Source organism: Clostridium sp. X (assembly GCF_055755365.1).
Genome location: NZ_CM146912.1, coordinates 1,321,544 through 1,552,229 on the forward strand (window position 1 = coordinate 1,321,544; position 230,686 = coordinate 1,552,229).

Genomic DNA, 230,686 nt, shown 5'->3' on the forward strand with positions numbered 1-230,686 from the left:
TAAATGATGGGATAGTAGCAGCATTATATGCTCCGACAGGTGGAATTGTCTGTCCTTATGAAATGACAATAGGATATGCTGAGAATGCTCATGCAAATGGAGTAGAGTTTAAGCTGAATTGTGAAGTTAAGGGCATCAAAAAGATTCAGTCAGGTTTTTTATTAGATACAACTAAAGGAAAAGTTGAAAGTAGTATAGTTATTAACGCAGCAGGATTGTTCGCTGATAATTTAAATAATATGATTAGCAAAAACAAGATAGATATAAAAGCAAGAAAAGGGGAGTACTGTTTATTTGATAAATCAGTAGGAAACATGGCTACAAGAACACTATTTCAGCTTCCAACTAAGTTTGGTAAGGGAGTCCTTGTTACTCCAACGGTAGATGGGAATCTTCTCATAGGCCCTAATGCAATAGATATTGATAATAAGTTAGATGTAAATACTACACAAGAAGGCCTTGAAGAAATACTTACAAAAGCTAAGAGTACTTTAAGAGAAGTTCCTATGAGACAAATTATAACATCCTTTTCAGGACTTAGAGCTCACAGTGCGGCAGATGATTTTATAATTGGTGAGTCAGAAGATGTTAAGGGCTTTATAAATGTGGCTGGAATTGAATCGCCTGGACTTTCAAGTACACCAGCTATTGCACAGATGGTTGAAGGAATAGTAGTAGATAAACTTAATCCTACTAAAAACGAAAGCTTTAATCCTATAAGACATGGGGTTCCAAAGTTTAGAGAAATGAACAATGAAGAAAGAAGAGAACTTATAAAAGAAGATTCATCTTATGGAAAAATGATCTGTAGATGTGAAACTGTCACTGAAGGAGAAATACTAAGTGCTATAAGAAGACCACTTGGAGCTACAGACTTAGATGGAGTTAAAAGAAGAACTAGAGCTGGTATGGGAAGATGCCAGTCAGGTTTTTGCTCTACAAAGATAGTTTCTATTCTAGCAAGAGCGCTAAATATAGAGGAAACAGAAGTAACTAAATTCGGTGGAAACTCAAGAATATTAGTAGGAAAAAATAAAGAGATTTAAGGGCTATTATTACTTAAGGATGTGGGGGGATAGAGTATGAGAGAATATGATATAGTAATAATCGGTGGTGGTCCAGCTGGGCTCGCAGCAGCAATAGGGGCAAGAGAAGAAGGTATAGAGGATATCCTTATACTAGAGAGAGATAATTGTCTTGGGGGAATACTTAACCAGTGTATTCATAATGGTTTTGGACTTCATACTTTTAAGGAAGAGCTTACAGGTCCAGAGTATGCAGAAAGATTTATAAATCAAGTGGAAGATATGAAAATATCATATAAGCTAAATACTATGGTAATAGATATAAATGAAAATAAAGAGATAACAGCAGTAAATGAAGAGGATGGAATAATAGAGATTAAGGCGAGGGCTTTAATACTTGCTATGGGATGTCGCGAAAGACCAAGAGGAGCTATAAATATACCGGGAAGCAGATGCGCCGGAATATACTCTGCAGGAGCTGCTCAAAAGTTTGTTAATATAGATGGATATATGCCAGGTAAGGAAGTTGTTATTCTTGGATCTGGAGATATAGGTCTTATAATGGCAAGAAGAATGACTCTTGAAGGAGCTAAGGTAAAAGCAGTAGTAGAGCTTATGCCTTATTCAGGAGGACTTAAAAGAAATATAGTTCAGTGCTTAGACGACTTTGCAATCCCACTAAAGCTTTCACATACTATAATAGATATAAAGGGTGGAGATAGAGTAGAGGGAATTACTATTGCAAAGGTTGATGATAACAGAAAGCCTATAAGAGGAAGCGAAGAATATATACCTTGTGATACGCTACTTTTATCAGTAGGATTACTTCCAGAAAATGAGCTTTCAGCAAAGGCAAAGGTTGCTTTATCAGGAATAACTGGGGGACCAGAAGTTAATGAAAGTCTTCAAACTAATGTGGAAGGTATATTTGCTTGTGGCAATGTACTTCATGTTCATGATTTAGTAGATTATGTTACTGTTGAAAGTGTAAGTGCTGGAAAAAATGCTGCAAGATATATAAAAGGCCAAAACTTTAATGAAGAAGGAATAGAACTTGTAGGAAGTAATGGTGTAAGATATACAGTGCCTAAGTATGTAAATCCTAAGGTTATAGAAAATCAAGTAGACGTAAGATTTAGAGTTGGAGATGTATACGAGAACAGCTATATTTCTGTGTACTTTGATGAAGCAAGAGAAATGCATATAAAGAAAAGAATACTTACTCCAGGTGAGATGGAAACAGTAAAACTTACAAAAGCTATGTTTAATAAATATCCAAGCTGTAAGAAGATTATTGTTAAAGTAGAAGGAGAGTAGAGATATGAGTAATTCAAGAGAGTTAGTGTGTATAGGATGTCCTATTGGATGTCAGCTAGAAGTTAAAATAGATGAAGATAAAGTAGTAGAGGTAAAAGGCAACATATGTTTAAGAGGGAAGACCTATGCAGAAAAAGAATGTACTAATCCAACTAGAATAGTTACTTCCTCTGTTAAGGTTGAAGGAGGAGAAATTTCTGCAGTTTCTGTTAAAACTAAGAGTGATATTCCTAAGGATAAGATCATACAATGTATAGAAGAACTTAAAGGACTTGTAGTAAGTGCACCTATAAAGGCTGGGGATATAGTACTTGAAAATGTAGCTAACACTGGAGTCCATATTATTGCTACCAAAAGTATTGCAAAGAGTAATGAAAAGTTGTACAATTAAATTATAGCAAAAGATAATAAATATATCATGATTCAAGAAGTGAATATTTATGGCGGAGAATTGAGAGCCATTATTGAGAAGGGAGTATATTCCCTTTCTTAATAATGGCTTTTTTATTGCGATTTGTAAAATGTTTACAATATAAACGTTTACAAATAAAAAATCAGGGGGGGAAAAGAAATGTCTAATTTAATAGCAGAGTTTTTAGGTACAATGATTTTAATCCTACTAGGCGACGGAGTTGTTGCTGGTGTATGCCTCAAAAAGAGTAAGGCCGAGGGTAGTGGATGGATAGTAATCACTACAGGCTGGGCACTAGCAGTTATGCTTCCGGTATTTATGTTTGGAGCTATAAGTGGAGCACATTTTAATCCTGCAGTTACAATAGCATTTGCAGTTTTGGGAAATTTCTCATGGAGTTTAGTACCAAAATATATAGTAGCTCAAATGCTAGGAGCTATGGCAGGAGCAACTTTAGTCTGGCTTACATATCTTGCACATTGGAAAGAAACAGATGATAAGGCTACAAAGCTTGGAATATTTGCAACAATACCAGCAATAAGAAATACTACAGCTAATATCATTACAGAAGTTATAGGAACATTTATGCTAGTGTTTGTAATCTTAGGATTAGGACAAGCAGGGATACAACCAGAAATTACAACTATGGCAGTTGGAGGACTTATCTTTGCACTTGGTCTTTCATTAGGGGGACCTACTGGATATGCAATAAACCCAGCTAGAGATTTAGGACCACGTATAGCTCATGCAATATTACCAATTGCAGGTAAAGGAGATTCTGATTGGGGATATGCATGGATTCCAGTTGTTGCACCAATAATCGGTGGAATACTCGGAGCATTAGTAGCTAATTCAGTATTTTAGACAATAAAGTATGCTAAATGAAAACCTTTAATTATAATATCTAAAAATAAAGGGAGGAATTAACATGGAAAAAGAAAAGTATATAATGGCCTTAGACCAAGGAACAACAAGTTCAAGGTGTATAATATTCAATAAAGCAGGAGAAATCATAAGTGTTTCTCAAAAAGAGTTTAAACAAATATATCCAAAAGGTGGATGGGTTGAACACGATCCAATGGAAATATGGGCAACTCAAGCAGGGGTTGCAGGAGAGGCTTTAGCAAGAGCAGGACTCGATGCAAATGATGTTGCAGGTATAGGTATAACAAATCAAAGAGAAACAACTGTTGTTTGGAATAAGAGAACAGGAATTCCTGTATATAATGCTATAGTATGGCAATGTAGAAGAACTGCTGAATACTGTGATGAATTAAAGCAAAAAGGTCTTGATAAAACAGTAAGAGAAAAAACAGGACTTGTTTTAGATGCATACTTTTCAGGAACGAAGGTTAAATGGATACTTGATAATGTAGATGGAGCTAGAGAACAAGCAGAAAGAGGAGAACTACTTTTTGGTAATATAGATACGTGGTTAATTTGGAATTTAACTAAGGGAAGAGTACATGTTACGGATTATACAAATGCTTCAAGAACCATGTTATATAACATACATGAACTAAAATGGGATGATGAGCTTTTAGAAGAATTAAATATACCAAAATCAATGCTTCCAGAAGTAAAACCATCTAGTAGTGTATATGGAGAAACTGATGAGCTTATATTTGGCTCACCAATTCCAATATGCGGAGATGCTGGTGATCAACAAGCAGCACTATTTGGTCAAGTTTGTTGTGAAGAAGGTATGGCTAAAAACACTTATGGAACAGGTTGTTTCCTTTTAATGAATACTGGAGAAAAAGCAGTTGAATCTAAAAATGGACTTCTTACAACTATGGCAGCTAGTTATAATGGTAGAATCGAATATGCTCTTGAGGGAAGCGTATTCATTGGTGGAGCTGTTATTCAATGGCTACGTGATGAACTTAGAATGATAAAAAGTGCAGCAGAATCAGAAAGATATGCAACAGCAGTTGAAGACTCTAATGGAGTATACGTAGTTCCAGCTTTTGTTGGACTTGGAGCACCATATTGGGATGCATATGCAAGAGGTACTGTGGTTGGACTTACAAGAGGAGCTAAGAAGGAACACTTTATAAGAGCGGCGCTTGAGTCAATGGCATATCAAACTCATGACGTATTAAAAGCTATGGAAGAGGATTCAGGAATTAAGCTTCAAGCATTAAATGTAGATGGTGGAGCTTGTGCAAATAACTTCTTAATGCAATTCCAAGCAGATATATTAAATACTTCTGTTAGAAGACCAGAGGTTATAGAAACTACTGCTCTTGGAGCAGCATATCTTGCCGGACTTGCTGTAGGTTACTGGAAGGATATAGATGACATTTGTTCAAATTGCAAGTCATCTAGAACTTTCACACCTGAAATGGATGAAGAAAAGAGAGCTAAATTCGTTAAGGGATGGCACAAAGCTATTGGAAGATCTCAAGACTGGGAAAAATAAAGTATATCCAATAGTATTTATACCATAAACCTTCACATAATAAAGAACACTAAAGGTAAAAGCTTTTAAAATTTACTAACGATTTCAATCTACCATCCAGGGTAGTGAAATCTGAAACTGACGTCCTGTCAGTTTCTACGTAAATTTTAACTCTTTTATCTAAGTGTTCTATATTTATTATCTTCAATGTTCATTAACATAAATACTATTGAACATAAACTATTAAAACTTCCAAATCTTATAAATGTTAAGAGGCTGCCTCTTAACATTTATAGTGTTCAATTTATATTGACAAAAAGGAAGTCATGGAATAATATATGAGTATAAGTGAATATAATCATATTCGTGCACAAGGGGTGATAAAGTGGAATTCGTAGAGGTGTTTAAAGCACTATCAGATGAAAATAGAGTAAGAATACTTAACATATTGAAAGAAGGAGAACTCTGTGTATGTGAAATAGAAAGTATCCTTGGAATTACTCAGTCTAATGCATCTAGACATCTAAATAAACTAAAGAGTTTAAAAATAATTGGCGCTGATAAGAAAGCACAGTGGGTGTACTATTTTATAGATAAAAATTTTATATCAGAAAATGAAATGCTTTATAACTATTTAAGTGAGAAGTTAACAAAAGATGATACGTATACAAAAGATATAGAAAAATTAGATAAGTATAAATGCAGTGCCTTTACCTGTGAAGATTTAAGAGATGATAAAGAGAAAATAATGAGTTATTTGGAGGGAAATTATGAGTGCAAAAAGTAAAGAAAAAAAGGGGATAGGGTTTTTTGAAAGATACTTAACATTATGGGTTGCTATTTGTATTGTACTTGGAGTTGTTATAGGTCAAGTGTTACCAGTCATTCCAGATACCTTAAGTAAATTTGAATATGCTAAGGTTTCAATACCAGTTGCTATTCTTATATGGCTTATGATATATCCTATGATGCTAAAAATAGACTTTTCTAGTATTGTAGAGGCTGCAAAAAAGCCAAAGGGACTTACAGTAACCTGTGTTATAAACTGGCTTATTAAGCCTTTTACTATGTATTTAATAGCAGCTTTTTTCTTAAATGTAGTATTTAAGCAATGGATATCACCAGATATTGCTAAGGAGTATCTTGCAGGGGCTGTACTTCTAGGTGCAGCACCATGTACAGCTATGGTGTTTGTATGGAGTCACTTAACTAAAGGAGATCCTGCGTATACAGTAGTTCAAGTTGCAGTTAATGATTTAATATTGTTAGTAGCATTTACTCCAATAGTAGCATTTTTACTTGGGGTCAGCGATGTAGCTGTTCCATATGATACTTTATTTTTATCAGTAGTATTATTTGTGGTTATCCCTCTTGCAGGAGGATATTTATCAAGAAAGTATATAGTGAAATCTAAGGGAATGGAATACTTTCAAAATGTATTTTTAAAGAAATTTGACAATGTAACAATTGGAGGACTTCTTTTAACTTTAGTGATCATATTCTCCTTCCAAGGAGAGACTATATTAAATAATCCACTACACATTGGACTGATTGCAATACCACTTACAATTCAAACTTTCTTTATTTTCTTCCTGGCTTATGGATGGGCAAAACTTTGGAAATTACCACATAATATAGCAGCACCAGCTGGTATGATAGGGGCTAGTAATTTCTTTGAACTTGCCGTAGCGGTTGCAATTGCACTATTCGGATTACAGTCTGGAGCAGCTCTTGCAACTGTAGTTGGAGTATTAACGGAAGTCCCTGTTATGTTGACGTTAGTTAAAATAGCTAATAATACAAAGGGCTGGTTCAAAGAAGTAGAAAATCAATAATTATAAACTAAGGAGGATTTAAATTATGAAACCAAAGGTAGCATTTGTATGCGTTCACAATTCTTGTAGATCACAGATGGCAGAAGCATTAGGAAAATTATTTGCAGCAGAGGTTTTTGATTCATACTCTGCAGGAACAGAAACAAAACCACAAATAAATCAAGATGCTGTAAGAACAATTAAGGATTTATATAATATTGATATGAATGAGACTCAAACTTCTAAGTTAATTCAAGACATACCAGCAGTTGATATTGTAGTGAAAATGGGATGTAATGTTGTATGTCCATATTTACCTGGAAAGCATGTAGAAGATTGGGGATTAGATGACCCGACAGGTAAGAGTGATGAAGAGTTTATAGATACAGCAAAAACAATTGAAGAAAAGATTAAAGATTTATCTAAAAGAATTCAAAATAAAGAAATTAACTTATAATTTTAAAATTACAGAACTCAATCTTAAGCTAGTAAATATCTGCTTTAGGTTGAGTTTTTTTATGTTTGAAAAAGGGATAACAGTATTATTGACAAAGCTAGAGGGGGGGAGTATAATACTCATATACCCATATGAGTATATGAGTATTTAAACATAATATTAATTATAAATTAAAGATAAATTAAAGATAAATTAAAGGATGTGAACATATGGATAAACTTACAGATTTATTTAAAATACTGTCAGATGAAACACGATTAAGAATTTTGGTTTTACTTTATCATAAAGAATTATGTGTGTGTCAAATACAAGGAGTACTAGAGGAATCTCAGCCTAAAATTTCTAAGCATTTGGCAAAAATAAGAGATATGGGTTTTGTAAAGGACGAAAGAAGAGAACAGTTCATATACTATTATTTAGATCATAAAAATGAACTTCTAAGAGAAGTGTTAGAAAAAGTAGTTTTAAGCCATAAGGAATATGCAACTATACAAAATGATTTAAAAAATTTAAATAAAGCAGAAGAATATATTACAGCATGTAAAAGATAATATGAAAATATATTTTGGTAGGTGGGGAGAATGTCTATATTAACACAAATCTTTAGTTTTCTTAACAATCAATTATTAAAAATGACTTGGCTTTATGAGCTTGTGAGTCTACTTGTAGAAAAGATATTTAGATTATCCATAAAAGACAAACTAGGGGGAAGTATACACTTTTTTATTTATGATACTATAAAAATCTTTATATTATTATCAGTACTTATTTTTATGATATCTTATATTCAAAGTTATTTTCCACCTGAGAGGACTAAAAAAATCTTAGGAAATTTTAATGGGATTTGGGCTAATATATTAGGTGCTTTACTTGGAACGGTTACACCCTTTTGTTCATGCTCTTCCATTCCTTTATTCATAGGCTTTACAAGTGCAGGACTACCAATTGGTGTTACTTTTTCTTTTTTAATATCTTCACCTCTTGTAGATTTAGCATCTGTCATTCTACTGGCAAGCATATTTAATTGGAAGATTGCAATGGCTTACGTGGTTGTAGGGCTTATCCTGGCAGTTATTGGAGGAAGCATTATTAGTAAATTAAAGCTTGAGAAATATGTAGAGCCCTTTGTTTATAGCAATAAGATGCTTGAAGTTGAACAAGAACAGCTCACCAAAAGTGAGAGAATTGATTTTGCTAGAAATCAAGTCTTAGATATTATAAAAAAGGTATGGATTTATATTTTAGCTGGTGTGGGAATTGGAGCTGTTATTCATAACTGGATTCCTGAAGATGTTATTTCTGCTGTACTTGGTCAGGACAAATGGTATTCTGTTTTAATAGCAACTTTTGTAGGTGTTCCTATGTATGCTGATATTTTTGGCACACTTCCAATTGCAGAAGCATTAGTTCTAAAGGGAGTAGGAATTGGTACAGCACTATCTTTTATGATGGGTGTAACCGCACTTTCACTTCCATCTATGATTATGTTACAGAAGGTTGTTAAACCGAAACTTTTGGGTATTTTTGTTGGGATTGTATCTGCAGGTATTCTCATAATTGGTTATGTATTTAATGCCTTTGGATATTTACTCATGTAAAAAACATTATACTGAAATAATGGGAGATAAAACTATGCAAAACAAGAACAAAATGATTATAGTGTTGGAATTAATATAGAGGGTGGTGGGGATTGTGAATACAGGTTTATATCTTGTTACTGTAACATTTCTGATTTTTTCATTTTATAAAGATAAGAAAAAAACAAAAATGGCTTTAAAAAAAGCATGGAAGGCTTTTGAGAATATTCTGCCAGAACTTTTAGTAGTTATTTTGCTAGTGGGTGTTTTGCTTGCAATAATAAATCCTAAGGTGATATCTAAAGTTATTGGATCAGATTCAGGCTGGATCGGAGTAGTACTTGCTTCTATTGTTGGAGCTGTGACCTTAATACCGGGTTTTGTTGCCTTTCCAACTGCTGGTATGCTTCTACAAGGTGGTGCAGGTTACATGCAAATTGGTGCTTTTGTTTCAAGTCTTATGATGGTAGGTATTGTTACCATACCTGTTGAAGTCAAGTATTTTGGAAAAAAACTAACAATATATAGAAATGTTTCAGCATTCATTTTTTCTTTTATTGTTGCATATATAATTGGTTTGGTGGTGACTAGCATATGAAAACAATATTAAAAAGGTATAGGGCTTTTATTATTGTATCAGTTGGCATTGGTATATTTACGATATTTAATCATAATCTTGGGATGAAGGCATTAAGTATTACAGCATATTCTTTCAAAGAAATGATTATGGTAATCCCTCCAGTATTTGTTTTGCTTGGACTTCTTGATATGTGGGTACCAAGGGAAACTATGATAAAATACATGGGTGAAGGTTCAGGGGTGACAGGGATAGTGTTATCTATACTTATAGGTTCAGCAGCAGCAGGTCCTCTTTATGGTGCATTTCCAGTAGCAGCGGTGTTTATGAAAAAGGGAGTCAAGTTTAGTAATGTACTCATATTCATTGGTGCATGGTCAACTACTAAAATACCTATGCTAATTTTTGAAATGACATCGCTAGGAACAAAATTTGCTATTACAAGGTTGCTTGTTGATATACCTGGAATTATTATAATAGCCTATGTTTTATCAAAGCTTATATCTAAGGATGAAATTAAAAAAATCTATGAGGAAGCTGAATTGATTAATAAATAGAATATTATAAAGTGAGGTAATGCTTATGTCAAAGAATAACAGGTTCATAAAAATTATTGTACCAGTGCTACTTTTGTGTGCAGTAATTGGTATATGGGCAATAAAGAATTCAAAAAAAGACATTGATTCAGCAGGTAATAAAAACTCTGACTTTGCATTGCATGTAACTGAAGAAATAGACATTCAAAAATTAAAGTCTTATGGACTTCCTATTATTATTGACTTTGGAGCAGACTCTTGCATTCCCTGAAAACCTGGGAGATATTTAACTTTATACCATCTTCATATGCAATTAGCAAGAATACTAAACGTGGTTTTGGGGGAGCATTTTTTGCAGGAGTTTTAGGAGGCTTTTTTTCATCTCCTTGTGCAACACCTGTTTTAGTTGTGCTACTTGCTATAGTAGCAAAGGAAGGAAGCCTTTTATGGGGAATATTACTTTTGCTTTTGTATTCCTTAGGACATAGTTTTTTAGTTTTAATTGCAGGTACATCTGTAGGTTTTGTACATAAGCTATCATCCAGTGAGAAATATGGTATGGCAAGCAAAGTATTAAAAATTCTTATGGGATTGATGATTATGTTAATAGCATTTTATATGTTTTATTTAGGTTTTTAAAAATAATATTATTAGGGAGTGATATGTTATGATAATCAAGATTTTAGGTTCAGGATGTAAAAATTGTAGCAATTTACAAGAAAACACTGAGACAGCGTTAAAGGAAGCAGGTTTAGAAGCAGAAGTTATTAAAGTGACAGATTTTAAGGAGATAATGACTTATGGGGTAATGTCAACTCCAGCATTAGTTATTGACGAAAAAGTTGTTTCATTTGGGAAAGTTTTAAAGCCAAAGGAAATTGCTAAAATTCTTGAGAATATGAGGTAAGAATTTTATGAGTAATAATTCAGGATGTTGCTCTAGTGGTAGTGGTTGTTGTGGGTCAGAACTAGAGAAAAATCAAATTTTTATTGATTTTCTTTATTTAGATTTAAGTGTCTGTGAAAGATGTCAAGGTGCAGAAAACAATCTTGATAAAGCAATTAGTGAGGTAGCTGGAGTATTAAAGGCTGCAGGTTTTGATATAGTAGTGAATAAGGTTAATATTACTTCAAAGGAGCTGGCTATAAAATATGAATTTTTAAGCTCTCCGACTATTAGAATAAATGGTAATGATATTGAATTAGAAGTAAAAGAATCTTCCTGTCAAGAATGTGGAGATCTATGTGGTAGTGATGTGGATTGTAGAGTTTGGGTACATGAGGGTATAGAATATAATGAGCCACCTAAAGCAATGATTGTTAATGCTATTCTTAAAGAAGTTTACGGAGGAGGTAAAGCACCTACTGTTAAACCAGAAGATTATGTATTACCTGATAATTTACAAATTTTCTTTGATGGATTGAATAATAAATAAAAAATTTGGCTTGTCTATTCATACAAGCCAATAAACTTTTTATTTATGTTTAGATTTATTTTCTAAATGGTATCTTGCAAAGAATGGTGTTAAAGCTATTAGTAAAGCAAGTAAAACGAGATATATTGCAATAAAAAATTCCTCAAGAACACCGAATGTAGTTGTTATATTTGTAAAGCGCTTAAGTAATATTGGTAGTGATATAACTATGGTAATAATTAATGTTGTTGTAAAATTAGCATAATGTTTAGTACGGCACTTATTACATTCCATGTGTTGAGAACCAAAGCTAAAGAAAGTTGATTTTATAATCTGTTGCCATGTAAATTGAGTGGAACATTTATTACATTTTTGTATCAACAATAAACCCTCCTTATTGTTTTATCTTATAAGTGTTTATTAAATTTAGTTTATATATACTAATTATAACATAAGTTTTAAGTATAATGGGTTGAATTAAGTTAATTTAAGTAGGGAGATAACTTCCTACTTAAATTTTAAAACATACTATACCTTACCTAAGTATAGTATAAGAGATGGGGGTATTAATATGGATTCTAAGAAATTGAAAAATATGGTATTGATTTTAGGGGTAATGGCTTTCTTTGCTAATGGAGATAACTATGCAGTATCACCACTTCTAATAGACATTGCTAGAGATTTAAATATAAGCATTGGGGATGCAGCTCTTTCGGTAACGGCATATATGCTAACTTTTGGTCTGTTTACTATAGTTTTTGGACCTCTAGGAGATAGGTATGGAAAAACTAAAATTATAAATATTGCAGCTTTTGGAACAGCAATATTTAGTATTCTAGGCGCATTTTCGTATAATCTTCCTTATCTTATAATAGTAAGAGCGCTTAATGGAGCATTTGGTGCAGGGATATTTCCAGTTACTTTAGCTCTAATTGGAGAAAGTTTTCAGCCTGAAAAACGTCAAGGTGCCATAGGTAAAGTTATGGGAATGATGTTCTTAGGAGGAGCTTCAGCCACTGCTGTTGGAGGAGCTATAGCATATTTTGGATCTTGGAGATGGGTTTATTTTGTATATGGGCTTGCAGAACTTATTGTAGCTTTATTCATGGTAAAATATCTTGAAAAGACTCCAGGAGTTATTGATAAATTAAACTTTAAAAAGGTGTATGGAGAAGCTTTGACTAATACTAAATTACTTTATATAGTAGGCACAATTTTCCTAGTAGGGTTTAGTGTATTTGGAAGCTTTACTTATTCTGGAAAATACCTTCAAGATAGAACAGGATATAATATACTTATAGTAGGCCTTATACTAACTATATACGGTGTAGCTACAGTAATTGGAGGAAGAAAGGCTCCTAAGCTTAGAATGAAGATGAAAAATAATTTTCTTGCATTTGCCGGAGTTTTAGGAGGGGCATCATTAGTGATATTTTCTATATCAAGTTCAGTAATAGCTTTAGGAGTTGCTTTATTTGGATTTGGACTTTCATTTGTATTTCTCCAATCTACTTTAGTAAGCACAGCACAAGAAACTATGCCAAAACTTAGAGGAACGGTAATGTCCTTAGCTTCATTCAATATGTTTGTAGGAGGAGCTATTGGAACTACAGCAAATAGACAAATCTTAAATAATTATAATATGAGCAATATTTATTTAATTGCAGGAGTTATTTTAATCATTGTTGGATTTTTAGGAAGATTTGCAGTAATAAAAGCAAATAGTTAAAAGGATAAAAGGTTATGGAAAAATATTTTTCCATAACCTTTTATTTAAATTCTATTGCTACTTTTAGAATAGACACTACATAATTATATTTTCATATAGTAATATAGAAAAACTATTTTATTTAATAAGATGTTAGAGATTTATGTAGTTATTCTATTTGAATAATTAAAGAATATGAATATATTAGTTATATATAGAAGATAATATATACAAACGTTAATAATCTGTAAAATTAAACATATGTATTGCAAATATATAGATACTTATCTATACTATATATAGATAAGTATCTATATAGGGAGTGAATTAATGGAGAAAAATTATGAGATAAATGCTAAGATATTTAAGGCTCTATCAGATCCAAGTAGATTAGAAATTATTGATATTCTTTCTTGTGGAGAAAAATGTGCATGTGATATATTAGAAGATTTCGAATTTACTCAACCAACCTTATCACATCATATGAAGGTTCTTATAGAATGTGGCCTTATTAAGGCTAGAAAAGAAGGAATATGGAATTACTACTCATTAGACACTACAAGTTCTAATAAATTAGTCTTGTTTTTAATGGATGTAATAACAAATACAGAAGAGGAATGTATTTGTAAATGTAATAATGAAAAAAAGACTTGTTATAAATAAACTTTTAAATTAAGGAGATGTATATTATGAAAAAAATGATTATTTTCGATCCTGCAATGTGTTGCTCAACTGGAGTGTGTGGACCATCAGTAGATCCAGAATTATTAAGAATATCTACAGTTTTAAACAGTTTAAGTAAAAAAGGAATTGTAGTTGAAAGACATAACCTAACAAGTAATCCACAGGCCTTTGTGGATAATAAGGGGATAAATCAATTATTGAACAGTGAGGGTGTGGATATATTACCAGTAACAATGGTTGATGATGTAGTAGTTAAAACAAAGTCTTACCCTACAAATAAAGAGCTTTGTGAAATGTTAGAAGTTCCAGAAGATTTTCTTAAAACTACTATGAAGGTTAAAACTAAAAGTAGTGGCTGCTGTGGCGGTAGCGGATGCTGTTAATAACTATAGAAAAGAGGTATACTAATGCTTAAAAATTTTAATTTAGATGAAATAAAATTAACTAAGTATTTATTCTTTACAGGTAAAGGGGGAGTTGGTAAAACTTCTACAGCTTGTGCAACTGCTGTTACTCTAGCTGATGTAGGAAAGAAAATAATGCTTATAAGCACAGACCCAGCCTCAAATCTTCAAGATGTATTTAATACAGATTTAAATAATAAAGGAATTGAAATAAAGGAAGTATCAAATTTAGTAGTAGCTAATTTCGACCCAGAGGAAGCTGCAAGAGAATATAAAGAAAGTGTTGTAGGACCATATAGGGGTAAGCTTCCTGATGTAGTAATTAATAATATGGAAGAACAACTTTCAGGTTCTTGTACTGTTGAAATAGCAGCTTTTAATGAATTTTCTAATGTTATAACAGACAAAAATGTTCAAGAGAAGTTTGATCACATAATATTTGATACAGCGCCAACTGGTCATACTCTTAGAATGCTACAACTTCCATCAGCTTGGAGCAACTTTATTAGTGAGAGTAATCATGGGGCATCCTGTCTTGGACAGTTATCAGGACTTGAAGAAAAAAAGGAAGTTTATAAAGATGCAGTAAAAACCTTAGCAGATAAAGATTTAACAACTCTTGTTCTTGTATCTAGGCCAGAAGTATCTTCGCTAAAGGAAGGCGAAAGAGCATCTAAAGAATTACAGGATATAGGAGTTAATAATCAGGTTCTTGTTATAAATGGTGTTCTTAAAAATGCTGATGATGCTTTATCAAATAATATATATACGAAACAACAAAATGCCCTTAAAGATATGCCAGAACATTTAAGAGACTTAGAAAGCTTTGAAATTCCACTAAGGCCATATAATGTTACAGGAGTAGAAAATCTAAGAGCATTCTTAAAGGAAGATAATATAAAGTATAGTGGTGAAAGGCTAAATGTAGAGGAAATCCAAAAACTTAAAGAGGTTGTAGAAGACCTTTATAACTCAAACAAAAGGGTTATTTTTACTATGGGAAAAGGTGGAGTTGGAAAAACTACTATAGCAGCAACTATTGCACTAGGTCTTGCGAAGAAAGGTAAAAAAGTTCACCTTACAACTACAGACCCAGCAGCACATCTAAAGTTTGTCTTAGATGAGAGTTACGGTATAACTTTAAGCAATATTGATGAGAAAAAAGAACTTGAAAAGTATAGAGAAGAGGTTTTAAGTAAAGCAAGAGAAACTATGAGTGATGAAGATATAGAATATGTAGAAGAAGATTTAAGATCACCATGTACTCAAGAAATTGCTGTATTTAGAGCTTTTGCAGAGATAGTTGAAAGATCAGAAAATGAAGTTGTGGTTATTGACACAGCTCCAACAGGGCATACCCTACTTCTTTTAGATTCAACTGAAAGCTATAATAGAGAAATTCAGAGATCTCAAGGAGATACTCCAGAATCAGTGAAAAAACTTTTACCAAGGCTTAGAAATGCTGAGGATACAGAAGTTATAATTGTAACCTTAGCTGAAGCTACTCCAGTATACGAAGCTACTAGACTAGAATCTGATTTAAAACGTGCAGGTATAAATAGTAAGTGGTGGGTTATTAATTCAAGTCTTTATGCAACTGATACAACAAATGAGATTTTAAAAGCAAAAGCAAGTAATGAAATAGAATGGATTAATAAGGTTAATGAAATTTCAAAAGGACATTTTGCTGTAATAGAGTGGAGAGCAGAAGAAGTTAAAGGAGAAAGCCTTTTAGATTTGTTAAAATAATTATAGATAGTTTATAAAATGAGCAGAGACACTTCAAATACTGAAATGTCTCTGTTTTATTTAGATTGATATTTTTCTTAATTTTAATCCAAATTTCAAGGATATTGATAATGGAAGACCTATAATTATTCCCACAACACATTGCATAAAGTTACCCCATACTGACTGAAGTGGTGTATAGATATTACCAGATAAAATAAACTCTGCTATATAATATCCTCCAATCATGATTACACTTGCAATAAGTACTCCAAAGAAAGTAAAAATAGTAGATTGTACTTTGTTAGTGTTGCTAGTATTTGCCATATGACCAAGAATGTAGCCCATTGCAAATCTTATGATGAAAGTAAATGGAGCCCATGCAAAGTAACTACTTGTAAGATCAAATAAAGTCATACCTAAAGCTCCAGATACAGCCCCAGCTTTTTTACCAAATACTATAGCTATAGTAAAGGCCATTACATTTCCTAAGTGGAATAGTCCCCCAGCAGTTGGTCCAGGAATATTTATAAACCTAGTTGCAACATAAACTAAAGCTATAAATAGACCATAAGATGCAATTTCTTTTGTGTTAAATTTACTACTTGAATTATAATTCATCCCCATTTCGCCCCTTTAGAATATTATTAATTTAATATTAAATCCATAGTAGATAAAAGTAAAGTGTATGGGTACAATTAAAAACAATGTTTAATACATATTTATACTCTAAAGTGGAAAACTTATTATAGAAAAAATTAAAATGAGGTGAGTATTTCCATGAGTGAAACTATATTAGAAAAAACTGAGGGACGTGTAAGTTATCACGATTCTGTTGAGGAAATGTTAGTACGTATAAGAGAAGACGGAATGTCCAATGTATTTGATAGGTGGACTCAGCAAGAAAAAATCCGTTGTAAGTTTTGTCTTCAAGGATTAAGCTGTCAGCTATGTTCTCAAGGACCATGTAGATTAAATGACAAAGGTGAGCCAGATAAAGGGGTTTGTGGAATTGGACCAGACGCTATGGCTATGAGAAACTTCTTATTAAAAAATATAATGGGAGCAGGTACATACAGCCATCATGCATATGAAGCATTCCGTACATTAAAAGCAACGGGAGAAGGAAAAACTCCATTTAAAATTAAAGATGTAGAAAAATTAAAATGGATGTGTGAAAAGTTAGGAATTGACACAAATCAAGATACAAATCAAATGGCTATACAACTAGCAAATTTATTACAAAGACAACAAGAAATTGGTGAAGATGATGAAAACCTTATGGTAGAAGCCTTTGCACCAAAGAAGAGAAAAGAAGTTTGGAAGAACTTAAACATTTATCCTAAAGGAACCATTCATGAAGAACAAAACTGCGTAGCAAGTTGTTTAACAAATGTAGATGGAAGCTATGTATCTTTAGCTTTAAAGGCTCTGCGTTTAGGAATAGCTACTATATATAATTCTCAAATAGGACTTGAAATGACACAAGATATCCTATTTGGAACACCTATGCCTCATGAAGTAAATGTAGACTTAGGTATTATGGATGGAGAATATGTTAATATAGTATTTAATGGACATCAACCTTGGGGTGGAGTTGCAACAATACAAAAAGCTAAGCTTGCTGAAGTTCAAGAAAAAGCAAAAGCAGCAGGAGCAAAAGGTCTTCGTATAGTGGGATCAATTGAAACAGGGCAAGAATTGCTTCAAAGATTTGACGTAGATGATGTTTTTGTAGGTTTAATGGGTAACTGGCTATCTATAGAACCTCTCTTAGCTACAGGTACAGTAGACGTTATGGCAATGGAAGAAAACTGTTCACCACCAGCTATAGATCATTATGCTGAAAAGTACCAAGCAACTTTAGTAAGTATAAGCACTCTTATTGACATGCCAGGATTACAACATAAGATTCCATACTATCCTGAAAAAGTAAATGAAATGGCAGATACTCTAATTGACCTTGCTATAGAAAACTTTAAAAAACGTAAAGGTAAAGTTACAGCTAAGGTTCCAAAGAGTATACAAAAAGCTATAGCTGGTTTCTCTACAGAAGCTGTATTAAAAGCTCTTGGAGGTAAGCTTGAACCATTAGTAGATGTAATAGTAGCAGGAAAAATCAAAGGTGTAGTTGCACTTGCAAACTGTTCAACATTAAGAAATGGTCCACAGGACTGGAATACAATAAATCTTACAAAAGAATTAATTAAAAAAGATATATTAGTAGTAGCTGGAGGCTGCGGAAATCATGCTCTAGAAGTAGCTGGACTTTGTACTTTAGAAGCAGCAAATAATATAGCAGGAAAAGGTCTTGGAGAAGTATGTAACCTATTAAAAATTCCACCAGTATTAAGCTTTGGAACTTGTACAGATACTGGAAGAATATCAATGCTTGTAACTGCACTTGCAGACCATTTAAATGTGGATGTACCAGATCTTCCAATAGCAGTTACTGCTCCAGAATGGATGGAACAAAAAGCAACAATAGATGGAATATTTGCAGTAGCTTATGGAACATACACTCATTTATCACCAGTGCCATTTATGACAGGTGCTCCTCAACTTGTAAAATTATTAACTGAGGATGTAGAAGGTTTAACTGGAGGTAAGGTTGCTCTTGGAGATGATCCTGTTGAAGTAGCAAATAATATAGAAGCTCATATTGTATCTAAGAGAAAGAAATTAGGATTAAGCTAATTATATAAATTAATACTGTGTAAAAAGTGGCTGCAAAATAAAAAATGCAGCTACTTTTATTTTGATTAGTTAGACTATACGAAATATTATGAAAATATAGAGGGGAAATAGAATTTAAAAAGAATATATAATAATATGAAAGTTGTAAGCTTTATATATAGGCTAATTATGAAGGGGAATAGGCATGGCTGAGAATTCAGTAAAAGTTCTAATATGTGATGACTCAATATTAATGAGAAAGAAATTAAAGGATAGTTTATCTTTATGAGGATGTTTAGATGTTATAGAAGCAAATAACGGTGAAAAGGCAGTAGAAATGTATAAAGAGAATAATCCAAATCTAGTATTTATTGATATAGTTATGCCTATAAAAGACGGAAGATATGAGATATTTAAAGGAAGATTAAGTAGATTTGTAGAGTTTAGAGATAGTAAAGATGAAAAAGTACTTAAAGATTACTTTATCATTTGGAGAAATGGATTTAATAGTTGTAGAATGATGTGATTATCTTAATTACTAGTAATTTCAAGGAAGTTGCCCTACGACTTTCTTTTTTCTTTCACCAAAATAAACATTATTACATAGTATAGAGTATAAACAATGGAAGATGGAGTGTGTTCTAGTGATATATGCACTGATTCTAGCTGGTGGAAAAGGGACAAGACTTTATCCGTTATCCCGTGAAAAGAGCCCAAAACAATTTTTGAAGATTATTAATGATAAGAGTTTCATTAGAAATACTGTTGATAGGATAGCTCCGGTAGTAAATAAAGAAAATATATATGTTGTTACAAATAAGGACTACGTAGATAAAATAAAAGATGAATTACCAGATATCAATCCAGATAACGTTTTTGTAGAACCTGAGAATAAAGAGACCGCGCTATAAACATAATTGGTTGATTTGAGTGAATGGTGGTTTGGTGTAAAAAATGTTTTATAGAATGAAACATTTTTTTATTTTTAGTGTCTTATGTTTGGGGGAGTGAATAATGAAAACTGAAAAGTTCATAAAAAAATGGGAAGAAGATAGAAAGAAGGGCAAGAAAAGATATGTACTGATTAGTGCTATTATGATGGGTATAGCAACGGGTATAGGCTATACAATTGGCAGATTAGCTAAAGGTAATTTCTTTGATATGTTTACGGAATATTACATATATATGCATTTAGCATATTTTATTGGCGGCTTTATGGGTGGGACAATTGGAGGAATTATAAGGTGGCAGATGAATGAAGAAAAATATGAAAATCTTAAGTAATTAAACTAAAGATGGGGGTTTATTTATGAAGAAGAGAGGTTTAATTTATATTGCACTACTAGGAGTATTTATTTTTTTAATAGGCTGCACTAGTAAAATTAATACAGAGAATAACGATTCAAAAATTCAGGAATTACAGAATCAGATAAAAAGTTATGAAAAAAGCGTCAGCCAGTTACAGGAAAAAATAAGTACATATGAATTAGATATAAGAATTCTTAAAGAAGAAAAAGATGATTATAAAAAGTTTATTGATTCTTCAAGAAAGTATCTGAGTAAAAATGAGCTTTTAGAATTAGCTAAAGGTGAATGGATTTATAGAATTAGTGTTAATGACAAGGCAATTGAATCGAGTGGAGTATTAGAGATAGATAAGAAGGACTTTAAAATCACTTATTCAGAAAAACGGAGTACATTCTCAGGTTTGCCAGAAGAGATTGATGAAAAAGGAAGTATTAGTGGCAACTTTTATGACCATTTAGAAATCTTAAACATAAAACCTGATAATGTTGTAATATCTGATGGGACTGTAGTTCAGGGAATGCATTATGAATTTAAAGATGTTCCCAAAGGTACAATTATAAAGCTAGAAATAAGTGATGAACTAAAAGAAAGGCTTGGACTGCAGACTAATATAATTAGCATTCATGTAAAGTAGCTTTTAGAATGGTACAAAATTATAGAGAAATAGATGCTAATTCAATGTTAACAAGGGAAGTATGCTATGTATAAGGTTATAAGGAATCTCTATAAGTCTTGAAAATATTAGGATTTATAGAGATTTTTAGTTAAGATATAACTTCGTTAAATCAAAATTTTGTGAAGCTATTTTAGAGTAGATTTAAAATAGCTAGGTTATATAAATAACTGAAAATGCAATACATAAACACAAATAAATACAAATTTACTAGTTTTAAATAAATATTTTAAAAAAATTTTGTAAAAATGAAACTTTTTTGAACAAATTTTATCTTATATAAGAACTAGATATTTTTGAAAGGAGGGTAACTGAAGACTAATAAGTTAGTATATATCATAATTAATAATATTAGCGAGAGTAATAAAATAATAAATTTTCACAGTGATCTTATTATTATGATAATACTACAAATGTTATAAACTAAGGGGGAAAATGGGTATGAAGAAAAAACTTTTAAATTTACTAATGGGAACATTGCTAAGTGCGGTAATGATTATTCCAACTACAGCAGTTGCTGCAACTCAAACACATAATTGGGCATTTGAAATGTATCAATTAGTTGTTAACGGAGAAGTGAATGGTCAACTTTATTCAATGAATCAAGGAACTTTTAAATGGGAAGGAATTATATCTGTAATATCTAAAGATGGAGGAGCAGCAGCAACTGCCAATCAAACTAAAATGACACTTTATAGACAAGTAGATTGGGGGATTGATATACGTGCTGATCAATTTAGCTTAACTTCACCAAGTACTTTTAATAGAACTATAGGGGCTTGTCCAACAGGTGTATATTATATTACAGCTGAAAAAGCTCTTGACGATGGTTGGAATATTAAGGGTTCAGGTACTTTAACGTCTACTTATTAATAATTAGAAATAATAGTAGCAACTATGAATTCAGCATTAAAACTTGATATGATTGTTTTAATGCTGAATTTATAAAATTTACTTGCATAGTATATAATATTATCGATTGACAAGGAGAAAATATGTTACGATTTAATTTACTTGTATTAACAATATTTGGTATAATTTTAATTATTCTGTGTTTATGGCTAAAATTAAAGAAAAATAAGAGCAGTATGTATATAATGTTCTTTATTATATTTTACATATATTTATTAAACGTGATTAAGTATACGATATTTCCTATACCAATATTTTCGGGGCTTGAGGCAGAACTAACATCTAGAATAAATATTAAACCATTTGTTAATATGAATAGTATGGAAAAGATATTAAATATAGTGTTAACTATACCTTTTGGATTTGGTATTTCTTATGTTATTAAGATAAAAAACAAAAAAAAGCTAGGTACTATATTTTTTTTAATAGGAACAGTTATAGAAATGACCCAATTACTGATATCATTGGCTATAGAATATCCTTATAGATCTATTGATATAAATGATATAATATGTAATTTTATAGGGGCGGTTATAGGATATGTAATTTTTAAAACAGCTTCTTATAAGATAGTTAGTTTAATAGATAAATTCGAACTTAAAACCAATAAGTTTATGGAGTATGTATATACTATTAATAAAGAAAATGCATAATTATAGAGTATATCTTTACAAGTTATACGTTTCTTAAAATATATTAAAAGAGTGTATATCAAATACATATACTAAAAATAGCTTGATTATATTTTATGAATATTAATGATAAATGGTAGTAATTTTAACTATGCAGAAATTGTAGAGATGATTTTGAGGAGTAAAAGCACCATTGTAAGAAATTTTTGTAAAAAAGAGAAGGTAATTTAATTACCTTCTCTCTTTTAGTACCTTTAGCTATTTATGCAATATTAAATAGGACTTTTTTGTTTAATTAAAATCCACTTAAACGTATTTTAACTAATATAAGAGTACTATTTTAAGAATTTTTGGTATCATAACTTTTGAGTATCGATAACAAACAAATATATGCATACTAGTACTACATAGGGAGGTGTAAAAACTTATAGTCATAGATAGATGTGTAAGAAGATATTGTACAGGCTAACAATGTTATTTCAAATAGGGTTATGTATCATAAAACCATAAATTGTTTAAAGATTTAATAGGAGGGTGAAGTTATGGATAGAGATGAACTAGATAAAGAACATAAACGCCGAATAGAAGAATATAAAGAACATCCAATGATTAATTTGACTGATTCAATAAATCGTTACAGGTTTGGTGACTTAGTTTGGCTAACAGAATTAGGCTGTCTCACTAAGATTATTATAGTTATATTTATGGGAATATTGTTTTTATATTTCAATATTATAATTAAATAAACTAGAAGTATCGTTAAGAAAGGGGAGTAAGTATGAGGGAAAACAGACCATTTATAATAACATTTATTGGAGATGCATGTGTTCTTAGTGCATCTTTATTAATATTATCATTGTTTCCTAATATTACAGGAAGAATTGGAATTTATTATTCACCATTACCTACTTTTTTGAAGGTTCCTTTTTTATCAGAAGTTATAATGAAAGTGATAATCTCTTTAATTCTCTTAATAATATCTTATGGGTATCTTAGTCTTAAACGATGGGGTTATTGGTTAATGGTAAGTTTCAATGTATATTTTTTAGTAGGATCTATTATTTCATTTCAACAAAGTGGACAACAATCTTTTTATCAAAATCCTATAGGAATAATAATAGGATTAATATTTATTTTACCAACAATAAAATACTTTGATAAAGTAACTTTTACACGGTAAATATCTAATATTGCTTTGTAGTATAATAGCATGGCTTATAATTTAAAATTAAGGATGTGGGAATATGAAAATAGAGCATGTAGCTATATGGACTAAAGATATTGAAAAATTATTAAACTTTTATGTAGAGTACTTTGAGGGCATTCCTGGAGATAAGTATACTAATACAAAAAAACAATTTGAATCATATTTTATTAAGTTTGAATCAGGTGCTAGGCTTGAAATTATGCAGATGCCAACAATTCCTGCAAATTTAAATGATACTGTTAAGCAATATATTGGTTTAATACATATTGCTATTTCTGTAGGCAGTATTGAAAAGGTTAATGTACTTACTGAAAAATTAAGAAATGCAGGTTATAAAATAGTAAGTGAACCACGCTATACTGGAGATGGTTATTATGAGAGTTGTATTTTAGATCCTGATGGAAATCGAATAGAAATAACAGAATAAGATGAAAAAGGATGAAGATTGACGATGGTAGAAAAAATATTAACAATGAAATTATTAAAGGAAAGATATGGAGTATGTAGACTAGATAAAAATGAATTGATTCCCGAATGGACAAAAAACAGTGATTTTTTATCAATTACAAAGACATCAGATGAGTTATCAATTGTATGCACAGAAGCTAGTATTCCTAAAGATACAAAGTGTGAAAAAGATTGGAGGATTTTAAAGATTGAAGGGCCACTAGATTTTTCACTAATAGGAATTCTCGCCTCAATCAGTACAATATTAGCACAAAAAGGAATAAGTATATTTGCTATTTCTACTTATGATACAGATTACATTCTTGTTAAAAATAATGATATAGATAATGCTGTAAAATCACTTATTAAAGAAAGATATGAGGTTATAAATTAGGATATAAGTTATACTATTCTATTAAAGTTAACTTTATATCTATTAGTTTATACTTTAATCATCCTTAATTTATTTTAAACTAAGGATGATTTTTAGTCAGTTTACTATATAAAGTTCCTGACATATTAGTGCCAAATCCTGGCCAATTTACTTTAACATCTAAACCATAGTCACTATCTTTATATTTAGCTTTTCCTTTATAGAAACGTTCATTTTCATTCATAAGGATAACTTTTTCATTATGTAAGCTAAATTTTATTGCATGAAATGAAACGGTACTATCTTCAAGAAGAAAGTTTCCATAAATTCCACTTAATACTCCAGAATGGAATTCGTTAAGTTCTAAATTTGAAATTATATATTTCTCTGACTTTCCATCTTCTTCGGTTTGTTTATATATGAAACCTGATTCCCCTGCTGTTATACATCCTCTTGATTCTCTAGTGCCAGTAAGTATTAATAATATTAGTATCATCAATATGTCTAAAATCTTGGATTTAGTTATCTTAAAACTCTTCATATGTAACATCTCCTTTTATTACAATTTAATTCATACCATTTTAATACAAAATAGGTGGTACAAAGCAACTAACTTAATTTCATATATTAGATTATTTAATTAAAGGAATGTTTCAAGAAAAAATTTATTTTAAAGTGAAACATTTCTTTAAAATTTTTATCTTAATAGTATAGAAGTTAATTTAAGTTAAAAGGAGGTTTTTATATGTAGAGAAGGGATGTAATAAGTTATTAAATTAATCAGATTCAAGGAGAGAATTTTATGAGGGGATTTAAAAACATAATTGGTGCTTTTGTTTTTTTAGGAATATTGGCAGCTTCTACAGTAATTTATTGTAATTCTAATGGTAATCAGCTATATACTTTTAGTCAATCTTGGGAATTAGTGAATTATGATTCAAAAGGACAGTGGGAAATGGTATATGGATATAATACAGAGTGGATCAATGAAGACTATACCCATACAAGACATTACTATAAGTCGCATACAGCAATAGTTCAAAATGATAATGGTGTACATTGGAATACAGCAGTAGCTGATAAATGGGCAAAAGTAGAAACTGCACATAAAGGAAGAGATATAAAGCATGTTATAGCACTTTAATAGTGTTTTAGGAAGGATTTTTGTTTATGGATAAGATTAACATAAAAAGGATGTTAATAGTTATTACAGCAATATTTTTAGCTTTAAATATTAGCTGGTTTTTAATAACAACTATAAAATATAGTAAGTTTGTAGAACGTATATCCAAAGATGGTAGCGGCGTATATGCTATGAAAAATGAAGATGGTTATATCTATAATGTAAAGAAACCAGCGTACTTATATTATACAGGTAATTTAGGAGTTTCTAATTATAATAAAGGTGAATTTTTAATTATATGGCCATTAATGTTTGATGGATATAAATATGGATTTAGGATAAAAGAAGTTGATGCAGTATACGAAGTCTATGTTGATGAAAATATGAAACCTATAGATAAAGAGGATAAGTATATTGCTAAAAAAGTTGAAGAACATAAAGCAGGCTTGGAGACGTTATTTCTAAAAGCTAATGAAATGTGGCAGTTAGAAGAATAAAAGCAATTGTTGCGTATTTAGTTAAGAGGTAAAATAGTATAAATGGTTTTATATAATATTTTATATATAGCTAAATTGATATCACATTGACTTACATTAATCTCTATTTTATGGATAAATAAAAAATACTTTACCAAATAGTAAGAAATTGACTGAGCTTAAATATGGTGATAAAATGTAAAAATATATATAAAATTATAAAATCATGGAGAAAATTATGAAATTAATTAATATATTTAAACAGAATAAAAGTAAGAAATACTTTGAAGAGCAGATTTCTTTAATATATAAAGATTTATATAAATTTATATATTCTATTATAAAGAATCAGCATTTAACTGATGATATACTTCAAGAAACTTTAATGAAAGCATATGAAAAATTTCATACAATTAAAGATATAAATAAGTTTAAATCATGGATTTTCACAATAGCTAAAAATGAAAGCATATCTTGGATTAAAAAGTATAATAGAGAAATTCCAAGTGAGTATATACATTTAGAATTATCAGCAGATTTTTTAGGAGATATTACAGGAGATTTATTAATAAAGAGTGAAACAAAAGAGCAAATAAGAGAATCTATTAAGATGTTAAAACCCATTGATCAAGAAATAATGTACCTAAGGTATTATTATGATTTGAATTTAAATGAGATAGCATTAATATTGAATTTAAATCATAATACTGTTAGAACAAAGCACGTTAGAGCAAAGGAAAAGATATATAAACATGTTTTATATAGTGAATCATCTTTAGAAATTGCAGCAGCAACTTTAAAGAAAAAAGAGGGATAGAAATATGAAGGATAATAATTTAGAGAGACTTATAAAAGATACTTATATTGAATTTAACAATGAAATGGACATACATTCAAATATAGAGATTCCTGAATTTAATAATGTAATAAATAAATTTAATAATAATTTAAAAGAAAAAAGTACTAGCTCATCACTAGGAAAAAAGATAGCTTTGGTGGCTAGCTTTACAGTTGTTATACTTATATCAACATTCCTATCATCAATTCCAAAGGTAATTGCTTTTAAGTTTAAAGTAGTAAAAACCTTTGAGGAATTAAGGGGAGAGGCTAAAGATATTAAAATTACTACAGGAGATATCCCAGAGGATAGTTTAGTTGAAGGAGGACATAGTGGTAATCCAGGTGATCAGATAGAAAAGTTGCTATCAATAGACGAGGCAAGGGAAGAAGTACCTTTTAAGCTATTAGTCCCAGAATATCTACCTGATGGATACAAGATAGATAGTGTAAAACATGTAAAGAGTATGGGAGGCTATCATAGGGTAGAGCAAAATTATGTTAATGATGGAAAACAAATAATTCAACTTTGGCAAAATACTGTATATGAAGAATCAAGAGAAACACTTTCTGTTAGTTCACAACTTAGAACTGAAGATATAAATATTAATAATTTGAAAATAAAATTAATTACTGATGATAAAAACTTTAAAAATTTAATATGGTTTCATAATAATATAAAGTTTGATATGACAGCATATTATAATATTGAAGATAGTGAAGTTAAAAAAATAATTAAGTCATTAAAATAAAGCCCTAAGGGGCTTTATTTTAATTTACATATATTGAATTAGAGACTGATGATTTAGAGGTTGTTACTCCATTATTCGTTATGTAATTCGTGCTTCTTACTCTATAGTAGTTATTAGAAGCTACTGATAAAGTATAATTTCCACTAACGGTTGTAGTATTATTTAAACTATAGGAGAAAGTCTTAATTGTAGTCCAACTACCATTTCGATATTGCTCAACATATAATGTATAACCTATTATATCAGATGATACATAGCTCTTGGTTAACCCTTGTACTTCTACAACGCCTGTATCTATTTTTTGAATAGAGCTTCCCCAACTAATAAAAGTATCGCTAGTTGTACTTTGTGTATCAATGATTAAATTGTAGTTATCCTTGGAATAGAATACTTCACTTTGACTTCTTTTCTCATCAGGCGCTTTATCGATAGAAACTGCAAAAGCCTTTGAAGATATAAGTCCAGTAAGTAAAAGAGTAAAAGCTAAAATAGTTAATATTTTTTTCATAGGTTAATCCCCCTTATATAATTTTATATAGATTAGATAAAAAAAAACAAAAAAAGTTTCAAAAAAGTGAAACATTTTTTTGTTTTTTTTATCTTATATGTAGAAGCAAATTGATCAATTGCTTTATAGTTAGAGTTTTAGCGCTAAAAATGTTTTAAAGGATGTGTTTTCATAATTTAACTAGTAAAGCGAGGTACAAAGGATATTTCAATACTACTATGTTATTAAAAAACAAAAGATTCTAATGGTATAGAAATTTTATACTAGCAGAATTTACAGGGGGTAATATTAATGAAAAAAAGATTGTTTTATGTATTAATGGCACTCATGTTTTTATTTTCAATTACAGCAAGTGCTCTTCCTAAAAAAGAAACAAACAGTTTGTTGAATGATTTAAGATTTATTAATGATGAAGGAGTGCAAAGTCAACTAGAACTTACAACCAAGTACGGAGTATTAAAAGAGACTAAAGAAGTTTATGCAAAAATAATAGAAGATCCAAATAAGATAGGAAAAACTGTACTAAGGACTTATTCTAAACAAGAATATTTAAAGGAGATTGAAAAAGATAACATATTAAGTTCAGAATTAGTAACTACTTTAGGTAAAGGCTATACAGGAGGAAATGAGTCTCTTGAAGGCTGGATAAGGTTGATTTATGAGATATATGATTTAAGTCAAACTACACAAAATAAAATATCGATTTATGTAGCATTTGAATGGCTAAAAGTACCTAGTTTTCAATTAGATGATTATTTTGTTTTAGGACATGATTCTCATTCAGTATTTCCAGGGTCAACAGAGCTTGGAAGTGTAAGATTTACTTACTGGCCTAGTAAAGCTCATACAAGTTTATCTAAGACATATAATGGTTCTATAGACAGATCAGATCTTATATCAGGTACTGATCGTATGGGATTTAATTTTCCTATAGTCCCTTCATCATTAGTTTCACAAGGACTAAATATAGGTGCAATTATGCCAGATGCCTCTTATTCTTCATACAGAACAAAAGGAATGCCTAAAGGAATACTTTCATTTACTGCGTATAAAGGCAACAGTTACGATCTTAATACAAATATGGGATTAGCCTATGGACATAAACAAGCTGGTCTAAACGTAGATCCAACCATAAGTGTAAATTCTTTAGGTATGCCAGACTTTACTGGATTTACTGCAACACTTATTATAGATGAAGTTTCAACTCCTATAAGATTAGAATATTATTAATAGATATACTTGCCTCAATTAAAACAAGACTGACAGAAAATTGTCAGTCTTTTTTATTTAATATTAGATATGTAGATGAAACTACTAATCCAATTAAAATACAAATTAAAATAAAAATAGCAACTATTGAACCATTATAAGGATCACTTGTCCTAAATTTATCTTCTAAAATCATTCCTAATATGATTACTAAAAATGTAGTTGCAAAAAAAATAAATATCGATGTTAAATTAATTTTCAAATAAAACCCTCCTTTTTTTAAAAATATGGAAATTGAGTTGTGATAACTATTATATACTATTAGGAATTAAGTTCAAATAGCATATATCTAAGCATTCCTTATAGATTAGATAAATAAGTTAGCAAAAAGTTTCATAAAAGTGAAACTTTTTTTATTAATTTTTATCTTATTAAAGTAAAAGGAGGATTATTAAAATTATAAAATAAAAGTAAAACAAATGATTGGAAGATCTTAAAGTGTATAAATATAAGACATATCATAAATATGGAAGGATTGAATTTTATTATGAGCAAAAAAATTTTAAGCATTTTAATATTAATTGTAATTGCATTTACTGGTTATAAAATAAGTAAAAATATTAGTGGCACCATATATAAATACACAGGAAGTAATGAAAATTGGACATGTGAATATATAATTAAAAGAAAAGGTGACTTTAAGGCAAATACTTTTGTTGCAAAATATAATAAAGATAAATCCAATTTATCATCAAATAAAAGTTTAACAGTTAGCTATGAAACTAGTGCTGGTAAAGCAAGGCAAACGTATATATTAGAACAGTTAGAGGATAAAGAAAACTTTACAATATCAACTAAAGATAATGGGGCATTAGAAAATGAAAATGAAACAATATTTGCTGAAATAGATTTAGATGGAGAGATAGAAAAAATTGAATTGAATAAAACAAAATAAAAATTTAATCAGATGATCTTACATGTGAGTATTATTATTGATTTATTTTTAATGAAATTTATAAAAAGAAAATCGTCCATTGCAAATATTTTATTTGGGTTACAAACTGGTCTAATAGGAATATTCATTTTTCATGTAGTATATAAGGCATCGTATTATACTAGATATGGATATGCTATTCCATGCTTTATAGCAATTTTTTTTATAGCCACTGGATTTATGTTTAGTTTTATTGAGTAAATAAAAGATTAATATTAATTTTATCTTAGCTAAAATAAGAGAGTCTTTAAATAATGATAAGATCTTAGAGATTTTAATAAGTGATAGAGTTATGATGAAGAAGGTAAATGTAATTGGTATCAAAGCTTTACAAAAGCAAAAACTATATGATAAGAAATTATAAAGTCAAATATTAACCCTAAAAAGCGTGTAAGGAGAAGATTTTATGAAGAAAAAAACTAGAGATTTAAAAAAACAGTATAGATATGTTGAAAGACAATTAAAGGAGTTTGAATTAGACCTATATGATAACTCATGGTATAACCTATGGCATACACATTTAGACTGGAATGGAATTACAAATGTTAGTTTGAAACATAGAAAAAATCACATATTATACTATATTAGAATACTTGATAAAATAGAAAAATTAACAAGTGATAATAAAAGAGATTTTCAGACCTGGATATTGATAGACGGGTGTAGCGGGAATAATGATGCCATATATTTTCATAGTAGCAATCCACATACTGAGTTTCCTATGAAATTTGATAAGATTGTTTGGAATGTTGAGGTTCCGACATTAATTAAGGATTTAGTAGATTTATCAGAGTTTAATATAGGAGAATTTAAAGGTGAAGAACCAAACTCATATATAATTCAGAAGAAGGGTTTAGGACTTCAGCTATAGTACGCAATATTCTTCTTTAGAGTAATAATAGTATCATATGGTGAACTAATATTAAAAGATAGGGGCAGTAATATATGAGTAATGAAAGTAAGATTAATAAATCTATAGGAATAGGAATACTTATATGCTTAATTGCTATATTTATTTGCATGGTTAGTATTTTAAACAAACTTAATCAAAGTAAAGATGTAGCAACAGTTAATACAAATCCTATAAGTACAAATGAAACTGTACCAAAGCAAGTTGTAACTATATCTGAAAATCGTATAGCAATTATTAATACTGATAAAAATAGCCATTATTACGGTTGGGTAAGAGTTTATGAGTATGATAATGAGAAAAAAACATTTGTTAAGATTTCTGAATTAGGCGAATAATATATTATGATAAGTGAAATATTTTCTTATAAGGTATTATAACAGTAGATTATAACAAACAAATGAAAGGATACAATTACATGGTTAACGATATTAGTAATATGTTAAATAAAGACTGCGGAAATGAGGAACTTTTTTATGAGATTTCAGATTATGCATTAGAAAAAGAAATAGAAGAAGGTTACGATAAATTAGATGAAAATGAAAAGAATTTTTACATGGTCGGTAAAATACTAATGGAATTGAACAATGGCGGATTTGACCAATATTTCTTGAACACAGAAGGAATATATGCAAGAAGCACTTTGCATTTTCTCAATTTAATACGAGAAATAGACCTCTCAAATTTACTTAATAAAGCAGTAAATATTTTTGAATCTGATAAAACAGATGATGAGAAATATGATGATTTTAATAAACTTGATGATGAGTTTTATGAATTTGGAAGCAACTTATATGATGAGTTATATGATAAATGTATTAATCATATAAGAGGAAGAGTAAAGTAATTCTACTTAATTCATATTCTTCTTATAATATAAATCATTATCTAAGAAGATGAAGTACATAGATAAAGAAGATAAGTCTCCACTTGAAATAATTTCATATAACTGCATAATCTAATAAAAAATTTACATTTGAATTATACACACTTTCCCTAGCATATACTTTATTAAATCAATATGCTGGGGTTTTGTTATGTCAAAAAATGATTTGGAAGTAGAACTTCACTATGAAAATAAGGATTTTAATGAACTTATGAAAAAGCTAGTCTTTAGAAAAATAAGTGAAAGTACTAGAAATAATGAAACTAAAAATACTGAATATAACCAAATTGCCATTCACCATAAAGATAGCAGGAGGTGAATGAAGTGCATAAAGAATGGAATGTAGCTATATATGCTAGAGTGTCAACAGATAAAAAGAATCAGCAGGAGTCAACACCAGCCCAGATTGAAAGCCTAAATAAATGGATAAGAGATAAAAATAATGAAAGTATAGATACTATTTATAACTTGGTAGAAGTATACGAAGATTTAGGTTTTAGTGGTTCTAATTTTGATAGAGAAAGCTTTAGACGAATGGAAGAGGATATTGATAATGGTAAAATAAATATGGTTCTAACAAGAGATTTATCAAGATTCGGAAGAAACTATATTACAGCTGGATACTATATAGAGGATTACTTCAAGGTAAAGGGAGTGCGATTTGTATCCGTTCTTGATAATGTAGATACAATTCATGAAGTTGATGATATAGTGCCTTTTAAGAATATATTAAACGAAATGTATATTAAGGATTGCTCTAGAAGAACTAAAGATGGATTACTTCAAAGAATGCTTAGAGGTTCTTATATTGCAAGTAAGCCTCTTTATGGATATAAAGTTCAGGAAGAATATAAAGGCAACTTGAAATTTAGATATTTAGTTACAGCTAAGGATGAGACTACTGAAGCTGTTAAAGAGATTTTTAAACTATATATTGAGGGGTGGGGTATGGCGAAGATAGCCAGCTACCTAAACAATAAAGGAATTGCTCCACCAAGTAGTCATGTGAAAAACTTTGGGAAAAGCAAATATGGTATATGGGCATCAAATACAATAAGATATATTCTAACTAATCCTAAATATGCTGGTTCTATGATACAAGGAATGACTAAAAGAGTAAGTTATAAACTTAAAAAGTCAAAGTCAGTGTCAGAAGATCAGCAGATAAATGGAGGAGAGTTTGAAGGAATAATATCTAGAGAAGAATTTGACTTAGTTCAAATTCTTATCTATAAGAGAAGGAGAACTCTCCGATATAGGGGAGATACTATTCATTTATTCACAGGAGTTCTTGTTTGTAATGAATGTGGAAGTCCACTTTGCTATAGGAAAGAATATAAAGGTTATAAGTGTAGTGTAAGTCAAAGATCAAAAGGTAAATGCACAGCACACTCAGTTAAAGAGGAGGGTTTAAAAGAAATAATTATAGATAAACTACTAGAACTCAGTAAAGAATTAAATATACAAGAATACTATGGTGAAGCTGAAAGATTAGTGAATATTAAAAGAGAAAAAAATAAGAAAGCTTTAGCTAAAGTGTTAGAGGGAATTGATGATATTAATGAGAAAATTAATATTTCCTATATAGATAAATTAGATGGAAATATAAGCGGAGAAAACTTTCAATATATTGTTAAATCTCTTGAAGCTAAAAAAGATAAGCTAAAAGAAAAAGAGATAGAGCTTAAAAAGGAGCTTAGTAAAGAAGAAGATCAAAGTGAGAAATTTAACTACTATAAAAAGATAATTAATGACTTCATAGAGTTTAAAGAGTTTGATAGAGGGATAGTTGAAACCTTAATTGATAGAATAGTAGTAAGTGAAAATAAGGAAACAAAGCAAAAGAAACTAGATATATATTTTACGTTCTCTAATAATAGTCAATGTTAATCTTAATAAATTCTTTTATATCAAGTTTAAAAAGAAGTAGGATTTGATATAATTAACATAAGAGTAGTTATGAAAGTCGGAGCAAGTTATTGTTTAAGTATTAACTAGGGAAGTAAAAAAGGGGTGATGATATGGAATTTGATATCTATAACTTGGTAGAAAATGATGAAATAGAGTGTAAAGAGGCTTTAGGAGGATTACCTAAAGACTTATGGGAGACTTATTCAGCATTTGCAAATACTAGTGGAGGAACGCTTTTTTTAGGTGTAAAGGAGAAGGCAGGTAAGTTTTTTGTTACTGGAGTTAATAATGATGAAAATATAATTAAGGATTTATGGGACAACTTAAACAATCCTAAAAAGGTAAGTACTAGCATATTGAATAATAATTCAGTAGAGATACTTGAAATTGAGGGGCTTAAAGTTATAAAAATAAATATACCAAAGGCTGATAGAAAAGCAAGACCCGTTTATATAGGTGAAAATCCATTTAATGAAAGTAAACATTCAGGCACATTTAGAAGAAATTATTCAGGAGATTACAAATGTTCTAAAGAAGAAATAAAAAGAATGTTAGCGGATCAATTAGATGAGTCTCAAGATAGTTTAATATTAGATGGATTCGATATAAGTGACTTAAATCAAGATACTATAAATAGTTTTAGAAATAGATTAAGGTCCATAAAACCAAATCATCCATGGGTATCTTTTGATGATAAAGTATTTTTATACAAATTAGGTGCATATGATAAAGATCGAAAAACCGGTAAGGAAGGAATAACAGCAGCAGGACTTTTGATGTTCGGAGAAGATAGAGTAATAACAGATGAATTTCCTAAATATTTTTTAGATTATAGAGAAAAGATGTCAGAAGAAGTGAGATGGGATTACAGAGTTATATCATCTGATGGAACTTGGAGTGGGAATATATTTGATTTTTATTTTAGGATTATAAATAGAATAACTGACAATTTGAATTTGCCATTTAGAACTAGTAATGGAATAAGACAAGATGATACTAGAGTACATGAGGCGGTAAGAGAAGCAGTTGCTAATGCATTAATACATGCAGATTATAGACTGCAAAGAGGTATAGTTATCGAAAAAGGAAAGACATATTTTAGATTTAGTAATCCAGGAAGCTTAAGAATAACAAGAGAAGAGGCATTGAGTGGTGGAATAAGCGATCCGAGAAACGAAAATATCTTTAAGATGTTTAATTTACTAGGTATTGGAGAACGAGCAGGTTCAGGACTAGAAAATATACAACTAGCATGGAAAGAGCAAGAGTGGTTAGCACCAGATTTGGAAGAACTATATGATCCAGATAGAATAGTATTGACGTTAAGGACAATTTCAATGCTACCACAACAAAGTATAATGTTACTTAAATCAGTATTAAATGATAAGTATGATGAATTAGGTAGGGAAGAAGTTATGGCATTAGTAGTGGCAGATCAAGAAGAATATGTTACTAATAACAGACTTCAACAACTACTTAATACTCATGCAATAAATAGTAATAAAATACTATCTTCATTAGTTGAAAAAGGTTGTTTAGAGGCGGGTGGAATAGGAAGAGGAACTAAGTATTATTTAACAAGCATATTTGAAAATGCTACAAAACCTGAGTCTATAAATGGAGAGAATAATACAAATAGTTTAAATGATGAAACAAACAGCTCAGAAATTTTTCAAGGGCTGAATGACGATGAAATTAAAATATTAAAATATATTATTGAAAATGGTTTTATTACAAATAAGATATGTAGAGATGAATTTGGATTTGGAAAAACTAAGAGTATAGATTTATTCAATATTTTAAAAGAAAAACAAATAATAAAAAGAACTGGTTCAGGTGCAAGAATAAAATATGTATTATTTAATTTTTAAAATTGATAATCAAATTGCAGTCGGGAAGTGGTCGATAAACGGTCGATAAACGGTCGATAGCGGTCTATCAAAAGACCAATATCCATAATAAGAAGACCGCTACATGTATAGGTCTTTCTGCAATAAAATTTTTAAAGAAGGATAAAGATGCTGTGATGTTAGTATTACCATCAGATCACTTTATCCAACAAGAAAGTTTATTTGTAGAAACTCTTCAACAAGCAGTTCAAATTGCGGAAAAAAGAAGAGGGCTTATAACAATTGGTGTAAATCCAATAAGGCCAGAAACTGGCTACGGCTATATTCAAATGGGCAATAGAGTTGCTGCTGACATACCAACCTTCAAGGTGGCTAGGTTTACTGAGAAACCTAACCTTGAGGTTGCTAAAGACTTTCTAATTGATGGCAACTACTTATGGAACAGCGGGATGTTCGCATGGAGAGCAGATGGACGCTTCATGAAATTGCGACGCTGTATCCAACGTTTTAACATTAGTATTTTCAAGCATTTCAAGGATTTCTATATTTTATTCACCTCATTTCAGAATATACGGATTTAAGATTTTAAAACAGATAGTATAGAATATAAAAGAGCGGGGATTTTTTTAGAAAAGCTAAAGATAAAGAGAAGGAAAAATTTTTGGAGAGTAGATTAATCAATGCCGTCTACTCCCCAAAATTTTATAGAGACCTTTCCAGTATCGCCATTGACATAAACTTTCTCGATGACTGAGGAAATTAGCTTACGTTTTTCTTCTAAACTTGCAATATCCGAAACCATTGAAAAGTTTCTTATAATTTTCATAAATGAATCACAACTGTTAATTATAGTTGCTTGAGCCTCTGTTGCATCTTTCAGTTCATTAAGACGTTTCTCTAAAAATTTATTTTGTTCTTTGAGTTCATTAATTTTGTTAAAAAGAATTTTTACAGTTTCGTTATCTGTTGTAAGAGATACATTATTTACAAGATTATCTAACATAATTTTGTTTTGCTTAATGCTTTGATGTATATTTTTATACTCAAGATTCTCTTTAGAATTTTGTATATCAGACTTGTACTTTTGAAGTTCAGATACTAATATGCTCTTGTCAACAGACATTTCTTTTAGTTTTTCTATTATAATATTGTCTAGGTCAACGCCACTAACATTTTTCATATTGCAGCGAGTATTCCCCGAGTTTCTCTTGAGGCTGCATACATAATAAAACTTTTTCACATTACTATTAGCATATTGCTTTCCATAGGATACACGCATGTAGTTATTACACTTATCACATCTAACAAGACCGCTCAAAAGGGCGAGATTACTGCTTCCTAAGGCTGGTGCTTTAGATTTATTTATGTTTATTTGTTTTTGCACTCTTAACCAATCCTCCGAGTTTATTAATCCTTCGTGTTCTGCTACAGCATAAATCCAATCTTTTGGGTCTTTATATTTGCCTTGCTTTCCTTTACGTTTACTATAAGTAGTGATTCCGTGAATACCATCAACATTACCGTGAATAGAGATACTTGAGGCTTTAAAATAATTAACTACATCTAAATCGGCACGTACATATGCTGGATTTGTAAGTATTGACCTAAGACCGGATTTTGACCAGTCTTTATTATTTTTAGTTTTAATATTATTTGATAACATGTACTTTTCAACTTTACTTAAACTTTTTAATTCAAGGTACTTATCATACACAAGCCTGACTAATTCAACTTCCTCTTTAATGGGCTTTAAAATACAGTGGGTTCTTTCCTTAGAGCTATCATCAATATAGCTTATCCGTTCGCTTTGAAAGCCAGTTGGGACCTCCCCTCCAAGCCAGTTGCCGAATTCAGCCAAAGAGTACATATTATCTCGGACTCTAAGAGATATAGTTTCACGCTCTAGTTGAGCGAAAACACTACAAATATACATCATAGCTCTTCCCATGGCAGAAGAGGTGTCAAATTGCTCATTAAGAGAAATAAAAGATATTCCAAGTTTCTCAATTTCACTAACAAAGTTGGAAAAATCGGCTACGCTACGACTAACTCTGTCTAACTTATAACATATTAAAACAGTAAACTTATTTTTTCTAGCATCATCCAGCATTTTAGTAAACTCTGGTCTATCTGTATTCTTACCAGAGAAACCTTCATCTCTATAAATCAGATAATCATCTATGCCTAAATTATCAAGATGGTTTTTGCATAATTTAATTTGGTTTTCAATAGAATCACCCTTTTCAGTCAGCTTACTTTTTCTTGCATATATTGCTGCTGTAGTCAAAAGACCACCTCTTCCTAAAACTCTTTTTTTATTGTGTTAATTAGTTCATTTATAAAATTAGAATCTTGAGTAAATTTATTTTTGAGAATTTCAAATACTGCTTTAGTATATTGTTTTTTTAGATGTGTAGTATCGTGGATTTCATTAATCTCTAGTTTGAGCTCTACTTTGGTGTACTGATTTGGCATATGCCCCCCACAGATAAATTGCTTCATTAAAAGTATATTCATCCTAAAGGGAAAAGATTAGTGCAAGCTACTTTAATATTATATCAACACACGTTTTATCTTGAGATAGGATAATTTTATCGATAAAGTTATAGAAAAGTATTCTTAAACTCCTGCTATAGGCAGTTTTATCTGGTATTTTCCTTTGGATAAGGCAGAGCATGCTTTGTTTTGAAAGTAGAAGATTTCGAAAAGATTCTTTATCAACAACGGTTATTTGGAGCTGTGATTGTATATCAGACAACCTTTTATCTAATATATCTTTGTTTATTCTAAGATATGAGTTTAGTTCTTCTAATTCTTCTAGAAATTTTAACTCTTTATTATATCTATCAGGTTTAGTTGGGTCTAAATCTGAACCTATGCTTTCTAACTCGGATTTACATTTATCTAGATAGTCATCGTTTTCGTTGATAAGTTTTAGAAGTTCTGATTTTTGCTTTAGGTATAGGTCTTTTTTAGATTCAAAATCATCAAGGTATCTTTCATAGAATTTATTAAAAGTTTCTTTTTCATTTAGTAGAGATGATATTAAAATACCGAGTTCTCGAGTGATTTTATCCTCTATTAAATCTGCATTAACTGACAATTCCCACTTTCCAGATTCTTTTGAACAATAGTAAACACGACTTTTGCCCTTACCGTTATTCTTAGTACTCATAAGGTTTCCACACATCGAACAGATAAGGTAGTCTTTTAATAGAAAAGGTGTGGATAAATATTTTGGATTTTTTATTTGAAGTGCTCTAATCTTTTGAGCCTCTTCCCATACATTATCAGTTATTATGATATTGTCTTTAACCTTCTTAGACTCTATAGTATTGTGATGCTTAATGGGGTTTCTGATGCCACCTTTTTTATTCCAAACCATTATTCCCGTATAGTTTTTATTACTTAAAATACTCTTAATTGTATTCTTGGTCCACTTTCTATCATCATTCCCTGCGTATCTCACCTGTATAATAGTAGCTATTTTATCAGGGGTATAACCTTGCAGATAAAGACTAAAAATTTCTTTAACTATCCTAGCTTCCGTATATGCTATCTCTAGAACACTTTTTTTACTATTAACATGGTCTTTTACTAACATATATCCATATGGGGCTGGACCTCCAGCCCAGTAATTATGTCTTATGTTATACTCATTTCCTAACCTAACTCTAGAGGAAATCAAGTTGGACTCGAGCTGAGATAAATTATTTAGTAGGCTCTCAAAAAAGTCATTTATCTTTTGGTTTTTAGAATCAAGTTTTTCACCAGCACGGCAATAGATAACTTTTATGTTTAACTTAGCGAAAAGATACTTTAGCAGTAATGACTCTTGCACATTTCGAGTTAAGCGGTCATGGCTAAAAACTATGATTGTATCAAACTTTTTAAGTCGTGCATCAGCGATAAGCTCATTTAATCCAATTCTTGAAGATATTTTATCGTCATCAATAGTCGTGCCTTTAGGATTTCTAGAGGCGGAATCCTTATCTTCGTAAATATACTTATTGCCGATATAGATGTTATTATTTTTTATATAATTTTCAATTGCAGTTAACTGGGTTGTTTTTGAAGTGTTTCTATCTTGTTTTTCAGTGGATACTCTCAGATATATCGCTATGTTTCTTATAGATGTATTCGTAGTTAATTGAGATTTGGGATTTATGGATGTCTTTGTATGCAATAGGTTTCACCTCTATAGTTTTAATTATCTTTTCAAAAAGAGGGTTAAATATGTTTTCATTTTGAGTTATATAGTCAATGAGATGTATCTTTATAATAGCAATAAGTGATTTATCATCCTCATTAGAAGTCTTTTTATAAGAGTAATTTAGACTTATATTTTTCTGAAGAGTTCTAATTGAATGTAGCCTTTCTTGGAGTTCAGCCACCTTTTGAAGTAACTCATTAATTTCTCTTTGCTTATGATTTATAACTTCCATATATTTTTCATTTTTATATTTAAGATAATCTTTCAGTATAGAAATTTTTAGATTCCTTAACTTTTGGAGCTCATTATTGTACCTATTTAGCTTCTCTTCTATAGCGTTTAAGAACTTGTTAAAACCAAGTTCACTCTGAATGAGAGCATCGTCAATTATCATATCTAAAATAGACTCTATAAGATTTGTTTTCACATAAGACTTACAGTTTGGCTGAGATTTTTTATCATCGCATTTAAACAGGTGTCCATAAAGATACATTTTTCTATTACATATACCACATTTAAGCATTCCTTTAAACATATGGGCGGGCTCTATGTGCTTCAAAAGAGTAGATAAGTGCACATGGCAATATACTTTTTCAAATACATTTTTATCTACTATGGGTCCTTCTACATTTATTAATTTCTCGAAAAAGCTAAAATTTAATCTTACCGAGTTTTCTTCTATTATAATTCCTAAACTCTCATTATTAGAATCAATTAGCTGATATCCACCATAGATAGGATTTTTTAATAGATTATGAATATGTGCTATGTTTTCTGCTCGCTTATTTATATCAATTAAGATTTCTTTTATATCCTGGATTGGTTTTCCCAACTCAATTTCTTGTTTTATTGCAGATATAAATTTTGATTTTATAGAGCAGGAATAACCCTTCTCTAGATTATTGAGATTAGTAACAGATAAATTTTTAGATACATTATCTAAAATCTCCAATGTATCTTTTTTTAAATGCCTAAGTGAGGTCTTATTATCTTCAATATCAAGAGAGCTACTAAAGGAATTAAAAATGTATTCTATAAAAGCTGCTTTTAATGGGTCTACTTTATAGAAGGATTTTATATTAGACGGATTATAAACTGATGAAAAGGTTTCTCTCTTATAAGCAAAAGGTTCGCTTCTAGCAGAATTATATACACCCTGGTTTCGTCTAAAGTCTCTACCATTACTAGACCTTTCATTTATATTACCGGGTTCTAATTCTGCAACCATGACCAGTAAATTTTCAAGAAAATCTCCTTGCAAAGAGTCGTCAGAGGCGTATTCGGTTTCGTCAGAAAAAATAATTTTAATTCCTAATTTTTTAAATTGGTTTTTAATTTCAATCCAATCTTTTAAATTTCTAACAATTCTATCATGCTTATATGCAATGAATGTTTTAAAACGTCCAGATTTTGCATCAGCAAGGAGTTTGCTGAATCCAGCCCTTTCGGCAGGTGGAGTTGTGAGCCCAGAAACATGGTCAGTATAGGCACCGTACACTAGTAAATTTCTTTTATTAAGAATGGATTTGGCTTTTTCAATTTGTGCTTTTATAGAATTATTATCTTTTGCAGAAGATACTCTAGCATAAATTGCAGCATAATTGCGTGGATTTTCTAAAATTTCATTATTAACTTTTAATATTTCTGTCATCTTTATTTATTCCATCAAAAATATTGCTATCTATCATAAAAGATATAAGATAATCAATAAAATTATTCCAACTAGGGGTATTTTCAGAGTATTTTATTGATATTTTTAGAAAATTATCATTAGAATTTTGCATTTTTTATTTTCACCTCATTTTTTTATATGGATGGTTATATTTTATTTTCTAAAAAGTTATTAATTTATATATAATAATTAATAAAATTTATATAAAAGTTATATAACAATTATTAAAATTTATATAATCTAAAGATTTAGTTTTTTAAGAGGGAGGAGGTAATCTTAGAAAATAAAAAATCTAGGATTACCTAAGTAAGATAGGATAAGATTAATTTTTACGAAAGTACTCACAATGAGTAAAGTATTCGCAGAAAGAACTGCAACGACTAGAGGGGTTGCAAGGAAATTCTGATTCATAATATATTTCTGAAATGACTTTTTTGAGTTGTAGTAAGCAATAATCAATGACTTTTTTATCTAAATCTATAGAAACTTTATTATTAAAATTGAGATAATAGTAGCTAATAACTTTAGGAAAGGTATCTAGCTTATATTTTATTAGAAGTGAGTAGAGTGGGAGTTGCATATCATTATAAAGGTCCATAATAGGACTAAAAGAATTGCTTGTTTTATAGTCTAAAACCTCAATTTTATTATCTTCGTTAATATATACTCTATCAATTTTTCCACATAGAGTTAGATTCTTATTTATATTTCTATATATCATTTCTTCATTTAAAATAACAGCTCCTGAGTCTTTTCTATCATTGAAGTACTCTAAAAGCATATCTTGAGCTTTAACAAAATGAACTTTTTCATTTTCGAGTGAGTCATATCCTTCAGAAATCCAGTGCTTTTTTAAGAGAGAAGTCAAGCTTTTATAGCTTTGCAGCGGGGAAGGTAGATTGTTATACTCTGATAGTGTGTTATGAATTGTGGTTCCAAAACTTAAGTAATGGGATTTAATAAGGTTACATTTAATTTTATCAATATACTTATACTTAAATCTTTTTTTACAGTATTTAAACATATTTATACTTGTATTGCTTATAAATAGTTTTTGATTAAATATGTTTTTCACCTCCTATTGTAATTATAGACATATAAATCTGTATTTATTCATATAAATAAAAATTTTTACTAAAATGAATACAACTTATATTTTAACATTTATGAATATTGTGCATTTTAAAATTATGATATTTTTAGATAATTATTTATAGTAATAAGAAAAACAAAAGGTGCTCAATCTTAAGCACCTTTGTGTGAATGAAAGCTATTTTAATAATTCATTTAAAATAGTTACATATTCTGTTTTTTCCATTTCTTTTTTTATGTTTTGTATTTTCGGATTTACTATATTATCTTCTATATAAATATTATCTATATAAAAATTATGATTTGAATAAGAAGCTTTTTTACCCATTTTATTCAAGTCAATAACCAGTTGCTTTATCCTTGCTGGCCTTTCAATTTCTACATATTTTTTATAGTTATTATAGATATATTTGAAAACCGTTTTATATTTTGTATCGTTCATAATTGTATTATAAGTATCAACATGATTTTGTTTAGAATAGGTTAAGTATTTTAACGTAAAGAATGAAAATTCATAAAAAGCAGTTCCATCTAGAGAACCTATATAGTCAAACCATACTTCTTTTGAATGAGAACCTTCTAAAAAATATCCATAACAATCATAAACAGCTTTATCACCGTAGTAATAGGCCTCGAATTCATCAAGTAATCCGTAAATTCCTTTAGTATTCGAATCAAGTATAGAACCTGGAGATGCGTAAGACTGCCATCTATAGGGTTTTAAATTTTCAGGTAGATTTCCAGTTGCTTCTTCTGTTTTAAATATGCCATCACATGACTTGGGAGCAATATATAATTTGTTATCTATCAAATGTGATGAATTCTTAAAATCAGGATTCCAGAAATCATATAAACCCATACTTTGAAATCCGTGCATAGTTTCATGCACAGATGTATTAATAGAATAACTTATACTGTCATCCAACCAAAAATTTATTTCTTCTTCGATAGTTTGTTTTTGCTTTTTTGACGCTAAACCTAATATATAACTACTTGATGGACTATATTTGCCTATTGCATACACTACTTGCTGATACATAGTTGGTTTAGTGGGTAATGGAACATTAAATTTCATATCATAAGAGTCTTTCATTTTTGAGCCTTTAGAAGATTTTATGCTATCTAGAATTTTAATAGTATATGTACCAGTATCATATCCACTTGCTGGAGGCTTAATTTTTACCGTATTTCCACTTGTATCTAATGTAGTGTTAATGATATTTTTAAAAGCGTCTTCTATTATAATACTATTAGATAATGTATTTTTATCTACATCATTATTAAATTTTATAGTCCAAATTTTATTTGCAGTTCCCATTTTTTCTCCAAAGGTTTTAGTATTACCACTTGGATTTACAGTAGTATTAAAAGTATTTTCAACCACATCTTCTGATGAAGTGTTACTTGGAAATGTAGTCCCATTTATAGTCGTGTTAATCTTAATTACTAATCCATTATTTGTAGTTATTGTTTCTTCACCCAAACTCTTAGCAAAAGTTTGGTTAGAAACGTTTGATACAATAGCCAGTAAGCATATAAATAAATTAATCGTTTTTATTCTTTTATTCATAATGTTCCCTCCTCATTCATTCTTCTATATTATATTTGATTTAGCATTTATCTTCAAACAATTTATGGATTATAATCTATTATTTGTATTAAAAATGAAATTATTATGTTAACTCCTGATAAAATTAATCATAGCTGAAATATAATCATGGATTAATGGTAATGGAATAAGTCATACGGCAGGAAAGGTAGAACTATATTTAAGTTTGAAAAATAAGTTATTACTCCAAATATAATAAGGACATTTATGTATTATTTGTTGGGAATAATACATAAGTAACAGTAGAATAGAATGGAGGTGTTATTCCAATATGGGAGCCTGGGGATACGGAATATTTGATGATGATACTTCTTCTGATATTAGGGATGATTTTGAAGAATATATAGAAGATGGTTTATCTATTAATGAAGCAACTGAAAGAATTATAGAGGAGTACGAAGAAGTTATAGAAGATGAAGATGATAGTTCTACAGTATATTTAGCTCTAGCTTCGCTTCAAATGGAACACGGAGAATTAGAAGAAGAGGTTAAGAGCAAGGCATTAGACATTATTGACAGTGGAAAAGGACTTGAGATTTGGAAAGAAAGCGGAGAAAGTGAGTTAGAGGAAAGAAAAAAAGTTTTAAATGAATTAAAAACAAAAATACTTAAGTTTATATAAATGTATCTATTACCACCATTTATGTATCATTCATAGAGATTAAGTTCTATGAATGAAATAATATGATATTTTAGAGTATAATAAATTATTTAGGCTAGCTAGTACTAGAGATAAGGACTATGCTAGCCTGATTTTATTCAGAAATTTTATTAATAAATCTAAGTTCATATAAAATCTTATTACATATAGTATCCAGTTTGTCGGCATTGAAGCTTAGTTTTATTGCAGTGTTTATGTACTCATCAATAATAGTATTAATTTGATGAGATAAGGATTCAGGTATATTTTTAGATGTATTTAGCATGTCCTTTATTTGAGATGTATCTTTTGCTAATAAAGATATCAAGGATATATCAAGAGCAGAACATAATCTACTCATAAAGGAAAGATTAAATGAATCCGTCTTTGAATTCTCAATATTATTAATTAGACCAGCCGAAACTTCAAGTTTATCAGCCAACTCTTGAGTAGTGTATCCTAACCCCAATCTTTTTTCTCTTACTAATTTCCCAATTCTAATAATTAACTCTTCCATCATAAAACCCCTTACATAAATTAGTTATTTTAACTATTCAACATAACAGAGTAAAATCCTTTTTATGGAAAACTTTAAAGTTATATAAATCTTTTGGTACCATAAAAAGTTATAGTAAAGAGTTCTGATGAATAAAAGCAAGCAAAATACTTTGTATTATAGTAGAGTTGAGGTCATAGCCTTCTCGAACTATACTTTCGAGTTTTATAAGTGAATTAGCATCAACATATTTAGTGACTTTACTTAAAAGCTCTTTATTAATTTGAACCATAACCTGTTCATTATTGCCATTAATAAGTTCATTGAGGCTTTGGATTGTAGTTGATAATTTGTTTTTCTTTTTGGATTCATCTTCGTCTTGGGAATTGACATGTCTAGAAAATAATGTCCTAAAGCTTTCTAATTCTGATTGAAGATTCTTAATTGTATCCCTATAAGCATTAACCTCAGTTGCCATTTCCTCATAAAGCTGGGCTTTAGCATTGTCTATAATTATAGCTTCTCTTTCTACTATTGTAGTTTCAGAAATAACTTCTTTTTTTTCACTACTTGTATTTAAAATTTCTTTATTAGGATTTATATTATTTTTGTTATATGATTCTTCATTCTTGTTAGTTTTTTTCGGATTACTATTAGTGATAGTATCCTTTTCATTATTACTTATGATTGAGGAGTTAGTAGAGAGTTCTGTATTATCAGAAGCAGGACTAGAAACTTCTTCCAAAAAGATATTTTTATCTTTAAAGTGACTATCATCTAATCCATTAAGTATTCTAATATATTCCTCTACAGATTTTCTGCTAACCTTTGTATTGCTGTCTAAGTATTTCAATACAATCTTTCTAGACTCTGAAACTGATTTAGCATTTTTGACATCATCGACTATCCCATTTTCTTCACATAATTTTCTTAAGCCATCTAACTTTAAACAATTTGCCATAAAAACACCTTTCTTAAATATTACATTAAAGTATATAAGAAGATAGTATATTTATAGTACAAAAACTTTAATACTACATATATAAAAATACAAGAGGATTATCATAGGATAAAAGCACTAAGGAATAGACTTTGCTTTCATACATTCTATAAGTTAAAGTTTTATTATAGTCTTGCTCAAATTTTAGTTTTAATATAGTTATTTTATCTCCTCTTTAATATTAGCTATGTTTATAGCTAAGCATGTATAATACAAGGTTGTATAATTTTAAGTTATAATGTAAAATAAAAACACTTATGGTAAAATTATAGGGGGTAAGGGGGATTGTTATGATTAATAAGGATTATTGTGGATTAAAGTGGTATAAATGTGATTTTCATTTACATACTCCAGAGAGTGAGTGCTTTACTGATAAAACCATAACACCAGAACAGTGGATAGAGAAAGTAAAAGAATCAGGTTTAGATTGCATTGCAATAACAGACCATAATACGGGTAAATACATAGACAAGATTAAAGGCTTAGCTGAAGCTGAAGGTATAGTTATTTTTCCAGGTGTGGAGGTAACTTGCGGAGATGCTAAAGTACATATTTTAGTTTTATTTGACATTAATTGCAATTCGAATAAGATAAATCACTTTTTAATTAAATTAGATATCGATTATGAAAATTTTGCAAAACCTAGTGCACATACAATTAAAAGTATTAAAGAGGTTGCTGAAATAGCAAATAAGTTAGGTGGTATAGTAATTCCAGCACATATAGATGAGTTTAATGGCATATCACAGGCATCATTTGATATAAGAAAAGATTTTTTACAATTAGATTATATCTCAGCTGTACAAGTAGTAAACAGGGAATTGGCAGTTTCATCAGAGACAATCAATAAAGAAGCATTTAAAACAAGTTTATATAATACATATGGAAAAGAATTTAGTGATGAAGCCGTTAAGGATTTTATTACATGTACGAAACAGGCACTTGATGTGAATAAAGCACTATTGACATTTTCAGATAATCCAGAGAATGAATCAAGTAGTAAACATGGCGTTTGGGGCATAGGTCAAAAATACACATGGATTAAAATGAACTCATCTCCAAACTTAAATAGTTTAAGACAAGCATTACTATTAAACCAGTTAAGGGTAAAGAATTGTTTTGAATCACCTTATAAGCCCTATAAACTCCCTAGTCTTTGGATAAAAGGCATCAAATTTAATAATTCAGAAGTAACAGAAGGAGACAAGCTTGCAAGTATAAACTTTAGCCCTCAAATGACAACAATAATAGGGGGAAGAGGAAGTGGAAAATCCAGTATAATTAAATTTATTAAGGGAGTTATGAAGAATACAAGCGATGTTAAGGAATTAAATGAAAGTTTAAGAGAATTTAATGATTTTTTTAAATTATATGATAATAAACAACAAATTGGGGTCTTAAGAAAGGACACTTATATTGAACTAGAGGTTGTTAGAAATGATTTATTATATAAAATAGTAGCAACAGATTTTACTAAAGATAATCATAAACTTTCAATTGAGAAACTTAACGAAGAGACTGGAGTATATGAACCGGTGGATGATGAGGGTTTTTCAGAATTTTTTAAGTTTGATGTATATACTCAAAAACAGATTTATGAATTAGCTAAGAAACCAAATATTTTAAGAGAAAAAATAGACTACTCTTTAGATGAAGTAAATATATTAAAAAATCAATATGAAACAAAGAAAAAAGAGTATCTAGGACAATATATGAAAATAAAAAGAATTAATGATAGACTTAAGTTTAAGAATAAGTTAGAAACAGAATTAAAAGATATATCCCATCAGTTAACCTTATTTAATGAAAGTGGGATACAAGATAAAATAAAATGTTATCAAGCCTTTCAGAAAGAACAGAGTTATTTAAGTGGATATGGTGATAAAGTATTAAACAATATTGAAAGTTTAAACAATATTTTAACTAGTATAATTATGCCTGAATTGGATATAGACAGTAATATAAGAGAAGAATATAAAATTGAAATTGAAGAGATAACAGATAAAATTACAAGAACTTATAATGAAACAATAGAAAATATAAAGTTAAGCATAAATAATTACTATGAATCTATGAAATTAATTAAGCGAGTTGTTGAAAATAGTGTATGGTTAAGTCAAAAATCAGAAACTAATATAGACTTTCAAAGCACAATTAGTAAACTTAGAAATGATGGCATTGAAGTGGAAGGCATAAATTTAATGTTGCAAAAGCATGATGTAAAGCAGCAAGAGCTGAGTGAAATTAATAAATTAGACAGTGAGCTGATAAAAGAAAAAGAAACACTAGATATAATAAAGAAAGATTATATTGATTACAAAGAACAAACACATAAGGTAAGAAAGGACTTCCTAAAAGATTTATTGAAACAAACAACAATAAAGATGGAAGTATCAAAATTTAGAGATATAAACGATTTCGAACATAAGTTAAGGGCAGTATTACAAAAAGATATCGGTTTTGATGAAGACATAAAAACTATATGTGATATGTGTTTTAGCGGAGATATAGTAAAAAACATAAATAACCTATATGACGAATTTAATAGTATAAAAGCTGAAGAACCTATAGAGAGGTATACAGGAAAATTCAAGAATGTTATTAAAGCCTTAAATGATGAACAGATGGCAGAGATATCTTTATTAATACCTGAGGATAATATTATAGTAAAATATCAGCCTTCAGGTAATACAGAATACAAGTCTCTATCCAATGCATCAGCTGGACAAAAGACGTCAGCAATACTAACATTTATTCTATCTCATGGGGATATCCCACTAGTATTAGACCAACCAGAAGACGATTTAGATAACCATTTGATTTATGATTTGATTGTGGAAAGACTTAAAATATCAAAAGAGCAAAGGCAAATTATAGTCGTAACTCATAATGCTAATATACCTGTAAATGGAGATGCAGAACATGTGGTAGCTATGAATTCAGAAAGCAAGTATATTGAAGTGTATACAGAGGGATGTATAGAAGATTATGAAATAAAAGATGAAATATGTACCGTAATGGAAGGTGGAGAAGATGCGTTTATTATGCGTTCAAAAAGATATGGAATAGCCTAGATAAGTTACTGTTTTATTGGTTAAAGCAAAGACATTAAATAATTTTAAATTTTATTTGTATACAATAATTACATTGAGATAAGTCGGCAATTGGGCGGTTGTGGTATACCACAACCGCTCGATTGCCGACTTGTTTTTAAAATTTTAAATAGATTTACTTTGTTATAGGGTAAATGTATAAGTGTGTAAATTAAGCAATATATATAAATATGTTAAATTTATACTTAGTGAATTTATACAAATAAGGAGGGAAAGCGATGTTTGATAAAATAGATAAGTTTAGTTTTCATAATGCTATCTATAACTTAGTATGTCCATTCACCCAATGCAGATTTATTAGCTTAAACAAAGAAGAAAGAACGATTTATTATTATAATGCAACAGTTTTAATAGGAGATATTAATGAAAAGATTACTGATAGTTTAGTAGAAATTAGATTATCTCCTATTGAAGGTAATACTCCTATATATGTAAATTATATAGAGGAAGTAGCAACATCAATTAAAAATGGTTTATTGCCTATGTGCTTTTTAGATGAATCTATTAAATATATTAAAGAAGAACATATAAGATGGTTTGTATTGGCTCCATGTGAAAATGATTTGGATTTAGCGAGATATGATGAAGTTAAAATGAAATGGGATAAGAGAAACATGAGATATCAAGAGGCTTACTTTATAAATAATTGATTTAAAAAAACTAAATTTGGAGTAATTTTATTACTATGAAAGCTATTACAAAATAAAAATAATAATTGGTCTATATAATAAATATGATATTTAGAAGAGATAATTTAGTAGTAGCTGTGCAATAAGTTTATAGATATACATTAATTAATGTTATCTTAATAAATATTATAAATATATAGCTAATAACAAGAAAATATAAACTTAATATTTATATAGAAGGGTGATTTAGAATGGGAGGAAGAATACTAATTAGAAATGATTTAAATCGTAGTCCATTCAATAAAGCTTTGAATAGCTTAGTTCAATTAGAAGGAGAAGAATTAATACTATGTAGTGGTTACTTCAGTAAGCATATATTAGAATACAACAAGTGCGAATTACTCAATAACATTGAAAAAGGTTTCCAATGGAATGAAGGTTTACTTATACTGATAGGAGGAAAGATTAGTTCAACAGCTTGCACGCATGGTAATTATAAATACGATAAGTGTGAAGCGTGCAAATTACAAGAATTTTATGATGTATTAGCACGTTTACATAATTTTAATATTAAAGTTAAGGGTTATAGAAATGACTCCTATCATTCAAAAATTGCAATTAAAGTAAGGGATAAAAATCCAATTGCAATGATAATAGGGAGTAGTAACTTAAGTGGTAATGCATATTTACTGGACAAGCACAAAAATAAGAGTAGTTATAAACCTAATTTTGAGTGTGATGTTTTGATATGGAATGATAAAGGACAGAAGATTTATGATATAAATAGTTATAATGTAACCGAATCCTATGGATTAAATATTTTAGAAAATGATTTGTTAAAAAATAAGTTTGATACAATGGATGAAATTAGTTGTGATAAAGTTGATTCGGATTTCTTAGAGCATGAAGATAGAATAATGAGGTACTGGTATCATAAGATAAAAGGGATAATTAATAATGATTCAACAAGAGAACTAGGTTAATTGATAAGATAAAGATTAAAACATATAACAACTTCACGATTGTTGACTAAAAATCTATGCAAACAGAGGTCTGTAATTTTTCTTATTATTTATATACGCTTTAATAAAATCAGCAATTTTGAATATGTATGTATTAGTTATAGTATTTTTCTAGGATATGATTAAAAGGTAGGGAGTAAAGGTAAACTATTATACTCAATAGAGAGATTATTAGAGAGGTTATAGAATCGAGTATAAATGAGAACCATCTTCCGGTGCCTATAGTTAATATGGCGAAGAGAAGAAGCTATCCCGATTAAGAAAGGAATTGTTAATTTTAAAGAGAATGTAATTGGAGATAGATATCATTTAAATTTTGACGTAGTGTAAGGCATATTTCTTACTTTTATATATAAAAATTCACTACTGTAACTTAAGTTATCCATATATATTTATATAATAATAGAGGCTTTTTTAAGCCTCTATATAGCTTTATTCTTTGGAGACTTTTGTTCCAAAATACTCATCATATTTAAAATATCATTTGTGTCTACTAATTCTATATTTTTACCACAAACATAATCATAAACACCAGGAGTAAAACCCGAAACAGATGCTAGTATAGATTTATTAACCCTAAAATAATTCATTGAATCAGATAGTTTTTTCGCAACAGACGGGGAGATTCTAACTCTATGAGCTTTGCATTGAACAATAATTATATCATGTTCTTTTTCTAAAATTATATCTACACCTTTATCTCCACTTCTCTTAGTTAAGACTGTTCTATATCCAAGTAAATTGTATAATTCTGCTAAAGCATATTCAAATCCAAATCCATCAAGTGAGTGCCAATAACCCCTAGTGTCTTTGCCTTTCCAATATTTGTAGTTAATAATATCTTTCTTATATTTATTATAAGCAATATGTGATTGGGTCTGTGGCATCTTTTTATTTACTATCAGTAGAAATACTATCATAGATGGCAGAATAGAGATGGATGCAAAAACTAAAGATTTATGAATGTTGTTTGTCTGGTGTAATCCAATTAAAAAGGTTGACGCAATCATGAGTATAAAAGTCAGTATAGCTTTAACATTTTTCATTGTCTCCAATCTATTGTCAACCGAACTTAGCTTCTCCTCAATATTTTCGTCTATACCATAGTCTTTTCTATTTGGAGGTATTTTAATATATGGCTTTGCTACTACCACCTCTCGTTCTATTTGTCTTAATTTATTTTTAGCTCGTTTAAATTCTATAAAATTCATATTACCCCTTACTTAACATTGTTTACATATACATGTTATGAATTGAATTAATCAACTATTCCAAATTCACACTTTGATAATTAGTTCTTCAAGTATACACAATCACTCAATTGGTAACTTAATTTTATATAAATTATATCAATTCTTAGCAATATACTTTTTCTATGTAACTTAAATAGCTAATAAAAAATTCTTAAGTATAACTATTCTTTTACTAAAACTATGAAAATTTATTTAATAGTGTAAAGGAAATAAATTTCAAATGTAGAATGGTAACTCTATAAACATATAAGACATAATTAAAAGGTGCTTATTCGAGTTTGTTTTAATTATATTATCTCGGAGGTAAAAATGGATAAAAGTAAAATGATTTTTATGCCCATTAATTTCAATAATAATAAGCTTGAGAATCACATAAGGCAATTAATAAACAAGCATAACGAAAGAATATACATGAATGATATTATAAATATAGAATCTATATATTTAGAAGATTCTTCAATTAATTCATTGGAAGGGTTAAATTACTTAGTAAACTTGAGAGAGTTATCAATTATAAATAGTTGCATAAAAGATATTAAAGAAATCAGTAATTTAATTAATTTAACATCATTAATACTTTCCCAAAGCAAAATAGCAGATATCTCCCCAGTAATACATCTTAAATCATTGAAATTTTTAGACTTATCACGAAATGAGATAAAAGATATAAGCCCTCTTAAACATCTTAAAGAATTAGAATGTTTGTATTTATATGACAATAAGATTAGTGATATTTCTGACTTGCAGCACTTAAAAAATTTAAAAGAACTTTGCATAGGTACAAATAACATTAAGAGCATAGACGCTTTATCAACCTTAACAAATCTAGAAGTTTTAGAACTTAATAATAATTGCATATCAAATATAAGTGCATTAACAAAACTAACAAAGCTAACTTCTTTACACATTAATGATAATAATATAGTAGATAGTCTACCTTTAGGTTTTATATCAAGTAACTTACAAATACTTGTTAAAGATGATATTAGAGAACAACTTGTTGAAAAAAATATAATGTTTAGACAGTTTATAAGTGAGGCGCCTTTGCCAATGACACATTTTATTGGACTTGAAATAACTCATAGTAATTTTGGTGAAGGTATAATTGAAAATATATCTCTTGAAGAAGATAGGATAGAAATTAGATTTAATAACGGTAAATTTAAAACTTTTAAAACTAAATCTATTGGTGAACATCTAATAATTCAGCATCTAGAGAAGATTAATGGTTTTATTGAATATTATAAGGTAAACAAAGAGATGAATGAAAAAAACATGCATATTGAAAGTCTAAAAAATAAGTATTATCTTGAAAACTTACAGAGGAATGACAGTGAATATGATACTATTATATCAGTTTTAGAAAGGTTTGACGAAGGACTTCCAGTAATAGAAACGGAAATTAATCTTTTTATCAGCAATACAAATAAAGCAATTGAGGCATTGGGTTATTATATGCAATATTATTATCTTAAGAAGGAGTGGAGCATTTCTAGAGCAAGTAGAATATATAGAAATCTTGGTATTCCTAAATTAGCTATTTCAGTTACAAATTGCTACTCCAGATTAAAAGATATGGGGGCAAAATCAGCATCATTAGTTACTAGAGGTGCTGCTTTAAAAGATATTGGTGAGTTGGGGGATGCGGAAGCTTGTGCTAAAACAGCACTAAGCTTAAATGAAAAGTCTCATTATCCATATAACTTACTTGGCTCTATATATTATTTAAATGGGTATCCAAATAAAGCTGAAGAGTACTTTAATAAAGCCCTAGAGCTTGGGCAGAATTATGAAATATATGTATCAGAGGTTATAAACTCATATAATCATGCAACAAGAGATACTAAGGAGTTAATTTTAAAATATTTAAAATTCAATAAACAAGATATTTATAAAAGAATCATTAATAACGAGAATTAACAAGTAATATAAATAAACTTAAGAGAGTACAAGTATGTTAATGTTAAGAAAGTCTGCTTATACTCTCTATACTTTTAGCTTTTAAGCTCAATAAAATGGATTTGGTGATTCGGATTCTAATTCTTTCACTTTTTTGTCTAATGTCTTAAGGTCCCCAGCTATATATATTAGGCATTCTTCTATTCTTTCAATTTTCTCTAATATTTCTTCTAAATTAGTATTCAAGTTAATTCCTCCTAAGTTTATTATTTATAAGTACTTTTATATTTTTATTAATTATATTAATTTGAAGCTGATTGGGACTTATAGTGTAATACTTAAGTTTCATAAGATACATATCGAGCTTGCTAACTTTGCTCCAAAATATAGATATAGGTAGGCCTAGTATATAGAGCTTCTCTTTTATAGAGAAAGAGTTTTTGTTTCTTGATTCAAAATAGCTATCATCTACAATGAATATATATTCCATGTTATTAAATTCGATAACTACAGGTTCCAGTATATCTAAATCTATAAGTAGATAGTGTTTTTGTGGACTCGTTTTATTTAGCATTTAATACCTCCATAATTTTTTTATATTGCATCCTAGTAGGATATTTTAGTTTTTTTTCGAACTTACCAATATCTGCGGGGCTCATATTTAATTTTTTAGCAAAAGACTTTTGGTCTAAACAATGTATTACTCTATAGTTCAAGATAAGGGAATTGTAGTTAGAAAAGACAAACCTATAATAGTCATCAAATAGTAAGAATATATCTATTTTGAACTCTTTAGATATAATGGGTAATTTATTTGGTTTAAGATATTCTTCATCAAAGTCATCAATAGAAATATATTTTAAGAGAAGTATACCTCTATCTTTTATTTCCTCTTTGGCAAAGCCTAAGGATACTAGTTTTCCTTCAAATTGCTTTGCCAAGTAGCGTAGAATCAGTTCTTTATAGTAATTAATTTTTAAAGTAAAGTGGGTAGCAGTTTTGTGAAGAGAGCAGATGTATTCTTGAGGGAGATGGAAAAGTACCTTCCAAAGATGTATAGAAGCTTAATGGAAGTTTACAAGGATGTTGGTACAGAAAAAGAAGAAGAGACAACTAAAGAACAGTATAATCTTATAGAAGGCATATCTGTTGACTTTGGGATAATGCAAAAGACAAGAAAAGCATATGTAGTTAAAAGTGAATTTGAATGGGATGATATTGGAAGCTTCTCCGCTATGTGTAGATTCTTAGGTAGTCATAGAGGAAATAGCATTGTTGGAAATGCCTTTATGGAGCAAAGTGAAAACTGTTATGTTTTTGGAAAGGAAAAATTAATAATAGGATTTGGAGTAAAGGATCTTATTATAGTAGATGCAGGAGATGTACTCCTTGTTATGGATAAGAATAAAGATCAAGAGATAAAACATTTAGTAAATGTTATACAGGAACAAGAAGATTATGATAAGTATTTGTAACCTTGATTTTGGGGTCAGGATACAACTTCCTTTAGAGAGAGTTGCTATCCTGGCCTTATTTTATTTAACTTTAACAATAATTAAATGGAAGAAATATCTTCTAGTTAGACAATGGGGGTGATGATATTATTAGGACATAATAAGTGTATATTCTGCACTACCAGTTGTTGTTGAAGCACTTATGTTTGCATAATTGGTTAGGTCGTTGTTTGACGCTTTTTTAACCTATTCTGAATTGATTCATAGTACATCTTCCATTACATAAAAATAGACAAAATGAAAGAGACTAGTGCTAGTCCCTATTTTGCCTTTAAATATTGTTCAGTTATATTAATTTTGATATTTGTACATAGATAGTTTAACTGCTTAATTACACCTTCTAATATTATATCATTCTGTATAAATTCTTTCTCTATTCTTTCAATAATCTGTTCAAACGTCTTCGCATATTGATTTGCATCTAATTCCATAACTTCTTCAACATGACTTTTATACATTATTACTTCTTCTCCTCTTCACCTCTTGTCTCCATCATATATACGTAATATTATAAAAATATGGAGGGGTGTTTATGAACAGTATTAATCTATTGTAAAATCACCCTAATACCTCAATAGTTTCAATAGTTCTTTCCGCTTTTTCAATATTATTTAATGATAATGATTGTTGCATTTTCAAGTCTTTTTCTTGTTTTTCCACATCTAATTCAACTTCTATAATTGTATTATCTTTAATAATGTATTTACAATATGGGGAAATTTCAAATATTTTTTTGCTAGTTTATTAGTGTCATTAATAATACTACGAGACTCTTTCCAGGGGTATATAGTTCTAATATAGTATTTTAAAATTCTTCAGTACTAATTGTGAATAATACCAAGATGTAACCTATAAGTACCAATAGGCTGAGGCATAGATTAATTAAAGCAACTGAATTGATAGATGATTTAAGCATATCTGAACTGTATGTTAATGGTAATACATATGACAGTAGTTGCACGAAAACTGGTAAATTCTCAATGGGGACAATAATCCATAAAGAAACACAATAGGAAAAATAATAAAGATACGTTTGCCCTGGCAGCAATTCATGTTACAATTGAAATAATTCTTAAAAAGAAGTATAATCAAAATAAATAATTATAAAAAGACACCGGGAGCTTGAAAAAGGCTGAGAGTACGATTATTCGTAGACCGTTGAACCTGTTGGGTAATGCCAGCGTAGGAATGTGTTCTGTTTTTTAACACTTTGTTCGTGCAAAGTGTTTTATTTTTTATGAAAGGAAATTTATTATTATGAGTGAACGTGAAGTATCTAAGTATGTTTATGATTTTATAAATCAGGGTCAAGCTTCAGAGGAGCAGTTTAACGAACAAGCTTTATATTTATTCGATTATCAATATAAGCATAATCTTTCTTACCAAAAGTACTGTTTACAGAAGGGTAAAACTCCACGGGTGGTGAAAAATTGGAGAGAGATCCCCCCAGTACCTATTAATGCTTTTAAAGAACTTTCTTTAAGTTGTATAGATCCTAAGGAAGCTGAAAGGATTTTCATGACAAGTGGTACAACACAGGGGATTCAGGGAAAACACTATCACCCAAATTTACAGGTGTATGACCTGTCAATGAAGCTGAATTTTAAAGAACGCTTTATGAAGAATAATGAGAAGATAGAGATGGGGATTCTCTTTCCTACAGAAGAAAAGATGCCAAATTCATCTCTGGCTCACTACCTAGCCCTTGCCCTTCAAGAATTTGGTGCGGGAGATAGTTGCTATTATATTGTAGACGAAGGCTTAATGGTAAGAGAACTCATAGAGAAATTGGAACATATTGAAAAGGTAGGAGAACCTTATGCACTATTAGGTGCCAGCTTTAGTTTTGTACATTTGTTAGATGAGCTGGAAAAGACAAGAAAAGTCTTTAATCTACCTAATAGAAGCAGGATTCTTGATACAGGTGGTTTCAAAAATAAATCTAGAGATATAGAATTGAATGAATTTTATAATCGTCTTTCTCGTTATTTAGGGATTGATAGGAAAGATTGTATCAACATGTATGGTATGACGGAGCTAAGCACTCAATTTTATGATGATGGTAATGATGTAGTTCCTTCCGTTAAGTCCGGACCTCATTGGATAAAGACACGGGTTATTAATCCTATAACAGGACAAGATGCACCTAAAGGGGAACAAGGTCTTCTTGTACACTGTGATTTGGCTAATTTTAATTCCGTGACCACTATCCTTACTGAAGATATTGGAATTGAAGTAGAAAATGGCTTTCTTCTCTTAGGTAGGGCCAAAGGGTCAGAAGCGAAAGGTTGTTCACTGGCAGTTGAGGAATTTATTCAAGCAAGAAAGGGAAACAACATATGAAACAAGTTGCAGGATACATACCACCTGGATTTGAAGAAGAAATAGAATGGCAAACTCTAAATTTCAAAAATAACAAGGATACACTGGAAGTTAGTGTACCTATACTTTCAAGGGAACAGGTTTCCACTTTGGTAGCAAGGATTAAAAAGAATAGCAGAGATGTACTTAAATCTTTTACGGTTAACCAGATTATTCATATCATTGATGAAGCCATAGCTAAGTTTTTGTCTCGAAGTTCACCATATAGGAAGAAAGCAGAAAGACTGCTGCCCATTATCACTGGGTATGATGAAGAGATCATCCGTTTAGGTCTTACTTCTTATTTTAAAACCTTTCGTAAGCCACAGTTGCAGCGATTCTTAGTAGAAGATTTTACAAATCCCATGCTTTTAGATGAGTTTCAACCTAGGCCCAAAGGCGGATTTTCAAAGGCATTAGGACATGATTTAATAGTTCATGTCTGGGCGGGAAATGTACCGGCTCTACCTTTATGGAGTCTAATATCTGGCCTTTTAGTTAAATCCGGTAGCATCGGCAAAGTTTCAAGTGATGAACCCCTATTTGCTGGTTTATTTGTTGAAGCATTGATAGAGGTAGAGCCTAGACTTGCAGATTGTATGGCTATAATCTGGTGGAAAGGTGGAGACCAAGAACGAGAATCCTGTTTATTCAGACAGGCGGATGTGATAGTTGGTTATGGAAGTAACCAAACCTTAGCTTCGCTTCGCAACAAGATTCCTATTACAACCCGTTTTCTTTCTTTTGGTCATAAGATAAGCTTCGGATTGATATCAAAAGCGAGTTTAGATCCGCGCAAAGCTGTTCAAACTGCTTATGATGCTGCAAGGGATATAGCTAGATATGATCAACAAGGCTGTTATTCACCTCATTTTTTCTTTGTGCAAAAGGGGGGAAGTGTTTCGACCTCAGAATTTGCCAGATATGTTGCTCACGAATTGGCCTGTTTTGAAAAAAGGTATCCTCGCAGGACATTAACCCTGGAAGAGATGACAGCTAATGTTGCTTGGCGCAATAGAGAAGAGCTTAGTGCCTTTCATGAATCAACAAAGGAAGTAATGAGTGATTCACTAAATAACTGGACAGTTGTATATGAGGAAAATTGTAAGGAAATAACACCGAGTTCTTTGAATAGAGTTGTGAAAATTATAGCTGTTGATGAGTTAGAAGAGATAATAGGATATATAGAACCCTTCCGCCAGCTGCTCCAAACAGTAGGTATTGCAGCAACGCCTAAGGAACTTTTCAATATTTCAGACTTATTAGCTAACGTAGGAGTTAATCGTATAACGGCACTAGGAAATATGACTTCTCCTGAATCCGGATGGCATCATGACGGACGGTTTAATTTGCTAGACTTAGTCAATATGGTAGATATAGAACATAGTGCTGAGGAGTATTCAGAAAAATTTGCTCCTTACGTTGATTAGGAGGTAATGACTTGAGCTTCTTGAAACTAGACCATATTTATTATCGATATAAGGGGTTGGATTTTGCAATTAAAGACACTTCCTGGCAAATTAAAGAAGGGGATTTTCACACTCTATTAGGTAGAAGTGGATGTGGTAAGACTACCCTATTGAAGCTTGCAGCAGGTCTTTTGAAACCAGATCAGGGCAAGATATATCTGCAGGATGAAGAAGTGTTAAAGCCTTCAGCTCAGATTGGCTATGTTTTTCAGTCACCTACTCTCTTAGAATGGAAAACGGTCCTTGAAAATATTCTTCTGCCCATTTCAATTCAAAGAAAGCCTAGAAAGGAAGATGTGGAGTATGCTAAAGAGCTGCTTCAATTAGTGGGGATTAGCTTCCAGAAGGAGAAATATCCCACGGAGTTATCTGGCGGTCAGCAAAGTAGGGTGGCTGTTGCACGAGCTCTTATGCAAAAACCTAGTATGTTATTTTTAGATGAGCCTTTTGCAGCATTAGATGCCATTACTCGAGAAGAACTACAGGATGACTTGTTAAAGCTTTGCAAAATGCACAGAACAACGGTGCTTTTTATAACTCATGATATTACTGAAGCTGTTTACTTATCCGACCGGATAGCCATAATGGTAGATGGTCAGATTAGCTATGATATTAAAGTAGATATGCCAGAGAAACGTAGTTATGAGATGAGATATGAACCGTATTTTAATGATTTATGCTTACGCATTCGACAGTCAATCAATGGAGGGCAAAATGAAAAGGGTTGAATATTATTCTGCTTTACTTTTAGTCTTTTTACTAATTATCTGGGAAATAGTAGCACGGCCAATGTCGGAACTCGTCCTTCCAACTCCTACAGTGATTCTTTTAGAATTATGGGATGGCCTTAAAAGTGGATATTTTTTACCGCATATCCTTCGAACCAGCATTGAGGTAATATTAGGGCTGCTTATTGGCTGTTCAATGGGATTGATTCTTGGAATACTGATGGGAGAGATCAATTTTTTAAGAAAACTATTATACCCTTATGTGATTGCAAGCCAAGCAGTTCCTAAATTAGCTTTAGCTCCGCTATTTATTTTGTGGTTTGGATTTGGTATGACTTCTAAAGTTGTGATTACCGCATTAATTTGCTTTTTCCCTCTTCTAGAAAACACAGTAACAGCTGTTCAGTTTACAGATTCAGGCAAGAAGGATTTATTTTACATATTAGGAGCCACACGGTTACAAACTCTTATTCGTTTAAAAATACCTGCTGGATTGCCTGCAATTATGGCAGGCTTTCGGGTAGCAGTTGTATTGGCTGTGGTTGGAGCCGTAGTCGGTGAGTTTATAGGAGGAAACGTTGGGTTGGGTGCAATGGTTATTGCCTCTCAAAGCATGATGGATACACCACTGATGTTTTCAGTACTTATACTGCTCACCATTATGGGTTCCACTTTATACCAAGGAGTAAATCTTATTGAAAAAATATTATTAAAACCATATATGAAAGGAAGAAAAAAATGAAGATTAAGTATTTATTAGGAAGCATATTACTCATAGGAAGCATGTTTATAAGCGGTTGTTCTGCCGCTGATAAGGGGGAAAGCTCTAAGCAAGAGCTGAAGAAGATTGAAGAGATAAGGGTTGCTAGCTGGAGTAAACCTATAACGGAACAAATCAATCTTCTAGTGGATGAAGAAAAAGGTTTCTATAAAGATAAGGGAATAAAGATTTCCTTCATCCCTGGTGCAGGCGGTGGAGATGCTATCAAAAATATTCTTTCTGGCCAAGCAGATATTGCTTTTACGGATCCAGGTTCTTTATATGCAGCTTTAGATAAAGGAGAAAAATTAGTAGCTATATATAGTATTTATCCTCAGAATGTATTTAATGTAGTTTCTTTAAAAGAAAAGAATATTACTAAGCCGGAAGATCTAAAGGGTAAAAAGATCGGAGTATATAGTCTATCCAGCGGAACACGTCAGAATTTACTCTTGCTTTTACACCAGGTGGGACTTACAGAAAAAGACGTAACTATAGTTGAAACCGGTCTTTTAAATTTTGCCCCTCTAATGCAAGGACAAGTAGATGCAACAGCGGCTACAGACACGGGCTTAGAGATAGGTAAACAAAAAGGATTAGGTGAGGTGAATGTTATGGAGGTTAAGGACTACATAAATCTGCCTAGTGACGTATATGTTGTAACGGAAAAAACTTACCAGGAGAAAAAGGAAGTTATTAAAAGGTTTTTAGAAGGATATCAAAACAGTACTCAGTGGATGATTGATAACCCTAAGGAAGCAGCTTCTTTAGCGGTGAAATATGCAATAGACGGTAAGGACGAAGCTAATAACTTAAAAGTTGTTAACTTAAGGAATATTTCAAGCCTTTCTTCCGATCAATCAAAGAAGATCCTTGGTGCACTTGAGCTGGAAATACTACAAAAGGGTGCAGATGCTTATCAAAGTGTTGGGCTTATTAGTAAGAAATTAGATATGTCCCAAGTAGTGATTGATGAGCTCATACCTAAGAAATAAAAGGAGGTTGGAGTCCTAAATGATTTTTAAGGATAAGATTATTCTTGTTACAGGATCAAGCAGAGGCATAGGGGCAGAAATTGCAAAATCTTTTGCAAAAGAAGGGGCTTTTGTAATAGTTAATTATCTGCAAAACAAAGAGGCAGCAGAGCAAGTAGTTAATTCTTGTAAAGATCTTGGCGGTGACGCCTGGTCCATTCAAGCAGATGTAACCTGCAATAATGCCGTTAGGGATATGGTTGAAGAGATTCTGTTAGAAGTAGGGAAAATTGATGTTTTAGTTAATAATGCATTTAAACAATATGTGTTTAATCCTGATAAGCGAAAACTTGCCTGGGAACTAGACTGGGAGGATTATCAGGGTCAAATAGATGGTGCTTTACGTTCAACGCATAATGTTTGTCAGGCTGTTCTTCCCAACATGAAAAAGAGGAGTCAGGGAAGTATTATTAATATCGTTACCAATCTAGTAGCAAGGCCCATCGTTCCTTACCATGAATACACTACAGCTAAATCAGCTCTTGTAGGGTATAGTCGTAATCTGGCAGCAGATTTAGGTCAGTTTGGTATACGGGTTAATTGTGTTGCACCAGGTTTAGTATACCCCACAGATGCAAGTAGGGAAACGAAAGAAGAAGTAAAAGAAATGATTATTGCCCAAACTCCCCTTAGAAGAATCGCTTGTCCTGAGGACATAGCTGGTCCTGTTCTGTTTTTAGCTTCAGATTGGAGCCGCTTTATGACTGGGCAGACCTTGTATGTAGATGGTGGTTTGATTATGGGGTAAGAGACCAAATCCTCCAGGAGCTGTATTTTATACATAGAAAAATATTTCAGTAATTTTCTATTGATATAATTAATAACTAGTATGATGAGAACGACTCTCATACTAGTTATTTTTATGTGCTCCCACTAGATTTAATTCTTCAAGCATAATAATCTACTCATAAGGGAAGGATTTACTAGTGAATAAATTATATATAAATTACGGCATCGTGATAGAAAAATTGAAATATAGAAGGAGAATTGGTACTAGATGTAGTATATTAATAGTATCAGTTTTTATTATTATAGTAGTTATTTCTATTCTATTTATAGTAACTGTTGATGTACATATTGAACACATTGATTTATATGAGGATAAGGAGTATTCTAAAGGGATATTAATTTTTAAAATAAAATTTTTTAATAAAAAATAAAATTAGAAAGAGGGAAATTAAAATGAATTATATTATAATCACTGGTGCATCAAAAGGATTAGGAGAAGCTTTAACTCAAAAATTAATGAACAAAGATAACCATCTAATCTGTATCTCAAGAACTAAAAACAATACTTTAATTGAAGAAGCAGCAAAAAATGATGTAAAACTAGACTATATTGAGTATGATTTAAATGATACAAATGGAGCAGAGGCTTTAGCTGAAAAAATATTCTCTAATATAGATACAACTAATGCTAAAGCTATCTATATGATTAATAACGCAGGTGTTGTTGATCCGATTAAATTAGTAGAAAAAGTTGAAACTAATGAAATACAAAAAAGTGTTAATGTTAATCTAATTTCACCTATGGTATTAACTATAGCATTCTTAAGAAAGACAAATGACCTTAAAATAGAAAAAAGAATAATAAATATTTCTTCAGCGGCTGCTAAAAGTCCATATCCAGGATGGGGATGTTACTGCACATCTAAAGCTGCATTAGATATGTTTACGCAATGTGTAGGAGCTGAGCAAAATGAATTAGAGTTCCCAACTAAGATATTATCTTTTGCTCCAGGAGTTGTAGATACAGAAATGCAAGTGCAAATTAGATCTTCTAAGAAAGAGGATTTCCCATTAATAAATACATTTGTAGGATTGAAAGAAAAAGGACGTCTTTTACAACCAGCATATGTTGCTGAAAAGGTTACAGATATTTTATTTGCTGAAGATTTTAAAAACGGTGGTATACTTGATATTTATAAATTATAAGAGGAAACAAATATTTAGAGGGCAGGATACAACTTTCTTTAGAGATAGTTTGTATCCTGGCCTTATTTCATTTAACTTTAACAATGGTTAAATGGAATGATGATATTATTAGGGCATAAATTAACAATACATACTTTAATTTATCTAGACAACTAAAATAAAAGATAGCATTTCTGTTTCATATCATTGCAAGCACTTATCATTTTCTTTGGCTAGTAGTCTGTAAAGTCATATTCTCTTTTGTCATCATCTCTTTTCCCCAATTAAAAATAGCTTCCAATGCAGGTGCAAGTTGTAAGCAGTTATCTGTTAATGAATATTCTACTCGGGGTGGAATCTGGTTTAATTCAACTCTATTCGCAAGCCCATTTTCTTCCAAAGCTTGTAGTGATCTTGTAAGCATAATATTCGTAATCCCTACTAGATTTCTTTTAAGTTCATTATAACGCATAGTTTTATTTTGATATAATTTCCATAATATTGGTAGTCTCCATTTTCCACCGATAATTTCCATAGAATATATCATCACGCAATTTCTCGCATTAATAGCGTCTTGTTCTTTATTATCTGACATAAAATCCTCCTGTTTAAGGCACAAAAATGTGCTTACTTGTATATTTGTTCCCTAGTATTTATACTAATTATAACACTAAATATATTAAAAGAAAAAGGAGAAATGAGCTTTAAATTAGGAGGACTGACTAATGAAAACAAAAGCATTAAAATCGGCATTTCCAAATACCATTCCCATTTTGATGGGATATTTATTTATAGGAATGGTATTTGGAATACTACTAAGAAGTAAGGGATATAATTTTTGGTGGGCAATACTGATGAGTAGCTGTATTTATGCAGGTTCTATGCAGTTTGTAGCAATTAACCTTTTAACAAGTGGCTTTAATATTGTAGCTGTAGTGGTTATGACTTTTATGATTAATGCTCGTCATTTGTTTTATGGATTATCTATGCTCGATAAGTTTAAGTATATGGGGAAGAAAAAGTTTTACATGATTTTCTCTCTTACAGATGAAACTTTCTCATTGCTTACCTCAGCAGAGCCACCGCAAGATGTAAATAAAAATTGGTTCTATTTCTTCATCGCTTTGCTAGACCATTTTTATTGGATAATAGGTTCATTAATTGGTGCAATTATAGGTTCAGTATGGTCTTTTAATACCAAGGGGATTGATTTTGTTATGACGGCTTTATTTGTAGTAATATTCGTGGAACAGTGGAAGTCAAATAAAAATAATATTCCAGCATTTATAGGGATTTGTGCGTCATTATTATGTCTTATTATTTTTGGAAGTAGTAATTTTATTATACCATCAATGATCTTAATTTTAATTACTTTAACAGCATTTAGAAAACCAATAGAAATGAGGAACGATGTATGGTATTAACAGTGCAGCAATCTTTGATTATAATTATACTAATAGCTTTTATAACATTTTTAACTAGAGTAATTCCATTTATATTATTTCCAGCTAATAAGGAAACTCCTAAATACATAGTATACTTAGGTAGTGTACTACCATATGCAATTATTGGAATGTTGGTTATTTATTGTGTAAAAGAAGTTTCTGTTTCTACTTTTCCTTTTGGATTGCCTGAATTTATAGTAATTATTGCTATTGTAATTATTCATATATGGAAGAGAAATACACTACTTAGTATTGGTGGTGGTACGGTATTTTATATGTTACTTGCTCAGTTTATATTTATTTGAATTAGTGTATATTGTGAGAATATTATTTCCGCTACTTCACAATCTTATAATAAAGCATCGTACCAGTATTAAATTGGAAACTAGCTTATTTCAATAGTAATCATATTTTATGAATGAAGGATTATTATGTACATGTCGTTATATGATTGTGAGCTAGGAACAAATAAATATTCGTATAAATAAAAATAGCCCTAGGAAATCTCCTTGGGCTTTATCGTTAGGTAATGGAAAATAACATGGTATCTAAATTATTAACAAGTTAAGGGTCAATTATACATATATGGAGTATAAAAGTAGAAATAAAATAATAAAAGATATTACTCTTTATATAAAAAATCATTCATATTTTCAAGAAAAAAGGAAAGTTTTATAGAATTATATGATAATATTTTATCAATATAAAGCTAAGATATAAGATTTAGATAAGTAAAAAAAATTTTAAATTGTTAGGTAGGAGAAATATTGATGAGACAGTATATTCATGTTTTAGTGAAATTTTTATCAGTCAATGAATATAGAACAAATAATATTCTAATGTTATGGCACCATAGTAAAATATGATAATCTAAACACAATCTTAGGAGGATAAAAAGTTATGCCTATTAAATCAGTTATAAAAAAGATATTTCATGCTAGACAAGTGAAAACAAATAAAGATAACCTTGCAAATATTAAAGGTTATATAAAGCAAGAATTAAATAAAAAGGGTTTTAAAAATAATCAGATAGAGATAGATTTTTCGAGTATTTGTACGGAGGAAGAAGTAATAAAAGTTGCAGATGAATTAGGATTCAATTTGGAAAGAGGAGATAAGGAAGGAGTATGGTGGCTATTCCGGTAGTCAGTATATATGTTTTTTATAGAATTATTAGAAGTACTAATTTTTCATCATGGAGTAGAATGAGGAAACCCCAAATTGAAATATTGTAGAAAATATAACTAAATAATTGCGAATACTAACTAAATATAATAGAATAACATTCATTAAACTATAGTTATTATAATAATAACTTTGACATATAAATAACGATGTTTTTTATTAAAACATTCAAAGAAAAATTAAATATAGCATTTAAATAAAGTCTAATATATAATGAATAGAGCATAGAAATAAGGTAATTTGAAATATATATATTTTTAGAATTACACCTATAGCGAATAAGACTGAAGAAACACTAGTTATAATTTTCATTGTTCGTGTTTGAATAATGTTTTGTTCGTTATATCTTTAAAAAAAAATGAACTTTCAAAAAGTATTACTAATGTATTAATTGTGGATCTTTCGTAAATACTAATTATAGTGCTAAATGTCTACTATAAATGAAAGGGTAATCGATAACAATATCAGCGATTAAGAAATATTTGGTATTTTTGGGAGCTTTAATTTTTTTTAAAAGTAGTGTAGAATAGTAAAGGTAAATTAGAGTTTAAATTCTAATATATTTAAACCTAATTATTGAACTATAATGCTTATGTAAAATTTTAAAGTTTATAAATTTTTACATAAGATGAATTAAAATCTATACTAGGGATATATTTATTACCTAAGTTATAAAAAAAAATAATATATGGCACTAAAAAAATTATATAAATCATTGAAACATTTATTATACTATGCTAAAATTTTAATTATAAATTGGTAGGGCCAGTAAATAATACTTTTTATTAAAACAATTTTTATAAAATAACATTTTATAAAATTCAAATATATGATGGCTCTATCACAAAAAACAGTTCAATAAATGTAAAAGTATATAATAAAGCAAAAGTTTAAAGGAGAGGTAAAAAGTATGCAGATTCTGATATGTGTAAAACAGGTTCCAGATGATTCAGTTGAAATCCGTTTGGATAACAAGGTAAACAAACCTAATTTAAATGGAGTTAGCTTAGTAGCGAATGCATTTGATACGTATGCATTAGAGTTAGCAGTTCGTTTTATGGAAGCTAATGGAGGAAATGTTAGTGTATTAAACATTGGAGCAGAAGACTCTATAAATACATTGAAAAATTGTCTTTCTGTAGGCGCTAAAGAAGCATTCTTTGTAAAAGATGATTCATATGCAGATTTAGATGCTCTTTCAGCAGCTGATGTTTTAGCAAATGCTATTCATAAAATTGAAACAGATAAAGGTCAAAAATTTGATTTAATCCTTTGTGGAAAAGAATCTACAGATGAAATCAATGGTCATGTAGGAGCAATGCTTGCTGAGAAATTAGGGACAGGCTTTGTTGGTGGCGCGATTGAAGTTAATTTAAAAGATGGCGGCATACAAATTAATCAAGAAACTGAAGAAGGATATAATGTGGTTTCTCTAGGAACTCCAGCTGTAGTTACAGTAAGTAAACCAGAGTATGATCCACGTTACCCTACTATTAAAAATAAGATGGCAAGCCGTAAAGCGGTTGTTCCAACTTATTCAGCAGCAGAAATTGGAGAGTTAAAACAAGCAAAAGTTCGCTTAGTTGAATACGTTGAACCTCCTAAGAGAGAGGCTGGCATCAAAATTCAAGAAAAAGATGTTACATTAGCAATAAGTGCTGCTATGGAGCAAATGAAAAAGGATAAGGCAATCTAATTAAGGGGGAAAACGAAAGTATGAAAGCATTATTGTTTATTGAAACAGATGGAGAAAAAGCATTAGGCGCAAGCCTTGAATTAGTTAGTGCAGCAAAATCATTAGATGCAGAAGGAACAGCTCTTATCGTAGGTAACAGAGCTGCTGCAGATACAGTAGCTGCTTTAGGAGTTCCAGTTACTTTTATAGATGCTGCTACAGACGGAGACACTTTAACAGAAGTATTAGCGCAAACTATAAAAGAAGAAAATTCAGATATAGTTCTATTCGCAAATACAGCATTAGCTAAAGATATTGCACCACGTGTTGCAGGACGTATGTCTTTAGGATGTGTAAGTGACGTAGTAGGAATGAACAAAGTTGATGGTAAAGTTATATACACTAGACCAGCTTACGGCGGAACAATTTTAGAACGTATAGAAGTAGAAGGTACACCTGTAGTTACAGTTAGAGGTGGAAGTTTTGCAAAGCCAGAAGCTACTTCAGTTGCAGCTGTTACAGAGAAAAAAGTAGAAGTTTCAGCTGATGCTGTTAAGGCAAAAATTATTGATGCAGTAAAAGAAATTTCTGAATCAGTTAATTTAGAAGAAGCAGAAGTTATTGTTGCTGGTGGACGTGGAATGGGAAGTGCAGAAAATTTCGAACTTGTTAAAGAATTAGCACGTGTACTTGGCGGTGTAGTAGGTGGAACAAGACCACCAATCGAAGACGGATGGATTTCTCGTGCACACCAAGTTGGTCAATCAGGAAAGATTGTATCACCAAAACTTTATATTGCATGTGGTATTTCTGGAGCAACACAACATACATCTGGAATGTCAGGTTCTAATTATATTGTGGCAATCAATAAAGATGAAGAAGCTCCGATTTTTGAAATCGCTAACGTAGGTATCGTTGGAAATGTAACTGAGATTCTTCCACTTATGATTGAGGAAATGAAGAAAGCTAAAGCAGAGTAAGATAACAATTTTTCTCTTCATTAAGTTAGGAATAAAAACAAAAATTACTTACAATTAAATTTTATGTATAGATACAATCAATTCCAAAAAAAAATTAGAAAGGGAGGATTATTATGGCTGAGTATAATAAATTGACGGAAGAATTAATCGCAAAATTAAGGGAGGCAGCTCCTGGACACATTTTAACAGGTGAGGATGTCAATAATGATTATTGTCATGATGAGATGTGTATCTATGGAACACAAATGCCAGAAGCCTTATTTATAGCACATTCTACAGAAGAAGTTGCTGCAGTAGTAAAAATATGTAATGAAAATAAAATACCAGTAACACCAAGAGGTTCAGGAACGGGACTTGTAGGTGGAGCAGTTCCACTTTATGGTGGAGTTTTAATTGATCTTACAAAAATGAATAAAATACTTTCTTATGACTTGGAAAATTTTGTTGTTCATGTTCAAGCTGGTGTTTTATTAAGTGCTCTTGCAGAGGATTGTTTAAAACATGGATTATTATACGCTCCAGATCCAGGGGAAAAGTCTGCTTGTTTAGGTGGAAATGTTTCCACAAATGCAGGTGGAATGAGAGCTGTTAAATATGGTGCAACACGTGATTATGTACGTGGAATGACAGTAGTTCTTCCAACAGGAGAAATTACTAAATTTGGAGCTACAGTATCAAAAACAAGTTCAGGTTATAGCCTTATAGATTTGATGGTTGGTTCTGAAGGTACACTTGGAGTTATTACAGAACTTACTTTAAAAACTATGCCAGCACCAAAGGCAGTTGCTAGTTTAATCATTCCTTTTGAAAATTTACATGATTGTATTTCTACTGTTCCTAAAATTAAAATGGCAAATATAGATCCACAAGCATTAGAATTTATGGAAAGAGAAATTGTTCTTTCAAGTGAAAGATTTATTGGAAAAAGCACATTCCCACAAGTAATTGATGGAGTAACTGCAAATGCTTATTTACTTGTTACTTTAGATGCAAGCAATGAAGATGAGTTAAATAATCTTATTGAGCAAGCTAGTGAATTGGTATTAGAAGAAGGAGCAATCGATGTTCTTGTAGCTGATACACCTGCTAAGATGAAAGATGCATGGGCAGCTCGTTCAAGCTTCTTAGAAGCAATTATGGCAGAAACAAAGTTATTAGATGAATGTGATGTTGTAGTTCCTATAGATAAAATTGCTTCTTATCTTGAGTTTGTAAATAAAACTGGTGAAGAATGTGGTCTTACTATTAAGAGCTTTGGTCATGCAGGTGATGGAAATCTTCATATATACCAATGCAGTAATGATTTAAATGAAGAAGAATTCAAAGAAAGAGTTGAAAAATTCTTCGACATTATCTATCCAGAAGCAACAAAAGTTGGTGGTCTTGTTTCAGGAGAACACGGAATAGGTAGTGGAAAAGTTGATTACTTATTAGAAAGCATTGGAGAAGTAAATATGAATTTAATGAAGGGTATTAAAAAAGCCTTCGACCCTAATCATATTATGAACCCAGGTAAAGTATGTGATACAGGTGCCAACAACTAGTAAAAAAGGTTGACATAAATAGATATATATAATAGAAAGGTAGGAAATTAACATGGACTTTAGATTAAGTGAAAATCATCAACAATTACAAGAAATGTATCGTGATTTTGCACAAAATGAGGTAAAACCGATAGCAAAAGAAATCGATGAAACTATGCGTTTTCCAAAAGAAAATGTAGAAAAAATGGCTGAAATGGGGTTATTTGGAATACCATTCTCAGAAGAATACGGCGGAGCTGGAATGGATACATTAAGCTACGTACAATGTGTTGAAGAATTATCTAAATGTTGTGCATCAACAGGTATTATAGTATCTGTTCACACAAGTCTTTGTGCAACACCTATTTTTAAGTATGGTACAGAAGAACAAAAAGAAAAATATTTAAAACCACTTGCTTCAGGTGAAATGTTAGGTGCATTTGCATTAACAGAACCTTCTGCTGGAACTGATGCTGCTATGGGAAAAACAACAGCTACATTAGAAGGAGATCATTATGTATTAAATGGTAGCAAAATATTTATAACTAATGCAGGTCATGCAGGCGTATATATTATTCTTGCTATGACAGATAAGAGTGCTGGAACAAAAGGTATGTCAGCATTCATAGTTGAAAAAGATTACCCAGGGTTCACTATTGGAACTCATGAATTAAAATTAGGAATCCGTGCATCTGCTACATGTGAGTTAGTATTTGATAACTGTAAAGTTCCAAAAGAAAATCTTTTAGGAGCAGAAGGTAAAGGATTTGGTATAGCAATGTCAACTCTTGATGGAGGACGTATTGGTGTTGCTGCACAAGCTCTTGGTATTGCAGAAGGTGCAATCGAAGAAACAATTAAATATGTTAACGAACGTGTTCAATTTGGACGTTCAATTTCAAAATTCCAAAATACACAATTCGAACTTGCTAAAATGCGTGCAAACACAGAAGCTGCAAAACTTTTAGTATACCAAGCTGCAAATGCAGTAGATAATGGTGAAAAGTTCTCTCACTTAGCAGCTATGGCAAAATTAGTTGCTTCTGGAAATGCTAGTGATGTAACAAGACGTTGCTTACAATTATTCGGAGGATACGGATATACAAGTGATTATCCAATCGAAAGAATGATGCGTGATGCTAAAATCACAGAAATCTATGAAGGAACATCAGAAGTTCAAATGATGGTAATCTCTGGATGGATGGGCGTTAAATAGTAATCATTAAAATAAAAAAGATGCTTAGGAAATTATTTTCCTAAGCATCTTTTTTATTTTCAAGAAAGAAATCAACGAAACTTTCTATAGTAAATTCATTAAGTTTAGATATATTATCATTAATCAATTTAAAAAAACAGCTTGGAATTTCTCTAGCACTGAGATTCTTTTTTATACAAAAATCGCATCCTTTAGAGTTGTTGTGAGGGTTAAGCTTACAATTTAAATCTTTACATGTACAAAAGTGTTTTTGATTTTCCATAATTACTCCTTCTAGTAGCATTAGAATATTTAAAAGTTATTATAACAGATAAATTTAATTAGCAACAAGGTTAGTAATTTATATTTGGGTAAAATATATAAGAGAATAATGAGAATATATTACACGATTCAAATCAGATAAACTATCATCTCAAAGAAGGGGATGGGCTAATATTTTAAGTAATAAGGATAGCGGAATCTTCTTAATTCTTAAGTTGTTGAGACATCTTATGAAAATTTATAGCTTGAGTTACATCGCCTTTAGATGCAAAAACTTTACCGATAAGTTCATAGCACTCACTTACACTGGGATCAATAGAAAGCGCTATTTTTAAATTTTCATAGGCTTCTTCGATTTTACCAGACTCTAATAGATTTTTACTTGAGGCAATGTAATCCGTAATAGTTTTTTCTTCTTCGTTAATATTCTCTAGTTCCTCAAGAACTGCTTTTACCTTGCCGGAAGTAAAGGGCTTCTGAAGATAGGCAACAGCACCAAGTTTGGTACATTCTATTGCGTTTCGTACAGTAGCAAAGGCAGTCATGATAACTACGGGTATATTTATTCCTATAGATCGCATTCTTTTTAGCACTTCAGTACCACTAACTTGTGGCATCTTAATATCTAAAAAAACTATATCAAAAGATTTCGCTTCAAGCAGAGTAAGAGCTTCATAGCCATTACTAGCTGTAGTTACTGTATAACCATTAAGCTCAAGACAGGTAGTAAGCAAGTTTCTAATATTTTTTGTATCATCAACTACCATAGCTTTCCTCATAAAAATTACTTCCTTTCTAGTGTTATAGTTAGTCATAGGCTGTAGGCAGGGTAAATGTAAAGTTGCTTCCAATGCCGATTTTACTATTACACCAAATTTCACCACCGTGAGCCTCAACAATTTCCTTAGCAATTGCAAGACCAAGACCTGTTCCTTTTACTTCTGAATCTGGTTTTTTAATTTGAATAAAGCGATTAAAAATTGTATCTATGTGTTCTTCAGAAATACCTATCCCAGTATCCATTACAGAGATACACAGGTTATCACCTTTAACAAAAGAGGCTACAACTATTTCATCTCCAGCCTTAGTATATTTAAGAGCATTTGATATGAGATTATTCAGTACCCAAATTATTTTCTCGCAATCAGCGTTAACTTCAGGAATATCTTTTTCAATTTCATAATGTAAATTAATATTTTTGCTATGCGCCTGCTCGAGGAAAGAATTTACAGAAGTGTGAATTAGTTCGTTGATTGAGCATAGAATTATATTAAAAACTGATTGTTTAGATTCTAAATGAGCTAGACGAAGAAGATTATTAACTAGGGAATCAAGCTTCTCACCATCCTCCTTCATTGTCTCGATTATTTGCTGTTGATTTTTGTTTAATACACCAACATCTTCATCAAGAATAAGACTAGTTCCAATCATAATAGAAGTTAGTGGAGTTTTAAACTCGTGAGAAATAGTTGCGATGAAATCACTCTTTATTTTTTCTAACTGTTTTAGATTAGTAACATTTTGTAGTAATACTATTACACCATTTATAGTTGCCTCAGTATCTTTTACAACAGTAACAACTGTATTAAAGTAATACCCGCTATCCTCGCAATCAAGGTATATAATTTTCTCGCCAATACTAGTATCAGTTAATTTAGATGAATTGTAAATAAAGTCATATAACTCTCCATTTCTAATAACTTCAAGAAAATATTTATTTATAGCCTCTTCCTCAAGTATATTAAAAAGTTTTTCAGCAGCTTTATTAAGGAGGATAATTTTATAATTGTTATCTAAAACTATTATTGGTTCAGAAATACTCTTTACAATTGCCATTGATTTATTCTTTTCTAACATGAGCTTTCCAAGATTACTTTCTTCAAGTTTATGAAGACGCATTGTCATACTATTAAATTCTTTAGTTAATTCGCCTATCTCGTCTTCAGATATAATTGGAGCTTGCAAGTGGATATTTCCTTCCTTAACAGCCTTGACTGTTTCTGTTAAAGAGTAAATAGGTCTAAGGGTTTTATTTGTTGAATACCTAGATATAATAAATCCACCTATAACTGATACTGAAGATAGTATGATAATTATGTACATAGACTCTTTGGCTGCTACAGTTACAGTTTCTTTACTTCTAAACATAGCTTTTTCGTTTAGCTGAGATAATAGGTCTAAATCTTCTTTCAATAATAAAAGAATGGGAGATATAGAATCTTCATAATATTTAGTAGCAAACTGAGTCCCGTTTTTATTATTTATTTCCTGAAGCTCTGAAAAATACTTTAGAAACTTTGAGTAATTCTTATTAATTCTTAATACAATATCCTTCTCACCAACTTCGGTAACATTGTTATATTGTAAGTTGTACCATTTGTAAAATATATCTGTATTTAAATGAAAGGCATCAATACCTTTAATAGAATCTACAAATATATAATTATTAATGGCATTATTTTGTTCTTTAATTGCTTTGAACATAGTTGTTGCAGCGTTTATGCTTCTATAGTTATTTACCATAAGTCCATCGATAGATTTAGTAAGACTATATACGTTGAGTATAGAGGTAATACCTAGGACAGCAATAGTAAATACGAGGAAAATATAAACAGCAACTATCTTAAATTTAAGAGTTTTTAACATTAATAACCACCTAGCTTAGTCAAATTTATTTTTAGTATAGAGCTTAATGCTTTTAAAGTCAATTAACATGAATATACCTATAGCTTTTTGAAGGTAAGACAAGCATGGCAGTGATAATTTAAAGAGATGATTTATAGGGGGATATAATGAATAAGATAAAAATAAATGGGTGGTTTGAGCCTGGAGAAAATCTATGTTAGAATTGAGGAAATAATACGAAAGCACCTAGATTGTGGGTCTTCCATGATCTTTTTTGTATTTAAAAACTAATTAATTATCGTGATTTTTAAATGAAAAATTAAGTCTAGAGAGGGTTTTTTATGTACAAGGTTTATAAGTTAAAAAAAGGTAATATTTCATTCAAGGAAAAAATGAAGTTTAATTCACTTTTTAAAGAAATCATATGGAAGTTTAGTATGATTAGAAGAGGGTACAAGATAGAGAGAATAAAATAGATATTTAATTTAATATAATGCTGAATTCTATAATAGAAGCGGGGGAACCAATTTAATGGGGCGAATTTTTGAAAAAATAGGACACTCTTCAGTCCAAGTCCGACAGCTAACCTCGTAAGCGTTGAAGAGGAGAAAGTCATAGCCGTGGTTTCTCTGCGGCATTTTTTTGCCTTTTTATAGGTAGGAGGTTAGAGAATTCTTTTATGAAAAAATTTTATAGTTTAAAAAATAAAATGCTAACAATATATCTTATATTAATATTTGCATTAACAATCAATAGCATATGGTCTGTTATTAATTTTAGAAGACTCAATAATTCTATAGATAATATAATGCAGTCTAACTATAGAAGTATAGTAGCAGCACAAAATATGATTGAATCAATAGAGAGGCAAGATAGTGCAGAGCTAGGATATTTATTTGCTAATGATAAAGAGATGGTAGATATTTTTTATAATAATCAAGTACAATTTTTAAAGTCTCTATCTATAGCACAGAATAACATAACAGAAAAAAATGAACTTAAAACAGTAGAGAGTCTAAGTAAATTATATTTTAAGTATATGGAGTCTTTTTATATATTAAAGGAAATGTCTAAAGATAAAGAGTTTGATATAGATAAAGATTACTACTACAATGAGATTTTTCCCTTATTTAATGAGACAAAGATTGAGTGTAGAAATTTATTAAACATAAATCAAGAAGCTATGGTAGCTAAAAAAAATAATGCTAAAAGTGTAGCAGCTAAAGCAGCGTATTCAACAATATTATTATCAGCAGGAATAATATTTATAGGATTTATATTAGTACTTTACTTAACTGGAAAGATAGTTAAGCCACTATATATCTTAATAGATAAGATAAAGAAGATTGCAGAAGGTAATTATAATCAAAAGCTAGATGTAGAAGGAAATGATGAAATATCCAATCTAGCATATGAATTTAATGTAATGGCAGATAAGCTAAAAAATTATGAAATGCTGAATATAAGTAAGTTGATGAAAGAAAAGCAGAAGATAGAAGGTATTGTAGAGAGTATTAGTGATGGAGTTATAGTTACTGATAATTCTAATAATATAATATTAGTTAATAGAGCGGCTGAAAAAATTCTAGATATTAGAGAGCGAGATGTACTGAATAGACACTTTTTAGAATCTATAAGAAAACAAGATATATTTGAGATTATAAATAATGTTGCATCTAATAAAGAATACAATAAATATAAAAATTATAAAGATATAACAATAGAACATAATGAAATTCACAAATACTATAGGGTTAATGTTACTCCTATTATAAACAATTCTGGTGAATATTTTGGAGTTGTAACACTTATGCAAGACATAACTAAACTTAAAGAAATTGATCAAATTAAGTCAGAGTTTGTTTCCACGGTATCCCACGAGTTTAGAACACCATTAACATCTATAAGTATGGGAACAGATCTTTTATTAGAAAATGTACTGGGAGATATAAATGCAGATCAAAGGGAGATTCTTCAAGTTATAAAGGAAGATCAAGTAAGACTTAAAGAGCTTGTAGATGAACTTTTGGATTTATCAAAAATACAATCTGGAAGAATAAAAATGGATATGGAAGTATTTAATATCAAGGATATGATAGAAAATACAGTCAAGTCATTTAACCTACAACTAAAGGAGAAAAATATAAAGTTAGGCTTAGAGATTACAAATAAAAATAATAATGTAATCGGGGATATGAGCAAAATAGCTCTAGTTTTTAGGAATCTTATAAGTAATGCTATAAGGTACACTCCAACTGATGGAAGTGGGATACTAACATTGGGATGTAAGTTTAGAAATAACAAGATGCTGGCTTATGTAAAAGATAATGGTATAGGGATACCGGAGGAATATCAGAAAAAGATTTTTGAGAAATTTATTCAAGTAAAGGATGAGAATAATGAAGCTACAGGAGGAGTAGGACTAGGTCTTGCTATAAGTAAAGAAATAATAAACGCTCATGGTGGTGATATATGGGTTACCAGTAAACAAGGAGAAGGAACTACATTTTATTTCACATTAAGTATAGATAAATAAGGTAACCAATAAAGGAGAACTCGATGCAGAAGATATTGATTATAGAGGATGAAAAGCATATTTTGCTTACATTAAAAATGTTTTTCAGATCCTACGATGTAGAGGTAATAGCAGCTAAAGATGGTATAGAAGGGGCAAATCTTGCTTTTGAAAATATGCCGGACATTATACTTTTAGATATATTACTTCCTAAAATGGATGGATATATGGTGTGTGAAATATTAAAAAAAGATATTAAAACAAAACATATTCCAATAATTTTTATGAGTGCTAAAAATCAGCAAGAGGATCTGAAAAAAGCCTTCGATGCTGGGGCTAATGAATATTTAATAAAGCCTTTTACAATAGATGATATAAAAGAAATAATAAAAAAATATTTAAATCTTTAGGAGGGTTTAAGATTATGAAGAAGATATTAATAGTTGATGATGAAAAAAATATAAGACTTACATTGAAAAAATGTCTTGAGGAACAAGAATATGAAGTGTTTATAGCAACAAATGGTGAAGAAGGTATTGAAAAAATAAAAAGTAAGCATTTTGATTTAATAATGCTGGATATAAAAATGCCTGGTCTTAATGGAATGCAGGTATTAAAGGAGATAAGAGATAAAGGTATAAAAGTTAACGTAATTATGATGACAGCTTATGGAAGTATTGAAAAGGCAGTTGAGGCTATGAAGCTTGGAGCAATTGATTTTATAAGCAAACCTTTTACGCCTGAAGAGGTAAGAACAATTGTTAAAGAAGTCTTAGAAAGACAGAAAATAGAACATGAAGATGTAATTACTTATGAGGATACCCTTCAATATGGTAAGAAATGTATTCAGAATCATGAATTTTCTGAAGCTGAGGAGTATTTAAAGAAAGCTATAGGGCTGAATATAGATTCACCAGAACCACATAATTTACTAGGAGTTTTATTAGAATATCAGAATGATATTCCTGCAGCATTAAATCGATATAGAGTAGCACTCTCTTTAGACGCTTCATATAAGCCAGCTCAAAACAATTTATATAGAGCAACAGAGTATGCTTATACAAGACGAGGAATAGATTTTGGAGAGGATAAAAATGATGTTAAAAATGATGTTAAATAAGAAGAAGGATGAATATATAATAATAGTTGGCTGTGGCCGATTAGGTGGAAGCATAGCAAACCTTCTTTCTAAGGAAGGAAAAAGTATAGTTGTTATAGATAAAAAAGAATCATCTTTTACCAAGTTATCTGATGATTTTAGTGGATTCATTCTAGAAGCTAATGCTATCGAATTAGATACTCTCCTAAGAGCTAAAATAGATAAGGCAGATGTAGTAGTAGCAGCTACTAATGATGATAATACCAACATCATGATTGCTCAGATTGCAAGACTTATTTATAAAGTTCCTAAGGTTATCACAAGACTCTATGAGCCAGCAAGAGAAGAAGTATATAAGAACTTAGATATAGATACTATATGCCCTACTAACCTTTCGGCATTGGAATTTAAAAATATTATAATTAATAATGAGGGAAAGGCGGAGGAGTAATGAAAATAATTATAGTAGGAGGAGGAAATAATGTATATTTCCTAACGAAAGTCTTTATATCAAAGGGATATGATGTGACTATCATAAATAGTGATAAAGAAGAATGTATAAAACTTGCAAGAATATATAATATAGTAACTGTTCATGGAGATGCTACAAAGCCTTATATACTTGAGGATGCGGGTGCTGCATATACTGATTTAGTTATATCACTAACAGGTAAGGACCAAAATAATCTAGTAATATGTCAAATCTCAGAGAAGATATTTAGAGTTAAAAAAACATTTGCTGTTGTCAATGATCCTAATAATGTAGAAATTTTTAAAAAATTAGGTGTTGATACTGTTATAAGTACAACTGATATAATATCTTCTCTTATTGAACAAAAAATATCTATAGAAGATATTATAAATTTAATACCTATAGAAGAGGGAAAGGTAATAAATTTAGAAATAGAAATTTTAGAAAGTTCTCCTGTAATAGATAAAAAATTAAAAGATATATCTATGCCAGAAGATTCTGTAGTGGGATGTATAATAAGAGATGAGAATCCGGTAATACCCAATGGGAATACTAAAATATTTTTACATGATAAACTTATAGTATTATGTTTACCAAGAGTACAGTCTAAAGTAATGGAAAGAATAACTGGAAGGATTGAATAGAATATGCTTTACCTAGAGCAATTAAAACAAAAATATTTACTCATATTAAGGTATATAGGAATGATAACAGTAGGAGTAGGAATTGTACTAATAATACCTCTGATTTCTTTGCTTTTTTATACCAATGAAATAAATCAAGCTGTGTATTTTATTGTACCTGCAGCAGGATCTGTACTTTTAGGCGGTTTAATGATAAGAAAGTTTAAGTATAGAGAAGATATATCGCTTACAGTACAAGATGGAGGCATAGTTGTATTCTTGTCTTGGATAGTAGCTATTGTTATATCCTCTGTTCCATTCATGTTATCAGGTATGCTTAATTTTACTCAAGCTGTTTTCGAATGTACTAGTGGATGGACAACGACAGGTTTGTCGGTAGTTGATGTCATTAAAGCACCAAAAGTATTTTTACTTTGGAGAAGTATAATGCAGTTTTTTGGAGGAGCAGGACTTGCTGTAGTTATGCTTTCAACAATTATAGGACCTCTTGGTATGGGACTTTATACTGCAGAGGCTAGATCAGATAAATTACTTCCTAATATAAAGAAAACTACAAGTCTTATAATGAAGATATATAGTGGATACATCTTAGCTGGAATAATTCTTTATGTAATGGCCGGAATGTCTGTATTTGAAGCAATAAATCATTCAATAGCTTCAGTGTCTACAGGTGGTTTTTCAACTAGAGTGGGTAGCATAGGAGAATACAAAAGTGCAGCAATAGAATTAATTACTATTATTTTAATGGTACTTGGAACTACTAACTTTGCAGCTCACTATATAATTCTAAAAGGAGAAGTTAAAAAGTTCTTTAGGATTGGTGAAGTAAGATTTATGTTATTCTTAATGGCTGTATCAACCCCTTTATTAGCATTCTTTACTCTCAAAGATTTATATGGATCTCTTGGAAAATCTCTTAGAATAGCACTTTTTGAAGCTACTTCAGCTATATCTACTACAGGTTTTTCTACAGTTGGCTATACTAATTGGAATGACTTTGGAATACTTATTATGGTTATACTAATGATTATTGGTGGTGGTACTGGATCAACTGCAGGTGGACTAAAGCTTTATAGGGCATATGTACTTGTAAAATCATTAGTATGGAATATAAAAGGATTCTTACTTCCTAAATATGGAGTTAAGGAGAATTATGTATTTAGACCTGAAGAAAAATATTATGTCAAAGATAACCACATAGTAGAACTAGGGAATTTTTTAACTATGTACGTTATAACTTATTTTATAGGAGTCTGCATAATAACTTTAAGTGGATATCCTCTTAGAGATGCTATGTTTGAAATCGCATCTAGTCTAAGTACGGTGGGGTTATCTGTTGGAATTACTTCAATTAATGCCTCAGGAGTTGTTCTATGGACTGAATCTATTGCAATGCTTCTTGGTAGATTGGAATTCTTTATAATATTTTACACCATAGTTAAGATAATTAAAGATACAAAGTTAGCATTTTCAAGATAAATAGTTATACTATTAATAATAGGTGCCTAGTTTTAAGGGTATCTATTTTTTTATACCCATAATCAGCACTTGAGTCTAAGGGGATGGATACAATACATTTGAATTAATAAAGAACTTATATGTTTATAGAAGCAGTAGATTTAATAACAGGAATAATAGTGTATAGCAACGGTTGAACTTAAAAATAGCCCAAGGAGAATTTCCAAGGGCTTTATTTTGAGGGGGTATTGGTATATTTAAATCATTGCCAGTTAGATAAAAAATATACAATATGGAGAAAAAAATGTAATGTACTCATAGACTTTTTAGAAGAATATATTTCAGACATGGTTTTCTTTAATAAACAATACAAAGGAAGATTTATACTTGAAATTATGCAAGTACTTATTATGGTTATGGTAAATTCTGTTTTAGTAAAAAAGATTTTAAAAAGGCAACAGAATTATTTCATAAGGCCATTGAGCTTTCTTCTGAAAACTTATTGATACAAAGGATATATTTATAGAGGAGTTTACTGTAAGTAATAATCTGGAAAGAATTTGTTTGCGACATAAATAAATATATCTTTCAGATTCAAGAAAAGTTGAATTAAAATTTCAATGTTGAACATATTTATTCAACTTGAATTCATAGCTTGAAATTGGACTAATAGATACAAAACAATAGTCAAGTTTCTTTTATTCCATTTCAACTTATCTAGTATTAAAATGAAATTACAGACAAGCTTTAAAATTTTGTTATTTATTTATGTAAACTATATCTTATTCTTTTAAAAATAAAAATCTGCGCGGATTTTATTTTTAAAGTAATAAAGGTAAATTATGTGCTGGGGGGATAATATTGGATAAAGTAAAAATACTAACAGCAGAAGAAGCAGTTAAACTAGTTAAAGATGGGGATACGGTTACTACAACAGGATTTGTTGGAAGCTGTAATCCGGAAGCTTTAAATAAGGCAATAGAAAAAAGATTTTTAGAGACTGGTTCTCCTAAAAATTTAACTCTGTTCTATCCATCATCTCAAGGTAACAGGGATGGCAAAACTGGTGGAGATCATTATGCACATGAAGGAATGATTAAAAGAGTAGTGGCAGGACATTATGCTACAGCTCCAAAATTAGGACAAATGGCTGTTGATAATAAGTGTGAAGCTTATAATATACCACAAGGTGCTCTACTATATATGCTTAGAGATTCTGCCGCTCATAGAGTTGGTACAATTACAGAGGTTGGCTTAGAGACCTTTGTTGATCCAAGAAATGGTGGAGGAAAAGTAAACGAGAAAACAACAGAAGATTTAGTACAACTTCTAGAGATAGATGGTAAAGAAAAACTTTTATATAAAGCATTTCCTGTAAACGTTGCATTTATCAGAGGAACTTATGCAGATGAGTATGGTAATGTAACCTTTGAAAAAGAAATAACTCCTCTTGAGTGTACATCTATAGCACAAGCTGCTAGAAACAATGGTGGTGTAGTAATCATTCAAGTTGAAAAGGTTGTTAAAGCAGGAACTTTAGATCCTAAATTAGTAAAGGTACCAGGAATTTATGTTGACGCTGTTGTAGTAGCTGATCCAGAAGATCATGAACAAAGTTTTGGACAAGTATATGAACCAGGAATCTCTGGAGAAGTAAAAGTTCCTGTAGATAACCCAAAACCTCTACCATTAGGTGCAAAAAAGATTATAGGTAGAAGAGCTGCTATGGAATTAAGAAAAAATACAGTTGTTAATTTAGGTATTGGAGCACCTGAATATGTTGCTCAAGTTGCAAACGAAGAGGGAATTGGAGATTACATGACCCTAACTGTTGAGTCAGGTCCAATTGGAGGTATCCCTCAAGGAGGTCCAAGATTTGGATCAAGCTTAAATCCAGATGCACTTCTTGATCAACCATACCAGTTTGATTTCTATGATGGTGGCGGTCTTGACATGGCATACCTAGGATTAGCTCAATGTGATGAGCAAGGTAACATTAATGTTAGTAGATTTGGCACTAGACTAGCAGGTTGTGGTGGATTTATAAACATTACACAAAATTCTAAAAAAGTATTCTTCTGTGGAACTTTCACAGCAGGGGGATTAAAAACTAGAATTGAAGATGGAAAATTAATAATAGAACAAGAAGGTAAAGAGTCTAAATTTATAAAGCAAGTTCAGCAAGTTACATTTAGCGGAAAATTTGCGAATAAAAAAGGACAACCGATACTATATATAACAGAGAGAGCTGTATTTGAATTAAGAGAAGATGGAGTTTACCTTATAGAAGTTGCTCCAGGTATTGATATTCAAACACAAATCATTGACTTAATGGGATTTGTTCCTAAGATGGCTGAAGAAGTTAAGATTATGGATACCAGAATATTTAGAGAAGAAAAAATGGGATTAAAATAATTAAAATAAAATTATTTAAATATATTTATTTAAAAATTAGGAGGGTAAAATTATGAAACCTATGAGAATGCACCACGTTGGTATTATTGTTCCTACAATGGAAGCTGCACACAAATTTTTAGAAACATTTGATTTAGAAATAGATTATCAAGGATATGTTGAAGCATATAAAGCAGATTTAATATTCACAAAATACACTGAAAATGAAAGCCCAGTGGAATTAATTATTCCAAGTGAGGGTAGTGTGCTTAAAGACTTTAACAATGGAAAAGGCGGTATTGCACATATTGCTTATGAAGTTGAGGATGTTGAAGCTATACGTAAAGACTTCGAAAGCAGAGGAATGTCAATGCTTGAAGGAAGTGCTGTACCAGGAACAAGCGATATTATAGTTAACTTCTTAAGACCAAAACATTCACAAGGAATACTTGTTGAATATGTTCAAACTGTTGCACCAATTCAAAGATAGGTCAGCCAAAAATATATTAAATTATTATATACAATTAAATTATTGTTGAAAAAAGCTCTATGCAAATGCATAGAGCTTTTTTCGTATTGTTCAAAAAGTTTATTTACAGGTATTATTTGAATTAACAAAATATAATTGCTATAATATATATAGCTTAAGATAACTCACGTGAATTCTATATAGTCAAATTCATACATAAATTAGTTTATTTATAAAATGTGACTTGTTTTTGGCTAATGTTTGGAGGTATTTTATGAAAAAATCAGAAAATTACGGTTCTATATTAAAAAAATTATTATGTTTTACGGATACTAAGTTTGTGGTGTTGTCTAAAGTTGTAGGATACGATATATCTTACATAAGTAAATGGTGTAACAGTATTAAGATACCTACTGCTAAAAATATTGAAAATATTAATGAAAAAGCATCAATATTTTTTGCAGATCAAATAGTAAAACGAAATATAGTTAAAGACTTTTTAAAAGTATTTAAAATTCAAGAATCTTTAGACATGAGTGATTCAATACCTAAAGATATATTAAAAGACCTTATATATACTCTCTTAGAAGATGCGTATAAGAAATCAGAGAGTGATTTATATCAGAAAACTGAAAAGAAACAGGATGAAAGCAATATTATTATTGGTAAAAATAAAGTTTCTAATTTCATTAGAAATATTATTTCTACAACCATTGAGAACTCGACAACAGATATTGAACTATTATCTACAGTTGATATTTGTAAAGTCACTTCTACTATTAATCTTGATACAATTAAAGAGTATAAGCTTAACGATATTAAGGTTAGTGCAAAAGTTGGATTTGATATGAATGAATTTGAGACAAATCCTAACTTTTATTTATGGAGAATATATTTTATATTAAATAAGAAGTGGAATGTAGAATTTGAGTTTTTTGATAATAAAAATATGGATAAGCTAAATATAGTAACAATTAGAGATAAATTTGCAATTATTTTGTCCTTAGATGCTGATGGAAGTATGGATATAGCAACAGTTATAACAGATCTAGAAACAGTGAATACAATTTATGATAAAACTATTGCTAAGTTTAGGACGGGAGACCTACTAATAAGATGTGTAGAACCTTCAGTCTTAGAGCAAACTGGTTATAGAACAGATTTTTATTCAAATGATGAGTTTAAATTTGTTTCTACTAGAGGATTTGAATTTTTATTACCTTCTGATATTACTTCTGATATTATAGATGCAGCTTATGATCAAGGTTTTAGTGATGACACAGCATTCCTACTCAGAAAATTGCAAATTACATGGGAAGAAAGATTTGAAAAGAGTAAAATTGACTTTATTATCTTAAAGTCTGCACTAATGAAATATATTGAAGAAGGAGATATATTTTATACTGATGTTAGATATAAGTTAACTGTAGAACAAAGGAAAAATCATGCTCTTAAAATAGTAGAATCATTAAGAAAAAATAGTAATATTAAAATTACAATCTTAAATGATGAGTTACTTAACTACGATGTTAATTTCTTTAAAATATCAGTTAACGTAAGCAATAAAAAGGTTTTCTTAAAGAAAAATGTAAAGGGAATTTCAGGATTTGCACCTTATGTTTATACAATAATAAATGAGACACTTGTTAAATACATAAATGAAAGTTTAATTTTAGTAAAGAATCAAGATTTTTGTGTAGAGTATAATGTGGATCAAGTAGAACAGATTGTAGAAGAGTATGGAAACATGTTTTTTAGAATAATGAAGACAAAAAAATATATGTAATTTTTAATTGAATTAGATTTGTATATTTATAAAGAAGTTTATATACAAATCTAATTATTTTTTATGTTATGTAAGGTCAACTTGACATGAGGGTTATAGGATGTTACATTAATAATGTAAGGTTAACATTACAGGAGTGATAATTATGAAAAATAAATTAAAACAGTTTCGTGAAAAAGTAGGGCTAACCCAAGAGCAATTAGGCGAGCTTGTAGGAGTATCAAGACAAGCAATTAATGCTATTGAAACAGAAAAGTTTGAACCATCTATATGGTTAGCTTATGACATTGCAAAAATATTTCATAGCACAATAGAAGAGGTTTTTATTTTTGAAGAAAGTGAAAGAAAATCAAGAGCAGATCAAAGTAGAGGTGTAGTTTAAATGGCATTAAGAAATATTAGAATGTTTGAAGATTCAATATTAAGGAAAAAGAGTAAGGTAGTTGAAGTTGTAGATGATAGAATAAGAGAAATATTAAATGATATGGTAGATACTATGTATAATACAGAAAATGGTGGTGGATTAGCAGCACCACAAGTAGGTATACTAAAGCGATTAGTTGTAATAGATATGGGAGAAGGACTTATAAAATTAGTGAATCCAAAGATAATTAACCAAGAAGGAACCCAGGAAGTTGTAGAAGGATGTTTGAGTATTCCCAATAGATGGGGAAAGTTAATAAGACCTTCAAAAGTGACGGTGCAAGCACTTAATGAAAATGGAGAAGAAATTATACTAACAGGCACAGGAAATTTAGCAAAATGTTTTTGTCATGAGATAGATCATTTAGAAGGAATACTTTTTACTGATTTAGTTACTGAATATATAAAGTAATGTTACTATTACTTTATTATATGCAATACTAGATAATGATATATAAGAGTAAGCAACATATTAAGATGGGGGATTATAGTATGGAATTTCAATTTTCAGATAGAGTCAATTCTTTTCAACCAAGTATATTTACAGTACTTAATGAAAAGAAGGAAGAGTTAATTAAACAGGGAAGAAAAGTTTATAACCTGTCCGTAGGGACACCAGATTTTAAGCCGGCACCGCATGTCATGGAGGCTATGAAGAATGCCTGTGATAATCCGGATAATTATAAATACGCTATTGTAGACAAGCCTGAACTTTTAGAAGCGGTTTGTTATAGGTATAAGCAACGATATGGAGTAAATCTACATAAAGACGAAGTAATGTCTGTCTATGGATCTCAGGAAGGAATGGCTCATATTGGGTGGGCTCTTTGTAATCAGGGAGATGTAGTATTGGTTCCAGATCCAGGATATCCAATATTTGAAGCAGGTTCCTTTTTAGCAGGGGCTGTAGTTGAAAAATATTCACTGGATAAAAATAATGGATTTTTACCTAATTTAAATGCTATTTCTGATGAAGTATTGGCAAAGGCAAAGTTTATGATAGTATCATATCCTTTAAATCCAGTATGTGTGACTGCTCCGGATGAGTTTTACGTAGAATTAATAGCCTTTGCAAAAAAATATAATATTATTATTTTGCATGATAATGCTTATTCAGATATTGTATACACTAAGGAACTTGGTAAGTCATTTCTATCTTTTGAAGGTGCAAAAGATGTAGGGGTAGAGTTCTATTCTTTATCTAAATCTTACAATCTTACAGGTGCTAGAATATCTTTTGTAGTAGGTAATAAGGAGATTATAGATAAATTTAAAATCATTCGTTCACAGATTGATTATGGTATATTTATTCCTATTCAGTATGCAGCTATAGCAGCCCTCACAGGCCCAGATAATTTTATTTTAGAGCAAAGAGATGAGTATTATAAAAGAAATAAAGCTTTGTGTGGAGGGCTTAGAAGTATTGGCTGGGACATTCCAGATAGTCAGGGGACTATGTTTGCATGGGGACCTATTCCAAATGGTTACACGGATTCAGTGAAGTTTTGCATGGAACTCATTGAAAAAGCAGGTGTTATAGTTACGCCGGGTAGTTGTTTTGGGTCACTAGGAGAAGGATATGTAAGATTTGCTTTGGTTGAAAATGTTGATAATATTAACAAATTAATTAGAGCAATAGATGAATGTGGTATTCTTAAATAATACAAGAAATAAGAAGTGAAGTTTCTATTTAAAAAACTTCACTTCTTATTTTTTATAAAGTTCTTGAGGGAGTAAAACATTACCAACTATTTACATTATGGCGCAATAACAAAAAAATATACAAAGTTTATAGTGAAAATTACAAAAGATTTATAACAAAGTAATATAATATGTAAATCCTTACATTGAGGTATAATAGTACGATAATATTATAGGATATAAAATATTAAAAAGTCTTTAAAGTTATTTTTGATGAAAGGGATAGATAAATATATGCATGATATAACTATAGTTGGAGCAGGGATGAGTGGCATTTTTCTTGCATATACTCTCGTACAAAAAGAAACAAAATTAAAAATATTAATTATAGAAAAAGGTAGAGAATTCATAGACCGGATTTGTCCAATTGAAGAGGGGTTAAGCAAGAAGTGTAATAGTTGTACAGTATGTAGTAAACTTCAAGGATTTGGGGGTATGGGAAGGTCTGAGGGGAAGTTTAACTATACTAATGATTTTCGAGGAGATTTAGCTGGAAAAGTAGGTAGTGAAGAGGTAATAAGCTTAATGGAATATGTTGATAAAATCTTATGCTTATTTGGTGGAGATAAAGCTAAATCATACAGTACAGAAAATGAAGAGCTTAGTAGAAGAGCGAAAGAAAATAATTGTAGCATGCTAACTACAAAGGTAAGGCATTTAGGAACTAACTTATCAAAGGAACTTTTAAATAGAATGTACTTATATCTTAAGGATAAGGTTGATATAGAATTTGAAACAGATATAGAATCCATAGATAAAATAAGTAATATATTCAATTTAAATAGTAGGGAGAATATTTTTAGAACTAAGATGGTTGTACTAGCTACAGGTATTAGTGGAGGAGAGGATTTTCTAAGATATTGTAAATCTTTCAATATTGAGCCTTATAGGTGCAGAGTAGATTTAGGGATAAGGGTTGAAATGAAGGAGGATCAGCTAAAGGCTATTCTTAAAGACTCTTTTGAAACTAAAATTCGCTACGAAGATAAGGAACTTACTGCTACAACTTACTGTATGAATCCTAATGGAAAAGTAATCAGAAAGTATCAAGAAGGGCTTGTAATGGCAGATGGACAAAATTATCTTGAAACCTATAACCATAGCTGTAATTTAAACTTCACCATTTTTGTACCTAAATACTTTTTATCTTCTAATGAAGCAAAGGAGTATGCTAGAAGCATATTAAAATCTATAAATAAAGAAAACGGAAGAATAGTAGTTCAAAGACTTGAAGACTTAATAAAAAATAGAGTAACCACAGAGGAGCAGTTTAGTAGAAATAGTATTAGAGGTACCCTTGAAGGTGAGGGTGGAAACTTATATGATGAAATTCCAGTGATTTATATAGAGGCTCTATTAAGAATTTTCGAATCAATAGAAAAGTTAATAGACAAAGAAATTGATAAAGATACTTTATTGTATGGAATTGATGCAAAATTTTATGAACCTGAAATAAGTACCAGTGTACATTTTGAGACTAAGGAAAAAGGACTTTATGTTTTAGGGGATTGTTCTGGAATAACATATTCTTTATCACAAGCTGCAGCTAGTGGAGTATATCTTGGTAGACACTTTTTAGAAAAGATGAAGTAGAGACAATAATAATCTCTACTTTTTTCATTAGAAATTAGGTATTAACGTATAAAGTTAGTAACAGCTCTTAGTTCTTGTTCTGGCAATGCAATTCCGGCTTCCTTTCCTGCATGGATGCATTTTAAAAGCCAAGCCATGTTTTTTCCAAGTACTCTCATTGTTTGCATTCCTTCAAGATCTTGTTTAACTTCTTCAGGAGTATTTCCGTGAACCATATTCCAGTACTGAGAAGATACTACAGGCATATTTGAAATAGTAAAGTATTTATTTAATTGTTCAAAAGCTGCAGTTGAACCACCACGTCGACAACTCACGATTGCAGCACCAGGTTTATATTGAAATCCATCTCCAGCATAAAAAAATCTATCTAGGAAAGATGTTATCTGGCCAGATGCCCCAGCATAGTGTACAGGAGATCCGAAAATAAAACCATCAACTTCTTGGGCCTTTTTTAAGGCGATATTTACAGTGTCATCATTAAATACACACAGGCCATTGCCATCAAAACAACCAGCACAAGCCATGCAACCGCTAATAGGTTTATTTCCAACATGAAAAATTTCAGTTTCAATACCTTCTTTTTCTAATGCTTTTGCTACTTCATCTAATGCAGTATAAGTACAGCCATTGGCTTTTGGACTTCCATTAATAAGTAATACTTTCATTATTTTTACCTCACTTTGAATTTTTATTGTTTTTAAGTATAATACTATTTTAAAATATAAATATTGGTATTTCAAGCAAGGATTCTCTGTAGTGTACTGGCTAAAGGATAATGCTAAAAATTATAAGCCTATTAAACCTACATAATGGTGCACAAAAAGTCGGATAGACATATATAAGTTCTGATATTCTATTGTAGAGAGGAGGTCATAAAATGAATTCGCTTAGAAAAATGAATGATGCATTAAATTATATTGAAGAAAGTCTTGATAATGATATTGATCTTAAAGAAGTAGCTAGATTAGCTCTTTGCTCAGAATATCATTTTCAAAGAATGTTTTCTTTTTTATCAGGTGTTACTCTATCGGAGTATATTCGCCGTAGACGTCTTACTGTTGCAGCCTTTGAACTTAATAAAAGTGACATTAGAATAATTGATATAGCAATTAAATATGGATATAATTCACCAGACTCTTTTACAAGAGCCTTTCAAGGGTTGCATGGAATAACACCTTCAGAAGCTAGATATAATGGTCAATCACTAAAAGCTTATCCACGAATGACTTTTCAATTATCAATTAAGGGAGGAAATGAAATGAACTATAGAATTGAGGAAAAAGAGGCATTTAGTATAATTGGTATTAAAAAAAGAGTACCTATAATTTTTAATGGAGTTAATCCAGAGATTGCAGCTATGTGGCAAAGTCTAAATATTGAGATGATTACTAAACTTAAAGAACTATCTAATGTAGAGCCACTAGGCATAATTAGTGCATCTGTAAACTTCTCAGAAGGGAGAATGGAGGAGAAGGGAGAACTTGACCATTATATAGGTGTAGCAACAACAAAAGAGTGTCCAGATAATTTAGTACAATTAGAGGTTCCGGCATCAACATGGGCTGTATTTGAGTCAGTAGGACCATTCCCTGAGACCTTACAAAACATTTGGGGAAGAATATATTCTGAGTGGTTTCCATCTTCAAATTATGAACAGGCAAAAGGTCCAGAAATCTTATGGAATGAGAATAAAGATGTAACTTCACCAACCTTTAAAAGTGAAATATGGATACCGGTTACAAAGAGGTAATTAAAAATAATATAAATCATATTTATAATTTAGGCACTTTAAGGAATCTTACTTCTAAAGATAGTATTAGTTTAGCATTATAATTAATATGGAGGTCTAAAATGAGAAGTGAAAAGGAAAAGATGTTATCAGGTGATTTTTATAATGCAGGTGATGAAGAGTTAATTAAAGAAAGAGATTATGCAAGAAATTTAACTTTTGAGTTTAACAATACTAGACCAAGTGAAAAAGAGAGACGACAGAAGATTCTAAAGCAACTCATTATTGCTAAAGGCTCACTTTATATTGAAGCACCTTTCAATTGTGATTATGGTTATAATATTGAAGTTGGAGAAAACTTTTATGCCAATTTTGGTTGTACTATATTAGATGTGAATAAAGTGAAAATCGGAGAAAATGTATTATTAGCGCCAAATGTTCAAATATATACAGCGACTCATCCTACTGACCCAAAGGAAAGACTCACAGGTAAAGAATATGCAGTATCAATTGTTATAGGAGATAATGTTTGGATTGGTGGAGGAACAATAATATGCCCAGGAGTGACAATCGGAAATAATGTAACTATAGGGGCAGGGAGTGTAGTCACTAAAGATATCCCTGATAACGTCATTGCTGGAGGAAATCCCTGCAGAATTATTAAGAACATTTAGTAATACTCCATAGTATTCTACTGTTTTCAAGTAGTATAATGATACTTAGGAAAATAGTGTTATCATAAACTAACTACTACGAAGAAAGAGGAGAATAATATGCTAATACGAGATATGGAAGAAAGAGACTTAAATGAGGTAGCTTCATTATACGAGGTACTAATGGAGGAAGAAAGTAATATAGAAAATATGATAAAGCAATTTTCAGCTATGAAGAATAATAAAAGCTATATTTTAATGGTAGCTGAGGAAGAAGGCAAAATTGCTGGTACTGTAATGGGAGTAACCTGTATTACTATGGTTTCAAATTTTAATTCCTTTTTAGTAATAGAAGATTTAATTGTAGATGAAAATTATAGAGGAAGAGGTATAGCTAAAGGAATGATGTTAGAATTAGAAAAAAGAGCTAAAGAAGCAAACTGTAGCTATGCTATTCTCCTTTCAGGTAAGCAAAGAAAAGAAGCTCATAAATTATATGAATCTCTAGGATATGGGGAAGATAGAGCTAGAGGGTTCAGGAAATTTTTCGGCTGATAAAGTTAAATAGTTATTTTAAAAGATAGGAAGTGAAGTTTCTTTTTTAGAGAAGCTTCACTTCTTTTATTTTAATCATATATTAGTTTTAAGTTTTTATTACTGCTACATCAGAAAAATCAAAATTATATCTTATTATATTTAATGAGATGAAAATGTAATTAAATAAAGATGTGAGACTATAGCCAACTAGATTGTTTAATGCTTATAAAAAAAGTATATACTAAAATTGTTGAGTAAATTTTAAGAAAGGATTTGCTAGAGTGAAAAGGACATATGGAGGGCTAGAAAAAGCTCTATGGAGCATTGCTATTCCGGGATTTGGACAATTAATGAATGGTAAGTATATCAAAGGAGGTATATTAATTGGTTTAGAGTTTCTAATTAATGCTCAGGCTAATATAAATACAATAATTGTTTCGAGTTTTCTTGGATTAACAGAACTTGCAGTACATCAAGCAAACTATCAATGGCTAATGTTCTATCCTTGTGTGTACATTTTTGGTATATGGGATGCATATAAGGATGGGGAAGAGGAGCTGGCTCCATTGCTATATATACCCTTTGCTTCAGCGGCTTATATAGAAACAATAGGAGTAATTTATTCTAAGACATTTAGAATAAATGGAGTACTTATAGGACCTATATTTTTACCAATGATTTGTATATTTTTGGGATTAGGTCTAGGATTGATGATTAGGGCTTATCTATTGAAAGATAAAGAAATGGACGCTATATGACAAAGATTATATGTATAAGATTTAAAAAAGTTTTATATTATATTAAAAAATAATTTAGCTAAGCAACCTCATATATCAATTAATTTTAATTGATATATGAGGTTTTATATTTATTTCTTTTGTTTTTTAATCTGAGTATAACCATTTATATTTATTTATAACTTGCTGGTTTGGATTATATTGTATATAATCAAATCATAATTAAATTAATTTACTGTAAGTTAAAGTTTGTTTATAGTTGTATTTATTTTTTTATAGATTAAATATAGAGATATTAGATGCTTAAATTTGATTATTTACAAATTATAGAATATAATAACATAAGTTATAACTTGGAAAATGAAGTCTTAGAATAATACTTTTTATATAAATAGATTGAGATTATGATAGATATGTTTACATAGAAAGCGAGATATATATGAACATTAATGAAAATGAAATTATGACTGTTAGTGAAGTTGCGGAGTATTTTAAAATTAGCGAAGTAACTACTTATAAATTAGTACAAGAAGGGAAGATACCAGCTTTTAAAATTGGAAGACATTGGAGAGTAAAAAGAGCTGATCTTGGAGAGTTTATAGAAAAGTTGAAGCGTGGAGAGAAAATATAAAAATTTATAGAGGTAATAAGAAAGTAATGTTAAAGAATTTTTTAATAAGGCTATCTTCTTTACCAGATAGGAGATTAAATGATAAAGGATAATAAGAACAAATTAAAGGTAATTCCTCTGGGGGGACTGGGGGAGATAGGAAAGAATATTACAGCTATAGAATACGATAATGAGATAATTGTTATTGATTGTGGTATAGCTTTTCCAGATGCTGAAATGTACGGAATTGATTTGCTTATACCGGATATAACCTATTTACTAAATAATAGGGAAAAGGTAAAAGGCATTATGTTGACTCATGGACATGAAGATCATATAGGTGCTCTTCCATATGTTTTGAGAGAATTAAATGTACCAGTTTATGGTACAAAGTTAACATTAGGACTTTTGAAAAGTAAGTTAGAAGAACATGCTATGCTTTCAGACTGTACTCTTTTTGAAGTTGAACCAGGAGATGAGTTTAAAACTGAAATTTTTAGGGTTGAATTTATACGTAGCTGTCATAGTATTGCTGATGCTTGTGCACTAGCTATATATACTCCAGAAGGTATTATAGTTCATACAGGAGATTTTAAAATAGATTATACTCCTATAGATGGAGAAGTAATAGATCTTCAACGATTTGCAGAGCTAGGAAATGAGGAAGTATTGCTATTAATGGCAGATAGTACAAATGTTGAGCGTCCAGGCTATACGGTATCAGAGAAGATTATAGGGCAAAACTTAACAGAGATTTTTGGTAAGGCAAAAGGGCGAGTAATTGTTGCAAGCTTTGCGTCAAATATTAATAGAATTCAAATGATTATTAATTCATCTTTGATTTATGGAAGAAAAGTTGCATTTAGTGGAAGAAGTATGGAGAAAAACTCTAGTATAGCTATGGAACTAGGTTATATGCAATTACCAGAAGAGCATCTTATAAGTGTAGATGATATTCATAAATACTCTCCAGATAGAGTAACTATTATAACTACAGGAAGTCAAGGGGAGCCAATGTCGGCACTTTCAAGAATTGCACATTCAAGCCATAAAAAAATAACTATTGAAAAAGATGATTTAGTAATTATTTCTGCATCACCAATTCCAGGGAATGAAAAGCTTATATCTAAACTTATAGATGAACTTTTTAAGAAGGGAGCAGACGTAATTTATAATGCTTTAGAAGAAGTTCATGTTTCAGGTCATGCTTGTGAGGAAGAGTTAAAATTAATGCACACATTAGTTAAACCTAAATTTTTTATGCCTGTTCATGGTGAATATAGGCACTTGCAACAACATGGAGAGCTAGCTGAAAGATTAGGTATGAATAAGAAAGATATCTTCATCTTAGAAACAGGTCAAACACTAGAATTAACTAAAAATAGTGCTAGAAAATCATCAAAAGTCACTTCAGGTGCTATTATGATAGATGGTCTTGGTATTGGGGATGTAGGAAGTATAGTACTTCGAGATAGAAAACATTTATCACAAGATGGTATATTAACGGTAGTAGTAACTATAGAAAAGGCATCCTTTAGTGTGGTTTCAGGACCTAATATCATAACACGAGGATTTGTTTATATGAAAGAATCTGGAGAATTAATAAGAGAAGCAACGGAAGTAGTAGCGTTGGAGTTAGATAAATGTATGGAAAAAAGGATTATAGATTGGTTTACGATAAAATCTAATATAAGGCGTGGACTTGGAGAATTCTTATACAATAAAACAGGAAGAAAACCTATTATTCTTCCTGTAATTATGGAGATATAGAGATTAGTAAATTTATTTAAATAGTAAGATTTAAAATGAGGCTACCTTAGAGTTATTAAAACTAATTCTGAGGTGTAAGCCTTTTTTTATTCTATAGGAAATTATAAAAAAGTTAATTTGTTGATAACTTTTTTAATATATAATGTTGAAGATGTTAAAAACGCAGATGGCCTAATAATCAATGAAACGCCTGATGAAGAGGGACTTAGAGCATGCAAAAGCTTAGGAGAGTTATTAGCAAAAACTAACTAAAAAATTTATTTTATCCTAGATGAAAGAGTCTGTGTCAAAATAATTAGAAGTTATTTTGACACAGACTCTTTCTTTATATTTAATCATTTATTAAATATAAACATGTATAAGGATGCTATAAATATAATGATATATCCTATAATGCTTAAGTAATCTGGAAGCATTCCAAATAAAAATAAACTTATTAATGCTGAAAAAATAATATTTGAATAGTCAAATATTGATATTTCTTTAGATGGTGCGAATTTATAAGCATAAGTTACTCCAAATTGACCAAGACTTGCAAAGACTCCTGCGAAGATTAAATAAGTCAGTTGTAGAGTACTCATAGGCTTGTAGGATAATAGCATTATTGGAAGAGTTATAACACTTGAGAAAAAGGAGAAATAAAATACGATGGTATCTGGTGACTCTTTTTCTCTTAAAGCTCTAAGACAAGTATAAGCTGATGCTGCAAACATGGCTCCTAGAACTCCAATAATTGCTGGAATTATTTCAGAATTAAAAGAGGGTTTAATTATAAATAATGCACCGATAAAAGCAAGAATTATTGACAGTATTTGCTTTAAGTTTATTTTCTCTTTTAAAAATAGCCAAGAAAAAATAATTAGAAAAAATGGACTAAGCTTATTTAAAGTATTAGCATCAGAGAGTATCAATCTATCTATGGCATAAAAGTTGAAAAATACTCCTAATGTTCCTAGAGAGGATCTAAGTATTAACAATTTTTGATTTTCTTTTTTACCAAAAAAACTTCCTTTGGCATTTAGTATAGTCAGAAAAGCTACCAAAGCAGCTATTATAGTTCTAAAAAATGTTTTTTGAAAGGAAGGTAAATCTCCAGATAATTTAACAAATGCTGACATCATAGCAAATCCAAAGGCAGATATTATTATAAATACTATTCCTTTACTTCTATTACTCAACTTACTAAAATTCATATTAAGCTCCTTTATTAACTTATAAAATTATTTCCTACTCTTTTTTCTTTTCAGGCAATGAAAAGACCCCTTACTTATATATTATTTAATTTAATATTTCAAATTACTTATTTTTCAAGTAGCAGCTTTCAGTAAGTACTCTTGGATATCCTGCTGGTATATAATTTTCATAAGGAATAGGATGATTATAATAATTCTTAGAGATCTCTTGTTTCAATTCTACTAATTGAGATATTTTCACACGCGTATACTTATATTCAAGCATATGAAAGAAGATTTTATCCCAAATATGGTATAAACGATCTTGTGTATCCTTTTCAGCATTATTAAATGTCCTTAATAATACATTTTTTGATAAATTCAAAATAGTATTAAATGCAGTATCGCGATTATTTTTAACTTGGTCAATAGTTAAAATATATTCTATTTGCTTTTTTGTAGAAATTGGATCACCTTTTGATTTCTTATCAGAGTGAATATAAAACCCTAGACTAATAAAAATAGCTATCATTAAAATCAATAATTTTTTAATCATAAAATACCCCCTATATAATGATATATATTAGCATATATTACATAATATAGCACGAGTAAAAGACATCAATTATGCACAAATAAAAAATTTAATTTGAGTATTAATAAAAAGGATATAGACTTAATGTCCATACCCTTATAAAATTTAATAAAAGGCTCTGTAGTTTCTGATGTTGCAAAACAGCAGATCTCTTTGAGTATAATTATTTTAATCCCATTTTTTCTTCTCTAAATAATTTTGCATCCATAATCTTAACATTTTCATCAATTGTAGGAGCAAATTCCATTAAATCTAGTATTTGTGTTTGAATATCGATTCCTGGTGCAACTTCTATTAAGTGAAGTCCACTTTCTCTTAATTCAAATACACATCTTTCTGTTATATATAGTACAGGTTGTTTATTTTTATTAGCGTATCTTCCACTAAATGTAACCTGTTCAACTGCATTTATAAATTTAATTTGTCTACCTTCTTGCTCAACTACTACTTTGCCATCTTCTATTTTCACTTTTAAACCACCTGCCGTGAAAGTACCACAGAAGAAAACTTTTTTAGAATTTTGAGTTATATTAATAAATCCACCACAACCTGCTAATCTCGGACCAAATCTACTAACATTGATATTTCCATTCTTATCGCATTCTGCTAATCCTAAGAATGCCATATCAAGACCGCCACCATCATAGAAATCAAATTGATAACCTTGGTCAATAATAGCATCTGGATTTAGAGCTGATCCGAATCTTGGTCCTCCTTGAGGGATACCTCCGATTGTACCTGATTCAACAGTTAAAGTCATGTAGTCCCCAATTCCTTCTTCATTTGCAATTTGTGCAATGTACTCAGGTGCTCCTACTCCTAAATTAACAGCTGTATCTTCTCTTAATTCCATAGCTGCTCTTCTTGCTATAACTTTCTTAGCAGTTAATGGACTAATTTCTACATCATCACTTACTGCTTCTTTTATCATTCCGCAAATTGCTGGGTTAAATTCTCTTCCTAACGCTTGCTCATGGTCTGCTGGGTCAGCAACTACAACAGCATGTACATAAATTCCAGGCACTTTAACTAATCTTGGATCTAATGTGCCAGCTTTTACAACCTTTTCAACTTGCACAATAACTTTACCACCGTTGTTTTTAACAGCTTGTGCTATAGATGTAACTTCAGTAGTAGCAACTTCTTTTTCAAGAGTTACATTACCGTATTCATCTGCGTAAGTTCCTCTAATAAATGCAACATTTACTGGGAAAGCTTTGTAGAAAAGTTTTTCTTCTCCATTAATATTTATAACTTCTACTAAATCTTCTGTTGTTTTTTCATTTATTTTACCACCGGTATTTCTAGGGTCAACGAAAGTATCTAAACCAACATGAGTGATTGCTCCTGGTCTGTGACCAGCCATGTCTCTTAGTAAGTATACTAGAGCTCCTTGAGGTAAGTTGTACGCTTCACATTTATTATCAAGAGCGAATTTCCCTAATGTTGGAGCAGTAGCATAATGAGCTGCTACAACTCTTTTAAGCAAACCTTCGTGAGCATAATGATCTCCACCCGTTTTACCGCTTCTGTCACCTTGAGATGCTGCATAGAATAAGGTTATAGCTTTAGGACAACCAGTTTCTAAGAATCTTTTTTCTAGAGCCTTGCTTAATGCTTCTGGGTTACAGTTTCCAACGAATCCACTTGTAACAAGCGTGTCCCCATCTTTAACTAAATCAACTGCTTCTTCTGCTTTAAGTATTTTAACCTTCTTCATTATTATTCCTCCTTTAATATTACTAATCGTTTTCAACTTGTATAACTATCCGTAAAATATAACACTATTTACATATAATATATCATTTTATATTAATCTATCAATAAAAGTTTATTTTTTAACATGAAAAAAGCAATGATGTATACTGATGAAAATATATTTTTCTGGGTATATTAAAGAAACGAGAAGGTTTTTAAAAAGAAAAAAAATCTTATAGTTTATAACATAAATTGCTATTTTTTTAATCACTTTGATTTTTATTTATCAATTTATCAAAAAAAATTAAGTGTTGTTCAAATATATTTCAATATCATTCTAAATTCTAATAGTTCCTGAACTATATTTTCTTCTAAATTTTCTAATCAAACACTCGAACTTTTGGGTGAGTAAGATATTATCAACTATATAAATACTGCCGTAAAAATGATAAACTTTAGAAAAGAGATAAGATTAGTGAGGTGCTTTATTTATGAAGATATTACACACCGGTGATTGGCATCTTGGTAAAAACTTAGAAGGTGCTAGTAGATTAGAAGAACAAGAAAAGTTCATTGAAGACTTTATCCACATTGTGGAGGAAAATAATATAGATATGGTGATTATTTCTGGAGATATATACGATAACAGCAATCCTCCAGCTAGAGCAGAGGGACTATTTTATAGAGCTCTAAGAAAAGTTTGTAATGACGGAAAAAGAGTAGTTCTAGTAATTGCAGGAAATCATGATAATCCAGATAGACTAGTAGCAGCAAGTCCCATAGCCTATGAGCAAGGGGTTATTCTTTTAGGAAAACCTAAGAGTTGTGCTCAGGTAGGAGTATGTGGAAAGCATAAAATCCTAGATGCAGGAGAGGGATATGTGGAGCTAGAGATTAATGGAGAGAAGGCAGTGATTATAACTATTCCTTATCCAAGTGAAAAGAGATTAAATGAGATTTTATCTACAGGAATAGAAGAGGAAGAAAGACAAAAGGGTTATTCAGAGAGGGTTGCAGAGCTTTTTAGTATGCTTTCAGATAAACATAGAGAAGATACAATAAATTTAGCTGTATCCCATTTATTTATATTAGGGGGAGAAGAGTCAGATTCAGAAAGACAGATTCAGCTAGGGGGAAGTCTTGCAGTAAGTGCAAGTGCACTTCCAGATAAAGCACAGTATGTAGCACTAGGGCATTTGCATAGACCACAAGTGGTTAAAGCAAAAACTAAGTGCATGTATGCAGGTTCCCCATTACAATACAGTAAGAGTGAAATAGGTTATACAAAAAGCTGCTATATTGTAGAGGTTAAAGTAGGAGAGGAAGCTACAATACAGACTGTTCCTTTAAAGAATTATAAGCCTATAGAAGTATGGAATTGTAGTAGTGTTGAGGAAGCAATAGAAAAATGCACGGATAATGCTAATAGAGAATGTTGGGTTTATTTAGAGATAAAAACTGATAAATATATTACTCAAGAAGACATAAAAGCAATGAAGAGTTTAAAAGATGATATTTTAGAAATTAAACCTATAATTATAGGACAAGAAGATATAGATGAAGAATTTTTTAGTGTTAAGGAAAAAAGTATGCACCAGTTGTTTAAAGACTTTTACACAAAACAGAGGATGACCGAGCCAAACCAGGAAGTTATGGACTTATTTTTAAATATATTAGAACAGGGGGAGGACGAGTATGAAGCCTAAAATTCTAATATTATCAGGTTTAAATAGTTTTGAAGAAGAGCAAAAGATATATTTTGATAAACTTACGGAGAAGGGGTTATTTGGGATTTTTGGACCGACAGGAAGTGGGAAATCTACTATTTTAGATGCTATAACTATTGCACTTTATGGTAAAGTAACTAGAACTAACAAAGGTTATATAAATACTGAGACTAAAAACTTAACTGTAAGTTATGAGTTCGAAATTGGAGTGGGAAGAGAAAGAAAAACTTATGTAGCAGAGAGAAATATAAAAGTAAATAAAAGTGGAGGGTACAATACTAAGTACGCAAGACTATTAGAAAAGAGAGAAACAGAAGTAGTTGTAATAGCGGAAGGGCCAAGTGAACTACAATTAAATATTGAAAAGATAATAGGACTTACTGCTGAGGACTTTACCCGTTCTGTTGTACTCCCACAAGGAAAGTTTAGTGAGTTTTTAAAGCTTACAGGTAAAGATAAAAGGGACATGCTTGAGAGAATGTTTGCACTTGAAAGATATGGAAGAGAATTAGGAGAAAAGATTAAAAGGGTAAGAAATCAGCATTTAAAACAAGAAAATATGCTTACTGGAGAGTTAAAAAAGTATGAAGGGTTAACGGAAGAAAGTTTTAAAGAGAAGGAAGTAAGGTTAGATGAGTTAATAAAAGAAGAAGCATTAGTAAAAGAAGAAAAAAGAATTTTAGATGAGGCTTATGAAAAGTATAAAGAAGTTTGGGAACTTCAAGGGGAGCTTAATGAATTTAAGATATCTGAAAAGAACTTAAATGCTAAAGTAGAAGAAATTTATTCAAAGAAGGAAAGACTTCAGAAAGCACAAAAGGCCCTTAAGGTAAAGCCATTTATTGATGATTTATTGGAAACTAAGAGCTTAGTAAAAAACAATGAGATAGAGCTTAAAGCTCTATTAGAAGAAGTAGAAAGCATAGATAAAAAGCTATGTGATACTGAAAAAAATTACAATGAAGCAATGAAGCAAAAAGAAGAGGTTATTCCAGAACTAATAAAAAAGGAAGCTAATCTCAATCAAGCTATAGTAATTAATGAAAAAGTTAAGGCATTAAAAATAGATATTAAAAGATTACGAGATGAGTACCAAAAGAAAAATTCTAGTAAAAATACTTTTGATAAAATGATAAACGACCTAGATATTAGAAAAGAAGATCTAGGAAAAAGCATTTTAGAGACAGAGAAAAGCCTAAACAAATTAAGCTTTCAGCCTGAGTATAGAGAAAAGGTTCAAGTAGCTCTAGAAAAGGAAAATCAGTTTAATGAAACATTGGAAAAAAAGAAGGAACTAGAGTCAAAGATAAATATAAGAGAAGCTAGTTTAAATAATATATTGGTAGATTATAAAGAGATAATTGAAACTCAAGAAAAACAAAAGGCCGTGGTTATAGCTCTTGAAAATGAAATGAAAGCGTTAGAAAGTAGTAACCCAGGAGATAATTCCATTCTACTTGAAAAGTCAGAAAGAGTGAATGAGCTTCGAGAAAAGCTAAATAAAGCTATTTTAGATGATGAGAAAAAAATAGGTTTAGAAAATAAATTAATAGAGCTTGAGAAAAATAAATTGCCACTAGTAAAAGACTTAGAGGAATTAAAAGGTATCCTATCTGAAAAAAAATCAAACTTACAAAATATTATAGAAGAAATTAATCATATACATAAAGCTAGTTTAGCAGGTATATTGAGTTCGGAATTAGAGAAAGGGGAACCTTGTCCAGTATGCGGATCAGAAAATCATCCTAATCCTGCAAAGTTTATTGATAAAAAGGAATTAGAAGAAAGAGAAAACTTACGAAAAGAATTAGAGATTGAAACTGAAAAGATGAATATAGCTATTAATGAGTTATCCTTTAAGTTAGTAGGTTTTACTAAAGAAGAGGAACATTTAAGGGGGGATTATAATCTTGTACTTGAAAGTCTAGCAGGCATAGATATTTCTAACATAAAGACTATAAAAGAGCAGGAAGAAAAGGATTTTAAGGAACTAAAAGAAAAGCTTGAAATTTATAATAAATATAAGGAAAGAAATAGTAATAACTTAAACATAGAAAAAGATAAAAAATCTAAAATTGATATGAAAGAAGCTAAAGTAAATGAGAGCATAAAAAGCGAAAGAGCTATAGTTGAAGAGTTAAATAAAGAGCTTTTAAAGGAAATAGAAAAGCATGATAGATTATTAAAAGAATATGAATCATATAAGAAAGAGCTTAAGGTAGATAGCATAGCTAATGAAATGAATAGTATAAAGGAAAGAGAAAAAGAAATATTAAACCTTCAAAAAAGTGAAAAAGAAGTGAGATGCAGTATTGAAAAGATAAATAATGAAAAAGAAAAATTAATAAGTGAGAGAGCTGAGCTTGAAATTGACTTAGGTAGAATTTCTCAAAGTGGAAAAGAAAAAGCAGATGTAATAAAAAGAGAAGAAGAGGAAGTAAATAAATTATCTGAAGGAAAAAATCCAGAGGAGTATTTAGAAGTTGTAAGAAATGAAATTAAAGTTATTAATGATAAGAGTGAAAGACTTAAAGTTCAGCTAGAGGATGAGAAAAATAAGAGGCAACAGCTATGGAATAAAAAGCTTAGTCTAGAGGAAGCATCGAGAATACTTAGCGCACGATATAAGGAACAAGATATTAAACTTAGTAATGTATTAGAGGGAAATCAGTTTAAAGAAAAAGAAGAAGTACTAAGTTTATTAATGGATGAAAGGGCAATGACCTCAATAGAAGAGGAAATAAACTCTTTTAATGACAAGTTAAAAAATATAACTAATAATATAAGTAGAATAGAAAAGAAGCTACAAGGTGAAGTTATCGAAGAAACTCAGTGGGAAAACCTTAAAAATAATAGAATAGATAAGGATAAGCTGTTAAGTTTAAAAATAAAAGAGATAGCTACCCTTCAAAAGACTATAAGTGATCTTAAAAATGATATAGAAGAGTTAACAAAGCTTAGAAAAAAACAAAAGGAGCTAGAACATAAGCTTAGCTTATTAAGTGATTTAAGTAAGCTAGTTGAAGGTAATAAGTTTGTAGAATTTGTAGCTATGAATCAGCTTAAATACATAGCAAGAGAAGCTTCAAGAAGATTGAAAGATATTACAAAGGAAAGATACGCACTAGAGATTGACGGCGAAGGCAATTTTACAATAAGAGATGATTTCAATGGAGGACAGATAAGAGATACAAATACTCTTTCAGGAGGAGAAACTTTTTTAACCTCTTTAGCACTTGCACTTGCACTATCTACTCAAGTACAGCTTAAGGGAAGTGCCCCTCTTGAATTCTTTTTCTTAGACGAAGGCTTTGGAACATTAGATACAGACTTATTAGATATTGTGATGACATCTCTTGAAAAACTTCACAGTGATAAGCTATGTGTTGGAATAATCAGTCATGTAGAAGAACTTAAAAGTAGGGTTCCAGTTAAGATTGTCCTGTCTCCTGCAAAACAAGGGCAAGGTGGAAGTAAGGTAAAATTAGAATATAGTTAAAAGTTAATAGCTATTCCCTGATTTTCATTGTTCATACAATATCTCAACTAATTACCATTGTATTTCTCATTTAGAATGAATATAATCTAAATTGTACAAAAGCTAGGCTATAAATGTGGCTTAGAAACTCATTTTAGGGAAAGACAATAGTAGAGAAATTACTTTGAAAATAATATATAGGGGTGAACAAATGAAAAAAATTAAGAGGTTACTAGGAATTGTTTTAGCAGGAACAATGGTTTTTTCAGTTGCAGGATGTGCGTCCAAAGAAGACAAGCTAGCAAAAGCATTAATTAAAACTAGTACTATAAAATCTTTTGACTACAAGGTTAAAGGAGAAGTTAAAATAAATGGAGACAAAGTAGCAGAAGCTACACAAGGAATTGATAAATTCACAGTAGAACTTGATGGAAAAGCTATATCAGAGGAAAATAAGTTTGCGAAGGTAGAGTCTAATGTAAGAGTAGGGGCTGCAGGAATAAGTGCAGATACTAAGATTATTCAAGAAATGATTATAAATGGCGACAAAGCTGATATGAAGATGTTCATACAAATTCCAGAGATAGTAAAGGCACAAATGGGAGCATTTTTAGAGGGCATTGACTATATATATATGGACTCAGCTGGATTAGAGAAAGTGGAAAAAGAAATGAATCAAGGTGTAGAACAGCCAAAGGATATTCCCATAGACGAACTTTCTAAGAAGACAACTAATATTCAAAAGTCTCTATTAGAATTTATTAAGGATTATGCAGATGAAAATGGAAAAGGTATTGTAGAAGATGCAGGAAAACAGCCTGTAGTAGTAAACGGTGTTGAAGAAAACCTTCAAGTTTTTAAACTTAAGATAGACGATGCTGGTATTAAGACATTATTAAAAGCTTATGTTAAGGATGAAAAGAGAGTAAAAGAAGTACAAGACTATCTAAATCTTATGGAGTCAAGTGAAAATAAAACTCTAACTCCAGATGAATTAAATAAAAAAATTGATTCAATGCCAAACATATTTGGCAAAGGTGGATTTACATTAAGTTTTGCAATTAAAGATGGATATATTGTTCAACAAAATATTAATGCAGATCTATTAATAGAAGATGTAGGAGTTAACGTTACTATGGTTTACGATATATTTAATATTAATAAGACTACAGATATAAAGATACCAACAAAAGAAGAAGTTAAAGCACTTGATATTACTGAATTAGGGTCTATGTTTAATGCAGAAATACCAGCTGCAACAATGGAAGAAGAGTTTATACAATAGAATATAGTAAGCCTCTGTATGTTTTATGCAGAGGCTATTTTTTTACGGAAAGCATCATTGAGTGGCTATGTGGAAATTGTTAGCATAGCTCTTAGAACTGTTGAATTTTAAGAGCAATTTTAGTATAATAAGCTGCGGTGAAAATGTGATATATCTTCTTGCAATAAAGGCGAGAAGTTTTTTTATTGTATGCAGTACTAAAGAAAAATATTAGGTTTAGGAGGAATTAAAAATGAACTCAGGTAAAGAGGGTAAAGCAAAGGGAAACTCCTGGGCATTAATCCCATTAGTAGTCTTTTTGATTATGTATCTTGTACCATCTATTGTAACTAATGACTTCTATAAGATGCCAGTAAGTGTATCTTTCTTAGTTGCGAGTATTATTGCTATTACTATGAATAGAAAAGATAGTATTAGTAGAAAGGTAGAAATATTTTGTAGAGGAGCAGGTGACTCTAACATTATATTAATGTGCATAATATTTATACTTGCAGGTGCATTTGCTCAGGTAGCTAAGGAAATGGGAGCAGTTGATTCCACTGTTAATCTAGGACTCTCGATTTTGCCTGGAAACATTCTTGTGGCTGGAGTATTTATTATATGCTGTTTTATATCCTTATCTATAGGTACATCTGTAGGGACTATCGCAGCTTTAGCACCAATGGCATTAGGCATTTCAGATAAGACTGGAATTTCTCTTGCGCTTGTACTTGGAGCTGTAGTTGGTGGCGCTATGTTTGGAGATAATTTATCTATGATATCCGACACTACCATAGCTGCAACAAAAACTCAAGGATGTGATATGAAGGATAAGTTCAAGATGAACCTTGCCATAGTTATGCCAGCGGCTTTGATAACAACTATAATATTTTCTATAATCAGTATGGGAAATAGTACCACTTTAGGTGGAAGCTATGAGTACAGCATAGTAAAGGTATTACCTTATTTAGGGGTACTTATTTCAGCCTTGGCAGGAGTGAATGTAATGCTAGTATTAGTTGGAGGAACTTTTTTTGCTGCAGTAGTTGGACTAGCTACGAATTCTTTTGATATATGGGCACTGCTTAAGGCTATTGAAGGTGGAATTGCAGGAATGTCAGAGCTTATTATAATATCTCTATTAATAGGAGGTATGGTTGAAGTTATTAAACATAATGGCGGAATTGACTTTTTACTTGAATTTACAACGAAGAGAATAAAAGGAAAAAAAGGTGCTGAATTTGGAATTGGTGTACTAGTTAGCATAGTTGACATATGTACGGCTAATAACACTATAGCTATAGTAATGGCAGGACCTATTGCAAAAGATATTGCAGCTAAATACAATGTTGATCCAAGAAAATCTGCTAGTTTATTAGATACATTTTCATGTTTCTTCCAAGGGGTTATACCTTATGGAGCACAGCTTTTAACTGCAGTTGGAGTTGTGGGAGCTGCTAAGATTTCTCCTTTTGAGATTATGAAATACTTATATTATCCATACTTAATGGGTGTATGTACTTTACTCGCTATAGTTCTTGGAATTCCTAAAGTTAAAAAAGTAGAGAAACAGGAAGTTGCTTAGTAATTTCCTGTTTTTTTTATTAATTAGGAGGTTACTCGCCAAAAACCTGTTGTTTAAGTTTAAGTCCTGTAGGAGTTACAGCTACTCCTCCTTCTGCAGTTTCACGAAGTGAAGGTGGAAGTTGCTTTCCTACCTTATACATAGCTAAAACAGTATCATCAAAAGGAATTTTACTCTCAACCCCACTCATAACCATATCTGCTGTGGTAAGAGCAGATACTGTACCAGCAGCATTTCTTTTTGCACAAGGTACCTCTACTAAGCCAGCCACAGGATCGCATACAAGACCAAGGATATTTTTTATAACTATAGCAGCGGCATTAAGGGCCTTACTAACAGAACCACCCATCATTTCTACAACTGCAGCAGAAGCCATAGCAGCAGCAGAACCACATTCAGCTTGACAGCCACCCTCAGCACCAGAAACTGTAGCATTTTTAGCTATTATCATTCCTACACCTGAAGCCGTTAACAAGGCCTTTACAAGGTCATCTTCTGATTTGTTTAACTGTTCACCAGCTGAGATAATTGTTGCAGGCACTATACCGCAAGAACCAGCAGTGGGACAAGCTACAATTCTTCCCATAGCAGCATTAACTTCTGAGCAAGATAAGGCTCTAGCTATAGCTCTAACCATAAATCCTCCAGTTAGGGTAGGGCCTTCACTAGCATAACGATTGAGTTTAAGTGCGTCACCGCCGATTAATCCACTTACGGATTGTACATCATTATCTAATCCATAACTAGCAGAAGACTGCATAACATTTAAACTTTTTCTCATTTTTTCAAAGACTTCTTCAGATGATAATCCACTTTTCTCTACCTCTGACCTTAGCGTATACTCCCATATAGTTAAATTTTCTTTTTCACATATTTCAATAAGACTTGCTCCACTATTAACGAACATATTTTTAACGCTCCTTCTATTCTATTATAGGATTTATTACTTTAAGGGTTTCAATTTCAGGTATTTCTTTTATTTTACTAAGTATGCGTTTAGGTACTAGATTATCAGTTTCAATTGCCATAGCTGCCTGAAGACCTTTACTACTTCTATATACTTTCATGGAAGCTATATTTATATTCTCGCTATATAGTAATGTAGTAATTTTTGAAATTATTCCAGGGGTATCTCTATGATTAGTTATTAAGGTAGGATATTCACCTCTAAATTCTACTGAAAGACCATCTATATCAGATATGACAATATTTCCTCCGCCTATAGAAGAACCTGTAAGTTCAGCAACTTCACCATTTCTTTTAGTTATAATAAATTTAACTGTATTTGGATGTACTTCTCCTAAGTCAGTTTCTTTAAATTCAAAATCTATTCCCTTTTCTTTTGCTATAGAAAAAGAGTTTTTAAGATTATCATCCCAAGGGTCCATTTTTAGTATGCCAGCTACAAGAGCCTTATCAGTACCATGACCTTTATAGGTTTTTCCAAAGGAACCGTGTAACAAAAATTCTACTTTTGTAATGTCTCCACCACAAATTAAGCTTGCAAATTTGGCAAGTCTTGCAGCACCAGCAGTATGTGAACTAGATGGACCTACCATTATAGGGCCTACAATATCGAATATGCTAAAATTACTCATGAATATATTCTCCTTTAATCTATTAAGTTAGCTATATTAAAAATTATATTCTAAATTATAGTCTATATCTATTAGTATTTTTTATTCAGTGACTTACTCCATATATAAAATTAGTTAAAAGCCATTAATTAGATTATTGTAAGCAATTGTAACTTAACTAATATAAGTATTAATGGTAATATATAAGGGTATGGCGAAATAGGACAAGGGGAGAATATGTATGAGTAAAACATTACAAGTTTTTTTTATGTCAGCAGTACCGCTGATAGAGCAAAGAGGTGCAATACCACTAGGAATAAATATTTTTGGATTAGATCCAATTCTTGTTTTTTTTATTAGTTTTTTAGGAAGTTTGTTACCGGCACCTTTTATTCTTTTACTATTTAACAAAATATTTGATTGGATGAAACAATATAAATTTTTTAGTAAGATAAATAATGTTATCGAAAACAAGATAGATAAAAATTCTAGCAAATTGGAAAAATATAAAGAAATAGGTCTTATTACATTTATTGCGATACCTCTTCCGACAACAGGTGTATGGACTGGAAGTGCAGTGGCTGCTTTTTTAAAATTAGACTTTAAAAAGTCTATGATGTGTGCTACTATTGGCGCTATAATTTCTGCATTTTTAATTACATTAGGATGTACGGTAGTACAAGTAGGACTATCAGCAATTTTTGGATTTTAGTAACAATTCTTTGATATAGAAAGATTAATTTATTTAATGAATATTTTTCTTTTTCAATGACACAATAAATCTATATGCTACATAATCAAATATAGATAGGAGTGGCACCATGGAAGAAAAAGATCACCTAAAGAAAAGTTATAAAAGTTTTATTGAACTTTTTTCAATAGTTTGCTCCAGAGAATTAGAATATTTTATATTAGATTCAAGTTTTACAAGCGCTTTTAACTATAGAATAAAAAAAATATTAGATGATTCTAATAAAAAAGATAAAGATAATATAGAACTTAGTGTGTTGTTTAATACTCAAGGAGAAGTTGCTATTATTGATGCGAATATAATAGGAGATTTTATAACTAACAATTATTCTGCTGCTATTGAAAAATATTATAAAGGAATAGGGATAAATAAAGTTATAAAAGAGATAGTTAATGGGAAAGAAAAAGTTCAAAAGGACTTTCTTATGATTTCTTATAATATACTTTATAAAACTTTAGAAGAACTATATAAAGATGTAAAATATAAAAAAGATATTGTAGATAACTATGTAAAGAAATATAAATTAGAAAATTATAAAAAGGAAGACTTACCAGTGATAATCTTAATAGTACTTATTTTAGAAGATATATGCAAATATATGTCAATAAGTCAAGTGTTATTAGAGAGTAGCATTTACAAAATTATTTCATAAATAGTATGAGTGTTTTCGACAAATAAACTATTATATACTTCCTATTTACTTCCATTGATGCTGAAAGCGTTGTGTTATAGAAGGAAAAAAGTATATTAGTGTCACAAGAAAGGGACAAAAAGGTTTACATGTAATTTATAATATGACATTTTTTTTTCGGAGAAGATGATAATATAAGTTCAGAGAATCGCTCGGGGGGGAATACGATGTTAGTTGTAGAAAACTTATGCAAAAATGAAAGTTGTGATGATATTAAATTTAATTATTCGTATAGAATGATTAAGGACAAGGTTATTTTTTCAGAATATGGTAAGTTAGAGATTCAATCATATGGCATCGAAGTTGAAAGAATAGATATTTTAGATGACAAACTAGTTAAAGTTGAAAGGGAATTAGTGAAGTGTATAAGCCCTCATAGACATAAGGTACATAATTTGCTGAAAATGCTTTTTGATAATGTAGTATCTCCACTACATTTAATTGATGTTTTAGGGGAATATATAGATGACTATATAACAGATTATGATGAAATTTTAAAAGATATATACATATGCTAAAGTGAAGCGGAGGGAAACCTCCCTTTTTTAATTTGAAAGTATTAGTAATTTATAAAAAAATATTTATTAAAACTCCTATTTTTATAATTAGTGTTCTTTATAAAGAAACTGTTTAGGTGTACAATTAATTTAGTTAATTGGAGGTGGAAGTTTTGATCATTGGAATAGGTATAGATATAATTGAGATAAGTAGGATACAAAAGGCGTTGGAAAAAAGTCCAAGCTTTATAGATAAAATATTCACAAAAAATGAAATTGAATATTTGAATAGCAGAAATATGAGAGCTGAATTTGTTGCAGGGAAGTTTGCTGCAAAAGAAGCTGTAGCAAAAGCTATTGGGACCGGGTTTAGAGGTTTTGATTTTAGAGATGTGGAAATAGATAAGACAACTTTGGGTAAACCTATAGTAATCTTAAGAGGAAATGCTAAGAAAATGGATCAAAAGTGGGGAAAATACAAAATACATTTGAGCATATCACATAGTAGGGAAAATGCTATAGCTTATGCTGTTATAGAGACGATAGAGTAGAGAGTTATTCAGTTTTTAGATGTGTTATTATAATTAACAAGAATAATGTATAATAATTGAGAATAGTATTAATAATATAAGCTATTTTAGGGGGAGTAAAATGGAAAAGCGTTTATTAATACTATTTAGCATTAGTATATTAATACTTATGTTATCAGCTTGTGGCAAAAAAGAAAGAGATCCAAATGCAGTTATTCATTATTTAAAAAGCTTAAATACTTATACATGTGATGTAAATATACATATAAAAAATAGTAAACAAGAGATAGATATAGAAAGTAAACAGGTATATCATAAAGACTTTGGTCATAGATTAGATATAAACAAAGATAGAGTACTTATTTATAAAGAGAATGGAATTCAAATAAGTGATTTAGTTAATAGCATGGATTACACCTTAGATACTAAGTTTGATAATGTGTATAGGTTAAGCTTCATACAACAATATATAGGGTTATTATATACTGATAAAGAGATTGAAAACACATTTAAGAAAATTGGAGATAGGGAATATCAGCTTATATCACTAGCTATTCCAGGAAATAATAGGAATATGAACAAAGCTATTATGTATGTAGATACAGAAACTAAACTTCCAAATAAACTATCTATATATGACATTAAAGATAAAGAAGTAGTAAGTTTTATATACACAAATTTTGTACCGAATGCAGATGTGGATAAAGAACTTTTCAAAGAAAAATTAACTAAGGAATAAAGGGATATAGAGGAATCCCTAGGTTGGAGGTAGCAACATGTTTAAACATTTACGACCAGTATGGGCAGAAATCAACCTAGATAATATTGCCTTCAATATGAAGCAAATTAGAAGTTGTTCAGAGAGCGAAGATATAATGGCTATAGTGAAGGCGGATGCCTATGGACATGGAGCTTTAGATATTTCGCCAGTACTTTTAGAAAACGGAGCTACTAGATTAGCGGTTGCTGTAGTTAGTGAAGGAGTAGAATTAAGAAGAGGGGGAATTGAATGCCCCATTATGGTTTTGGGTTTTACCCCTCCTAGCTTAATTGATGATTTATTAAAATATGATATAGGTCAAACAATTTTTTCTTATAATTATGCAAAAGAACTTTCAATAATTGCTAAGAAAAAGCATAAAAAAGCTAAAGTTCATATAGCTATTGACACAGGAATGGGAAGAATCGGATTCATGCCTAATGAAGAAAGTCTAAAGGAAGTAGTAGAAATAAGTAAGCTACCTAATATAGAAATAGAAGGTATATTTTCACACTTTTCTACAGCAGATGAAAAAGATAAAGAATACACTTACCAACAGTTAAATAGATTTAATGCTTTTTATGAAGCTTTAAAAAAATCTGGAGTTCATATAAAAATAAGGCACATAGCTAATAGTGGGGCTATAATTGATCTACCAGAATCCCATTTTGAAGCAGTTAGACCAGGTATAATATTGTATGGATATTATCCATCAGAAGAAGTAAATAAAGACAGAATAGAATTAAAACCTGCTATGGATTTAAAAACTAATATAGCTCACATAAAAAGTATACCTTCTGGGTATTATATAGGCTATGGAAAAAGATTTAAGTCTTCTAGAGATAGTATAATTGCTACTCTACCAGTAGGATATGCTGATGGATACACAAGATTGTTAAACAATAAAGCAAAAGTTATAATTAATGGTCAATTCGCCCCGGTAGTAGGAAGTATTTGTATGGATCAATGCATGGTAGACGTTACAGATATAAAAGGTGAAGTAAAAATAGGAAATGAAGTGATTCTTATAGGAGAGAAGAATGGAGTTAAGTTAAATGCAGACCACATAGCAGAGATGTTAGGAACCATAAACTATGAAGTAGTTTGCATGATAACAAAAAGAGTTCCGAGAGTGTACATAAAAGATGGTGAAGTTGTAAAGGTAAGGAATTATGTGTAGTAAATTACAATAAAGCGTAAAAATACATAAGATATATAGTATAGAAATACGGAGTTTTCTTTGACATCTTGACAGACATTAAAGTATAATTGAATTGTACATATTTTCTCTATGTTAATTTAGGAGGTATAAAAACTCTATGTCAAGTTCAAAGAAGCAAGTAGAAATCCCAATAGAAGCACGTAAAGATGACATTCGAAAAGAATATTTAAAAAAATACAGAAAAAAGAGTGAATTTATTAGGGACTCTTTAATACTATATATTAAGGACAAAAAGAAGCTAAGTAAAATAGAAGAATTAAAAAAAGGGTATATAGAAATGGCACAAATGAATTTAGAAATTTGTGAAATGGGCTTTGCTGAAGATATGATAGTATTAAAAGAATATGAAGCTAAGCTTGCGGAGAGTGATTTGCCTGATGACAATGGTAGTGAAAAGAGGAGATATATTTTATGCTGATTTAAGCCCGGTTGTGGGTTCAGAACAGGGCGGAATAAGACCAGTTTTAATTATTCAAAACAATGTAGGGAATAAATATAGTCCAACTGTTATTATATCTGCAATTACATCTCAAATAAATAAAGCAAAACTTCCTACTCATGTTGAGATTTCATCAGAGGAATATGGATTAAATAAGGATTCAGTTGTTTTGCTAGAACAGATTAGGACTTTAGATAAGAAGAGATTAAAAGAAAAAATAGGTCATATGTCAGAAAAAGATATGATAAAAGTGGATGAAGCACTTTTAATTAGTATTGGATTATAAAAATATAGGGCAGAGATGCCCTTTTTTAGTTTATATGAAATTATAAGTTTATCTATAAAAGGATAAACTTATAATTTCATATAAACTAGGGTGTGCAGAGGGGGCACCCCTCGCCGCACTAAGAGCGGTGCTCAGACGCATAGCGTTGTCGAAGGGGGACTAGGTTCCCCTAGCGAAAAAAATCGGCGTAGCCGACTTTTTTAGTTTGTAATAGTGTAATTTTTCTAATATATTGTTATAATAATATATTAGAAAAGTAAATTTCGTATGAATAGAGTTTACAGAAGTTACGCATCAGATAAAATAGGAGGGTTTTAAAATGGCAAAAGATATTCATGAGCTACAGAAGATCGCTAAGGAAGTAAGAAAAGACATCATAACAATGCTAACAGAATCTGGCTCAGGTCATCCAGGTGGATCACTTTCAGCAGTTGAAATTTTAACAACATTATATTTTAAAGAAATGAACGTAAATGTTGAGGATCCAGATAATATTAACAGAGATAGATTTGTTCTTTCTAAAGGGCATGCAGCACCAGTTCTATATAGTGTCCTTGCGGAAAAAGGATTTTTCAATAAAGAGGAGTTAATGGGTCTAAGAAAGCTTGGATCAATGCTACAAGGACATCCTAATATGAATTATGTTCCGGGAATAGATATGTCTACTGGTTCACTGGGTCAAGGAATATCTACAGCAGTAGGGATGGGTATAGCAGGCAAATTAGATAATAAAGACTATAGAGTATATACTCTTCTTGGTGATGGAGAATTACAAGAAGGACAAGTGTGGGAAGCATCTATGGCAGCTGCTCAATTTAAATTAGATAATTTAACTGCTTTTGTAGATTATAATAGTTTGCAAATTGATGGAAGAACACAAGATGTTATGGCAGTAGATCCTATTGATAAAAAGTTTGAAGCTTTTGGATGGCATGTTATAAATATAGATGGACATAATTTTGAAGCTATAATTAGTGCAGTTGATGAAGCCAAGAGCACAAAAGGCAAACCAACAGTGATAGTTGCAAAAACTATAAAAGGTAAAGGAGTATCCTTTATGGAAGATGAAGCTAGTTGGCACGGATCAGCTCCAAGCAAAGAACAATGTGATCAGGCATTAAGAGAAATCGGAGGCGAAGAATAATGGCAAATAAAATAGCTACTAGAGAGGCTTATGGTACTGCGTTAGCAAAATTAGGTCAAGAAAATCCTAATATAGTTGTACTAGATGCAGACCTATCAAAATCTACAAAAACTGCGGACTTTAAAAAAGTTTGTCCAGATAGACATATAAATATGGGAATTGCAGAATCAAATATGATGGCTGTTGCTGCAGGACTTTCAACTTGTGGTAAGATTCCATTCGCTAGTACTTTTGCTATGTTTGCAGCAGGAAGAGCATTTGAACAAATTAGAAACACAATTTGTTATCCAAAATTAAATGTTAAAGTATGTGCAACACATGCAGGATTAACTGTTGGAGAAGACGGAGCATCACACCAATCTATAGAAGATATATCATTAATGAGAAGTATTCCAAATATGACAGTAATATGCCCAAGCGATGCCATTGAAACAGAAGCGGCTATTAGAGCAATTGCTGAGTATGAAGGTCCTTGTTATGTACGACTAGGAAGATCAGGAGTACCAATAATTAATGATGAGCCGAATTATAAGTTTGAAATAGGAAAGGGAGTAACTTTAAGAGAAGGAAAGGAAGCTACTATAATTGCTACTGGAATAATGGTAGATGCAGCTCTTGAAGCATACAATATTCTTGCTGAAGAAGGTATAAAGGTTAAAGTAATTAATATACATACTATAAAACCTATAGATTTAGACATAATAGTAAATGCTGCAAGAGAAACAGGAGTTATAGTTACAGCAGAAGAACATAGTGTAATAGGTGGACTTGGTTCAGCAGTTTGTGAAATTTTAAGTGAAAACTGTCCAGTTCCAGTAGTAAGAGTGGGAGTAAAAGATGTTTTTGGTGAAAGTGGAAAACCAAATGAATTATTAAAAGCTTACGGATTAACTGGAGAGGATATAGTTAAAGCTGTGAAAAAAGCTATATCTTTTAAATAGTCATTTTTGGAAGGAGTTAATATAGCTCCTTCCTTTTTTACAAAATATAGGGGTGACATTATGAGTAAAAAATTTAAAGAGTACCTCACAGTTACCATTGGCGTGGTAATACTAGCAATATCCATAAAGTTTTTTTTAGTTCCCAATAGGATAGCAGCAGGTGGAGTGACTGGAATAGCAATTATAATAAACTATATTATTCCAAGCATTAGTGTTGGATTAATTATGCTTATTATGAACATCATATTATTTATAGTTGCTTTTATAGTAATAGGAGGTAAATTTGGAGCAAAAACTATATATGCTTCTTTAAGTTTATCAGGATTAATCTTTATTTTAGATAAAGTCGTTTCGCCAGAAGTAGCTATAACTCATGATTTAATTTTAGCTACATTGTTTGGAACTTTTCTCTCAGGAATTGGTATGGGACTTGTGTTTAATCAAAACGCTTCAACAGGTGGAACAGATATATTAGCTAAGATATTAAATAAATTTTTACATTTAGACATAGGAAAGGCACTTTTAAGTGTAGATTTTATGGTAGCATTAGCTGCTGGAATTACTTTTTCGCCTGAACTTGGTATGTATGGATTATTAGCTGTAATTATAAATGGCTTTATGATTGATACTGTTATAGAGGGGTTAAATACTTGTAAAGCAGTAGTTGTTATGAGTTCGAAGAACGATATAATAAGTAAATATGTAATAGAAGAATTGGAAAGAGGATGCACCATGTTTGAAGGAAAAGGTGCGTACAGTGGTAATGGAATAAATGTATTGTATACAATACTAGATAGAAGACAATTTGTAAAATTAAAGAGTTATATAAAAGCAATTGATAAAAATGCATTCATAACAGTAAGTGAAGCACATGAGGTTTTAGGAGAAGGTTTTAAGGATATGATTGAAGATTAAACTAAATATTCACAATATATTAACTCAAATTCCCCTAGCTTATGTTATAATAATACATAAGCGATGTATAAAAAAGAAATTGGATGGGAGAAATTTGTAAGATGATAGAGTTTAGAAATGCTACTAAAATATATGATAATAATGTTTTTGCTCTTTCAAATATAAATTTAGATGTAGATAGAGGAGATTTTTTATTTCTCGTTGGATCTAGTGGAGCTGGAAAATCTACTTTTATAAAACTACTTATTAAGGAAATAGAGCTAACTACAGGAAGAATACTTGTTGCAGGTGAAGATATATCTAAAGTTAAAAGAATGGACATACCGTATTATAGAAGAAAGATAGGTATGGTGTTTCAAGATTTTAGGTTAATTCCTACATTGAATGTGTATGAAAACGTTGCTTTTGCTATGAGAGTTGTAGAAGCTTCAGAGAGAGAAATAAGAAAAAGAGTACCTATGGTCTTATCTATGGTAGGATTATCAAATAAATTTAGGTGTTTTCCAGATGAGCTTTCTGGAGGGCAACAGCAGAGAGTTGCAATAGCTAGAGCTATAGTCAATAATCCTGCTATTATAATTGCAGATGAACCAACAGGTAATCTAGACCCAGAAACATCTGTAGAAGTAATGAAGATACTAAATGATATTAATCGCGCTGGAACTACTATACTTATGGCTACTCATGATAAGAGTATCGTAGATAACATGAAAAAAAGGGTTATAGCAATTGAAAAAGGTGTTATTGTGAGAGACGAACAGAAAGGTAGATATGGCTATGAAGATTAATACTATAAAATATTCCTTGGTTGATGCACTAAAAAGTTTAAAAAGAAATACAACTCTAAGTTTTGCATCAATTATTACTGTTTCACTAACTCTTTTCATGTTTGGAATATATTTAATGGCTATGCTAAACGCTAATCAAGTGGTGAAAAATATTGAATCTAAGCTTGAGGTATCAGTTTTTTTAAAGGAAGATATAAAAGCAGATGATAAAGAAAATATTCAAAATATAATCACTACTACAAAAGGTGTTACGAAAATAGCATATGTAACTAAGGAAGAAGCATTAGAAAAGTGGAAAGAACAATTAGGCAAGGAAAATCATGATTTAGTTCAAGGATTTGATGAAAAAAATCCGCTGCCAGAGTCTTTTACAGTAACCGTTGAAAATGCAGAAATGGTAAAGACTATAGTGAAGACTACAGAAAAGCTAGCGGGTGTTGAAAAAGTAGTTGCCAATGAAGATTTAGTAAATAGAATAGCAGGAGTAACAAGAGGAGTAAAGTGGATTGGATTTGCAGCCTTAATTCTATTAATTCCTATTTGTTTATTTCTAATTGGAAATACTATTAAATTAGCTGTTTATTCAAGACGTAGAGAAGTTAATATAATGAAGTATGTAGGTGCAACAGATTGGTTTATAAGATGGCCATTTATAATAGAAGGTGTAATTATAGGTATAGTAGGGGCAATAATTGCAAGTGCTGTACTCATACCATTATATGGATTAGCTTATAACAAACTATCAGATAGTATTATGATGATTGAGTTAGTTACACCAAACTATATAGTTATGAATATACTATGGATATTTATCCTATCAGGAACTTTAATCGGTGGAATAGGAAGTATATTATCTATTAGAAAGTTTTTAAAAGTATAATAATTAGTTTATATTAAGGTTGGCCAAAATAGCCAGCCTTAATATTTGTTTAATGAAATTTATCTAAAAGGTATAATTATATACTTAATAACGTAAGAATATAAATAACACGAGGTTGAGAGGTGATATTTATGGAGTATAAAGATAAGAATGACAGTGAAAGAAAGTATAAAACAAGGGATAGTAAAGTTATATGGATTTTAATAGTTATTTTAGTAATTATATTAACAAATTTCACAACGTATGTTATAGGAACTAGAATGCCAATAAAAGGAACAAGAAGGGTAAGTGAGGATACTTATCAAGATATGATGCAATTTAAAAAGTTATTTATTGTAAAAGATAATTTAGAGCAGTATTACGATGGTAATATAGATGAAAACTTACTAGTTGAAAATGCTGTAAAAGGAATGACGGAGTCCTTAAATGATCCTTATACTGTATACATGAATAATAAAGAGTATAAAGATTTTAATACACATACAGAAGGAAATTATGTGGGACTTGGATTACAGGTAGGAACCAAAGGTGATAAGATAGTAGTTATAGCACCATTTGAAGATTCGCCAGCTAAGCAAGCTGGAATAATTAGTGGAGATATAATTGAAAAGGTTGATGGTAATGCAGTAACTGCAAAGGATTATGAGAAAGCAGTTACTATGATGAAGGGTGAAAAGAATACATACGTAACAATCACCATAACAAGAGAAGGAAAAGGAACTTTTGATGTTAAAGTAAAGAGGGCAGTTATCACTTTGACAACTGTTACTGGAGAAATGATAGAGGATGGTATAGGTCTTATTACTTTAACTGTTTTTGATGAGCATACAGATGAGCAGTTTACAAAAGTTGTTGATAATTTAACTAAAAAAGGCATGAAGGCTATGGTACTAGATTTAAGACAAAATCCAGGTGGATGGCTTACACAGGCTATAAACATAACTTCTAAATTCATACCTAAAGATAAAGTATTAGTGTCTACAGAGGATAAATATGATAATAAAGAAGAATATAAATCTAAGGGTGGTAATTTAATTGGAATGCCACTTGTCGTATTAATAGACAATGGAACAGCTAGTGCTTCAGAAATTTTTTCAGGTGCTGTTAGAGATTACAAGATCGGCACATTAGTGGGAGAAAAGAGTTTTGGAAAAGGAATTGTTCAGAGTGTGCTTTATGAAAAGAAATATGGTTTTGGAGATGGTACAGCTCTAAAAGTAACTACATCAAAATACTATACTCCAAATGGAGAAGATATACATCATAAGGGTATAAGCCCAGATGTAGAAGTGAAATATCCTAAAGAACTATTAGAAAAGCCATACGATAAAAAAGTTGATCCTCAATTTATTAAGGCTTTAGAAGTGATTAAGGGTAAACTAAAATAAAAAGATAGTGAGAGGGGAAACGATCTTATATGGATATTTTATTTAATACATTAAGATCTACGGCTTATGCTATGGTTAAGTCACCCTATGTATTTATACTAATAATTTTTATTGTAATGTTCTATAGACAAAACAAGAAGATAGTTATGATACAGAGGATGATTATAGGTGAGAGACTCAATTCCTCATTTGAGCTTACAATATCTCAAATAGTTTTTGGTCTTATTGCAGGAATGACAGCTAGTGTTATGTTAGGTTACTTAGGAGTTACCTTTGATGAGAATACATTAATAGAATTGATATTCTTAATATCTATATTGTTGATGTTTGTAAATCAAAAATTTCTCTGTTTCTCTTATTCAGCGGCTATTTTAGGCTTTATAAGTGTTCTTCTTGAAATAATGAGTGGGATGTATGGTGTAAATATAGAAAAGTTTCGATTCTTAACCATGGATGTAGTAGCACTCATGACATTAATAGCAGTACTACATTTTATAGAAGGAATTCTTATTATAGCTGATGGGAGTAAGGGATCTATACCTATATTCACTAAGAAAGATGATAAGATAATTGGAGGATTTGCTCTAAAAAGATATTGGGCAATTCCTATGGCAATTGCTTTAATTGTAAATTCTAGAAATTATTCTATAGATAGTGTAATACCACTGTCAACGTGGAGTTCATTTTTACATCCGACAACTCCAATTAATTTAATAAGAAATGCAGCTATTTTACTGATGCCTTTTTATGGAGTTTTAGGATATAATAGTATAACTTTTACTAAAACAAAGAAACAGAAATCTCTTTCCTCAGGACTTATAGTAATATTATATAGCTTATTATTATTTATATTTGCTAGATTAGCTGTTTTAAATGTATTTTTCAAGCTATTTGTTATTGTATTTGCACCTGTGGCACATGAGGCTATGTTGCATGTTCAAAGATATAAAGAAGTTAAGGAAGAACCAAAGTATATAAGTGATGAACGTGGAATGATGGTATTAGAAGTGGCACCTAATTCTCCAGCATCACAAATGGGAATCAGAAGTGGTGATATTCTCATTGAAGTGAATCACAAGAGAATATTTAATGAAGATGATATAATAACTACTATTAGGGAAGCTTCAAATATTGCGTGGTTTAAAATTAAAAGAGCTGCAGGTGAGTTTGAAGAGATAAGGTATAAGAACTCTAATAATACTAAAAAACTAGGAATTGTTTTTGTACCGATGTATGTCCCGGATGAGAATTCAGTTATTAAGGTTAATGAAAATAAATTTAGTGACATACTAGAGAACATTAAGAAAAAGTAAAAACAAATAATAAATAAAAACGGATAATAAAGAGGTGATCTTAACTAGAGATCACCTCTTTAACATTTCTTTAAATGATGCTAAAGGCATAGGTTTTCCAAGTAAATATCCTTGAATTTCGTCACAATTTTCTCCTCTTAAAAAATTTAAATGTTCCTCAGTTTCCACTCCCTCAGCTATAGTAGCGATGTTAAGCTTATGAGCTAGAGATATAATTATTTTTACAATCTCTGAGTCTTCTTTGTTTATTCCTATATCTTTTATAAAGGATTTATCTATTTTTAATTTATCAATTGGAAAGCGTTTTAAATAACTTAGAGAAGAATATCCTGTGCCAAAATCATCTAAGGCAATTTTAATTCCCATACTTTTTAAGCTATGAAGAGCCTTTAGTGTATATTCTGGGTTTTGCATAGCCATACTTTCTGTAATTTCTATTTGTAAATACTGTGATGACAATCCAGTATCTTTTAATATTGATGAAATTTTAGATATTAAGTTCTTTTGTTGAAACTGTTTAAAAGAAAGATTTACAGAAACAGGTATAGGGTGAAGTCCATTTTCCTGCCAACGCTTAGCTTGAGTGCAAGCTTCTTTTATTACCCATTCACCTATAGGGATTATTAAATCACTATCTTCAGCATAAGAAATAAATTTTGAAGGAGGCAAAATTCCAAGCTTTGGGTGGTTCCATCGAATTAAAGCTTCTACCCCTACAAGTTTTTTATCCTTAGCATCAAATTGAGGTTGATAGTACAGTTCAAATTCGCCATTTTTTAATGCATTTAATAAACTACTTTCTAAAGAAAGTTCTTCTTCGGCTTTAGTGCTTAAAGTTGAAGTATAAAATTCATAGTGATTTCTACCCTGTTCTTTGGCTCTATACATAGCGATATCAGCACATTTTAGTAGTGTATTTATATCTTCAGCATCAGTAGGATATAGAACTATACCTATACTAATAGTTACACTTAGTTCATAACCATTAATGCCCCAAGGTTGTTTTACGGCTTCTGTAATTTTTTCACATAAAGTGTGTAGTTCGTCTTTAGTATTAACCTTAATTAATAAAGCAAATTCATCTCCGCCTAATCTAGATAACACAGCATTTCCACATATACATTTTAATATTCTGCTAGATATAATTTGTAAAAACTCATCTCCTGTAGCATGTCCTAAAGTGTCATTAATTAACTTAAATTTATCTAAGTCCATATATAATATTGCTAGAAGTCTTCTATCTTTATTTTTATTTAAGTCTAGGATTGACTTAGTAACAATGGCATTAAACAAAATCCTATTGGGTAAATTTGTAAGTTGATCATAGAAAGCCAGATACTGAATCTTATCTTCAGCTAATTTATAATCAGTATTATCAATAGTAACTCCTACCATACCTTTTATTTTTCCATCTTGTCCCACATAAGGAGACTTAGAGGTGGAAGTCCATATATTATTTCCATTAGGTAGTGTAATCTGTCGTTCTATATTTAATTTAGGTATTCCAGAGGATAGTATACTAAAATCTTGCTCACGTATGATTTCTGCTTGTTCTTTTGGAAAGAACTCAAAATCTGTTTTACCCCTAATTTCATCTTTCTTTATATTGAAAACACTAGAAAACAATTCATTTCCTGTAATATATTTTAATGAGTTATCTTTATAGTAAATTAAGGCTGGAATAGTATTTAAAAGTACTTCTTGTTCAATCGTTCTATTGAGCACAGTTTTATCTAAAAGCTTTAAGAATACTATGCAAAGAATTAAACAGGATATAAAAAGAAAAAAGGTAAAGTAGAATCTACTATTTAAAGCCTTAGTATAAATTTCCCTAGAGCTATGAATACTTAGAATAAATGATGGATTTTCATACAAATCCTTTATTACTGTATATCCTAAAATAGAGTTATTATCTAGTGGTTTTACTATAATTTCTTCATAAGAATTAAACGGAAATCTAGTAGTATCAAGTGGATTAAGAGTAACAGATAAACCAGTTATTTCAGACAATTGGTTTATAAATTTATGGTTTATATATTTTCCCATAACTAAGGTGCCTTTAATAGGACCTTGTTTTAAACTAGTTATAATTGGTGATGAAGATATTGCTATATGAGTATCTAAAATAGTAACTATACCATGCATATTACTCTTTGTACTAGTATGCGTACTTATAGATGGATTAGAAAGTATATAGTCTATTATATATATGGGGATGTTCTCCACTGTATGATTTTCTAAATTGAAGCCTTTGGAGAAGATTATCTTGTTATTATTATCTATAAAAATCATAAAATTGAGCTGTAGATTTATGAAGCTTTCATTTGTTAAGTTAGCGTCCATAAAAGTTTTATTTTTATTATCAATAAAGCTACAAGTGTCATCCCAATTAGCCCAATCTATATTTATAGCTGAGATATTTAAAAGTTCCCTATCTAAAGCGTTTATAATGTCATTTACATCTTGAGTGACAGATTTTTTTTCAATGTTGGAAAAATCTTTTAAAAAGATTAGCTGTACAAAAACATGCATTGAGATAGTTAAAGCTATTAGGGTAAAAACAATAATAGTTATTGCTTTTTTACGAAGGGTAATCTTAATCTACCTCCTATACAAAGTATTTTTACGTATCTAAAATAAGGTTGTCCTATCTTAATATATGATGATACATAAAATAAGGGAACAAATACTGTGGATATTTTCACAAATAGAGTAAATAATACATTTATCATTCTTCCAATTGATATATAAAAGTGATAGAATATATAATAAGATTTTTATTGGATATGTTTAATAGAATTAGGGGGCAGGATTATGGGCAAAACAGTAGATATTAATTGGGCTGAATTAGGATTTAACTATATTAAAACAGACCTTCGTTACGTTTCGAGATGGAAAGATGGAAAGTGGGATGATGGAGAACTGGTTGAAGATAATAAGCTTACTATTAGCGAAGCTTCAACAGCGCTTCATTATGGACAGCAATGTTTTGAAGGTTTAAAAGCTTACCGTACAAAGGACAATAAAATCCAGCTTTTTAGACCGGATCAAAATGCAAAGCGTATGGCTGAAAGTTGTAGACGTCTATTAATGGCAGAAGTTCCGGAAGATAAGTTTATAGAAGCTTGTATTAGAGTTGTTAAGGCTAATGAAGCTTATGTGCCACCTTATGGAACTGGAGCAACTCTTTATCTTAGACCTTTCGTAATCGGTGTTGGAGATAATATTGGGGTAAAAGCGGCACCAGAGTATTTATTCTGTGTATTCTGTCTTCCAGTAGGACCTTATTTTAAAGGGGGAATGACTCCTGTAAACTTTGATATAGCAGATTATGATAGAGCTGCACCTTATGGAACAGGGGCTGCAAAGGTTGGAGGAAATTACGCAGCAAGTCTTTATCCTCATAAAGTATCCGCAGAAAAAGGCTTTGCAGATTGTATTTATTTAGACCCAGCAACTCATACTAAAATAGAAGAAGTTGGATCTGCTAACTTTTTTGGAATTACTGAAGATAATAAGTTTGTTACTCCAAGTTCACCATCTATTCTTCCAAGTATAACTAAGTATTCTCTGCTTCATGTTGCAAAAGAGTATTTAGGAATGGAAACAGAAGAGAGAGATGTTCTTGTAAATAACTTAAAGGAATTCAAAGAAGCTGGTGCCTGCGGAACAGCAGCAGTAATAACTCCAATTGGAGGAATTGAGTATAAAGGAAATCTACACGTATTCCACAGTGAAACTGAAGTAGGTCCTGTAACAAAGAAACTATATGACACTCTTTATGGGATTCAATTTGGAGATGTAGAAGCTCCAGAGGGATGGATTATAGAAGTGTAATTTAGATAATAAAGAACACTAAAGGTAAAAGTTTTTAAACATTACCTTAGTGTTCTATTTATTTATAATATATTACAAGGTGGTGTTTAAAATTTTTGATAATAAGGATATAGAAAAATATTCATCAGCTGTTACCTTATCAGACATGGAAATCTTTATATTCCCGGAGCTTCTATATAGTCTATTGTTAGCTAATATAATGTCTCCTGTTATATGGGAATGGAAGAAAGATAAATGGTTTAAAGATATTGACAAATTAAATCAATATAGAAAAATATTAAGACTTAAGCAGTATATAATGGATAATTATGATTTTAATCTGGATATTGATACTTGGGGGCTTACAACTAATGAGAAGGAAATAACACGTTTTCAACCTTTTATGGATGTTGAAACAATAAATAAGAGTAATGCTTTATTTGGATATGAAGGGGATAAGTATTATTTTAATATAGATATCAGAAAGCATTTTGGCATTGATAAATATGACTCTAATGTCATTCCGTATTGGAAGACTGAAACTGTAGAGGCGATGAATGCATTCAGATACAAAAAGGATTATAAAAAGGGGGCGGGTGAATGTGTGTCTTTATCTGTCCTTTATGCCGCTGCATTGTTTATAATATGCAAAATGCCACTTGAAAGTATATACCTACTTGTAACTCCACTTCATTCACAAAACTTTATAGATGTAAAGGAGGGAGTAGTAACAAATAATAGAAGGATTGTAACTAAAAACATGTGGTTTAATGGTACTGAGCTTACATCAAAGGCTCAAAGAGCAATACGAAATGAACAAATTACAATTATTTCTCATAACACAGGTTTTGTACATGTGGTATATCCCAAAGCAACTATAGATCATGAGGTATATATTAGCTTTGAAAAAAAGCTTAAGAAATTTCTTGTAAATGATATAGATTATGAGATATTGTGTAACTTTCTCAGGCAAGAGAGCCGGTTTCAAAAATATTTTCAGATTGAGCATGAATGTCATGGCAGGCAGAGGTACATTGCTGCTGAAAGGGCATATGCTTATGAGCATACTAGCTCTTTTAAGGTCAACGAGAGAACGAGACATAAACTACTATCTGAGATTGATGAGTATGAATTTTTACAGGAACCGATACAAGATAGAATATGTCTTAATAAATTTAATGAATTCTTTAAAGACCACAAGTTAGATTTTAGTGCTGAGAAGGATAGTATTAGTATAATGGATGAAATTCATTGCCCTCATATGTCCATGGTTAAAAAAAAGGAGATTTTAACATCCTTATATGAATTTTGCAATATAGACCCAAGATTCCCAGGAGAGAATAAATGTTTTATTAAAACAGAACCAATACAGTTATCAACAGAAATGAGCCGGGAAGAAATTATTGGTTATTTAGAATTTATTAGAAATAATAATGTTTCTGCAGATCTTTCTTTTTACGCATTGAGAGATTTTTCTAAAACTCAATGGGCGCCTTTTATAAAAGCGGCAATGGAGAGAAATCCTGTTTCAATTGTTAAGTATAAGGACTTAGGTGAAGATGAACTTATAAGTACACTAGAAAGTATGCCTAATATATCTATATATGATGGTCAAAGAATGGCCCAACCGGACGAAGTGTGTAACTATCAAAGAGGAGATGGTCTTGAAAAAGCCATATGTTTAGCTAATGTATTAAAATATAAAAATAATCATCGAAGTATAAGTATTAATGCCTCAAATGATTATATTGATATTAGTTTTGATAACAAGACTATTCATTGGTTATCAAATAAGGGCTTAAATGGTATTATTAAACTTTAAAATGAATTTTCATTACATCAAATCATAATTAACCATTTCCAAAACAGTAGTACAATTATACCATAAAGTTCAATATATACTAGATTTAAAAATAATTTATACGGATGGAAAAGTAAGAAATAGGAAGTGTTACTTCTGTGATTTGATGAATATTATAAGATAAAAGAATTTTAAATAATAAAAAATGATAAAAGAGAAGTTAATTTGGCAAAGTAACTTCTCTTTTATCATTTTTGGTTGATATGACACCAAATTTAGTAATCGTCATAAAATATACTGCAAAAAATAAAAATTATAACATATTAATTGTAAAAAATAATTTTTAAAATATATGTCTTAAGTGTAAATATTAGTACATAAAATGGAAGGTAGACTTATTTTATATAAGGTTCATTAATCTCTAAAAGGACAAAGTACTAATTCTAAATTAAAGGGGTAGGTGTCATGGAAGGAGAACAAGAAAAACCAATACAAGAGCCTATGGAGGAAAACACAGAAGAATCAGTACTAGAGTCAGTACAAGAAACAATACAGGAACCAATAGAAGAGTCAGTAGACGATATCACAGAAGAATCAGCAGAAAAGCCAATAGAAAAGCGCAAAAAAATTGTTACAGGTACAATAATTTCTCTTTGCACTTTACTTATTATTTATTTTGGAATGACAAGGTATTTTATGAATCATTTTTATTTTGGATCTGAAATTAATTCCATTAGTGTTTCAGGGAAAAGTGTAGAAGATGCCAAAATAGCAGCCATATCTCAGCTTAGGGATTATATGTTAAACCTAAAAGAGCGAGGGAGTAAAAGTGAACAGATAAAAGCTAATGATATAGGGCTAAAGTATAGTTCAGATGAGGAATTTCAGAAACTTAAAGATAGACAAAATCCTTTTAAATGGATTTTAGCATTCTTCACTGATGAGAATTGTAAAATGACAGTAGGAGTTTCATTTGATGATAAATTATTGAAAAAACAAATAGATAAGCTCTCTTGTTTTAAAAGTAGTAATATAATTGAACCAAAGAATCCTAGCTTTAAATATGTAAATAATAATTACGAGATTGTAGATGAAGTTCCAGGAAATAAGTTAGATAAAGATATTTTATATTCGCGTGTGGCAGATTCAATACCTAAGAGAGAAGCTGAAATAGATTTGGAATCAGTGGGGTGTTATATAAAGCCGGAATATAACTCAAAATCAGCAAAAATTATAAAAGTTAGGGATACACTTAACAAATACGTATCTTCAAAAATTATCTATAGTTTTGGAAAGGGGAAAGAAACTTTAGATGGTACTATAATAAATAAGTGGCTTACAGTTGATAAGAACTTTAAAGTTGCATTTGATGAGGAAAAAATAAAAAATTATATAGACGGACTTTCTAAAACTTATAATACAGTTGGGAAGACAAGAAAAATTGTTACATCATCAGGAAAAACTATAAATGTAGGTGGTGGTGATTATGGATGGTCTATTTATAAAACTAAGGAAACACAAAATTTAATTAAAGATATAAAACAAGGGAAAACTATAACAAAAGAACCGGTATACAGTCAAACTGCTTTTTCTTATGCTGACAATGATATCGGAAATACCTATGTAGAAATAAATTTAGCAAAACAATATTTATGGTTTTATAAAAATGGTTCACTAATAGTACAAGGAGATGTTGTTACAGGTAATGTAAAGAATAATCATTCAACACCTACAGGTATTTATAGTTTAAAATATAAACAAAAGGGTGCTATTTTGAGAGGACCGGGTTACGCTTCCTATGTTGCATTCTGGATGCCATTTAATAGAGGTATAGGAATTCATGATGCTAGCTGGAGAAGTGTGTTTGGAGGAAATATATATTGGACAAATGGTTCTCATGGTTGTATAAATTCGCCTTATAACCTAGCAAAGACCATATTCAATAATATTGAGGCAGGTGCTCCTGTCATCTGCTATTAGTAAACTCAACTTCATTAGGATATAAAGAAGCAACATCATCTTTGTCAACTTTAGTAATAAAAATCATATCCGTATCTTGAATATAATTCTTAAGATTTACTAAAATTTCTTCAGATGTTAAACTTGTATTAACTAAAAAACTATTAGGCATAAAGTGTGCCTAGGCACCTAATATTTTTATATGACTAGTGATTTCATAATCATCAGGTTCATGGTGATTATGATTATCTTCGCAAATGAATGAATGTAAATCTTCTATTAAATTATAAATAATTACATAAATTTAAATATATACCACCCTGTATATTGAAACTACTAAGAGATTTATGAAAGGAGAAGTTATGGAAGAAAACAAAATAACTTTTAATTCAATTGATGAATATATTTTGCAATTTTCTCCTGAGGTTCAGGAAATACTTAAAATGTTTAGAAAAATTATAAAAGACATTGCACCAGAGGCAGAAGAAAGAATGAGTTGGCAAATGCCTACTTTTGTGCTGCATGGCAATTTAGTGCATTTTGCAGCTCATAAAAATCATATAGGATTTTATCCGGCTCCTAGTGGGATTGATGCATTTAAACAAGAGCTATCTGGATATAAAGGAGCAAAAGGATCAGTACAATTTCCTTTAAATAAGCCAATGCCTTATGAGTTAGTAAGAAAGATAGTTAAATTTAGAGTTGATGAGAATATAAAAATAGCAGAAGATAAATTAAAAAAGAAGAAATAGTTATAGTTGTCGGCTATCACATCTGAGGAGAAAATTAGCGAAATTTGACTCATAAATATATATATGATAAGATTCTAAAGGATTGCTTTGAATAAAATCTATTCAGGGCATTTTTTATTTTTAACATATTAATATAATATAATATAATATAATATAAGGAACGGAAGTGAAAAAATGAAGGAATTTAAACAAGAGTGGTTTGGAAATGTAAAAGGAGATTTATTAGCTGGAATAGTAGTATGTATGGCTTTAATACCAGAAGCTATAGGATTCTCTATAGTAGCTGGTGTTGATCCTATGATGGGGGTATATTCTTCATTTTGTATTTCTGTAATTATTGCAATCTTTGGTGGAAGACCAGGAATGATTTCAGGTGCGGCTGGAGCCATGGCGTTGGTTTTAGTAAGTTTAGTAAAGAATTATGGAATAGAATATATGCTTGCAGCAACAATACTTACAGGAATTATTCAAGTTATACTAGGATTTTTAAAGATAGGTAATCTAATGAAGTTTATACCAAAGTCGGTTATGATAGGTTTTGTTAATGCATTAGGAATAATGATGTTTACGTCACAATTACAACATTTTGAAGGACCTCATGTTTTATTAATTTTAGGGGGAATAGCAATTGCTATAATTTATTTATTACCTAAATTAACAAAAACAATACCGTCTCCAATAGTAGCTATTATAGCACTTTCCCTAATTGTATTTATATTTAAAATAGATGTAAAAACTTTAGGGGACATGGGAAAGATAACAACAGATTTACCTAAGTTTTTAATACCAAATGTACCATTTAATATAGAAACACTAAGAATAATATTACCTTACTCAATGTCTCTTTCGGTTGTAGGGCTAGTAGAATCATTATTAACAGCACAGTTAGTTGATGATTTAACAGATACTTCAAGTAATAAAAACAGAGAGTGTGTAGGACAAGGATTAGGTAATGTAGTAGTAGGTTTCTTTGGCGGAATTGCTGCTTGTGGCATGGTTGGACAAACTGTTATTAATCAAAGTTATGGTGGAAGAGGACGACTTTCAACATTTGTTGCAGGAGTGTCAATGTTAACTTCTGTAATCGTGCTTAACAAATTTGTTGCTCAAATTCCAGTAGTTGCATTAGGCTCAGTTATGGTAGTTGTAGCTGCTAGTACATTTAATTGGGGATCTATCAAGAAAATAAGCAAAACACCAATAAATGATACTATTGTAATGATTACAACGGTAATAGTAGTGCTATTAACTCATAACTTAGCATATGGAGTTATAGTAGGAATTATTTTAAGTGCCCTATTCTTTTCATCTAAGATATCAGAGATTAATGTTAAGAAAATAGAGCAAGAGGGTAAAGTAGTTTATGTAGGTGAGGGACAATTGTTTTTCGCATCTACATCAAAATTTATTAACAGTTTCGATTATACAGAAAATCTAGATTCAGTAGATATAGATTGTTCAAATATAAAAATTTGGGATGAATCTGCAGTTGATGCTATAGATAAGGTAGTAATTAAATTTCATAGAAATGGTGTAACAGCTAATTTAATTGATATGAATGAAGAATGTGTAGCATTAGTTGATAAAATAGCTATACACAATAAAAAAGGCGGATTAGAATCAGGTATTGGGCATTAATTAAAAATGTAGTTATGCTTAGCATAGTAAGAATCCTAGATATGAAAATTATATCTAGGATTTTTTTATTAAATTTTTAAAATTAAATGAACAAATTTAATGCTATTGTAAACTAAAACTATCTTATAGGTTGACAATTGTTTTTTAGTGATTTATACTAATTTATATAATAATATGGAGGGAAGCTATTTAGATGAATGAACCAATCTTAGAACAAGAAAAATGGATAGATGCTTTTTCATTAAAATATCATTGGGAATATAGGTACTCACCAATAATTTGTTTGACATTAGCACTCTCTACATTATCAGATGAAATTGAAGTGGGATACTTTATTGCTAAACAAGAATTCATCATCCATAGGCATCCCTCATTGAGAGAAAATCTAATGTTTATAGGAAATGTAAAGACTAAGAAGCGTGTGAATGCTATGGATTATTTAATATGTGACTCTAAAGTCATTGAAAATCAAAATATACTAGTAGAGATGTCTTCAACGCTCATTAAAACGAATCAGCAACTTAATAAAAAGTTAGAAGTAACTGATCATAATGAAAAACTTTTTACAGCTATCACCAAGGAGCAAGTACATAATTTTAGTAGACTAAGTGAAGACCCAAATCATATTCATAAAGGAGATAGCCCTGTAGTGCAAGGCATGCTTCTTTTACTATTAATTGAAGATTATTTAGCAACAAAGAATTGTTTTATTAAAATAGGAAAAATTACATATTTTGCTCCTATAAAAGCAGATTGCAAATTGTTTTTTCATTGGGAAACATCCAAAAAACTGTCTGGAATTGTAAATAATATAAAATGTTTTACACTTACTATAAAGGAGGAATTTGTATGTCAAAAAAATTAGGAATTAGAGATATGCTTTATGCAGCATTATTTGCATCATTAATTGGCGTTTTAGGATATGTTATTGTACCACTGCCCTTTAGCCCAGTACCAATTACAGGACAAACTCTAGCAGTGATGGTTGCTGGATGTGTATTAACGCCACTTCAGGCAGGTTTGAGTGTTCTTACTTTTATATTTATAGGTGCTATAGGGGTTCCAGTATTTTCTGGCGGAGCTGCAGGCATTGGAGTTATTTTCGGAACTAAGGGCGGTTATTTGCTTGGCTTTCTAATAGGTGCTATAGTTATTAGTTTTATAAGAGGCAAAGCAAACTCTATTCCACGTATGATATTTGCTTGTATACTTGGAGGAATTATCATTGTTTATGTACTAGGGGTTCCTTGGCTTTCATATGTAACAGGTATGGGAATGAATAAAGCTATTACAGCAGGGGCTCTACCATTTATTCCAGGCGACTTATTGAAGGCTATTGCAGCTGGATTCATTGCAAAAAAAATTAATGCTCAAAGAAGAAATTAAAATGAAGACCGTAGAAAGGGTATATATTATAGGAGGGTTAAGAACCCCTATAGGGAGGACAGGCGGAGTTTTAAAATCTTATCTTCCTGAACAGTTAACAGCCTATTTAATGAATGCTTTGTTAGAAAAATATAAATTGTCCAATGAGTATATTGATGAATTTATATTAGGAAATTGCGTAGGCCCTGGAGGTAATCTTGCCCGACTATCCTTGTTGCAAGCAGGTTGGCCTCTATATGTTCCTGCTACTACTATTGATTTTCAATGCGGTTCCAGTTTAAAGGCTTTAGAAATAGCTGCAAGTTTAATTCAATCTGGAAATAGAGAGCTTATAGTTGTAGGTGGCGCAGAAAGCACAAGCTTACAACCTAATAAACAATATCATCCTAAAGATCCAAGGTTTCAAGGCGCCAATGTATTTTATAAAAGAGCACAATTTTCTTCCTTATCTATTGGTGACCCTGATATGATAGAGGGCGCTGAGAATGTAGCTGATAAGTTTGCTATAAATAGAGATGAAATGGATAAATGGGCAGTAGAGAGTCATGAAAGGGCTCTTCATGCAAGAAATGAAAAAAGATTGCAGAATGTAATTTGTCCTTTATGTATAGAACATAATATTATTGAAGAAGATGAAAGTATAAGAGAAACCGCTTCTTTAAAATTAATGAAGCGTGCCAGTGCCATTAAGGCAAAAGGAAAAATCACACCTGGAAATGGTTGCCTAACTCATGATGGGGCTGCTTTAATTTTAATGGCCTCTGAAAAAGCAGTTAGGAAATATGGTCTTTGTGCTGAAGCAGAATGGTTAGGTGGCGTAAGTGTCGGATTAGATCCAAACTTATCTCCTCTTGGACCGGTGTTTGCTGTAAAAAGATTATTAGAACAAAAACAACTATCTATTTCTCAGATAGACTCTATTGAGATAAATGAAGCTTTTGCAGTAAAAGTTCTAGCGTTTCTAAAAAGTTTTCAGTATGATGCAGAAAAGATAAATTCTTTAGGAGGGGCTCTTGCTTATGGTCATCCTTATGGAGCCTCAGGGGCCATAATTGTGCTTCATCTTTTAGAAGCACTAAAAAAACATAATGGAAGATTAGGTATTGCTACTCTTGGAGTAGCAGGTGGCCAGGGAATTGCAGCATTGATTGAAAGGTGCATAGAATAAACATGCTTATATACGAAAACATTGAAAGTAATGGGATTAAATTAGAGAATAAAATCTGTATGGTGCATGGAAAAAAAAGCATTACCTATAGAGAAACTGCCATAGCTATTGAAAATATTGCAAAGGCATTAACTAGTCAACGGAATATTGGTGAAAGAATTATTATTAAACTTTCTGACCCAATAAAGCAAATATTATATCTTCTTGCTCTTGCAAAAGCAGGGTTATCATCAGTTCTAGTAGAGAATAATGTATATCCTGAAGTTATGAATAATATAACAAAAAAGGTTAATCCATGCTATGTTATTGATGACACCTTTATTCTACCAACTAAACTAGGAGAACTACCTATTGTTTTACATGAAGATATTTTTCTTGGAGCTCTTAGCTCTGGAACTACTGGGCAACATAAGGTAATTTGGCGAGATCATAAAAGTTGGACAAGTGCTTTTCATGCCCAAAGTAAGATATTTTCAATGAATGCTGAAGATACCCTTTTTCTATCAGGTTCTCTTGTATACACTGCTAATCTAAATAGTGCCTTACATATTTTAAATGAAGGTGGAAAGGTTATTTTTTCTGAAAGTCTATATCCACGTAGCTGGATAAGAGAAATCAATGAAAAGAATGTTACTAGTATCTTTATGGTACCTTCCCATTACCGAATCTTAATTAAAAATATGAAACTGCCGCTCTCTGAAGTTCAGTCAATAGTAAGTGCTGGAGAGAAAATGGATAAAGAAACTGCTGTGGCATTAATAAAACTATTCCCTAACGCTCATATCTGTGAATATTATGGCGCTAGTGAATTGGGGCATGTTAGTTATATTCATGCAAAGGAAATCATTAAAGGCCATAGTGTAGGTAAAGCCTTTCCTGGAGTGAATTTTTGGATAGAAGATGACGTGGTATGGGTGAAAAGCCCTTATCTTGCACCTGAGTTTAGACCTAAAGTTACTGTAGGAGACTTAGGAAAGATAGATGAACAAGGTAATCTTTATATATTGGGAAGAAAAAATGAGATTATAAACAAAGGCGGAATTAAAGTTTCTCCCTGGGAAATTGAAGAAGTCCTTCGCAAGCATCCTCAAATATCAGAGGCAGTGGTGTTTGGAATTGAACATTCAATTAAGGGGCAGCAGGTGGCTGCTGTTATTGTAAAAAGAGATTCTGAGCTAACATATGAAAAAATTATAAAATTTTGCAGAGCTCATCTACCTGTACATGCCTGTCTGCAAAAAATAAAATTTGTAGAAGATATTCCTTCAAATCTGGATATAAAAAATAGCCGAAAATCATTGGCAAATTTATGGAGTTCAATTTAATATAATTTGAATACTGAAGAACACTAAAGGTAAAGGTTTTTAAGGTTACCTTAGTGTTCTATTTATTTTCATACGCGTTATGATTCTTATTGACATATAGGTTCTTCCCACCAACCAAAGGCAACTCTACCTGAAGCTGCTAAATCGGGCATCTCTGGATTAGATAAAAAGATGAGAAAAGAACCACCCGGTGGAAAGATAAATTTTCCTTGTTCATCATCTACTAATGTAGTCTCAGGTTCTCCACGACGGACGAAAGCCTTAATTCCTCCTGATGGATCTCCTTTCACATTTATTGCATATTGAAGTTGTATATTAGGATGAGGTAAAGGACAAAATGCTAAGTTCGCAGGAGTTACTAGCGTGGACTCTTGAGGTGTGCCAGAAGGGTTAGTGTTAAACCAGATTTGGGCTCGGAAGGGAGATTCGGATACATCCGTTACAGTCCAAACTGTTACATGCAAGTTTACTCCTGAATTTGCAGGATTATATAGTCTTGCCCAGGCACTTGTATCATTTCCAAAGGTCAAATTATCAGCATAGCCCACAAAGTATTTTCCTTCCAAGGATTTTGCTAAGTTAATTGGCACAGAAACAGTATAGTCTAATGATGGCTTGTTTATCGATGGTTGAATATGGTTGCAACATTGATGAAATTTATGACATTGGTTGTAATAACATTTTGCATTAGGACATATATAAGCAGCTTGGTTTGGGTATTGTAAAGAGCAATTTTCATTAGAATAGTTACACATAAGTTATACCTCCTTTTTTATTTCATTTTATTATATGTGTTCTATTAGAATGGGTGTGCTTGATAATTGATTATTTATTTAGTTTTAAATGACATGAAGCTATGCCTTGTAATATTGCTAATAGATTTAACACAATGAAAAGTATATCGAAACTTCTATAGTGTTAGTGATGCCAGTAGTATTTTTCAAACAAGCTTAACTTCGTTACATAAGGATCACTGAAGGGTCTAGTACTGAAGGTTTGTTAATATGAGAAGAATATGATATCATGTAAGCCTAAAAGAAAGGGAGGAAATGAAATTATGTCTAATTTGCCGAATTGCCCAAAATGTAATTCAGAATATACTTATGAGGATGGAATTATTCTTATTTGTCCAGAATGTGGACATGAGTGGAATTTAGAAGTAGAATCTGAAAATAGTGAAGATAATAAAGTTGTTAAAGATGCAAATGGAAATATCTTAAATGATGGTGATACTGTAATACTAATTAAAGACCTTAAGGTAAAAGGAAGTTCATCAGATTTAAAAAAGGGTACAAAAGTAAAAAATATACGTCTAGTTGATGGAGACCATAATATTGATTGTAAAATTGATGGCTTTGGAGAAATGGGATTGAAATCAGAGTTTGTTAAAAAAGCATAACCTAGTTACATGGAGTAATAAACTTAATCAGAATCAATAAGTACTACTGGGTATTAGATCAATAGAAGGAACATTTTTGAAAAATCAAGAATGTTCCTATTTATTTTGAAATAATACTGAGATAGAGTTCATACCTATATAATGCCTAGCCTTCATTGTAATTGGCATACCATTATCTCTAAATAAAAAGAGAATCAATAAAATGTATGGGTACATTTGAAATTTATTTTATAAGCGATATAATAAGCATAAAATAAAAAATTGGGGGCTATATATATGGAAAACTATGAATTAAACAAAAATTTAGCACAAATGCTTAAAGGCGGAGTAATTATGGACGTAGTAAATGCTGAGCAAGCTATCATTGCTGAAAAGGCAGGAGCATGTGCAGTTATGGCACTTGAAAAAGTACCAGCGGACATTAGAAAAGAGAGCGGAGTTGCAAGGATGTCTGATCCTAAGATGATAAAGGAAATACAAGCCGCTGTTTCTATACCAGTTATGGCAAAGGTTAGAATAGGTCATTTTGTTGAAGCTGAAATATTAGAAGCAATAGGAATTGATTTTATTGATGAAAGTGAAGTTTTGACATATGCAGATGATAAGTATCACATAGATAAAACAAGCTTTAAAGTTCCTTTCGTATGTGGAGCAAGAAATTTAGGTGAAGCTTTAAGAAGAATTGGTGAAGGGGCAGCTATGATAAGAACTAAAGGAGAAGCAGGAACAGGAGATGTAGTACAAGCTGTTAAACATATGAGATGTATCATGGATGAAATGAGAAAAGTTAAAAATTCACCGAAGGAGGAATTAATGACTTTAGCAAAAGAATTTGGAGCACCTTACCACCTTGTAGAATACGTTTGGGAAAATGGTAAGTTACCAGTAGTTAACTTTGCAGCAGGTGGAGTTGCTACACCTGCCGATGCAGCACTTATGATAAAGCTTGGAGCGGAAGGTGTATTTGTTGGTTCAGGAATATTCAAATCAGGAGATCCTGAAAAGAGAGCGAAGGCTATAGTTATGGCAACAACATACTACAATGATCCTAAGATTCTTGCTGAAATATCACAAGATATTGGAGAACCAATGGTTGGAATAAATTGTAGTGAATTAGTTACTAAATTTGAAGAAAGAGGCTGGTAAAAGTGAAAATAGCTGTACTAGCACTTCAAGGTGGAGTAGAAGAGCATATTAATCATTTAAAAGCTCTTGGGTGTGAAGCAGTTGAAGTACGAAAAGTTGAAGAACTAGATGAGTTAGATGGGCTTATTCTTCCAGGTGGAGAAAGTACCACTATTGGAAAGCTATTAAAGAAAACTGGTATCTTCAATAAGCTTAGAGAAAAGATAATAAATGGGTTCCCTGTTTGGGGAACTTGTGCTGGTATGATATTGCTTGCAAAAAATATTGAAAATGATGAAGCTAGATATCTCCAGACGATGGATATAACTGTTATGAGAAATGCTTACGGAAGTCAGATAAATAGCTTTTTAATGGAAGAAAAAATAGAAGAGTTTTCTACTGAACCAATACCTTTAGTATTTATAAGAGCACCGTATATTACAAAAGTAGAGTCTAATGTACAAATATTATGTAAGGTAAATAAGAATATTGTAGCAGTAAGACAAAATAATATGTTAGCAACATCATTTCATCCTGAATTAACAAATAACTTAGAAATACATAAGTATTTTATAAGTATGTGTAGAAAACTTTAAGTAGATATTAGGTTTAATTGATTAAACCTATGTTAGGTTTAATCAATTAAATTTAAAAAGACAAGTTTTTAATTTGAGAAATCTTAAGACATCATCTTTTTCCAGTATCTATAGTAATCAGGATAGTCATGTTTGATGTATTTAAAAAAATCATTTAAGGCGTTCCGTTTCTCAAGGCCCTTTAACATAGACTTTGGATAAGGTTGTATTCTTTCGTAGCTACCTCTAGGATCAATAACTTTAACATTTTCATCAGGTTGCAAGAATATGTGACCAAGCCGCATGTCTAGCCTTGTAAACTTTAGCCGCTTAAACTCATCAATAAGTTTTACGAGTTCAAGAGCGAGATGTTTATCAATTTTGTTTTGCTTTAAGTAATAGGATAATGTACTACCGTATACGAAACTCATAATTATGGAATAATCATTAAAATCAAAAACAGTAGGAAAGACGTTACTGTCTCGTGCCTTTGTAAGGATTTCAATTTGTCGTTTGCAAGAATTTGGATTATGAAATATCTTTAATACCTTATCATTGGGTAGGAGATAAACTTTTCCTTCGTGACCCTGGCCAATTAGCTTTAGCTTATCAACATCAAATCCGAAATAACTAGATCTATATCTAGGTCTTTTACTCATTACACCACCTCACACAATTTATATAGGAACATAGTTGAAATCACATCATAGATCAAAATCCTTACATAATTATATTTTATGGGTATAGTGTTAATTTGTTGCTAAGAGTCTTAGTTGCATTTGCATCAAAGAATGAAGCTTTTATATAAGTATTAAAGAAACTCAAAAATACACCAACACTTGATAAGACATAAAGTGTTAGTGTATTTTAATTTTAGCTTATTTAGTTTTTCTAAGAAGTTCAAAATATGTGCCGCCGCCGTAAATAATAAGGGTGTTATCATCTTTAATGAAGAAGGTAGAAACAGTACCTTTTGAGTCAGAAACGGTAATTTCTGAAGCGGAATCAGAGCTAATACCTAATTTATCTAGAGACATACGGTAATTTGTTATAAATTCATCCTTTGAAACAAGAGTTTTCTTATATATAGGATTAGTAGCTATCTTTGATATCGCTGAGGGTTCATCTCCAAAGTTGCTTGCCTTATCTTCTGAGAAGATTAAGTTTTTGCCTAGTAAACTTTCTGCAGATTCAGTACTGTAAGTTCCAGCAGAGCCATAAGCAAGAACCTTTTGAATAACCCATTCACCATAAAATACTTCTTTAGATTCAGAAGGTTCAGAAGTTGAGGAATCATTTTTAGTAGGATCAACTTCATTATCTTTATTAATATCCTTATTATTATCTTTATCATTAGATGAATCTGTAATATTAGTATTTGCCGTTTTATCTTCAGTTAGATTGCATCCGGTTAGCCCTATTAAACCAACAGAAAACATCAATACTAGAGCGAGTAAGGTGCTGGTCCATTTACTTCTTTTAAATTTACTAATCATAATAATTCTCCTTTTATAACTTGATTTATTTTTTGAGATTCCAGCAGTCAATGGAATAAAAGTTGACTCTGAAAAAAGCTTTATAAGTTTTATTATAGTGTTACCGTAGTTTTTGTATTCTGTCTCACCTATATATGTTAGAGCTGCTGCATCACAGGATATTTCACAGTCTTCGTGAATTTTATAAAAAGCATACCATATAAATGGATTAAAGAAATAAATAATCTGAAGAATAGCCATAATCCAGTTTATTAATATATCTTTTCTTTTGTAATGAGATAATTCATGAAGAAAAATATATCTTATTTCATCATCGCTTAACTTATTCATATATGCTTCAGAAACTAATATTTTAGTATTAAGAAGACCATATAAAGAAGGTGTTCTTATTTTTCTTGATGTAAGTAAAGAAATAGGATGATTTATTTTCATAATATTTTTACAATCTTTAAGAATGTCATTTAGTCTTTTATCCATCAAGACAGTATATCTTTTTCGGACATTTAAATAAAAAGATATGTTTATACAAATTGTATAAAGACTAAGCAAAATAACTCCAATCATCCAAATAAAAGCTAGTATTGTTATTATAGAATCATACTTTGAAACGCTGTTAACTTCTAAAGATGAATTAGTATTAGTTATTAGGACTTTAGAAGGTTTAGTATTAATATTATTATCACCATCTTCAGGGACATTAGGTAAAGGTGATAGTGTATCACTAGAAGGTTCATTTAACGAATTACCTTGAAATGAAATACTAATTTCATTAATAGGCAAATTTACTTTTTCAGCGGCTGTATATACTAAACTATATATGCTCATAGAACTTTCAGGGGAAAAAGGTATGAGAAGTCTTATTAGTAGTAAAATCCAAATATAATAATGCCATTTTGGACTTAGGGCTTTACTGAAGATTTTTTTAATAAGAAGTATCATTAGTGTTAGTATACTTGCAGTAATTCCAAGATAAACAACTTCCTTAAATATAAAGAGTAAATTATTCATAATAAATTACCTACTTTTCTTAGAATTTAACAATTCTTGAAGTTCTTCAATATCTTCTTCAGATAGCTTTTCATCCTTGATAAAATTAGACATAAGCATATTAAAGGAGCCGTTAAAGCATTTCTCAAGAAAGGTTTTAGTTTCTTTTCTTACGCATTCATCCTCTGATACAGCAGCATAATAAGAATAATAAGTTTTTTCTTTTTTAGCGGTAATTGCACCTTTTGTAACTAATCTTCTAATTAAGGTATGAATGGTCTTTGGATTCCAACATGTATCACTTTCTAGCTTTTCAACTATTTCACTACCAAGTATAGGAGATTTATTCCAAACTACTTTCATTACCTTCCATTCAGAATCAGATATGTTGTTCATATAATTTCAAATCCTTTCTGTACTACAATTGTAATACGAAATGATACTACAGCTGTAATACGAGTTTGTCAATACAAAAGTTCGTTGAAAATCTATAATTCGTATAAGTAAATGAATTATATTATCATGTAAAATTGTGATAATATTAAAAGGAGAATCATTTTTTCTTGTAGAGAAAATGCAGGATAAAATTCTCTATGTGACAACAAATACTTCTTCACCAGAACTGTTTATGCTTAATTTATCAACAAAAGAAAAGAAAAAAATAAATATAAAAAATGTTGATGGCATTACTCCTTCACCAGATAGAAAACAGATGATAGTTTTTCAAGGATTAGACTCAAAAAGATCCATAATACTTTGTGATGCTGAGGGCAATACTATAAAAACCATTGCCGAGGGAACAGAAGTTACAGGGGCTTCATGGTCACCTGACCAGAGTAAAATTGCCTATAGCCTTAAATTGGTATCTAATGGTAGCACAAGCACCGGAATATATGTATACGATATGGTAACGGGTAAATCTACTCAAATTGCAGTTAATGTAGTTAATGCAGGAACTAGTTGGAGTCCGTCAGGTAAAAAAATAGTATTGACTGAAGCTTTAAGTGAAAAATATAACAGTAGTATAATTCATTTAAAATAACAAGAAGTCCTATAATTTTTTTAAATTATAGGACTTCTTGTTATTTATTGTATTATTACCATAGAAAGAAAAGATGATATAATGTATTATAATATAGAAAAGAATCTAAATTTTAAAGAGTTAAAAAAATTAAGGGGATGTTTTATGAAGAATTTAACTATAGGAGTAAAATTAATGATGTTAATATGTATAACATTAATTCCAGTAATCATAGTACAGACTATTAATATATATTACAATTTTAAACGAAATACAGATCAAAAATTACAAGCGAATGTGGAACTTGCTCAAGCTATATCTACTTCCTATTTTAATTATATAGAAGAATTATGGGTACAAGAGCTCATTATAAGTAAAGAAATACTTACAGAACCGAATAATACGAAAAAAATACAGTCCTATTTAGAGAGTGTAATTAATACTGAGGAGACGGCTTTACATAGATTATCATGGGTTAACCCTCAGGGAACAGCAACTGCAAGTACTTTAAAATATATGATTGGTCAATCTATAGCTGAAAGAGAATATTTTAAGAAAATACTAGCAGGGGAAGAAAAGGTGTTTGCTGATTTAACAAAAAGCTACATTGATGGGACTAGTGTAGTTCCTGTAGCAAGAGCAGTTAGAAAAGATGGAAAGCTAATAGGAGTATTAGTAGCTTCCCTTGATACCAATAGACTAGTATCATATATACCTAATGTTAAGTTGAACGCAGGAGATATATTAAGATTAGTAGATAGTAATGGAAATATTGTATATGATAATACTAGAAGTAAATTAACTTTTGAAGAAAGAAAAATGCCTAGTGAGGCTCTCTTAGAGGAAGCTTTTCAAGGGAAGATTTCTAAACTAGCCAAATATAAATCGAGCTTAGATGGAGTTTATAGAATGGGAGTTGGATACCCAATGAAAGAACTTGGATGGGTATGCTATATAAGTTCAGTAAGAAGTCTAGTATTAAAGGACACATATAGAGTAGCTATACAGTCTATAGTTTGTTTCATAGTTGTACTAGCACTATCGATATTAGTGTCATATAAATTTGGGAAAAAATAGTAGAGCCATTACTTGTGCTAAAAAGTAAAGCAGATGAGCTAAAGGAAGGAAACTATTCTGTTAGGACTAATATTACTGGTTCTGATGAAATAGAATCAACAGCAGAAGCCTTCGATCTTATGGCAGACAGCATAGAGCAATATGATAAAATGAAAAGTCAATTTTTTAGTAACTTATCTCATGAATTTAAAACTCCTATTAATGTAATATACTCTAGTACTCAGTTAATTGAAAGTTTTAAAGATACTTTAGAGGATGCTGAATTTAAAAACAAAACTATAAAGAATATAGCGGGAATAAAACAAAATTGCTATCGACTCATGAGACTAGTAGATAATATGATAGATGTTACACGATATGATTCAGGAAATTTAAAAATGAATCTTTACAATCTAAATATAGTGAGCATTATAGAAAATGTCAGTCTTTCAGTTGTTAAATTCGCAGATCAAAAAAATGTAACCATTATATTTGATACTGATGTTGAGGAGAAAGAAATATCTTGTGATCCTTACATGATTGAAAGAATACTACTTAATCTAATATCAAATTCACTTAAATTTACCGATGGAGGTGGATTTATTTATATAAATGTTTATGACAAAGAAGATAAGGTTGTTTTTTCGGTAAGAGACACTGGAATTGGTATTCCAGAAGATAAGCTTTCTATTATATTTGATAGATTTAGACAGATTGATACATCTTTAAGTAGAAATCAAGAAGGAAGTGGCCTGGGACTATCTATTGTAAAAGCTTTAGTGGAGGCGCAAAAAGGAAGTATAACTGTAGCTAGTGAACCAGGTAAAGGTACAGAATTTATAGTAGAGCTACCTACAACCTTATTGCCACAAGATAATAAAGAAAATGAAAGAATATCATTTGAAAATCGTAGCAATACTATACAAAAGATCCAAATAGAGTTTTCGGATATATATTCTATTAGAGAAAAAATAAATAAATTATAGAGCACTAAGACTTAAAAATCTTGGTGTTTTTTCATTTAATTTTGCATTGACATAAAAATATTAAAAGTATAAAATTGATGTAATCGAACTAACGTTCATGGGAGATGAGAACATGGGAGATTTTAAAATACATTCAAAATTCAAGCCAACAGGGGATCAACCATCGGCTATAGATAGCATAGTTAGAGGAATTAATAACAATGAGAAGTTTCAAACATTATTAGGGGTAACGGGATCAGGTAAGACTTTTACTATGGCCAATATTATTGAGAGAGTTCAAAAACCTACATTAATATTAGCTCATAATAAGACCTTAGCAGCACAGTTAACTTCGGAGTTTCGTGAGTTTTTTCCAGAAAATGCTGTAGAATACTTTGTTTCATATTATGACTACTACCAACCAGAAGCCTATTTACCACATACTGATACTTTTATCGAAAAAGATGCTGCTATAAATGATGAAATTGATAAATTAAGACATTCGGCTACATCAGCACTACTTGAGAGAAAAGATGTGATAGTAGTAGCTTCTGTTTCTTGTATTTATGGTCTAGGTAATCCAGAGGAGTACAAGAAGCTTACTGTATCTCTTAGAGAAGGCATGCAGAAGGATAGAGATGAGGTAATGCGACAACTTGTTGATATACAATATGAAAGAAATGAAATGAATTTTGTGAGAGGTACCTTTAGAGCCAGAGGAGATACATTAGATATTTTCCCAGCATCTTCATCAAGTAGTGGTATAAGAGTTGAATTTTTTGGAGATGAAATAGATAAGATAAGAGAATTTGATGTTTTAACGGGAAATATTTTGAGTACCAGAAATCATGTATCTATATTTCCAGCATCTCACTTTGCTACCTCAAAAGATAGATTAGAAATTGCTATAAAGAAGATTGAAGAAGAATTAGAAAATACAGTTAAAGAGTTTGTATCTGAAGAAAAGCTTTTAGAGGCTCAGAGAATAAAACAGAGAACGAATTTTGACATAGAGATGATGAGAGAAATCGGATATTGTAGTGGGATTGAAAATTATTCGAGAGTTTTAGACGGCAGAGCTGCAGGAACGCCACCACAGACATTAATAGATTATTTCCCGGGCGATTTTTTGTTGTTTATTGATGAAAGCCATGTTACTTTGCCGCAAGTTAAGGCAATGTATGGTGGAGATAGATCAAGGAAAGAGAATTTAGTAGGGTATGGATTTAGACTTCCTTGTGCTTTTGACAATAGACCATTAAAATTTGATGAATTTGAGGGAAAGATGAATCAAACTCTGTTTGTAAGTGCTACTCCTGCACAGTATGAGCTTGATCACTCAACAAATGTTGCAGAACAAATTATAAGACCTACTGGTCTATTAGATCCGGAAATAATAGTGAAACCTATAAAGGGTCAAATAGATGATTTATATGGAAGTATTAGGGAGACTATTGATAAAGGATTTAGAATTTTAGTTACTACCCTTACAAAGAAAATGTCAGAGGATTTAACAGATTATCTAAAAGAGATGGGAATTAAAACAGAGTATCTTCATTCAAGTATTGATACTATGAAAAGAATGGAGATAATAAGAGATCTTAGACAAGGTGAATTTGATGTTCTTGTAGGAATTAATCTTTTAAGAGAAGGACTAGATATTCCAGAAGTAGCTTTAGTGGCAATTCTAGATGCAGATAAGGAAGGGTTTTTAAGATCAGAAACTTCTCTTATACAAACTATAGGAAGAGCTGCAAGAAATTCAGAGAGTAAGGTTATAATGTATGCAGATAGAATTACTAAAGCTATGAACAGCGCTATTAGTGAAACTAATAGAAGAAGAGCAATTCAGATGGAGTATAACGAAAAGAATGGAATAACTCCAACAACGGTATTAAAAGATGTTAGAGCTGTACTGCAAACTAAGGTTACAGAAGAATCAGGTATTTATAGTGCTGATTCACAAACAGAAAAGCTTTCTAAGAAGGATATTGAAAAGCTTATAGCTAAACAAGAAAAGGAAATGAAGCAAGCAGCTAAGGAATTACAATTTGAAAGAGCAGCACAGCTACGTGATGAGATAAATAAGCTAAAAGAAAAACTAATGTAAATTAGCTACTGGTTAATAAAGAAGGGAGTAAACATGAAGGATAAAATATTCATAAAGGGTGCTAAGGTTCATAACTTAAAAAATGTAGACTTAGAAATTCCTAGAGATAAACTAGTGGTATTCACTGGCCTTTCAGGGTCAGGAAAATCATCACTAGCTTTTGATACTCTATATGCAGAAGGGCAAAGAAGATATGTAGAATCCTTATCCTCATATGCAAGGCAGTTCCTAGGTCAAATGGATAAGCCAGATGTTGAATATATAGAAGGGCTATCTCCAGCTATATCTATAGATCAGAAGACAACCAGTAAGAATCCACGTTCAACTGTTGGAACTGTTACAGAGATATATGATTACTTAAGATTATTATATGCTAAGATAGGTATACCCCATTGCCCTAAATGCGGAAAGGAAATTACTCAGCAAACCATAGATATGATGGTGGATAAGATATTAGAGATTCCAGAGAGAACAAAGATACAAATTTTAGCTCCTATAATTAAGGGAAGAAAAGGGCAGCATACAAAGGTTTTAGAAAATATAAAGAAAAATGGGTTTGTAAGAGCAAGAATTGATGGGGAGATTTTAGACCTACAAGAAGAAGAGGTAAATCTTGATAAGAATAAAAAACATAATATTGAAGCAGTAGTAGACAGATTAGTTGTAAAAGAAGGAATTTCAACTAGACTTACAGACTCTCTTGAAACAGCCTTAAAGATAGCAGAAGGGTTAGTAATAGTAGATATAATTGATGGAGAAGAAATTTTATTTAGTGAAAAATTTGCGTGTCCTGACTGTGGTATAGGTATAGATGAACTTGCCCCTAGATCTTTTTCATTTAATGCTCCTTTTGGAAAATGTGATAAATGTGATGGAATAGGAAGCTTAATGGAAATAGATGAAGACTTAGTAATACCTGATAAGAGTAAGAGTATCTTAGAGGGGGCTATAATGACTTTAGGAGATGGAGCGCTAAAAGAAGAGTCATGGACTTTTAGTATATTAAAGGCTTTATCAAAAGAGTATAAATTTGATTTAAATACTCCAGTAGAAGAACTTCCAAGAGATATTTTAGATTATATTTTATACGGACTCCAGGGAGATAAGATAACTGTAGAATACGTTAAGGAAGATAAGCAAGGATTATATAGCCACAGGTACGAAGGATTAATTAATAATCTTAGAAGAAGATATATGGAAACAAATTCAGATTATATAAAAGGACAAATAGAGCAGTACATGAGTGACACTCCTTGTCCTAAATGTAATGGCGCAAGATTAAGACCAGAGATTTTATCAGTAACTGTGGGTGGGAAAAATATATTTGAGTTTACGAGTATGGCTATTAAGGATGAATTAGCTTTTATAGATAATTTAGAGTTATCAGAGAAAAATGCTATCATCTCTAATCAAATTATAAATGAAATAAAAAGTAGGTTAAAATTCTTAGTAGATGTAGGGTTAGACTATTTAAATCTAACTAGAAAAGCGGGTACACTATCAGGGGGAGAATCTCAGAGAATAAGACTGGCAAGTCAAATTGGATCTGGACTTGTTGGAGTTTTATATATTCTCGATGAGCCCAGCATAGGATTACATCAAAGAGATAATGATAGACTAATTGGAACTTTAAAACATCTTAAAGAACTAGGAAATACTTTAGTTGTAGTTGAACACGATGAAGATACAATTAGAGCAGCTGACTTTATTGTTGATATTGGTCCAGGAGCTGGTGAACATGGTGGAAATATTGTGGTTGCTGGTGATATATCTGCTGTAAAAGAATGTGCTGTTTCAATAACAGGTGAATATTTAACGGGTAAAAAGAAAATAGAAGTTCCTAGTGAAAGAAGAAAAGGTAATGGAAATGTTATAAAGGTCTGTGGAGCGAAAGAAAATAACCTTAAAAATGTAAGTGTAGATTTCCCATTAGGAGTACTTACTTCTGTTACTGGAGTTTCAGGTTCAGGAAAAAGTACATTAGTAAATGAAATACTTTATAAGGGACTTAATAAGAAGATTAATAGATCTAAGAATATTCCGGGACTGCATGATGATATTCTAGGTTTTGAAAATATAGATAAAATAATAAATATAGATCAAAATCCAATAGGAAGAACTCCAAGGTCTAATCCTGCTACCTATACCGCTTTATTTGATATTATAAGAGAGATTTTTTCTAACACGCCAGAAGCTAAGATGAAAGGATATAAGCCAGGAAGATTTAGCTTCAATGTTAAAGGTGGGCGATGTGAAGCTTGCCATGGAGATGGTATAATTAAAATAGAAATGCAATTTTTATCTGACGTATATGTTCCTTGTGAGGTGTGTAAAGGGAAGAGATACAACAGAGAGACTTTAGAGGTTAAGTATAAGGGTAAGAATATTGATGAAATATTAAACATGACTGTTGAAGAAGGAGTAGAGTTCTTCAAAAATATTCCGAGAGCAAAAAATAAGCTAGAAACTTTAATGGATGTTGGACTTGGGTATGTTAGGCTTGGACAACCGTCAACACAGTTATCAGGTGGAGAAGCTCAAAGAATTAAATTAGCTTATGAACTTTCAAAGAGAAGTACGGGAAAGACATTATTTATTCTTGATGAACCTACAACTGGTCTTCATACAGATGATGTAAGTAGACTTATAACTATACTCCAACGTTTAGTTGAAGTAGGTAATACAGTTGTGGTGATAGAGCATAATCTAGATGTTATAAAATGTTCAGATCATATAATAGATTTAGGACCAGAAGGTGGAGACAAAGGAGGAACTATATTAGATATAGGAACTCCGGAGAAAATATCTAAAAATAAAAATTCATACACAGGATATTATTTGAAAAACATGTTATAATAGAAAGAAATATTAAACGAAAAACTAGCATTTTAAAATGCTAGTTTTTCATATAATAAATTTTTAATAAGAAGGTGAAAGTATGCCTTTACTGAGATTAGTTTTAAGAGTTCTCATTATTGCAGTTATATATATTATAATCTTTTGGGCATTAAGAATTATGTATAAGGATATAAAGGGGCAAAATAAGAAAAAGAATAGTATAAAAAGGCTAGGTCTTGAAGTTATTCAAATAGGACAGGGAAACTCTATACTAAAGGTAGGATCTGTTGTACCCATTTCTACAAGGCTTACAATAGGTAGAAAAGAAGATAATGAACTTATACTTGATGATCAGTATGTATCAGGGCATCATGCAGTAGTATTCTTAAAAAATAATGATTATGTTATTCAAGATTTAAAAAGCACCAATGGAGTTGTAGTGAATGGTAACATATTAGAAAAGCCGATCTATTTAAATATAGATGATGAGATTGCTATTGGAGAATATGTATTTAAAGTAATAGGATAAGATTTTATGATAAGGATGGAGAAGTATTAAATGGATAGTAAGAGAGATGAGAAAAGGCTCTTAAGATACACTTATATTTTCTGCTTAGTATGCTTCATGAATCTAAGTCTCCTAGGTTTTCCGAAGACTGGATTAGATAAGACAGCAATGACTATAGGATTAATAGTCTGTGGGCTTATTGCATATGGGCATTTTGTAGTAAGAAAATTTTTTCCGGATGGAGATAAGTATATACAAATATTTGCTAGTATACTTACAGTTGTAGGATTGGTTTTATTATATAGAATAGATAGATCAGATGCGTTAAAGCAAGTTATATGGTTTACTGTGGGAATAGTAGGGTTTATCTTAATAGTTGTGATATTGCCAGACTTACGGAGATTTGCTAAGTATAAATATTTTTATTTAGTATGTACAATTATCTTAATGGCACTAGGAACTATTTTAGGGGAAGAAAAGTATGGAGCTAAAAACTGGATTACATTAGGTGGGATTGCTTTTCAACCTTCAGAGTTTGGGAAGCTTTTTTTAGTTGCCTATCTATCTTCCACTTTAAGAAAATATGAAGAGCATAAAGACCTAGTAGAGCCAGCTATAGTAGTTATGGTGGTTCTTGGTTTTATGGTTCTCCAAAGAGATTTAGGGTCTGCCTTATTATTCTTTGGTATTTCAGTAACTATGCTATATATATCAACTTCAAAGATAAAATATGTAATTACCTGTTTAGGACTATTTGCAGCAGGGTCTGTTGTAAGTTATAATCTATTTTCCCATTTAAGAGTTAGAATACAGATTTGGAAAGATGTATGGGCATATGCAAATGATGAAGGATATCAGGTAGTACAATCTATGATTGCTATAGCCACAGGAGGATTGTTCGGGACAGGACTTGGGCAAGGTCATCCAGAGTTTATTCCTGTAAATGCTACAGACTTTATTTTTGCAGTATTAAGTGAGGAAATGGGAGGATTAATGGCTTTTGCTATTATAATATTATATTTCTTACTGTTTTATAGATGTATGAGGGCGGCGGTATATGCAGAAAATAAGTTCTCTGCCCTACTAGCTGTAGGATATAGCTCTATGATAGCCACACAGGTTTTAGTCATAGTTGGTGGAGTCATAAATTTAATACCTTTAACAGGTATTACTCTTCCACTTATAAGTTATGGAGGAAGTTCTATGATAACTACTTTTTTTGCCTTAGGAATTCTCCAAAAAATTTCTGAGGAGGGGATAGGTAATGAATGATATTTCTAAGAATATTAAAAAGGTGCTTGTAGTATTCTTATTATTTTTTATCGGGATAGTTTCATATATAACTTATTTTCAAGTTTTTAAAGCTGAAAAGATAGTAGAAAGTCCTTATAATAGAAGAATACAGGCTAAGAGAAATGAAGTATTAAGGGGTACAATATTTGATAGAAATATGAAAGCATTAACCAAAAGTAAAAAGGTTAGTACCTTAAATCAAGAGAGAACCTATGTAGATGGAGAAGTGTTTGCTCATGTATTAGGATATGTAAATCCACGATATGGGGTAAGTGGACTTGAAAAACAATATGATGGGATATTAATTGGGTCTAGTACTATGGATATATCTAAGTTTTTAAATTCTATTACAGAAAAAAACGATAAAGTTGGATATAGTGTAAGAACTACTCTAGATTATTCAGTTCAAAAAAGAGCTTTTGATTTATTGGGAAACAACAAAGGGGCAGTGGTAGCACTGAATCCTCAGAATGGAGAGATAATAGCTATGGTGTCAAAGCCATCCTATAATCCTAATAATCTAGAAGAAAGCTGGAAAACTTTAAATTCAGATAAGAATATACCATTATATAATAGAGCTATAATGGGAATGTATCCACCGGGATCTATTTTTAAGATAATAACCACACTTAGTGCATTAGAAAATATAAGTGATGTTACAACAAGAACTTTTGAAGATGAAGGTGTCCTTGTATTCAATCAAAGAGAATCTCTAAGAAATTTTGATGGAAATAAGTATGGAAATATTGACCTTAGAAAAGCCTTCTATAAATCAAGTAATGTGGTTTTTGGAAGTTTAGGTATAGAACTAGGAAATGATGCTCTAAAATCAACAGCAGAAAAGTTCTATTTTAATGAAAAAACTCCAATAGATGATTTTAATGTAAAAAACAGTAGATTTCCAACTCTAAAAAGAAATGAATTAGGAAACATGGCACAAACTGCTATAGGTCAAGGGGAAGTTCTTGTAACCCCTTTTGATATGGCACTTATGACTGCAGGTATTGCTAATAAAGGTGTAATCATGAAACCTTTTGTAGTAAAGGACATTTTAAATGAAAATGGAGAAAGTATTAAAAAAATAAAGAGTCAGGCAGTTAAGACGGTAACATCAGAACAAAATGCTAAATTGATTAAAGAATATATGAAGGATACTATAGATAAAGGAACTGGTAAAAATGCAGCTTTAAGTGGAGTTAGTGTAGGTGGGAAAACTGGTACAGCAGACACAGGAAGAACAAATGAAAATCCTCACTCTTGGTTTGTAGGCTTTGCACCTTATGAAAATCCCGAAATAGCTATAGCTGTTATTGTAGAAAATGGTGGAGTTGGTGGAGGAAAGGCCGCAGAAATAGCTAGAGAAGTAATGAGAGAAGTGTTAAAGAAGTAGGGAAAATAGTAAAAGAACATATGTTTCTTTTATAATATTAATGTTATAATAAAGTCAAGATATTTGTAGAATCTTGACTTTTTTTGATATTAATTAATAAAGGAGCAAAAATGAAAGGGAAAACTCATATAGGAATAGGTGCAGTTACGTTTATGTCTATATATCATAAGATCCCTGGGGGATTTGATTATATGGGTTTTATTATAGTAATAATTGCATCTTTAATGCCGGATATAGATCATCCAAAAAGTATGATTAATAAATATATATTGCCATTTAAAAATAAGTTAACTAAGACTGTAATATACTTATGTCTTTCTTCTATAGTATTTTATTTTGATTATTTGTATGTAAATGATATAGTTTTAAAGGCTTTAGGAGTTACTTTAATATTTGTAGCGATTTCTTCACATAGAAATGGTCTTACTCATAGTTTAGTAGGACTAATAGTATTTACAATAATATGCAGATATATAGGGAAAGCTTATAATATACATAATGGACCATACTATTTTATGATTGGATATGGTATGCATTTATTATGTGATATGGGTACTAAAAAAGGAATTCCTTTATTCTATCCATTAATAAAAAAGAAATATAAACTTCCACTGACCTATAATGCAAATTCAAAAGGTGGAAGTGTTTTTGAAGATTTTTTAATAATTACGGGGATTGCGTATATTGTATATAGATTGCCAGGAATATTTTAAGATGATTGCAGAGTGGAGGTTTTAGTATTATATGTTCGACTTTGAGTATCAATTAAAGATGTTACCAGAAAAGCCTGGAGTATACTTAATGAAAAACTCCCTTGGGGAAATTATATATGTTGGAAAAGCGAAAGTGCTAAAGAATAGAGTAAGACAGTATTTTCAAAATTCTAAAAATCATGGCAGTAAGGTTAAGGCTATGGTTAAAAATATAGAGGAATTTGAGTATATCATTACAGATTCTGAAATGGAAGCACTTATTTTGGAGTGTAATTTAATTAAGAAATATAGACCTAGATATAATATTCTTTTAAAAGATGATAAACACTATCCTTTTATAAAGATAACTACAAGTGAAGACTTTCCAAGAGTTTTTGTAACAAGAATTAGAGCAAAGGATGGAGCAAAGTACTTTGGACCATATCCAGATGCATCCGCAGTTTATGAAACTATTGAGCTTATAAAAAAAATCTTTCCAATTAGAACTTGTAGATTGACTATAAAAGAAGATGGTGAAGCTATAAAGCCATGCTTAAATTATCATATAAATTTATGTACAGCACCCTGTGCAGCACATATTAGTAAAGAAGAATACGGCAAGACTATAAAGCAAATAATAGATTTGTTAACTGGAAGAGATAGTGAAATTGTAGATAATTTAAAAGAAAAAATGAATGATGCATCTGAAAACTTAGATTTTGAAAAGGCAGCTTCTTTGAGAGATAAAATCCTAGCTATAGATAAAATAAGAGAAAGACAAAAGATCATATCAAGTAATTTTGAAAATGAAGATTTTATTAATGTATATAGTGATGAAGAGGATTGGTGTGCTCAAGTATTTTTTGTTAGAAATGGTAAAATTATGGGGAGAGAGCATTTTATTTTAGATAATAGCATTTTTAATGAAAAAGGAGAAGTAATTTCAAATTTTATAAAGGATTTTTATGGAGGAACAGCATTTATTCCAAAAACTATATATGTACCAGAAGCTACTGATATAGAATTACTAGAGGATTGGCTAACTTCTAAAAGAGGAGCTAAAGTTTTTATTAAAGCACCTCAAAAGGGCGAAAAGAAAAAACTTTTAGAACTGGTTGAGAGTAATGCAAAGAGTACTTTAGAACAATTTAAATCAAAGATGAAGATTGATAAGGAACTTCAAGGTAATATTTTGAAAGAATTAGCTGAAATATTGGACTTAGAGGATATACCAAGTAGAATAGAGGCTTATGATATCTCTAATATTCAGGGAGTAGATTCTGTAGGAACGATGGTAGTTTTTGAAGAGGGTAAACCTAAAAATAGTGATTATAGAAGATTTAAAATTAAGTCCGTAAAGGGTGCAAACGATTATGATAGTATGAGAGAAATATTAACTAGAAGATTCAAACATGGACTTAATGAAACTAAAGAGATACAAGAGAGAGAGCTTTTATTAAGTGGAGCTAAATTCAGTATATTCCCAGATCTTATCCTTATGGATGGAGGAAAGGGTCAAGTAAATGTAGCTTTAGAAGTGTTACAAAGTCTTAATATAAATATACCTGTTTGTGGCATGGTAAAAGATGACAAACACAAAACTAGAGGTTTAGTGTATAATAATATAGAATTAAATATTAAAGCCAATTCAAAAATTATGAATTTAATTACTAGAATTCAAGATGAGGTTCACAGATTTTCAATAACTTATCATAGAAGTTTAAGAGATAAGAGGACTTTACATTCCGTATTAGAAGATATACCTAATATAGGATTAAAAAGAAGAAGAGAGCTATTGAAGAAATTTGGAAGTATAGATAATATTAAAAATGCTTCTTATAAAGAGTTAGTAGATACGGAATCTATTAACGAAAAAGCAGCGAAAAGTATTATAGATTATTTTCATAAATAAAAATAGAAAGGGTGTGGAGAATGAAATATGTTTTAGATGTTCACACACACACAATATCCAGTGGTCATGCATATAGTACTTTATTAGAGAATGCAAAATATGCATCGGAAATAGGCTTAAAAATACTTGGAACCACAGACCATGGGCCTACTATGCCAAGTGCACCACATCTTTGGTATTTTGGAAACTTAAAAGTTTTGCCAAGAGAGATATATGGTGTTACAATGCTTCATGGATGTGAAGCTAATATAATAGATTTTAGTGGCAATATAGATATACCAGATATTATAGCAAGTAAGCTAGATATAGTTATTGCTAGTATGCACGAGCCTTGTATAGAGGCAGGTACACGAGAAAAAAATACAGAGACCCTGCTAAAAGTGATGGATAATCCGTATGTTAATATTATAGGGCACTCTGGAAATCCTAGTTATCCAATATATGAAGAAGAGATTGTGAAGAAGGCTAAAGAAAAAGATATTCTTATAGAAATAAATAATAGTTCATTTAAAGTATCCCGTGAAGGGAGCGAGCCTACTTGTATAAAAATTGCTGAACTCTGCAAGAAGTATAATACGAAAGTTATAATGGGTACAGATGCACATGTATGCTTTGACATTGGTAAATTTGATAAGACAGGACCTATTCTAGAAAAAATAGGAATGCCTGATGAACTAATAATGAATTTAGATGAAAATAATTTTATAAGATATCTAAAGAGTAAAGGAAAGTTGAAGGATATTAATATTGATTAGATTGTACTAAATAGTTTATACTATTTACATATTTAATAATTATCAAGGAGAAATAAATGGGTCAGTATGATGATTTTAATAAAAAATTAAAAACTGTTTTAGATGAACAAGACTTACAAGTTAATGTGCTTATGAAGGATCATACTTCATTTAGAGTAGGTGGGCCAGCTGATGTATATGTTACACCTAAAACTTATGAAAAAGTTAAAGAAGTAATAAAAATTTGTATTGAAAGTAATACACCTTATTTTATAATTGGAAATGGTTCAAATCTTCTAGTTAAAGATGGAGGCATTAGAGGTGTAGTAATTAACATGTCTAAACTTAATGAAGTTAAAGCAGATGGAGAAAGAGTGATAGCACAAGGCGGGGCACTTCTTTCAAGTGCATCAGTTCAAGCACTAAAACAAAGTTTAAAGGGTATGGAGTTTGCACATGGCATACCAGGTAGTGTAGGTGGAGCTGTTGCAATGAATGCAGGAGCTTATAATGGAGAAATATCTCAAGTTATTGAAAGCGCCCTTATAGTAGATAAAGAAGGAAATATTAAAAAATTATCAAAAGAAGAATTAGAGTTAAGCTATAGAATGAGTGCAATTTTGAAGTATGATTATGTAGTTTTAGAAGCTACCTTTAAGTTAGAACAAGGAGACTACAATGCTATAAAAGATAGAATGGATGACTTGATGAATAGAAGAAGAGATAAGCAGCCATTAGAATATCCTTCAGCAGGAAGTACTTTTAAAAGACCAGAAGGATATTTTGCGGCAAAACTTATAGAAGATAGTGGATTAAAAGGTAAAAAATTAGGTGGAGCTGAAGTATCTATCAAGCATTCAGGATTTATAATTAATAAAGAAGGGGCAACAGCAAAAGAAATATTAGATTTAATAAGTGTTGTTCAGCAAACAGTAAAAGAAAAATATGATGTTGAATTGAGTACTGAAGTTAGAATAATTGGTGAAGATGGATTTTAAATAATATAATAGTATGGAATTATTAATAACAAAGACTAATATGGGTTATACCTATACTAGTCTTTTAATTTTTTATTACATTAAAGCTGATTAAATGTTTTTAGAAAATGTGCTATAATTAAAAAATAAAACTGTATCAGTACAGGGAGGATGATTATATATGAGATTTGTTATTGTAACTGGACTTTCAGGAGCAGGAAAAAGTCAAGCAATTAGAAGCTTAGAAGACCTAGGGTACTTCTGCGTAGATAATTTACCTCCTACTCTAATGGGAAAATTTGCAGAAGCTTGTTTTCAAACAGATGGAAAGATAGATAAAATAGCATTAGTTATAGATATAAGAGGTGGAGAGTTTTTCTATGACCTATTTGAGAATTTGAAATATCTTAAGGAAAACAGCTATGAATATGAAATTTTATTTTTAGATGCTAATGATAATGTACTAGTAAAAAGATATAAAGAATCTAGAAGAAAACACCCACTTGCACCTGAGGGTAGGGTAATACAAGGAATTGAATTAGAAAGACAAAGACTAAATGATGTAAAATATAGAGCTACAAATACAATAGATACCTCAGACCTAACGCCTATGCAATTAAGAGAAAAGATTTCTCAAATATATGGCGATGATTCTCAAATGGAAAATAAGCTTATATTAAATGTGCTTTCCTTTGGATTTAAATATGGTATACCAGTAGATGCAGATTTAATTTTTGATGTAAGATTCTTACCGAATCCATTCTATATACCAGAACTTAAAGAGTTTTCAGGAAATGACAAATGTATAAATGAATATGTACTAGGATTTAAAGAAACTAAGGAATTTATTAATAAATTAGAAGATATGCTTGACTTTTTAATTCCAAACTATATAAAAGAAGGTAAAAGACAGCTGGTTGTTGGAATAGGATGTACTGGTGGTAGACACCGTTCAGTGACTATAGCTAACACAATATTTGAAAGGTTTAAACAAAAAGGTCACAAAGTAATAAAAGAGCATAGAGATTTAAATGAAGATGTCAAAAAGGTTGGAAAAAAACTATGAGATTAATACAGTGGCTAAAGCCTGGTATAAAGGTAAAGAGATGGATTGCTTTAGGAGTTATGGGGATCTTATTCATTGTCTTTGCTGCTGTAGAGTTTTTTAATAGAAAGTATGTTAATGTCAATTATAAGTGTTTTTATGTTTTTCTTATTTTAGCAGGAATCACAATACTATACATTTCTATTACTCAAGGAATAAGAGTAATTATTTTATTAATCAATAAAGGTTATTTAAATGTATCTATAAATTCTACTAAGTTAGAAAATCTTATTTATGAGAAAAGACTACTTGTAAAAGGGCCAAAAATTGTTGCAATAGGCGGTGGAACAGGGCTTTCTACTATGCTTAGGGGTTTAAAATATTATACATCTAATATTACAGCTATTGTTACAGTTGGTGATGATGGAGGTGGTTCTGGAACTCTAAGAGAGGAACTTGGAATACTGCCACCAGGGGATATTAGAAACTGTATACTAGCATTAGCTGATACAGAGCCTTTAATGGAAGAACTTTTGCAATATAGATTTAAAGAAGGAAATTTAAAGAATCAAAGCTTTGGTAACTTGTTCTTAGCAGCTATGGACGGTATTTCTAATAATTTTGAGGAAGCTGTGAAGAAAATGAGTTCAGTGCTTGCAGTTGGAGGAAGAGTACTTCCTGTAACACTAGAAGATATGACATTAAAGGCCAAATTAAAAAATGGAAATGTTATTTGTGGAGAATCGAATATTCCTTCAGAAGTTATAAAACAAAGTTCCGCAATTGAAAGACTTTTTATACAACCTTCAGGTGCAAAAGCTTTAGATGAAGCTGTTGAAGCTATATTAGATGCAGATGCAGTGATTTTAGGACCAGGCAGTCTTTATACAAGTGTAATTCCAAACCTTCTAGTTAAAGGGATAAGTGAAGCATTAAAGGACACTAATGCTATAAAAATTTATATATCAAATATAATGACACAAGAAGGAGAAACTGACGACTATGAGGTAGCAGATCATATAAAGGCAATATTTAGTCATGCTGGAGAAGGAATAGTAGACTACGTGGCTACTAATACTCAAAAAATAAATGATTCAATAAAGGATAAGTATCGAGAAAAAAATTCAAAGCCAGTTAAAGTATATGAAAAAAATATTATAGATTTAGGTGTAAGAATTGTAGAGGGAAATTTCATAACTATAAAAAGTGGATTGATTAGGCATGATCCAGATAAATTAGCTAAATTTTTAATGGAAGTAATAATGGAAAAAAAATTATTATTTGATAGAAAGAAAATACTAGAATATTTTTATTTATCCCAAAGATTAAAAGAAAATAAAAGAGTTAAGGAGTAACAGGAAAATGTCATTTTCTTCAAAAGTTAAAAATGAGATATGCAGATATAATGAACTAAGTAAAGGTGAAGCAATTGCGGAGTTATCTGGAATTATGAAGGTAAGCGGAACTCTAGGATTTGCTGGAGAAATGAAGATAAACTTTAGGATTTCTACAGAAAATCCTGCAATTGCAAGATTAATCTTTAGGCTTTTAAAGGATCATTTCAAGATACATACAAAGATATTTGTAAAGAAGAGTAACTCATTAAAAAAGAATAATATATATGCTGTTATGATAGATCATGAAATGGGAGTAAAGGAACTACTAAAGGAAGTTGGAGTACTTAAAGAAGAGAATGGTATGATTTCTTTAGATTACAGTATTCCAGACCATATAGTATCTAAGGACGAGTATAAAAGAGTATTTATAAGAGGGGTATTTTTAGGGGGAGGAAGTATAAGTAACCCAGAGAAAGCTTACCACCTTGAATTTGTTACTCACCACGAGGAGTATGCTGAAGAGTTAAGTAAGCTTATCAATAGTTATGGATTAAATTCTAAGGTTATACAGAGAAAAAGTAGTAATGTTATTTATTTAAAGGAAGGAGAACAGATAGTAGACCTTCTTAATATAATTGGAGCACATGAATCATTGTTAGAACTTGAAAATGTTAGAATAATGAAAGAAATGAGAAATAACGTTAATAGATTAGTTAATTGTGAGACGGCAAACCTAGGGAAAACAGTAAATGCAGCAGTTAGACAAATAGAGAGTATAAGACTAATAGAGAGTGAAATAGGATTGAAAAGACTTCCACAAAATCTAAGAGATGTTGCTGAACTAAGAATAAACTATCCTAATGAGTCGTTAAAAGAGTTAGGAGAAATGCTTGATCCTCCTGTTGGTAAGTCAGGAATTAATCATAGACTTAGAAGAATTGAGAAAATTGCAGAGGAGCTTAGAAAAGAAGGAAAGTAGGTATGTTGCATGTCAAAGCATGAAGAGATAATAAAGCACATACATTCGCTTAAAGTGGGAAATAAGATTTCAGTAAGAAGTATAGCGAGTGAACTTGGAGTAAGTGAAGGAACTGCATATAGAGCTATAAAAGATGCTGAGATATTGGGAACAGTAGCTACAATTCCAAGGGTGGGAACTGTTAGAATTGAAAAGATTGAAAAGAAAAGCATAGAATCTTTAAGTTATGCTGAAGTTGTAAATATAGTAGAAGGTACTATACTTGGTGGTAAAGATGGAGTACATAAAAAGTTAAATAAGTTTATTATAGGAGCTATGCAGCTTAATGAGGCAAAAAGATACATGTTGCCTGGGTGTATAGTGATAGTAGGGAATCGGGAAGATATTCAAAGGGTGGCCTTAGAAAATGAATGTGCTGTGCTTATAACTGGAGGCTTTACATGTAGTGACAACATTAAAAAGTTGGGAGATAGTAAAAACTTGCCTATAATATCTTCAAGCTATGATAGCTTTACTGTAGCTACTACTATTAGTAAAGCTATATCTGAAAATTTAATTAAGAAGGAAATAATCCTAGTAGAAGATATAATGAAAACAAAAGTTAATTACATAAAAGAAAATGAAACTGTTAGCTTTTTAAGGCAAATGATCTCTGAAACAGGGCGTGAAAGATATCCAGTAGTAGATGATGGTATGAATGTTGTAGGCATTGTGACAATAAAGGATTTGCCAAGGGATAGCAGTAATGATGTTCTAATAAGTAAAATAATGAGCAAAGATCCTATAAATGTTACAGAGAAAACTACAGTTTCTTATGCAGCACATATTATGGGATGGGAAGGTATAGAGATTTGTCCTGTAGTTAGAAGAAAAAAGCTTGTAGGAATTGTAGGAAGAGATGATGTAATAAAAGCTCTCCATTATATAGCAAGACAACCTCAAGTAGGGGAGACTTTAGAAGATATAATTCTTAAAAGCTTTGAACAAGAGGTTCAAGAAGATTTAATAAGGTTTACAGGTAAGATAAAACTTGAAATGCTAGACCATATGGGTACAGCGTCTTGGAGTTCGCTAAATATGTTACTTTCTACAATAGGTATAGCAACATTGAGGCGGAAAAGTAATGAAAATATAAGAGTAGATAGTATTTCTACATACTTTATAGAACCGATACAAATGGATAGTATAATACATATAGATGCACAGATTATTGATATAGGAAGAAACTTTTGTAAGGTTGAGATGAATATGTATAATAAAAAGAAATTAATAGCAAAAGCTATGCTTTCTGCTAGTATATTGAGATAAAATCAGAAACCTATAATTAAGTTCAAAAGAAAGGTACCGAGAGTAAAGAGTTAACTCAAAGGTACCTTTTTTACTATTGTTATATGAATTATCTAACTGTAAAGGTGAGAATATAGCTTTTATTTAGATAAGCACCTTTAGAGGAGAACATACCTTTATTAATATAAAGGGAATAGGTCTCTCCATAATCGTAAGGCTGTAGTGGAATGATTTTAATTGATGTATTGTTGTCAGTAGTAATCATATTAAACAGAACAGGTTTTCCGGCGCTATTATAGAGGTTTATACTAGTATCATCTAAATAGGTAGCATCGATTTCAGAATTAAAATTTATTTTCCATTCCTTGTTGGTGCTTACAGATTCTTTATTTATATATATAAAGCCATCACTCTCATCGGTGAAATAACTTTCATTTCTTCTAGGATTTAAGGGACTATCCCAGCTATACGTATAGAAAGATTGTGATTTGGTTAGCACTGGGAAATCTGTAACCTGGAGGTCTCTATATTTTTTTCCATCAGCCCATGTGCCCATGTATATTTGATTTTTACTACCATTCCCTAAAGCTATTTTCTTACTTTCTAAATCTTTATTAAAGCTGTACATAGCTAATCCATCGAAGAGATTATAAATGCCATATTTATCTAAGGCTTTATACATATCTGGTTCATAGTCATTGTTAAGAGGAACCCCGTGACTTGCTAGTGCCACTAGATTAGAGTTATAAGAACTATACAGATTAATAAAGTCCTTCTCACTATTTGGTATACTAATATTTTCAAATATATCTTTTGCCATTCTGTGATCATTAGTAACATCATCGTTGAAAACTTCCATTATTAGTTTAGTCTGTTTTGGAAAGTTACTTAATTGCTCTTGAGTTATTTGATAAGAATACCAAGGAGCCAACATATACATAAAAGCGCCAGATGTACCCCAGTTATTACTCTCTATAGCTTTATAAGTAAGTGCAGGGAGTGCGCCGGCACCAAAGGAGTGCCCAACAAATCCTATCTTTGTTAGATCCATTAAATCTCCATATGATTTTACTGATTCTTCAATACCATCCCATAATATAGTATATTTTTCTTCTATTACTGTTTTATTAATAGGTAAAGGAATAATAGGATAAGGTATATAAACAACTATATAGCCTTGGCTTACGATATGATTGATTAAATTTTTATATAAATTAGGATCTGACCCACCATACCCATGACAAAAAAAGATAACAGGAGTTTTAGAATCGATATCCTTAAGGTAATACAAACGTGATTTTTCCTTTGTATTACTAGGATTTATAAATTGTTTTTCAAGAATTTCCTTATTCTCTATGCTTGGAATTTCTACATTTACAGGCTGGGCTTTAGTGGAAGTATTCATAAAAAAAATATTTATTGTAAATACTAAAATAAAAGATAAAGATACAAGTTTAGTAGTTCTGTTATTAGATTTCAAATTAACACCTTCTCATAACTTATTTACTATGTTAAGTATACTATAGTTGAATAATTATAAGGGAATTTTTTTGAATTCATAAAAAAACCACTCTTATTTACTAGAAATTTATTGATTATAAAATTTGAGGCTTTAATATTAATATCTTGATAAAATAACGTAAAATATATTGAAAAACTACAATAAAGAGGTTATAATTTTTAATGAATTAGATATTTAAAATATTGGGATTTGGGGGCAGGAAATATGGAAACTGTTAAAAAGGTTATAATTCCTAAAGCTTATCATTCAAGCTTAGATTTAAGAAAAACAGAAATAGCAATAAAAAAGCTTAAAGATTATTTTGAAAGAGAGCTTGCATATAAATTAAATTTAACTAGAGTATCAGCACCTTTATTTGTAAAGGCATCTACAGGACTTAATGACAATTTAAATGGAGTAGAAAGACCAGTAGGTTTTGATGCATTAGATATTAAAGATGAAGAAATACAAATAGTACATTCATTAGCTAAATGGAAGAGAATGGCATTATATAGATATGGTTTTACTTCAGGAGAAGGCCTTTATACAGACATGAATGCTATAAGAAGAGATGAAGAGTTAGATAACCTTCATTCTATGTATGTAGACCAATGGGATTGGGAAAAGGTTATAAGCAAAGAAGACAGAACTATTGATAAACTAAAAGGTACAGTAGAAGGGATATATGAAGTGTTCAAAGCTACTGAAGAATTTATCAATAGCAAATATCCTGAGATAGATAAAATATTACCAGAAAAGATTACATTTATAACTACTCAAGAGTTAGAAGATATGTATCCTGGTTTAATTGCTAAAGAAAGAGAAAATAAAATAGCAGAAGATAAAGGTGCAGTCTTTATAATGAAAATAGGAGATAAATTAGCATCAGGCGAAAAACATGATGGAAGAGCACCAGATTATGATGATTGGCAATTAAATGGAGATATTGTATTTTGGAATCCTCTTTTAGAGTGCGCTTTTGAGCTTTCTTCTATGGGTATTAGAGTAGATAAAGAATCATTAGTATCTCAATTAGAAAAAGAAGGTTGTATGGAAAGAATAGAATTAGAATTCCACAAAATGCTTGTAGAGGATAAACTTCCTTTAACAATGGGTGGGGGAATTGGTCAATCAAGAATATGTATGTTTTTCTTAAGAAAAGCTCATATAGGTGAAGTTCAATCTTCTATATGGTCAGAAGACATTATAAAAGAGTGTGAAGAATCAGGAATACAATTATTATAAAACTTATTGACAAACTATGAAAAGCTTGTTATTATTAGATAAATTAAATACGGAACTTCTTATCAAGAGTGACCGAGGGACTGGCCCGATGACGTCCGGCAACCTAAACAGCAATGTTTTAAGGTGCTAAATCCAGCAGGTATTTATACCTGGAAGATAAGGAACTGAGAGATTAAAATCTTTCTGTAGCTTATCTACAGAAAGATTTTTTTATTTTATCGGGGCAAAATAGACAAGGAGTTTCTGTAACGAAATTACTAAGGGGGCAATTAAAAATGACAAAACAATTATCTTTTGAAACAATTCAATTACACGGTGGGCAAGAAATAGATGCTGTAACAAAATCAAGAGCTGTACCACTATATCAAACAACTTCTTATGTATTTGAAGATACACAAGATGCAGCTGATTTATTTGGTTTAAAGAAGTTTGGAAATATTTATACTCGTATCATGAATCCAACTACAGATGTTTTTGAGAAGAGAGTTACTTTATTAGAAGGTGGGGTTGGAGCAGTTGCAACGGCATCAGGAATGGCAGCTATAACATATGCTATCTTAAATATTGCTGGTAGCGGAGATGAAATTGTAGCAGCATCTACAATATATGGTGGTACTTATTCTTTATTTGAAAATACTTTACCTAACTTTGGAATTAAGGTTAACTTTGTAGATCCAGAAAATGTAGAAAATTTTCAAAAGGCTATAACAGAAAAAACTAAAGCAGTATTTATAGAAACAATAGGAAATCCAGGAATTAATATATGTGATATAGAAGCCATAGCAGACGTTGCTCATAAAAATGGAGTTCCGCTAATTATAGATAATACTTTTGCAACTCCATACCTTTGCAGACCATTTGAATTTGGAGCAGATATTGTAGTACATTCAGCTACAAAGTATATAGGAGGTCATGGTACATCTATAGGGGGAATAGTAGTAGACTCAGGAAAGTTTGATTGGAATAATGGTAAGTTCCCAAAACTTGTTGAACCGGATAAGAGCTATAACGGACTTTCTTACTATGAAGCTTTTAAAGAAGCAGCTTATATCTTAAGACTTAGAACTGCATTATTAAGAGATACAGGAGCATGTATATCTCCATTTAACTCTTTCCAATTATTAATAGGTCTTGAAACATTATCGCTTAGAGTAGAAAGACATGTAGAGAATGCTAAAAAGCTTGCAGAATATTTAAGTAATCACCCTAAAGTTGAGTGGGTAAACTACCCAGGTTTAGCTGATAGCAAATATAAAACTCTTGCAGAGAAGTATCTTCCAAAAGGAGCTGGAGCTATATTTACTTTCGGAGTAAAGGGTGGATTAGAAAGCGGTGTGAAATTTATAAATTCATTAGAAATTTTCTCACTCCTTGCAAATGTAGGAGATGCTAAATCTCTTGTAATACATCCAGCATCTACAACACATCAACAATTAGATGAAGAAAGCCAAAGACAAGCTGGAGTTAATCCAGAACTTATAAGAGTTTCCGTTGGAATTGAAGGAATAGATGATTTAATTAATGATATTGAAAATGCTTTAGCACAAATATAATAAAAAGCCCTGTATTCGGTTGAATACAGGGCTTTCTTAGGCATAAAGTCCCAATAGTTTTATATCTTATAATATGGTATAGTATAAGATATAATAAGGTCTTTAATATTGGGGGAAATTATGAATAAAGGAAAAACAATAAATAAATCGAAGGTATCAAGTAAAAAGACTGTAGCTATAGCTATAACCGTAATACTAGTTATAGTCACATTGATTTTAGGATATATTACAATGCCAGTGCTATCTTTAAACTTTATAAGTACTTTAATAGTAATTCAAGTAATAGCACTTTTAATTATGGCAACTTTACTTGTTTATAAGTTTCAGATTAAAAAGGTAATTTGGATATCTGTAATTACTTTTATTTTGTTAGTATTCCAAATAGGATCTACTCTTGGTATTTTTAATTCAGGTAAATATAGAACTATGATTGGCGAGGTAAAGGAAAAAGAATTTTCTTCTGAAATATCTCCTATAGATTTAACTAAGCTTCCAATGGTAGATAAAGATCTTGCTCAAAACCTTGGGGAAAAGAAGCTAGGAGAACAAGTAGCATTAGGTAGCCAAGTTGAATTATCAGAATTTACTCAGATAAATGTTAATGGACAACTATACTGGGTGGCACCACTAGTTCATTCAGGAATGTTTAAATGGTTTTCAAATAGAGAGGGTACTCCGGGGTATATTCAAATAAGCTCTACTAATCCTCAAGATATAAAACTAGTGCAAACAATTGATGACAAGAAAGTTAAGATAAAATATCAACCTCAAGGCTTTTTTGGAGATGATTTGCGTAGAAAAATATACACATCAGGCTTTCAAAATGTTGGACTAACTGATTTTTCATTTGAACTAGATGATTCAGGAAAGCCTTACTGGGTAGTTACAAAATATGAAAACTCTATTGGTGTAAGTGGTTCGAAAGTTAATGGGGTTGTTATAGTAGATGCTGAGACAGGTGAAGTTAAAGGGTATGATATGAAGGATATACCAAGTTGGGTAGATAGAGTAATTCCAGCAAACTTTGCAATTAATCAACTAAACGATTGGGGTCAGTACGTTCATGGTTGGTGGAATCCATCTGACAAGGATAAATTAAAAACTACAGAGGGATATAATATAATTTATAATGATGGAAATTGTTATTATTACACAGGATTAACTTCATCAGGGAATGATGAATCAACTGTAGGGTTTGTGTTAGTTAATACAAGGACTAAAGAAACAAACTTCTATAAGGTTTCAGGTAGTCATGAAATAGCTGCAATGGCTTCGGCAGAAGGTAAGGTTCAGAATTTAGGGTATACAGCTACTTTCCCAATATTAATTAATCTTGAAAATGAAGCAACTTATTTTATGTCATTAAAGGATAAGAAGGGATTAATTAAGCTATATGCTATGGTTAGTGTTAAAGATTATAGCACAGTAGGAACTGGAGAGTCTTTAAGTAAAACTAAGTCTAATTATATAAATTATCTTAAAGACAAAGGAAACTGGCAAGGTTTAGAGAAAAGTGGGGAAAAGATTACCGAAAAAGGAACAGTTCTAAGAATTGCATCTTCTTTTGTTGAAGATACAACCTATTATTATATAATTTTAAAGGAAAAACAAGACAAGATATTTATAACTTCTTTAAATATGTCAAACGAACTCCCTTTAACTAGGGAGGGGGATTCAGTAGAGATTACCTACAATAAGAATCCTAATTCTAGTATAGACCTTATAAGCTTTGATAACCTTCAGTTTACTCAAACTAAAGCTGTAAGTGAGGAAAAGATTATTGAAGAGAAGGAAGTTATAGGAAAGATAAATGAACAAAATTAATAAGTAGTGCAAAAACAAAAGGAGAAAAGCTTACAAAGCTTTTCTCCTTAATTAATTTATTTTTAATTAACAGGTAAGAATATAGATATTTTTGTACCTTTTTGAAGCTGGCTTGATAATGTGATTTTTCCATTATGTTTACCTATAATTAACTTTGCAATAGATAAACCTAAACCAGTTCCACCACTATTTTTTGTTCTAGATTTGTCCGCTCTATAAAATCTATTAAATATATGGGGAAGATCATCTTTATCAATGCCTATACCAGTATCTTCTATTATGATTTCTAAATAGCTTATTCTATTGTATGAGCTTAATTTTATAGTTCCATTTTCGGGTGTGAATTTAACACTGTTATCTATAAAAATTCTAAGAGCTTCTTTTAACATTTTCTTATCTGCTAAAAGTAATAGCTTATCATTATTCTCACACAAAATATTATGATTTGTAGCTATCATCTTAGTTTCTTTAACTATTTCCTCAATTAGTTCATTTATATGGAATTTTTCTTTTTCTAGTTTTTGTAGTTCCTTATCTCCTCTTGCTAGGAATAAAAGATTCTCAATCAAGTTCTTCATATTTTCCGATTCGCTTTTAATAGCAGTTATAGACTCATCAAGTACTACTTTATCATCTTTTCCCCATCTATCTAACAAATTAGCATATCCTTGAATTACAGAAATAGGAGTTCTAAGCTCATGGGAGGCATCAGATACGAACTGATTTTGCTGCTCATAGGCTTGTTCTATTCCGTCAATCATGGTATTAAAGGTTTCAGCAAGTTCTTTTAATTCATCCTTAGACCCGGTAACATTTAATCTAGTATCTAGTGCTTCAACAGATATAGTTTTTACTGTCTCAGTCATTTCTGCAATAGGAGATAACATTTTTCTACTAGCCTTAGATATAATTAATGTAATTATAAATAAAGACACTACATTTACAGCAATTAAGATATTGGTTAGAGTAATTATATAAAAGTTCTCTGTAATTAAGTCTTTATATATTTGTATATAGTAGATTTCATTGTGGTCTAACCTACTATTTTTTATCATTAAATCACCATTAGTGCTTTTTAGAATATCTAAAAAGTCTATATTAGTGTAAAATTTCTTATAAATATTCTGCTCATCTGTACTATGGAGAATTTTCTTATTACTACTAAAAATAGTAACATACATACCATCAATTCTAGTGATTTCATTGACAATGTTTTTAGGGAGCTCTGACTTTTCCTTAATATAAGTTGAGATTACTTGATTATTTTTTTCAATATTATTGCTTACTTCATTTAATAAAAAGTGACGAAAGCCAAACAAAATTCCAGTACTCAATAGAAATATAAATACAGAAAAAATTAGAACATATATTACAGTTATTTTAAAAGTTATAGAAAAGCGTAATCTTTTACCTATACTTTTAAAAATATTACCTATTAAAGAAGGTAAAAAACCTATAACTTTTCTTAATATGAATAAGGTAAGGGTAAAAGTTTTAAAAATTAGTTTAGGGATTAGCTTTAATAATCTAATCATATTTTAATTGATACCCCACTCCACGGATTGTATGAATAAACTTTTTATTATATTTTTCATCAATCTTAGTTCTTAAATAACGTATATATACATCTACAATATTTGTATCTCCTAAATAATCATATCCCCATACTTTTTCTAAAATTTTATCCCGAGTAAGTACAATGCTTTTGTTTTCTATTAGGTATTTTAAGAGGTCAAATTCTCTCTTTGTTAATTCAATAATTTCTTCATTAAAGCACACAGTGTATTTTTCAAGATCAAGCTCTAATTCACCTATTTTTAAGATGGTAGTAGTTTTTGGGGTATCACTACTATGTCTTTTTAGGGCAACTCGTATTCTAGCCAAAAGCTCTTCAATGGCAAAAGGTTTAGTCATGTAATCATCAGCGCCTATATCAAGACCCATAACCTTATCTGTTATCTGATCTTTTGCAGTTAACATAATAATTGGAACTTCTGTACTTTGTCTAAGCCTTCGTAGTACTTCCATACCATTAAGGGAAGGAAGCATTACGTCTAAAATAATTAGATCAAAGTCTCCTTTAACAGCCTTATCTAATCCATCACGGCCATCGTAAGACTGATCTACAGAATAACCTTCATATTTAAGTTCTAGTTCTATAAATCTTGAGATTTTAACCTCATCCTCAATTATTAAGATTTTTTTCATAGTCATACTCCTCTTTCCACTTAAGAACTCGCTACAATTAAATTATATAGTATCTATAGTTATAAATAAATAACCTACATAAACTATGCAGGTTATTCGGGGGGAAGATTTAGTTTTCTCTATTTATTAAGGTTGCTAGTTGCATTATTTACAGCAGTAGAAACTTTATTTAAAACTTCTTCAACTTCGATATTTTCTCCATTATACTTCTCGATTCTAATCTTATGATTAGTTACTATAGCTAAAATTAATCCTGTTATAGCAAAAGGGAAGGCTACAACTGTAGTTATACCCGCTAAAGTAGCAGGAACATTTATTACTATATTATCTTTTTTCTTTATTATAAATCTTGTATTATTTCCTTTTTTAATAGCAGATTTACATTTAGAAGTAAAATCATTATCACCATCTAATTTTTTATGTGTTTTTAAATTATGAGTCTTTTCTAAATAAACAAGTGCTTCTACTAAATCATTATTAGATTTTTCTAAAGCCTCTTTAGCCTCATTATAACTAACCCCAGTTCTTTCTCTTAGTAAATCTATTTGTTCTAACTTCATTGACATTGTATCTCCTCCATTAATTTAATTTATCTTATGCTATTATGATAAGATAGGAAGATTAGAGTAAGCTTAGTGAAAGATTAGAATTAGATTAGAAAATAATTAACTTAAATTAATTATCTTCAATGCTTATTATCATAAATAAGGTGTAAGTGTGAAAATTTATAAAAATATTTGTTTTTATTGTAACGAAAGATAGCTTTTATGGATATATACTCGTGGAGGTGAGAATTTGCAAGACATGGATCTAATATATAAAGAACACGCTAAAAGTGTTTTCAAGTATTTGGTTAGCCTTTCTCGTGACGTAGATTTAGCAGAGGAATTGACACAAGAAACCTTTTATCGTGCCTTATATTCCCTCGATACATATAATGGTTCCTGCAAAGTTTCAGTATGGCTTTGCCAAATTGCTAAACATATATGGTATCAAGAACTTGAAAAAAGAAAGAAATCTCAGGCTGTAGCTATTAGTGAAAATTTGCCTTCATCTAATATTTCACCTGAAGAAAATGCAATTTTCTATGAAGACAAGCTACGGTTATATACAGCTATTCATTTATTAGACCAGCCTATGAGGGAAGTAATGTATTTGCGTTTATCGGGTGAATTTAATTTCCGTGAAATAGGGCAATTTTTTGGCAAAGATGAAACGTGGGCAAGAGTAACTTTCTATCGAGCTAAACAAAAAATCGTAAAAGGGGTGAAATAGGATGTTAAATTGTAATATTGTAAGAGACTTACTACCAATCTATATTGATGAGCTAACTAGCGAAGAAACAGCTATTGAAATAAAGGAACATCTACAAGGATGTGTGGAATGTAATAAGCTTCTTGAAGAAATGAAATGTCCAATGGAAAGGATTGATTTAGAATCTGAAAATAGAGAAATCAATTATTTGAAGAAAATAAAAGCAAAAGGTGCTAAAAAGCTTAGAATTAGTATAGCAGTCATATTATGTATTTTTTCTATACTAACTTACTTATTTGTTATAGGTTCACCCGTAAAGAAAAAAGATATGGAACTTAAACAAAGTGTAGTAAATGGAGAATTGCGAATAGATTTTAATCTCATTAATGGTAAAGAATTAAATATGAAAACAGAATATCTTACTGAAGAAACAGCAGAAGGCACTAATAAAATAATTAAAATTAAGCCATATGGGGTGCTGCCATCCCCAATTTATGAGGGTACAAAATTTATATATGGATACAAATTAGCAAAAGATGAAAAGGAATTAAGTGATGAAGAAAAGATTTTTATAGAAAAGATAAGGAAACGTACAGGTCTAACTGAGGAGGAATCAAATAAAAGAAAAATTATACAAGTTAAAGTTATTATACAATTTGCAGATGATGAAGTTGTGATTGTACCTGATGAAATTTTAAAATAAGACTTTGAATTCTTATGAAGTAATATAACATCAAAATATTAGTTTTATTTATAGTTTAATAGGGGGATAAAAGATGAAAAGAAATGCTTTGTTATTAATTGCTTTTGCACTCATATTTCCACTTTTTGTAGCTTGTGATGGCAATACAATGAAACCAGATACACCAACAAATACTATAGCGATGCTGGGTGTGTCAATTGATGGAAATAACTATGAGAGATTTAATAAACTTTTTAGTGAAAAAAGAAAAGATGTGGCTTCCAAAGATATGCTAAAGGAACTTAATGATCTATCTACTGAAGCTAGTTTAAATACCCACTATGAAGTTATTGAGTACAGCAACGGTGAAATGCTTTTAGTAAGACTTAATTATAGACAAGAGAAAGGTGAGTATGAAGTTGAAGATATAGTAAAGATTCCAAAAGAGATGAAAAAATTATTTATAACAGAATGATAGAATAAAAAGATCATATCTTTTTACTTATGTTCACCAAATTATAGCTATTATTACCTCTATAAAAAAGCATTGATTATAAGAGGGAATGGATAAAAAGTATTATGAAAATTTCTTTGTATACTAACTTTAAATTTACAATTCAAAGGTTTTTTACTGTATAATATAAAAGAAATAATTAAAATTGTGAGTTGAAGCTTGCTATATATAAAGGAGTAATAAACTCTCAAAATACTGGAAAGGAGGAGAGTAATTGACAGAATTTGTTCACCTTCATACTCATACGGAATATAGTCTTTTAGATGGCTCGGGTAAAATAAGTAAACTCATTACAAGGGCTAAAGAGCTGGGCATGAAGAGTTTAGCTATAACTGACCATGGAGCTATGTTTGGATGTGTAGACTTTTATAAGAAAGCAAAAGAAGAAGGTATTAAGCCTATTATAGGATGTGAAATATATGTAGCATCAAAGTCCATGGATATAAAAAGAAATGATATGGAAAATAAAACCCATCATTTAGTTCTCCTCGTTAAAAATGAAGTAGGATATAAAAATCTTATGAAAATAGTATCTAAGGCGTCTATTGATGGTTTTTATTATAAGCCTAGAGTTGACCATGATTATTTAAAAGCTCACAGTGAAGGGTTAATAGCCTTAGGGGCCTGTCTTGCTGGAGAAGTTACTAATAATCTATTAAATGGCAACAGAGAAAAGGCTAAGGAAGCTGCACTATTTTATAAGGAAACATTTAAAGAAGGATTTTACTTGGAGTTACAATATCACGGAATGGATGAGCAGCTTAGGGTTAACGATATGATAGTAGAACTTTCAAGAGAAGTAGAGATACCTCTTGTTGCCACCAACGATGTTCACTATATTAAAAAAGAAGATACTAGGTCTCATGATATTCTATTGTGCATTCAGACAGGAAAGAATCTAGATGATGAAAATAGAATGAGATATGAGCCAGAGCAATTTTATCTAAGGTCTCCAGAGGAGATGTATAATATATTTTCCTATGTTCCAGAGGCATTAGAAAATACAGTTAAAATTGCAGAACAGTGTAATTTTGATTACATATTCAATGAATCAAAGTTGCCTAACTTCCCCTTAGATGAGGGAGTAGACCATTTTGAATATATGAAAGAGTTATGCTACAAAGGGCTTGATGAAAGATATGAAGATATTAACTCGGAAATTAAAGAAAGATTAGAGTATGAGTTAAACATTATTAAACAAATGGGATACGTTGATTACTTTCTAATTACCTGGGATTTCTTTAGATTTTCTGCAGAAAAAGGCATAATGACGGGACCAGGTAGGGGTTCTGCCGCGGGGTCAATAGTTGCCTATACCTTGGGAATTACAAAGATTGATCCTATTAAGTATAATTTACTTTTTGAGCGTGAAAAGACGCGCTGGTTAAACTGGGTGAATTGCTGGAAAGCTAAACTGCATATGCAGCATGCCAATCAGCAGCCAAGTCTGGGAATAGCATAAAAGTACCAGAAAGGTTCAGAGACTAGAGTGGTGAGTAGCTAAATGATAATCCACTCCACGAGTGCCCGGCTTGATACACTGACACCATAGAATATATATAAAGTTATTACAAATAATAAGTAATAAAATATATTAGGGTGGATTAGAGAATGTTTTGTGGAAGATGTATTAAATGCAATAAAGAATTTGAAACTAAAAAGCGAAATCAAAGATTTTGCTCTAAAAGTTGTTCTAATAGTTTTAATGCTTCAGCTAGGAAGATTGAAGATAATAGTATTTTTGAAACTAAACTTAATAAAGTGTCTGCGTATATACTAGGCTTAATTTATTCTGATGGATGTCTTAGCTATGACGCTCATACTAAGAGAAACCGAATAACTATATCAATGAATGAAAAGGAGTTAATAGAGAAACTCAATAAAATTATGACTCCAAATAAAAAAGTATATAAGTATAAACATCCTAAAGGACGAAATTATACTTACAGTGTTATAAGTACGAATCCGACAGATATTAAATACTTATTGAATATAGGAATTACGGAAAGGAAATCATCAATAGTAATTATGCCTAAGTTACCCCGAAATTTATTAGGACATTTTATTAGAGGATACTTTGATGGCGATGGAAGTGTATATAAGAATAAAACTTCAACCTACTATAATGGGATTAAAAAATACTATGTATATAAAAATGTTAGTTTTACTACAGGTAGTAAAATTTTTGCTGAAGAATTGAGATTAATTTTAGATTCATTTAATATTGATTCAAATATTGTTAAGGATAGTCGATCTGATCATAGATGCTGGTATGTAAAAATATATAAAAGTGATTCTGTAAATAAGTTTTATAACCTAATCTATTCAGATGCCGATTATTATTTAGATAGAAAACATTCTAAGTTTATTGAGATGATATAGTCCAATCTGAGTTGGAATTGACCAACTGATGAAAATGAGGGAAACCTCCAGAACGCAGGATAAAGAGCCTGTGGATAATAATTAATGTTCTTAAATCCAGAAAGAATTTCCATGCCAGATTAAAAAATTGTTATAACAATTTTTTTAGTCGTGTACAGTAGAAATATTGTACTCAAAGAGCCCTGAATTGCTGGAAAACCCTGAGAGCCCTGTAAACCACAACGCAAGATTGAGAAATCTAAACGTGATGGTGGCATGACCATAAAAATTACAGGGATTTGAGAAAGTCAGACTCTACTGGGAAACCATGCAGCCAAGCTTTGATGAGAAGAAGGTTCAACGACTAGTGCGTGGGCACGTAGGAATAATATTGTATATTATTTCGAAGCGGGGCAGCCTAAACCGTAAAGGTCGGTAGGTGAAGATATAGTCTATACCCACTATATAAAATGATAGTGTTAAAGTATCTCGAAAGAGAGGGTAGAATAGATTGACTCTGACTTCTGTTACGAAAGACGACAAGAGGTTATAGATTACGTTGTTGAGAAATACGGAGTAGAAAATGTATCGCAAATAATAACCTTTGGAACTATGGCAGCAAGAGCTTGTATTAGAGATGTAGGTAGAGCAATGAACTATTCCTATGCAGAAGTAGATAGAATAGCCAAAATGATTCCTACAGTGCTTGGAATAACTATAGATAAAGCATTAGATATGAATACAGAGTTGAAAGCTCTTTATGATACTGATGAGAGAGTTAAAGATCTAATCAATGTTGCCAGGGACTTAGAAGGACTTCCAAGGCATACGTCAACTCATGCAGCGGGAGTAGTTATAGCATCACAGCCATTAGTTAACTACTTACCCCTAGCAAAGAATGAAGAAGCAATAGTAACTCAGTTTACTATGGGTACACTTGAAGAGCTTGGACTCCTAAAAATGGATTTTTTAGGGCTAAGAACTCTTACGGTAATTAGAGATGCTATTGAGCTTGTTAAAGAAAACACTGGAACTATAATTGATTTAGATAAACTGAGTTTTGATGATGAAAGTGTATATAAAATGATTGGTAAAGGAAAGACCGTAGGAGTATTCCAACTTGAATCTGCAGGAATGACTAGCTTTATGAAGGAACTTAAACCTGAAGGTTTTGAAGATATCATAGCGGGAATAAGTCTTTATAGACCAGGTCCTATGGCTGAAATTCCTAGATATATTAGAAATAAGAACAATCCAGAGGAAGTTCAGTATGAAACACCAGAGCTTGAACATGTGTTAAATGTTACCTATGGAGTAATGGTTTACCAAGAACAGGTTATGCAGATTGTTAGAGACCTAGCAGGATACTCTATGGGTAGAAGTGACCTTGTTCGCCGTGCTATGTCAAAGAAAAAGCACAAGGTTATGGAAGAAGAAAGAAAGAACTTCATTTATGGAATTGTAAATGAAAAGGGAGAAGTAGAAGTACCAGGTTGTCTAAGAAATGGAATAAGTGAAGAAGCTGCAAACAAGATATTTGATCAGATGATGGATTTTGCTAGCTATGCATTTAACAAATCCCATGCGGCGGCTTATGCAGTAGTAGCATATTATACAGCTTATTTAGTACACTATTATCCAACAGAGTTTATGGCAGCTATGTTAAACAGTGTAAGAGGTAACAGTGACAAGGTGGCAACTTATGTTAGAGCGGCAAAGGAAATGAATATAGAAGTAATACCACCTAATATTAATGAGAGTTTTGGAAAATTTACTGTAAAGGATGGAAAGATACGTTTTGGCCTTTCAGCTATAAAAAATGTAGGAGAAAACCTTGTAGATAATATGGCAAAAGCAAGAGAGAAGAAGGGTAATTTTACGACACTTGTAGACTTTTGCAACAAGGTAGATTCTAGTGCTATTAATAAAAGAATGGTAGAGAGTTTAATTAAGGCTGGAGCATTTGATTGCTTTGGAGTATATAGATCACAGTTATTAGCCGTATATGAAAAGGTAATAGATTCAGTTTCTAATGAAAGAAAGAAAAATATAGACGGTCAAGTAAGCTTATTTTCTACCCTTACTGAAGAATTTAAGGAGACAGAAATAAAGTATCCATATATAAAAGAGTTTGATAAAAAATATAAGCTCGCTATGGAAAAAGAAATGACAGGAGTATATTTAACTGGACACCCCTTAGAAGATTACGAAGAAGCGTTAAGAAATCAGACTTCTGTAAAAACCACAGATATTATGGATGATGCATCTATAGATGAAGAATTAATAGATGAAGCTGCAAAGCTTGTAGAAGAGGAAAATGCAAAAGTAAAAGATGGAGATAGAGTTATCCTTGGAGGATTAATAACCGAGGTTACTAGAAAGATCACGAAAACCAATAATATGATGGCTTTTATAAAGCTAGAAGATCTTTATAGTACAATAGAGGTTGTTGTATTCCCAAAGGTGCTAGAAACCTTTAGAGATAAAATAAATGAAGATGAAATTGTATTAATAAAAGGAAGAGTTACAAAGCGTGAAGATGAGCAGCCGAAAGTACTGTGTGATGCAGTTGAGAAGCTTATAAAATTCACAAATAAAAAGCTATATATACAAGTTCAAAGCAATGAAGAGGTAAAAGTAGCTAGGAATGAACTAAAAACAATTTGTTCTCAAAATAGTGGAGGTATTCCTATTTATTTATGTACTAAAGAAGAAAGAAAGAAATATTTACTAGCTAGAGAGTACTGGGTAAACGAAGAAGAAAGCCTACTAAATTTCTTAAGAGAAAAGTATGGTGAACAGAATATAAAGTTATTATAAAAGACTAGAGCGTTATCTAGTCTTTTATAATTTTAAAAATAAATAAATGATAGTATATTTATTTTTAAGGGAACCACAATATAAATATATAAATACTAATAATAAAGTCAATGTAATTTTTTTCATTTTTATTAAAGATTTTCATGAAATTTTTTTAAGAAGATGATATACTATCCGTAAAGTTATTAATAATGTTAGAATATTAAGTTTTTGGTTTAGTGGGATGATATTAGTCCCATAAACTCAGGAGGTAATAAAATGAAGACGATCGCAGTTTTAACTAGTGGTGGAGATGCTCCAGGAATGAATGCTGCCATAAGGGCTGTAGTAAGAACAGGTGTAGAGAATAAACTTAGAGTTATGGGAATTCAAAGAGGATATAGTGGACTTATAAATGGTGAGATATTTGAAATGGAACGACATAGTGTGGCTGACATTATTCAAAGAGGTGGGACGATTTTAAGGACTGCCCGTAGCAAAGAATTTATGACAGAGGAAGGAAGAAAAAAGGCAGTAAATATTTTAAGAGCCTTTGGAATTGATGGACTAGTAGTTATAGGTGGAGATGGTTCATTTAAAGGAGCTAGGGAATTAGCTAAAATGGGAATATGTACTATAGGACTTCCGGGAACTATAGATAATGATTTAGCCTATACAGATTTTACAATAGGTTTTGATACAGCATTAAATACTGTACTAGATGCCATAAATAAACTTAGAGATACTTCTTCTTCTCATGAGAGAGTTAGTATAGTAGAAGTAATGGGAAGAGATTGCGGAGACTTAGCTTTATACGCTGGAGTTGCAGGTGGTGCAGAAAGTATAATAGTACCAGAAAAGGAATTTAATGTTGATAGACTTTGTAGAACTATTTTGGAAGGTAAATTAAGAGGAAAACTTCATAATTTAGTAATCTTATCAGAAGGAGTAGGTGCCGCTGGTGAACTGGCTAAGATAGTTCAGGAGACAACGGGAATAGATACAAGAGCTACAGTTCTAGGACATATACAAAGAGGTGGAAGCCCTACAGCTGCTGATAGAATACTTGCATCAAGACTTGGAGCAAGAGCAGTTGAACTATTATTAGAGGGTAAATCTGCAAGAGTTGTTGGAGTAAGCGGAAATAAGCTAATAGATTATGATATAGAAGAAGCGCTTTCAATGACAAGTAAATTTGATGAGGAATTATGTAAGGTAGCAAATATATTATCATATTAAGATAAGGTGTGAAGGAGAAATAATCTATGCAAAAAACAAAAATGGTATTTACAATTGGACCGACAAGTGACAGTGAAGAGATACTGACAGAGTTAATTAAAGCTGGCATGAATGCAGCAAGATTAAATTTTTCTCACGGAACTCATGAAGAACACGGAAATAGAATTAAGTTAATAAAGAAGTTAAGAACACAACTCAATAAACCTATTGCGATAATGTTAGATACTAAAGGACCTGAAATAAGAACCAAGGACTTTGTAGATAAGGTAGAGTTAAAAGAGGGTAATAAATTTACTATTATCTGTGGTGAAGACATAATTGGAGATGAAACCAAATGTTCTATAACATATGATAAGTTGCATGAAGATGTAAATCCAGGAAATTCTATTTTAATAGATGATGGATTAGTAGGACTTATTGTGGAAGAGGTAGAAGGAAGTAAAATTCACTGCAAGGTTGCTAATAGTGGAGTAGTATCAAGTAAAAAAGGTGTTAATGTACCAAACGTTAAGATAAACTTACCAGCATTAACTGAAAAGGATGAATCAGATTTAATTTTTGGATGTGAACAAGAAGTTGAATTAGTTGCGGCATCTTTTATAAGAAAAGCAGCAGACGTTCTAGCTATAAGAAAGGTTTTAGAGAAAAATGGCGGAGCAGATATTCAAATATTCTCTAAAATTGAAAACCAAGAAGGAGTTAACAATATAGATGAAATCATAAAGTTCTCTGACGGTATAATGGTAGCTAGAGGAGATATGGGAGTTGAAATACCTATAGAACAAGTACCAATAGCTCAGAAAATGATTATAGAAAAATGTAATAAAGCGGGAAAACCTGTTATAACAGCAACTCAAATGCTTGATTCTATGATGAGAAATCCAAGACCTACAAGAGCAGAAGCGTCTGACGTTGCTAATGCAATATTTGATGGAACAGATGCTATAATGTTAAGTGGAGAATCAGCAAATGGTAAATATCCTGTAGAGGCTGCAAAGACTATGGGAAAAATAGCAATAACTGCTGAAGAGAAAATAGACTATTTAGCAGCATTAAATAAAAGAAAAGAGAGTGCTCTTTCTAATATTGCAAATGCAATAAGTCTAGCAACTTGTACCACAGCTATAGAGCTTAATGTATCAGCTATAATTACTGCAACTCAAACAGGAAACACAGCGAGAATGGTTTCAAAATATAGACCAGAGTGTCCTGTTATTGCAGTAACGCCAAATGAAAAGGTAGCTAGAAGACTGGCTCTTAATTGGGGTATATTTGCTATAAATTCTAGACATTTTGAGTCTACAGATGAAATGATAAATGAATCAGTAAATAAAGCTAAAGAAGTGGGATATGTTAAAAATGGAGATTTAGTTGTAGTAGCTGCAGGAATACCGGTTCATTATTCAGGAACTACTAATATGATGAAGATTCATGTTGTTGGAGATGTACTTGTTCAAGGAAAAGGAGCTGGTTCTTTCCCGGGATTCGGAAATGCAAGAGTAGTAAAAAATCCTAGAGAAGCAATTAATGTAGTAGAAAATGATGATATATTAATTGTTAAAAATTTAGATAAGGGATATATGGAAGTATTAGATAGAGTAGCTGGAATTATATCAGAAGAAGGTGGGCTTACATCACACATGGCTATAGAGTGTCTATCAAGAGGAATTCCACTTCTTTGCAATGCAGGAGGAGCTACAAAGTCAATTAGAACTGGTCTTTTCATTACAATGGATGTTGTAAGAGGGGTAGTTTATAGTGGAAGAGCAAATATAATATAGAAAATAATAAAAGTTATAGATATTAATTTAAGAGTATGATACAATAATATGTAAAACTTAATCAATTGTATGTATAATAATAATTATTATACATATAATTAACTTAGAATATTTTGATTATTAGAGTAAAAACTGGTATAATTTGTATACAAGTGGTTAAACTAATTCAATGTATTGTAAGCAACTGATTCCATTCTTGGCATCCTTATTTGTTAAGGATGCTCTTTTTTTGAATTAAATTATACAAATTTAATTATAGTATATGTCAGTAGAACAAATTTTAGAAAACTACTTACTTTTAGTAAAAAAAGAACTATAATAACTATGTTAATAAAAATAGGGAATTAAATAGTTGGGGGGCAGAACTCGTGTTAGGAACTGTAGTTAATTTTGGAGCAATTATAGCTGGAAGCTTAATAGGTCTACTGGTAAAGGGTGGATTTAGTGAGAAGGTGAGTAAATCTTTAATGGATGGACTTGCTCTGTGTGTATTATTTATTGGGGCATTAAACATTATTGGAGTATTCAGTAAGTTAGGAGATAATGACGTATTAGTAATAATAATTTCTACTGTAATTGGGTCTATAATAGGGGGAAAAATTGATATAGACGATAAGATTGAAAAATTAGGTATTAACATAGAAAAAAAATTAAACAAAACAGGTGGACAAGTTGCCAAAGGATTTGTAACCGCAAGTCTTTTATTCTGTATCGGTGCTATGGCAATTGTAGGATCCTTAGACAGTGGTTTATTAGGTAAACATGATACTCTTTTTGCAAAGTCCATTCTTGATGGAATTACTTCTATTGTATTTGCATCTTCACTTGGCATAGGGGTTATGCTCTCAGGAGTGTCTGTATTAGTATATCAGGGATTAATAACCATAGGGGCAACCTTTTTAAAAGGAGTACTCATTCCTTCCGTTATTACAAATATGACGGCAATTGGAGGATTTCTAATTATAGGGTTATCATTAAATATGCTAGGAGCCACAAAAATTAAGGTAGCTAATTTGCTTCCTTGTATATTTTTACCTATATTATATCAAGTAGTCTTAGGAATTATTAATTAATTGTAGATATGTATGCCATATTAGTAGAAAGTTTTTTATATGGATATAATAATTTTATAGAATAAATATTAGTATAAATCTCTAATTTGTAGTGATTTATATTAAGTAGAGAGGTAGAAGAATTGATGAATAGAGTTGTACCAGTAGAGAAAAACGAGGAATACATAGTAGAAGTTAGCGGACTAGGCTTTGAAGGAGAAGGAGTAGCTAAAGTGGAAGGCTTTCCTGTATTTATTCAGGGAGCTTTAGTAGGAGAAAAAGTTAAGGTTAAAATTATAAAGGTAAGCAAGAACTTTGCGTTTGGAAAGCTGATAGAAGTTATTGAAACATCAGAACATAGAAGAGATCCAGTATGTAGCATATATAAAAGATGTGGTGGTTGTGGACTACAGCATCTAAGCTATGAAGGGCAGCTTGATTTTAAAAAAAGTAGAGTTAAAGATGTTTTAGAGAGAGTAGGGAAACTTAAAATTAACGAAGATTCACAAGTAGTAAGTACCGATGGGGGAGTAGTTCTACACGATACTATTGGTATGGAAGAACCGTATAGATACAGAAATAAAGTGCAACTTCCTGTAGGAGAAGAAAATGGGGAAATTAAAATAGGATTTTATGCTCAAAGAAGTCATGAAATCATTGATATGAATACTTGTCATATACAAGACCAGGTTGGCGATAAGGTTGTAGCCTTAACTAAAGAGTGGATGAAAAAGTACAATATAAAGCCTTATGATGAGAAAAACCATAAGGGAACTGTAAGACATATAATGATAAGAAGAGGCTTTAATACAAATGAAGTTATGGTTGTACTGGTAACTAGGACAAAGGAATTATCACATAAAGAAGAATTTGTTAGTTTAATAAGAGAAAATATAGAAGGAATAAAAAGCATTATTCAAAATGTAAATAATAAAAAAACTAATGTTATTTTAGGAGAAGAAAATATAACACTCTTTGGAGAAGATCATATAAGTGATTATATTGGAGACTTTAAATTTAACATATCTCCACTATCTTTCTTTCAAGTTAATCCTATTCAAACAGAAGTGCTTTATAGTAAAGCCATGGAGTATGCAGGACTAACTGGAAAAGAAACAGTTTTTGATGCTTACTGCGGTGCAGGAACAATTTCATTATTTTTATCTCAGAAGGCTAAAAAGGTATATGGTGTAGAAATAGTAGAGCAGGCTATTGAAGATGCAAGAGTTAATGCAAAAGAAAATAATATAGATAATGTAGAATTTATAGTAGGAAAGTCCGAAGAAGTTATTCCAGAGCTGATTGAAAAAGGAATAAAAGCAGATGTAATGGTTGTTGACCCACCAAGAAAAGGATGCGAAAAATCTCTTTTAGAATCTATAGGAAAAATGCAGCCAGATAGGATAGTATACGTATCCTGTGATCCTGGCACTCTTGCAAGAGATTTAGCAATTCTAGAAGGAGAAGGATATAGAACGGTTGAAGTACAGCCAGTAGACATGTTCCCTCAGGGGGCACATGTTGAGAGCGTAACTTTACTTACAAGGAAGATGTGACGCAGTAAGTAATTAGTACTATATCCATACAAGGCTTGTAAAAAATAAAAGTAAATCCATCTACTCGACTTAAACCCTCGATATGCGTTCATGAGAACATATCGAGGGTGTTTTTTTGTACAGAAAATGAGGCTAAAATTATATAGGGTTGAGTAGAGAGAAGAGATGTAAATATTCAACTATTATTTTTAGCTGTTATTTGGTAATTTTTTAGTTTGAATATCCCTTCTGCAAACACCGCACCGCCGATAATCAGCACTGCACCTATAATTTGAATTGGCTGCAGTATTTCTTTTAAAAATAGGACGGAAAAAACAACAGCCGAAAGAGGCTCTAAATAACCACAAATTGCTACAGTCTGCACTGGTAGACGCCCCATGGAGGAAAAATACAAATAGCAACTTATACCGGTGTTGATTAGACCGATCCACAGAATGGGTAACCAATCCACAGCGGCAATCTCCATATAGAGACCTTGTTTGAATCCGACAAAAATTGCTACTGTCACAAAAGCCAAAAATAGTTGAAGGGTGGAGTTTTCTATTCCTGTGACTTGCTTTGACTTCTTGTTGAAAATTACCATGGCGGCATAAGAGACAGCCGACAGTCCTGCACAGAAAATTCCCCAAAAGTTGGCACCTTTCGTTGCCGCCTGCCCGCTGATAAGAAACACGCCAATAAGAGTAGTAATCAGAGCGGTCAGTTTTTGCCGGGTCACTCGTTCCTTGAACAGCAAGGGCGAAAGTGCCACGACAATCGCAGGGCCACAGTAATTGATCAGCATTCCCAAACTAACGCCGATTTGAGCAAAGGCCTCGAAAAGAAGAAGCCAGTCAGCACCCATTGTGATACCAGATAGCGCAATATAACAGAAATCCTTTTTATGCTGTAGTGCGGTTAGCTTGTGTCCCGTGAAAAAGAAAATAGCGATAAGTAGAAGACTACCCAACAGAGAGCGCAGAAGAACAATTTCATAGCTGGTTAACCCAATATAGCTTGCCACAACTCCATTGGAGCCGAAAAGTAGCATGGCAAGGATATACTTGAAATATGTCTGCTTCATAGTCAACACCTTCCAACAAACACCGTCCCGGCGCTGCATCCATAACATTCTTCTGCGAGAACGTCTTTGTCGAAAACAATTTGTATCACATTTTCTGTATCCAGCAGAGCACTGAATACGGTGGCCGCACCGATTTTAGTTCCTAACATTTGTTCCATTAGTTCAGCAGGAGCAAAAGAAACACGGGAGATATCCATCGTGATAGCTTCATCCGTGTCGACACGCTCAAAGAGTATATGTAATTCCTCCAATGCTTGGTAAGTTTTCTCTTGAAGTGGAGTGCTGAACTGATCTGGTGCTGTTATATAAGTATTACTAATAAAAAACATGGCTAACATCATTCCTTTCATTCTTGAAAAATTCATAAAAAGAATATATCATAAGACGTAGGATAACAAAAGCGAATGTTTATCATACATAGTATAACAAAACAAGATATAATGAGGGTACGAAAAATGGATATGAATATTCTTAAATATATGGCATTTATTAAAACAGTGGAATATGGGAGCTTTACAAAGGCGGCTGAAATGTTGCATTATTCGCAATCTGGAATTAGTCGGATGATTAACGATTTAGAAAAAGAGTGGAAAGTATCACTTTTAAAAAGAAGTCGAGCTGGGGTGCAGCTCACCTCTGATGGTAAGAAACTTCTGCCACATGCCCAACGGGTCTGCGAAGAATATCAGAAGTTGCAAATGCAGGTGGATGAGTTGAACGGACTTCAATCAGGACTAATTCGTATTGGTACTTTTTCCAGCGTGGCTACACATTGGCTTCCAAATATCATCAAAGAATTTCAAAAGGATTATCCGAACATCGACTATGAATTGCTCCTGGGTGACTATACAGAAATCGAGGAATGGATTTTGGAGGGGCGTGTGGATTGTGGTTTTCTAAGGTTACCCACACATCCCGATCTAGAAACTATTTTCTTAGAGCAAGACAAATTGCTTGTCATCCTGCCCGAAAATCATCCATTGGCAAAATGTGAATGTTTTCCTGTCACTGCTTTGTGTAATGATCCTTTTATGCTTCTTGAAAAAGGAGCAAAAGCCGAGGTGTCAGAGATATTTGAGCGGTGTGGCTTAACACCAAAGATTCATTTTACAACATGGGACGATTACGCAATCATGTCCATGGTAGAAAGTGGTCTTGGTATAAGTATTCTGCCACAGTTAATTCTAAAACGTGTTCCTTACCATATCGTAGAAAAAGAGATGGATGTGCCAGCATACAGGAATATTGGTCTTGCTTTACGAGATAAAAATACAGCATCTTTGGCGGTAAAGAAATTTATAGATTATTTAAAATATAGGTAGAAGCAAAGTATTTTTATAATGTGCATATAGTGGATATGTTCCTACTGTTGAATTATATATTGAGATAAAGGCACTCTGTGAATCCCAATTTTGGAATTCACAGAGTGCCTTTGTTATAAGTATTATTGTTAACAGTACTATTTTTCGTGTAAATACTTATGGTATTCTTTGGGGACGTTTTTTATTTGTATATTATCGTGAATTGCACATGTTCCTGCTTCTTTTGCAGTTTCATAATACCAAGATTTAAAATTTAGCATATCAAGCATTTCCTGCATCTCTTTTATCTGCTCTACGACATTGTCTCTTTGTGATTTCATGATAGAAAGACGTTCTTTGATAGTTGAATCGCCTTCCATGCAACAATCCATGAAATGTTTAATAGCTTTTATTGGCATACCAGTTTTTTTAAGACATTCAATAGTTTTTAATCCAGATATATCCTCATCTTTAAACATTCGAATTCCACCGCTGGAGCGTTCCACAAATGGAAGCAAACCTTCTTTGTCATAGTATCTTAATGTTGAAGCAGCAATATTGAGCTTTTTTGCAACTTCACCGACGGTATAGATCATAATTTCTCCTCCAAATTTGGCTTTAAAAAAATTTATAAAAATTCTTGACTTAAAGTTAACTTTAAGTTGTAAAATTAAGTTCAATAAGTCAATAACAGTTTAACATGATCAATCAAAAACTTCAATTGAGGGACTTAAAAGATTAAGATTACTAAGAAAATTTTAACTATAGAAAATGAAAGTTAGGAGGAGAAAAAATGTTAGGAAATTTTAGCTATTCAAACCCAACAAAGTTATATTTTGGAGAGGACTCAGTAAAGTTCTTGAATGAAGAACTGCCAAAGTACGGAAAAAATGTACTGCTTGTCTACGGAGGTGGTTCTATTAAGAAAATCGGGCTCTATAACGAGATTATAAAAATTCTCAGGGACAACGGTAAAGAGATCTTTGAAGACGCAGGTGTTATGCCTAATCCTACAGTGGAAAAGCTTTATGAAGGCTGCGCGAGAGCTAAAGACAATAATGTGGATTTAATTCTGGCAGTGGGTGGCGGCTCCGTATGTGACTATGCCAAAGCTGTATCTGTTTCTGCTTATAGTGAAGAAGATCCGTGGGACAAATACTATCTTAGAATGAAGGATGTTGATAACAAAATCATTCCTGTGGGATGCGTTTTAACAATGGTAGGTACTGGTTCTGAAATGAACGGGGGTTCTGTTATCACAAATCATGCTACTAAACAGAAAATTGGCCATGTGTTTGGCGAGAATGTTTTTCCGAAATTCTCTATATTGAATCCTGTATTTACCTATACGCTACCACACTATCAGATGGTAGCCGGGTTCTTTGATATCATGTCACATATCCTAGAACAGTACTTTTCTGGAAAAGACGATAATACCTCGGACTATGTTATGGAGGGATTATTAAAGTCTTTGATTAACAGTTCTAGAATTGCAGTTAAGAATCCTACTGAATATGAAGCAAGGAGTAACATCATGTGGACTGCAACGTGGGCGCTTAATACTTTTGTTTCAAAAGGCAAATCAACAGACTGGATGGTTCATATGATTGGGCAGTCCATTGGTGGCTATACCGATGCTACTCATGGAATGACATTGTCAGCCATCTCATTGTCATATTATCGGTTTATCATGCCTTATGGGATTCAAAAATTTAAACGTTATGCAATCAACGTATGGAATGTAAATCCTGAAGGGAAAACAGATGAACAAATTGCCAAAGAAGGTCTTGACCGAATGGAGATGTATATGAAAGAAATTGGTCTTGTGATGAGTATAAGGGAACTGGGCGTTACTGAGGATATGTTGGATGGTATTGCATCGAGATCGTTTATTTTAGAGGGTGGATATAAAGTGCTTTCTAAAGAAGAAATTGTAGAAATCTTAAAAAATAGTTTCTAATAATGATAGGAGTAATTTAATGGATATCAAAGACCTTTTAATATACTTAAACTAAGGTAAATCAGTGATGGATGGTTTTTTTTTAGTTAAGTGGTAAGCTTGTAGATGAAACTAGGCTTGTTCCAAAAGTAAATGCATATGTGATTCAAGAGAAAATATGAAAATCCTCTATCTCCTTATTACAAGGGGATAGGGGATTTATACGTTTTGGCAAAAGGTATATAATCTATCAAAGAGTTATCATCAGTAATAGAAATATTAGTTTTTACTTATTAATTCATTAAATGCTGATATGGCTTTTATCATTTAGATGTTACATAAGATTTAGGATAACTCTTTCTAATCTCATTTTTTCCACATACAAATCAGCTTGAGATTTAGTGAGCATCCATAATGTTTTATCTTTGTTACCTTTCATGTACTCCTTTAGTAAATCTCCAGTAAAGGTTTATAATCAATATTCTTTATTCTAAGCGTATTTATTTCTAAAAAGTTTTTAAGTGCATAATGTTGTATACTTAGATTGTAATACTAAATCTGTTTAATTAAAAGAAATATATAGGAGGGCAAATATGGAGAATGTATCAAATATAAATAAATTAGAATCAATAAAATCCTTCCAATCATCAATCAGAAAATCCGAAAAGGCTTTAGCTCAGATGACTGAAAAGGGCGCTAATACTACCTTAATAAAGAAACGACTGAAAGCTCTTTATGTTGGCTTAGCCATGCTAGAAAAGGTTTGGAATCAAAGACAACATGATTATACCCAGGAAGAATTAGTTGAAGCACGCAATGTTCTTACCGGTTTATTCCCATCAATTCAAAGCATTTATGCTAAGTCAAAGGAAGGAAGTCCTCAAAAAACGCTTTTGGAAAGAAGAATTAAATCCTTGGAACTAGCTATTGAAGCAATTGACGATCTTTCAGATGAATAACTTATTAGTATTTATAACTGGAAATGCAGAAGAATAGTGGCCCATCCCACATTTTGGGGTGGGAGTGCTACAACTATTCCTTCTTACATTTAATAAGCAAAAATTTCAATGGAGGTTTATTTTCCGTATTCTTATGGGGCTCATCAATTTGAAAAGATTCTACTAATCCATATTTTTCAAATTCTTGTTTTATTGAATCAGAATCATAGAAGAATATTCTCACACCTTCCATTGTCTCGAAGCGATTTTTACTCAGCTGAGTTCCTTTTCCATACATAGGGTTTTCTTTTGAGATGGCAGTGAAAATCATATAGCCATTTGGCTTTAGCTGATTATAACAATCGTTAATGAATTTTTTTCTTTCGCTACTACTTAATAAATGAATGAGTGCATAGCAGAATATACCGTCATAAAGTTTGTCATTAAAAGGCATGTCGGTTACTGAACCATGATGAATTTTAATATTAAGATCATTTTGTCTTGCCAAGTCAATGGCTGTTTTTGAAATTTCAATACCTGTTACATCTATTCCGCTATTAAGAAAAGGTTTTGCATTCCTACCATATCCCATGCCTGGTATTAGTATTTCTTTAACTCCTTTTTCAAGGAAAAAATCCTTTGCCAAGTGTGCAGAATCTGATGATTCCAACCCCCACATAGTTTGTTTTTCTATAAAACTTGATTCCCAGAATTCAGTCATATCTCTATCTCCTTTTTAATGTATTTTGTATTATCTATATTAAAGACTCTTTATATCTATAATCAATAAAAATGTATTCTTTACATTCTTATTGATTATTGAATTTTACAGTACTTCATAAATCTTTTTATTTTGCAGATATGTTTCCATGAGAGTTTCAGCCTCTGTCATTACTTTCAGAATAGGACACTTGTTTTCCTCGTCTGAGTCACAGTTAAATAATGCTCCAGCTCCTTCAGTGGACTTAATTACATCCATAAATGAAATGTCTTCTTTATTTTTATTGAGAACATAACCACCATTTACACCAGGAGTTGATTGAATTATGCCAGCTTTTACTAGTTGTGTTAGAATCTTTGAAAGATAGGTTGGCGATATATTGAAGTGACTAGCTAATGGTTGTAAGCTCAAATTATCTTTTTTATTATATTTAATCATATATGCAATAATATGCAGTGCATAGTTTGTAGCTTTTGTATATTTCAAAATGAAACCTCCTTAAAGACATTAAAGACTATATTTATCTATAATTATATAGACAACAATTATTTATGTCAATGGATTAAAAAGTAATCTTATGTGTATTTAACAGGGTACTTGTAGTAAATTACTCCCTCAACTTAATTATATCATAGGAAATTTTTAAATAATAGGCTTATAAATTACGATTATTGTGTGTATTATAGGAACAGATATCACTTTAGAGATATTTAATTCACCTAAATATAATATACAAATATAATATACAAATATAAAAGGAGTGTATCAGAATGAATGACAAAAAAGATGTTTTATATAATGGTCCTTTTTTTCATGGTACTAAAGCAGAACTAAAAATTGGAGATTTATTAGAACCAAAACACTTATCAAATTACCAAAATAAAAAATCTAACTATATTTATTTTACTGCAACATTAAATGCTGCTAAATGGGGTGCTGAATTAGCGACAGCTAAATCAAAAGAAAGAATTTATGTTGTAGAACCATTAGGTGAATTTGAAAATGACCCGAACTTAACTGACAAAAGATTTCCTGGAAATCCAACACGTTCTTATAGGTCTAAATCTCCTTTGAAAATAATAGCCGAATTAGGTTCATGGGAAAGACATTCCGATGAAGAAATAAATCATATGCTTTTATCTTTAAAAAAGTTAAGTGATGAAGGAAAAAATGTAATATACGATTAATCCATAAATATACAATTCGCAACATTGCAAGGCTTATTTTTATGTTGTAAAATCAATAGTATTTTTCAACATGGCCTAAAATAAAAGTGGTGGATAGGTGCATAATTTTTTCACTGAAAAAAGGTAAAGAAAAAGGGTAATAAAAATTTGCTTCTATGAAACAAATAGCAGCATCTAGTGAAAGTCTTTCTAACATGGCAAATGAATTAATGGAAAGTATACAAAAGTTTAAAGTTTAATCTTGAGTTTTGGAAACTCCTGTTTAAAATAAGGGATATAAGATGATATGCTATTTAAACTGATGTAGGATCTATTAGTAACTTAAATGTAGTAGATCCTTAACAAAATATTGTGTATCTCTTACTGGATTTGGTATTTCGATTTTCAAAATCTGCATCAGACTTATTATAAATGCAATGGATATTAAAAATGAAACGACAGTCAGCTCTCTCCAGTATTTATTTCTGATAAGTTCTGGTACTTCATATAGTATGATGCATATAAACACTGCAATCAATAAAAAGATCATTTAGATTTTTCACCTTCCCTTTTTGGTAATCTGCGTATTGCAATTACTATTATTGTTATAAGAGGAATTATGAATTCGCTTATGGATGCATTGAATGGCCACACAAATTGTCCAGAATACATCTGTTCCATATCCGATGGATATAAATTAGAAGCTATAACTATAGATATAGCACCAATTGGAACAACAAGTGGTTTGTAAGAGTGCAATTTAAGTGTCTGAGCCATACCCAGTACTGTTACATAGTAAAAAATTGTAACCTTCATAAAGACTGTAATCAACATTGTTATGGCAACAAGTATGTCAAGTCTGGTCAAAATATTTCCTATATCTATTTGACGTGATACGGCAAAAGAAGCAGATGCAGCAATAAGCATTCTTGATCCCAATACAGTTGCATCGCGTAGAACAACAATCAAAAGCTGGATGGCACTTAGGCTCAAGCCAATCAGTACAGGCTTTCTCACCTGCCGTTTATTTGAAGTATACGGCAGGATAAAAAGAAAGGCTACAATATCACAGAAAGGAATAACTAGTATAATATGAACACTTTGAATAAATTTCAATGGTTCTACTTCTAAAATTGGTAACAAATTAGAAGGCTTCATGTCAGGGATTAATAAAATGGTAACTGCCAAAATCGTTATCGTTACAATTGTAATAAAGATAAAACTACATCGAGCAATAACTTCAATGCCATTCCTTACAGCCATGCCACATACAAAAACAAACATGATTAAAAATGCTACACGTGGTGTTTCAGGCATAATATAAGTAATCCAAAAACTATTAAAAAAATACATATAGTGAACCATATACTGAAAAAAGAACCATATATAACTTGCAGAAATCAACTTTCCAAAATAAGGTCTAAAAACAATATCATTTATCTCGACTAGATTTTTTCCTGGAAATTTTAATCCGATTGCCAAATAAAGCAATGTAAAGATAATTGCTATAACGTAACCTACCAAGACTGCGATCCATGTATCATACTTAGTAATTGAATATACAAAATTGATTGTCAAAATCATGCTCTGCAAGAAGCTTAATACTAATAACATTAATTGTGTATTTGATATCTCACCATTTTCAAGCTTCATAAATCACTTTTTCTCCTTTTCTGGAACAGTTGGTTTTGATATTCTGCCCATAAGTCGAAGTTTTGCCTCAACATATACTTCTACTTGTATATCCTTAAATACTTCATCCCAGTCATCTTCTAGTTTTTTCCACTGTTCTGGGTATTTCTTATGTATAGCATCACCAAAACCAAAAACATCTGAATCAAGCTCCTGTGCTTTTCTCACAGCTGCCATTACCTCTCTTCTGATTACTTCAGCTTTCTTTTCTTCCAGTAACGCAACCTCTCTAAGCTCTGCTAGATTCTCCGGACCAGTTTGTTCACCTATATTTCCTTCTTCATTTATATTAACCTTTATTGATATTTTGTTATTATTTAATTCAGGCATTATTTTGCTACTTGCACGCATTATCTCAAGACTGACTTTGTCATTATTGGAATCTTCTACATCTATAATGCCACTTTTTACGTTTCCCAGTACCCACAGAAGACCCCTGCCTTCAATCTTATCCATACTGCCTACCAGCTTATCACCTTTAAACACTGCAGTCCCAGATATCATAGCAACTTTTTTATCACCATCTTTTACAATTTTGATAAAAGGTATAGTTGATGCCGTAGTTTTACTCATAAGCCCAATTACTAAATCTTTGAGCTTTACTGCTCTTATTTGTGATGTAGCGGCTGCATGACCTTCAATCAAATTGGAAATATTATTAGCTGGCACTTTCTCAAGTTCAGATTTTACGTCCAGAATCTCCTTTGCCGTCCCCTGCGAAATTAGAACCCATACATTCATACGAGGTTCAGGATCACGTATAAAGAAGTCTATATATTTTTGGATTCCCTCTTCAGCTGTTGACTTGCCAAAGATTAGAAGTTGATTATGGGGAAAGAACAGTTTGCGGCTAGATTTATTTGTCATATTCCTTAGAGTACTAAAAACAGTATCTCCGGTACCAATTATATTCCAAAAGGCCTCAGTACCACTTCCGCCTTCCCCACTTTGTGTTTTTATTTCTCCAGGTTTTACAACTTGTGCAGTAATCTGAACTTTACCGGATTCCATCAGTTTATCTATACCTACTCCCAGTACAACTGCTAAAGTATCCAGTTCATGTCGGCTCCAACAACCGGTGAGAGTTACAATTAATAGTATACAGATTACTGTGTTCAATAATATACTAATACGACTTTTCATGAATAAACCTCGTTAATAAAATTTTTATATTTCTAGGATTTGTCTTTGCTCTCCTGTGGAGGATTTGGGTTTAATCTGAAATTTTGCCTCTCTGAATCGTGCCAGGCAATATCTCTAGGTCTTTTAAGCATTGTCCAGATAGGTGCTCTAACAAACGTATCTTTTAAGTCACTCGTACTAAGGGGAGCTAAAGGTGACAAATATGGTGTTCCGAAGGATCTCAGGGAAGCCATATGAATAAATATTGCAAAAAGCCCCATTGCGATGCCATACCCACCCATAACAGCAGCAAGAAGAAGAAGTACAAAACGTATAATAGCTCCTGAATCTGTTTGTGCTGGAACTACAAAGCTGGACACAGCTGTAAGAGCTACTACGATGACCATTGGTGCTCCTACAAGGCCTGCTGATACTGCAGATTCTCCGATAACAAGTGCTCCTACAATACTGACTGCCTGACCTATGGGACGTGGAAGCCGAACTCCAGCTTCCCTAAGAATTTCAAATGCAGTCATCATTATACCCGCTTCCATAACAGCCGGAAATGGAATACCTTCATGTGTTGCCATCATAGTGAGCAGTAAAGGGGTAGGAATCAATTCCTGGCGAAAGGTTGTTAAGGCTACATATAGAGCAGGTGCTAGTATACTGATTGAATATGACAGAAATCTCAACATTCTTATTATACTTGCAAAAAAAGGACGAGAATAGTAATCCTCTGCGCTTTGAAAGCTTTCAATAAAAACCATTGGAACTGTAAGCACCATGGGTGTTCCATCAACCAATATGGCTACACGCCCTTCCAATAATTTTGCAGCAACCTTGTCGGGTTTCTCACTATTTGCAATAGTAGAAAAAATGGAGAAAGGAGCATCTTCAATAAATTGTTCAATATAACCTGACTCAAGAATTGCATCTGTATTGATCGTCTTCAATCGCCGCCTGATTTCCTCTATAATTTTTGGATTAGCCAAATCCTTTATATACGCTATGTAGATATCTGTTTTCGTACGAACACCTAATTCTACAGATTCAAACATAAAGTTTGTATTTTTTATCTTACGCCTTAATAAAGCTGTGTTTATACTTAAGGTTTCAGAGAAACCCTCCCGTGGCCCCCTTACAACAGGTTCTGTTTTGGGCTCTTCTATACTACGGGTTTTCCAGCCCCGTAAGCTAATAATTAAAGCTTCTTTTGAACCATCTAGCAAAAGAATAGTATCTCCTGATAAAAAGCTGTCTACTGCATTATTTATAGAGGATGTTTCTTCAATATCTCCTACAGAAAGCAGGCTTGCTTTTATATAATGAATATTATTTATTTCAACAGCAGCTTCCTCATATATGTAATGAATGTTGAACATCAGCGGTTTCATTATGTTTTCATTTACTAAGGATTTATCAATCAAACCGTCTATAAAGATTAGAGCAGCTTGAATCCTTTTTTTAGAGCCAAAGGTAAATTTACGTATAATAATATCGCTGCTGTTGCCTATTATGCCTTTTAAGGTATCCAGGTTTTTTTCAAGATCTTGTGAAAATTCTAATTGAACTTTTTGTTCATGGATAGTTTCTTCTTTTTGGCAGTGATTCCGTATTTGTTGAAATCGCATTTTTTTAAATATATAGCTAAACATAATTACTCCTCTGAATTGGTGAGTTATTAATTAGGTAATCCTCTTAATTGTTAATTGTGGTAAAAAACTGTGTTACTTACTGTTGTTCCTTAAACTATGGACTTAGTATATAACTTTACTATCTTTGGCACACTAATATTTTCCAATTATTCTATATTAATTATTTGCAAATAGTTTGTATGTTATACATTGTGATTTTAAATACTTTAATTTATCAATACGATATTTTCAATTTTATAAGAAAGAGTTTTGATTTTATTTATTTAATTATACAGGGAAGCAGATAAAAATATAATTTAAAACTGTAACTTATCTGTAACGCATTCTATTTTTAAAACCAGTATAATTTTATATATAGCTTACAAAAATAATAAATATATTAGAAGAATGGAGTGTAGGGTGATGATAAGATTTAAGAAATTTATAAGTGCACTAATTATTTCTGCAACAGTTGTTTTAGTAGGGTGTGGAACTGTAGAGAATAATATTAGTCTACTACAAAGTCCATTACTTACAAATAAGGAGCATGAGGAGTTAAAGGAAGTATTAGATAAGCTTTTACCAGTTAATGTAGAGTACGTAACTCCTAAGAAAGTCCAAGAAAAACAGTCTATATTTATAGATGATATAAATAATGATGGAAGAATTGATAAAAAAGTTTTATTCCAGGTAAAATGGATAAATAAAGAGTCTTTTGATGTTCCTAAGATAAAGCTAAGAGAAACTAAGGACACTGTATTTTATACGGATATTAAAGAGAAAACAGTTTTTTCACCTACAAATTTTTACTTGTTTCAAGATGAGTTTTAGGTTTTCACTAAAGGAGGTAACTCTTCAGCTTCAAAAGAAGGCGGAAAGAAAAGAAATCCAAATTATAGTTGAAACAGTCCCTGTAACTATTACAGCAGATGGGGATAAATTAAAGCAAGTTATACTTAATATACTAGATAATGCTATTAAATTTTCAGATAAGAATAGTCAAGTCTATGTTGTACAGTCAATTAATAAGGATAATGTAGCTATTGAAATTATGGATAAAGGCATGGGGATTGAAGAAGAAAATTTAAAGGATGTATTAAAATCCTTTTATAAAATTAATCCTAAATCTGTTGGAGCAGGACTTGGACTTGCCATTATCCTAAGTATTGTTGAAATGTATGGAGGGACACTTCAAATTAATAGTGAGTACGGTAAAGGAACCTCTGTACATATTGAACTGCCATTAGAGTGCAGAAAAGAATAGTAAAATAATAAAAAATGTACACCCTTCTTGTGTTTAGGAGGGTGTATATTTTTGGGGAATTTTAGTTGTACATCTGATTATCATCTCTTTGTCGAAAAATAGGTTGACCTTATTTTAAGTATAGGGAAGAAATGGGCTAGTACAATGATATATTTATAGGTGACACAGGTGTCACTAATTTGCATAATATTTATTAGAGTACTATAATAAATATATTGACAACACTTAAAAATGTGTTTAATAAAGAATAAAGGAGGAAAAAATGAAGTTATTGGTTTTTATATTAAATAAAGAAGAAAAGTTGGACGAGATTTTAACTGAGTTTGCACACGGTAATATTAGTGGTGCAACGATTATAGACAGTATGGGTATGGCGAGACTATTAAATAATGAACATGATGAAGATGAAATTCCTTTTCTAGGATCCCTTAGAATGTTTTTACACCCGGAGAGAGAACATAGTAAAATGATCCTCACTGTTATTCAAGACGAGCAACTTTCGAAAGCTATTAATATTATTGAGTCAGTTGTTGGTGATCTTTCAGAGAAGGATAATGGTATTGCATTTAGTATACCAATAGATTTTGCGAAAGGAATTAGATAAAATGGAAAATACAATACTTATTGAAGTTTCTATAATGCTATTTTTAGGAATAATTTGTGGCAGACTTGCTAAATTTGCTAAACTTCCTAATGTGACAGGCTATCTTGTTGCTGGACTTTTATTAGGACCATCATTTTTAAACTTTCTTACTGCTAGGACAGTCACCGCTTTTTCTGTTATATCAGACATCGCCTTAGGTTTTATTGCGTTTTCAATTGGAAGTGAATTTAATCTGAAATATTTCAAAAAAGTTGGAATTTCACCCATTATAATAGCTATAGCTGAGTCCTTTGGGGCGATTATAATAGTAACTGTAGCTTTAATTATTTTTGGGTTTGATATAAAGCTTTCAATACTTTTAGGTGCAATAGCAGCAGCTACTGCTCCAGCTCAAACAATAATGGTAATAAATCAATATAAAGCTAAAGGACCACTAACATCAATGCTTATGGCTGTTGTTGCAATTGATGATGCTGTTGCTCTTATAGGATTCGGATTCGCAGCTACTATAGTAAAAATGATGTCATCAACTCTTAATGCTAATATCTTTATATCAGTATTAACTCCTATATATGAGGTAGTTATATCCTTTATTATAGGTGGTATTGCAAGTATTCTTATGAAGTTAATATTTAAACATTTCAAAAAAGCATCAAATAGACTTTGTATAGTTATTGCATTTATATTGGCAACTTATTGGTTGGCTGAAATACTTCATGGTTCACCATTGTTAACTTGTATGGCACTTGGGGGCGTATTTGTTAATATCTATGAAGATATTGAGAGCGTCATTAAAGTTACTGAAGCCTTTTCCCCTCCGATTTTCATGGTGTTTTTCGTTATTTCAGGAGCAGGTTTTCAAGTATCTGCCCTTAGTGGAATTGGAGTGATTGGACTTCTATATGTTAGCATGCGTATTATTGGAAAAATGGCTGGTGCTTGGCTTGGTGGAAAAGTTACTAAACAAGATGAAAAAATATGTAAGTACTTGGGAGCTACACTTATGCCTCAGGCTGGAGTTGCACTAGGATTAATTGTAGTTGCTGGAAATATTGTACCCGAATATGCAGCGCAAATTCGTACAATTATATTATGTTCTACATTTATATACTCAGTAATAGGACCTGTTGCTGCTAAGTTTGCCTTAGAAAAATCTGGTGAGATCATAATTCCAGACAAAGTAAATCTAAAATTAAAGTTACATGGTGTTGATAAGAGCCTGTAATTAAAAAATATATAATATAAATATAAATTAAAAGTTACTACAAGGATGTATCCCTGTAGTAACTTTTAATTTATTAATGATTATGCTCTTCAGCAGCTTCAGCAATTTCCTTAGTTTCATGAACTGTACCGTGCGGATGCTGAGGTGGTGCATAGATAGAGTATAACTTAATCGGTACATCACCAGTATTAATTAGATTATGCCATTTGCCAGCAGGTATAACGAATGCAAAATCATCGTATACTTCTTCTTCAAAGTCCAGCATATCTTCTCTATCTCCCATTTTTACAAGTCCTTGACCCTCTTCAATACGTATAAATTGATCAAGATGAGGATGAACTTCTAAACCGATGTCTCCTCCAACTCTAATGCTCATCAAGGTAACTTGTAAATGGCTTCCTGTCCATAAAGCAGTACGATAAGCAGTATTTTGTTTAGTGGCTTCATCTATATTAATTACAAATGGCTCAGGTCCATAATCTTTTGATTCCATTGGAATATCATCATTGGATGAACGTGAAAAATCAAAGTCTGAGTCATAATCTATTTCATCATTATAAGAAATGTAGTTATCAGCATATTCCATGGAAAAGTCTAAATCATATACTGGAGTGTCAAAGTAATAAGGGTATGGATACGTTCTATACAAATCATACATATTACCTAAGTTATACATTGGTATGTTAGCATAATATGGACATGGATAGTTGTTTTTAAAATTATACATATTATTCATTCCTTTCAGAAGACTACGATATTAACATATGTTTTATCTTTAAAAAATGTGATTACATTGATGCTATTATAAATAAGTAAGTATAAATAATATAAAGCACAGTTGTATATATAAACTAATATAATTGAATTATTATGAATTATTTGGTATTATATGAATATTAATGAAGGTGGTATAGAGTTATATAAGAAAAATTAAAATTAGGATTACTAGTTAAAAAAAATGTCCAAGCAGTTACATTATATGAGGAGGTACTTAAATGGAAAACCTAATGTTTTGCTATCAGTGTGAACAAACGGCAGGGGGAAAAGGATGTACAAAAGGTGGAGTTTGCGGAAAGACACCGGAAATTGCAAACCTGCAAGATTTATTGTTATATCAGTTAAAAGGAATCTCTTGCTATGCAAAGGCTATAATTGAACAGGGAAAAGTTATTGATAAAAAGGTAGTAGGGTTTGTAGAAAATGGTCTTTTCACAACATTAACAAACGTAAACTTTAATCCAGAGGTTCATATAAGATTACTAAAAGAATCACAAGTGATAAAAGAAGCTATAAGGGTGCAAGCTCCTGAAGGAAAATATCCAGATGCTGCTACATATAATTTAAGTGATACTAAAGAAGAAATATTAGAGGATTCACCAAAAGCAGGCATTATGTATAATGAGAATCTTAATGAGGATATCAGATCTTTAAGATCAACTATATTATATGGATTAAAAGGGGTAAGTGCTTATGGTCATCAAGCGAGAATTCTTGGATATAATGATGATAAAGTAGATCAATTTTATTTCTTAGGATTAGAAGCTACTACAAATGATGCTTTAACACTTGAAGAGATGATAAATATGACTATGAGAGTTGGGGAAATGAGTGTAGTAATAATGAAAGTTTTAAATGAAGCTAACACTACTAAATATAAAAATCCTTCTCCTCAAAAAGTAAATATTAATATTAAAAAAGGTCCGTTTATCATAGTATCAGGACATGATTTAAGGGATTTAGAAATGCTTCTAGACCAAACAGAAGGTAAAGGAATTAATATTTATACTCATGGTGAAATGCTTCCATCTCATGGATATCCTGAGCTTAAAAAATATAAGCATTTAGTAGGTAATTTTGGATCTGCTTGGCAAAATCAGCAAAAGGAATTCGATGGAATCCCAGGATGTATGTTAATGACTACTAACTGTTTAATGAGACCAAGAGAAACATATAAAGATAGAATATTTACAACAAGTGTTGTAGGCTGGGATGGAGTAAAATATATTGGAGCAGCTGAAGATGGAACTAAGGATTTTAGTGAAATAATAGATAAGACACTTGAATTAGGTGGTTTCGAAGAAAGTGAAGAAGAAAAAGAAATACTAGTAGGCTTTGGACATCATGCAACCTTATCACATGCTGAGGCTATAGTTAATGCTGTTAAGGAAGGAACACTAAGACACTTCTTCTTAATAGGTGGTTGTGATGGAGCTAAACCAGGAAGAAGCTATTATACTGAATTTGCTAAAATGATTCCAGCGGATTGTGTGATTCTTACTTTGGCCTGTGGCAAGTATAGATTCAATAAACTAGACTTTGGAACAGTGGCAGGATTACCAAGGTTATTAGATGTAGGACAGTGTAATGATGCTTACTCAGCAGTTAAGATAGCAATAGCTCTTGCAGATGCATTTGAAACAAATGTTAATTCTCTTCCGCTGACTATTGTACTTTCATGGTATGAACAAAAAGCTGTAGCAGATTTATTAGCATTGTTATCACTTGGAATAAAAGGAATGTATCTAGGACCAAGTTTACCAGCCTTCTTATCTCCAAATGTATTACAATATTTAATAGATACCTTTGATATAAAGTTAATTACCACTCCAGAAGTTGATTTAAAAAATTCACTTAATAAGGCAAATTAAAATAAAGTAATACTAAAACTTTCTGTACAGTTAGTATTATTATAAAATAGTAGATAAATATATAGAGTATACCCCCTTAATTTAGGGGGTATAATTTTATTGGTAATTACTTATTAGATTAGTATGTATTAAACAGGAGGAAAAAAGTATGTCTACAAGGTTTAAAGCGCCCTTTGAATATAGCACAAAAGAAGAATTTCCAATTAAATTAGCTGATTGGATTGGTCAGGTTTTTTACGATATCCTTCCAGAACATGGGTATGAGATACGTGAGGAACAAATATTTACTGCTTTTCGACTTGCAGATGCAGTTTGTAATAAAAAAGTTCATTTAGCAGAAGCTGGTCTTGGTACAGGTAAGACTTTCGCATATTTACTTACAGCAATTGCCTATGCTCGATTCAGTGGCAAACCTGTAGTGATTGCATGTGCTTCAACAGCACTCCAAGAACAACTAGCAGGGCCAAATGGAGATATTCAAAAGCTTTCTAAGCTACTTGGGTTAGAGATAGATGCCAGAATGGCAAAGGACCCACGTCAGTATGTCTGCGATGAGAGAGTTAATGGATTAAGAAGTTTATTTGGAGACAAGATATCCTCCAGTGAGATCAATGAATGGTTAGAAAAAACTAAACACGGTGAACGCTCAGAAATGCCACTTATACCCGACTCTATGTGGAGACAGATTTCATGGGATGAATCTATGAACTGTGATACATGTTCAAGTAGTGGATTTTGCAAACTTGTTAAGGCAAGAGAACATTACAGGCCTGCTAGGGACTTAATTATTGCTGATCATGGAATCTTTTTTGAGGATTTATGGACACGAGAAGAACGAATTTCTGATGGTAGGTTACCTATTATTCCGAATTACTCATTAGTGATTTTTGATGAGGGGCATAAAGTTATGCTACCAGCAGCTATGAGAGCAGGAAAATATATTAATAAAGAAGATATAGATAACATTATTTTTTCTTTTGAACAAGTGCAAGGGGCGAGAGCTTCTATCATTTCAATTATAATGGCTTTGGAAGAAACTTCCTCTGATTTTTTTGGAACACTCAATCAATGTACTATTAATGATGAAGAATCAGATCGCTTAGCAATCTGTATAGATGATAAGTTATTTAAAGTAGCTAGTACTTTAAATAAAGTTTTAGACCGTCTACTTTTAGAGATACAAATAGAGCAAGAACTATACATAGAATCAGTACCGGTAAGTATGCTAAAAATATTTGAAATTCAAATAGAAAGAACAATGTCAGCACTAGATAGATTTATTAGGAATAAAAGTAAAGATGTTATAGCTTGGGTAGAACAAGCTAATAGCACCTTTTGGGTAGTTCCACGTAATTTAAGTAAAATGCTAGATACACATTTATTTAATAATAAGTTACCGGTGGTATTTACTTCTGCAACCTTAAGTAATGAAGGAGACTTTAGTTATTTTACTAGAACTCTTGGATTAAAGAATCCGTCTCATTCTACGGTTGAAAGTCCTTTTGATATTGATGAACAAGTTGTCGTTTATTTATCTAACTGTAAACAAAAGAATACTCAAGAGGATAAATTTTTATCTAAGATTAAAGAATTAGTCTCTTTATTAGAGCAAAATAAAGGAAGGGCTTTAGTTCTAGCTAATTCATTAGAAGAAGTTAGAAGAATTAGAGAGAGAATTAAGGACTATGTTCTACCTTTTGAGGTTCTATGGGAAGATAGAGGAGAGAGAGGATACCTTATTCGAAGATTTCGAGAGGAAGTGTCATCTGTATTAATTGGTGCTAGCTTTTGGGAAGGGATTGATGTACCAGGGGAATCACTATCACTGCTTGTAGTATGGCAACTTCCTTTCCCATCTGTAGATCCTTTAATTGAAGTACAACGTAAAGAGGCAAAGGAAGAGGGATTAGACCCAGTAACTACAGTAGATTACCAAGAGATGGGACTGAAATTAAAACAAGGATGTGGTAGATTAATTAGGACAGAAGATGACAAAGGTTCAATAGTTATTATGGAGCCTGTAATAGAAACTCCTTGGGAAAAAGTTGTTATGGGTGCTATACCATTTGGAGCTAAAATTAAAGAAGTAGAAAAGATACTGTGATATATACAAGTATGTTTAATAAATTAAATAAATTAGTTTAAATAAAGAAGACTTTAGAAAGTTAATAAATATTCTAAAGTCTTTCTTATTTTGTTTTTCTAAATTTTAATGGAGTTTTTCCATAAGTCTTTTTAAACATTTTAGAAAAGTTTGTAGAGTAAATATAGCCTAGTTTGCAAGATATATCTTTAATACTTAAATCAGTTGTTGATAAAAGATTTGCAGCAACGTTCATTCTAATATGATTTGTATATTCACCAATAGACATATGATAATGTTTTGAAAATCCTGCCTTCAACTTTTGTTCATTTAAGAATACCATTTTACTTAAAGTTTTAATATTAGGAGGATTGCTATAGTTTTTTTCTAAAATATCATGAGCCTTTTGAATAGCATGGATATCAGAAGAAGTTAATTTTATTATTCTGTTATTGCCAATATTTATATTTCCATAGTTAATTTGATTAGTAAAAGCATTTTCCGAAGACTCAGTAACTTCGTTTATTAAAATAGCTATGCACTCTAAAATCTTACTTTCGAGATAGATTCTATTTAAGGAATTTTCATAAGTTAGGCTTTGCAACTGATGAATGATTTCTATAACTTTTAGAGGTAGATAGGTATAAGTATAATTTTTAATTAAGGAATCAAAATCTAGTATATTTGGAAAATTAGGTTTTATTATCTCAGTAAAATAGTTTTCAAATATAGTTATTTCAGTTCCATGGAAGTGTTGACCTTTTTTCCAGTTTTGCTTGCCTTTTAAATCTTTTTCAATAGTAAAGAAAGAAGAGGGAGTAAAAGATGATATGGGATTATTTTCAATTTCAAAAGCAGTAATACCTTTATAAACTATACCAAAACGCATTAAAAATTCAGGATTATCAAAAGATATAGAAAAATCCTCAGGTATGGTATAGTCTGCTATACCTAAATTATAATAGCCAGCTCTTGAGTAGCTAATTAAATGACCAAGATCAGGTCTAAGTTTATTTGTATATAAAGTATAGTTTTTATCTTCAATTTTACTAAAAGATAATTTATTTAAAAATATAGATTTAAATTCTTCACTAGATTTTACTATCATAAGACACCTCCTAGCATGAGCAAAATTATATTAAATAACCCTTAATTATTCAAGAAAATGTTGAATAAAGATGCAAAAATAATTAAATTAGGTGCAAGCATTGAAATGATAATGATAATCATATACAATAAGTCTTGTTAAGAATATAAACAATTTAAATTTTGAAAGGAAGATATAAAATGAAAAGAAATTCAATACTAAAAACAGTATTAGCTACTTGTATGTCTTTAATGCTTTTTGTTGGTTGTTCAAATACTTCAACTGTAAAAGAAGAAAGTAAAACTATTACAGTAACTGATGTTAGAGGAGAAATTAAAATTCCAGAAAAACCTGAGAGAATAGTTGATTTAAGTGGTAATAGTGATATTTTATCAATTCTAGGATATAAGGTAATAGGAACTGCTAATAGTGACGCTTATGATTATACAAAGTTCCCTACGTATTTAGAAGAGACATTAAAAGGTGCAAAAATATTAGGATATAGCATGCAAGATACAATGGATGTTGAAGCTATAATGAATTTAAATCCGGACTTAATCGTAATATCAACAGTGCAAGAAAAAATGTATGATCAATTAAGTAAAATAGCTCCAACAGTAATGATTAAATTAGAAGCTCTAAATTGGAAAGAAGATGTTAAGGCTTTAGCTAAAGTATTTAATAAAGAAGAAGCTGCAAATGCTTGGTTAGAAAACTATACTAAAAAATCACAAGAAGTAGGAAATAAAATTAAAGAAACTTATGGAAAAGACACAAGCTACTTATCTTTCTTAGCTAGTGGTGGTCAATTCTACGTATTTGATGAAGCTGGATTTGGTAGCGTTTTATATGAAGATATGGGATTAAGTAAGCCAAAAGGCATGCCAGCACAAAGTGATATAAGTTTGCCAGTTGTAAATTATGAGGGACTTGCTTCAATAAAATCTGATTATATATTTGTTATTGCAACAGATGAAGACTTAAAGGTACTTGAAGGAAATGCAATATGGAAGGGTCTACCAGCAGTGAAAGCAGGTAAGGTTATTAATCTAAAAGCATCACCTTATTTTGTACAAGGATACAGTTCAATAGGTAGACAAGTGCTTTTGGATGAAGTAATGGAGATGTTAAATGGAACAAAATAATAAAAATACAATAACTTTTATGGTTTGTAGTATTTTGATTCTGATAATTGGGTTATTCCTAGCGGTAAGTCTAGGAGTAACCCATATTGGAATATTAGAAATATGGAATAGCATTTTTAACTATAGTGAAACTCTTGAACTTATGTTAATTAGGGATGTTCGTATTCCTAGAGTTCTCTGTGTATTACTTACAGGTGGGATTTTGGGAGCAACCGGAGCTATGATCCAAGGAGTTACAAGAAATCCAATAGCAGAACCTTCTCTTCTTGGTGTAAGCCAAGGAGCTACTTTAGTTGTAGCCATATTTTATGCTGCTGAAATTACAATAAATACTACAAATGTCATGATAGCCTCATTAATCGGAGCAATATTTAGTGGGATTATAGTTATAGGATTTACAGTTAGAAAAGCAAAAAATAGTTCTATTGCAAAAATACTTTTAGCAGGTACAGCTATGAGTACTTTCTTTATTTCATTAACAACTATAGTAGGGCTTTTATCAAATAGATCTCAATTTATTGCATTCTGGGTTTCTGGAGGTTTTAGAAATGAAACTTGGTCAGATTTTAAATTAGTTGCGGTATTTGGGATTTTAGGTTTAATAATAGCCATGTTACTATCAAAGAAAATAAATATACTAAGTCTTGGTGATGATGTAGCAATTGGCCTTGGAGAAAATCCAGAAAGAATAAGGTTAGTAACTTTTCTTGTTATGATACCAATGTGTGCAGCAGCAGTAGCTGTTGGTAAAAATATAGGCTTTGTTGGACTTATAGTTCCACAAATAGTAAAGAAAATATTTGGAGAAGATTATAGAAAGAATATACCTTTTTCTTTTTTACTGGGAGCAGTGCTTTTAACCTACTCTGATATAGCTGCAAGAATGGTTTATAATCCTTATGAAACTCCAATTGGAATATTTACAGCTTTAATAGGAGTTCCATTCTTTATAGTTATGGCAAGAAAGGAGAGAGACTAGAATGAAAAGAAGATTTAAAGCAATATTTCTAGTATTACTTATTTTGTTGTTAGTGTCCTTAATTATGTATTTAGGTTGGGGAACTTATAAAATATCTCCTTTAGATAGCATAAAAACTTTATTAGGGAAGGGAACAAAATTTCAAAGTGCAGCTATTTTAAGTCTTAGGCTTCCAAGGATGTTAGTTGGAATTTCTGTTGGTATAGCGCTATCTACAGCAGGAGCACTACTTCAGACAGTAACAAAAAATGAGTTAGCAGACTCAAGTATAATTGGTATAAATGCAGGAGCGGCAGTAGCAGCAGTTATATTTGTTTCATTAAAAACAGCAAATTATTATAGTACATTAGGAACATTATCTATTTATGTATTACCTTTTATGGCTATTATAGGTGCAGGAATTTCTGCCTCTGTAATTTACATTTTATCAGGTAGAAATGGAGTTAGACCAAAGAGATTGCTTCTTATAGGACTTGGAATAAACGCAGGACTAAATGCATTTATTACTTTTTTTACTTTTAGAGGTGGACTTAGTGATTACAATAGAGTATTAATTTGGATTTCTGGAAGTCTTTGGGGAGCAGGATGGAATTATGCAAAAATAATAATTCCACTAGTTGTTTTAATGTTTATCATAGTATTATTCAATTATAAAAAGTTAGATGTTCTTAATTTATCTGATGAACACGCAATTTCACTTGGTTTAAACTTAAATAAAGAAAGAAAAAAGTTTTTATCTTATGTAGTTATTCTTGCTGGTGCTGCTACAGCTTTTGCAGGAAATGTAGGATTTATTGGACTCATATCTCCTCATATAGCAAGAAAACTAGTTGGATCTTATCATAAAAATGTTCTTATTATATCTGGAATTATAAGTGCAATAATAAATTTATTTGCAGATGCAGTTTCAAGAAATTTATTTTCTCCAATTGAAATACCAGTTGGAATTACAATTTCAATATTTGGAGTACCATATTTTATTTATTTAATGATGAAGGAGAAATAGATGGAAGCCATTAGTGTTAAGAATTTATCGGTAGCATATGAAGATAACATAATAATAGATAATATGAATCTTTCAATTCCAAAAGGAGAGATAAGTATTATTATAGGTGCAAATGGATGTGGAAAGTCAACTTTATTAAAAAGTATAGCAAGAGTAATAAAGCCGAGGAGTGGAGAAATCTTTATAAATGAAAAAAATATAAAAAGTCAAAAAGAGAAGCATATAGCAACTCAAGTAGCTTTTTTACCTCAAGGACCAGTATGTCCAAGTGGTATTACAGTAAAAGAATTAGTTTCCTTTGGAAGATTTCCACATCAAAAACTTATAGGTGGACTTAAAACACATGATAAAGAAATTATAGATTGGGCAATAGAAGAGACAGGACTTAAGGATTTTGCAGATAGACAAGTAGAAAATTTATCTGGAGGGCAAAGACAAAGAGCTTGGATTGCAATGACTCTGGCACAAGAAACAGACATAATTATGTTAGATGAACCAACTACTTACTTAGATATATCATATCAACTTGAAGTATTAGAGGTATTAGAAAAGTTAAATAAACAAAAGGATATTACTATTGTTATAGTATTACATGAACTAAATAATGCTTGTAGATTTGCAAGTAATATTATTGGACTTAAAAAAGGTAAAATTATTTGTAAGGGTATTCCAAGGGAAGTTATAACTAAAGAAAATTTAAGAGAGATTTATGGAATTGATGCTAAATTACAATTGAGTGAAAATAAAAATTATCCAATCTGCGTAGATTTTGAACTTATAAGGGGATAAAATGAAAAATAAAAACTTTGTTATAGTAGTTATTGGGCAGATAATATCCTTATTTGGAAATGCAATTCAAAGATTTAGCATGTCGTTATATATTTTAGATGTAACAGGAAGTGCTGTTACTTTCTCTAGAATATTAGCAATATCGACTATTCCATATATATTATGTGCACCTATTGCAGGACTACTAGCAGACACAATAAATAGAAAAAAAATAATGAGTTATCTCGATTTCCTTAGTGCTGGGTTAATGATCATATACTCAGTAATACTTATGAATGGAAAAGATAATACAATAATAGTAACAAGTGTTATGTTTATTCTATCTATCATTTATACTTTATATAACCCTGCGGTTACAGCCTGTATTCCACAAATTGTTGAAAAAGAAAACTTAGCCACCGCTAATGGAATAATTCAACAAGTTGGAGCTATAGTTAACTTACTTGGACCTATAATTGCTGGATTATTATATAGTTTTGTTGAAATAAAAGTAATAGTTATATTAAATGCTGTCAGCTTTTTAATATCCGCTATTTTAGAGATGTTTTTAAATATTCCAGATCTAGAACAAAAAGAAAAGTTTAGAAACCCTATTTCAAAATCTTTAAGAGAAATGAAAAAAAGTTTTAAATACTTAAAAGAAAAAAAGAAAATAGTATTAGGAATTATAGTTTCTTATGCATTAACTAATATATTTGTAGTGCCAATTCTAAGTATTATATCTCCTTATTTTATTAAAATAGAGTTAAATATGTCTTCGGCTATATATGGATTTGTAGAAGCAATATTTGTTTTAGGAATAATAATAGGAGGTGCATTAATCACATTTAAGCCTAAATTATTTAAAATAAAAAAAATGCATAAAACTATGTATCCCATGGTAATGGCAATTATAATTATGGGGATTTCTACTTATTTAAATACAGAAAATAAATTTTTAATTTTAGGACTTTATTCCCTAGGTGGGTTTGGAATAATGTTATCTTTAGCTTTATCCAACATCATATCGTTAACCTATATTCAACAAGAAATAAAAGAAGAGATGCTTGGAAAAGTAAGTGCTTTTTCTACCGCTATTGCTACAGTAAGTATTGTACCGGGTCAATTAATATATGGACAACTATTAGAAATTAATTTAACTTTATACAACATTTTAATAGTAACTTTTATTTTCAGCATAGGAGTAGTTAAATTTATAAAATGGAATATTAGAAAAGTTTAAAATAAAATATTGTTATTCCGGTTAGGGAAAATCCTCCTTAATCGGATTTTTTATTTTTTAAATAATTTTAGTAATAAATATAATTATAGATGAATATAAATAGAAAAGTACGCTGCTTTAAAAAACTATAAATTTAATACAAATTGGTAGACCGGGAAGGGGTAGAGGAAGTTTTATGAAGAATAACGTTAATATGTTTAATGAATTTTTAGATGTACAGAAAGATATGTTTGAATCATGGAAGAATATGTTTGGTATACAAGAAGAATCAAAAGATAATGAAAATTTACAAAGTAATTATAATCCGATGAATTATTTTAATGAAGTAATGGCTTTTAATTCTAAGTTATTTACGAGTTATACAGGAGACCCCTGTGAAATATATAGAAAAATAAATCAAAGCAATGGTATATACGAAAGTATTTATGAAGTTTGGAAAAAGTTAAAAGAAATTGGGTTTATTCCTACAGAAGATACTATTAAAAAAGTTTATGAAGAATGGTCAGAACAAAATATGGAATATATGAAAAAAAGTTATATTCCATATGTTCCAGAGCCTATGAAAAAAATATTAGAAGATTCTATAGGTATAATGGAATCTTATAAAGTTGCAGCAAATAAGTTTTGGCAGCCTTGGATAAGTAGCCAAGAAGAATTAAAAGATATTTTTTATAAAGGATATTTTAATAATCCATCAGGATATGTAGAGTATTTTAAACTATGGAAAGATAACTATGATAAATCTTTTAGTAAATTTATTAATACACCAATGATGGGAATTGATAGAGAATTTTTAGAAAAGCAATCAGAAGGTTTTGATAAATTTATTCGTTTTAGTGTACTTGTTAATGAGTTTTGCGCAAATATTTATAATTTGACACAAGAAACTATGAAAAAGATTTTTCAAGATTATATGGAAATGTATAAAGAAGGAGTAGCGCCACAGACCTTTGAACAATTTTATAAATATTATACTAAAGAAATGGATAACGCTTTTAATAAATTATTCTTTTCAGATGAGTTTAGCAAATTAGTAGGACATATGTTAGACGCAATGACCAATTTTAAAATTGAGTCAGATAAATTGTGGGAGGAATATCTGTCCTTTATACCAGTACCAAAAAAAACGGAAATGGACAGTTTGTATAAAACTGTATATGATATAAAAAAAGAAACTAGAAGTATGAAAAAGGAAATAGAGGAGCTGAAAATTCTTTTAAATAAACAAAGTAAGTAGAGAAAGAGTAAACAAATAGTAAGTAGTACTAATAGCTGAAATAAATTATAAATTAGTATGCTAAAAATGAAGAGGTGAATTTACTTGAATAATATTTTTAAAACAAATATGTATACAGAATATATGGATAAGATATTAAAAAATCAAGAAAAGATGGTAAATGGAATTGATATTTTGATGAATATCGAATATGAGGACCATGATAAAACACCAAAAGAATTAATTTATCAAGAAGATAAGATGAAATTATATCACTATATTCCCAAGGTAAAGAAAAAAACAAGTGTTCCAACACTGATAGTTTATGCATTAATGAATAGACCTTATATTATGGATATAAAGCAAGAAAAGAGTTTTGTGAAAAAATTATTAGAACAAGGACTAGATCTTTACATTATAGATTGGGGATATCCTACAGCAGAAGATAGATATATAACTCTAGAAGATTATATAGAAGGATATCTAGGAAATGCAATAGATTGTATACGACAAAAGAATAAAGTAGAAAAAATAAATATTTTATCTAAATGCCAAGGAGGAACATTCTGTACTATTTATTCATCATTGTATCCAGAGAAAATAAATAGTCTTGTGACTATTGCATCTCCAATAGATTTTGACATTGATGATGGAATTTTGTTTAAATTGTCTAAAGATATGAATGTAGATAGTCTTGTAGATGCTTATGGGATTGTACCAGGTTGGTTCCTAAATATGACTTTTGTATCTTTAAAGCCTTATACTTTATTAGTGGATAAATATATAGGAGTGGTAGATAGCCTAGATAATCCTAAATTATTAGCAGATTTTCTAAGCATGGAAAAGTGGATTTTTGATAGCCCAGGACAAGCGGGGGAAGCCTATAGAAAGTATATGAAGGATTTATGGCAAGAAAACAAGCTTATTAAGGGTGAGTTTATGTTAGGAGATAAGAGCGTTGATCTTAAGAATGTAACTATGCCATTATTAAATATTTTTGGAGAAGCGGATAATTTAATTCCACCATCCGCATCAAAACCATTAAATGATGTAGTAGGAAGCAAGGATAAAGAAATGGTTTCTTACCCTGTAGGGCATGCAGGAATTGTAGCAAGCTCTCGTTCACAGAAAGAAATTGTTCCTAAAATAGCAAAATGGATTTTAGATAGAAGTAAAAAATAGATAAAAAAATCAGTTGGCAAATATATTTTGCTAACTGATTTTTTAAGTTGATAATAAACTTAATATAATTTATTATCAGAGAATTTATATGTAATCATAATAAGCTTATATATATTCTTTACATCTTCCTTATATCAATTTATTCAATATTAATACAATCTTAATATCCAAAATAATAGAATAGTACCATATGTTGATTTATAGGAAGGTGAATATATGGGGATATTAATAATTCTTGGCTTGGTAGTTTCTTTTGTATATATTGGCTATCTTGTTTCAAGATTGGACAAGTTTTTGGCAATACACTATATTTTTATTGAAATACACACTTCATTAAATGTATAATTTAGAAATGCAGTAATATACCTAAATGTAGAGGTGAAGGTGTTATGGAAAAGGTCGCTTTATTAAAATGCACAGATTACGATGTTGACCATATTGAAAAAAAACTTAGAGAAGGTTTTGAACTTTTAGGAGGGGACTCTTTTTTGAGAACTCTTATACCTGAAAACAGTAAGGTTTTATTAAAGCCTAATCTTCTTAGCATAATTGAAAAAGGATCACCAGTTATTACTCATTACGCAGTGTTTGAAGCTGTTATAAGGATTGTCAAAGAATATAGTAATAATATAACATTCGGTGACTCACCAGGTCTGGGAGATACAAGAAAAGCTGCTGAGAAATCAGGGTTAATTGAGGTTGCTGAAAGATATGGAGTAAGGTTCGTGGATTTCAATGATGAAGTACATGTTGAGCTTGATAATCCTTTAATGTATAAGTTCTGGAATGTTGCTAGAGCAGCTCATGAAGCTGATGTAGTTATAACACTACCAAAGCTTAAAACTCATGCTATGATGTACTATACAGGAGCAGTTAAGAATCAATTTGGTTGTGTACCTGGTACACAAAAAGCAACATGGCACACAAAATTGCCTAATCCAGTTAACTTTAGTAAAATGCTTTTGGATTTAAATACTGTTGTTAAAACCAATTTTGCAATTCTTGATGGAATAATCGCTATGGAAGGAAATGGACCTAGAAATGGAACCCCTAAAAAGATAGATACTATAATTATGGGGAAAAGTCTTACTGCAGTAGATTCTACAGCTGTAAGATTAATTGGATATGACAATGTATTTGCTGTGCCATTTCTAAAGGTTGCTCATGATACAAAGTGGGGAGCAGTACGCCCAGAAGAAATAGAAGTTCTCGGTGAAAAAGTAGAGGATATGAAATGTAAAGACTTTAAACTCTCACGAGGTGCTAAGGTGTTTAATTTTATAAGTCCTTCATTAAATAACTTTGTTGCATCCTTGACTGCACCTGACCCAGTTGTAATTGAAGAAAAGTGTATAGGTTGTAGGAAATGTGATGAGGTATGTCCGGAAAAATCTAAGGTAATATCCTTTGCAAAATATAATAATAAGGTAATACCAAAGTGGAATTATAGCAATTGTATAAGATGCTTCTGTTGTCAAGAACTTTGTCCAGAAGGGGCCATAATAACTAAGAAAAAGGGAATAAGTAAGCGACTAGGTTTTAAATAGTTATCATTAAAATAGTATTAGACGCCATATTTGGCGTCTAATACTATTTTAATTGCTAGCACACTCAGATGCTGTTCCTTTTAAAATTTCTAGTCCATGTTTTAATGCGGGTAATATGTACTCTAAATTTTCTTTAACAGCCTTTGGACTTCCCGGAAGATTGATAATTAGAGTAGTATTACGAATTCCAGATACCCCTCTGCTTAACATTCCTTTAGGAGTAATGCTTAAGCTGTGATGTCTCATAGCTTCAGATATACCAGGAGTTTGTCTATGAATTACATCTAAAGTGGCCTCAGGAGTCCAATCTCTTTGGGAAAAGCCTGTCCCGCCAGTTGTTAATATTAAATCTAAAGATAAATCATCACACATTTTTATCAGTTCTTTAGAAATAAGTTCTCTTTCATCAGGAAGAATTTTATAATAAATAATTTCATAATCGTTTTTTACCATTATATCTTCAATAACTTTGCCACTTTTGTCATCACGTTGACCTACGTAACCCTTATCACTAGCAGTCAATATACCTACTTTAAACAAGAATAGCACCACCTCTAGAAATATTATTAGATTTTATTTTACTTACTTATAAGATTAATATAGAAAAGATTTAAAATCAATACGAAGATATTATTATTGTAAAAGTAGTATTTAGTGTATAATTTAATAAACAATTTAAGGAGGAAAAGAAAATGAAAGAAAAATTAATAAACATAATTGTAACTTTAGTTGTACTAAGTTCTGTTTTTTTATATGGATGCTCAGGAAAATCAGAAGTAAATCCTAACAATGCGGAAAAGGATAATGTAAAGGGTTCCATTATTTTAGCTACAACAACAAGCACACAAGATAGTGGATTATTAGAATACTTATTGCCTAATTTTGAAAAAAAAGAGGGTATAGAAGTTAAAGTTGTAGCTGTTGGTACAGGTAAGGCATTACAAATGGGTAAGGATGGAGAAGCTGATGTACTTCTAGTTCATGCAAAGGTGGATGAGGAGAAATTTGTATCAGAAGGGCATGGAACAGTTAGATATGATGTTATGTATAATGACTTTATTCTTTTAGGACCTGAAAGCGATCCAGTAAAGATCGGTAAGAATGCAGGGCAAGATATGGGAAAAGCATTAAAGTTAATTGCGGATAGTGGACAAACCTTTTTATCTAGAGGGGATGACTCTGGGACACATAAGAAAGAAAAATCTATTTGGAAGGAAAAAAGTATAGATCCAAGCAAAGAGAAATGGTATATGGAAACAGGTCAGGGGATGGGTGAGACATTAAAAGTAGCAGATGAGAAACAAGGATATACAATATCAGATAGATCTACTTATATAAAAATGCAGGATAATGTAGATCTACAGATAATTTGTGAAGGTGATGAGAGCTTACTTAATCAGTATGGAATAATTCCTGTAAATCCTAATAAGAATCATACGATAAATTCAGAAGGGGCAAAAAAGTTTGTAAACTGGATTATATCAGATGAGACTCAAGAATTAATTAAATCTTTTAAAATTTTAGGACATGAGGATCAAGTGTTCTATCCTAATGCTAGATCTAAATAGATTAAGAGTATTTACTAGAAATGCAACTGGAGGGATATTATGATATACATTTTAAACGGTATAAAGGAAGCTTTTCAGCTTCTCTTTTCGCTAGATAGGGAGATATATTCTATTATTCTTTTGTCTATGAGTGTTTCTGGTATTGCAACTATAATTGGAACGTTAATAGGAGCGCCTATTGGGATATATAGTTCTATGAAAGAATTTAAATTTAAAAGAGTATATGGGAAACTCTTAAATACCTGTATGGGGATTCCACCAGTTGTTCTCGGTTTAATAGTTTCAGTAATTTTTTCAAGAAGAGGACCCTTAGGTGTTTTAGAAATCCTTTATACTCCTACAGCAATGATAATTGCCCAGGCACTTTTAGTTACTCCTATTATTACAGGAATAATTTTTAATAATACAAAAAAAGCTGGGAAAAGGATAAGCAGGTTATGCTTAACTTTAGGAGGAAATAAATATCATACATTATTTTTATTGATTAGGGAAACAAAAATAGATATGTTTATAGCAATAGTAACAGGCTTTGGAAGAGCTATATCTGAGGTTGGTGCTGTAATGTTAGTGGGGGGAAATATAAAGGGTCATACTAGGGTGATGACTACATATATATCAATGAATAATGCCATGGGTGATTATTCAGCTTCAATTGCTATGGGGATAGTACTTCTAGCTATTTCTTTTATTATTAATTCTTTTTTATATAAATACATTCAGGGTGATGAAGATGAATATTAAGGTGAAAAATGTTAGGAAATCTTATGGAAGTAGAGTAGTATTGAATATTGATAATTTAAACTTTGAAGGAGGTAAGATTCATGGGATATTAGGCCCAAATGGTTCAGGTAAAAGTACATTTATGAAAATTTTAGCTGGACTTGAAGAGAGAGACTGCGGAGAAGTTACATATAATGGATTACAATTAAATCCTGAAATAATGAAATTTATGACTTATTCAGAACAAAGCTCTTATCTTTTAAGAAGGACAGTCTTTGAAAATATTGCTTATCCATTAATAATTAGAAGAGTTAGTAAAAATATAATACATGACAAAGTAAATGAAATTATGGGTAGGTTTGAAATTTATAAATTGAAGGATCAAATAGCTACTAAATTATCAGGGGGAGAATCTCAAAAGGTTGCTCTTGCAAGAGCTATGATTTTTGAACCTAAGTTACTAATAGTAGATGAACCAACTGCAAATATTGATCCAAACTCAACAAAAATAATAGAAAGAAATTTAATAGAACTAAACAAAGCAAGGGAAACAACTATTTTAATAGTAACTCACAATATTGCTCAATGCAGTAGAATTTGTGATAATACAGTATTCATGCAAGATGGAAAATTAATAGAAATTGGGAATACAAAAAAGATATTAACTTCTCCACAAAGCATAGAAGCTAAAGGATTTATAGATTTTGAATACAATTACTTAAATGGAGGTATTCACTATGGAAATGTTCAAGGTTCATAGCGTTAAAGCTGCTAGAGAAAAACTTATGGAAAACTTTAAAGATTTTAAAATTCAGATAGAAGAAGTAGATATATTTGGAGCTGTTGATAGAATATTAGGAGAAGATATATACTCAAAGTTAAATGTACCTCATTTTAGAAGATCTACTGTAGATGGATATGCAGTTAGAAGTAGGGATACACATGGAGCTAGTGAAAGCTTACCTATGTTTTTAGAAATAATAGGGGAAGTAGAGATGGGAAAAGTGGCAAATATGAAAGTCACTGCAGATAAAGCAGTTTATGTGCCAACGGGGGGGATGGTACCTGAAGGGGCAGATGCTGTAGTTATGATTGAATATGTGGAGAATTTAGATGATACAAATATTACGGTTTCAAAATCAGTTGTAGCTAAAGAAAATGTAGTTGATATAGGTGATGATATAAAAGAGAATCAAAAGGTTCTACTAAAGGGAATGAGATTAAGACCACAAGATATAGGAGTTCTGTCCTCTATAGGAATAGATAAGGTAAGTGTATTTAAGATTCCATCTATAGCTATAATTTCAACAGGAGATGAGGTTACTGATCCAAAGGAAGAGCTTAAACTAGGAAAAATAAAGGATATAAATACATATACCTTATCAGCTATGGCAAAAAAAAGTGGACTTCATGTGGTTGAAAGATGTGTAGTAAAGGATGATAAAGAGCTTATTAAAAGTATATTAAGAGATTGCATGCAAAAAAGTGACATTGTTCTACTATCAGGAGGAAGTTCGGTTGGGACTAAAGATATAACTACAATTGTTATTGATGAGATAGGAAAGCCAGGAGTATTTGTTCATGGTGTCGCTATGAATCCAGGAAAACCTACCATATTAGCAAAGATAGATGATAAACCTTTATTTGGACTGCCAGGACAACCTGTTTCAGCTATGATAGCTTTCAAGGTTTTTGTAGAGTATTTTGTAAAGAGGATTTTTAATCTAGATGAATATGAAGAGAGTTTTATTGAAGCTACAATGATGACTAATGTGCATTCAGCTCAAGGTAAAGAAACATATCAGATGGTTTATTTAGAAAAGGAAAATAATCAGTATAAGGCACGTCCAGTATATGGGAAGTCAGGAATGATAACATTAATGTCAAAAGCTAAGGGATATGTGAAGATCCATGAAGATAAGGAAGGGATTAAAGAGGGAGAAAAAATTAGAGTAGATTTATTTTAATAAAGGCGGTGATTTAGTTTGAGTAGCTTTCAAAGAAATGTATACTTATCTAATTTAGAATTAGAAGAGGCAAAGGAACTTTTTTTTAGAGAATGTGAAGAAGGAATTAATGGATTAGGAAGAGAAATTCTAAGAGTAGAGGATGCTTTAAATAGAGTTACTTCAGAAGCTATATTTGCAAAGATATCATCCCCGTATTTCAATGCTTCTGCTATGGATGGTATAGCAGTTATATATAAATCTACTTTTGGGGCCAATGAGGTTAACCCTATAAGGCTAAAAATAGGTAGTGATTTTATATATGTAGACACAGGAGATGTTATAAAAGATCCTTTTGATGCAGTTATTATGATAGAAGATGTAGTAAAGATAGATGATTACACCGTTGAGATAATAAGAGCAGCATCACCATGGCAACATGTAAGGCCAGTTGGAGAAGATATTGTAGCCTCAGAGATGATAATACCTGCTTTTCATAAGATAACTCCGGTTGATATAGGATCATTATTAAGTGGAGGAATTTTAGAGATAAAAGTAATTAAAAAGCCTAAAGTTGGAATTATTCCAACAGGGACTGAGATAATTAATCCTGAAGAGGAAATATCAGAAGGGAAGATTATAGATTCTAACTCAAGAATGTTTGAAGCTCTAGTTGTACAATGTGGAGGACAAGCTAATAGATATAAACCTGTTATAGATGACTATGAACTAATTAAAAGTGCAATGATAAAGGCAGCAAATGAAAACGATATAGTTATAATAAATGCTGGTTCATCAGCAGGAAGTGAAGATTATTCTTCAAAAATAATAGAGGAATTAGGCGGAGTTATTGCTCACGGCATAGCTATAAAGCCAGGAAAACCAGCTATATTAGGGAAAGTTAATAATAAACCTGTAATTGGTCTTCCGGGATATCCTGTATCTGCATACTTTGTCTTTGATTCCTTTGTGTCGCCTTTAATCTTTAAATATTTAAAAATACAAGAAGAGAGCAGGCAGAAGGTAGAGGCTATTTTATCAAGTAGATTAATGTCTTCTCTAAAACATCTTGAGTTTGTGAGAGTAAAGCTTGGGAAAATAGGAGAAAAGTTAATTGCTACCCCATTAAATAGAGGGGCAGGTGTTACTATGTCTCTAGTGAGAGCAGATGGAGTACTTAAAATACCTAAAACAGTAGAAGGTATTGAGGCAGGAGAAAAGGTTGAAGTGGAGCTTTTGAAAGACTATAGAGGTATAGAGAATACTTTAGTTTTAATAGGAAGTCACGACATAATAATAGATATTATAACTAATGAAATGAGTTTGAAATCAAGAGGAAGCAGCTTGTCATCGGCTCATGTAGGTAGTTTAGGAGGAATTATGGCAAGCAGAAGAGGGGAATGTCACATAGCACCTATTCATCTTCTTGACCATAAAACTGGAGTTTATAATATAGAATATGTTAAAAAGTATTTAGTTAATAAAGAAATGGCTTTACTAAAAGGAGTTAAAAGAATTCAAGGACTTATGGTTAAAAAAGGCAATCCTAAGAATATTAATTCCATTAAAGATTTAATGAGAGAAGATATAGTATTTGTAAATAGACAAAAGGGTGCTGGAACTAGAGTACTTTTAGATTATAAATTAAATCAATTATCCATAGATTCAGATGATATAAAGGGATACGATAGAGAGATGACTACTCATATGACAGTAGCCACTGCTGTACTATCTGGAACAGCAGATGTAGGTATGGGGATAGAGTCCGTTGCAAGAACCATGAATCTTGATTTTATAGCCATTGGTGAGGAAGATTATGACTTTTTAATTGAGAAAAGCTTTTTAGAAGAAGACAAAGTTAAGGACTTTATAAGAATTCTTAAATCAAAAGATTTAGAAACTCAGCTTAAACAAATAGGTGGATATCGTCTAGACAGCCCAGGTGAAATAATTTACATTTAAAAGATATACCTTAGATTGGAGGGAAGTTCGTGTTAGATGGAGAAGGACGAGAAATAAATTATTTAAGGATATCAGTAACGGATTTATGCAATTTAAGATGTAGATATTGTATACCTGAGGAAGGCATAATAAAAAAATGCCATTCTGATATTTTAAGTATGGAAGAAATTGAAGAAATAGTTAAGGTATCAACTAAATTAGGAGTAAATAAGGTAAGGTTAACTGGTGGAGAACCTCTAGTTAGAAGAGGTATAGTAGGACTTGTTCAAAAGATATCAGAGATACCAGGAATTAATGAAGTAGCATTAACGACTAATGGAACCCTTCTAGGGCAATATGCTAAAGATTTAAAGAAGGCGGGTTTAAAAAGAGTAAATATAAGTCTTGATACTCTACAAGAGGATAGATATGAGTATATAACAAATGGTGGTAAACTTAAGAATGTTCTTGAAGGAATTAGAGCTGCTAAGGAAGTCGGGTTAACACCTTTAAAACTTAATGTAGTATTAGTTAAGGGATTTAATGATGATGAAATAGATGACTTTATAAATCTTACTATAGAAAATGAATATGATATAAGGTTTATAGAACTTATGCCTATTGGTGATAATGGAGACTGGTCAAAAGAGCACTGTATTTCAAATAACATAGTTTTAGAAAAATATCCTAATTTAATACCTATAATTAATAAGGATAAGTCAGCACCAGCACAGCATTATAAGTTACCGGGTGCAAAGGGAAGAGTAGGTCTTATAAACCCAATAAGCTCACACTTTTGTTCAAGTTGCAACAGGATAAGGCTTACAGCAGATGGTAAAATTAAACCTTGTCTTCATTCAAATGATGAAGTTGATATAAAGACTGACTTAAGAGAAAAGAGAGATATCTTACCTATTATTGTTAATGCTGTAAAGATTAAACCTAAAGAGCACCATATGAATGAAAAGAACTATAACCCTATAAATAGAGAAATGGTACAAATAGGAGGATAATATGGATTTTACGCACTTTAATGAGAATGGAAAAGCAAAAATGGTTGATGTTGGAGAAAAAGATGAAACAAAGAGAGTTGCTATTGCTAGAGGAACTATAAAAATGAATAGAGAAACACTAATTAAAGTGAAAGAAGGGCAGATGAAAAAGGGAGATGTTATAGCTGTTGCTCAAGTAGCAGGAATAATGGGAGCTAAGAAAACAAGTGATATAATTCCAATGTGCCACAATATACTAATAAATGGAGTAGACTTAAGCTTTGAAATTAACGAAGAAGAATCATCTATTATTATAGAAGCAGAAGCAAAAACAACAGGTAAAACAGGAGTAGAAATGGAGGCATTAAGTGCTGTTTCTATAGCTGCTTTAACTATTTATGATATGTGCAAAGCTATTGATAAAGAGATGGTTATTGATAATATAAGGCTTGTTAAGAAAATAGGTGGAAAATCAGGAGAATTTATAAGAAGAGGTGAGAATATATAAATGGGTAGAGTAATAGCAATCAATATAAGTGAGAAAAAGGGAGTTCCAAAGGAAGGGATTCCAGTAGGGAATTTTATAGAGGACTTTGGACTTGAAGGAGATGCACATGCTGGAAAATGGCATAGACAGGTTAGTTTACTCGGATTAGAAAGTATGGACAAGATGAAATCACAGGGTGCAGAAGGGTTATGTACAGGGAAATTTGCAGAAAATCTAACTACAGAAGGAATAGTTCTCTGGGAGCTTCCTGTAGGAACTATGCTTAAAATAGGAGAAACCATTCAAGAAGTTACTCAAATAGGAAAAGAGTGTCACATGGGATGTGCTATTCGTGAATTAGTTGGAGATTGTGTTATGCCAAGAGAGGGAATATTTACGAAGGTAATAAAGGGAGGAAAGATTAAAGAGGGAGATAATATTGATATAATTTAAGATTTAATAGGGAGGTGAAATCTATTTTACGAGAAGAACATATGATAAGCTTTATTGAAGAGATTTCAGAAGGTATTATGATATGCGACTTATTAGGACACATTGACACAGTAAACAAAGGACTTACTGATTTGCTTGGATATAAGAAGTTAGACCTAAGAAAAATGAAGGTATCTAACATAATAGGAGAATGGGAATATATTTTAAATGAAGCGAAGTCTGGAGCTTTGTTTTCTAAAGAACTTAAAGTATGCATTAATAAAAATGTTTCTTATCTTCAAATTAATGCTCATCCCTTAGTTAATAGAGAGAGTAAAATAGAGAAAGTCTTAATTATATTTAAAGAAGTAAAAAAGGATAGAAAATTAGTAAATAGAATTACATCTGGACAAGCTATTTATAACTTTGACAAGATTATAGGAAAAAGTGAAAAGTTCTTAGAAGTAATTGATTATGCAAAGAACATTGCTGACAGTAGATCTACTATTTTAATTACTGGAGAGAGTGGAACAGGAAAAGAAGTTTTTGCGCAATCTATTCATAATTATAGTAGTAGAAGAAATAAGTCTTTTGTAGCAGTTAATTGTGGGGCTATTCCTCAAAATTTAATGGAGTCGGAGTTTTTTGGATATGAAGAAGGTGCTTTTACTGGTGCAAGATTAGGAGGAGCTATAGGTAAGTTTCAGCTTGCCAGTGGTGGAACTATCTTTCTAGATGAAATAGGGGAAATGCCTATTGACATGCAGACAAAGCTTCTTAGAGTTATAGAAGAGAAGGTAATTAATCCTGTTGGAAGTATTAAGAATATACCAATTGATGTTAGGATTATAGCAGCTACTAATAAAGATCTTCAAAAAAAGATACGAGAAGGAAATTTTAGACAAGATTTATATTATCGCTTAAATGTTTTGCCTTTACGACTTCCCTCATTAAGAGAAAGGAAAGAGGATATACCCCTTTTAATAGAATACTTTATGAAAAGTATATCGAAGAATCTTAATAAAAAAGAGTTAGAAATACCACCATATTACGAAGTTAAGTTTATGGAATATTACTGGCCTGGAAATATAAGGGAAATTGAGAATATAGTAGAACTTATGATTAACACTCAGAGGGTTCATGTGCCTGGAGAAGAGAAACAGGAAATATTTATACCTTTAAATAAAAAAGATAAGTGTTTAACACTGGAATATAACGAGAAACAACATATTATTAAAACACTAAAGAAATTTAATAATAACGTATCGCTATCTGCTAAAGCATTGGCAATTGGACGTAATACCTTATACAGAAAAATAGAAAAATATAAAATTAATTTAGGTAATTCAGACTTTGAAAGTACAGAGTGCTGTTCTAATGTGGAACGATGTTCTGAAATAGAACTATAATAAAGGGGATTATTGTTCTTAAATAGAACAAGTGATGTAATTTGATTGTAGTAGAATAGTTATAAATAAATAAAATTAATATCAAGAAAACATTAATTTTATGGGACTAGCTTAAAAAATTGAAATTTAATGAAAATATGAACTGTGTATTGGTATGAGAATTGCTATAGTATTTTAGAAAGACAAGATATATAAGGGAGGGGTATTATAATGTTTGGATACAATGGGAAAGTACTAAGAATTAATCTAAGTGAAGGAAGTATTAAAGTAGAACCTCTAGATTTAGCAGTAGCTCAAAAATATATTGGGGCTAGAGGATTAGGGGTTAAGACACTTATAGATGAAATAGATCCTAAAGTAGATGCACTAAGCCCTGATAATAAATTTATTATAGCAACAGGACCAATAACAGCAGCACCAATGCCAACTAGTGGAAGATATATGGTTATTACAAAAGCACCTCTAACAGGTACAATAGGAATTTCTAATTCTGGTGGACATTGGGGAGCAGAGTTGAAGAAAACAGGATACGATATGATAATCCTTGAGGGAAAATCTGAAAGTCCTGTATATATAAATATTACAGATGAAGATGTAGAGATAAAAGATGCAAAAGGATTATGGGGAAAAGTTGTTTCAGAAACAACAAAAACTCTCCAAGAAGTTCATGATAAAGCAAAAGTACTTTGTATTGGACCAGCAGGAGAAAAACTATCGCTTATGGCAGCGGTTATGAATGATGTAGATAGAGCAGCAGGTCGTGGAGGAGTAGGTGCGGTTTTAGGTTCTAAAAATGTAAAAGCTATTTCAGTAAAAGGAAGCGGTAAAGTTCAATTACCAGATGACAAAGAAGCTCAAGCAGTAGGACTTGCAAAAACAAAAATCCTAAGAGATGACCCAGTTGCAGGAAATGGTCTCCCAACATATGGAACAGCAGTATTAGTTAATATCATAAATGAAAGTGGAATTCACCCAGTTCGTAACTTCCAAAAGGCTTACACAAAAGAGGCTGATAAGATTAGTGGAGAAGCTATGACAGAGCAGACTCTTGTTAGAAAAAGTGCTTGTCACAGATGTCCAATTGCCTGTGGAAGATGGGTTAAAATGGAGGACGGTACAGAATGTGGAGGACCAGAATATGAAACACTATGGGCATTTGGTTCTGACTGTGATAACTATGATTTAAGTTCTATAAATGTAGCTAATATGCTTTGTAATGAGTATGGATTAGATACTATTTCAGCTGGAGCTACTATTGCGGCAGCTATGGAATTATATGAAAAGGGCATTATTAAGGATGAAGAACTAGCAGCAGATGGGGTATCTCTAAATTGGGGAGATGCAAAGGCTATAATTGAATGGACTAGAAAGATGGGATTAAGAGAAGGATTCGGAGATAAGTTAGCAGATGGTTCATATAGATTATGTGAAAGTTATGGACATATTGAATACGCTATGACTGTTAAAAAGCAAGAACTTCCAGCATATGACCCAAGAGGAGTAAAGGGACATGGTATTAATTATGCAACAAATAATAGAGGAGGATGTCATATAAAAGGATATATGATTAATCCAGAAATATTAGGATATCCTGAGAAATTAGATCGTTTAGCCCTTGAAGGAAAACCAGCATATACAAAGGTGTTTCACGATTTAACAGCTGTAATTGATTCTATGGGAATATGTTTATTCACTACATTTGGATTAGGTGCACAAGACTATGTAGATATGTATAATACAGTATGTGGAGAAGTTTATAATGTAGAAACGTTGCTTCAAGCAGGAGAGAGAATTTGGAATCTAGAGAAGATATTTAACTTAAGAGCTGGAATAGATAGCACACAGGATACTCTTCCAGATAGATTGTTAGAATCACCTATACCAGAAGGACCTTCAGTAGGGCATGTTCATGAATTAAGTGAATTGCTTCCAAAATATTATGAAGCAAGAGGCTGGGATAAAAACGGAATTCCTACAAAGGAAACTTTAACAAAACTTGGTCTTGAAGAATATGCAGGAATTGTTGAAGAATATATTGCAAAGAATGAGGCAGCATCAAATCAAGAGATATAATTTTATTGGGAGAATGAACTTTTAAAAGAAGGTTCATTCTTTCTCATATTGAGGAGAAAGGAGGACTACAAATGAAAGTAGAAGTAAGACTTTTTGCTTATTTTAGAGATGGAAGATGGAAAAGTCAAGATGTTGAATTTAAAGAAGCAAGTACATTAGAAGATATAGTGAAGGAAATTGGAATAAAACCAGAGGAGATTTCTATTGGACTTATTAATGGAATTGATGGTTCTTTAGACAGAGAAGTAAAAGATGGAGATGTAGTAGCCTTATTTCCACCAGTAGGAGGCGGCTGAAGACTTTATATAGGATATACAAGAATTTTAAAAGGAGACGTAAACTTCTTGTTGGCGTCTTTTTTTGTTGTTTTTAACTCAACTATCGTACATTGGATTTATAGTATAAATCAGATTTAAGTAAGTTTAATATGTTAAAGATGTTAAATACTGATATAATATAAAGGTAATAAATGTAGCAATAATGATTCATAATGGGAAGATTAACTTTTAAAGGGAGAGATTTCTGTGAAACAAGAGATTCGTGTTGGTTTAATTGGGTATGGGATGGCAGGTAGAGTCTTTCATGCACCTATAATAGATAGTGTTTCTGGTCTAAATCTGTATAAAGTTTACGAAACTAAGCCTGAAAATATTAAGCATTTAAAAGAAAATTATGAGAACGTTGAAATAGTTGCTGGAGTTGATGAAATAATAGATGATCCAAGTGTAGAGCTCATTGTTATTGCAACACCAAATAACTTTCACTATGAGTTAACTCAAAAGGCATTAGAAAGAGGCAAAAATGTTGTGGTGGAAAAACCATTTACAGTAACTTCTGAAGAAGCGGATAAGCTCATTGAGCTTGCAAAGTTCAAAGATAAGCTGCTAACTGTCCACCACAACAGAAGATGGGATAGCGACTTTAAAACAGTTGAAAAGCTCGTTAGAGGTAATATACTTGGAGAAATTGTAGATTACGAAGCTAATTATGATAGATTTAGGACTGAATTTAAAAACAATTGGAGAGAGAAAAATGTTCTTGGTTCAGGAATCTTATATGATCTAGGATCTCATCTAATTGATCAAGCACAATGTTTATTTGGACTCCCAGAAGAAGTATTTTCTCATCTTGAAATTCAAAAAACTAATGGTGAAGCAGTTGATAATTTTAAGTTAATACTTAAGTACTCAAAGCTTAAAGTAACTCTTAAAGCAGGAATGCTTGTAAGAGAACCTGGACCACGTTTTGCAATACATGGAACAAAAGGTTCTTTTATTAAATATGGTCTTGATGTTCAAGAAGAAGCCCTAAAAGGAGGAATCTTTCCTCAACACATAGAAAGATGGGGGGAAGAGCCAGAAAGATTATGGGGTAAAATTAATACTGAAGTAGAGGGTATACATATAGTAGGTAGAGTAGAAAGTGAGATAGGTGATTACAGAGAGTTTTATAGGAATGTGTATGAGGCTATTTTGGATAAAGAGGCACTTATTGTAAAGCCTCAGCAGGCAAGAAATACTATAAAGATTATTGAATTAGCAGAACAAAGTAATAAAGAAAGACGATGGATTACGTTTTAAATTTAAAAAACTAGGAGATAATGTTAGATGGAAATAAAAAAAGTTAAGGGAAATACATTTTGTATTGATACTGGAATGACATACATACCTTTTTACAAAGTTAATGAGGAAGAGATTATTATGCTAGACTCAGGATGGGCTAAAAGGGAGCAAAAAGGTATAGACCAGTTATTGGACAAAAGTAATCTAAAGGTTGTTGCTATAATATGTAGTCATGCTCATATAGATCATTCAGGAAATAATGCATATTTAAAAAACAAATACAATTGTATAATTGCTATGCCAGCTTATGAGGCTCTTATTTCTAACTCTACGGTAAATTTAAAGATTTATTTTAGAAATCATGCATTAACTGATGTAATAGAGCGATTTGGTCACATGGTCTGCGAAACGGATATTATGATTTGGGATAATCAAGATAGTATACATATATGTGATATTGAATTTAAAATTCTTTTTACCCCAGGACATACTCCAGAGCATATATGCATTATGACCCCAGATGATGTTGCTTATCTAGCAGATGCTCTAATAAGCTATGAGGTTATAGAGGAGGCTAAAATGCCATATGTATATATACTTAGCGAGGATCTAAAAAGCAAAGAAAAGCTTTTAGATTTAAAATGTAGCAAGTATGTAGTAGCACACAAGGGTATATATGACGATATTACAAAGCTTGTAACTGATAATATAGATTTTTATAAAGATATTGCCTTAAGGGTATATGAAGCTATAGGAGATTCTATGACAATGGAAACCATCACAAAAACTGTAGTTGAGAAATTTGGTATTCCAGTAAATAGTATAGATAAACATAATGAAATAGAAAGAATCATAAGGTCTTATGTTGAATACTTAAGCGAAGAAGGGTTAATTGACTTAAGTATAGAAGATGGATTTATTAAATATAAAAAAGTAGTTATTGATAATGAGCAAAGGCTATCAACATATCCATAATAATTGAATATGTGGGAAAAATATATTGACATGGTAAAAAAAATATGTTATATAAAAATTAGGGTTTAGCACTCGGTACGTGAGAGTGCTAACAAAGAATACATAGTTTTTATTTTGGAAGGAGAGATTTAATTGGAAACAAAACAATTTCAAGCAGAGTCTAAAAGATTACTAGATCTTATGATTAACTCAATTTATACTCATAGGGAGATTTTTTTAAGAGAGCTCATTTCTAATGCAAGTGATGCAATAGATAAAATTTACTACAAAGCATTAACAGATGATTCTTTAAACTTTGATAAAGATAATTATTATATCAGAATAGTACCTGACAAGAAAAATAGAACACTTACGATTTCTGATACTGGTATTGGAATGACACAAGAAGACCTTGATAATAATCTTGGAGTTATAGCAAAAAGTGGGTCTTTAAAATTTAAAAAAGAAAATGAATTAAAAGATGGATATGATATAATTGGACAATTTGGTGTAGGATTTTATTCTGCATTCATGGTAGCAGAGACTGTTACTGTTATAAGTAAAGCTTTTGGTAGTGAGGAAGCATACAAATGGGAATCAAAAGGGGTAGAGGGTTATACTATTGAATCTTGTCAGAAGGACTCAATTGGTACAGATATTATATTAAAAATAAAAGAAAACACAGAAGATGAAAATTTTGATGAATATTTACAAGAACACAGACTAAAAAATATTGTTAAAAAATACTCTGATTTTATTAGATATCCAATAAAAATGAATATAACTAAGAGTAGACTCAAAGAAGGCAGTGAAAGTGAATACGAAGAGTATACAGAAGAACAAACTGTAAATAGTATGGTACCTATATGGAGAAAGAATAAAAATGAACTTACTCAAGAAGATTATGAAAAGTTTTATTCTGAAAAGCACTATGGTTTTGATAAACCATTAAAACATATTCATATTAGTGTTGATGGTGCTGTAAGCTATAATTCTATTTTATTTATTCCAGAGCAAACTCCATATGATTTTTACACTAAAGAATATGAAAAAGGTTTAGAGCTATATTCAAGTGGTGTTCTAATCATGAATAAGTGTTCAGATTTATTACCGGACTACTTCAGTTTTGTAAAAGGTATAGTAGATTCGGAAGATTTATCACTTAATATATCTAGAGAAATTTTACAGCATGATAGACAGCTTAAGCTTATAGCTAAGAATATAAAAAGCAAAATTAAAAGTGAATTAGAGAACTTATTAAAAAATGATAGAGATAAATATGAAGAATTCTATAAAGCCTTCGGTAGACAATTAAAATATGGAGTTTATAGCGATTTTGGAAGTAATAAAGATGTTCTACAAGATTTATTAATGTTCTATTCATCAAAAGAAAATAAGATGGTTACTTTAGCAGAATATATTTCTAGAATGCCTGAAGAGCAAAAATATATTTACTATGCTACAGGGGAATCAAATGAAAGAATTGAAAAACTTCCACAAACAGAGGTTGTTTTAGATAAAGGATATGAAATATTATACTTTACTGATGATGTAGATGAGTTTGCTATAAGAATGTTAATGACATATAAGGAAAAAGAATTCAAATCTATATCAAGTGCTGACTTAGGTATAGAAGCAGATGAAAATAAAGAATCATCTACGGAGCAAGATGCAGCTAACAAAGAATTATTTGAAAATATGAAGAACATTTTATCAGATAAAGTTAAAGATGTTAGAGCATCAAAGAGACTTAAAAATCATCCAGTATGCCTATCAACAGATGGAGAACTTTCAATTGAAATGGAAAAAATATTAAGTGCTATACCTGATAGTGGTAATATAAAAGCAGATAAAGTTTTAGAAATAAACATAAATCATGATGTATTTAAAACATTAAAAGAAGCTTATGAAAAAGATAAAGAAAAATTAAACCTGTATACAACTTTATTATATAATCAAGCACTTCTTATTGAAGGACTTCCAATTAATGATCCAGTAGAATTTACAAATAACATATGTAAGATAATGGTATAGATAAAAGCCACTTTCAAGATACTTTACTTGAAGGTGGCTTTTTAAAATAATTATCTAAACAGTTAGTATTCTTTTAGTAAATAATAAATTTCTATTTTTTTATTATGATATCAGGAAATATTGCAATGTGTGATGAAGTTTTAGAACTTATATTTTAGTAGAAAGCATGAATAAGAATAATGAGGAGCTTAATACATTTTTTAGAGTGTTATTTATAATATACATAATAGAGTAAGTTTATGTAAAACATAATATTATAATAAAAAATGCAGAGGATAACTTTATGGATAAATTAAAAGTAAACTTCAGCTTAAAGAAAAATATTAATATAATGAAAGAAGTATTTTGCAAAAATGACACTATAATCTTTAGAGATATATGGGATAAAAGTACTACACAAAGATATTGTATTATTTATTCAGATGGAATGGTAGACATAAAAACTATTAATGAAAATATTATAAAGCCATTAGCATTATCTTCAATAAATAGATATTTACTAAAAGAAGATGTTACAGATTACATAGGGTTTAGCATAATTCAGACTAGTAAAGTTGAAAAAACAAGATTAATAGATCAAGTATCAGAAGCTATTAATAGGGGTCAGACTATATTATTTATTGAAGATAGTGATGAAGCTCTAATATTAGAAACAAGAGAAATAAATGAAAGAGAGATATCTGAACCATCTTCAGAAAATGTATTAAGAGGATCTAGAGAGGGATTTACTGAATCCATTATTACAAATACTACACTTTTGAAAAAGATGATTAATAATAATAATTTGAGATTTGAATTTTTAACGATAGGTTCTAGAACAAAGACAAAGGTATGTATTACTTATATAGAGGATTTAGCACCGGAGAAAATAGTAGAAGAAGTAAAGCATAGAGTTAAGAATATATCAATAGATGGTGTTTTAGAATCTTCGTATATAGAAGAAATAATACGAGACAACCAACTTTCTATTTTTCCAACCATTGGAAATACAGAAAAACCAGATAATGTTGCATCTAAATTGCTAGAAGGCAGAGTGGCAATTATATGTGATAATAACTCCTTTGTTTTAACTTTGCCATATTTATTTATAGAACATTTTCAAGTTAGCGAAGATTATTATAATAGTTATGCAATTTCTAGTTTAAATAGGATATTGAGAATAATAGGCTTTTGGTTATCAATTAGTGTTCCAGCCTTATATGTAGGTGTTGTAAATTTTCATCAAGAAATACTGCCTACAAGTCTTTATATTAGTATAGCTCAAGCTAGGGCAGGAGTACCAATTCCTACTGTTTTTGAAGCCGTATTAATGTTATTTACTTTTGAAATATTAAGAGAAGCTGGAGCAAGAATTCCAAAACAGATTGGTCAGGCTGTTAGTATAGTAGGTGCATTAGTATTAGGAGAATCAGCAGTGAATGCTAGACTTGTAAGTGCGCCTATGGTAATAGTTGTTGCTTTGACAGGCATTTCTGGATTTCTTAATCCAAGTTTAATTACTACCACAATTATATTGAGAATTATTTTATTAGCCTTAACTAGCAGTCTTAGATTGTTTGGATATACTTTTGGTCTTATAGGAATATCTATGTATTTGGTTTCTATTAAGTCTTTTGGAGTAAATTATATGGAATATAGTAGCTATCTTGATATAAATAACCAAAATGATTTAATTTTAAGAAAGCCTTGGCCATACATGAATAGAAGACCTAGTTTGTTATCTAAAGATATAATTAGAGCAAAATTTAAAAATAAGAGGAAGGTGTAGATATATGTTAAAGAAAATATTATGCACTTTTCTCTTAATGACAAATGTTGTGTGGTTATCAGGATGCTGGGGATATAGAGAAATTAATGATTCACCAATTGTTGTTGGAGCTGCAATTGATAAAATTAATAATGAAGAATATATGCTTACAACGGAGATATTAAAAACTTCGGAAACTATAGGAGGTACAAAAGAAATAAATACAGTTGTACTACAGACAACAGGTAAGACTATATTTGATGCTATAAGAAAATTAATAGTTAAGAATGGTAGATTTCTTTACTGGGCTAATATAAAATTAGTTATAATTAATAAGGAAATAGCAGAGGAGGATATTATTTCTGTACTAGATTTTCTTTATAGAGACATTGAAGTAAGAGCAGAGGCAATGGTTATAGTAACTAAAGATAAAGCAATGGATATATTTAAAGAGAATAAATTCATAAATGAACCTATATCTTTTCGTATATTAGATATTATGACTCATTCAGATAGATTTTCAAAAGTATATCCATCAAAAATGTATGAAGTACTTGATTTTATGCTTATTGATGGAAAAGAGCTTATATTACCTATTATATCATGTGAAAATATTTCTGAAAAAAGTGAAGTTGTTGACTTAGAAAGTGCAGTTTTTAAAGGAAAAAAGATGATAGGAACTTTAACAGGAGAAGAAGTTCAAACATATAGACTGTTATCTAATAACGAGAGAGGAGGAATCAGAGTAGATGAAGTTTCGAAGGATGAAACTTCAAAAATAAGTTATGAAATAGAGAAAAGTAA

At 31.0% G+C, this 230,686-nt stretch carries 227 protein-coding genes, 4 pseudogenes and 3 riboswitches (2 of these 234 cut by a window edge); of the genes and pseudogenes, 181 read left to right on the forward strand and 50 right to left on the reverse strand.

Annotation, left to right across the window (positions count from 1 at the left end):
* The 16 genes from ACX0KU_RS06750 to ACX0KU_RS06825 form a co-directional block, all read left to right on the forward strand.
* A protein-coding gene (locus ACX0KU_RS06750; protein ID WP_472992104.1) for an FAD-dependent oxidoreductase crosses the window boundary here: on the forward strand, positions 1-1,046 show its 3' portion. It extends 388 nt beyond the left edge of the window; the window shows 1,046 of its 1,434 coding nt (coding positions 389-1,434); its start codon lies off the left edge, out of view; it ends in the stop codon at positions 1,044-1,046.
* 36 nt (positions 1,047-1,082) lie between these two features.
* Complete coding sequence (locus ACX0KU_RS06755) at positions 1,083-2,342, forward strand: NAD(P)/FAD-dependent oxidoreductase (RefSeq protein WP_472992105.1); 1,260 nt, start codon at positions 1,083-1,085, stop codon at positions 2,340-2,342.
* A 4-nt stretch (positions 2,343-2,346) separates the two neighbouring features.
* Positions 2,347-2,733 (forward strand): DUF1667 domain-containing protein, encoded by a 387-nt coding sequence (locus tag ACX0KU_RS06760; RefSeq protein ID WP_472992106.1) that lies wholly within the window; start codon positions 2,347-2,349, stop codon positions 2,731-2,733.
* Positions 2,734-2,913: 180 nt separating this feature from the next.
* Entirely contained in the window at positions 2,914-3,618 is a 705-nt protein-coding gene (locus tag ACX0KU_RS06765) for an MIP/aquaporin family protein (protein ID WP_472992107.1), read from the forward strand.
* Positions 3,619-3,682: 64 nt separating this feature from the next.
* The gene (gene glpK, locus ACX0KU_RS06770) at positions 3,683-5,179 is read left to right on the forward strand and encodes a glycerol kinase GlpK (RefSeq protein WP_472992108.1); all 1,497 of its coding nucleotides are present in this window, start codon (positions 3,683-3,685) and stop codon (positions 5,177-5,179) included.
* A gap of 364 nt (positions 5,180-5,543) precedes the next feature.
* Positions 5,544-5,945: an ArsR/SmtB family transcription factor gene (locus ACX0KU_RS06775; protein ID WP_472992109.1), complete on the forward strand. Its 402-nt coding sequence runs from the start codon at positions 5,544-5,546 to the stop codon at positions 5,943-5,945.
* Entirely contained in the window at positions 5,929-6,993 is a 1,065-nt protein-coding gene (gene arsB / locus ACX0KU_RS06780) for an ACR3 family arsenite efflux transporter (RefSeq protein ID WP_472992110.1), read from the forward strand. Before ACX0KU_RS06775 ends, arsB begins: the two co-directional genes overlap by 17 nt.
* 25 nt (positions 6,994-7,018) lie before the next feature.
* Positions 7,019-7,429: an arsenate reductase ArsC gene (locus tag ACX0KU_RS06785; RefSeq protein WP_472992111.1), complete on the forward strand. Its 411-nt coding sequence runs from the start codon at positions 7,019-7,021 to the stop codon at positions 7,427-7,429.
* 209 nt (positions 7,430-7,638) lie between these two features.
* On the forward strand, positions 7,639-7,980 hold the full coding sequence (locus ACX0KU_RS06790; protein WP_472992112.1) for an ArsR/SmtB family transcription factor: 342 nt from the start codon (positions 7,639-7,641) through the stop codon (positions 7,978-7,980).
* 30 nt (positions 7,981-8,010) lie between these two features.
* Complete coding sequence (locus tag ACX0KU_RS06795; RefSeq protein ID WP_472992113.1) at positions 8,011-9,027, forward strand: permease; 1,017 nt, start codon at positions 8,011-8,013, stop codon at positions 9,025-9,027.
* Between the two features lie 91 nt (positions 9,028-9,118).
* Positions 9,119-9,604, forward strand: a complete 486-nt coding sequence (locus ACX0KU_RS06800; RefSeq protein WP_472992416.1) for a permease — start codon at positions 9,119-9,121, stop codon at positions 9,602-9,604.
* Positions 9,601-10,140: a permease gene (locus tag ACX0KU_RS06805; RefSeq protein ID WP_472992114.1), complete on the forward strand. Its 540-nt coding sequence runs from the start codon at positions 9,601-9,603 to the stop codon at positions 10,138-10,140. The genes ACX0KU_RS06800 and ACX0KU_RS06805 overlap by 4 nt, the downstream gene beginning before the upstream one ends.
* Before the next feature lie 25 nt (positions 10,141-10,165).
* Positions 10,166-10,390: a hypothetical protein gene (locus ACX0KU_RS06810; RefSeq protein ID WP_472992115.1), complete on the forward strand. Its 225-nt coding sequence runs from the start codon at positions 10,166-10,168 to the stop codon at positions 10,388-10,390.
* Entirely contained in the window at positions 10,378-10,758 is a 381-nt protein-coding gene (locus tag ACX0KU_RS06815; protein ID WP_472992116.1) for a cytochrome c biogenesis protein CcdA, read from the forward strand. The genes ACX0KU_RS06810 and ACX0KU_RS06815 overlap by 13 nt, the downstream gene beginning before the upstream one ends.
* A gap of 28 nt (positions 10,759-10,786) precedes the next feature.
* Positions 10,787-11,026 (forward strand): thioredoxin family protein, encoded by a 240-nt coding sequence (locus ACX0KU_RS06820; protein ID WP_472992119.1) that lies wholly within the window; start codon positions 10,787-10,789, stop codon positions 11,024-11,026.
* Between the two features lie 7 nt (positions 11,027-11,033).
* Positions 11,034-11,555, forward strand: a complete 522-nt coding sequence (locus ACX0KU_RS06825) for a DUF2703 domain-containing protein (RefSeq protein ID WP_472992120.1) — start codon at positions 11,034-11,036, stop codon at positions 11,553-11,555.
* Positions 11,556-11,594: 39 nt separating this feature from the next.
* On the opposite strand, the gene ACX0KU_RS06830 is transcribed toward ACX0KU_RS06825, so the two are convergent.
* The gene (locus ACX0KU_RS06830) at positions 11,595-11,915 is read right to left on the reverse strand and encodes a TIGR04104 family putative zinc finger protein (RefSeq protein WP_472992121.1); all 321 of its coding nucleotides are present in this window, start codon (positions 11,913-11,915) and stop codon (positions 11,595-11,597) included.
* 190 nt (positions 11,916-12,105) lie between these two features.
* Here ACX0KU_RS06830 and ACX0KU_RS06835 point away from each other — a divergent pair, with 190 nt between their 5' ends.
* The 4 genes from ACX0KU_RS06835 to arsA all read left to right on the forward strand — a co-directional run bounded on the left by ACX0KU_RS06835 (position 12,106) and on the right by arsA (position 16,079).
* Positions 12,106-13,263 carry an MFS transporter gene (locus ACX0KU_RS06835; protein ID WP_472992122.1) on the forward strand — a complete coding sequence of 386 codons (1,158 nt, stop codon included), beginning with the start codon at positions 12,106-12,108 and terminating at the stop codon, positions 13,261-13,263.
* A gap of 309 nt (positions 13,264-13,572) precedes the next feature.
* A complete protein-coding gene (locus ACX0KU_RS06840; protein ID WP_472992123.1) occupies positions 13,573-13,905 on the forward strand; it encodes an ArsR/SmtB family transcription factor in 333 nt (110 codons plus the stop codon).
* A gap of 26 nt (positions 13,906-13,931) precedes the next feature.
* Positions 13,932-14,309, forward strand: coding sequence for an arsenite efflux transporter metallochaperone ArsD (arsD, locus tag ACX0KU_RS06845; RefSeq protein WP_472992124.1), 378 nt, complete (start codon positions 13,932-13,934; stop codon positions 14,307-14,309).
* 24 nt (positions 14,310-14,333) lie between these two features.
* Positions 14,334-16,079 (forward strand): arsenical pump-driving ATPase, encoded by a 1,746-nt coding sequence (gene arsA, locus ACX0KU_RS06850; protein ID WP_472992125.1) that lies wholly within the window; start codon positions 14,334-14,336, stop codon positions 16,077-16,079.
* Between the two features lie 60 nt (positions 16,080-16,139).
* Here arsA and ACX0KU_RS06855 read toward each other — a convergent pair whose 3' ends face one another.
* Complete coding sequence (locus tag ACX0KU_RS06855) at positions 16,140-16,679, reverse strand: ECF transporter S component (RefSeq protein ID WP_472992126.1); 540 nt, start codon at positions 16,677-16,679, stop codon at positions 16,140-16,142.
* A gap of 159 nt (positions 16,680-16,838) precedes the next feature.
* Between ACX0KU_RS06855 and cooS the strand changes: the two genes are divergently transcribed.
* The 11 genes from cooS (at position 16,839) to ACX0KU_RS06910 (ending at position 24,307) form a co-directional block, all read left to right on the forward strand.
* The gene (cooS, locus tag ACX0KU_RS06860; RefSeq protein ID WP_472992128.1) at positions 16,839-18,755 is read left to right on the forward strand and encodes an anaerobic carbon-monoxide dehydrogenase catalytic subunit; all 1,917 of its coding nucleotides are present in this window, start codon (positions 16,839-16,841) and stop codon (positions 18,753-18,755) included.
* Between the two features lie 316 nt (positions 18,756-19,071).
* Entirely contained in the window at positions 19,072-19,260 is a 189-nt protein-coding gene (locus ACX0KU_RS06865) for a hypothetical protein (RefSeq protein WP_472992129.1), read from the forward strand.
* 118 nt (positions 19,261-19,378) lie between these two features.
* Entirely contained in the window at positions 19,379-19,645 is a 267-nt protein-coding gene (locus tag ACX0KU_RS06870) for a sugar phosphate nucleotidyltransferase (RefSeq protein ID WP_472992130.1), read from the forward strand.
* Positions 19,646-19,748: 103 nt separating this feature from the next.
* Complete coding sequence (locus tag ACX0KU_RS06875) at positions 19,749-20,018, forward strand: hypothetical protein (protein ID WP_472992131.1); 270 nt, start codon at positions 19,749-19,751, stop codon at positions 20,016-20,018.
* A 25-nt stretch (positions 20,019-20,043) separates the two neighbouring features.
* Positions 20,044-20,676: a hypothetical protein gene (locus ACX0KU_RS06880; protein WP_472992132.1), complete on the forward strand. Its 633-nt coding sequence runs from the start codon at positions 20,044-20,046 to the stop codon at positions 20,674-20,676.
* A 480-nt stretch (positions 20,677-21,156) separates the two neighbouring features.
* Positions 21,157-21,588: a hypothetical protein gene (locus ACX0KU_RS06885; RefSeq protein ID WP_472992133.1), complete on the forward strand. Its 432-nt coding sequence runs from the start codon at positions 21,157-21,159 to the stop codon at positions 21,586-21,588.
* Between the two features lie 224 nt (positions 21,589-21,812).
* Positions 21,813-22,280: a VanZ family protein gene (locus ACX0KU_RS06890; protein WP_472992417.1), complete on the forward strand. Its 468-nt coding sequence runs from the start codon at positions 21,813-21,815 to the stop codon at positions 22,278-22,280.
* 521 nt (positions 22,281-22,801) lie between these two features.
* Positions 22,802-23,005: a hypothetical protein gene (locus tag ACX0KU_RS06895; RefSeq protein WP_472992135.1), complete on the forward strand. Its 204-nt coding sequence runs from the start codon at positions 22,802-22,804 to the stop codon at positions 23,003-23,005.
* Positions 23,006-23,037: 32 nt separating this feature from the next.
* Positions 23,038-23,439, forward strand: a complete 402-nt coding sequence (locus tag ACX0KU_RS06900; RefSeq protein ID WP_472992136.1) for a hypothetical protein — start codon at positions 23,038-23,040, stop codon at positions 23,437-23,439.
* Positions 23,440-23,503: 64 nt separating this feature from the next.
* The gene (locus ACX0KU_RS06905) at positions 23,504-23,893 is read left to right on the forward strand and encodes a VOC family protein (protein WP_472992137.1); all 390 of its coding nucleotides are present in this window, start codon (positions 23,504-23,506) and stop codon (positions 23,891-23,893) included.
* Positions 23,894-23,917: 24 nt separating this feature from the next.
* The gene (locus tag ACX0KU_RS06910; RefSeq protein ID WP_472992138.1) at positions 23,918-24,307 is read left to right on the forward strand and encodes an ACT domain-containing protein; all 390 of its coding nucleotides are present in this window, start codon (positions 23,918-23,920) and stop codon (positions 24,305-24,307) included.
* Between the two features lie 79 nt (positions 24,308-24,386).
* Here ACX0KU_RS06910 and ACX0KU_RS06915 read toward each other — a convergent pair whose 3' ends face one another.
* Positions 24,387-24,827: a hypothetical protein gene (locus ACX0KU_RS06915; protein ID WP_472992139.1), complete on the reverse strand. Its 441-nt coding sequence runs from the start codon at positions 24,825-24,827 to the stop codon at positions 24,387-24,389.
* 261 nt (positions 24,828-25,088) lie between these two features.
* On the opposite strand from ACX0KU_RS06915, the gene ACX0KU_RS06920 reads away from it, so the two are divergent.
* From ACX0KU_RS06920 to ACX0KU_RS06935, 4 genes are all read left to right on the forward strand, one after another.
* Complete coding sequence (locus ACX0KU_RS06920) at positions 25,089-25,430, forward strand: mediterrocin family bacteriocin (protein WP_472992140.1); 342 nt, start codon at positions 25,089-25,091, stop codon at positions 25,428-25,430.
* A gap of 26 nt (positions 25,431-25,456) precedes the next feature.
* Positions 25,457-25,906 carry a hypothetical protein gene (locus tag ACX0KU_RS06925; protein ID WP_472992141.1) on the forward strand — a complete coding sequence of 150 codons (450 nt, stop codon included), beginning with the start codon at positions 25,457-25,459 and terminating at the stop codon, positions 25,904-25,906.
* A gap of 205 nt (positions 25,907-26,111) precedes the next feature.
* Positions 26,112-26,702, forward strand: a complete 591-nt coding sequence (locus tag ACX0KU_RS06930; RefSeq protein ID WP_472992142.1) for an RNA polymerase sigma factor — start codon at positions 26,112-26,114, stop codon at positions 26,700-26,702.
* Between the two features lie 4 nt (positions 26,703-26,706).
* The gene (locus ACX0KU_RS06935; RefSeq protein ID WP_472992144.1) at positions 26,707-27,474 is read left to right on the forward strand and encodes a DUF4367 domain-containing protein; all 768 of its coding nucleotides are present in this window, start codon (positions 26,707-26,709) and stop codon (positions 27,472-27,474) included.
* A 19-nt stretch (positions 27,475-27,493) separates the two neighbouring features.
* Here the strand turns inward: ACX0KU_RS06935 and ACX0KU_RS06940 are convergent, their stop codons facing one another.
* Positions 27,494-27,982: a hypothetical protein gene (locus tag ACX0KU_RS06940; protein WP_472992145.1), complete on the reverse strand. Its 489-nt coding sequence runs from the start codon at positions 27,980-27,982 to the stop codon at positions 27,494-27,496.
* 291 nt (positions 27,983-28,273) lie between these two features.
* On the opposite strand from ACX0KU_RS06940, the gene ACX0KU_RS06945 reads away from it, so the two are divergent.
* Positions 28,274-29,212 carry a hypothetical protein gene (locus ACX0KU_RS06945; protein ID WP_472992146.1) on the forward strand — a complete coding sequence of 313 codons (939 nt, stop codon included), beginning with the start codon at positions 28,274-28,276 and terminating at the stop codon, positions 29,210-29,212.
* A 43-nt stretch (positions 29,213-29,255) separates the two neighbouring features.
* Here ACX0KU_RS06945 and ACX0KU_RS06950 read toward each other — a convergent pair whose 3' ends face one another.
* Positions 29,256-29,453 carry a hypothetical protein gene (locus ACX0KU_RS06950; RefSeq protein WP_472992147.1) on the reverse strand — a complete coding sequence of 66 codons (198 nt, stop codon included), beginning with the start codon at positions 29,451-29,453 and terminating at the stop codon, positions 29,256-29,258.
* Between the two features lie 285 nt (positions 29,454-29,738).
* Here ACX0KU_RS06950 and ACX0KU_RS06955 point away from each other — a divergent pair, with 285 nt between their 5' ends.
* The 8 genes and pseudogenes from ACX0KU_RS06955 to ACX0KU_RS06990 all read left to right on the forward strand — a co-directional run.
* Positions 29,739-30,146 carry a hypothetical protein gene (locus ACX0KU_RS06955; protein ID WP_472992148.1) on the forward strand — a complete coding sequence of 136 codons (408 nt, stop codon included), beginning with the start codon at positions 29,739-29,741 and terminating at the stop codon, positions 30,144-30,146.
* 445 nt (positions 30,147-30,591) lie between these two features.
* On the forward strand, positions 30,592-31,056 hold the full coding sequence (locus ACX0KU_RS06960; RefSeq protein WP_472992149.1) for a hypothetical protein: 465 nt from the start codon (positions 30,592-30,594) through the stop codon (positions 31,054-31,056).
* A 74-nt stretch (positions 31,057-31,130) separates the two neighbouring features.
* Complete coding sequence (locus tag ACX0KU_RS06965; RefSeq protein ID WP_472992150.1) at positions 31,131-31,433, forward strand: hypothetical protein; 303 nt, start codon at positions 31,131-31,133, stop codon at positions 31,431-31,433.
* 62 nt (positions 31,434-31,495) lie between these two features.
* Positions 31,496-31,942 carry a DMP19 family protein gene (locus ACX0KU_RS06970; RefSeq protein WP_472992151.1) on the forward strand — a complete coding sequence of 149 codons (447 nt, stop codon included), beginning with the start codon at positions 31,496-31,498 and terminating at the stop codon, positions 31,940-31,942.
* 190 nt (positions 31,943-32,132) lie between these two features.
* On the forward strand, positions 32,133-32,300 hold the full coding sequence (locus ACX0KU_RS06975; protein WP_472992152.1) for a hypothetical protein: 168 nt from the start codon (positions 32,133-32,135) through the stop codon (positions 32,298-32,300).
* 5 nt (positions 32,301-32,305) lie between these two features.
* Complete coding sequence (locus ACX0KU_RS06980; RefSeq protein WP_472992153.1) at positions 32,306-33,871, forward strand: recombinase family protein; 1,566 nt, start codon at positions 32,306-32,308, stop codon at positions 33,869-33,871.
* A gap of 131 nt (positions 33,872-34,002) precedes the next feature.
* Positions 34,003-35,763, forward strand: a complete 1,761-nt coding sequence (locus ACX0KU_RS06985; protein WP_472992154.1) for an RNA-binding domain-containing protein — start codon at positions 34,003-34,005, stop codon at positions 35,761-35,763.
* A gap of 86 nt (positions 35,764-35,849) precedes the next feature.
* Positions 35,850-36,212: pseudogene (locus ACX0KU_RS06990) on the forward strand (sugar phosphate nucleotidyltransferase); the annotation flags it as partial.
* A 203-nt stretch (positions 36,213-36,415) separates the two neighbouring features.
* Here the strand turns inward: ACX0KU_RS06990 and ACX0KU_RS06995 are convergent.
* The 7 genes from ACX0KU_RS06995 to ACX0KU_RS07025 all read right to left on the reverse strand — a co-directional run bounded on the left by ACX0KU_RS06995 (position 36,416) and on the right by ACX0KU_RS07025 (position 44,289).
* Positions 36,416-38,029 carry a recombinase family protein gene (locus ACX0KU_RS06995; RefSeq protein WP_472992155.1) on the reverse strand — a complete coding sequence of 538 codons (1,614 nt, stop codon included), beginning with the start codon at positions 38,027-38,029 and terminating at the stop codon, positions 36,416-36,418.
* Between the two features lie 14 nt (positions 38,030-38,043).
* Positions 38,044-38,217, reverse strand: a complete 174-nt coding sequence (locus ACX0KU_RS07000; RefSeq protein ID WP_472992156.1) for a hypothetical protein — start codon at positions 38,215-38,217, stop codon at positions 38,044-38,046.
* 67 nt (positions 38,218-38,284) lie between these two features.
* Complete coding sequence (locus ACX0KU_RS07005) at positions 38,285-39,928, reverse strand: recombinase family protein (RefSeq protein ID WP_472992157.1); 1,644 nt, start codon at positions 39,926-39,928, stop codon at positions 38,285-38,287.
* Positions 39,837-41,606 carry a recombinase family protein gene (locus tag ACX0KU_RS07010; RefSeq protein ID WP_472992158.1) on the reverse strand — a complete coding sequence of 590 codons (1,770 nt, stop codon included), beginning with the start codon at positions 41,604-41,606 and terminating at the stop codon, positions 39,837-39,839. Before ACX0KU_RS07010 ends, ACX0KU_RS07005 begins: the two co-directional genes overlap by 92 nt.
* Complete coding sequence (locus tag ACX0KU_RS07015) at positions 41,584-41,739, reverse strand: hypothetical protein (protein ID WP_472992159.1); 156 nt, start codon at positions 41,737-41,739, stop codon at positions 41,584-41,586. Before ACX0KU_RS07015 ends, ACX0KU_RS07010 begins: the two co-directional genes overlap by 23 nt.
* A 210-nt stretch (positions 41,740-41,949) precedes the next feature.
* A complete protein-coding gene (locus ACX0KU_RS07020; RefSeq protein WP_472992160.1) occupies positions 41,950-42,702 on the reverse strand; it encodes a RecB family exonuclease in 753 nt (250 codons plus the stop codon).
* Between the two features lie 195 nt (positions 42,703-42,897).
* The gene (locus tag ACX0KU_RS07025) at positions 42,898-44,289 is read right to left on the reverse strand and encodes an Ig-like domain-containing domain (protein ID WP_472992161.1); all 1,392 of its coding nucleotides are present in this window, start codon (positions 44,287-44,289) and stop codon (positions 42,898-42,900) included.
* A 310-nt stretch (positions 44,290-44,599) separates the two neighbouring features.
* Between ACX0KU_RS07025 and ACX0KU_RS07030 the strand changes: the two genes are divergently transcribed.
* Positions 44,600-44,950 carry a DUF4259 domain-containing protein gene (locus tag ACX0KU_RS07030; RefSeq protein ID WP_472992162.1) on the forward strand — a complete coding sequence of 117 codons (351 nt, stop codon included), beginning with the start codon at positions 44,600-44,602 and terminating at the stop codon, positions 44,948-44,950.
* Between the two features lie 133 nt (positions 44,951-45,083).
* Here the strand turns inward: ACX0KU_RS07030 and ACX0KU_RS07035 are convergent, their stop codons facing one another.
* A complete protein-coding gene (locus tag ACX0KU_RS07035; protein WP_472992163.1) occupies positions 45,084-45,485 on the reverse strand; it encodes a helix-turn-helix domain-containing protein in 402 nt (133 codons plus the stop codon).
* 109 nt (positions 45,486-45,594) lie between these two features.
* Positions 45,595-46,425, reverse strand: a complete 831-nt coding sequence (locus ACX0KU_RS07040; protein ID WP_472992164.1) for a hypothetical protein — start codon at positions 46,423-46,425, stop codon at positions 45,595-45,597.
* Between the two features lie 329 nt (positions 46,426-46,754).
* Between ACX0KU_RS07040 and ACX0KU_RS07045 the strand changes: the two genes are divergently transcribed.
* The 3 genes from ACX0KU_RS07045 to ACX0KU_RS07055 all read left to right on the forward strand — a co-directional run bounded on the left by ACX0KU_RS07045 (position 46,755) and on the right by ACX0KU_RS07055 (position 51,189).
* Entirely contained in the window at positions 46,755-49,538 is a 2,784-nt protein-coding gene (locus ACX0KU_RS07045; RefSeq protein ID WP_472992165.1) for a TrlF family AAA-like ATPase, read from the forward strand.
* A 257-nt stretch (positions 49,539-49,795) separates the two neighbouring features.
* A complete protein-coding gene (locus ACX0KU_RS07050; protein WP_472992166.1) occupies positions 49,796-50,227 on the forward strand; it encodes a hypothetical protein in 432 nt (143 codons plus the stop codon).
* A 230-nt stretch (positions 50,228-50,457) separates the two neighbouring features.
* On the forward strand, positions 50,458-51,189 hold the full coding sequence (locus ACX0KU_RS07055) for a restriction endonuclease PLD domain-containing protein (protein ID WP_472992167.1): 732 nt from the start codon (positions 50,458-50,460) through the stop codon (positions 51,187-51,189).
* A 461-nt stretch (positions 51,190-51,650) separates the two neighbouring features.
* On the opposite strand, the gene ACX0KU_RS07060 is transcribed toward ACX0KU_RS07055, so the two are convergent.
* Positions 51,651-52,439 carry a restriction endonuclease gene (locus tag ACX0KU_RS07060; RefSeq protein ID WP_472992168.1) on the reverse strand — a complete coding sequence of 263 codons (789 nt, stop codon included), beginning with the start codon at positions 52,437-52,439 and terminating at the stop codon, positions 51,651-51,653.
* A gap of 351 nt (positions 52,440-52,790) precedes the next feature.
* On the opposite strand from ACX0KU_RS07060, the gene ACX0KU_RS07065 reads away from it, so the two are divergent.
* A complete protein-coding gene (locus ACX0KU_RS07065; protein ID WP_472992169.1) occupies positions 52,791-54,401 on the forward strand; it encodes a leucine-rich repeat domain-containing protein in 1,611 nt (536 codons plus the stop codon).
* 87 nt (positions 54,402-54,488) lie between these two features.
* Here the strand turns inward: ACX0KU_RS07065 and ACX0KU_RS07070 are convergent, their stop codons facing one another.
* The 3 genes from ACX0KU_RS07070 to ACX0KU_RS07080 are packed head-to-tail and all read right to left on the reverse strand — an operon-like array spanning position 54,489 to position 55,321.
* Positions 54,489-54,626, reverse strand: a complete 138-nt coding sequence (locus ACX0KU_RS07070; RefSeq protein ID WP_472992170.1) for a hypothetical protein — start codon at positions 54,624-54,626, stop codon at positions 54,489-54,491.
* 1 nt (position 54,627) lies between these two features.
* Positions 54,628-54,954: a hypothetical protein gene (locus ACX0KU_RS07075; protein WP_472992171.1), complete on the reverse strand. Its 327-nt coding sequence runs from the start codon at positions 54,952-54,954 to the stop codon at positions 54,628-54,630.
* Entirely contained in the window at positions 54,944-55,321 is a 378-nt protein-coding gene (locus tag ACX0KU_RS07080) for a helix-turn-helix domain-containing protein (RefSeq protein WP_472992173.1), read from the reverse strand. The genes ACX0KU_RS07075 and ACX0KU_RS07080 overlap by 11 nt, the downstream gene beginning before the upstream one ends.
* 57 nt (positions 55,322-55,378) lie before the next feature.
* Here ACX0KU_RS07080 and ACX0KU_RS07085 point away from each other — a divergent pair.
* Positions 55,379-55,855: pseudogene (locus ACX0KU_RS07085) on the forward strand (mannose-1-phosphate guanylyltransferase); the annotation flags it as partial.
* 299 nt (positions 55,856-56,154) lie between these two features.
* On the opposite strand, the gene ACX0KU_RS07090 reads toward ACX0KU_RS07085, so the two are convergent.
* Positions 56,155-56,352, reverse strand: coding sequence for a hypothetical protein (locus ACX0KU_RS07090; RefSeq protein WP_472992175.1), 198 nt, complete (start codon positions 56,350-56,352; stop codon positions 56,155-56,157).
* 646 nt (positions 56,353-56,998) lie between these two features.
* Positions 56,999-57,100: riboswitch (TPP riboswitch) on the forward strand.
* A gap of 51 nt (positions 57,101-57,151) precedes the next feature.
* Here ACX0KU_RS07090 and ACX0KU_RS07095 point away from each other — a divergent pair.
* The 8 genes from ACX0KU_RS07095 to ACX0KU_RS07130 all read left to right on the forward strand — a co-directional run bounded on the left by ACX0KU_RS07095 (position 57,152) and on the right by ACX0KU_RS07130 (position 64,181).
* Positions 57,152-58,237 carry a LuxE/PaaK family acyltransferase gene (locus ACX0KU_RS07095; RefSeq protein WP_472992176.1) on the forward strand — a complete coding sequence of 362 codons (1,086 nt, stop codon included), beginning with the start codon at positions 57,152-57,154 and terminating at the stop codon, positions 58,235-58,237.
* On the forward strand, positions 58,234-59,685 hold the full coding sequence (locus tag ACX0KU_RS07100; RefSeq protein ID WP_472992177.1) for an acyl-CoA reductase: 1,452 nt from the start codon (positions 58,234-58,236) through the stop codon (positions 59,683-59,685). Before ACX0KU_RS07095 ends, ACX0KU_RS07100 begins: the two co-directional genes overlap by 4 nt.
* An 11-nt stretch (positions 59,686-59,696) precedes the next feature.
* Positions 59,697-60,452 (forward strand): ABC transporter ATP-binding protein, encoded by a 756-nt coding sequence (locus ACX0KU_RS07105; RefSeq protein WP_472992178.1) that lies wholly within the window; start codon positions 59,697-59,699, stop codon positions 60,450-60,452.
* Entirely contained in the window at positions 60,439-61,194 is a 756-nt protein-coding gene (locus ACX0KU_RS07110; protein ID WP_472992179.1) for an ABC transporter permease, read from the forward strand. Before ACX0KU_RS07105 ends, ACX0KU_RS07110 begins: the two co-directional genes overlap by 14 nt.
* Positions 61,191-62,207 (forward strand): ABC transporter substrate-binding protein, encoded by a 1,017-nt coding sequence (locus ACX0KU_RS07115; protein ID WP_472992180.1) that lies wholly within the window; start codon positions 61,191-61,193, stop codon positions 62,205-62,207. Before ACX0KU_RS07110 ends, ACX0KU_RS07115 begins: the two co-directional genes overlap by 4 nt.
* Positions 62,208-62,226: 19 nt before the next feature.
* Positions 62,227-62,994 carry a 3-oxoacyl-ACP reductase gene (locus ACX0KU_RS07120; RefSeq protein ID WP_472992181.1) on the forward strand — a complete coding sequence of 256 codons (768 nt, stop codon included), beginning with the start codon at positions 62,227-62,229 and terminating at the stop codon, positions 62,992-62,994.
* A gap of 178 nt (positions 62,995-63,172) precedes the next feature.
* Positions 63,173-63,406: a hypothetical protein gene (locus ACX0KU_RS07125; RefSeq protein ID WP_472992184.1), complete on the forward strand. Its 234-nt coding sequence runs from the start codon at positions 63,173-63,175 to the stop codon at positions 63,404-63,406.
* 22 nt (positions 63,407-63,428) lie between these two features.
* Positions 63,429-64,181: a (S)-benzoin forming benzil reductase gene (locus tag ACX0KU_RS07130; protein ID WP_472992185.1), complete on the forward strand. Its 753-nt coding sequence runs from the start codon at positions 63,429-63,431 to the stop codon at positions 64,179-64,181.
* Between the two features lie 199 nt (positions 64,182-64,380).
* Here the strand turns inward: ACX0KU_RS07130 and ACX0KU_RS07135 are convergent, their stop codons facing one another.
* Positions 64,381-64,755 (reverse strand): winged helix-turn-helix transcriptional regulator, encoded by a 375-nt coding sequence (locus tag ACX0KU_RS07135; RefSeq protein ID WP_472992186.1) that lies wholly within the window; start codon positions 64,753-64,755, stop codon positions 64,381-64,383.
* Between the two features lie 130 nt (positions 64,756-64,885).
* Here ACX0KU_RS07135 and ACX0KU_RS07140 point away from each other — a divergent pair, with 130 nt between their 5' ends.
* The 7 genes from ACX0KU_RS07140 to ACX0KU_RS07170 all read left to right on the forward strand — a co-directional run bounded on the left by ACX0KU_RS07140 (position 64,886) and on the right by ACX0KU_RS07170 (position 72,184).
* Complete coding sequence (locus tag ACX0KU_RS07140; protein WP_472992187.1) at positions 64,886-65,584, forward strand: AzlC family ABC transporter permease; 699 nt, start codon at positions 64,886-64,888, stop codon at positions 65,582-65,584.
* Positions 65,575-65,910: a branched-chain amino acid transporter permease gene (locus ACX0KU_RS07145; RefSeq protein WP_472992188.1), complete on the forward strand. Its 336-nt coding sequence runs from the start codon at positions 65,575-65,577 to the stop codon at positions 65,908-65,910. Before ACX0KU_RS07140 ends, ACX0KU_RS07145 begins: the two co-directional genes overlap by 10 nt.
* 595 nt (positions 65,911-66,505) lie before the next feature.
* Positions 66,506-66,751, forward strand: a complete 246-nt coding sequence (locus tag ACX0KU_RS07150) for a hypothetical protein (RefSeq protein ID WP_472992189.1) — start codon at positions 66,506-66,508, stop codon at positions 66,749-66,751.
* A 949-nt stretch (positions 66,752-67,700) separates the two neighbouring features.
* The gene (locus ACX0KU_RS07155) at positions 67,701-68,486 is read left to right on the forward strand and encodes an electron transfer flavoprotein subunit beta/FixA family protein (protein ID WP_472992190.1); all 786 of its coding nucleotides are present in this window, start codon (positions 67,701-67,703) and stop codon (positions 68,484-68,486) included.
* A 20-nt stretch (positions 68,487-68,506) separates the two neighbouring features.
* Positions 68,507-69,445, forward strand: a complete 939-nt coding sequence (locus ACX0KU_RS07160; protein ID WP_472992191.1) for an electron transfer flavoprotein subunit alpha/FixB family protein — start codon at positions 68,507-68,509, stop codon at positions 69,443-69,445.
* Between the two features lie 113 nt (positions 69,446-69,558).
* Positions 69,559-70,989 carry an FAD-binding oxidoreductase gene (locus ACX0KU_RS07165; protein ID WP_472992192.1) on the forward strand — a complete coding sequence of 477 codons (1,431 nt, stop codon included), beginning with the start codon at positions 69,559-69,561 and terminating at the stop codon, positions 70,987-70,989.
* Positions 70,990-71,041: 52 nt separating this feature from the next.
* The gene (locus ACX0KU_RS07170) at positions 71,042-72,184 is read left to right on the forward strand and encodes an acyl-CoA dehydrogenase (RefSeq protein ID WP_472992193.1); all 1,143 of its coding nucleotides are present in this window, start codon (positions 71,042-71,044) and stop codon (positions 72,182-72,184) included.
* A gap of 40 nt (positions 72,185-72,224) precedes the next feature.
* Here ACX0KU_RS07170 and ACX0KU_RS07175 read toward each other — a convergent pair whose 3' ends face one another.
* The 3 genes from ACX0KU_RS07175 to ACX0KU_RS07185 form a co-directional block, all read right to left on the reverse strand.
* A complete protein-coding gene (locus tag ACX0KU_RS07175) occupies positions 72,225-72,446 on the reverse strand; it encodes a DUF6485 family protein (protein WP_472992194.1) in 222 nt (73 codons plus the stop codon).
* A gap of 202 nt (positions 72,447-72,648) precedes the next feature.
* Positions 72,649-73,224 carry a response regulator gene (locus ACX0KU_RS07180; RefSeq protein ID WP_472992195.1) on the reverse strand — a complete coding sequence of 192 codons (576 nt, stop codon included), beginning with the start codon at positions 73,222-73,224 and terminating at the stop codon, positions 72,649-72,651.
* Between the two features lie 28 nt (positions 73,225-73,252).
* Positions 73,253-75,091: a HAMP domain-containing sensor histidine kinase gene (locus ACX0KU_RS07185; protein ID WP_472992196.1), complete on the reverse strand. Its 1,839-nt coding sequence runs from the start codon at positions 75,089-75,091 to the stop codon at positions 73,253-73,255.
* 320 nt (positions 75,092-75,411) lie between these two features.
* On the opposite strand from ACX0KU_RS07185, the gene ACX0KU_RS07190 reads away from it, so the two are divergent.
* The 15 genes from ACX0KU_RS07190 to ACX0KU_RS07260 all read left to right on the forward strand — a co-directional run bounded on the left by ACX0KU_RS07190 (position 75,412) and on the right by ACX0KU_RS07260 (position 89,624).
* Positions 75,412-75,546: a hypothetical protein gene (locus ACX0KU_RS07190; RefSeq protein WP_472992197.1), complete on the forward strand. Its 135-nt coding sequence runs from the start codon at positions 75,412-75,414 to the stop codon at positions 75,544-75,546.
* Between the two features lie 8 nt (positions 75,547-75,554).
* A riboswitch (cyclic di-AMP (ydaO/yuaA leader) is annotated at positions 75,555-75,682 on the forward strand.
* 67 nt (positions 75,683-75,749) lie between these two features.
* Positions 75,750-77,606, forward strand: coding sequence for an ATP-binding protein (locus ACX0KU_RS07195; RefSeq protein ID WP_472992198.1), 1,857 nt, complete (start codon positions 75,750-75,752; stop codon positions 77,604-77,606).
* A 23-nt stretch (positions 77,607-77,629) separates the two neighbouring features.
* Positions 77,630-77,995: a response regulator transcription factor gene (locus ACX0KU_RS07200; protein WP_472992199.1), complete on the forward strand. Its 366-nt coding sequence runs from the start codon at positions 77,630-77,632 to the stop codon at positions 77,993-77,995.
* 14 nt (positions 77,996-78,009) lie between these two features.
* The gene (locus ACX0KU_RS07205; RefSeq protein ID WP_472992200.1) at positions 78,010-78,705 is read left to right on the forward strand and encodes a response regulator; all 696 of its coding nucleotides are present in this window, start codon (positions 78,010-78,012) and stop codon (positions 78,703-78,705) included.
* Positions 78,680-79,135, forward strand: coding sequence for a potassium channel family protein (locus ACX0KU_RS07210; RefSeq protein ID WP_472992201.1), 456 nt, complete (start codon positions 78,680-78,682; stop codon positions 79,133-79,135). The genes ACX0KU_RS07205 and ACX0KU_RS07210 overlap by 26 nt, the downstream gene beginning before the upstream one ends.
* Positions 79,135-79,800: a potassium channel family protein gene (locus ACX0KU_RS07215; RefSeq protein ID WP_472992202.1), complete on the forward strand. Its 666-nt coding sequence runs from the start codon at positions 79,135-79,137 to the stop codon at positions 79,798-79,800. The genes ACX0KU_RS07210 and ACX0KU_RS07215 overlap by 1 nt, the downstream gene beginning before the upstream one ends.
* Positions 79,801-79,803: 3 nt before the next feature.
* Entirely contained in the window at positions 79,804-81,279 is a 1,476-nt protein-coding gene (locus ACX0KU_RS07220) for a TrkH family potassium uptake protein (protein ID WP_472992204.1), read from the forward strand.
* Positions 81,280-81,506: 227 nt separating this feature from the next.
* Positions 81,507-81,764 (forward strand): hypothetical protein, encoded by a 258-nt coding sequence (locus tag ACX0KU_RS07225; RefSeq protein ID WP_472992205.1) that lies wholly within the window; start codon positions 81,507-81,509, stop codon positions 81,762-81,764.
* Between the two features lie 355 nt (positions 81,765-82,119).
* Complete coding sequence (locus ACX0KU_RS07230) at positions 82,120-83,673, forward strand: acyl CoA:acetate/3-ketoacid CoA transferase (protein ID WP_472992206.1); 1,554 nt, start codon at positions 82,120-82,122, stop codon at positions 83,671-83,673.
* Between the two features lie 52 nt (positions 83,674-83,725).
* Positions 83,726-84,142: a VOC family protein gene (locus tag ACX0KU_RS07235; RefSeq protein ID WP_472992208.1), complete on the forward strand. Its 417-nt coding sequence runs from the start codon at positions 83,726-83,728 to the stop codon at positions 84,140-84,142.
* Between the two features lie 253 nt (positions 84,143-84,395).
* Positions 84,396-85,907, forward strand: coding sequence for a hypothetical protein (locus ACX0KU_RS07240; RefSeq protein WP_472992209.1), 1,512 nt, complete (start codon positions 84,396-84,398; stop codon positions 85,905-85,907).
* A 145-nt stretch (positions 85,908-86,052) separates the two neighbouring features.
* Positions 86,053-86,289 carry a helix-turn-helix transcriptional regulator gene (locus tag ACX0KU_RS07245; protein WP_472992210.1) on the forward strand — a complete coding sequence of 79 codons (237 nt, stop codon included), beginning with the start codon at positions 86,053-86,055 and terminating at the stop codon, positions 86,287-86,289.
* Entirely contained in the window at positions 86,290-86,742 is a 453-nt protein-coding gene (def, locus tag ACX0KU_RS07250; RefSeq protein WP_472992212.1) for a peptide deformylase, read from the forward strand. It abuts the gene before it with no gap.
* Between the two features lie 80 nt (positions 86,743-86,822).
* Positions 86,823-87,992: an aminotransferase class I/II-fold pyridoxal phosphate-dependent enzyme gene (locus ACX0KU_RS07255; RefSeq protein ID WP_472992213.1), complete on the forward strand. Its 1,170-nt coding sequence runs from the start codon at positions 86,823-86,825 to the stop codon at positions 87,990-87,992.
* A gap of 252 nt (positions 87,993-88,244) precedes the next feature.
* Positions 88,245-89,624, forward strand: coding sequence for an NAD(P)/FAD-dependent oxidoreductase (locus ACX0KU_RS07260; protein ID WP_472992215.1), 1,380 nt, complete (start codon positions 88,245-88,247; stop codon positions 89,622-89,624).
* Positions 89,625-89,665: 41 nt separating this feature from the next.
* Here the strand turns inward: ACX0KU_RS07260 and ACX0KU_RS07265 are convergent, their stop codons facing one another.
* Positions 89,666-90,289 carry a flavodoxin family protein gene (locus tag ACX0KU_RS07265; RefSeq protein WP_472992216.1) on the reverse strand — a complete coding sequence of 208 codons (624 nt, stop codon included), beginning with the start codon at positions 90,287-90,289 and terminating at the stop codon, positions 89,666-89,668.
* Between the two features lie 212 nt (positions 90,290-90,501).
* On the opposite strand from ACX0KU_RS07265, the gene ACX0KU_RS07270 reads away from it, so the two are divergent.
* From ACX0KU_RS07270 to ACX0KU_RS07300, 7 genes are all read left to right on the forward strand, one after another.
* The gene (locus tag ACX0KU_RS07270) at positions 90,502-91,374 is read left to right on the forward strand and encodes an AraC family transcriptional regulator (RefSeq protein ID WP_472992217.1); all 873 of its coding nucleotides are present in this window, start codon (positions 90,502-90,504) and stop codon (positions 91,372-91,374) included.
* 101 nt (positions 91,375-91,475) lie between these two features.
* On the forward strand, positions 91,476-92,027 hold the full coding sequence (locus ACX0KU_RS07275; protein ID WP_472992218.1) for a sugar O-acetyltransferase: 552 nt from the start codon (positions 91,476-91,478) through the stop codon (positions 92,025-92,027).
* 99 nt (positions 92,028-92,126) lie between these two features.
* A complete protein-coding gene (locus tag ACX0KU_RS07280; RefSeq protein ID WP_472992220.1) occupies positions 92,127-92,561 on the forward strand; it encodes a GNAT family N-acetyltransferase in 435 nt (144 codons plus the stop codon).
* Between the two features lie 263 nt (positions 92,562-92,824).
* The gene (locus tag ACX0KU_RS07285) at positions 92,825-93,301 is read left to right on the forward strand and encodes a hypothetical protein (RefSeq protein ID WP_472992221.1); all 477 of its coding nucleotides are present in this window, start codon (positions 92,825-92,827) and stop codon (positions 93,299-93,301) included.
* Positions 93,302-93,719: 418 nt separating this feature from the next.
* A complete protein-coding gene (locus tag ACX0KU_RS07290) occupies positions 93,720-93,911 on the forward strand; it encodes a helix-turn-helix domain-containing protein (RefSeq protein WP_472992222.1) in 192 nt (63 codons plus the stop codon).
* Between the two features lie 78 nt (positions 93,912-93,989).
* Complete coding sequence (locus tag ACX0KU_RS07295; protein WP_472992224.1) at positions 93,990-95,660, forward strand: ribonuclease J; 1,671 nt, start codon at positions 93,990-93,992, stop codon at positions 95,658-95,660.
* Between the two features lie 117 nt (positions 95,661-95,777).
* Positions 95,778-95,912 carry a hypothetical protein gene (locus ACX0KU_RS07300; protein WP_472992225.1) on the forward strand — a complete coding sequence of 45 codons (135 nt, stop codon included), beginning with the start codon at positions 95,778-95,780 and terminating at the stop codon, positions 95,910-95,912.
* Between the two features lie 83 nt (positions 95,913-95,995).
* Here ACX0KU_RS07300 and ACX0KU_RS07305 read toward each other — a convergent pair whose 3' ends face one another.
* From ACX0KU_RS07305 to ACX0KU_RS07315, 3 genes are all read right to left on the reverse strand, one after another.
* Positions 95,996-96,853 carry a DMT family transporter gene (locus tag ACX0KU_RS07305; protein WP_472992226.1) on the reverse strand — a complete coding sequence of 286 codons (858 nt, stop codon included), beginning with the start codon at positions 96,851-96,853 and terminating at the stop codon, positions 95,996-95,998.
* A 103-nt stretch (positions 96,854-96,956) separates the two neighbouring features.
* On the reverse strand, positions 96,957-97,388 hold the full coding sequence (locus ACX0KU_RS07310; protein ID WP_472992227.1) for a hypothetical protein: 432 nt from the start codon (positions 97,386-97,388) through the stop codon (positions 96,957-96,959).
* A gap of 202 nt (positions 97,389-97,590) precedes the next feature.
* Positions 97,591-99,147, reverse strand: a complete 1,557-nt coding sequence (locus tag ACX0KU_RS07315) for an acyl CoA:acetate/3-ketoacid CoA transferase (RefSeq protein ID WP_472992228.1) — start codon at positions 99,145-99,147, stop codon at positions 97,591-97,593.
* Positions 99,148-99,616: 469 nt separating this feature from the next.
* Between ACX0KU_RS07315 and ACX0KU_RS07320 the strand changes: the two genes are divergently transcribed.
* The 4 genes from ACX0KU_RS07320 to ACX0KU_RS07335 all read left to right on the forward strand — a co-directional run bounded on the left by ACX0KU_RS07320 (position 99,617) and on the right by ACX0KU_RS07335 (position 107,179).
* Positions 99,617-100,831 (forward strand): exonuclease SbcCD subunit D, encoded by a 1,215-nt coding sequence (locus ACX0KU_RS07320; RefSeq protein WP_472992229.1) that lies wholly within the window; start codon positions 99,617-99,619, stop codon positions 100,829-100,831.
* The gene (locus ACX0KU_RS07325) at positions 100,821-104,351 is read left to right on the forward strand and encodes an AAA family ATPase (protein WP_472992230.1); all 3,531 of its coding nucleotides are present in this window, start codon (positions 100,821-100,823) and stop codon (positions 104,349-104,351) included. The genes ACX0KU_RS07320 and ACX0KU_RS07325 overlap by 11 nt, the downstream gene beginning before the upstream one ends.
* Positions 104,352-104,541: 190 nt before the next feature.
* Positions 104,542-105,615, forward strand: coding sequence for a hypothetical protein (locus tag ACX0KU_RS07330; RefSeq protein WP_472992232.1), 1,074 nt, complete (start codon positions 104,542-104,544; stop codon positions 105,613-105,615).
* A gap of 232 nt (positions 105,616-105,847) precedes the next feature.
* Positions 105,848-107,179, forward strand: a complete 1,332-nt coding sequence (locus ACX0KU_RS07335) for a Na+/H+ antiporter NhaC family protein (protein ID WP_472992233.1) — start codon at positions 105,848-105,850, stop codon at positions 107,177-107,179.
* A gap of 31 nt (positions 107,180-107,210) precedes the next feature.
* On the opposite strand, the gene sdaAA is transcribed toward ACX0KU_RS07335, so the two are convergent.
* Together sdaAA and sdaAB are read right to left on the reverse strand one after the other, a co-directional pair.
* Positions 107,211-108,086, reverse strand: coding sequence for an L-serine ammonia-lyase, iron-sulfur-dependent, subunit alpha (gene sdaAA, locus ACX0KU_RS07340; protein WP_472992234.1), 876 nt, complete (start codon positions 108,084-108,086; stop codon positions 107,211-107,213).
* Positions 108,087-108,102: 16 nt separating this feature from the next.
* Positions 108,103-108,777, reverse strand: a complete 675-nt coding sequence (sdaAB, locus tag ACX0KU_RS07345) for an L-serine ammonia-lyase, iron-sulfur-dependent subunit beta (RefSeq protein ID WP_472992235.1) — start codon at positions 108,775-108,777, stop codon at positions 108,103-108,105.
* A 220-nt stretch (positions 108,778-108,997) separates the two neighbouring features.
* On the opposite strand from sdaAB, the gene ACX0KU_RS07350 reads away from it, so the two are divergent.
* The 15 genes from ACX0KU_RS07350 (at position 108,998) to ACX0KU_RS07420 (ending at position 121,301) form a co-directional block, all read left to right on the forward strand.
* The gene (locus ACX0KU_RS07350; protein WP_472992236.1) at positions 108,998-109,468 is read left to right on the forward strand and encodes a COG2426 family protein; all 471 of its coding nucleotides are present in this window, start codon (positions 108,998-109,000) and stop codon (positions 109,466-109,468) included.
* A 109-nt stretch (positions 109,469-109,577) separates the two neighbouring features.
* Positions 109,578-110,159 carry a hypothetical protein gene (locus tag ACX0KU_RS07355; RefSeq protein ID WP_472992237.1) on the forward strand — a complete coding sequence of 194 codons (582 nt, stop codon included), beginning with the start codon at positions 109,578-109,580 and terminating at the stop codon, positions 110,157-110,159.
* 206 nt (positions 110,160-110,365) lie between these two features.
* Positions 110,366-110,716, forward strand: a complete 351-nt coding sequence (locus ACX0KU_RS07360; RefSeq protein WP_472992238.1) for a DUF6514 family protein — start codon at positions 110,366-110,368, stop codon at positions 110,714-110,716.
* Between the two features lie 152 nt (positions 110,717-110,868).
* Entirely contained in the window at positions 110,869-111,246 is a 378-nt protein-coding gene (locus ACX0KU_RS07365) for a holo-ACP synthase (RefSeq protein ID WP_472992239.1), read from the forward strand.
* A gap of 100 nt (positions 111,247-111,346) precedes the next feature.
* Positions 111,347-111,964, forward strand: coding sequence for a germination lipoprotein GerS-related protein (locus ACX0KU_RS07370; RefSeq protein WP_472992240.1), 618 nt, complete (start codon positions 111,347-111,349; stop codon positions 111,962-111,964).
* Between the two features lie 37 nt (positions 111,965-112,001).
* Positions 112,002-113,165: an alanine racemase gene (alr, locus tag ACX0KU_RS07375; RefSeq protein WP_472992241.1), complete on the forward strand. Its 1,164-nt coding sequence runs from the start codon at positions 112,002-112,004 to the stop codon at positions 113,163-113,165.
* Positions 113,166-113,304: 139 nt separating this feature from the next.
* Positions 113,305-113,625: a hypothetical protein gene (locus tag ACX0KU_RS07380; RefSeq protein ID WP_472992242.1), complete on the forward strand. Its 321-nt coding sequence runs from the start codon at positions 113,305-113,307 to the stop codon at positions 113,623-113,625.
* Positions 113,585-113,932, forward strand: coding sequence for a type II toxin-antitoxin system PemK/MazF family toxin (locus ACX0KU_RS07385; protein WP_472992244.1), 348 nt, complete (start codon positions 113,585-113,587; stop codon positions 113,930-113,932). The genes ACX0KU_RS07380 and ACX0KU_RS07385 overlap by 41 nt, the downstream gene beginning before the upstream one ends.
* Positions 113,933-114,251: 319 nt before the next feature.
* Positions 114,252-115,076, forward strand: coding sequence for a transketolase (locus ACX0KU_RS07390; protein ID WP_472992245.1), 825 nt, complete (start codon positions 114,252-114,254; stop codon positions 115,074-115,076).
* Entirely contained in the window at positions 115,076-116,017 is a 942-nt protein-coding gene (locus ACX0KU_RS07395) for a transketolase family protein (RefSeq protein ID WP_472992246.1), read from the forward strand. The genes ACX0KU_RS07390 and ACX0KU_RS07395 overlap by 1 nt, the downstream gene beginning before the upstream one ends.
* Before the next feature lie 60 nt (positions 116,018-116,077).
* Entirely contained in the window at positions 116,078-116,932 is an 855-nt protein-coding gene (locus ACX0KU_RS07400) for a YitT family protein (protein ID WP_472992247.1), read from the forward strand.
* A gap of 101 nt (positions 116,933-117,033) precedes the next feature.
* Positions 117,034-117,720 (forward strand): cell division ATP-binding protein FtsE, encoded by a 687-nt coding sequence (gene ftsE, locus ACX0KU_RS07405; protein WP_472992248.1) that lies wholly within the window; start codon positions 117,034-117,036, stop codon positions 117,718-117,720.
* Complete coding sequence (gene ftsX / locus ACX0KU_RS07410; RefSeq protein WP_472992249.1) at positions 117,704-118,600, forward strand: permease-like cell division protein FtsX; 897 nt, start codon at positions 117,704-117,706, stop codon at positions 118,598-118,600. The genes ftsE and ftsX overlap by 17 nt, the downstream gene beginning before the upstream one ends.
* Positions 118,601-118,731: 131 nt before the next feature.
* Positions 118,732-119,988 carry a S41 family peptidase gene (locus ACX0KU_RS07415; RefSeq protein ID WP_472992250.1) on the forward strand — a complete coding sequence of 419 codons (1,257 nt, stop codon included), beginning with the start codon at positions 118,732-118,734 and terminating at the stop codon, positions 119,986-119,988.
* A gap of 29 nt (positions 119,989-120,017) precedes the next feature.
* Entirely contained in the window at positions 120,018-121,301 is a 1,284-nt protein-coding gene (locus ACX0KU_RS07420; RefSeq protein ID WP_472992252.1) for a PDZ domain-containing protein, read from the forward strand.
* A gap of 51 nt (positions 121,302-121,352) precedes the next feature.
* Here the strand turns inward: ACX0KU_RS07420 and ACX0KU_RS07425 are convergent, their stop codons facing one another.
* Entirely contained in the window at positions 121,353-123,833 is a 2,481-nt protein-coding gene (locus ACX0KU_RS07425) for an EAL domain-containing protein (RefSeq protein WP_472992253.1), read from the reverse strand.
* 282 nt (positions 123,834-124,115) lie between these two features.
* Between ACX0KU_RS07425 and ACX0KU_RS07430 the strand changes: the two genes are divergently transcribed.
* The 3 genes from ACX0KU_RS07430 to ACX0KU_RS07440 all read left to right on the forward strand — a co-directional run bounded on the left by ACX0KU_RS07430 (position 124,116) and on the right by ACX0KU_RS07440 (position 128,898).
* Positions 124,116-125,138, forward strand: a complete 1,023-nt coding sequence (locus ACX0KU_RS07430; RefSeq protein WP_472992254.1) for a branched-chain amino acid aminotransferase — start codon at positions 124,116-124,118, stop codon at positions 125,136-125,138.
* Positions 125,139-125,217: 79 nt separating this feature from the next.
* On the forward strand, positions 125,218-126,939 hold the full coding sequence (locus ACX0KU_RS07435) for a hypothetical protein (RefSeq protein ID WP_472992255.1): 1,722 nt from the start codon (positions 125,218-125,220) through the stop codon (positions 126,937-126,939).
* A gap of 444 nt (positions 126,940-127,383) precedes the next feature.
* Positions 127,384-128,898, forward strand: coding sequence for a L,D-transpeptidase family protein (locus ACX0KU_RS07440; protein ID WP_472992256.1), 1,515 nt, complete (start codon positions 127,384-127,386; stop codon positions 128,896-128,898).
* On the opposite strand, the gene ACX0KU_RS07445 is transcribed toward ACX0KU_RS07440, so the two are convergent.
* Positions 128,885-129,049, reverse strand: a complete 165-nt coding sequence (locus tag ACX0KU_RS07445; protein WP_472992257.1) for a hypothetical protein — start codon at positions 129,047-129,049, stop codon at positions 128,885-128,887. The two genes, ACX0KU_RS07440 and ACX0KU_RS07445, sit on opposite strands and share 14 nt — an antisense overlap.
* A gap of 190 nt (positions 129,050-129,239) precedes the next feature.
* Between ACX0KU_RS07445 and ACX0KU_RS07450 the strand changes: the two genes are divergently transcribed.
* The 6 genes from ACX0KU_RS07450 (at position 129,240) to ACX0KU_RS07475 (ending at position 135,146) form a co-directional block, all read left to right on the forward strand.
* A complete protein-coding gene (locus ACX0KU_RS07450; RefSeq protein ID WP_472992258.1) occupies positions 129,240-129,629 on the forward strand; it encodes an iron chaperone in 390 nt (129 codons plus the stop codon).
* Between the two features lie 174 nt (positions 129,630-129,803).
* Entirely contained in the window at positions 129,804-131,267 is a 1,464-nt protein-coding gene (locus ACX0KU_RS07455; RefSeq protein WP_472992259.1) for a SulP family inorganic anion transporter, read from the forward strand.
* A 193-nt stretch (positions 131,268-131,460) separates the two neighbouring features.
* Positions 131,461-132,132 carry a hypothetical protein gene (locus ACX0KU_RS07460; protein ID WP_472992261.1) on the forward strand — a complete coding sequence of 224 codons (672 nt, stop codon included), beginning with the start codon at positions 131,461-131,463 and terminating at the stop codon, positions 132,130-132,132.
* On the forward strand, positions 132,117-132,653 hold the full coding sequence (locus tag ACX0KU_RS07465; RefSeq protein ID WP_472992262.1) for a biotin transporter BioY: 537 nt from the start codon (positions 132,117-132,119) through the stop codon (positions 132,651-132,653). Before ACX0KU_RS07460 ends, ACX0KU_RS07465 begins: the two co-directional genes overlap by 16 nt.
* Before the next feature lies 1 nt (position 132,654).
* Entirely contained in the window at positions 132,655-133,821 is a 1,167-nt protein-coding gene (locus ACX0KU_RS07470) for a thiolase family protein (RefSeq protein ID WP_472992263.1), read from the forward strand.
* A gap of 2 nt (positions 133,822-133,823) precedes the next feature.
* Complete coding sequence (locus ACX0KU_RS07475) at positions 133,824-135,146, forward strand: AMP-binding protein (protein WP_472992265.1); 1,323 nt, start codon at positions 133,824-133,826, stop codon at positions 135,144-135,146.
* An 86-nt stretch (positions 135,147-135,232) separates the two neighbouring features.
* On the opposite strand, the gene ACX0KU_RS07480 is transcribed toward ACX0KU_RS07475, so the two are convergent.
* A complete protein-coding gene (locus ACX0KU_RS07480) occupies positions 135,233-135,736 on the reverse strand; it encodes a DUF6143 family protein (RefSeq protein ID WP_472992266.1) in 504 nt (167 codons plus the stop codon).
* Between the two features lie 467 nt (positions 135,737-136,203).
* Here ACX0KU_RS07480 and ACX0KU_RS07485 point away from each other — a divergent pair, with 467 nt between their 5' ends.
* The 3 genes from ACX0KU_RS07485 (at position 136,204) to pdxT (ending at position 138,266) form a co-directional block, all read left to right on the forward strand.
* Positions 136,204-136,545, forward strand: coding sequence for a zinc ribbon domain-containing protein YjdM (locus ACX0KU_RS07485; RefSeq protein ID WP_472992267.1), 342 nt, complete (start codon positions 136,204-136,206; stop codon positions 136,543-136,545).
* Between the two features lie 270 nt (positions 136,546-136,815).
* On the forward strand, positions 136,816-137,691 hold the full coding sequence (gene pdxS / locus ACX0KU_RS07490; RefSeq protein WP_472992418.1) for a pyridoxal 5'-phosphate synthase lyase subunit PdxS: 876 nt from the start codon (positions 136,816-136,818) through the stop codon (positions 137,689-137,691).
* Positions 137,692-137,693: 2 nt separating this feature from the next.
* Positions 137,694-138,266 (forward strand): pyridoxal 5'-phosphate synthase glutaminase subunit PdxT, encoded by a 573-nt coding sequence (gene pdxT / locus ACX0KU_RS07495; RefSeq protein WP_472992269.1) that lies wholly within the window; start codon positions 137,694-137,696, stop codon positions 138,264-138,266.
* Positions 138,267-138,349: 83 nt separating this feature from the next.
* Here the strand turns inward: pdxT and ACX0KU_RS07500 are convergent, their stop codons facing one another.
* The 3 genes from ACX0KU_RS07500 to ACX0KU_RS07510 form a co-directional block, all read right to left on the reverse strand.
* The gene (locus ACX0KU_RS07500) at positions 138,350-138,904 is read right to left on the reverse strand and encodes a serine/threonine protein kinase (RefSeq protein WP_472992270.1); all 555 of its coding nucleotides are present in this window, start codon (positions 138,902-138,904) and stop codon (positions 138,350-138,352) included.
* Between the two features lie 219 nt (positions 138,905-139,123).
* A complete protein-coding gene (locus ACX0KU_RS07505; protein ID WP_472992272.1) occupies positions 139,124-140,749 on the reverse strand; it encodes a M56 family metallopeptidase in 1,626 nt (541 codons plus the stop codon).
* A 6-nt stretch (positions 140,750-140,755) separates the two neighbouring features.
* Complete coding sequence (locus ACX0KU_RS07510; RefSeq protein WP_472992274.1) at positions 140,756-141,124, reverse strand: BlaI/MecI/CopY family transcriptional regulator; 369 nt, start codon at positions 141,122-141,124, stop codon at positions 140,756-140,758.
* Between the two features lie 136 nt (positions 141,125-141,260).
* On the opposite strand from ACX0KU_RS07510, the gene ACX0KU_RS07515 reads away from it, so the two are divergent.
* From ACX0KU_RS07515 to ACX0KU_RS07590, 16 genes are all read left to right on the forward strand, one after another.
* On the forward strand, positions 141,261-141,770 hold the full coding sequence (locus ACX0KU_RS07515) for a TolB family protein (RefSeq protein WP_472992276.1): 510 nt from the start codon (positions 141,261-141,263) through the stop codon (positions 141,768-141,770).
* A gap of 144 nt (positions 141,771-141,914) precedes the next feature.
* Positions 141,915-142,826 (forward strand): cache domain-containing protein, encoded by a 912-nt coding sequence (locus ACX0KU_RS07520; RefSeq protein WP_472992278.1) that lies wholly within the window; start codon positions 141,915-141,917, stop codon positions 142,824-142,826.
* Between the two features lie 14 nt (positions 142,827-142,840).
* The gene (locus tag ACX0KU_RS07525) at positions 142,841-143,791 is read left to right on the forward strand and encodes a HAMP domain-containing sensor histidine kinase (RefSeq protein WP_472992280.1); all 951 of its coding nucleotides are present in this window, start codon (positions 142,841-142,843) and stop codon (positions 143,789-143,791) included.
* A gap of 112 nt (positions 143,792-143,903) precedes the next feature.
* Entirely contained in the window at positions 143,904-145,880 is a 1,977-nt protein-coding gene (gene uvrB, locus ACX0KU_RS07530) for an excinuclease ABC subunit UvrB (protein WP_472992282.1), read from the forward strand.
* A 33-nt stretch (positions 145,881-145,913) separates the two neighbouring features.
* A complete protein-coding gene (gene uvrA / locus ACX0KU_RS07535) occupies positions 145,914-148,736 on the forward strand; it encodes an excinuclease ABC subunit UvrA (RefSeq protein ID WP_472992283.1) in 2,823 nt (940 codons plus the stop codon).
* Between the two features lie 82 nt (positions 148,737-148,818).
* Positions 148,819-149,247 (forward strand): FHA domain-containing protein, encoded by a 429-nt coding sequence (locus tag ACX0KU_RS07540; RefSeq protein ID WP_472992284.1) that lies wholly within the window; start codon positions 148,819-148,821, stop codon positions 149,245-149,247.
* A 30-nt stretch (positions 149,248-149,277) separates the two neighbouring features.
* Positions 149,278-150,498, forward strand: coding sequence for an FtsW/RodA/SpoVE family cell cycle protein (locus tag ACX0KU_RS07545; protein ID WP_472992285.1), 1,221 nt, complete (start codon positions 149,278-149,280; stop codon positions 150,496-150,498).
* Positions 150,491-151,909, forward strand: coding sequence for a peptidoglycan D,D-transpeptidase FtsI family protein (locus tag ACX0KU_RS07550; protein WP_472992287.1), 1,419 nt, complete (start codon positions 150,491-150,493; stop codon positions 151,907-151,909). Before ACX0KU_RS07545 ends, ACX0KU_RS07550 begins: the two co-directional genes overlap by 8 nt.
* 110 nt (positions 151,910-152,019) lie before the next feature.
* Positions 152,020-152,622, forward strand: a complete 603-nt coding sequence (locus ACX0KU_RS07555) for a metal-dependent hydrolase (RefSeq protein WP_472992419.1) — start codon at positions 152,020-152,022, stop codon at positions 152,620-152,622.
* A 31-nt stretch (positions 152,623-152,653) separates the two neighbouring features.
* A complete protein-coding gene (gene uvrC / locus ACX0KU_RS07560) occupies positions 152,654-154,513 on the forward strand; it encodes an excinuclease ABC subunit UvrC (protein ID WP_472992289.1) in 1,860 nt (619 codons plus the stop codon).
* Between the two features lie 20 nt (positions 154,514-154,533).
* The gene (locus tag ACX0KU_RS07565; protein ID WP_472992291.1) at positions 154,534-155,268 is read left to right on the forward strand and encodes a phosphatase; all 735 of its coding nucleotides are present in this window, start codon (positions 154,534-154,536) and stop codon (positions 155,266-155,268) included.
* A 56-nt stretch (positions 155,269-155,324) separates the two neighbouring features.
* Complete coding sequence (gene murB, locus ACX0KU_RS07570) at positions 155,325-156,245, forward strand: UDP-N-acetylmuramate dehydrogenase (RefSeq protein ID WP_472992293.1); 921 nt, start codon at positions 155,325-155,327, stop codon at positions 156,243-156,245.
* A gap of 160 nt (positions 156,246-156,405) precedes the next feature.
* Entirely contained in the window at positions 156,406-157,290 is an 885-nt protein-coding gene (gene rapZ, locus ACX0KU_RS07575) for an RNase adapter RapZ (RefSeq protein ID WP_472992295.1), read from the forward strand.
* Complete coding sequence (locus ACX0KU_RS07580; RefSeq protein WP_472992297.1) at positions 157,287-158,624, forward strand: gluconeogenesis factor YvcK family protein; 1,338 nt, start codon at positions 157,287-157,289, stop codon at positions 158,622-158,624. The genes rapZ and ACX0KU_RS07580 overlap by 4 nt, the downstream gene beginning before the upstream one ends.
* A gap of 7 nt (positions 158,625-158,631) precedes the next feature.
* A complete protein-coding gene (gene whiA, locus ACX0KU_RS07585; protein ID WP_472992299.1) occupies positions 158,632-159,585 on the forward strand; it encodes a DNA-binding protein WhiA in 954 nt (317 codons plus the stop codon).
* A 9-nt stretch (positions 159,586-159,594) separates the two neighbouring features.
* Positions 159,595-160,893: a DRTGG domain-containing protein gene (locus ACX0KU_RS07590; RefSeq protein ID WP_472992301.1), complete on the forward strand. Its 1,299-nt coding sequence runs from the start codon at positions 159,595-159,597 to the stop codon at positions 160,891-160,893.
* Positions 160,894-160,981: 88 nt separating this feature from the next.
* Here the strand turns inward: ACX0KU_RS07590 and ACX0KU_RS07595 are convergent, their stop codons facing one another.
* A complete protein-coding gene (locus ACX0KU_RS07595) occupies positions 160,982-162,352 on the reverse strand; it encodes an Ig-like domain-containing domain (protein WP_472992303.1) in 1,371 nt (456 codons plus the stop codon).
* Between the two features lie 246 nt (positions 162,353-162,598).
* Here ACX0KU_RS07595 and asnA point away from each other — a divergent pair, with 246 nt between their 5' ends.
* The 3 genes from asnA (at position 162,599) to ACX0KU_RS07610 (ending at position 166,995) form a co-directional block, all read left to right on the forward strand.
* Positions 162,599-163,618: an aspartate--ammonia ligase gene (gene asnA, locus ACX0KU_RS07600; RefSeq protein WP_472992304.1), complete on the forward strand. Its 1,020-nt coding sequence runs from the start codon at positions 162,599-162,601 to the stop codon at positions 163,616-163,618.
* A gap of 56 nt (positions 163,619-163,674) precedes the next feature.
* Positions 163,675-163,781: riboswitch (SAM riboswitch) on the forward strand.
* A gap of 112 nt (positions 163,782-163,893) precedes the next feature.
* Positions 163,894-165,171 carry an O-acetylhomoserine aminocarboxypropyltransferase/cysteine synthase family protein gene (locus ACX0KU_RS07605; RefSeq protein ID WP_472992306.1) on the forward strand — a complete coding sequence of 426 codons (1,278 nt, stop codon included), beginning with the start codon at positions 163,894-163,896 and terminating at the stop codon, positions 165,169-165,171.
* 120 nt (positions 165,172-165,291) lie between these two features.
* Entirely contained in the window at positions 165,292-166,995 is a 1,704-nt protein-coding gene (locus ACX0KU_RS07610) for a cell shape-determining protein (RefSeq protein WP_472992307.1), read from the forward strand.
* Between the two features lie 62 nt (positions 166,996-167,057).
* Here ACX0KU_RS07610 and ACX0KU_RS07615 read toward each other — a convergent pair whose 3' ends face one another.
* The 3 genes from ACX0KU_RS07615 to ACX0KU_RS07625 all read right to left on the reverse strand — a co-directional run bounded on the left by ACX0KU_RS07615 (position 167,058) and on the right by ACX0KU_RS07625 (position 169,769).
* The gene (locus ACX0KU_RS07615; protein WP_472992309.1) at positions 167,058-168,530 is read right to left on the reverse strand and encodes a sensor histidine kinase; all 1,473 of its coding nucleotides are present in this window, start codon (positions 168,528-168,530) and stop codon (positions 167,058-167,060) included.
* Positions 168,523-169,209: a response regulator transcription factor gene (locus ACX0KU_RS07620; protein ID WP_472992311.1), complete on the reverse strand. Its 687-nt coding sequence runs from the start codon at positions 169,207-169,209 to the stop codon at positions 168,523-168,525. Before ACX0KU_RS07620 ends, ACX0KU_RS07615 begins: the two co-directional genes overlap by 8 nt.
* 113 nt (positions 169,210-169,322) lie before the next feature.
* Complete coding sequence (locus tag ACX0KU_RS07625) at positions 169,323-169,769, reverse strand: DUF4342 domain-containing protein (RefSeq protein ID WP_472992313.1); 447 nt, start codon at positions 169,767-169,769, stop codon at positions 169,323-169,325.
* Positions 169,770-170,007: 238 nt separating this feature from the next.
* Between ACX0KU_RS07625 and ACX0KU_RS07630 the strand changes: the two genes are divergently transcribed.
* The 10 genes and pseudogenes from ACX0KU_RS07630 to rlmD all read left to right on the forward strand — a co-directional run bounded on the left by ACX0KU_RS07630 (position 170,008) and on the right by rlmD (position 182,441).
* A complete protein-coding gene (locus ACX0KU_RS07630; protein WP_472992420.1) occupies positions 170,008-170,478 on the forward strand; it encodes an RNA polymerase sigma factor in 471 nt (156 codons plus the stop codon).
* A 1-nt stretch (position 170,479) separates the two neighbouring features.
* Positions 170,480-171,160: a zf-HC2 domain-containing protein gene (locus ACX0KU_RS07635; RefSeq protein WP_472992315.1), complete on the forward strand. Its 681-nt coding sequence runs from the start codon at positions 170,480-170,482 to the stop codon at positions 171,158-171,160.
* A gap of 73 nt (positions 171,161-171,233) precedes the next feature.
* Positions 171,234-171,614 (forward strand): hypothetical protein, encoded by a 381-nt coding sequence (locus tag ACX0KU_RS07640; RefSeq protein WP_472992317.1) that lies wholly within the window; start codon positions 171,234-171,236, stop codon positions 171,612-171,614.
* 253 nt (positions 171,615-171,867) lie between these two features.
* Positions 171,868-173,022, forward strand: a pseudogene (gene dnaE, locus ACX0KU_RS07645) (DNA polymerase III subunit alpha); the annotation flags it as partial.
* A 242-nt stretch (positions 173,023-173,264) separates the two neighbouring features.
* Positions 173,265-174,035: an LAGLIDADG family homing endonuclease gene (locus tag ACX0KU_RS07650; protein ID WP_472992319.1), complete on the forward strand. Its 771-nt coding sequence runs from the start codon at positions 173,265-173,267 to the stop codon at positions 174,033-174,035.
* A gap of 489 nt (positions 174,036-174,524) precedes the next feature.
* Positions 174,525-176,834: pseudogene (gene dnaE / locus ACX0KU_RS07655) on the forward strand (DNA polymerase III subunit alpha); the annotation flags it as partial.
* Between the two features lie 258 nt (positions 176,835-177,092).
* Positions 177,093-178,052, forward strand: a complete 960-nt coding sequence (gene pfkA, locus ACX0KU_RS07660; protein WP_472992321.1) for a 6-phosphofructokinase — start codon at positions 177,093-177,095, stop codon at positions 178,050-178,052.
* A 26-nt stretch (positions 178,053-178,078) separates the two neighbouring features.
* On the forward strand, positions 178,079-179,833 hold the full coding sequence (gene pyk / locus ACX0KU_RS07665) for a pyruvate kinase (protein WP_472992323.1): 1,755 nt from the start codon (positions 178,079-178,081) through the stop codon (positions 179,831-179,833).
* Between the two features lie 368 nt (positions 179,834-180,201).
* Positions 180,202-180,906 (forward strand): DUF554 domain-containing protein, encoded by a 705-nt coding sequence (locus ACX0KU_RS07670; RefSeq protein ID WP_472992324.1) that lies wholly within the window; start codon positions 180,202-180,204, stop codon positions 180,904-180,906.
* A gap of 125 nt (positions 180,907-181,031) precedes the next feature.
* The gene (rlmD, locus tag ACX0KU_RS07675; RefSeq protein ID WP_472992422.1) at positions 181,032-182,441 is read left to right on the forward strand and encodes a 23S rRNA (uracil(1939)-C(5))-methyltransferase RlmD; all 1,410 of its coding nucleotides are present in this window, start codon (positions 181,032-181,034) and stop codon (positions 182,439-182,441) included.
* A 175-nt stretch (positions 182,442-182,616) separates the two neighbouring features.
* Here the strand turns inward: rlmD and ACX0KU_RS07680 are convergent, their stop codons facing one another.
* Both ACX0KU_RS07680 and ACX0KU_RS07685 read right to left on the reverse strand, forming a co-directional pair.
* The gene (locus ACX0KU_RS07680; protein ID WP_167816106.1) at positions 182,617-183,504 is read right to left on the reverse strand and encodes a DMT family transporter; all 888 of its coding nucleotides are present in this window, start codon (positions 183,502-183,504) and stop codon (positions 182,617-182,619) included.
* Between the two features lie 2 nt (positions 183,505-183,506).
* Positions 183,507-183,869 carry a YbaK/EbsC family protein gene (locus ACX0KU_RS07685; RefSeq protein ID WP_209315015.1) on the reverse strand — a complete coding sequence of 121 codons (363 nt, stop codon included), beginning with the start codon at positions 183,867-183,869 and terminating at the stop codon, positions 183,507-183,509.
* Between the two features lie 90 nt (positions 183,870-183,959).
* On the opposite strand from ACX0KU_RS07685, the gene ACX0KU_RS07690 reads away from it, so the two are divergent.
* Positions 183,960-184,826, forward strand: a complete 867-nt coding sequence (locus ACX0KU_RS07690) for a LysR family transcriptional regulator (protein WP_472992325.1) — start codon at positions 183,960-183,962, stop codon at positions 184,824-184,826.
* Between the two features lie 137 nt (positions 184,827-184,963).
* Here ACX0KU_RS07690 and ACX0KU_RS07695 read toward each other — a convergent pair whose 3' ends face one another.
* Complete coding sequence (locus ACX0KU_RS07695; protein WP_472992423.1) at positions 184,964-185,401, reverse strand: MerR family transcriptional regulator; 438 nt, start codon at positions 185,399-185,401, stop codon at positions 184,964-184,966.
* Between the two features lie 197 nt (positions 185,402-185,598).
* Here ACX0KU_RS07695 and ACX0KU_RS07700 point away from each other — a divergent pair, with 197 nt between their 5' ends.
* Together ACX0KU_RS07700 and ACX0KU_RS07705 are read left to right on the forward strand one after the other, a co-directional pair.
* Entirely contained in the window at positions 185,599-186,765 is a 1,167-nt protein-coding gene (locus ACX0KU_RS07700; protein WP_472992326.1) for an iron-containing alcohol dehydrogenase, read from the forward strand.
* 572 nt (positions 186,766-187,337) lie between these two features.
* Complete coding sequence (locus tag ACX0KU_RS07705; protein ID WP_472992328.1) at positions 187,338-187,703, forward strand: hypothetical protein; 366 nt, start codon at positions 187,338-187,340, stop codon at positions 187,701-187,703.
* Positions 187,704-187,776: 73 nt separating this feature from the next.
* On the opposite strand, the gene ACX0KU_RS07710 is transcribed toward ACX0KU_RS07705, so the two are convergent.
* Complete coding sequence (locus tag ACX0KU_RS07710; protein WP_472992329.1) at positions 187,777-188,403, reverse strand: class I SAM-dependent methyltransferase; 627 nt, start codon at positions 188,401-188,403, stop codon at positions 187,777-187,779.
* Positions 188,404-188,508: 105 nt separating this feature from the next.
* Entirely contained in the window at positions 188,509-188,889 is a 381-nt protein-coding gene (locus ACX0KU_RS07715; RefSeq protein ID WP_472992330.1) for an RrF2 family transcriptional regulator, read from the reverse strand.
* A 284-nt stretch (positions 188,890-189,173) separates the two neighbouring features.
* On the opposite strand from ACX0KU_RS07715, the gene arr reads away from it, so the two are divergent.
* A complete protein-coding gene (gene arr, locus ACX0KU_RS07720) occupies positions 189,174-189,590 on the forward strand; it encodes an NAD(+)--rifampin ADP-ribosyltransferase (RefSeq protein WP_472992331.1) in 417 nt (138 codons plus the stop codon).
* Positions 189,591-190,115: 525 nt separating this feature from the next.
* On the opposite strand, the gene ACX0KU_RS07725 is transcribed toward arr, so the two are convergent.
* The 3 genes from ACX0KU_RS07725 to ACX0KU_RS07735 are packed head-to-tail and all read right to left on the reverse strand — an operon-like array spanning position 190,116 to position 194,041.
* A complete protein-coding gene (locus tag ACX0KU_RS07725) occupies positions 190,116-191,222 on the reverse strand; it encodes a GerAB/ArcD/ProY family transporter (protein ID WP_472992332.1) in 1,107 nt (368 codons plus the stop codon).
* 3 nt (positions 191,223-191,225) lie between these two features.
* On the reverse strand, positions 191,226-192,404 hold the full coding sequence (locus ACX0KU_RS07730) for a Ger(x)C family spore germination protein (protein ID WP_472992333.1): 1,179 nt from the start codon (positions 192,402-192,404) through the stop codon (positions 191,226-191,228).
* A 32-nt stretch (positions 192,405-192,436) separates the two neighbouring features.
* Positions 192,437-194,041 (reverse strand): spore germination protein, encoded by a 1,605-nt coding sequence (locus ACX0KU_RS07735; RefSeq protein ID WP_472992334.1) that lies wholly within the window; start codon positions 194,039-194,041, stop codon positions 192,437-192,439.
* A 402-nt stretch (positions 194,042-194,443) separates the two neighbouring features.
* Between ACX0KU_RS07735 and ACX0KU_RS07740 the strand changes: the two genes are divergently transcribed.
* The 4 genes from ACX0KU_RS07740 to ACX0KU_RS07755 all read left to right on the forward strand — a co-directional run bounded on the left by ACX0KU_RS07740 (position 194,444) and on the right by ACX0KU_RS07755 (position 197,113).
* Positions 194,444-194,851, forward strand: coding sequence for a hypothetical protein (locus ACX0KU_RS07740; RefSeq protein WP_472992335.1), 408 nt, complete (start codon positions 194,444-194,446; stop codon positions 194,849-194,851).
* Positions 194,841-195,284 (forward strand): sensor histidine kinase, encoded by a 444-nt coding sequence (locus ACX0KU_RS07745; RefSeq protein ID WP_472992337.1) that lies wholly within the window; start codon positions 194,841-194,843, stop codon positions 195,282-195,284. Before ACX0KU_RS07740 ends, ACX0KU_RS07745 begins: the two co-directional genes overlap by 11 nt.
* Before the next feature lie 262 nt (positions 195,285-195,546).
* Positions 195,547-195,888 (forward strand): P-II family nitrogen regulator, encoded by a 342-nt coding sequence (locus tag ACX0KU_RS07750; RefSeq protein WP_472992338.1) that lies wholly within the window; start codon positions 195,547-195,549, stop codon positions 195,886-195,888.
* Position 195,889: 1 nt separating this feature from the next.
* A complete protein-coding gene (locus ACX0KU_RS07755) occupies positions 195,890-197,113 on the forward strand; it encodes a cation:proton antiporter (protein WP_472992339.1) in 1,224 nt (407 codons plus the stop codon).
* A gap of 73 nt (positions 197,114-197,186) precedes the next feature.
* Here the strand turns inward: ACX0KU_RS07755 and ACX0KU_RS07760 are convergent, their stop codons facing one another.
* A complete protein-coding gene (locus ACX0KU_RS07760; protein ID WP_472992340.1) occupies positions 197,187-197,840 on the reverse strand; it encodes a cupin domain-containing protein in 654 nt (217 codons plus the stop codon).
* A 268-nt stretch (positions 197,841-198,108) separates the two neighbouring features.
* Here ACX0KU_RS07760 and hcp point away from each other — a divergent pair, with 268 nt between their 5' ends.
* Positions 198,109-199,761: a hydroxylamine reductase gene (hcp, locus tag ACX0KU_RS07765; RefSeq protein WP_472992341.1), complete on the forward strand. Its 1,653-nt coding sequence runs from the start codon at positions 198,109-198,111 to the stop codon at positions 199,759-199,761.
* A 148-nt stretch (positions 199,762-199,909) separates the two neighbouring features.
* Positions 199,910-201,865: an ATP-dependent DNA helicase gene (locus ACX0KU_RS07770; RefSeq protein ID WP_472992342.1), complete on the forward strand. Its 1,956-nt coding sequence runs from the start codon at positions 199,910-199,912 to the stop codon at positions 201,863-201,865.
* A gap of 85 nt (positions 201,866-201,950) precedes the next feature.
* Here ACX0KU_RS07770 and ACX0KU_RS07775 read toward each other — a convergent pair whose 3' ends face one another.
* A complete protein-coding gene (locus ACX0KU_RS07775) occupies positions 201,951-202,952 on the reverse strand; it encodes a helix-turn-helix transcriptional regulator (RefSeq protein WP_472992343.1) in 1,002 nt (333 codons plus the stop codon).
* Positions 202,953-203,131: 179 nt separating this feature from the next.
* On the opposite strand from ACX0KU_RS07775, the gene ACX0KU_RS07780 reads away from it, so the two are divergent.
* The 8 genes from ACX0KU_RS07780 (at position 203,132) to ACX0KU_RS07815 (ending at position 212,017) form a co-directional block, all read left to right on the forward strand.
* A complete protein-coding gene (locus ACX0KU_RS07780) occupies positions 203,132-204,076 on the forward strand; it encodes an ABC transporter substrate-binding protein (RefSeq protein WP_472992344.1) in 945 nt (314 codons plus the stop codon).
* The gene (locus tag ACX0KU_RS07785; RefSeq protein WP_472992345.1) at positions 204,063-205,055 is read left to right on the forward strand and encodes a FecCD family ABC transporter permease; all 993 of its coding nucleotides are present in this window, start codon (positions 204,063-204,065) and stop codon (positions 205,053-205,055) included. The genes ACX0KU_RS07780 and ACX0KU_RS07785 overlap by 14 nt, the downstream gene beginning before the upstream one ends.
* Position 205,056: 1 nt before the next feature.
* Positions 205,057-206,061 carry a FecCD family ABC transporter permease gene (locus ACX0KU_RS07790; RefSeq protein ID WP_472992346.1) on the forward strand — a complete coding sequence of 335 codons (1,005 nt, stop codon included), beginning with the start codon at positions 205,057-205,059 and terminating at the stop codon, positions 206,059-206,061.
* On the forward strand, positions 206,062-206,850 hold the full coding sequence (locus tag ACX0KU_RS07795; protein WP_472992347.1) for an ABC transporter ATP-binding protein: 789 nt from the start codon (positions 206,062-206,064) through the stop codon (positions 206,848-206,850).
* Between the two features lies 1 nt (position 206,851).
* On the forward strand, positions 206,852-208,072 hold the full coding sequence (locus ACX0KU_RS07800) for an MFS transporter (protein ID WP_472992349.1): 1,221 nt from the start codon (positions 206,852-206,854) through the stop codon (positions 208,070-208,072).
* Positions 208,073-208,247: 175 nt separating this feature from the next.
* A complete protein-coding gene (locus ACX0KU_RS07805) occupies positions 208,248-209,309 on the forward strand; it encodes a poly(R)-hydroxyalkanoic acid synthase subunit PhaE (protein ID WP_472992350.1) in 1,062 nt (353 codons plus the stop codon).
* Between the two features lie 84 nt (positions 209,310-209,393).
* Positions 209,394-210,470: a class III poly(R)-hydroxyalkanoic acid synthase subunit PhaC gene (phaC, locus tag ACX0KU_RS07810; protein WP_472992351.1), complete on the forward strand. Its 1,077-nt coding sequence runs from the start codon at positions 209,394-209,396 to the stop codon at positions 210,468-210,470.
* Between the two features lie 389 nt (positions 210,471-210,859).
* Positions 210,860-212,017 (forward strand): DUF362 domain-containing protein, encoded by a 1,158-nt coding sequence (locus ACX0KU_RS07815; RefSeq protein WP_472992352.1) that lies wholly within the window; start codon positions 210,860-210,862, stop codon positions 212,015-212,017.
* 48 nt (positions 212,018-212,065) lie between these two features.
* On the opposite strand, the gene ACX0KU_RS07820 is transcribed toward ACX0KU_RS07815, so the two are convergent.
* Entirely contained in the window at positions 212,066-212,557 is a 492-nt protein-coding gene (locus ACX0KU_RS07820; protein WP_472992353.1) for a MogA/MoaB family molybdenum cofactor biosynthesis protein, read from the reverse strand.
* Positions 212,558-212,709: 152 nt separating this feature from the next.
* Between ACX0KU_RS07820 and ACX0KU_RS07825 the strand changes: the two genes are divergently transcribed.
* The 16 genes from ACX0KU_RS07825 to ACX0KU_RS07900 all read left to right on the forward strand — a co-directional run.
* Complete coding sequence (locus tag ACX0KU_RS07825; RefSeq protein ID WP_472992354.1) at positions 212,710-213,585, forward strand: ABC transporter substrate-binding protein; 876 nt, start codon at positions 212,710-212,712, stop codon at positions 213,583-213,585.
* Positions 213,586-213,624: 39 nt separating this feature from the next.
* A complete protein-coding gene (locus ACX0KU_RS07830; protein ID WP_472992355.1) occupies positions 213,625-214,326 on the forward strand; it encodes an ABC transporter permease in 702 nt (233 codons plus the stop codon).
* Positions 214,316-215,065 carry an ABC transporter ATP-binding protein gene (locus ACX0KU_RS07835; RefSeq protein WP_472992356.1) on the forward strand — a complete coding sequence of 250 codons (750 nt, stop codon included), beginning with the start codon at positions 214,316-214,318 and terminating at the stop codon, positions 215,063-215,065. The genes ACX0KU_RS07830 and ACX0KU_RS07835 overlap by 11 nt, the downstream gene beginning before the upstream one ends.
* Positions 215,043-216,272, forward strand: a complete 1,230-nt coding sequence (locus ACX0KU_RS07840; RefSeq protein WP_472992357.1) for a molybdopterin molybdotransferase MoeA — start codon at positions 215,043-215,045, stop codon at positions 216,270-216,272. Before ACX0KU_RS07835 ends, ACX0KU_RS07840 begins: the two co-directional genes overlap by 23 nt.
* An 18-nt stretch (positions 216,273-216,290) precedes the next feature.
* Positions 216,291-218,213, forward strand: coding sequence for a molybdopterin biosynthesis protein (locus tag ACX0KU_RS07845; RefSeq protein ID WP_472992358.1), 1,923 nt, complete (start codon positions 216,291-216,293; stop codon positions 218,211-218,213).
* 29 nt (positions 218,214-218,242) lie between these two features.
* Positions 218,243-219,205 (forward strand): GTP 3',8-cyclase MoaA, encoded by a 963-nt coding sequence (gene moaA / locus ACX0KU_RS07850; protein ID WP_472992360.1) that lies wholly within the window; start codon positions 218,243-218,245, stop codon positions 219,203-219,205.
* 1 nt (position 219,206) lies between these two features.
* On the forward strand, positions 219,207-219,692 hold the full coding sequence (moaC, locus tag ACX0KU_RS07855) for a cyclic pyranopterin monophosphate synthase MoaC (RefSeq protein ID WP_472992361.1): 486 nt from the start codon (positions 219,207-219,209) through the stop codon (positions 219,690-219,692).
* Positions 219,693-220,124: an MOSC domain-containing protein gene (locus ACX0KU_RS07860; protein ID WP_472992362.1), complete on the forward strand. Its 432-nt coding sequence runs from the start codon at positions 219,693-219,695 to the stop codon at positions 220,122-220,124.
* A gap of 41 nt (positions 220,125-220,165) precedes the next feature.
* A complete protein-coding gene (locus tag ACX0KU_RS07865; protein WP_472992363.1) occupies positions 220,166-221,512 on the forward strand; it encodes a sigma-54 interaction domain-containing protein in 1,347 nt (448 codons plus the stop codon).
* Positions 221,513-221,722: 210 nt separating this feature from the next.
* Positions 221,723-223,585 carry an aldehyde ferredoxin oxidoreductase family protein gene (locus ACX0KU_RS07870; RefSeq protein WP_472992364.1) on the forward strand — a complete coding sequence of 621 codons (1,863 nt, stop codon included), beginning with the start codon at positions 221,723-221,725 and terminating at the stop codon, positions 223,583-223,585.
* Positions 223,586-223,656: 71 nt separating this feature from the next.
* A complete protein-coding gene (locus tag ACX0KU_RS07875) occupies positions 223,657-223,881 on the forward strand; it encodes a MoaD/ThiS family protein (protein WP_472992365.1) in 225 nt (74 codons plus the stop codon).
* Between the two features lie 228 nt (positions 223,882-224,109).
* Positions 224,110-225,165 (forward strand): Gfo/Idh/MocA family oxidoreductase, encoded by a 1,056-nt coding sequence (locus tag ACX0KU_RS07880; RefSeq protein WP_472992366.1) that lies wholly within the window; start codon positions 224,110-224,112, stop codon positions 225,163-225,165.
* Positions 225,166-225,192: 27 nt separating this feature from the next.
* On the forward strand, positions 225,193-226,122 hold the full coding sequence (locus ACX0KU_RS07885) for an MBL fold metallo-hydrolase (protein ID WP_472992367.1): 930 nt from the start codon (positions 225,193-225,195) through the stop codon (positions 226,120-226,122).
* A 132-nt stretch (positions 226,123-226,254) separates the two neighbouring features.
* Positions 226,255-228,135: a molecular chaperone HtpG gene (gene htpG / locus ACX0KU_RS07890; RefSeq protein ID WP_472992368.1), complete on the forward strand. Its 1,881-nt coding sequence runs from the start codon at positions 226,255-226,257 to the stop codon at positions 228,133-228,135.
* Positions 228,136-228,418: 283 nt separating this feature from the next.
* Positions 228,419-229,903, forward strand: coding sequence for a spore germination protein (locus tag ACX0KU_RS07895; RefSeq protein ID WP_472992369.1), 1,485 nt, complete (start codon positions 228,419-228,421; stop codon positions 229,901-229,903).
* Positions 229,904-229,907: 4 nt separating this feature from the next.
* Positions 229,908-230,686, forward strand: the 5' portion of a protein-coding gene (locus tag ACX0KU_RS07900; RefSeq protein WP_472992371.1) for a Ger(x)C family spore germination protein. The gene runs 364 nt beyond the window's last position; only the first 779 of its 1,143 coding nucleotides appear in the window; the start codon lies at positions 229,908-229,910; its stop codon lies off the right edge, out of view.

Coding starts and splice junctions, on each gene's coding strand:
- ACX0KU_RS06755 (WP_472992105.1), top strand. CDS start 1,083: ATGAGAGAATATGATATAGTAATAATCGGTGGTGGTCCAGCTGGGCTC.
- ACX0KU_RS06760 (WP_472992106.1), top strand. CDS start 2,347: ATGAGTAATTCAAGAGAGTTAGTGTGTATAGGATGTCCTATTGGATGT.
- ACX0KU_RS06765 (WP_472992107.1), top strand. CDS start 2,914: ATGTCTAATTTAATAGCAGAGTTTTTAGGTACAATGATTTTAATCCTA.
- glpK (WP_472992108.1), top strand. CDS start 3,683: ATGGAAAAAGAAAAGTATATAATGGCCTTAGACCAAGGAACAACAAGT.
- arsB (WP_472992110.1), top strand. CDS start 5,929: ATGAGTGCAAAAAGTAAAGAAAAAAAGGGGATAGGGTTTTTTGAAAGA.
- ACX0KU_RS06785 (WP_472992111.1), top strand. CDS start 7,019: ATGAAACCAAAGGTAGCATTTGTATGCGTTCACAATTCTTGTAGATCA.
- ACX0KU_RS06790 (WP_472992112.1), top strand. CDS start 7,639: ATGGATAAACTTACAGATTTATTTAAAATACTGTCAGATGAAACACGA.
- ACX0KU_RS06795 (WP_472992113.1), top strand. CDS start 8,011: ATGTCTATATTAACACAAATCTTTAGTTTTCTTAACAATCAATTATTA.
- ACX0KU_RS06805 (WP_472992114.1), top strand. CDS start 9,601: ATGAAAACAATATTAAAAAGGTATAGGGCTTTTATTATTGTATCAGTT.
- ACX0KU_RS06810 (WP_472992115.1), top strand. CDS start 10,166: ATGTCAAAGAATAACAGGTTCATAAAAATTATTGTACCAGTGCTACTT.
- ACX0KU_RS06820 (WP_472992119.1), top strand. CDS start 10,787: ATGATAATCAAGATTTTAGGTTCAGGATGTAAAAATTGTAGCAATTTA.
- ACX0KU_RS06825 (WP_472992120.1), top strand. CDS start 11,034: ATGAGTAATAATTCAGGATGTTGCTCTAGTGGTAGTGGTTGTTGTGGG.
- ACX0KU_RS06835 (WP_472992122.1), top strand. CDS start 12,106: ATGGATTCTAAGAAATTGAAAAATATGGTATTGATTTTAGGGGTAATG.
- ACX0KU_RS06840 (WP_472992123.1), top strand. CDS start 13,573: ATGGAGAAAAATTATGAGATAAATGCTAAGATATTTAAGGCTCTATCA.
- arsD (WP_472992124.1), top strand. CDS start 13,932: ATGAAAAAAATGATTATTTTCGATCCTGCAATGTGTTGCTCAACTGGA.
- arsA (WP_472992125.1), top strand. CDS start 14,334: ATGCTTAAAAATTTTAATTTAGATGAAATAAAATTAACTAAGTATTTA.
- ACX0KU_RS06855 (WP_472992126.1), bottom strand. CDS start 16,679: ATGAATTATAATTCAAGTAGTAAATTTAACACAAAAGAAATTGCATCT.
- cooS (WP_472992128.1), top strand. CDS start 16,839: ATGAGTGAAACTATATTAGAAAAAACTGAGGGACGTGTAAGTTATCAC.
- ACX0KU_RS06865 (WP_472992129.1), top strand. CDS start 19,072: ATGTATAAAGAGAATAATCCAAATCTAGTATTTATTGATATAGTTATG.
- ACX0KU_RS06875 (WP_472992131.1), top strand. CDS start 19,749: ATGAAAACTGAAAAGTTCATAAAAAAATGGGAAGAAGATAGAAAGAAG.
- ACX0KU_RS06880 (WP_472992132.1), top strand. CDS start 20,044: ATGAAGAAGAGAGGTTTAATTTATATTGCACTACTAGGAGTATTTATT.
- ACX0KU_RS06885 (WP_472992133.1), top strand. CDS start 21,157: ATGAAGAAAAAACTTTTAAATTTACTAATGGGAACATTGCTAAGTGCG.
- ACX0KU_RS06890 (WP_472992417.1), top strand. CDS start 21,813: ATGTTCTTTATTATATTTTACATATATTTATTAAACGTGATTAAGTAT.
- ACX0KU_RS06895 (WP_472992135.1), top strand. CDS start 22,802: ATGGATAGAGATGAACTAGATAAAGAACATAAACGCCGAATAGAAGAA.
- ACX0KU_RS06900 (WP_472992136.1), top strand. CDS start 23,038: ATGAGGGAAAACAGACCATTTATAATAACATTTATTGGAGATGCATGT.
- ACX0KU_RS06905 (WP_472992137.1), top strand. CDS start 23,504: ATGAAAATAGAGCATGTAGCTATATGGACTAAAGATATTGAAAAATTA.
- ACX0KU_RS06910 (WP_472992138.1), top strand. CDS start 23,918: ATGGTAGAAAAAATATTAACAATGAAATTATTAAAGGAAAGATATGGA.
- ACX0KU_RS06915 (WP_472992139.1), bottom strand. CDS start 24,827: ATGAAGAGTTTTAAGATAACTAAATCCAAGATTTTAGACATATTGATG.
- ACX0KU_RS06920 (WP_472992140.1), top strand. CDS start 25,089: ATGAGGGGATTTAAAAACATAATTGGTGCTTTTGTTTTTTTAGGAATA.
- ACX0KU_RS06925 (WP_472992141.1), top strand. CDS start 25,457: ATGGATAAGATTAACATAAAAAGGATGTTAATAGTTATTACAGCAATA.
- ACX0KU_RS06930 (WP_472992142.1), top strand. CDS start 26,112: ATGGAGAAAATTATGAAATTAATTAATATATTTAAACAGAATAAAAGT.
- ACX0KU_RS06935 (WP_472992144.1), top strand. CDS start 26,707: ATGAAGGATAATAATTTAGAGAGACTTATAAAAGATACTTATATTGAA.
- ACX0KU_RS06940 (WP_472992145.1), bottom strand. CDS start 27,982: ATGAAAAAAATATTAACTATTTTAGCTTTTACTCTTTTACTTACTGGA.
- ACX0KU_RS06945 (WP_472992146.1), top strand. CDS start 28,274: ATGAAAAAAAGATTGTTTTATGTATTAATGGCACTCATGTTTTTATTT.
- ACX0KU_RS06955 (WP_472992148.1), top strand. CDS start 29,739: ATGAGCAAAAAAATTTTAAGCATTTTAATATTAATTGTAATTGCATTT.
- ACX0KU_RS06960 (WP_472992149.1), top strand. CDS start 30,592: ATGAAGAAAAAAACTAGAGATTTAAAAAAACAGTATAGATATGTTGAA.
- ACX0KU_RS06965 (WP_472992150.1), top strand. CDS start 31,131: ATGAGTAATGAAAGTAAGATTAATAAATCTATAGGAATAGGAATACTT.
- ACX0KU_RS06970 (WP_472992151.1), top strand. CDS start 31,496: ATGAAAGGATACAATTACATGGTTAACGATATTAGTAATATGTTAAAT.
- ACX0KU_RS06975 (WP_472992152.1), top strand. CDS start 32,133: ATGTCAAAAAATGATTTGGAAGTAGAACTTCACTATGAAAATAAGGAT.
- ACX0KU_RS06985 (WP_472992154.1), top strand. CDS start 34,003: ATGGAATTTGATATCTATAACTTGGTAGAAAATGATGAAATAGAGTGT.
- ACX0KU_RS07000 (WP_472992156.1), bottom strand. CDS start 38,217: ATGCCAAATCAGTACACCAAAGTAGAGCTCAAACTAGAGATTAATGAA.
- ACX0KU_RS07010 (WP_472992158.1), bottom strand. CDS start 41,606: ATGACAGAAATATTAAAAGTTAATAATGAAATTTTAGAAAATCCACGC.
- ACX0KU_RS07015 (WP_472992159.1), bottom strand. CDS start 41,739: ATGCAAAATTCTAATGATAATTTTCTAAAAATATCAATAAAATACTCT.
- ACX0KU_RS07025 (WP_472992161.1), bottom strand. CDS start 44,289: ATGAATAAAAGAATAAAAACGATTAATTTATTTATATGCTTACTGGCT.
- ACX0KU_RS07030 (WP_472992162.1), top strand. CDS start 44,600: ATGGGAGCCTGGGGATACGGAATATTTGATGATGATACTTCTTCTGAT.
- ACX0KU_RS07035 (WP_472992163.1), bottom strand. CDS start 45,485: ATGGAAGAGTTAATTATTAGAATTGGGAAATTAGTAAGAGAAAAAAGA.
- ACX0KU_RS07040 (WP_472992164.1), bottom strand. CDS start 46,425: ATGGCAAATTGTTTAAAGTTAGATGGCTTAAGAAAATTATGTGAAGAA.
- ACX0KU_RS07045 (WP_472992165.1), top strand. CDS start 46,755: ATGATTAATAAGGATTATTGTGGATTAAAGTGGTATAAATGTGATTTT.
- ACX0KU_RS07050 (WP_472992166.1), top strand. CDS start 49,796: ATGTTTGATAAAATAGATAAGTTTAGTTTTCATAATGCTATCTATAAC.
- ACX0KU_RS07055 (WP_472992167.1), top strand. CDS start 50,458: ATGGGAGGAAGAATACTAATTAGAAATGATTTAAATCGTAGTCCATTC.
- ACX0KU_RS07060 (WP_472992168.1), bottom strand. CDS start 52,439: ATGAATTTTATAGAATTTAAACGAGCTAAAAATAAATTAAGACAAATA.
- ACX0KU_RS07065 (WP_472992169.1), top strand. CDS start 52,791: ATGGATAAAAGTAAAATGATTTTTATGCCCATTAATTTCAATAATAAT.
- ACX0KU_RS07075 (WP_472992171.1), bottom strand. CDS start 54,954: ATGCTAAATAAAACGAGTCCACAAAAACACTATCTACTTATAGATTTA.
- ACX0KU_RS07090 (WP_472992175.1), bottom strand. CDS start 56,352: ATGTATAAAAGTCATGTTGAAGAAGTTATGGAATTAGATGCAAATCAA.
- ACX0KU_RS07095 (WP_472992176.1), top strand. CDS start 57,152: ATGAGTGAACGTGAAGTATCTAAGTATGTTTATGATTTTATAAATCAG.
- ACX0KU_RS07100 (WP_472992177.1), top strand. CDS start 58,234: ATGAAACAAGTTGCAGGATACATACCACCTGGATTTGAAGAAGAAATA.
- ACX0KU_RS07110 (WP_472992179.1), top strand. CDS start 60,439: ATGAAAAGGGTTGAATATTATTCTGCTTTACTTTTAGTCTTTTTACTA.
- ACX0KU_RS07115 (WP_472992180.1), top strand. CDS start 61,191: ATGAAGATTAAGTATTTATTAGGAAGCATATTACTCATAGGAAGCATG.
- ACX0KU_RS07120 (WP_472992181.1), top strand. CDS start 62,227: ATGATTTTTAAGGATAAGATTATTCTTGTTACAGGATCAAGCAGAGGC.
- ACX0KU_RS07130 (WP_472992185.1), top strand. CDS start 63,429: ATGAATTATATTATAATCACTGGTGCATCAAAAGGATTAGGAGAAGCT.
- ACX0KU_RS07135 (WP_472992186.1), bottom strand. CDS start 64,755: ATGTCAGATAATAAAGAACAAGACGCTATTAATGCGAGAAATTGCGTG.
- ACX0KU_RS07140 (WP_472992187.1), top strand. CDS start 64,886: ATGAAAACAAAAGCATTAAAATCGGCATTTCCAAATACCATTCCCATT.
- ACX0KU_RS07145 (WP_472992188.1), top strand. CDS start 65,575: ATGGTATTAACAGTGCAGCAATCTTTGATTATAATTATACTAATAGCT.
- ACX0KU_RS07150 (WP_472992189.1), top strand. CDS start 66,506: ATGCCTATTAAATCAGTTATAAAAAAGATATTTCATGCTAGACAAGTG.
- ACX0KU_RS07155 (WP_472992190.1), top strand. CDS start 67,701: ATGCAGATTCTGATATGTGTAAAACAGGTTCCAGATGATTCAGTTGAA.
- ACX0KU_RS07160 (WP_472992191.1), top strand. CDS start 68,507: ATGAAAGCATTATTGTTTATTGAAACAGATGGAGAAAAAGCATTAGGC.
- ACX0KU_RS07165 (WP_472992192.1), top strand. CDS start 69,559: ATGGCTGAGTATAATAAATTGACGGAAGAATTAATCGCAAAATTAAGG.
- ACX0KU_RS07170 (WP_472992193.1), top strand. CDS start 71,042: ATGGACTTTAGATTAAGTGAAAATCATCAACAATTACAAGAAATGTAT.
- ACX0KU_RS07175 (WP_472992194.1), bottom strand. CDS start 72,446: ATGGAAAATCAAAAACACTTTTGTACATGTAAAGATTTAAATTGTAAG.
- ACX0KU_RS07180 (WP_472992195.1), bottom strand. CDS start 73,224: ATGAGGAAAGCTATGGTAGTTGATGATACAAAAAATATTAGAAACTTG.
- ACX0KU_RS07185 (WP_472992196.1), bottom strand. CDS start 75,091: ATGTTAAAAACTCTTAAATTTAAGATAGTTGCTGTTTATATTTTCCTC.
- ACX0KU_RS07190 (WP_472992197.1), top strand. CDS start 75,412: ATGTACAAGGTTTATAAGTTAAAAAAAGGTAATATTTCATTCAAGGAA.
- ACX0KU_RS07195 (WP_472992198.1), top strand. CDS start 75,750: ATGAAAAAATTTTATAGTTTAAAAAATAAAATGCTAACAATATATCTT.
- ACX0KU_RS07200 (WP_472992199.1), top strand. CDS start 77,630: ATGCAGAAGATATTGATTATAGAGGATGAAAAGCATATTTTGCTTACA.
- ACX0KU_RS07205 (WP_472992200.1), top strand. CDS start 78,010: ATGAAGAAGATATTAATAGTTGATGATGAAAAAAATATAAGACTTACA.
- ACX0KU_RS07210 (WP_472992201.1), top strand. CDS start 78,680: ATGATGTTAAAAATGATGTTAAATAAGAAGAAGGATGAATATATAATA.
- ACX0KU_RS07215 (WP_472992202.1), top strand. CDS start 79,135: ATGAAAATAATTATAGTAGGAGGAGGAAATAATGTATATTTCCTAACG.
- ACX0KU_RS07220 (WP_472992204.1), top strand. CDS start 79,804: ATGCTTTACCTAGAGCAATTAAAACAAAAATATTTACTCATATTAAGG.
- ACX0KU_RS07235 (WP_472992208.1), top strand. CDS start 83,726: ATGAAACCTATGAGAATGCACCACGTTGGTATTATTGTTCCTACAATG.
- ACX0KU_RS07240 (WP_472992209.1), top strand. CDS start 84,396: ATGAAAAAATCAGAAAATTACGGTTCTATATTAAAAAAATTATTATGT.
- ACX0KU_RS07245 (WP_472992210.1), top strand. CDS start 86,053: ATGAAAAATAAATTAAAACAGTTTCGTGAAAAAGTAGGGCTAACCCAA.
- def (WP_472992212.1), top strand. CDS start 86,290: ATGGCATTAAGAAATATTAGAATGTTTGAAGATTCAATATTAAGGAAA.
- ACX0KU_RS07255 (WP_472992213.1), top strand. CDS start 86,823: ATGGAATTTCAATTTTCAGATAGAGTCAATTCTTTTCAACCAAGTATA.
- ACX0KU_RS07260 (WP_472992215.1), top strand. CDS start 88,245: ATGAAAGGGATAGATAAATATATGCATGATATAACTATAGTTGGAGCA.
- ACX0KU_RS07265 (WP_472992216.1), bottom strand. CDS start 90,289: ATGAAAGTATTACTTATTAATGGAAGTCCAAAAGCCAATGGCTGTACT.
- ACX0KU_RS07270 (WP_472992217.1), top strand. CDS start 90,502: ATGAATTCGCTTAGAAAAATGAATGATGCATTAAATTATATTGAAGAA.
- ACX0KU_RS07275 (WP_472992218.1), top strand. CDS start 91,476: ATGAGAAGTGAAAAGGAAAAGATGTTATCAGGTGATTTTTATAATGCA.
- ACX0KU_RS07280 (WP_472992220.1), top strand. CDS start 92,127: ATGCTAATACGAGATATGGAAGAAAGAGACTTAAATGAGGTAGCTTCA.
- ACX0KU_RS07290 (WP_472992222.1), top strand. CDS start 93,720: ATGAACATTAATGAAAATGAAATTATGACTGTTAGTGAAGTTGCGGAG.
- ACX0KU_RS07295 (WP_472992224.1), top strand. CDS start 93,990: ATGATAAAGGATAATAAGAACAAATTAAAGGTAATTCCTCTGGGGGGA.
- ACX0KU_RS07305 (WP_472992226.1), bottom strand. CDS start 96,853: ATGAATTTTAGTAAGTTGAGTAATAGAAGTAAAGGAATAGTATTTATA.
- ACX0KU_RS07310 (WP_472992227.1), bottom strand. CDS start 97,388: ATGATTAAAAAATTATTGATTTTAATGATAGCTATTTTTATTAGTCTA.
- ACX0KU_RS07315 (WP_472992228.1), bottom strand. CDS start 99,147: ATGAAGAAGGTTAAAATACTTAAAGCAGAAGAAGCAGTTGATTTAGTT.
- ACX0KU_RS07320 (WP_472992229.1), top strand. CDS start 99,617: ATGAAGATATTACACACCGGTGATTGGCATCTTGGTAAAAACTTAGAA.
- ACX0KU_RS07325 (WP_472992230.1), top strand. CDS start 100,821: ATGAAGCCTAAAATTCTAATATTATCAGGTTTAAATAGTTTTGAAGAA.
- ACX0KU_RS07330 (WP_472992232.1), top strand. CDS start 104,542: ATGAAAAAAATTAAGAGGTTACTAGGAATTGTTTTAGCAGGAACAATG.
- ACX0KU_RS07335 (WP_472992233.1), top strand. CDS start 105,848: ATGAACTCAGGTAAAGAGGGTAAAGCAAAGGGAAACTCCTGGGCATTA.
- sdaAA (WP_472992234.1), bottom strand. CDS start 108,086: ATGTTCGTTAATAGTGGAGCAAGTCTTATTGAAATATGTGAAAAAGAA.
- sdaAB (WP_472992235.1), bottom strand. CDS start 108,777: ATGAGTAATTTTAGCATATTCGATATTGTAGGCCCTATAATGGTAGGT.
- ACX0KU_RS07350 (WP_472992236.1), top strand. CDS start 108,998: ATGAGTAAAACATTACAAGTTTTTTTTATGTCAGCAGTACCGCTGATA.
- ACX0KU_RS07355 (WP_472992237.1), top strand. CDS start 109,578: ATGGAAGAAAAAGATCACCTAAAGAAAAGTTATAAAAGTTTTATTGAA.
- ACX0KU_RS07360 (WP_472992238.1), top strand. CDS start 110,366: ATGTTAGTTGTAGAAAACTTATGCAAAAATGAAAGTTGTGATGATATT.
- ACX0KU_RS07370 (WP_472992240.1), top strand. CDS start 111,347: ATGGAAAAGCGTTTATTAATACTATTTAGCATTAGTATATTAATACTT.
- alr (WP_472992241.1), top strand. CDS start 112,002: ATGTTTAAACATTTACGACCAGTATGGGCAGAAATCAACCTAGATAAT.
- ACX0KU_RS07380 (WP_472992242.1), top strand. CDS start 113,305: ATGTCAAGTTCAAAGAAGCAAGTAGAAATCCCAATAGAAGCACGTAAA.
- ACX0KU_RS07385 (WP_472992244.1), top strand. CDS start 113,585: ATGACAATGGTAGTGAAAAGAGGAGATATATTTTATGCTGATTTAAGC.
- ACX0KU_RS07390 (WP_472992245.1), top strand. CDS start 114,252: ATGGCAAAAGATATTCATGAGCTACAGAAGATCGCTAAGGAAGTAAGA.
- ACX0KU_RS07395 (WP_472992246.1), top strand. CDS start 115,076: ATGGCAAATAAAATAGCTACTAGAGAGGCTTATGGTACTGCGTTAGCA.
- ACX0KU_RS07400 (WP_472992247.1), top strand. CDS start 116,078: ATGAGTAAAAAATTTAAAGAGTACCTCACAGTTACCATTGGCGTGGTA.
- ftsE (WP_472992248.1), top strand. CDS start 117,034: ATGATAGAGTTTAGAAATGCTACTAAAATATATGATAATAATGTTTTT.
- ftsX (WP_472992249.1), top strand. CDS start 117,704: ATGGCTATGAAGATTAATACTATAAAATATTCCTTGGTTGATGCACTA.
- ACX0KU_RS07415 (WP_472992250.1), top strand. CDS start 118,732: ATGGAGTATAAAGATAAGAATGACAGTGAAAGAAAGTATAAAACAAGG.
- ACX0KU_RS07420 (WP_472992252.1), top strand. CDS start 120,018: ATGGATATTTTATTTAATACATTAAGATCTACGGCTTATGCTATGGTT.
- ACX0KU_RS07425 (WP_472992253.1), bottom strand. CDS start 123,833: ATGCATGTTTTTGTACAGCTAATCTTTTTAAAAGATTTTTCCAACATT.
- ACX0KU_RS07430 (WP_472992254.1), top strand. CDS start 124,116: ATGGGCAAAACAGTAGATATTAATTGGGCTGAATTAGGATTTAACTAT.
- ACX0KU_RS07440 (WP_472992256.1), top strand. CDS start 127,384: ATGGAAGGAGAACAAGAAAAACCAATACAAGAGCCTATGGAGGAAAAC.
- ACX0KU_RS07445 (WP_472992257.1), bottom strand. CDS start 129,049: ATGCCTAATAGTTTTTTAGTTAATACAAGTTTAACATCTGAAGAAATT.
- ACX0KU_RS07450 (WP_472992258.1), top strand. CDS start 129,240: ATGGAAGAAAACAAAATAACTTTTAATTCAATTGATGAATATATTTTG.
- ACX0KU_RS07455 (WP_472992259.1), top strand. CDS start 129,804: ATGAAGGAATTTAAACAAGAGTGGTTTGGAAATGTAAAAGGAGATTTA.
- ACX0KU_RS07460 (WP_472992261.1), top strand. CDS start 131,461: ATGAATGAACCAATCTTAGAACAAGAAAAATGGATAGATGCTTTTTCA.
- ACX0KU_RS07465 (WP_472992262.1), top strand. CDS start 132,117: ATGTCAAAAAAATTAGGAATTAGAGATATGCTTTATGCAGCATTATTT.
- ACX0KU_RS07470 (WP_472992263.1), top strand. CDS start 132,655: ATGAAGACCGTAGAAAGGGTATATATTATAGGAGGGTTAAGAACCCCT.
- ACX0KU_RS07475 (WP_472992265.1), top strand. CDS start 133,824: ATGCTTATATACGAAAACATTGAAAGTAATGGGATTAAATTAGAGAAT.
- ACX0KU_RS07485 (WP_472992267.1), top strand. CDS start 136,204: ATGTCTAATTTGCCGAATTGCCCAAAATGTAATTCAGAATATACTTAT.
- ACX0KU_RS07500 (WP_472992270.1), bottom strand. CDS start 138,904: ATGAGTAAAAGACCTAGATATAGATCTAGTTATTTCGGATTTGATGTT.
- ACX0KU_RS07505 (WP_472992272.1), bottom strand. CDS start 140,749: ATGAATAATTTACTCTTTATATTTAAGGAAGTTGTTTATCTTGGAATT.
- ACX0KU_RS07510 (WP_472992274.1), bottom strand. CDS start 141,124: ATGAACAACATATCTGATTCTGAATGGAAGGTAATGAAAGTAGTTTGG.
- ACX0KU_RS07520 (WP_472992278.1), top strand. CDS start 141,915: ATGAAGAATTTAACTATAGGAGTAAAATTAATGATGTTAATATGTATA.
- uvrB (WP_472992282.1), top strand. CDS start 143,904: ATGGGAGATTTTAAAATACATTCAAAATTCAAGCCAACAGGGGATCAA.
- uvrA (WP_472992283.1), top strand. CDS start 145,914: ATGAAGGATAAAATATTCATAAAGGGTGCTAAGGTTCATAACTTAAAA.
- ACX0KU_RS07540 (WP_472992284.1), top strand. CDS start 148,819: ATGCCTTTACTGAGATTAGTTTTAAGAGTTCTCATTATTGCAGTTATA.
- ACX0KU_RS07545 (WP_472992285.1), top strand. CDS start 149,278: ATGGATAGTAAGAGAGATGAGAAAAGGCTCTTAAGATACACTTATATT.
- ACX0KU_RS07550 (WP_472992287.1), top strand. CDS start 150,491: ATGAATGATATTTCTAAGAATATTAAAAAGGTGCTTGTAGTATTCTTA.
- ACX0KU_RS07555 (WP_472992419.1), top strand. CDS start 152,020: ATGAAAGGGAAAACTCATATAGGAATAGGTGCAGTTACGTTTATGTCT.
- uvrC (WP_472992289.1), top strand. CDS start 152,654: ATGTTCGACTTTGAGTATCAATTAAAGATGTTACCAGAAAAGCCTGGA.
- ACX0KU_RS07565 (WP_472992291.1), top strand. CDS start 154,534: ATGAAATATGTTTTAGATGTTCACACACACACAATATCCAGTGGTCAT.
- murB (WP_472992293.1), top strand. CDS start 155,325: ATGGGTCAGTATGATGATTTTAATAAAAAATTAAAAACTGTTTTAGAT.
- rapZ (WP_472992295.1), top strand. CDS start 156,406: ATGAGATTTGTTATTGTAACTGGACTTTCAGGAGCAGGAAAAAGTCAA.
- ACX0KU_RS07580 (WP_472992297.1), top strand. CDS start 157,287: ATGAGATTAATACAGTGGCTAAAGCCTGGTATAAAGGTAAAGAGATGG.
- whiA (WP_472992299.1), top strand. CDS start 158,632: ATGTCATTTTCTTCAAAAGTTAAAAATGAGATATGCAGATATAATGAA.
- ACX0KU_RS07590 (WP_472992301.1), top strand. CDS start 159,595: ATGTCAAAGCATGAAGAGATAATAAAGCACATACATTCGCTTAAAGTG.
- asnA (WP_472992304.1), top strand. CDS start 162,599: ATGGAAACTGTTAAAAAGGTTATAATTCCTAAAGCTTATCATTCAAGC.
- ACX0KU_RS07605 (WP_472992306.1), top strand. CDS start 163,894: ATGACAAAACAATTATCTTTTGAAACAATTCAATTACACGGTGGGCAA.
- ACX0KU_RS07610 (WP_472992307.1), top strand. CDS start 165,292: ATGAATAAAGGAAAAACAATAAATAAATCGAAGGTATCAAGTAAAAAG.
- ACX0KU_RS07615 (WP_472992309.1), bottom strand. CDS start 168,530: ATGATTAGATTATTAAAGCTAATCCCTAAACTAATTTTTAAAACTTTT.
- ACX0KU_RS07620 (WP_472992311.1), bottom strand. CDS start 169,209: ATGACTATGAAAAAAATCTTAATAATTGAGGATGAGGTTAAAATCTCA.
- ACX0KU_RS07625 (WP_472992313.1), bottom strand. CDS start 169,769: ATGTCAATGAAGTTAGAACAAATAGATTTACTAAGAGAAAGAACTGGG.
- ACX0KU_RS07630 (WP_472992420.1), top strand. CDS start 170,008: ATGGATCTAATATATAAAGAACACGCTAAAAGTGTTTTCAAGTATTTG.
- ACX0KU_RS07635 (WP_472992315.1), top strand. CDS start 170,480: ATGTTAAATTGTAATATTGTAAGAGACTTACTACCAATCTATATTGAT.
- ACX0KU_RS07640 (WP_472992317.1), top strand. CDS start 171,234: ATGAAAAGAAATGCTTTGTTATTAATTGCTTTTGCACTCATATTTCCA.
- ACX0KU_RS07650 (WP_472992319.1), top strand. CDS start 173,265: ATGTTTTGTGGAAGATGTATTAAATGCAATAAAGAATTTGAAACTAAA.
- pfkA (WP_472992321.1), top strand. CDS start 177,093: ATGAAGACGATCGCAGTTTTAACTAGTGGTGGAGATGCTCCAGGAATG.
- pyk (WP_472992323.1), top strand. CDS start 178,079: ATGCAAAAAACAAAAATGGTATTTACAATTGGACCGACAAGTGACAGT.
- rlmD (WP_472992422.1), top strand. CDS start 181,032: ATGAATAGAGTTGTACCAGTAGAGAAAAACGAGGAATACATAGTAGAA.
- ACX0KU_RS07680 (WP_167816106.1), bottom strand. CDS start 183,504: ATGAAGCAGACATATTTCAAGTATATCCTTGCCATGCTACTTTTCGGC.
- ACX0KU_RS07685 (WP_209315015.1), bottom strand. CDS start 183,869: ATGAATTTTTCAAGAATGAAAGGAATGATGTTAGCCATGTTTTTTATT.
- ACX0KU_RS07690 (WP_472992325.1), top strand. CDS start 183,960: ATGGATATGAATATTCTTAAATATATGGCATTTATTAAAACAGTGGAA.
- ACX0KU_RS07695 (WP_472992423.1), bottom strand. CDS start 185,401: ATGATCTATACCGTCGGTGAAGTTGCAAAAAAGCTCAATATTGCTGCT.
- ACX0KU_RS07700 (WP_472992326.1), top strand. CDS start 185,599: ATGTTAGGAAATTTTAGCTATTCAAACCCAACAAAGTTATATTTTGGA.
- ACX0KU_RS07705 (WP_472992328.1), top strand. CDS start 187,338: ATGGAGAATGTATCAAATATAAATAAATTAGAATCAATAAAATCCTTC.
- ACX0KU_RS07710 (WP_472992329.1), bottom strand. CDS start 188,403: ATGACTGAATTCTGGGAATCAAGTTTTATAGAAAAACAAACTATGTGG.
- arr (WP_472992331.1), top strand. CDS start 189,174: ATGAATGACAAAAAAGATGTTTTATATAATGGTCCTTTTTTTCATGGT.
- ACX0KU_RS07725 (WP_472992332.1), bottom strand. CDS start 191,222: ATGAAGCTTGAAAATGGTGAGATATCAAATACACAATTAATGTTATTA.
- ACX0KU_RS07730 (WP_472992333.1), bottom strand. CDS start 192,404: ATGAAAAGTCGTATTAGTATATTATTGAACACAGTAATCTGTATACTA.
- ACX0KU_RS07735 (WP_472992334.1), bottom strand. CDS start 194,041: ATGTTTAGCTATATATTTAAAAAAATGCGATTTCAACAAATACGGAAT.
- ACX0KU_RS07740 (WP_472992335.1), top strand. CDS start 194,444: ATGATAAGATTTAAGAAATTTATAAGTGCACTAATTATTTCTGCAACA.
- ACX0KU_RS07745 (WP_472992337.1), top strand. CDS start 194,841: ATGAGTTTTAGGTTTTCACTAAAGGAGGTAACTCTTCAGCTTCAAAAG.
- ACX0KU_RS07750 (WP_472992338.1), top strand. CDS start 195,547: ATGAAGTTATTGGTTTTTATATTAAATAAAGAAGAAAAGTTGGACGAG.
- ACX0KU_RS07755 (WP_472992339.1), top strand. CDS start 195,890: ATGGAAAATACAATACTTATTGAAGTTTCTATAATGCTATTTTTAGGA.
- ACX0KU_RS07760 (WP_472992340.1), bottom strand. CDS start 197,840: ATGTATAATTTTAAAAACAACTATCCATGTCCATATTATGCTAACATA.
- hcp (WP_472992341.1), top strand. CDS start 198,109: ATGGAAAACCTAATGTTTTGCTATCAGTGTGAACAAACGGCAGGGGGA.
- ACX0KU_RS07770 (WP_472992342.1), top strand. CDS start 199,910: ATGTCTACAAGGTTTAAAGCGCCCTTTGAATATAGCACAAAAGAAGAA.
- ACX0KU_RS07775 (WP_472992343.1), bottom strand. CDS start 202,952: ATGATAGTAAAATCTAGTGAAGAATTTAAATCTATATTTTTAAATAAA.
- ACX0KU_RS07780 (WP_472992344.1), top strand. CDS start 203,132: ATGAAAAGAAATTCAATACTAAAAACAGTATTAGCTACTTGTATGTCT.
- ACX0KU_RS07785 (WP_472992345.1), top strand. CDS start 204,063: ATGGAACAAAATAATAAAAATACAATAACTTTTATGGTTTGTAGTATT.
- ACX0KU_RS07790 (WP_472992346.1), top strand. CDS start 205,057: ATGAAAAGAAGATTTAAAGCAATATTTCTAGTATTACTTATTTTGTTG.
- ACX0KU_RS07795 (WP_472992347.1), top strand. CDS start 206,062: ATGGAAGCCATTAGTGTTAAGAATTTATCGGTAGCATATGAAGATAAC.
- ACX0KU_RS07800 (WP_472992349.1), top strand. CDS start 206,852: ATGAAAAATAAAAACTTTGTTATAGTAGTTATTGGGCAGATAATATCC.
- ACX0KU_RS07805 (WP_472992350.1), top strand. CDS start 208,248: ATGAAGAATAACGTTAATATGTTTAATGAATTTTTAGATGTACAGAAA.
- ACX0KU_RS07815 (WP_472992352.1), top strand. CDS start 210,860: ATGGAAAAGGTCGCTTTATTAAAATGCACAGATTACGATGTTGACCAT.
- ACX0KU_RS07825 (WP_472992354.1), top strand. CDS start 212,710: ATGAAAGAAAAATTAATAAACATAATTGTAACTTTAGTTGTACTAAGT.
- ACX0KU_RS07830 (WP_472992355.1), top strand. CDS start 213,625: ATGATATACATTTTAAACGGTATAAAGGAAGCTTTTCAGCTTCTCTTT.
- ACX0KU_RS07835 (WP_472992356.1), top strand. CDS start 214,316: ATGAATATTAAGGTGAAAAATGTTAGGAAATCTTATGGAAGTAGAGTA.
- ACX0KU_RS07840 (WP_472992357.1), top strand. CDS start 215,043: ATGGAAATGTTCAAGGTTCATAGCGTTAAAGCTGCTAGAGAAAAACTT.
- moaC (WP_472992361.1), top strand. CDS start 219,207: ATGGATTTTACGCACTTTAATGAGAATGGAAAAGCAAAAATGGTTGAT.
- ACX0KU_RS07860 (WP_472992362.1), top strand. CDS start 219,693: ATGGGTAGAGTAATAGCAATCAATATAAGTGAGAAAAAGGGAGTTCCA.
- ACX0KU_RS07865 (WP_472992363.1), top strand. CDS start 220,166: ATGATAAGCTTTATTGAAGAGATTTCAGAAGGTATTATGATATGCGAC.
- ACX0KU_RS07870 (WP_472992364.1), top strand. CDS start 221,723: ATGTTTGGATACAATGGGAAAGTACTAAGAATTAATCTAAGTGAAGGA.
- ACX0KU_RS07875 (WP_472992365.1), top strand. CDS start 223,657: ATGAAAGTAGAAGTAAGACTTTTTGCTTATTTTAGAGATGGAAGATGG.
- ACX0KU_RS07885 (WP_472992367.1), top strand. CDS start 225,193: ATGGAAATAAAAAAAGTTAAGGGAAATACATTTTGTATTGATACTGGA.
- ACX0KU_RS07895 (WP_472992369.1), top strand. CDS start 228,419: ATGGATAAATTAAAAGTAAACTTCAGCTTAAAGAAAAATATTAATATA.